The sequence below is a fragment of the Candidatus Thiodiazotropha sp. AKAK2 genome, assembly GCF_058244685.1.
On the sequence record NZ_JBSYOP010000015.1, the window covers coordinates 115,343 to 294,349 of the forward strand.

The following is a 179,007-nucleotide window of genomic DNA, read 5'->3' on the forward strand; positions in this document are numbered from 1 at the left end:
TGAGCTTTTTGAACTGATCGGAGATGCGTAACAGCGCATTGTGCAGACTGTTGGTCTTCAGAATACCGATCATCAGGTAACCGGTTCGAACCTGGGAGTCTCCAAACATCAAGGTGCCGTAGACCCAGCCCCGTTCCGTCGCCTCTTCCACATGGGAGGAGAGATCGGAGATCGAGGTGGATCCCCTGGGCAGAGTATCCAGGGTTTCGGTAATGTCTTTCGCCAGATGGGAGGGTTCCAGATTGAACTGTTTGATGATGCGGTGCAGATCGGAATCCTGCAGTTGCAGGACCTGGTGGATCCAGTGAACCAACTCCACATAGGGGTTACCGCGCATCTTGCAGAATACGGTTGCACTCTCGATGGCCTTGTAGCCCAGACTGTTCAGCTTGCCGAACAGGGCGGCACGATTAATTTCGCTCATGAGTGAAGACCTCTAAGTTCAAGGGGGTGTAGGAACAGGTCATCACCATCCCGCCCCAGGGGTTGTTGTGCTAGCCAGCTGGTCCAGCCGAGACGACTTTCGCCATCGAGACAGAGTTGTGGTACCTCTGGCTGTTCTAGGATCAGGTTCAGCTCCCAATCCTGTTCATCACCAATATAGTTTTTTACCACGGAGATCAGCCGTTTCAGGCTTTCACCGCCGGGTAACATCCGCTGGTAATCCTTGAAGGTCAAGGCGCCCAGTACGATGCGGAATTTCTGTTGCGCCTGCCAGACCCGGTCACCCAGGATGATATTGGTTCCAAGCATGCTGATCTCCAGGGATTCACCCAATCGACAACGGCTGTTATCGGGCAGGTCGATCCAGGCGCCGATGAACTCATCGATACGTACCGGAAGCTGGAAAAAATCCTGCAATACCGCTTCCAGACCCTCAGCATTACGGGGATGACTGGCGAAGCGACCGGCATAGTGGAGCTTGGCAAGATCCGGCATCGCATCCCGCTCTCTGAGATGGGATGAGCCGATACCGATCATCGATCCCAGATGGTCGCCAAACCGGTCATTCTCAGGCCGATCAAAACTGACGGTGGGTTGACAGTCTGCCCAGACTCGATAGAACAGGCTGAGCAGGCGGTGATGAAAATGATCGAGAAAGGCGACCTGGGTTGGATCATGCTCATTGTGCAGACGGTCATGTACGAATTCTGTCAAGTGCAGAGGCAGTGGACCGTTGGGACCGAACAGGCCGAAAAAGTAGACCCCCAGGCGGGGTGGCAGACTCCCTTTACCCTGTCGAAATGAGTTGAGGGTAGAGGGTTGAAAGGCCATGGTTGGGTCCTGACCCAGGCGGATTTTGTCCCGTTTGGCATGTCTGGATTGTGCCAATCGGGGCTCATCCGGATAGGCGCACTCCAGGCGTCGCATGGCTTGATAGAAATCGAAGCGATAGGGCGCCTGTTGCAGTCTGTCAAACAGACTCAAAGGGTTTTTCTCAGACCCAGCCTTACTGGCCATCGTTTGATCTCTCCCCTCTGTTGTGTGACGACTACGGTTTCGGTAAATGAATTGATTGCGGTGTATTTTCGGAAAAACTGCTCCATCACAGCGCCGAACAGAAAAGCGCCACTACCCTCGAAAGCCTGATCATCAAGCGTCAGGGTGATCTCAAGACCGTGGCCGAAGGCGATCGGGCCAGGGCTCGGCAGGCGTCGGTTGACCGGCTTGGAGTCGATGGATATCACCCCCTCGATCAGCTTGCGCATCGAAGGGTTATTGGTGTCGGCATAGAGCTGCAGAAAGTCTTTCAGTGCCGCTGTACTCTGTTCCCGGTCCTCACTGGCCAGGGAGAGATAGTTCAGAGAAAGGTGGTTGATCAGGCGCCAGCTGATTGATCCCGGCGGTGTAGTCGGTTTCGGTCTGGTTGGTGATCCGATGCAGCGAATGTGATTGACCGGTGTACTGCTCTCGAGGGTGAACGGGGAGCCACTCTGGCCCAATGGGATATGCATTGGCAGATCCCGGTTTGTGCACAGAGTGCTTACCGCAAGCTGTCTGAGATCAGTGCTAAAAGGTGCTTCATCCGCATCGACGATTGCGATGTAGATTTCACTGCCGATATAACCGGATCGAGCCCCTTCACGCTGCTGTTTGGATGAGAGCAGTCGGGGTTCCCTCCGGTTGGTGTAGTAGGCGCGAGGTTGATCCGAGGCAATGAAATCATTACTGGCGTAGAAGGCCTGAAATGTCTGACGCTGTTCCGTGTTGGTGCCAAAACCGACCACGTTGTCTATCTCATAGACCTCATAGTCCATCGGGCGAGTTCGGTCGGGCAGGATGTGATATTCAGCCGCCTTATCGTTGAGATGAATTCTGTCCGCCCGTTTCGGAAACAGATTGATCGCCGGTGTACAGTTGAGTAAAAAGTTGGCGTCACTGATACTGCTCTCCAGCTCCGGATCGCTCTCGTCCAGCAGTAGCAGTAGCTCGAGTTGCTGTTGATCACACCCTTTTATCACTGACTGCAGATCATTCAGTTCCACGAACATGAAACGTTCTGGCAGGGTGAAGTATTCAGACAAAAAGCGGTAACCCTGAAAAGAACGCAGGCTGTGAGGCAGCAGGGATTCATGCTCCTCGAAACCCATGATTCGGACCGGTGTTGAAGTGGTGGTTCTGTATTCATCCGAATCCACCGCCCGGCCGACGATCTTCATGGTATGGCCGGCAATGGCTTCAAACGCACGCATACCGCTGTCACCACCGGAAAAAAAGATGGGTAACTGCTGCAGATTAAGATGATTGAAGGGGATATCACCGGAGGTCTTGAGTCTGAGACGGATTGCCGCTCTGGCACCGTCCTGTTTACCAATACCTGCCAACGCTATGGCGGCCGGTGATGGCAGATAGTCGACGCTCTGGATTTCGATCGGCCAAAGGGTGACATCCTGGGCTGTACGATAGATACAGGCGGTATGGCTGCCTTTGCCTACCCGGCTACGCATGGTGGAGTGTCTGGGTAGCAGAAAGCCCTCACACAGTGAGGGTTCCAACATATCGACTTGAAACTGCACCACCATCATCGACGGCGTGGGGCAGAGATAGTGGGGGAAAACCCGCTCCATCATGTGTTGGGTGAAACGGGGAAACTCTTCATCGAGTTTCAGCTGTATCCTGGCGGTCAGAAAACTGAAACCTTCGAGCAGACGTTCAACATAGGGATCGGCGCACTCAAATTCATCGAGCGAGAGACGACTGGCAATTTTCGGGTAGGCCTGGGCGAACTCTGCGCCCATCTCACGCATGAATTGCAACTCCTGGTTATAGTATTTGAGCAGGCGCGGATCCATCTGATTACTCCATGCCTGTGCTAAAGGCGTCAGCAAGGGTAACGCCACCTTCTTCGAGGTCTATCTGGGTTTTGATCAACAAATGTGTCGGAGTGGGTACAGCCCAGAGTTGTCCCTCGATCTCAAACATCAATTGATTATGGCTCTCCTTACTGGCATCCCGGACCGAACGTACTTTGACTGAATTGGGCAGAATGCGTGGCTCGAAATCCTGAACTGCCTGACGAACCATCCTCTCCAGTCTGGTTAAATCCAGGCCGGAAACCAGATGCCCGGATAGCTCGGCCAAGCCATAGTTGAGGACCGAGTGACTGACTTCCGGGTAAGCCTCCAAATCCTCGGTGGTTTCCAGGTTGGTGGTATTCATCAGCCAGGCCAGGTCGCGTAATACGGAATGACGCAGACGGCGCATGGATATGACCCGTTTATCCTGGGACTCTTTTGTCTTGCCGGGTTCATCATCGATCAACCGGTCAAGCAGGGATGGTTGCAGCTGTTGTTGGTTACTGGCCTTCAACTGAGTGGTATCTCCGCCTCATTGACTCATTCAGTTTCGCTGTCCATTGCAGATTGGAATTGTATCTCCCTGACATTGAGTAAGGGGTAATCATCCTGGTCGGTGGCCATCATCCGTTGGCCAAGTCCAAGGTAGACACCTTCAGCCGGTGTCTGCCACTCTGTTTTGTGAGAAAGCTTAAGTGCCGGTTCCGGGGCATTCTCGGTACCTGGATAACGGCTTGGAATCAGCGCCACGGCTTCACCTTCATTTTCAAAGGTCAGTTGGGCTGGTGTCCAGACCATGTCACGCAGATCCTCTGGTGCCTCCATCGTTATTTTTTTCAGTCGCTGCATCGGGATCCAGTAGTAGCGACCGTTGACTATGGCTTCGATCATAGGACCGAGGCGTGAGTCCGCATCGGCGATCCATTCGAATGCCTGCCCATCGATGTTACCCGGCGTGGCTGGCGCCAGCTCGAACGCCTGGTTGCGCAGACTTTCAGCTTGACTGTATTCCCCTTTACCGGAATGTTTCAGAGCTTCAACCAGAAACGCCGTCCATTCCGGGGGATCACCGAAAATCAGTGGCGACTTGTCACCACTGAAGACTTCCTGTCGGAACAGTTCGCAGCGAATTGCTTCGCGATAGGTCTGGGCCATGGGTAGATTCAGCGAATCCATGTCACCGGCAACCTGCAGCTGACTCAGTGCCCGTTCCCAGGCACCCATCACGCAGAGCAACTGAAACAGGAAGACTCGCAGTTTGGTATCGGATGGTGCGTTGCGTATCGACTGCTGTAGTGTTTCCAATGCCTGGTCTAGTTGACCTTGTTGTAATAGTTCTTGTGCGCCCGTCATGGTGTTTTTGTCTTCTCTGTGTTTTGAGGCAATCTGTAATATCTTTAAGAAAAAACTACGGTTGCCTGCAGATCAATGTAGAGCGGATCAGTTCGATGTTACTGAAATTGAATGTCTCCAGTGTCTGATCTGGATCTGCGCAGCAAATACCATATTTCCAGCGCAATTACCGATTAAAGTCAGAGATTCTGCATTCAAAACCCATCTCTCATCGTGCATGAGAGATGGGTGTGTTGAAGCATTGTCCTGCGCAAGAATCAATCCTGCTTGTTGGTTTCCAAGTTCCAGGTTCTGTCAGTAGAACCACCAGGTTTACCGTCTTGCCCCAGTTCTGTGTACTCCCATTTGATTTTGCCATAGGCGAAGCTTACGGTTTCAATAGGCTTGATGTCACCTTTACTGCAGGTGGGCATGACCGCCTGAACGATGATGTTTTCCATGGTGTATTTCATGAAAATATGCTTGTCTCCGGCGGCTTCGCAAAGATGGACTTCAATCTTCGGAATGTGCTCACCCTTGGCACACTTGATGTTCAGATCGGGTGTGCCTTTATCGATCTCCTTCATTGCGGTAAACGGTTCGAAATCGGCTCGTCCACCAGTACGACCACCCGTGCCGCTGGCACCGGACGTCGGTTGTGTCACGCCGTGACTGATACTAACCAGTTCAATCCAGCCTTTGTGTTGGTCATCGGTACTTTCGCCATCGATGCCATCAATCTTCATAAACATATCAACTGCCATGATTTATTCCTCCAATAAGTGAGATTTTTGGACCTAAGCTGTTTTTTCGGATGGCAGCTTAGAGACCAGACGTAACGAGACTGTCAAACCTTCCAATTGATAGTGGGGCCGCAGGAAAAACTTTGAAGTGTAATATCCTGGATTCCCCTCAACTTCAGCGACAACCACTTCAGCCGCTGCCAGCGGTTTACGTGCTTTGTCTTCTTCTGAAGCTGTCGCCGGGTTCGGTTCGACATAGTTCATAATCCATTTGTTTAGCCATTTTTCCATGTCATCACGCTCTTTGAATGAGCCTATCTTGTCACGCACAATACATTTCAAGTAGTGTGCGAAGCGGCAACTGGCGAACAGATAGGGCAATCGGGCAGCTAAATTTGCATTGGCTGTTGCGTCAGGATCGTCATATTCCGATGGTTTTTGTAGTGATTGCGCGCCGATAAAGGCGGCAAAGTCGGAATTCTTACGGTGCAACAATGGCATGAAGCCATTTTTTGCCAATTCGGCCTCACGTCGATCGGAAATTGCGATCTCTGTGGGACATTTCATATCCACACCACCGTCATCGGTGGGGAAAGTGTGAGTCGGCAATCCTTCGACGGCACCGCCTGACTCCACACCGCGGATTCTTGTTGTCCAACCATACAGCTTAAAGGCCCGGTTGATATTGACGGCCATGGCATAAGCTGAGTTGGACCAGGTGTACTTGTTGTGATCTGCTCCTTCCGTGTCTTCTTCGAAGTCGAACTCTTCCACCGGGTCGGTCTTGGCCCCATAGGGAAGGCGAGAGAGAAATCTCGGCATCGCCAGACCGATGTAACGGGAGTCGTCGGACTCTCTGAGAGAACGCCAGGATGCGAACTCCGGTGTCTGAAATATTTTGGTCAGGTCCCTTGGGTTTGACAGTTCCTGCCAGGAATCCATCTGCATCACTGTAGGCGCTGCACCAGCGATAAACGGGGCATGTGCAGATGCGGCAATTTGTGCCATGCCATTGAGCAGCTCAACATCCGGTGGCGAATGATCGAAATGGTAGTCTCCTACCAGGCAACCATAAGGTTCACCACCAAACTGACCATACTCTTCCTCATAGACCTTTTTGAATAATGGGCTTTGGTCCCAGGCTGTACCTTTGAACTTTTTCAGGTTTTTGCCCAGCTCTTTTTTCGAGATGTTCATCACCCTGATCTTCAGCATCTCATCGGTCTCGGTGTTATTGACCAGATGGTGCAGGCCGCGCCAGCTGCCTTCGAGTTGCTGAAAATCCTCATGATGGAGGATCAGGTTGACCTGCTCGGTGAGCTTTTTGTCGATTTCGGCAATGATCCCTTCAATCGTCTCAACAGCATCATCCGAGATGGTGCCGGACTCTTTCAGGACCTGCTCAGCAAGGGTTTGTACCGCACTGGTAACGGCTTCCTTGGTGCGCTCGGTTTTCGGTTTGAACTCTTGTTGCAACAGCGCTGAAAATTCATCCGGTGCTACACTCTCTGCCGCTTCGCCCGCTGTTTGTTGGGTATCTGTTTCAGCCATGTTTTACTCCTCGCCGGTTGAATCTTCAGATGATGCATCGTCTGCGTTGGGAGAAGATGCCAGGGACTGAAGCAGGGTTGGATCGTTCAAAGCTTTGGTAATCAGCTCTTCCGCACCGGCCTTGCCATCCATATAGGTCAGCAGGTTGGCCAGTTGAGTACGTGCATCCAGCAGTTGGCGTAGCGCACCGACCTTTTTGGCGACCGCAGCGGGTGAAAAGTCATCCATACTTTCAAAGGTGATATCGACACTGATGTTGCCCTCTCCGGTCAGTGTGTTGGGCACCCTGAACGCGGTACGGGGTTTCATGGCTTTGAGTCGCTCATCGAAGTTGTCCACATCGATTTCCAGCATCTTGCGATCAGCGACGGGGGGTAGCGCCTCTTCGGGTTTTCCCGAGAGGTCTGCCATAACGCCCATGATAAAGGGCAACTGAATCACTTTTTCAGCACCATAGAGCTCCACGTCATACTCTATCTGTACCCGGGGGGCTCGGTTTCGGGCTACGAACTTCTGGCTGCTCTCTTTTGCCACGGTCTACCTCTCTTTAATGTGCTCTGTACCTTAATCGGTATGTTTGTTATCTAATTAGGGCTTATGCCCGGATCCTCAATCTATCTATCTTCCTGTTTCCACAGGAAATCAAAATGTGAAGAACCACCTGGCGCCAAGTCCTGGACAATTTCATAAAAGTCCATTTTTACCAGTCGCTTCGCCCGGTCAAGTAGCAGTGGGATCGGGCTGGAGGGCTCATTTTTCTCGTAATATTGAGTAATACGCTCAAGTGTCTTGATTACGTCATCGCGATTGTTGATCGTACCAGGGGCGGCCGGTTGGTTCTGCGCCGCTCCAGCAGAACCGTCAGCTGCGGCTTCTGATGCCTCGGAGGCACTCTCCAGGCCACAGCGTTGTGCCACTTCATTGGCAATCTCCTTCAATAGCTCAACAAGGGCGTTGAGATTCGGTGCCTGGTCAACACCGACCAGTTCATTCAGGCGGGATTCGATACCCACCACGGCCTCTGCTGATGCGGTGATCAGGTCCAGCGTCTGTTGGTTATCTTCATCGCTGGACTCCCGGAAAGCCGCATCGATCTGGTCGAGAGAGAGCTCCTGTGAATCGCCTTCAGAGGTTTGTAGATTACCGCTGGCGAGCTGTATATCCCTGTAACTGAATTTTCCCATGATAGTGGATGAGACCACGGGGATCTTATTAATGCCGGCCAGGTAGTCGAAGGGATCGCAGATATTGATCAGGGTATTGATTCTCAATGTTGGATCGTTATCGTCATCCGGATCGAGTTGGGGATGGACTGAATCCCAGTACCCATCCAGATAGCCTTTGACCAGTGCCAGGCCATCGGCCAGGCCATTGAAGCCGTCGGTATGAATCAGTGCCCGGGTCAGATGAATGGCAGCTCGCAGATCTCTGCTCTTGCTCGCCACTTCGAGCGACTTTTTCTTCAGCTCCCGCCAATCCGGGTCTTCGGCAGGTATGATGGTATCGCCGAACTGCTGCTCCTCTTTACCCTCGGCAGCTCTTTCCATCTCTCCAAACAGGGGGTCGTACTCTAAATCGGAACCGGCTGGCTCATCATCAGATACTGCACTGAGAAGTTGGTCTAGATCGAGTGTACCAGTCAAGCCTTCATCCCCCGTGGGTTAGCACAATAATGCCTCTGCAAACCTGAAACTGAGTTGATATATAAAGTAAACATACCTGTCTAACTTATGTTTTGGTTATTGTTGCCTGACTCCAACTCGGTCGGTCAGGTTGTTTCGTTTTGTGATCTCACCCTTTCATTGGGTAGGTTTAGCACAAAACCCTTGTACTTGATACTACACGATAAATAAGTGAACACTAGTGAAATAATACCAAGCTATGTTGTTGATACTACCCCCAATACTGATTAGCTCATCGACTCCCTGGCATTATGATTTATTGTCGGCGATCAGCATAGCAACGATTATAGTCGTCGGTACCAGGGTATCCTGACCTGATTACTGCGTCGACTGCCTACGATTGGCACCAGCCCAAGCTCAACCAGAGCTTCCAGTTGTTTATCCGTAAACAGGCTTTCTGTACAAGGTTGCAGGTGGCTTTCATGCGCTTTGCGATAGGCGAAGGAGGGGCAATCGGCGAGTGCCGCAGGGTCCTGTTGCCGCTCCGACTGATTATCTGCTGCCAACTGGATGGCCAATGCAAAAGCGGGATTGCCCCAAAGCAGTTGATCACTGCACCATTCAGCATCAAGCTCTTCAAACTGAAATGATTCCACAGGATCATACTGTTCGCCATAGGGCAGGCGCATCAAAATCCGTGGCAGCACCAGACTGACATGCGTTGCTAAACCGCTTTGTTGAAACGCTTTCCATGGCTCCAGGGCCTCAGGGCCGGATTCCGCAGAGGAGAGGAGTGGGCCTGCAGTTGCTGCCAGCAGCTGGGCATCCAGGACAGTGCCGAGTGTCGACAAGCTTTTCAGTAGATCCAAATCTTCAATTGAGGAATTAAAATAATGATCGCATATTAGAATAAACTTCTGTTCTGATGGTTGCTTTTCGCTGAAACGCTCTAATAGGGGTTGATAGTAGTCTGATTGTTTGAATCCCAGCTCGCTCTGAGTAGTGCGTTGCCACTCATTCCTGGGCAGATCAACAATGTAAACCTCATTCAATTCGTCAGATTCCAGGCTGCGAACAAGCCAATCCAGACCACGCCAGTTCGACTCCAGGGTTTGAAACTCGGAATGGTGGATGACTTTTTTGAGCAGACTGCCATGGGACTCACTGTGATCAGCATCCTGCTCAGAACTCTCTGCTGTTTGCTGCTTGAGTGAACCATTAATCAGGTGTCCAACCACTGACTCAACCACTGACCGGTTTGCCTTGGACTCACCAGCGTTTGATGATGGGGTTGTGACGGCGCCATCTCCCAGTAGTCTTGACAGAGTCTGTTGATCAGACTCCTGTGCCCCATTGGCCGCAGAACCTGCTTTCGTAACGGTTTGCTGTGGCTGATTCAACTCATCAGATGGGCTATCCTGCGATTGAGGTAGCTTATTGTGGAGCTGGTCCGGATGAAAATCATCGAGGCTGCTGAATCTGAGCTGCAGTGGGTCTGCCAACTCACTCAAGTGAATTTTCAGGCAAGGTTGCATCTCACTGAGTAGCTCATCGAAATTGTCGAGATCCACCTTGCGTATGCTGGGGAGTGCATTGTGTTGCGGATCGGACGAGTCCCGGTTGCCGGAAAAACAACCCAGGAGTATGAATTTCAGTCGCTGACTGTCGGTACTGCTACCATCTCCGCCGTGATGCTTTTTTCCAAGTTCAACCGATAGATTTAATCGTTGCGCCATATCGATTACACCTTAAGTAAGCTGATCCTGTCATTTAGGCAGGTCTTGAGGCTTGTGTACAGTCTCTTATCAACGCCTGATGTTTATGACTTGCAATGCCTTTGTGTGCAAAGCACAAACCACGGCAACAGGCCTGGCATTCCCCTGAGTCAGAGAGACCAGATCAACCCCTGTGACAAAGTACCGTCAGGATTTCATTGACCACAGTGGCTCTGACACACATACTTTATCTCAAATAGCTACAATTACCATCTCGATTTAGCAGTAACCAATAAAATGTTGAACCGGGGTGTTTACTCACTAGTGGTATAAGTTAAAGCCTGTTTTTCAGAAGAGAGTCTTTTTCTTTGCTATGATTGTTCGATTGGGTAGGAGTCTTGGATGGCGTTTACACAGAGTAACCGGCAATTACAGATAAAAACCCCTTTGGGTCCAGATGAACTCTTGATTCTGCGCATGGAGGCGAGAGAGGAGTTGGGGCGACTGTCTGAGTTTACTGTAGATCTGCTGAGCGACAATGAAGAGATTGCTCACGACGATCTGCTGGGTAAACAGATGACCGTGCAGATGGATCTGGTGGATGGCGGAAAACGATACTTTAATGGCTATGTCAGCCAATTCACGCAGATAGGCCATCTTGCCTTTTTTGCCCACTATCGGGCGACCCTGCGTCCCTGGCTGTGGTTTTTGACCCGTACTTCCGATTGCCGCATATTCCAGAACAAAAAAGTCCCCGATATTATCAAAGAGGTGTTTCAGGACAACGGCTTCAGCGATTTTGAAGACAAGCTGAGCGGTTCGTACCGGGAGTGGGAGTATTGTGTCCAGTATCGGGAGACGGATTTCAATTTCATCAGTCGGCTGATGGAACAGGAAGGCATCTACTACTACTTCGCCCATGTGGATGGCAAGCATACCCTGGTGCTGTGTGACGGGTACAGTTCACACAGTCCTCTCGAAGCTTATGCAGAGATTCCTTATCTGCCGCAAAGCGAACAGGGAAGTACCCGCTGGAAAGACTATATCCACGCCTGGAAATTTACCAAATCCGTGCAACCGGGCAGTTTCGCCCATACGGATTACAACTTCACCAAACCCAAATCGGATCTGTTTGCCACTGCGCCACTGCCCAGAAGTCATGCCCATGCCGAGTATGAGATCTACGACTATCCGGGTGAATACGAAGAGTCAGGCGATGGAGACAGTTACGCCCGTCAGCGAATTGAAGAGCTCCAGAGCGCTCACGAAGTGCTCGAAGGGGAGGCGATTGCAAGAGGGGTCGCCAGCGGTGGACTGTTTACCCTGATTGAACATCCCCGGGGTGATCAGAACAGGGAATATCTGATTACTGGAACCACCTGTATCCTCCATTCCGATGCCTTTGAAACAGTGCCGGAAGTTGCCGAAGAACCAATCTTCACCTGTGAATTGAAGTGTTCTGTGAGCAAGGACAATTACCGCAGTATCCGTAGCACTCCGAAACCGATTGTCCAGGGTCCACAGACCGCTGTGGTTGTGGGCAAGGCCGGTGAAGAGATCTATACGGATGAGTATGGGCGGGTGAAGCTTCAGTTTCACTGGGACCGCTACGGGGGCAGTGATGAGAACAGCTCCTGCTGGGTAAGGGTATCCCAGGTCTGGGCGGGTAAAAACTGGGGTGCCATGCATATTCCGCGGATTGGCCAGGAAGTGGTGGTGGAGTTCCTTGAAGGGGATCCTGATCGCCCGATTGTCACCGGACGGGTCTACAACGCCGATCAGATGCCGCCCTATGGGCTGCCTGCGAATATGACCCAGAGCGGTATTAAGAGTCGCAGTACCAAGGGTGGATCAGGTGAGAACTTCAACGAGATCCGCTTTGAGGACAAGAAGGGGGATGAGCAGGTCTACATCCATGCGGAAAAGAACCAGGACAATGTGGTAGAGAACAATGAGACCACCAGTGTTGGCGTCAACCGCAGTGAGACCGTCGGCAATGATGAAACCATCAATATAGGCAACGATCGGACTGAAACGGTCGGCAACAATGAAGATATAACCATTGGCGTCAATCGGACCGAAACCGTAGGCAGCAATGAAACTGTCTCCATCGGCAGTAATCGCAGCGTCAATATAGGCAGTAACAAGAGTGAAACCGTAGGGATTAACAAGACTGAAACCATCGGTGCCGCCAAAGCACTCACCATCGGTGCCGGATATCAGGTGACGGTCGGTGCCGGGATGAACGAGACCGTCGGTGCCTCCAAGGCAATGCAGGTTGCAGCAAATGTCAGTGAGGATATCGGTGGTGGCCATGGTGTCAATGTCGGCAAGGATCAGAGTGTCACTGTCGGCAAGAACCAAGCCGTTACGATCGGTGAAGATGGTTCGATCACAGTGGGTAAGAATCTGGTGATCGAGGCGGGTGATTCGATCACGATCAAGACAGGCAAGGCATCCATCACCATGAAAAAAGATGGCACGATTGCTATTCAGGGTAAGGATATATCAGTCAAAGGGTCTGGTGCGGTCAATGTTAAAGCCTCTAAAAATGTTGTTGTGAAGGGCAAGAAGATCTTGCAGAACTAATTCGATCAGTTTTTCAAATGATGCAAAATGACAATACGTGGAGGGTGGATACATGCCCAAACAGAAAGATGAGTTAGAGCCAATCTCAAAACCCCGTAACCAAGCAGCAAAACTCGATGGTGTGGTGATCGGTATTCTTACCGGATTGAATCAACAGCGTGAACCACTGGTTGTCTATCCGGGGAATCCGAACAGCGAGAGCACAGTTGCCAAATCCACGATTCAATTCAGTGAAGAGGATTTCGGTTGCGAGGTTGCTCTACTGTTCGAAAATGGTGATCCGTTGAAACCCATGGTTATCGGGCGTATTCAACACCCCGAACGCAAAAACAGCGAGGCTAAAGAGCAGTTTGCCGAGATCGATGGTGAACGCCTGGTGCTTTCAGCCGAGCGGGAGATTGTCCTGAAATGTGGCAAATCAAGTATTACGTTGACTCGTTCCGGAAAAATCATACTCAGGGGCAACTACCTTTTGAGCCGCTCTTCTGGAGTCAATCGTATTAAAGGCGGATCGGTGCAGATTAACTGATGCATGGTGAAACCAATTCTGAGCATACTCAGTCAGCAGAGTGGACGACTTTCACCATACCAGCCTTGCGGATAAGCGACAGTCCGAAAATAAATAGAATAGTGAAATTCCAGTGATTATCGAACATATTGTCTCGCAGCATGCGGAGGAGTCAGCCTTCCTGTGGCTGCTTCGCGACTCAGCCATACGCGAGCCACACTATGATCTTGCCGATCTTAAGGAGTTGGAATCGAGGGTATCGGCCCATTTGGACGGACTCCATGTGGCCGGATCTGAAGCCTGGCCATTCTGTGAGGCTGGGCTCAATCAGGCAGAATCCGGTGAGGTTTTTACAGCGGCTTACGTGGCGCTGGACCAGGCTAGCAATGAATGGCTGGAGCAGACTCTGGCTGTAGTCGCCGAAACCCCGGAAACCCTCAGGGGGCTGGTCTCCGCTTTGGGTTGGCTGCCACAGGAGAAACTGCAGGGCTTTGTCGTCAACTGGTTGAAATCCGATCAACCGCTGAATCGGTTGATCGGGCTTTGTGCCTGTTCCATACAGCGTGTGGATTGTGGTGGATATCTGAAGCAGGGAATAGAGGACAGTGATGTTTCAGTCTGTTCAAGAGCGCTACGCAACGTGGGTGAGATCAGACGCCGGGATCTGTTGCCTCTGGTCATTGAACAGTTGAATAATGAGGATCCATCCTGTCGATTCTGGGCCGCCTGGTCAGCAACCCTGTTAGGTGATGAGAAAGGATTGAGTAGGTTAAGTGAATTTTATAGCGAAGCCAGTGATTTTCAGCACCGTGCACTGTCACTCGGTCTTCGTGTGATGGATAGGGAGCTGGCAGTCAACTGGGTTCGTGAGCATGCCAAAACGGAAGGCTATGAGCGGGCGATCATCGAGGCGATCGCCACCATCGGGGATCCGGTTAGCATCCCCTGGCTGATCACGATGATGGATAAACCTGAGTACAGTCGATTGGCAGCTGAATCCTTCGCGGCGATTACCGGTCTGGATCTGGCTTATCAGGATATGGATACAGACCAGCCGGCCGGGTTTGAATCCGGACCAACTGAAAACCCCGCTGACGAAGAGGTCGCCCTGGATCCGGATGAAGAACTGGTCTGGCCGGATCAACAGAAGATCAGTGATTGGTGGAGCAGTCAACAGGGCAGATTCAATGCAGGAGGACGATATTTAAATGGTGCACAAATTACCCGGGAGCAGTGTATTGAGGTGCTGAAAAAAGGCTATCAGCGTCAACGACGTGCAGCGGCAATGGAGCTGGCGATTTTTGATCAGCAGCAGCCTCTGTTCAATACCTCGGCCACTGCGATTCGCCAGTCTCAACTGCTCAAATGAGAAGCTAAGGCGATGGCATTCTGGATGCCCATAATTATCGCCGCTCTGGCAGTGCTCAATGGTCTGCTGGCGATCTACAGTTATACGCAGTATCAGTCCTGGGGCCATCCGGCGGTCAAGGCCCGCATCAGAGTGACCGGTGTGATGCTTCTGGTCAGTCTGTTTTTATTTATCTATCTCTAACCACGTGTTGAACAACTCATGAATCGATATTTTGCCGTCAAAATGGACCACTTCAACCTAGCAGAATCCGGTGATCTCTCAATCATGAAGTGGCACATATTGATCAGCACACTAACTGTTCTGAATCTGTTCAGCGCTTAATCAATGTGACTTTGCCATGTGTGATACCCCATCGCCTGCCCGTAGAAATCGACCGGTAGCCAGCGGCGCCAATCCGGATACACCCCATGCCGGTTTTACTGCAGCACAGCCTGCAGGAGGGGGGACAACACCTCAGGGTGGTCCACGACTTAGCGGTTGGCCCAGACAGCTCACCTGGTCAGATTTCACGGATATTCAGAATCGTCCGAGGGGAGAATCAGAAGATGCGACCATTGCAATGGCAATGCGTCCAGGCAGTTTGCGATTTCTGGAAGAGGGTGGTCAGCACAGATTGGGGGATGTAGCGTTTCAAATGGTCTTGAATGAGGGCGGTACCTGGGTGGTTGCTTCGGCCAAGACTGCAGAACTTTTACGGCATGAACAGGGTCATTATGACATTGTCGGGCTCTGCTATCGGGATATGGTAAATGAAATCAGGGCATTGAGAGAACGTTCCCGAAACCGCTTGGTACGTGCGATACGCCGGGTGATGAGTAGTCATGATCGACGTGCTGACAGCCTGACAAGAGATTATGATTCCGAGCAACAGACCAACCACGGCCGTAACAGCGCCAGACAACAGGCCTGGTCGCGACAGATTGAGAGCTGCCGCCGAAGCGGCGCCAGGATGACAGTCCCTGATTGAGCGGCGTATTAAAGGTATTTGGTCGCTGGGTTAATCATGCCTGGTCAGTCATCATATCCCTTGACTGAACAAGGGTTATCCCTGCTTGGCTCTTTGTGCAGGTTGGACTATCTTTTGCGGAGGCGCTGAACAAACCATTTGAAAACCTCTGGTTAATTCACCTTTTTGTTTTACTATCGTCTGCCGGGTTCCTGAAATATCAAGCACTTGGGTTTCCGTATCTTGCGCAGTGACAGATCAAGCCGAGGTTGCTTTATCATACTAATAGACCTGGGCAGTAGATGACATCTGACAGCAAACCACTGGCAAAGGTAATGTTTTCGGCGATGAAGGAATGAGGGGAGATATGAGAAACAGAAGCGTTGCTGTTTTGGCAATGGGTCTTTGTTTTACACAGATTACCAATGCGGCTGACACCAATCTCGGCAGCTACGGACAGACACAACTGCAGCAGGATACCGGTGATTCGGTTCAGAGAACCTGTATCGGGTTCGTCATGTCAGGTGCTCTACCTGGCACAATACCCCTTTTTGATACCTGCAGCGCCATGGTTCAGACAGCCAATGAACTCTCGGATATCGGTTCGTTTGACAGCAGTCTTGGTTTGAACGCTGATGAATTGGCCGATGCCCTGCAGCAGATTGCCACAGAAGAGTATTCGGCGACTGGCACCCTGGCGAATGAGGCGGCAGGTACACGAATGGATCCTCTGATCTCGCGTCTTACGGAGTTGCGCTCAGGTTCAAGAGGGTTTTCTATCTCCGGACTGAACATCAATAACAGCGAAGCACTGGTCAACAGACCAGGTTTCCGGGAGCAAGGGGCCGGTGCCGGCGATCCTTTAATGGATAATGCGTTGAGTGGATTCGCCACCATCAATTCAGGGGTTGGCGAGAAGGATGCCAACAGTAGTTCTGCTGCTTTCGATTATGACAACTACCGCCTCACTGCAGGCGTAGACTATCGTCTCAGCGAAAACCTGGTGTTTGGCGGGGCGCTGAGTTACAACCGGATTGACACCGAATTCGATAACACCGCAACAGTTTCAGGTGGTGATCTGGAGACCGATGGATGGGGTGGCGCCTTGTACGGAAGCTTTTACAAGGATAGGTATTACCTTGACACAATGGTCAGTTACGCCACATCTGATTATGACATGGTGCGGAATATCTACATTCCATCAAATACGGCTGTTCCATCGATCAATGAATCAGCCAAAGCAACGACCGAGAGCAGTGATTATGCCTTCAGTATCGGTGGTGGATATACCATCAATCAAGGTCCCATCTCATTCGGTCCTTATGGTCGTGCAACCTATATGCGAGTCGATATCGACAGCTATGAGGAGCGTGGTGCCGATGCTTCCGGCTTGAATTTTTCAGTCAATGATCAGGAATGGACCTCGTTGACCTCAGTCCTGGGAGCGGAATTCTCCTATGCGATCAGCAGTCAACAGGCGGTGATTATTCCCCAGGCCAGATTAGGCTGGGTCCATCAGTTTGAGAATGATCAGAGCGAAGTAACCGCGAATTATATCAATGATCCCCGCAATAACCAGTTCAGAGTCCTTACAAGCGAGCCTGACAGAAACTATTTCGAGCTGAATTTGAGCGTCTCTTCCGTGTTGCAGGATGGTCTGCAGCTGTTCGTCAACTATGACACACTGCTTGGACTGGAAGATCTGACCGATCATCAATTCACCTTGGGTGGGCGTTTGGAATTCTAGTGCCTGTTAGCCCGAATCCAATGACACCCAACTGCTCAGTGGTTGCTTAAGATCAGTCAATCCTTCATCAGCGTTTTAGTCATGCGATAGAGACCTGGGTCAGAGTCGGGTATCTCAATGACAGGGGCAATTCTACGATAGAAGTCGCTTGAACTTGGCATGCCGACGATTGCATAGCCATAGCCTTTCAGATGCATCTCCTGTAGGCAGCTAAGTGTCAATCGCCGCCCAACTCCCTGGCCTTTCGCAGCTTCAGTGACGCCCAAAGGCCCAAAGTAACCCAAAGCTGTTGCATCATAACAGGCAAAACCGATTATCGAGGTGTGTTGTTGCGCGATATAGCAGGAGCAGGGGGTGTTAGCCAGTGCGGTTTCAATTTCACTTAACCAAACATCGGGATAGTGTTGTTGTGCCCATTCGATCAGCAGTCGTCGGTCAGTTCCGATCGGTTTACGCACAGTGATATCTGGATTTATGTTGTTCGATACCAATAACTGGTCAAAATTCATCTCATAGAGCTTGATGAGAAGATCATTGTTTGCCATCAAAACTATCTCATTTAAGGCTTGATTCAGTTTTCAAGAAGCAGTAGCTTCCTGTTATCGATTTGGCATCAATAGAGATCACTCTCAGGGCATCAGGACATGGTCTTGAACAGGATCTGGTGCGCAGGAAATTGTTGATACCGAGTTTCATCATTAGCATAGCGGAAAAATCCGATCATCCAACTGCTCTAAGAATCAGATAAAGGGTTGAAACATTGAGTGAGACTAACCAATCAACTACCGAATCCATCAGCGCTGAACTGCGCATTGGTAGTGAGAATCTAAGATTTTCTGTGGAAATTACCAATGAGCCTGTGCATATTCATGATCTGCTACCATTTTTTCAACAAATCACAGACAAGGTTATCGAGATTGGTGTCAAGGAGGCTGAACAACAGGGAAAATGCATCTCCTGTAAAAAGGGTTGTGGCGCCTGCTGTTCTCAGTTGGTGCCTGTCAGTAGAGCTGAAGGTTATAAACTGCTGAATCTGATTGAATCCATGCCTGCTGAAAGGCAGCAGGTCATCCGAGCGCGTTTTGCGCAAAATATCAACGCATTGAAAGATGCGGGTATTCTTCAGATGATGGAACAGGCGGTCAATAACAACGACAGAAAGCAGTTGCGCGAAGTAGGGGTCAACTACTTCAGACTCAATCTGCCTTGCCCGTTTTTAGAAGATCAATCCTGCTCAATACATCGGGATCGTCCACTCAGTTGCCGTGAGTTTCTGGTTACCTCTGATCCCGTTCATTGTGCTGATACCAACCCGGAGACCGTTGAGAGCCTGAGCTTGCCAAAGCGCATATCACCCATCATTTACAAGATGAGCCGCGATCTCAACGAGGCAGGCAGAGGTTATCTAGCTCTGATACAGATCCTGGACAGTGCCGAGGTGCTAAGCTCGAATCAGGCCAATGAACCTGCCATCGATCTGATCAAGCAGTTCCTGCAGAATCTGACACAATCCTGAGGCCTGTAAGCAGCCCTGGCGACTGAGGGGATTTTTAGTGCCCGCCATACGGCGGGCATTTGTTTGAGTGGATCAGAACTCGCTGCGCAGACCGATGCTGATGGTATGGGCAGTCCAGTCGTCGTGGGCGAGGATGGTGCTGTAGTCGAGGAAGCCGACCACGCCGTTCTTGAACTGGGCGGAGGTGCCGAGTCTGAGTCGCAGGTAGTCCCGATCAGGGTCATCGCTTTCGATACGGATCGCCTGAGCGTTGGGATCACCGACCAGATAGGCGTTGATCACCTGGGCGTCATCCTCGAACTCATGTAACCAGTCGAGGCGGGTGTAGGGGATCAGGATGCCCCAGTCGGCGCTGTGGGTATAGGCCAACCGACCACCGAGCTTGAGGGTCAGCCAGGTCTGGTCGGTATCATCCACCCGGGTGGCCCAGCCGCCACCGTCCGCATCCGGATTGGAGACCTCCTCGGTGAAGCCGTCCACATCCGACTTGATGTACTCCAGATCGGCTCTGGGGCCGAAGCTCCAGGGGCCATTGCCGAAATCGTAGCCGGAGCCGATGAACAGGCTGAGCATGCTGCCGTCGTAGTCGGCGGAGAGCTTCTGATTTACATTGGCGAGTCCGTCGAGCTGGTAGCTGATACGACGGCTCTGATCGAAGTTATTGGCGCCATAGCCAAGCGAGAAGTCGACAAAGTAGTTCTGCTCGGCGTAGTAGGTGCCGTAGAGGTTGAGGCTGTAGCCCTGGGTGTCGATTTCGGCGGCATCGTCCTCCAGTTCGGTGGTGGTATCCACATAACCGAGCGCACCGCCGAGGATGAAGTTCGGGTTGATGCGATAGTCGAGGCCCATGGTGAGGCCGAAGGTATCGAAATCGAGGCCGGATTCCAGGTCGGTCTCATCCTTGCTGCCGGTGGCGATATCACCGGTGATGAAGAAGCCCAGCCGGCTCTCCATCAGCGGATTGTCGCTACTGGCGCCGCCGCCCCGTTGCCGATAGGCCTGGGCGATGGTATCGATGGAGAAGGGCTTGTCGTCGATCAGCAGATCGAGTCCCTGGAAGGAGATCCCGGAGGCCCCGGCACGCAGTGCGGCGATGCGTGAGCCGAGATTACGGATCTGCGCCTGTCCACCCTGCTGGGAGGCGTTGTTGGCCTGGGTCGCCGTTTCCGGGTTGACCTGGTTCAGGGCTGTGGCGGTATTGGGGTCACCACCGATGGCAGCACCGACCACGGCATTACAATCCTCCTGCAGGCGGCTTTCGAGGCGGCCGCTCGGACAGGCCTCACCGATCACCTCCGCGAGCGCGCCGAGATTGGGATTGCCGCCGGTGTAGGGATCCAGCAGGTCGGCTACCGGGTTGTCTGATGGAGCTGGACCGGAATCATCTGCGGTTCCCGATAAATTGATTCTGGATATACCTTGATTGGTATCGATTACCAGTGCGCCGGTTGCGTCCCCCATGGATTGAGGTGAAAAAACCACCTGAATATCGCAACTGCTTCCAGCTGCCAGCTCAGCGCCGCAATCATTGGTCTGGCTGAAGTCCCCCTCAGTGGAGATGCTGTTGATGCTCAGTGGTGCACTGCCCTGATTGGTCAGGGTTACCGTTTGAGGATCACTGCTGCTGTCTACAGATGCATCTGGAAAGGTGACTTCCGTATCGGATGTCACCAGTTCAGCAATCGTCCCTATGGCGGTCAAAGAGACAACCTCCATCAGGTTGTGCGTGCCATCGGTTGCATTGACTTCAAAGGAGCCGCTCAGCTCTCCCGCAGTGGTCGGAACAGCGGATACGGTAACAGTGCAACTGCTACTGGGGTTCAGGGTGGTAGGACAATCGTTGGTTTCTGTAAAATCACCGCTGAGTGAGAGGCTGATTTCAGACAAGGTGGTGTTGCCCTGGTTGCTGATCGTGATGTTCTGTCCATCACTCGTAGTGCCGACTGGTGTGTCGCTAAAACTCAGACTCGTGGGATTGACTTCAATTTGTGAGACCAAAGCAGCCAGTCCGACAGCGGTCAGTGAGGTTACCGAGCTGGTGGGGCCTTGTGGACCAGACCCACTGGCGGTCAGGGAACCTGCAATGTCACCGGTTGATGAGGGGGAAACTCTCACCATAATGGTGCAATTGGCACCGGCAGCCAAAGATACCGGGCAGTCGTTTGTCTGGGAGAATTGAGGTGTGGTGCTTATCCCTTCAATAGAGACTGCTGCGTTACCGGAGTTGCTTAATGAAACCGATTGAGTGCTACTGCTGTTGCCTACATTAATGGCACCAAAATCAAGATTATTGCTCCCAAGTACCAGATCGCCACGGATACCGACACCAGTCAGAGGGACAGAAGGGGCAATAGGGAGATAACTTGCCCCCAATACAATCGAGCGATCAAAGCCTGTGATGTTGATTGATCCGCTTCTAATACCAGTGGTGGATGGGGTTAGCGTAGCCGTGATGGTACAACTGGTCAGCTCATCGAGCAGCACGGGTGACATCGGACAGTTGTGGGTAATGGTGTAGTCACCGGTAGCTGTGATCGATGTGAACTCAATAGCGGCTGTTGAATTGTCGTTGTTGAAAGTTACGCTCATCGGTGTACTGGCAACACCCACTCCGACATCGCCGAAGTCGAGTGAACCAGGGGCAATGGAATAGATTGCGGATGCCCCCATTGAGTACAGCAGCAGGAGTGTGGCGATCAGACACTTCTGCCACTTCGAAATAGACCAGCGCTGCACAGTTACTGCATTACCAAGGTAAAACATCAAGACTCTCCCCGATTTGATTATTCGTTATCAATCTAAGGAAAACTCTGATAACCCACGATTCCGCCCATTCTTATGGGGGCATCACAGGTTTATTACGTTTTCTCACCCCAGTGTAGAGCGGGATCCAGGAGAGCCAACTGCCTGGATTCCGGCTTTACGCGGAATGGGGGATAAATCAGATTTTCCCTAAATGTTCAGCTCAGTGGCTGATTATCCTTGTGGTATGAAGAAAAATTCCCCTGCTTCATGTCCACCATGCTTTATTGGAGCATATTCAGGTATCTGGTCAATACCAAATTTTGATGCTGTCTGCTGAACTTCTTTGGCCAGACCGCGAAATAGAGTATAGGCCTCCAGTACGGAGTTGTTTTCCGATAGGGTCTTCAGGAACGATTTTGCGAACACTGAGTGCTTACCACCGCCCTGATCGAGTACCGGTTTCAGTCCCCCGGAGGTGAGTACGGTACGGGAGCGGGTCTTGGCCATGACTTTTAACCATTTTGTCTTGATCTCGTAAGACATGCCCACATCCAGTCTTGCCATGGAAGAACGGGTCAGAGAGCCCGAATAACAGGAATCGGCAACCACCAGTATGTGTTTGGCCGACATGGCGTTGAGAATGTCTGTGATGGCAATATTCGATATCCAGTTTGCTGTGCTGTTGGGTTCTGCATCGACAGGTAACCAATAACCACGTAGGTTGACCCGGTCGAGTTCACCATGACCGGCATAGTAGATCAGTAGATTGTCCTTATCGGTCAACTCCTCTCTCAGCTTATTCAATGCAGAGAGCATGTCGTAACGTGTGGCGTCCATCAGTACCGTGGTCTTGAAGCCATACTTGTCTCTCAGTAACTCGGCGGTCTGCTGAGCATCGGTACTGGCACTCACCAGATCGGGAAAACTGCTGTACTGGTTGTTACCGATCACCAGAGCGTGATACTCGCCAAAGTCAACCTCACCGATCAGTCGTTTTGTATCAGCGACAGGATCGACAGCCTTCTCGGATATCAACTGTGGTTGTCGTACATTACGCATCTTCGGGATCAACAGAAATTCCAGGCTGGTGCGCTGTCCCTTCTTGTCCACTGCGATCATTTTGACCGGTGTCTGATCGTTATCGACTTTGACCTTGGTGGAAAAGATACCGAGTGGGTCAGGTGCCTGGGTTTGATCATTGACCGTAAATGAGACCAATCCCGCCGGTGCCGACACCTTACCGGTGACAATCCGCTCTTTTGAGGCGGAACGCAGTCTGACACTGGGCACACCCCGTGTCAGAGCGATCGGCGGATCGAGAATCTCAATAGTCGGTCCGGATAGGGCTGCAGTTTGTCGCTGATTACGCAGGTCAGCCAGCTGGGTTCTGTAGCGTAGTGCCTCTGCTTGATAGCGATCGATCTTGACCTGTTGCTCCTGGATTTCATCCAGATAGGATTTCTCGGAGTCTTTGAGCTTCTTCAACTCAAGCTCTTTGCGAGCCGCTGCAGTCTTGGTGGAGACCAGCTCTTTCTGAGTCTGAAACAGCAGTTTCTGCTGGCGGGCCAGATCCGGATTGAGTTGACTGATCTGCTGCTGACTGAGTTCCAGCTGTTGCTGTGATTGAGTCAGTTTCGTTTTCAGCCCGTTGATCTCTTGCTCTCGACTGGCGATGTCCTGTTTCAGGGTTGAGCTTTCAGACAGCTTCGTCTGTTCCAGTGTCTGCAGGCGTTGTTCATACTGAAGTAACTCTTTTCTCAGTTTTGTGACCGCAACACCTTGCTCACCCATGGCACTCTCTTTGAGTTCCGTGTCTCGCTGCAGATTCGCAATCTGGCTCTCAAGCGTGATGCTCTTGTTGGTTGCTTCCAGCAGCGATTGCTGAGCCAGTTCCAGCTGGCTGCGTTGTTCCGCCAGTTTAGGTTGGTTCCTGGCGATCTCCTGATTGGCTTTTGCCAGCTCGGTCTGTGCTCGATCATATTTCTGCTTCAGTGCTGAGGCCTGGCTGGTTTGTTCGCTTAATGCCTGTTCCAGGGCCTGTTTCTCCTGGCTTGATAGTCGTAGCGCGTCCGACATCTCCTGATGCTGGGCAGTGAGGCTGGTCTCCAGCTGCTGAATGGCCTGTTGCTGGGATTTTACTGCCTGTTCCTGCTGCGCCAGTTTACTGCGGAGTTGTTCCAGCTGCTGCTGGTTTGAGGGGATCGAGGCGGCTGGTGCGGTCAGCACCGTGCGTGTCTCGATCTCTTTTCGGAGACTCAACATGCGCTGCTCGGATTTCGCCAGCTTTGAGCGTTCTGCACTCAATTGGCCTTTGGTGCTCTTCAACTGCTTGCGTAAACGATTGGTTTCGGCTTTCTGCTGTTGGCGCTCCTGTTTGAGCAGGCGCAGTTCAGTGCGTTCCGCCTTGGATATCTCAACCGAGGAGGAGAACTGCAGATTGTCACTCTCCAGTCCGGAAGCCTTACGATACCAGTTGAGCGCCTCTGCCAGATCCTTTTTGACGCCGAAGCCTTTTTCGTAGAGGAAACCCAGGTTGATGCGTGCCCGTGAATTGCCCTGATCCGCGGCTTTTCTATACCAGGCTGCAGCAGTCTGATAATCGGGTTCAATACCCAGCCCCTTTTCATAGATCTCACCAACGTAGTTTTGTGCCTCGGGATCACCTTGCTGGGCCTGCGGCAGCCATACCCGCAGGGATGTCCGGTAATCGGCTCGATCAAAGGCTACGTACTCACCACCGCGAATCTCACACTCTGAGGCCGTTGTTTTGACCGGTCTTCTGGGTGACACATAGGTCATATTGGAGCCCAGTTTACGTACCTGCCCAGGGAGTAGGCAGTCTACGATCAGGAGTTTGTCCGTATTACCGGCCAACTCTGACAAGGATTGCTGGGTCTCTGCCTTGGTTGCTTGAGACTGACAGCCGGCAAGACCGAGCCAGCCGCTGAGCAGCGCAGTGACCGCAATGGTAAGTGGGCTGAATTTGGGGGTTTGTTTCAGGGTGGGAAGTTGTAACATGTCATTTTCCAACAAGGATTTTATACTCTCTGCGATTAAGGATAGACAAATTGCATGATAGTGAAAACGAATAATCTCCAGACTATGACATATTCACGTTTATTTTGCGTTGCAACATTGATGCTCCTGGTAGCCTGTGCTTCGCCGAGTAAGCGATTCGATCGACAGGCGGCGGATTTGGGATTCGACAAACAGGAGAGGCTTGGCGACGGGTTTATTCATACACTGTTTAAAAATAAGGTCTCCCAGCACTCATCCCAATTGCATGTCTATCTGGGTGGGGATGGCACGCCCTGGATGGGGGGGAAGTTCATCGCGTTGGATCCGACACCGAGAGATCCGGTGGGTCTGCGCCTGATGGCCCTCGATGACAATCCTAGCGTCTATCTGGGACGTCCTTGTTACCATGGGCGATATAACACGCCTGCCTGTTCTCCACTGCTCTGGACCTATCAGCGCTACTCGAGTGCTGTTGTGGACAGTATGGCCGTGGTCATAGAGAAATTACTGGCGGGTGGCGGCTATCAGGATCTGGTTATGGTGGGATTCAGCGGGGGAGGTGGTTTGGCCATGCTGCTGGCTCCGAAACTGCCGCAAACTCGCCAGGTTGTGACTTTGGCCGGAAATCTCGATCTCGAGGCATGGACCGATTTACACGATTATGATCCGTTAGAAGGATCGATCAATCCCAGTGTACAACCGCCACTTGATGTCGCCATTCAGCAGTTCCATCTGGCAGGAGGAAAGGATAAGAACATTCCTCCCTGGATAATCGAGGCAGCGGTGAAGAAACAGCCCAACGGTCAGTTCATAACCTTCGAAGATTTTGGTCATGGTTGTTGCTGGGAAGAGATCTGGAAATCGATGTTGCAGTGTCTGGCCGAGTCCTGTGAATGGCGTCATCAGCAATCGCCAGCGATTTCCGCCCATAGATAGGCCGTTAAAATGTCTGTCGCAGCGCTTTCAATCCTTCATGTTGAGGCAGTTTTTCCAGGCCTCTGCTGATCAGAATTTCCGCTTGATCCTGTTTTCCGTCATCAAGCAGCTTCTGGATTGCAACCACCAGTTGATCTCCCAGACTGTGCAGGCCTTCCCAGGCCTGCTTGTTGTTTTCATGCAGCGCCAGAACCTGTTGATAGGCATCGTAGGCACTACTGCCCGAGGGTTCGATATAACGTCCCACCAGTCCATGAACCTCTGCCACTTCCAGCAAATCCTCAATGCGTGTGCGCTGTTCTTCCACCAAAGTAGATGTGTCTTCCAGAACGATTTCCGGTTGATCGTCTCCTTGACCAAAAAACAGTACTGAGACGAGAGCCAGTGCCATCAACAATCCTGCCGCAAGCGAGAGAGGATAGGCCCACTTGGGGAATCTGCTGTCCCGTCCCACCCTTGGGCCAGACATCTCCTGTAGAAATTTTGTGGCATTGATGGTCCGCTTTTCCCGCTCGAATTCGAGTCCATGGGAGATTGCCTGCCAAACCTCTTTTGAGATCTCCTTGGGTCGTTCAGCCTTCATGCCCAGGTCTCTGGCGTAGGTTGCCGGCTTGCGGTTGAAGGGGTGACTGCCTGCCAACAACTCATAGGCGACTACCGCCAGACCGTAAACATCATCCCGAGGATCGGGTGTGCCGTATTCAAGCATCTCGCAGCTGGCATAGGTGGGAGTCAGAGCGCCTAAAGAACCTGGATCGAATATGGTGGCATCTTCAACCACCCGGTCTGAACCCTTGGCGGCCCGTGCGATGCCGAAATCAACCACTTTCACCACATTCTTCGAAGTCAGGAATACATTACCCGGCTTGAAGTCGGAGTGGACGATATTTTCCGAGTGGGCATAGGCCAATGCCCGGCTCATCTGTTCAATGATCGACAGAGCCTCTTGGGCCGGCAGTGCTGAGGGGCGGATGCGTCTGATCAGATGGTCCAGAGGTTCCCCCTGTAAGAGCTCCATGGTCATATAGACATTGGGTCCATCCCGGTCGAAGTCGTAGACAGTGACAATATTGGGATGGGCCAGCTGTTGAGCTTTTTTAGTCTCTCTTTGCAGGGCTATGAATGAATCGGGATTGGCCTGGAAATCTTTTGACAGCACCTTGACCGCGATATACGGGTCTCTGTCCATGGCCTCGACCTTCCGCATGTCCTGTGCTTTGTAGACCACGCCCATACCGCCGCGTCCCAGCATCTCTTCGAGAACGAAGCGGTTTTTCAGAACCGAGCCAACCTGAACAGCTTGGATATTCTCCGTATTGAACTCTTCGGTTATCCCGGTATAGGTAGGAGAAGTGGTGCTTGCCGGGTCGGTGGTTGGACCTGTGACTTCACCCGTATTTTCGGTATTAGGCGAGCTCGTCTCTGCCAAACGGGTGGTATCATCTGAGGGGAGGGAATGGTTATCTTTGGTATCCATAATCCACCATGGTATTAGCTGGCCCGGAGTATGACCGAATCACCGATCGCTGAGTAGTGTGAAGCGTTTGAGTATTATTTTTAATTATCAACGAGTTACACCGATTGCTGGTGAGCCGGGCCTGCGAGTCGCCCAACTCGGATGATTCTGAAATTTCAAGCCCACTAAGAGTACCTAAAAACAGTTTGTGAAGCACGTTGCCGGGTTAATAGCACGAGTGAAGCTAAAATATCCAATTTGTATGAATTTAGTTCCGATCCGGCTGCAATAAGTCAGCTTCCCCCCTGTATGAATATGAATTGATACGACGAAGGGTGTCGGAATCAGGAAGTACAACTGCGTAATTCGGGTTAAACTAAAACTATGCATTTACCGGATTATCATGGCGGCAGCATCGTCAATCTGATGGCCTCGATCCAGCAGGGATTGGGCGGCGAACCCCACATCTACCCAGAACACCGTTTACTGCCCGCCGATCAGATCAGTCAATATCGACAGGTGCTGCTGTGGGTTATTGATGGGCTGGGACTGAACTATCTTCGCTCTCACCCTAAGGCCAGTCATTTTAACGCCAATCTGCTGGGGGGTATGACTTCCGTCTACCCGCCAACCACAGCGAGCGCGGTGACCAGTTTTCTCACCGGACTGGCGCCTCAACAACATGGTCTCACCGGCTGGCACATCTTCTTTGCCGAACTGGGAGCGATCCTGGCCATCCTGCCTGGCAGGCCCAGATATGGCGGCGTCCCCTTAAGCCAGGCAGGGATTGATCTGACGGCTTTGCTCCAGGTAAGACCCCTGACCGATTCAATACCCGGTTCAACAGCCTGTCTGGTACCAGAGAAGATTGCCAAATCAGATTTTACCCAATCGTTTCTCGGTCGTTCGAAACTGCTGACCCATAACAGTCTGGATGATTTAAAACAGAATATTATCGGCATGATGAAGCGGGCAGAAGAGCGCTATCTGTTCGCCTACTGGCCGGAGTTGGATACTCTCGGTCACCATCAGGGGATATGGAGTGAATCAGCAGAGCAACATCTATCAGAGCTTGACCACTGTTTCAGTGAAATAGTCCGCCAGTGCGAAGAGACTGGTACTCTGGTCATCGTCTGTGCTGATCATGGACAGATTGACACTCATCCGCAACGGCGTCTTTCATTGGATGATTATCCAGCACTGGCTGATTGTCTTGCCATGCCGTTATGCGGAGAACCCAGATCAGCTTACTGTTATTTGAGGCCAGATAAAAGTGAGCGCTTTGACCAATACATCACTGATCATCTTGCAGAGCAGGCAGACAATTATCGATCCGATGAGTTAATCGAGCAGGGATGGTTCGGCATCGGAGAAACCCATCCTCAACTGAAACGGCGGATTGGTGATCGGGTGCTGTTGATGCGAGAGGACTATATCTTAAACGACTGGTTGGTTCAGGAGCGACGCTATCAACTTGTCGGGGTGCACGGTGGTTTGAGCGAAGATGAGCTCCTGGTGCCATTGATTGTTGTTGAGCCTTAACAACCTCAGAATAATTTGTTCACCGACAGCGTACCGTCGTAATAGACCGCACTCGTATCACAGATCGAGTCAATGGCAAACTCATACAGTCAATTCGCTGCCAAAATCCGCGCATTCCGATCGAAACCTGATGGGGCAGGGCCTTTTAGAGGTTACCTGGTCGAGTTGTGACACAGTTGATATCACAACTGTCGGAAAATTTTACAACCGGCTCGAGTATTTACTTCAAAAAAAGTCCATAAAGTTTTTATTTACTGAAATAAATATAAATATGGCTCAAGTTGTGCATTAACTTATTTTCAAGTTGGCAGCGGCTTAAAAATAAACACTGTATGGATAGTGTTAATTGAATTTCGTTAAGGATGACAGAGAATGAAACCAAGAACAACGACCACAAGATACATTGCCTGTATGGCAAAACTTTTATTAGTGACGCTATACGCTTTCTCAAGCGGTGTGCAGGCTGCGCCTCTTCAAAAGACGACTACCAGCAAAGCTTCTGATGAAGATCCATCCAATCTTTGGCGCTGGTTGTTTCATGATTCGGCACAACAGAGTATTGCACTTTCCAACGAACTACACTGCCTTGCTTTGAATATCTACTTCGAGGCCCGTAGCGAATCAGCTCAAGGCCAGTATGCTGTTGGACATGTGGTGATGAACCGGGTAGCTCATCAGGAGTTTCCCAACACAATATGTGCTGTGGTCAAGCAAGGTGGTGAGAAAAGGTTGAATCGTTGTCAGTTCTCATGGTGGTGTGATGGACGTTCCGATAAGCCGATTAACCGTAAGGCGTGGTTGAAATCGCTGGTCAGGGCCTATGAGGTCTATCTCGGTCAAGTTAAGGATCCAACCTATGGTGCGCTTTGGTATCACGCAGATTATGTCTGTCCTAAATGGAGCAAGGCATTCACCGTGGTAACCAAAATCGGCCAACATCTGTTCTATCTGAAAGGCAAGCAGCCTAGCCTGGCGCTAAATCTCAATGCTGGACTCTAGTCTGAATTTCACAGCAGACGAACTATTCGTTTGTTGCAGCCTGACTTAGTATCAACCATTCTGTTCGAGTTTCCAAATGCGAATTGACGTCTTTTCTTTCACGTATATACCCATGGCTGTGTGGTCTAAGGACAACTATCGATGATTCGTGTTTTTTAGCTATGAAGTAGGGATTTAATTATACAATCTCATCAACAGGGACAAGAGCCACAAGAGATGTTTAATCATCGAATAAGCCGTTTGTCAGTCAGTGAAGATCTGTTCACTGTGTAACAGAGTTGCGGTTATTACATGAAATCCCGATTTCAACATAACACGCAGCATCGTGAACTGGAGTAACTGACACAGCTGATGGTGGGACTAAGCTGGATCTAACGGTTCTATTGTTGTGCTCAATGGCAGGTTATCAGGCTGAATGAATTGTTTTAGCGTTTACGTTGTAGCCACAACCAGCTTCCTGAGAGAGCCAGTAGAATCATTGCCAGTGCCACCAGATCATTGAACAGTGCACCAGGCATTTGCAAAATGCGACCGCTGTGTAGATCCAACAACAGCCGTTCAATGGTAATGCTGTGACTTTTGAAGTTCAGGTCAGCCTGTAAACTGGCGGGAAGGGGGGTTGCAATGCGAGCAGTCGTATTTGTAACGGTATCTGGTTTAAGCTCCAAGGTATCAGAGTGCAGTGTCTGCATTCCAGTCTCGGTGACAATGACCAACCAATCATCGTGTACGCCAGACAGAGCGCGCGTATTATCGGGCACCACATCATCCACGATTTCGATCAGTTCACCATCGCTAGTGAGCAAGGTCAACGAGGTGTCACAGAGTACAAACCAGATCCCCTCAACCATTTCTGCACCTTTCAGGGGCTCAGCACAAAAGCCGACAGATTCACTATCCCAGTAGAGTTTTCCTTGAAAAGCACTAATCCAACTCTCCGCTGTGGCATAACCTTTAATCTCTCCTACGAATTCGACCCCATACCAACTCAATATCCAGGGTGAAGTAATGGGTCTGGTATCCAAGCCGAATCGATTGGCGTGATTAATGACAATACCGGTTATAGCGATCAGTATCACAAACAGTGACAGTATGAACCCGATGCGGCGGTGCCAGCGCAACATAAACAGGCGCAGACTACGCTTGAAACTTCTCATTAGCCTGAACTGTCTCCATTCGGTTTAATACTCACAGCAGGGGAGGTCAGTCTCACCTGCCGACTAAGATAGAGTGCAGCCCTGGCAACTTTTTTCATAGCAATAACCGAGAGGGTTGCACCACTGATACTGTCGATGTGTCGATTGAGTCTCAATCGTTCAGTCAGCGAAGCACCAACAAACTGATCACTGAAAAAGGTCTGTTTGATTTCCCAACCTCGACTTTCACGGAACACCAGCACAGCGATCGACGCGATCTGATGGTTGTTTACCACCACACCGAAGGTGATGGGTTTAACCTTACCGATTTCGTTCAGAATCCAGGCTGTCTGATCCGTATTCTCATCATTTGTCCAATAACGAATACGCAATCCCGGGTATTTATGACCAAAAATATTTTTTAGTTTCTGCTTTACAGGCTTACTGATCCACAGTTTATGGCCAATATGATTGGCACCTAGATTTTGACTGAGGAAATCTTCTTTGCTCAGGTAGGAGCCTTGAGCCCACAACGGTGCTGCTACAGTGAGCAACACGGCAAAACTACAATAGGCTAAAAGGAGCAATAAACGGTTCAGACTCATGATGGCAATGAAATCCTCTGAAGCTCTCCCGGTGCGGTACTACCGCACCGGGTTTGCCGTTAGAACTGGTAGCCTAGACCCAGGTTGAAGCCATCACTGTTGCCAGCATCATCATTCTGTAATTGGTAATCAAACTTCAATACCACATCACTGTGTGGATAGTAGTTGAGTCCAAAGTCTGTCTGGGCCGCGTCCACTTCGGCCTCCTGAGACCAGGCGCTCTGGCGTATAAAGAAGCCTAATGCTTCCATGGGGCGCCAGGCGAGTTCGAGATAACCGCCGTCCTGTACATCTTTACCCGCCGCTTCTGCGGCATCGCCACCCAGGTCCCAGCGGGCATACAGACCTTTGGCCGTGAATTCACCCAACTGGTAGATGATATGACCACCGATCAGCGTGGCTTCTTCAGCATAGGAGTCCTCTGCACTTTGATCCAGGTCAGGCTGGTATTGTGCATAAGCGGCCACCTCCAGGCCTGCCATGCCGGTATAGGTGGCACGACCTGTCACAGCAAAATCGAAGGCATCAGCGAATGAGCCTTTCTGTTTGCCACCCTTGAGATTGAAAGGATCACTCTCGCCGGTTTTCAGGCCTTCGGAAAGCATCAAGTCGAAGCGTAGGGCATTGTTGGTTCTGTAGATCAGATTGACACCGTTAGACCACCAGGTGGTAGGGATAATCGTAGTCTCCACAATAGGACGCTCTACACCATAAAAAGTCGGCGGCTCATGGGTCTCATTAATTATGCCTATTGGCATCAGTATCGCACCAACCTGTGCCATTGTGCCCTCATATACATCAAACTCGATGAAGGCCTGCTCAAGTTCCACTGCACCACGCCTGGAGGAGCTGGCGATAATGTGCTCAACTTCAAGTTCGGAAACGAACCGGATTGAGTCAGAGAAGTCATACCCAAAGAAGATTACGAAACGGTGAAAGTCCAACTCTCTATCATCGACTCCATCCACATCCAGGTGATTGTAATGCAGTTCACCATAACCGCCGAGATGGACCTGGTTAGCCATACTCTCGTCCGTCTGTTGACTTCCCACGCTGTCGGCCATGGCTTCCAGTTTGGCATCCAGGTCTTGCTCCAGTTGATCGATACGTTCACGAAGTGCTTCGATTTCAGCTTGGTCATTCGCGTTCTCGGCAATCGCCGCACTGCTGAACAGGGTTGTGGCTAGCAGCAGAGAGTTTCCGATATGTTTCATGTCTATTTAGCCTGCCTAATAAATGTATGTTGTGCGATTGACGGTCAGTCTCCGTCACTGAAGTTGATCCCCAGTTCCACATCCAAGCCGTTGGGTATCTCCCGCTTGAAGTGACCGTCTAGATTGGCGATGTTTGTTTCCAGTAGCTCGGCATCCCGGGTATTGATGGCGGTGCGGATTGTGGCAATGGTCTCCCGGATAGCTGCTACCGAATCGCTAAAACCGCCAGCTTCCATCAAGCCGAGAAAACTGACCTCTGTATTCCCCTCCAGTAGTATTTCGATCTCATCGATTGTGGCGCTGAAGCCGTTCCAGGCGACCCCGGATAGGGTCGCACTGGTGGAAAGTACGTTGCGTTTATTCAAGTAATCCAGATGTTCCTGAACCGAAACCAGGAGCTGGGTGAGATTGTTGCTACCATCATCGAGCTGGTCATCAAGAAACAGAGTACGGTAAGACAGCTCGGTATCCTTATGCTGTAATTGCCAGCCCTGCACTACATAGTCTGCATTGCTGGCCAGCTGACGAGCTATACCCGTGAGAATCTCACACTTGCGAGGGTTGTTCTGAAAGTCTTCGATGATATCGTCCACCAAAGCGCTCTGAGCACCACCGCTCGCTTCGAAGGAGAGGACTTCCAGTGCCAATAGGCCAACTTTGTTAAAGGTCAGCTGTTCAAAGAAAGTTTCATCCAAACTTTCTGATCCGGTAATCAGGTTGTCGATCTCATCTCGTACCGTATTGATATAGTTGGTGCCACGTACCCGTAGACTGTCGATAAATGTGTATTTGGCAAATACCAGATCATCATTGAGGGGGCCAAAATTGTAATTCGCCAAGTGAAACCACTTTTCATACAGGTTAATCCAGGCGCTCTGCAGAACTTCCAATTCTGCGGTATTGATCGTGCTGCAAAAACGAACGGTTGCAGTATCAAAGGTCATGGCCTGGGTATTGAAGGCTGTAGCAGCAGGAATGACCGACTGATCAACCGCATATTGCAGGGCTAGATTCAGGTTATCGACTGTCAATTCCGGTGGGTCATTGGGGCGACTGCCACTACAGCCGCTGAGTATCAACAGGCAGAGAATAATCAGACTGGTATTTCGCATGGCGATAAACATCATAGGATTGACTTGGAGAGTTACCCTGTTGTGAGAAGCAGATGGTTGTCCCATCTGAAATCAGGGTGTTGGCGATGTGCTCGATCTTCTTTAAGGGTCTGTGCATCGAGCAGTCTCATCTGACCATTCGAACTGGTCAGGGCAAAATAACGCTGATCTTCTGTGACTGCGATGCCGCACACATCGTGCAGTTGGTGATATCCGAGAAAGGCCCCGTTATTCAGATTCCAAAAAAGTGCAATACTGCCTTTGGGGCTGGTGAATCCAACGACTCGACTTCTGTTATTGATCGCGACACTGCCAATATAATCGCGCAATTGCATCACTATCGCCGCTGGTGCTTCGAGCAAGCGTAGCGGATCACCGAGTCGATGAGTTGCGGTTAATGGCACCAGTGAATCGTGAGCAGCAGCCTCTCGCTGAAACTGCATTCCAAAGGCAACGGTATCATCATCGGCCACATCAAGATGACGAATGCTGGCTTTTGTCTCAGTGAGTCGATGTAAGGCTAGCCTTTTACCGGAGTAACTATCGATATAGCAGAGGTTTGAGGACATGCTGTCTAGATTGAGTTTTTTTCTACCACTGTCGGGATGGGTGAGTATGCCGCCATTGGCGACAACCAGTGTCTTTCCATCATTGAGCAGTTTCAGTTCATGAGGCCCAATACCGTGGCTGGAGATCTCAGCCAATAATTCATAGCTGTTTGCATCTCTGATGGCGATCAGACCTCGACCCGTATCGATCTCTGCTTCGGTGGTGTATAGGAGTTTTCCGTCAGGTGAAAAACTGCCATGCCCAAACAGATGCCGGTTGTTTTTACACACAAATGCCAGTCGATGATCACGGCTCTCCAGGTCAACCTCTATTGCCTCTGTTCCGGGACGACGGGCAAACATCACGACTCGGTTATGTAATGGATGCAGACTGACACCATGCCCACGGAACCCAGAGGGTATCTTTAGACTGTTGGCGTTATCTGAGAAAAACAGACCGATACCGTAAGTTTTGGCTTTATCCCCTTGTGCTGAAAGCCAGATATTACTTCTACCCTTATTCAGATGAGCGCCTGCAGCAAGAAGAGAGGAGGGCATAAACGCCAGGGTTGCCATACCTGATATGAGTGCTCTGCGAGATATTCCAGTTCTATTAACCATCTTCTAATACCGCTTAAAGGGATTTCACAAATTCAATCAACAACTGACGTTGATCCGCCTTGAGATTGACGAAATGTCGCCTGACTTGTTTGGCCTCACCACCGTGCCAGAGAATCGCCTCTTCAACCGTTCGGGCACGGCCATCATGTAGCAGGTTGTTACTGCCATTAACTGCTTCACGTAATCCAACACCCCAAAGTGGAGGCGTTCGCCACTCACTCCCGCTGGCTTGGTAATCTGGTCGACCATCAGCTAGATCAGGCCCCATATCATGTAGTAACAGATCTGTGTAAGGCCAAATTTTCTGTTTAGAGAGGTGGGGCAATTGGCTTGATTCAGCTGTGGTGTAATCCGGGTGGTGACATTGCTGACAGCCCGATTGGTAGAAGAGCTCCCGCCCTGCCAATACTGGCTCGCTGTTCCAATTACTGCGCTTGGGAACACCAAGATTGCGTAGGAAATCAGTTACCAGACTCAATAGATTGTCTGGGATTTCCACACCTTCTTCGCCGTTCCCATTAGCGGTTTTCAAACATCGGGTCTGTGCTTCGGTACAGGGTTGCTGCGGGAAAAGGGGGTTGGTAATACCGACATCGCCAGTAAAGGCTGCAGCGGTAACAATACGTAGGTTATTCGCCCGATTGGCCTTCAATCCAAATCGTCCCGGTACAGTCCTGGCTTGTTCAAAGTCCCAAACCTGATTGACTCTGCCTGAGATTCCATCACCATTGATGTCCTGTGGATCGGCAAGTTTATCGATGGCGGTTTGGGGGATCAGTTCCAGCAGGCCTGTACCATGGATAGGCGGGGAATTACGTAAGCTGAACATGGTGTCAGCATTCAATTCACCATACGCAAGTTTTGTGATACGGGGTTTCGGCCAGCGCAGAGTAACCTGTGTTTGGTCCGGGTAGGTGAAGGTCGAATGTTGCCAGTCGATATAGATATAGGCCTCGGGTTTAACCTCCTCGGCTTTCAGGCTCACTTTTTTCAACTGGCTTACCTGACGTAGTTGATGACTCAGAGCAACCGACTGGGTCTGTAGTTGGTCACCGTATACCGGTTCAGGCACCACGCCTTGGATTTTGTCTTTGCCTGGTATACTGATGCGTACGAAAGGTCCTATCAGCTCTCGATCCGGGCTCTCCGGAATCTGGCTGCGACCACCGTTGATATGGCAAAAAAGGCAGGTTCGTGCATTGTAGAGTGGGCCCAATCCATCCCGGGCAGTCGTTATGGTGGGAGCACGCACCCAGGGCTGGTGAGCCAGGGCCTTGCCAGCATGAAAATCCGGATGTTGTGCCTGAGGAAGATTTTCAACAGGCAACTGAAATGAGGCGAAAGGTTGGATTGAAACCGAAGCTTCACCTCCAGGTAGTGATTCTGACGACGACAGGGTGGGCGCCGCTGAGTTGCCGCAGCCGCTAACAATCAGTAGCAAGCAAGAACCTAGCGCAGCGCTTGTCACAGTTTTTGGGATAATGTACATGATTGGCAATTGATCGTATGAAGAGGCAAAGCCGGCTTTGCCCGATTACTACCGGTAGACAGATCAGCTGAAGCGGCTGATCTGTCTATTTACAACTACTGATCAGCATTCAGCGGATGGATCGCTTGTATCACACCCCGATGCATCGTCATCAACCACATTGCCCAGATTCAGTTCATCAGCAATTTGTTGAATCAAAGATGATTGGCTATTCAGGGAGATGATTGCCGGATACAGGGGATTGTCACTGGTTTTTTCCTCAGTGATCAGTACGTCTACCGGACGACCTGCCCGAGCGGCAGCATCAATCGCCACATAAGCGGATTCGGTGTCTGTCAGGGCGGTTTCGATATTGCTCTTCAGTGTCGTGAGCCCGGCATCCTGGAGGTAGTCATCAATGCCATAACCATCCACTGCATTGGTGGTTTCATCGTCAATACCATCCAGGTCGCTGTCATACCCGGCATAGACACCGTAATAACTGTTGGAAACTCCTTCCGCATTCAGCCAGATATCACGGTGGGTATTATCGGAAAAACAGGAGTGTTCATCTTCCTGGGAGTTGGTGCTAAATGCGATCTGCATACGCTCACCTGCCAACTCGCCTTCAGATAAGGTCCCCATCCCAGTAAGAATCTCAGCCAGCTTCTGTTTCGCTTCGGCTTCATTGGCCACCGAGGTGAAGGCAGTACGGTAACTGGCACCTTCGATCCAACCATCTCTAACCTGTTGCAGGTCAGCAATCAACTTATCTACTGCAACTTCCAGGTACTGGTGTCGGCGATCTGCAGCATCATTAGACGCCGTAGTGACAAAGTCGGATATGGGGCGTTGCCCCCCTGTTGCCAGATTGGAAGCGTCATGGGTTTTAACCGCCTGAGTTCTATCCTCCGGGACTGTAATCGTGGCGTTGTTATTGAGATCCTGACCCCATAGCAGGAATTCAATGGCATGGTAACCGGCAATAACATCATGTTTGTCATCGGCAGTAGCCGTGTTGGCCAACAGATCTGCGTTGATGGTAATACTGGTATTACCAATGATGTTGTTGCTGCTGTCGGTTTCAGCATCGGCTTCAGTAAGCGCACCATTACCATTGATGCCTGCTGCATTTGCAGTCACACCCACTTGGTCATCACCAAAATCATCGGCACTATTACCGGTATCCACATTGACATAGTCGATCAGTGCCTCTCCAAGAGGCCAGGCATTGATGTCACCTTCAGGGCCGTTTTCATCGCTGTAGTTTGTCGAGTCGATGGGGCTGAGGCGGAAACGGTAAACTTCGGTCTGACCGTAGGGCTCACGGGCTGCCAGCCAGGCATCCTTAGCTGATTGCAGGGTTGTCTCTGTGGGATCGGCACGTAAGGCGGTGAGGGCGGTTTTCAATGCTTCAGCTGTCGTAATGGCATCAGTGTAAACAGCTAGAGCGATATCTGCGTTCGTCTCCAGTACTTTCAATACATTTTCTATATTAATCAATGATGTAGTCGAATTGTTATCGTCGTCACTACTGCCACCACCACCTCCACAGGCAGTGAACAGGCTAGCACTCAGTAGGGCCGCGGCAATGGGTTGCAGTCTCATTCAGGTACTCCTAATCAAACTCAATTTAATACGGCCCGAAGTCACACAATCGAGAGAGGTTTCGAACAGGCCGTGTAAGCGTGGAGAAGATGATAATGAAAATAAGAATAATTATCAATAGTATTAACATTAATTTTAATTTATACTCTCAATTTCCTGGTATTTGATGTGTATATAGCAACCTGGCCGAAATGGCTGATGACTTTAAACTATGAATATTTCGAGAGATTTTACGAAATTTACGGTTGTGATGACCTGTGGCCTTTTATTGTCGGCATGTGGAGGCGGTGGCGGTAGCAGTGATGGCTCTGATGCAAGTGAGGCAACTTTTGCAAGCAAAGAGGCATTGGGAGAAGCGCTTTTTTCCGATGTGAATCTTTCTGGAAATCGTACCCAGGCCTGTTCAACCTGCCACAATCCGGGTCGGGCCTTTGTCGATGATCGCCTGGATGCTTTTGGTGAGATCGGTGCGGTTTCTATGGGTGATGACGGAATATCATTAGGCGACCGCAACACACCTTCAGCTGCCTATGCTGCCTTCAGTCCCGATTTCTTTGAAGGAACTCGCGATCGTCTCAACAGTGATGCAGGTCAATATCAGGGATTTATGGGTGGCCAGTTTTTGGATGGCAGGGAAACCGATCTCAAAGGTCAGGCTGGCGGACCGCCATTGAACCCCATCGAGATGAACATGCCTGACAAGGCGAGTGTCGTGGCTCGAATACAGGAGAACGAAGACTATGTTGAAGCCTTCGAATCACTCTACAGTGAGACTGTATTCGATGATGTGGATGCTGCCTACGAGGCCATGACCGAGAGTATCGCTAAGTTTGAGAAAACCGAGGGTTTTGCAAGCTTTGACTCTGACTACGATCGCCATATAAATGGTGAGTATGATGAGTATATTCTCACCAAGGCCGGCTTGGGTAAGGCGCTGTTCTTTTCTCAGGAATTCACTAACTGCGCAACCTGCCATCAACTGCAGCCCAACAGTCATCCTCAGGAGACCTTCTCCAGTTACGAATACCACAATATTGGTGTGCCGGAAAACACCACTGTACGAGCGGTCAACAATACGGCTGAAGGATTTGTCGATCATGGCTTACTTGACAACCCTGCCACTACTGATGTATCCCACCAAGGTAAATTTAAGGTACCCACGTTAAGAAATGTGGCGGTTACCGAACCCTATATGCACAACGGTGTGTTTCGCGACCTTAAGACGGTGATTTTGTTCTACGATCAGTTCAATAATGAAGATCGCAGCTTGAATCCTGAGACGGGGGCTGCTTGGACGGAGGCTGAAGTTCCAGAGACGATCAATCACAGCGAACTCGCTGCCCCGGCATTGACCGATGAAGAGGTGGAAGCGTTGGTATGCTTCTTACGTTCTCTGACGGACGCCCGTTACAAGCATCTCATTGCGGAAAAGGGCGTTCGTTGTGATTGATAGCGGCAGAATTTAGCAGTGACTTGGCAACTTGCTGTAAACCATTGTATCTATTGAAAATGTCAGTATAGACATACTCACTCTTCCTCGGCTGATAAATCGCTTCATGATCGCAGGAAGTGCGGGTACTCACCTGTTATTCAGGCGGTAGATTGAGTCGAGGCATCTGTGACCTTAAAAAACGGCTCTTCGGGTGGGTGAGAAAGTGGCCAAGTTGTCTATTTAGTTGCCAATCTAAATAAGAATAAGAATCCTTAATAATTAGGCCGGCAACAGAGTCAAAGTTAATTTACAACGTTCGAGAGTCAAGGTTTTTGTCAGCCATCAACCAATCTCCTGAATAAATTACTGAATTAACAATAACCAAGGAGTTAACTCATTGTTATTAAAATGATTTAATTCGAAGTATTAGTGTATATTAATTCAGCTAATCAGCTAACAAGGATTACTGATTTGTGAATATCATGCCAAATTATTAGGATTGCTCGCTCTAAATAAACCACGGAGATGAGGAGACGATGTTTACCACAAATCCCTTCAGCGAGCTTTCCGGAACTATCTCACCTGAGACCATGCAGATTTATGTAATCCTGATGGTCATCATGGTGGTCGGTGGCACTATCATCGATATGATTCACAAGAAAAGTGCTCAGTACTTTTTCGAGAATTCCAAAAAAGCTGAAAAGAACGCCAAGCGTACCGTTAGCAGCGGTGAGAAAATGTCGCTTGCAGTGCAAACAGTTGCCAGCGAGGTACTGACCTCATCTGAATTCTGTAATCCGCAGCGCCGGCTTTCACACCTTTTAACTATGTACGGTTTCATCATCTTCGTTGTCTCCACGGCAACGCTGATTTTTGCCTATCCAACCGAGGCTTCAGCTGGCATCTGGCCAATGCTTTGGCATATCGGCGCAGCCATGCTCTGCGTCGGCGGTTACTGGTTCTGGTTCATCATCCGTGTTGATGTGTCTGCCGAGGGCAAGCCCTGGTACAAACTGGCAAAGGCTGACATTTTCATCGTGTCTCTGCTGACTACTGCGACTTTCGGTCTGTTGTGGTCCGCAACTCAGGGCGGTGGTCTTGGCTGGTTGTTCTTCGCACTGTTCATTATCTCTAGCACATCGCTTTTCGGTACGGTGCTTTGGTCAAAGTTTGCCCACATGTTCTTCAAACCTGCTGCGGCTTATCAGAAGAAAATGACCAAAATAGACGGCTCGCAAGAGAATCTGCCGGATCTTGGTGAATTGTCTGATCCTGCACTGCAGTCACGCTATCCGGATATCCCCGAGTACATGGGTACTAACCCACCGAACATGGGGCTTGGCATCAAGCGTGAAGCGCCTCAGCACTATTAAGTCGTTTCAACCGAATTAAGAGAGAACTGTTATGCCAACATTCGTATATATGACCCGTTGTGACGGCTGCGGACACTGTGTCGATATCTGCCCTTCAGACATCATGCACATCGATCCGACTTACCGTCGTGCTTACAACATCGAACCCAACATGTGCTGGGAGTGCTACTCCTGCGTCAAAGCATGTCCGCATCATGCGATTGACGTGCGTGGTTATGCTGACTTTGCTCCTCTCGGCCACTCAGTTCGAGTGATTCGTGATGAGGAGAAGGGTGTTATCGCCTGGCGGATCAAATCCCGCAATGGCGAAACCGACCTGAACCTGCTGGCACCTATCACCACTAAGCCTTGGGGCAAGCACATTCCTCAACTCTCCAGTGTTCCTGCTCCTACTCAGGATCAGCGTGACAGCCAACTGCTGTACAACGAACCGAAATACATTCGTCTCGACGATGGTGATATCCACACTCTCGAGTCCAATGGCTTGCATATGGAAAAAGGGGTGTACTACTAATGGCCTACAAAACTATCGTAGAAGACAATATCGATATCCTGGTCGCTGGTGCTGGCCTCGGCGGTACCGGTGCGGCTTTCGAAGCGCGCTACTGGGGTAAAGACAAGAAGATCGTAATTGCCGAAAAAGCCAACATCGACCGTTCCGGTGCTGTGGCCCAGGGTCTGTACGCGATCAACTGTTACATGGGTACTCGCTTCGGTGAGAACAACCCGGAAGATCACGTACGCTATGCCCGTATCGACTTGATGGGTATGGTTCGTGAGGATCTGTTGTTCGACATGGCTCGCCACGTAGACTCGGCTGTACATCAGTTCGAAGAGTGGGGCATGCCGATCATGCGTAACCCCAAGACCGGTTCCTACCTGCGTGAAGGTCGCTGGCAGATCATGATTCACGGTGAGTCCTACAAGCCGTTGGTGGCTGAGGCTGCCAAGAAGTCTGCAGACAAGGTCTATAACCGTATCTGTGTTACCCACCTGCTGATGGATGACGCCAAAGAGAACCGGGTTGCCGGTGCTGTTGGCTTCAACGTACGTACTGGTGATTACCACGTATTCAAATCCAAGACTGTTGTCGTAGGTGCCGGTGGTGCTTCCAACATCTTCAAGCCTCGCTCCGTTGGTGAGGGTGCTGGTCGTGTTTGGTACGCTCCTTGGTCCTCCGGTTCAGCTTACGGTCTGATGATCGGCGCTGGCGCCAAGATGACTCAGATGGAGAATCGTATCGTACTGGCACGATTCAAAGACGGTTACGGCCCTGTTGGTGCTTACTTCCTGCATCTGAAGACCTACACCCAGAACTGTGACGGTGAAGAGTACGAATCCAAGTGGTTCCCGGCTCTGGAAAAAATGGTGGGTAAAGCCTACCTGGACACCGAAGCGTCCCACGTTTCACACCGCCCGATTCCAACCTGTCTGCGTAACCACGCGTTCATCAACGAGGTTGCTTCTGGTAAAGGTCCTATCCACATGGTCACCATGGAAGCCTTCCAGGACCCACATCTCGAAGAGATCGGCTGGCATAACTTCCTGGGTATGACCGTTGGTCAGGCTGTTCTCTGGGCAGCTACCGACGTTAACCCCAAGTATGAGAACCCCGAGCTGACCACCTCTGAGCCTTACGTCATGGGCTCTCACGCCACCGGTTGTGGCGCCTGGTGTTCAGGTCCTGAAGATATCTCTCCTGATGAGTATTTCTGGGGCTACAACCGTATGACCACCGTCGAAGGTCTGTTCGGCGCAGGTGACGCGGTTGGCGGAACTCCTCACGCTTTCTCCTCCGGTTCTTTCACCGAGGGTCGTCTCGCAGCCAAGGCTGCTTGTAAGTACATCGACGACGGTAAGGCACAGGGCATTCGTGTTTCCCAGGAGCAGATCGATCGTCGTAAGGAAGATATCTATAAACCGATGGAGCACTACAAGATCTATCGTAATGAGATCGTTGCCGGTTCTGTCAACCCTAACTACATCAACCCACGTCAGGGTCTGGATCGTCTGCAGAAACTGATGGACGAGTATGCTGGTGGTGTTACCGTTCAGTACATGACCAATGAGAAGTTGCTGCACATCGGTCTGAAGAAGATGAAGACCCTCGAAGAGGATCTTGAAAAGGTAGCCGCTGAGAATGTCCATGAACTGCTGCGTGCATGGGAGCTGAAGCATCGTCACCTCGCTTCCGAGGCCGTTATCCATCACACCCTGTTCCGTGAGGAGACTCGCTGGCCTGGTTATTACTACCGCGGTGACCACATGAAAGTGGACGATGATAACTGGCATGTGCTGACCGTATCCCGTCGTGATCCGGTTTCAGGTGAATACACCATGGAAAAAGCACCTCTGTATCACCTGGTTGGGGATATCGAAGATAAGGCGCTTGCAGAAGTGAAGGCTACTGAAAAAAGTTAGCCGATAAGCTACCGGACAGGAGTCCCTGAATGGGGCTTCTGTTTGGCTTTTAAGAGAGAGGCCAATATACTTGTTGGCCTCTTTTTTTATTTGTAAGTAACTGCATTTCTTGTATAAATAGATAATCACCAATTAATGTCCAGTCTGCGGATGTTCAGCTAACTGGCAGAAACTAAAGGTTTTTATCCTGTTTTGAATGCGCATTGTTTGTGATTCTTCCTAAACACAGAGCAGCAGATGAATATTATTGACAATACAGACGAAGAGCTTCTGGCCATAGGCATTCCCTGGTGGGAAGATCTGATCAAATACTCCAACAAGGGGCAGTATGGAAAATTCATCCGTAATTTTTCCTATGATCTACTGCTCGGGCTGAATGAAGTCGAAGTGGGTAAACAGTTTGCCAAGAGCGATCTGACCCGTAGTCTGGATACAAATTACGACTTCCTCGGATTCATCCGACGTGGTGAGCATGTCACTTTTCTGTTCAGAGTTCGCAGTACCAAACGAGAAGGGGAGTGGCTTGGCAGAATGGTGGTCGGTTACGAAAGAGGTGACCCGAAAATATTTGCCGCCTCTATTTTCTGAGGAAGGTCTGAACAGTTTATTTCGTTATCCCTGCTCATACCGGAATCAAGCAAGTTTGATCCAGTTTTCGCCGGGACAACGACTGCATCAGAGGTTGCCTAAACGATCATGAAAGAGATCATACAACATCATAAACTCGTTGAACTGAACTATAAGGTTCTCGACGAGAAAACCGGCCAGGTTCTATCAACTGTTGAGTTCCCGATCAGTTATGTACATGGTGCTGATCAGGTTCTCGCCACCCAGGTTACTGCACAACTGGAGGGCAGGGCAGAAGGTGAGATCATTGAAGTACCGATCGACGGTAATATGATCTACGGTCCCCGTGATGAGGGGCTGGTTTTTACCGATCATATCGAAAACGTACCGGAAGAGTTCCGTGAGATCGGGACCAAGATTCTTATGGAAAACGAAAAGGGTGAACCCAGGGAGTTTATTGTTACCCGTATGGATGACACGACCCTGACCGTTGACGGCAACAATCCCTTGTGCGGTAGAGATCTGATCTTCAAGTTAGAGATCCTCAAAGTCAGAGAGGCTACTGAACAGGAGATCGAAGCCGGAACCAAAGTGGTGAACGGGCCAGATATCGACTTGGGCAGCGATAAGATCGTGCCGATCTAGAGACTATCGAATAGCAGCTTAGCCTAGCCGCCAGTAAACGCAAATCTGCTCAGATAGAAGCCGTAATGTGAAAGATATTCGCAGCATTTTGCGGTGATTGGCGTGTATCCGCAGCTAATTTTTCTTAAATGAATGCTGGTTTTGATTAGTCGCTACATGTTGCTGAAGGGGTCGTCGTAGAGCAGGATGCTCACGTAGGGCGCATAGGTCAATACCGCTCCTTGATAGGAGCCCAGTTCATTGAAGGCATGCAGTACACCAGTCAGACTCTTATCACTGTTTGTATCGGCTTTTAACCGCTCCAGTGCTGTGATCAGGGGCTCGATGTCTTGCATTTCCAGATGCTGTTTCAATAACTCGATCGTTTCATCGATTCGCTCGACTTGAATATGTTCCCGATTTTGAGTCAGTTGTGCTTCACCCCCCTCACCAAAGTCCACTGGAGCCCCATCTACGTTGGGATTCGCAGCAGCCGATCGGCTGGTGGACTGAAGTCCGGCAAATGCATTGAACTCCTCAAATGCCTTCTGTTTTATGGCATTTACAAAACCGTTGAACGCGTCAGTATTCGGTTTTCCCAGAAATAACGAAATTAACGGTTCGCCATTTACCCGGCTATTGAAATGCAGGGCTGACTGGCTGATCACTGGCTCCGGATCCAGTACGGTGAGCATCACCGTCAGGTTCTCCTCTTTTTTAAACGGCGCCTTGATTCGAATATCGATATGGTCATCGACCAACTCAAATTCCTGTGTTCCTTTAAAAAGGTCTTTCTGTATCAGCTTGGTAGTCATATCCGCGCTTTGCCGTTAACTGCTGAAGACTTTCTTCATGATGTCAGCGACAAACTCATGGGCATATGAGTTTTCCCCGCAGTGGATGACCTCGTTCTCTGTGCCGATAAAGGCCAGATAGGGGTGAACTTCGACTCCATCGTGTTCGATATTGGCCTGATCATCCAAGCTGCTGGCCACGCTGAAGGCGATTTCGCCCGTCAATTCTCTTAATTGGTCACCAGTAATACCGCCTTGGGCCAGTTTGAAACGAATCTGCTCGATGATTTCTTGTACTAGTATCTCTTGCAGCTGTTCAAATTTCTCGATATCAATAATTTGTTGCATCTTGAGTTTCTTTTATCATTTCCAGGTCAACGATTATACACTTTCTCTTTTAGGCTTTTCAGCTTAACCGTCAGTGCACTGATAGGGTTCATCCCCCTATTTGTTTGGGGGGTATTATCTATACAACTCAGTCGCCAGCGTTGCCGGCGTTGCGACATCCAATCCTGTTTGTAGGCATCGTTTCCAGTGAGAAAGTCAATCTCTTCAACTTTATCTCGGTCGATTACGTGCTCCATCAAATAGGCAAGTAGAATCGTGCCGGGTGAGTAGCGTTTCCAAGCTTCGTCATAGACCAGCTTAAAGATACTGGCCTTACCGTGGGCGACGAACCAGAATTGTGCGGCTACCGGATGGTTGTTGATATAGAGAATCGCGAGCCTTAACCAGCCTGATTCAGACAGAGTTTTGGCCAGCCCCTCAACAAACGGTTCAAACACCTCATTGGCCTTCCAACTGGCATTATAAACCGCTCGATAATCGGCCAAAGCCTGACCTAATTGGCGATCGGTGAAGAGTTCGATTCGGTAATCCTGTTCCCGTGCGAGCTTGCGTTGTTTCCGTCCGACAGTGTTTCTCACCCTTGATGGGCGTGCAGCCATATAGTCGGAAAAAGACTCTCCGTTTGTCCGGTGATACCAATTATAGAAACTGAAGTAGCGATGGCAGGTGTATCCGTAAGAGGTCATGGTCTGTTGTAGCTCATACACGCTCAAATCATTTTCGGCAACAGGCTCCAGTTGCAGCGAATGGAGTGGCAGATCTCTTAACCCTTCAATCAGGCAGGCCAGAATCTGTCTGTTATCGCTGCCTTCAAGCAGCAGGGTGTAGAGGGAGGTATAGAGGTGTTTTACCGGGTAGGCGTGCTCACCATCAGGACGCATCAGTGGAAGCAGGGCAACCACCTTTTCCCCATCAAGTACACAGGCCAGTAACAGTGTCTGGTCTTCACCAAAACCTGTTTTGTGTAGGTTTTCAAACCAGGTTCGGGAAAAAAACAGGCTCTCCTTTTCCGCCGAGGCAAACAGCTGAGCGACGCTGGCCGGCAATTCAGACCAGTCAGCGTAACAGACAAATTTCATTACAGAGATTAATTGGCTTTCTGGCTGTCGCCCTGGTCAGAACCACCGCTCATCTCGATCATCTCTGACACTTCCAGGGTGCCGTTGATCTCCAGAAAAGGGCAGCTTTTGGCGGCTTCAAGGGCCTGTTCCATAGAATCGGCCCGGATGATACTCATACCGGACATGGCTGATATGGTGCCAGGTGAGGCCTGACCGCCGGGTTGTACCGTATGGGTATCCTTAAAGGGAATAGCTGGACTGATCACCGCATCGCCGAGGGAGATCAGCCACTGTTGATATTGCTCGAAATGTTTTTGTCCCTCTTCAGGACTCGTGGGGTATTCACCCCCCAGATAGACAAAGATATATTGTGGCATTATTTGTAGGGTCTCTATCAAGAAATACGGTATTATTGAGTAAGTTACGGATTTTACCGAAAATTCCCCCTAAAAACAGAAATAAATCTGATATATGCAGTCACAAAAAATTAGAATCATCATAGGGGGTGTGATGACTGGTCAGCAAAAAGTCGCTGCTATATAATCCAGGCTCTATGAATTATTCGTTGTCGTGAGAGTTGCGATATAGGATTCTTACGCGAACTATTTCGACTGCAAAACAAAAGGTGAATTATGAGCGGACAGCCTAAAACCAGACCTAAAGTTCCTGAGGGTAAATCACGTTATCTGACCACTCGTCAGAAAGAGCCTAATGAAAAAGGGTTTGTCGGCTACGATACCATTTGGGAATCGTTTCAGAAAGTGGCTGAATACACCACTCCAAAGCGCCCCTAATTCAAGTGGTACCGCGAACCTTCACCGGTTCGCGGCTACTTGTAAAAAAGCCTGCTGACTGTCAATTTTGACAGGCTGTTGGCAGCTGAATTACCTACAATACGCCCCTCTTAGATCTGCTTATCAAGCGGACGACGCTAGAGCTAGCTCTAGTATCATTTCTCCCTCTTCAGGATAAATGCTCTCTATCTGGGTATTATATCTATACTGATTCCGATGCTGATCTCTGAAATAACGAGTGTGAGATCTCAGAAGTTAGCTCATTTGATTGATTGTGTTCCCTGATCTGTTCAAGTAAATAAAGATCGAACACTCCGATCAATACAATCAACAGCACGAGAGGGGATAGTAGGCTAACTGTCAGCTTCATAGTCTTTACCTCATGGTGAAATCTCAACATCAATCCACTTGGCTTGGTAACTACCTGGCTGAGCTTGTAAATAAGAATAATAATCAATATCGATAACTGCAGTAAAGGCTATAACAAACAAATCTGCCAGTGTGCAGACTCATCGACTGAACAGCCTCCCTCAAAATAGCGTTAGCGCGGTATTTCACATCGATTCAATGCGTTATAATTCGGTCCGTCTATTCTCAATTTACAGGCTGTCTCATGAAGCATTGCCAACCGGGTATCCTTGCCGAGGTGCCTCGTCTTGCCCGTTACCTATCATTTACTCTGAAACCCGATATCGATGTGGACACCACCCGTAGACTGGTGCGAGAAAGGCTCAATCTCGAGCACTCTGTAGTGGGTTTCGGACTCGAGTTGGTATTGGCCCTGGGGAAGGATATCGATGGCTTGAAGCCGTTTCCTGTTCTCTGTGGACCGGGCTTTACCGTACCGGCGACACCATCCGCCTTATGGATCTGGTTACAAGGGGATGATCGGGGTGAACTACTACAGCGTTGTCGAGCCTTGGTACAGGACTTGAGTGAAGCTTTTGTTCTACACAAGGTGATCGATGCCTTCCAATATCAGGACAGCCGAGATCTGACCGGCTACGAAGACGGCACTGAAAACCCCGAAGGTGAGGATGCCATAAAGGCAGGTCTCGTTCAGGGGGCAGGGCCTGGCATGGACGGCTCCAGCTTTGTCGCGGTACAGCAGTGGGTACACGACCTGGATCACTTCCAATCGCTGCCTCAAACGGAGCGTGACAACATCATCGGCCGACGTATCAGTGACAACGAGGAGCTGGATGAAGCACCACCATCCGCCCATGTCAAACGTACAGCTCAGGAGGATTTCGAGCCGGAAGCCTTCATTTTACGTCGTTCCATGCCCTGGGCCGATGAACATCAGGCCGGCTTGGTGTTTGTTGCCTTTGGCCACTCCTTTGATGCGTTCGAAGCACTGTTGTCACGCATGACCGGTAAGGATGATGGGATTTGTGACGCCCTGTTTCGCTTTTCCCAACCGATCAGTGGTAGTTACTACTGGTGTCCTCCAGTCAAGGATGGACAGCTCGACTTGAGTCTACTCGGCCTCTCTTAATGTCAATCTGATGTGGAGGTGATCAGTGTCGATCTGACCAGATGTATCTGAGATTACACAATGATCACGTAGATACTTTTCCATTCAAGTAAGACTGAACTGACTATCAGAGTAGTAACGCCGGTTTAAAAGCAGGCAGCGATTCTGGCAAGAGCCCGCTCGATATCGTCATTCCATTCACAGGCACAGGAGAGCCGCATAAAGTTCTGGTATTTGGCGGTAGCGGAAAAGATCGGTCCAGGTGCAATACTGATTCCTTCGTGCAGCAGATCCCGAGTCATGGAAAAGCTGTCCCGCTTATCCGGCAGCTCAACCCAGATAACAAAACCACCCTGAGGTCGAGTGATGCGGGTACCCTCCGGGAACAGGCTCTCCACCGCATTGCTCATGCGCTCGACAGCCTGTGCATAGTCCTCTCTGGTTTTACGCAAATGTCTTTCATACTGGCCATTCTCCAACAGTTGAGCAACCGCCAGTTGAGGCAGGGTGGGGGTGGCCAGATTGGTAACAAATTTCAAGTACTCCACCGCCTGCAGATACTGTCCAGGCACGATCCAACCCACTCTCAGGCCTGGCGAGAGGGTTTTAGAGACCGATGAGCAGTGCAGCACCAAGCCCTGCTGGTCATGGCTTTTACAAACCCCGGGGCGTTGTTGACTGAATCCCAGGTCGCCGTAGACATCATCCTCAATCAATGGAATCTGATGTGAAGCGAGTAGCGCCACCAGCTCTCGTTTGTGCGATTCGCTCATACAATAACCGAGCGGATTGCTGTAATTCGGCACCAGGATACAGGCCTTGACCGGCCACTGCTCCAGGGCCATCTGCAGCGCCTGGAGTGAGATACCATCCCTCGGGTGAGTGGGTATTTCCAACGCCCTGAGCCCCAGGGATTCGATTACCTGCAGCAAACCATAAAAGGTGGGTGATTCAATCGCCACCACATCACCAGGCTGGGTCGTGGCACGCAACGCCAGGGTGAGCGCCTCCTGGCAGCCATTGGTAATGACGATATCATCGACGCTGACACTACATCCGATCTCACCCAATCGGCGGGCGACCTGACGGCGCAGTTCCGGCACGCCTGGGGGGAATTCATAGCCGGCATTGCGTTGGCGTTGCAGCCGGTTGGCTTTGGCCATCGCCTTTTCAATCTGCCGGGTTGGCAGGTAGACAGGGGCTGGTACTGCAGCTCCAAGTTGGATCATGTTGGCTTGGTTGGAAGCCTTAACCAGTTGTAGTGCCAGATCCTGTCCGGTTACCGGTGATGGGCGGTTTTTCGGTTTCGAAATCTCCGGCTCTGCACTACTCAAGGATGGGCGTAGACGCACATAGAAACCAGAGCGTGAGCGGGCCTCGATATAACCCTCATCCTCCAGCTTGCGGTAGACCGCCACACTGGTTGCGGTACTGACCCGGTGCTGGGTGCTGAACCGGCGGATTCCTGGGAGACGTTCCCCTGGCCGATAGTGGCCGATGGATATTTGTTCCACAAGTTGTGCAGCCAGCTGCTGGTAGAGATAAGACATGGTGAAACCACTACAGTTTTAACAAGTTTGAATAGATACAGATTGTTTGAAAATTAAACTGTACCGCTACAATAATAAAAATATGACTCTGTACCGCTTATTTGTAAAGGCTTAGACTTGGTTTGTCACTTTCAGGGAGATCAATAATGAGCAATTCGATTTACATCGTAGATGCATTCACACACCATCCATTTCAAGGCAATCCAGCGGCAGTCTGTCTGCTCGATCAGCCAGTCGATACAGCATGGATGCAGTCTGTAGCAAGTGAAGTCAATCTATCAGATACAGCTTTTCTACTGCCGATGGACGACGGTGAATGGAATCTCCGTTGGTTCACACCTCGTAGAGAAGTCGACCTCTGTGGTCATGCAACGCTTGCCGCTGCTCACATACTCTGGAGTGAACTGGAGCAAACCCAGGAGCAATTGGTTTTCCACAGTCCCAGTGGTCTGTTAAAGGCCTCCAGGGAGCCGCAGGGGATAATGCTCGATTTTCCGATAGATCATCTGATCGAGCAGACTATCGATCAACCCTTGGTAGATGCTCTGGGCAGTCGACCTGAAATGGTATTCAAGGGGAGGGAGGATCTACTAGCCGTTTATGATAGTGCACAGCAGGTCAGAACGCTCAACCCGGATCAAATAGCATTGTCTAAGATCGCTTGCCGAGGTGTGATCACGACAGCACCTGGAGATGAAAATGGGGTGGACTTCATATCTCGCTTTTTCGCCCCGGCCCTTGGCATTCCGGAAGATCCGGTCACAGGCTCAGCGCATTGCACACTGGCCCCCTACTGGAGTAACCAACTTGGTAAGCAGACGCTCAAAGCCTACCAGGCCTCACTGCGAGGTGGTGAAATCGAAATTAGGATACGTGATCAACGGGTTATGCTGATTGGTCAGACAGTTACCATCATAAAGGGTAAACTTCATGCCTGAATCACCTCAATGTTGGATAAATGGAGAACTGGTCACCCAAAACGAAGCAAAAGTATCTGTGTTCGACCATGGATTTCTTTATGGGGATGGTGTTTTCGAAGGAATTCGGTTTTTCAACAAACAGCCATTCATGTTGCATGAACATCTCGTACGATTGCGAAAATCCGCCAAGGCAATCGCGCTTGAAGTGCCTTATGACAATCAGGCGATTCTTAACGCGATCGAACAAGTTATCCATAATTTTGCTGAAGATTCCGGTTACTTGAGATTGATTGTGACACGAGGTGTGGGGCCATTGGGGTTAGACCCAACGGGTTGTATAAAGCCGAGCCTCTTTATCATGGCGGATCAACTGGCCATTGTCAGTGAACGGATCAGAACAGCAGGAGTGAAATTAATAATCGCATCAACACGGCGTTTACCCAATGACGGCCTCGACTCCAGGATAAAAAGCCTCAACTACCTGAATCAGATTTTGGCGAGAATGGAAGCAAACCAGGCAGGTGCAGATGAAGCCGTATTACTTAATCAGGCGGGTAGGGTTGCTGAAGGCACGACAGAGAATATATTCATCGTTGTGGAGGGTAAACTGCTGACGCCACCCACTACTGAAGGAGCCTTGGATGGTATAACTCGTAACCTGGTGATTCAGCTAGCGCAGCAAAATGGGATATCGGTGGCTGAAAGTCCGTTAACCTCCTATGATCTCTACAATGCTGATGAGTGTTTCTTAACCGGTACAGGCGCCGAGTTGATAGCTGTTCGCAAGATCGATGGAAGAAGAGTGAATGCTTGTCCTGGACCTGTCTTCCAACAATTGGAACGGTACTACAGGAATAGGATAGCCGCCTAGAGAGGGTACAGAAAGCACCACAGAGCCAGAACAGTTATTTGTAGTGTTTTTATTCTCGAGCAGAATTAAACGCGGAGCAACCGGCATTCTGCAATGTCCTACCGGGAGATACAATATAAACACAACTGCATACGGTAATTAATCATCTCGGCGTTCGACAAGCTCAGGATCTGCAGTAATCTCACGATAGACCTCAATCCTGGCTCCCTCATCAACAACCGTATCCAGTTTTGTTATCTTTCCGAAGATTCCCACTTTCTGGCGTGTCAGATCAATCTCCGGGAACTGTTCGATTAACCCCGACTTCTCAATCGCTTGCTTTACAGTGGAACCGTCAGGTACCTCAAGTTTGAGCCATAACTGTTTGAACTTATCTGCGTAGGCAACACCAATATTCATTTAATAATCCCTGCAGTGAAAGATCAGGTGGTTTCTGGTTGTAATTTAGCTGAAGCATCGATACCCTGCTGCTCTCTTCCAGCCAGTTTTTGGTCCAGTAATCTCTTCAATGCCAGTATGAATCCCAAAACCAAAAAGCCACCTGGCGGCAAGATGATCAAGAGAAAACCTTTGTAATCTTCAATCAGTGTAATTTCAATGAAGCGGGCCCAACTACCGAGCAGTTGGACAGCATTGCTAAACAAAGTACCACTGCCCAATATCTCTCTTGCCGCACCAAGTAATACCAATGCGAAGGTAAATCCTATACCCATCATTAAGCCGTCATACATGGATTTCATAACGGTATTACGGGATGCAAAGGATTCCGCACGCCCAAGAATGGCGCAATTGGTCACGATCAAAGGGATGAAAAGTCCCAGTACTTTATGCAGATCATGAACCCAGGCGTTCATCGACATATCGACCAGTGTCACCAGTACGGCGATAATCAGCACAAATACCGGGATCCGTACCTGAGGAGTGATAATACCGCGCAACAGAGAGATCAACAGGCCGGAAGCGACCATGACGACTGTTGTTGCCAGCCCCATTCCCAGGCCATTTGTTGCAGTACCGGTAACGGCTAATAGCGGGCAAAGACCCAATGCCTGCGAAAAAACAATGTTGTTATCCCACAAGCCATCTTTGGTAATACGTCTATATTCGTTACTCATAATCGGCTTACTCACTTAATGAGGCACGTTGCAGAGGCTCGTCATCTGAATTGATTACAGGTGGTCGGAGCAGTTCGTCCGTATGTTGCTGGAAAAAAATTAGACCATCATGGACCGCAGTTACGATAGCGCGGGGTGTGATGGTTGCACCACTGAACTGGTCAAATTCTCCACCATCCTTTTTGACACGCCATTGTTGATTGGAGGTATTTACTAACGAGTGATTATTAAAACCTAAAATCCAGTCATCCTTTGCCACTTCGATTTTATCACCCAGACCAGGCGTTTCTGCATGGGACAGTACTCTAACGCCCAATACCTCACCCTCTGCATTGACCCCCATAATAAGTCGAATATCTCCAGCATATCCCTTGCCGACAACTTCCCAGGCGAGGGCATTGACCTGCATACCCTGTAGACCTCGGTATACTGTCAGATTATCTCCTCTCTTATCGGCAATGCTCAAAGGCTGGTCGAGTAGATCACTGTCATAATACTCGGTGGGGACAACCTGATTCAGAGAACGCAGAAGATCCTCTTTTTGTCTTGCCTTGATGTCATCCTTAGTAGCGATATTGCCGGCCACCAGAAGCGCGGTTGCAAGGGTGGAGAAGCCACCTAACAGTACCGCCTGATAGCCAACCCGCTTACGATATTGGGGTTCTTTCGGGGTGCTCATTTGCGATCAGTTCCCTCATTGCTATAAACCAGCGGTTGACCTTTTCGATCACGCCCATAAATTCTTGGTTTCAGATAGTGATCAATCAAGGGGGTACAGGCATTCATCAGCATCACTGCAAACGCCACGCCTTCCGGGTATCCGGCCCAGGTTCTGATCGCATAGATCAGTAGGCCACAACCCGCGCCAAACAGAATTTGGCCACGTATCGAAACCGGGGATGTAACAAGATCCGTAGCGATGAAGAAAGCACAGAGGATTGCCGCACCACTGAGCAGATGTGTCATCGGCCCAACATAACTATTCGGATCGATCAGATGGAACAGGCCGGCCAAAAGTGCCAAGGTACCCAGCATGGAGACAGGTATATGCCAGTTAATCACCTTTTTGTAGATCAGAAATAGCCCACCCAGAAGCAGTAACAAGGCTGATGTTTCACCAAGACTGCCCGATGTCTGCCCCCATAATTGTTGCCAGATCGAAACCGTTGTGGTTGCTGCCTCCGGCAGCGCAACACCCCGGCCAAGCTCAGTCTTGAGATGTCCCAGTGTCGTTGCGCTACTGACTGCATCGATAGCATCCGACGAGCCGAAGGTGATTGCCAGACTCTCCAGAAAACCAGGTGCCTGGGCTGAAAACATGGGTACTGGTTGGTTGAAGAGCGTCATTTCAAGTGGAAATGAGATCAACAGGGCAACCCGGGCAACCATTGCCGGGTTGAATAGATTCTGGCCTAAGCCACCAAATACCTGTTTGGCAACAATGATGGCAAGCAGGGCACCAATCAGGCCGATCCACCAGGGTGCCCAGGGAGGTAAAGTCATAGCCAACAACCAGCCAGTTAATATCGCAGAACCATCCATAACGAAGGGCTTGATGGGTTTTCCGGCAACCCTTAATGAGAAGGCTTCAGCCAGCACACAAACCACTATGGTCGTAAGAAAAAGGAAAATTGCAGGCCATCCGAATTGATAGAGCCCGAACAGTGTGGCCGGGAGTAAGCTGAGCATAACCAGTCCCATGGTTCTGCTGATACTGCTCTTGGCATGGGTATAGGGACCGAAGATCGATGTCTCTTCACTCATGATTCTGCTCCTGCTACCGCAGCTTTATCAGCCTTTTTACGTTTCTTCTCCTCCATCTCTTTTTTACGTTTGGCCATGGCTTCTCGCTTAGCGCGTTTGATTTTCTCCATGCGCTCAGTCCTAGCTTCAGCGAGACGTTTGGTCTCATTTTGTTTATGTTGTGTCCGTTGCCTGGAAGCCAGCTCACCCTTGGCATAGTTAAAGTATTGAACCAACGGGATATGAGAGGGGCATACATAGGCACAGGAGCCACAGGCGATACAGTCGAGCAGACCCAGTTTGACTGAACTGTCGAGGCTGCCGGCCTTGATATGATTTGCCATGTCGAGTGGCACCAGTCCACAGGGGCAGGCATTGACACAGCTTGCACAACGGATGCAGGGCATCTCGGTTGTGGTTTTATTTGCCTTGTCGGAGAGTGCTAGCAGACCATTACTGCCTTTAACTGCTGGAACCCGCAGGCTTGGCAGAGGTTGTCCCATCATCGGGCCACCACTGATCAATCGCTCTGGCACCTCCCTGAAGCCACCACAGTAATCGATCAGATTGTTGAGGGGGGTTCCAATCAGTACTTCAACATTCTTGGGATCTTGAATGGATTCACCGGTGACAGTCATCACCCTGGAAATAAGCGGTCGACCGAGTGCGATGGCATCATATACAGCCCGTGCGGTAGCGACATTGTGTACCACCACACCTATATCTGCGGTAAGGCCCCGTGCCGGAGTCTCTTTACCGACCAGTGTCTGTACCAGATGTTTTTCAGAGCCCATCGGATAGCGGGTCGGTAAGCCGACCACGGTGACTATATCAGTGTCTTCTGCCGCCTCTCTGATAGAAGCTTGCGCATCTGGTTTGTTATTCTCAATCGCGAACAAAATGTGATCCACATCCAATGCGCGGGCCATCAGTTTCACACCTTCAACAACCTGCATTGCCTGTTCGCGCATCAGACGATCGTCGCAGGTCAGATAGGGCTCACACTCAGCACCATTGATTACCAGGGTATGGAGTCGGTATCTCTTACGCAGATTCAGTTTCACTGCGGATGGGAAGGTTGCACCCCCCATACCGACAATTCCGGCACGGGCTACCCGGTCTGCAATCTCTTCCGGAGAAAGTTGGTAATAGTCATCGCAGGGCTCTAATTTGTCCAGCCATTCATCCTCGCCATCTGGTTTTAACGTGATGGTTCTAACTGACAGGCCCGAGGGATGGTGTGCCGGATATCCACCAACACCCATGATGCGTCCGGATGTTGGTGCATGAACCGGTGCTGAAATCGCACCCTGATTACGTGCCAGCAGTTGACCCTTTTTGACTTCGTCACCACGCCTGACCAGGGATTCGGCCGGAGCACCGATATGTTGTTGCAGGGGAATATGCAGAAGCGGGGGCATGGGCAGTTTTTCAATTGCCTGTCCGGCACTTAACTGCTTACGATCATCCGGATGAACGCCACCTCGAATTTTAAACAGTTTGAATAGTTTGCCAGTTGACATGACTAGGCCACCTTAGCCGGTTCAGGCCAATACCATGTCTGCAAGGTCTTGATGATCGGACGCATCTCTATGCATTCGGTGGGGCAGACGTCATAACACTTCTCACAACCTGTACAAGCATCAGCAAATACGGCATGGATCTGTTTGGGGCCACCTAAAATGGCATCGGTAGGACATCGTTTGAAGCACTTTGTACAACCGACACACAAATTCTCATGCACGAATGCAACCATCGGTGCTTTCTCTTCCACTGATGAGAGATCGATGCTAACTCCCATTTTTTCCGCCAATGACTCCGCGAGGGCTTTGCCTCCTGGAGGACACATGGTTACCGCGGCATCGCCATTGGCCACAGCTTCAGCGGCCGGACTGCATCCCGGGTAGCCACACTGCCCACATTGGGAGCCAGGCAGTAGACTCTCAATCTCCTCCTGCAGCGGATTGCCTTCAACAGCTAGATATTTGGCAGCGATCCCTAACATGGCGCCCATGGTGATACCCAGTGCAGTCAATACGAGGATTGCAGAAACCATCATTGCATCTCCAACTGTTGATACAGATCTTTACAAATCACACCGAATGATTTGGTTTTGAAACAATCTGGTTCCATCGGTTCTCCGAACATTGAGTTCTCCATTTAAACAGTCTCTTTACAACTTCTGAGTTACTGGCTGGTCAATCCGGCGAAGCCCATAAAAGCCAGTGACATCAATCCGGCCACCACATAAGCAATCGGGGTGCCGCTAAAGGCCTGTGGCACATTGGCCAGTGCAAGACGTTCACGTAATCCGGCAAACATCACAAGCACCAGTGTGAATCCCAGTGCAGAACCGAAGCCATACAGTAGACTGGCAAGAAAGCTGTTTTCCTGTTGCACATTGAGTAGAGCAACTCCGAGCACCGCACAATTGGTGGTGATCAGCGGGAGGAAAATACCCAACACCTGATAGAGTGCAGGGGAGGTTTTGCGAACCACCATCTCGGTAAATTGAACGACGACTGCAATGACCAGGATGAAGGTCAGGATTCTCAAAAAGCCCAGGTCCAATGGCTGTAATACATAGAATTCCAGCAACCAGCCTGCAAATGCAGCTAAAGTGAGGACAAAGGTCGTGGCCAATCCCATGCCCAGCGCTGAGTCAAGCTTGTTGGAAACACCCATCAAGGGGCACAAACCCAGGAACTTGACAAGAACGACATTATTGACCAGTGCGGTCGAAAGAATGATCAGAATATATTCCATAAATAGCCATCGATTCAGAGTAATGGCTATTACCCCAACAAAAAATATGCCAAGCGCCATAAAAAAGGTAATCAACTGCAATCACTATTGTTCAGCAATCTCCCAGGGTGCAGAAATAAAGGCCTGAATGGAATAAGCCCTAATTTAGTGCGGAATTGCACCGGCACCGGGCATAGGCATGTTTGTAGTCTTCGTTACAGATTCCGCTAATTCATTTGTAGATTACGTAACAAACAGGACATTTTGCAGGATCAAGCACCGATCTGGAGTGCTGGTATGGGAATTGCACAAGTATTGTCATGTATAGAGTTTCTACAGTGGAATTAAGGTGCAGCGAGCTATGATCCAGCGCAAAATACAATCAACAAACAGCGACAACCTAGTTGACAGGATCAATGATTTTCTGGCCTCACCTCCTGAGGGAACACCGACTGAAGTTTTGGAGGCATTCAGCAGTTTGGACAGTAATCAGTTTTTACCACCCAAGCTTTTCTATGAATTGGTCGAGCAAGCACCGATTGCTATCTCTATCACCGACCCGACAGCCCGAATTCTCTATGTGAACTGCGCCTTTGAGACGTTGACCGGTTATGCAAGAGAAGAAGTTATCGGAAAAAATGAATCGGTACTCTCCAGTAAATCGACACCTGAATCAGTCTATCGTGAACTTTGGGAGACGATTCAGGGTAATGAAGTATGGCAGGGTACATTGGTCAACCATCGTAAATCCCAAGAGGAGTATCTCGCTGAACTGACCATCTCTCCTGTCAACAACAACAAGGGACAAACGGCCTATTTCCTGGGGATGCATCGAGACATAACTGAGATGCATCAGTTGGAACAACGCTTGAAATTTCAAAAAAACCTGACTGAAGCAACACTGAACGCAGCGCCAATGGTGGTAGCTGTTGTTGCTGCTGATCGTAAGGTTTTACTGGACAACCACGCCTACAAAGCCTTGATAGGCGACTTTAGGGGTGTGGAGCCGGCCTCTCTGTTTCTTGAGGCGCTGGAACAACAGGTCGGATTTGATCTGGGTAAGGTATGTCAGGTTGGTAACGGCTTTACCAATGTTGAGATCAGATTGGACCCCCCGGGTGGTGCGGCACCCAGATGGTTTACCTGTTCAGGAGTCAATGTTCCAGAGTTGGATGAGGCTGCCCGTAACTATTTTAAACAGGCAGAATCAACAAGATGCTGTCTGTTGTTGATCGCCAACGAGGTCACCGGAAGTCGCAAACGTATACAGGAAGCGCGGCTCAATATGATACGTGCCAATATGGCAGAACAACAGATGGTTCAGACCATGCGTGAGGCTATATCCGGCGCCATTTTCAAAATTCAGGCACCGTTGAATGTCATCAAAGCCGCATTGTCCATGCCGACAGCGGGTCAAGAGAGTATGGGGATGAGGATTGTTTTGCAACAAGCCTTAAAGAGTGGTGATGAGGCAATGGAGAGCCTGCATGAAGCACTACCAAGTCCTGTTGTTGAGCAGACCTCGTTGGTCAATATCAATGAGCTGCTGCATGAGGTGGTGAAACTTTCTACTGAAAACCTGCTTTCCGCCGGTGTCGTGGTCGACTGGCGTCCGGCACCGGTACTAGCGGAAGTGAATGGTCGGATCAATGCGCTACGTGGGTTGTTCAAATACCTTATAGACAATGCCATTCAGTCATTGATTGAAGCCAAGCAGGACTATCGGGAAATTCGTATCCAGACCAAACAGGATAATCAGGATTTACTGATTGAAGTAATGGATAACGGCGTAGGTATTCCAAAGGCCCACAGGTTGAAAGTATTCGAGCCTTTTTACTGTGGGTGGGAACAACCAAAGGAGCATGCCGGAATGGGATTGACCATGGCTCAAGAAGTCGTCATCGGACATGGTGGTAATGTTGAGATTGATGCTAACTTTTATGGTGGCTGTCGAGTCTTTGTCAGACTACCTCTAAACGGCATGGAGGAGACGCTTTAATGAGTTCGACTGATATCAATATGGATAATATGGGAGTGGAACATAACAATATTGTCCTGGAGTCGGAGCTGGAGAGCCTCTACCAAGTCAGTCAGGTTTTAAGTCGTTCCTTGGATTTCAGGGAGACACTGACTGAAGTGCTTAGTCGGTTGAGTGATACCGCCAAACTACGCTATGGCATGATCTGTCTGCTGGATGATAGCAGTGGTGAATTACTGGTTACCGCTTTACATGAGAATCCTGCACCCTTTAACACAGTAAGATATAAACCGGGAGAAGGTGTGGTCGGGGCGATAATGTCTAGCGGTAAGCCTCTTGTTGTCAGGCGTATCTCCGATGAAGACCGGTTTCTGGACAGACTTGGCGTGTATGACCCGGAGCTGCCATTTGTTGGTGTTCCCATTCTGATTGGAGATGAGACCGCCGGTGTACTGGCAGCCCAACCATTGGGCAGTATCAGTTTACTGAAATTGCATGAACGTTTCCTGCAAATGGTTGGCAATCTGATCGGTCAGAGTGTGCGCCTGGCAAAGAAGGTGGAAGATGAGCAGCTGGCGCTAAAGGATGAGCGCGATTCACTTCGGCGCAAGGTGCGCGGAGAGCATGGCTTCTCCAACCTGGTTGGACACACCCCCAGTATGCGCATGATCTTTGAACAGGTACGTCAGGTGGCCAAATGGAACACTACAGTACTGGTTCGAGGTGAATCAGGAACCGGTAAAGAACTGGTGGCGAATGCGATTCACTACAACTCCCCGAGAAGCAATGGCCCTTTTATTAAGCTGAATTGTGCGGCATTGCCGGATACCCTGTTAGAGACGGAACTGTTTGGACATGAAAAAGGCGCATTCACCGGTGCCGTCAATCAGCGTAAAGGACGGTTTGAACAGGCTCATGGCGGTACCATCTTTCTTGATGAAATCGGAGAAATCAGTCCTACCTTCCAAGCCAAGTTACTGCGAGTACTGCAAGAGGGAGAGTTTGAGCGGGTAGGTGGTGTAAAGACCCATGTGGTGGATGTCCGGGTCGTGGCGGCCACCAATAAAGATCTTGAGTACGAAGTACAAGAGGGCAATTTCAGAGAGGACCTCTACTATCGTCTCAATGTGATGCCGATTCAGATGCCACCTTTGCGGGATCGCAAAGAGGATATCAATGATTTGACCCGTTTTCTGGTGTCAAAAATCGCCAAAAGCCAGGGGCGTGAATTATCCATTGATGACGGTGCAGTCAGGCTTCTAATGCATCATGACTGGCCGGGCAATGTGCGTGAACTGGAGAATTGTCTGGAACGCGCTGCTGTTATGAGCGGCGAAGGGGCGATAGATGAAAACGCGATTAACCTGAGTGGTCTGAAACCGATGCTCGATCAGAGCTACTCCCAGGTAACCGGTACCGGTAACGCTAAAGTTGATTTTGACGATCCTGACCTGGATGAACGTGAACGGGTGATTGCTGCCCTGGAACAAGCCGGATGGGTACAGGCCAAGGCTGCACGGTTACTTGGAATGACTCCAAGACAGATCGGTTACCGGATTCAGACCTTGAATATTAAAGTTCGGCAGATGTAGTTACTCTCTGTCGGTTGTCATACAGACACTGTAGGCAGCTCTGTATAGAAACTGACAGATAGTCCCCTTATGTTGTGGAATATTCTTAAATACAACAGGTTATATGTAGATAAAAACTAGGCACGCAGATTGCATTATCACTTTCAAGCGTAATAACAACCTCATTGTGTCGCTATTTGGAGGCCGGATGATGGAATTGAAAGTGATAGGTCAATCAGCAGATAACACAGCTGAAAGTGGGTGCAGTGCATCCGGATGTGGTGGTAGCAGCGATCAGTTATCCCATCTACCGGACCATATTCGGGACAAGGTGCATAATCATCCCTGTTATTCCGAAGAGGCACACCACCATTTTGCTCGCATGCATGTGGCGGTCGCACCGGCCTGTAATATCCAGTGCCACTACTGCAATCGTAAATACGATTGTGCAAATGAATCACGACCCGGTGTGGTCTCTGAACTGTTGACGCCGGATCAGGCTGTTAAAAAGGTGATGGCGGTCGCTGCCAATATCCCGCAAATGACCGTGTTGGGTATCGCCGGGCCTGGCGACCCTTTGGCCAATCCAGAGCGGACTTTCGATACCTTTCGTCAACTGACCGAAAAGGCACCGGATATCAAACTCTGTGTCTCTACCAACGGCCTGTCACTGCCGGATCAGGTGGATGAACTATGCAAACACAACATCGATCATGTAACCATCACCATCAACTGCGTTGATCCCGATGTCGGTGCAAAAATCTATCCCTGGATCTTCTGGAATAATCGCCGAATCAAAGGTCGTAAGGGAGCAAAAATACTCATTGAGCAACAGCAGAAAGGGCTGAAGATGTTGACCGACCGGGGCATACTGGTGAAGGTCAATTCAGTCATGATCCCCGGTGTAAATGATCAACACCTGGAAGAGGTGAGCAAGGTCGTTAAGGAGAAAGGGGCGTTTTTACACAATGTGATGCCACTGATTGCTGAAGCGGAACATGGCACATTCTACGGTGTGATGGGGCAGCGTGGACCCACCCATGATGAGTTGCAAACCCTGCAGGATAAATGTGCCGGTGACATGAATATGATGCGTCATTGCCGGCAGTGTCGCGCGGATGCTGTGGGCATGCTTGGTGAGGACAGGGGTGATGAATTCACCATGGAAAAAGTTGAAGTGATGGATGTCGATTATGAGCAGGCAATGAAAAAGCGTGCTGATTATCAGGCAGAAATCGAAGCCAAGCTGGAAGCGCAAAAGAGCAGCGCAAACGAAACATTTATCCCCCTCACAGCCCTGACCAAGCAGAAAAAGGAGACACGCCCGGTATTGATGGCTGTTGCCACCAGTGGAGGTGGCGTAATCAATCAGCACTTCGGCCATGCAAAAGAGTTTCTGATCTATGAGGCCTCCATGACCGATGTTCGCTTTATCGGTCATCGCAAAGTCGATCTCTACTGTTCAGGTGGCGATACCTGTGGTGATGCAGAGACAACACTGAAAAAGACAATACGTCTGCTTGAAGGATGTGAAACCGTGCTTTGTTCAAAGATCGGCTATGAGCCATGGGAAGTACTGGAAGAGTCCGGTATTCAACCGAATGGTGAGCATGCCATGGAACCGATTGAAGATGCAGTGGCCAAGGTCTATGCGGAAATGGCGGAGAGTGGCCAACTTGAGCAACAGAGACAGGCAGATCAACTACAGGCTGGAGCCTGAGGAGTAGAGCATGGCTTATGAAATCATAGAGAGTTGCGTCAATTGCTGGGCCTGCGAGCCGCTTTGTCCAAGTGATGCGATATTTGAAGCCAGGCCGCATTTTAAGATAGATGCAAAGAAGTGCACAGAGTGTGAAGGGGATCATGTTGACCCGCAATGCGTCAGCATCTGTCCTATCGAAGGTGCGATTCTTAATCCATTCTCGGAACCTGCCAATCCTCCGGGGTCATTGACCGGGATACCGCCGGAACGAATGGAAGAAGTCATGGCTGAGATTCAATCACGCTAGGAGATCATCCCATGTTCGATCAAAAACCAGCTCTGCAACCTGTACATCGGGAGACGGATAAACCCAATCGCTACTGGATGAAATTTGTGCGTAACCATTTTGTCAAGCCGGCAGACTCACTGCCACCAAGAGGCATGGCATTACCAGAGCGTCTGTGGCAACGGCAATCTGCTTTGATTACGAGTATGCAGGAGTCACACAAAGATGACTGATCTGGTTTTTTATGAAAAGCCAGGTTGCATCGGCAACAAACAGCAAAAAGCGATCTTGCGTAGGCTGGGTATCAGTTTGGAAGTACGTGACATACTCAGTGAAACTTGGACAGCGGAAAACTTACGATCATTTTTTGGCAATAAAGCCATCTCCGCTTGGTTCAACGAAAGTGCACCACTAGTAAAAAGTGGGGAGATCGAGACCGATCATTTAGATGAGACTGAGGCATTACGCTTAATGGTAGAGCAGCCGATTCTGATCAAACGGCCATTAATGATCTATCAATCGCTGAAGCAATCCGGCTTCACAGTTGGGCCGGTACTTGACTATCTTGGTGTAAACCTGAATGACGGTCAAAAAATGGAAACTTGCCCGATGTCTGATCAGCCGTGCGAGACGGTACCGTGAGTAACCAAATCGATGTGTCAAGTCACCGAGATGCTGTCGAGTTTGCAGATGGTGTCTACTGGATTGGGGCGCTGGACCCTACATTGAGGACGTTTGACATTATCCTCAGTACTGCGAATGGCACGAGCTATAACTCCTACCTAGTCAAAGGGCAGGATGGTGTTGCGATTATTGATACGGTCAAAGAGAATTTCAGTGAGGAATTTTTTGCCCGCCTAGAATCAGAGGTTGATTACAAAGAGATCAAAGCGATCATTCTCAATCATCTGGAACCGGATCATACCGGCGCTTTACCCGAGTTGATGCGTCGTGCACCTGAAGCAAAACTCTATATCTCCCAACGAGCAACTTCAATGCTCAAAGCACTGCTCAAACCAACTAGCGATGATGGTTTCGAGTACACCACTGTAACCACTGATGACCGTATCTCACTGGGAGATAGAACACTTCGTTTTCTACATACTCCATTTCTTCATTGGCCAGACACCCAATGCACCTACCTTGAAGAGGAGGGGATCCTCTTCTCTGGAGATGTATTCGGTTGCCACTATTGTGACAAAAGATTGTTCAACGACTTGGTTGGCGACTTCAGATTCTCATTCGACTACTACTACGCCCATATCATGCGGCCATTCAAAAAGCATGTCATGGATGCGTTGAAATTGATTGAGCCACTCAAGATCAAGCAGATCGCCCCGACCCATGGTCCCATACTCAGAGAGCGACCACGTCGCTACGTTACCCATTATCGGGAACTATCCACCTCCAGCCTGTCACGGGAAATCGGTGTTGCAGAGCAGTCCCTGGTGATTTTCTACATGAGTTCCTATGGCAATACCGCACGCATGGCGGAAGAGGTCAATGAGGGGGCCAATGCAATCGACGGCGTAAGGGTCTCTCTATATGACCTGGAAGGTGGTGAGACTGGACCGTTCGTCGACCTGATCGAAGAAGCCGATGCCTTGCTGTTTGGTTCACCAACCATCAATGGTGATGCCGTCAAACCGGTCTGGGACCTGCTTTCCTCACTGGCCGTTGTCAACCTGAAGGGAAAACTGGGTGGCGCTTTCGGTTCATACGGCTGGAGTGGTGAAGCGGTAGCGATGATAGAAGACAGAATGCGTGGATTAAAAATGCGTATTCCACAACAGGGCTTGAGAATCAAATTGATACCCACTGAGGAAGAGTTGGAAGAATGTCGGGCCTTTGGTAAGGCCATCGCTGAGGAAATGGTAGGGAAAAAACAGCAAAAGGCAGTGATCGACATGGCCGACCTGGCATGACTCCGAGTGTTATTAATCTATTTAATTAAGGTGAAATGAAATGGCAAAAGCGAAAATTACGTTTCAAGACATTGAGCAGACTGTCAATGTGCCTGCGGGTACAAGAGTCATCGAGGTCTCTGAAAAAATTGGTGCCGGTATTATCTACGGTTGCCGGGAAGGAGACTGTGGTACCTGCATGATGCATGTTGAAGAGGGTTGGAACAACCTGACTGAACCTTCTGTACTGGAGGAGAAAGTTTTGAAGGAGAATATGGCTGGACGGCATGATCGCCTCGCCTGTCAGGCCCAGATCCTTGGTGACTGTAGTGTAAAACCTACTTAAAAACAGTATTTAGGAGTTAATGAAATGCCATTAATTACATTCAGTAATCCCGATTTTAAGGATAAAACGGTCTACGCAGTAGCTGGTAGTTTTACCGAAACAGTCCTGAAAATAGCCAAAACCAACAAAATTCCAATCAACTTCGATTGTGGTGATGGTGATTGTGGAAGCTGTGCAATTCAGGTCAGATACATCGGTGACAAAGAGCCAATGGGCTACCATCTTGAGGAGAAAGAGAAGAAAATCCTCAGGGAACTAGGCAAAATCAGCAAGCAAGAGATGGAAAAGATGATCGTTGATGATTTGCCAAGCAAATGGCGACTTGCTTGCCAGTTCATTCCCAGAGATGAAGATATCGTAGTTGAATATGAGGCGCTATGATGTCTAGCACAGCACCGATCAGTGATAGTGTCACAGCGTGTCATTGCAGACTGATCGGTGCTGCTGCGCACCAGGATGATGCTATGGAATCAATTCTGGCCCGTATTATTGCTTCATGGGCCTATGGACATAGCGTATTACCACAGTGGATGGGCTTGGGAGAGCTGGAATTTCGGCGCCTGCTCCACCACCATTTCCCGACCATACAACCACAAAACCTGTTAGGTTTCGATCATTCTCCAATGTGTGAAAATGATGAGGAGATGGAAGATCTGCGTAATTTGTTAATAAACAATCGCGCTCAACGGAGTCTTTCTGAGCATTGGTTAGTTGAAATACTGATCTATGGCTGTTTGGGAAACGACCATTTGTGGCAGGATCTGGGGCTTTGGAGTCGTGCCGACCTCTCAAAATTGATGGCAGATCACTTCACGCCACTATATGAGCTTAACTCTAAAAACATGAAATGGAAGAAATTTCTCTATAAAAGGCTGTGTGAAACAGAGGGAATTTACACCTGTCGTGCACCCAGCTGTGAAGCTTGCGCCGATTATTCGGTTTGCTTTGCTCCTGAGGACTAATAAACTATAGAGAATCAGGCTGTTAATCTCCCGGCGACCAATTTGACTACATTCAGCTACAGTTAGCCTGACTGAAAGGAGGCAACAAACGTTGCTTAATCAGTCTGTAGCGGGAATTGATGAATGGTGCATAATGCCAGGGCAAAAAACAATAATTGATAACGACATTTCACAGCGTGCACTTTCAGCTTATCTGGGACTGGCTATTGGCGATGCTCTGGGCGCCACCACAGAATTTCTCACACCGAATGAAATTAAAGTGCAATATGGTGTCCATGAGACCATATCCGGGGGAGGCTGGTTGCATTTGAAACCTGGTCAGGTAACGGATGATACCGAAATGAGCCTGGCTCTAGGCGATGCATTACTCAAAAGTGGTGGTGTCAGTGCCAAGGCCGTGGCTGAATCATTCAGTGACTGGATGCGTAGCAAACCAATCGATATAGGCAATACGGTTAGGAGGGGTATCATACAGTTCAGGAACACCGGCCGCCCATGGGTTGATGAGAATGAATATGATGCAGGTAATGGCGCATGTATGCGGTCACTGCCAATAGCAATTCTGTATGTCAATGGATCGCAGGATACCCTGGTCGTTGCATCACGAACGCAGGCTCATACTACCCATAACAATCCGCTTTCAGACGCCGGTACCGAGGCTGCTTTGGAGATGTGTGCTGCGGCTATGAAAGGAGAGGATAAAGCGAGACTTAAAGAAATAGCCGACCGACTGGTTGAAACCCATAAAGCATTTCGTTTTGACAAACGGCGGGTAGAGAACCCTAGCGGGTATATCGTCGACACCTTGCAGGCAGTATTTCAGGCCTTATTTGATAATGAGGACTTTGAGTCCACCCTTATTGATGTGGTCAACAGAGGTGGGGATGCTGATACGACAGGTGCAATCGCTGGGATGATCGCCGGGGCATTCTACGGTCAGAGTGGTATACCAAAAAAATGGCTCAAACGGTTAGATCCATTTATCGTGAATCGCTGTAAGTCACAAACAGATGCACTGCTCAAACTGGCAGCTGAGCATCCTAGTGTATCTGGTTGACTACGACCGAGTAGACTCTATTACATAAAACTACTATATCCTGACTACAGTCTACACCTAACCAGAACTACTGCTTTACCTCCAGAGCGATTGTCGAAATACTTTACAAATACACACTGTTAAATCGCTTTCTCTTGTAATTAATCTTTAACTTTCAATAACTCAAATGGGTTGGCATAGGTATTGCTGCAATGACTATGTAATTGATGTTGATTTTGCTCGTCAATAACATCAATTTTTTTTGCAGCACCAGGAGTCCTAGCAAGTGATCAACTTATTTGAAAATAAACTGGAAACAGCAAGGCTCTCCAGTCATATCAGTGACGCAGTCGAATCGAGTTCCGGTTGCCTCATGAGCTCTCAACAGTCAGACAACCGCAGGAGCTCAATACTCAACATGGCTAATCGATCAAAGGTCTGTTCTCTTCCGACAAGAAACGGAATGGTTAGGCGTTTGGTCTGGTTTTAGTTTACTTTGAAATCCTGCGAGCTGTCTCTTCTCTTATTCTAAATTATCCTGCACAGTTTCCATCATCTCATTCCAGGATCGATTGATTACACATCAGATAATCATTTGATCACAGTTCTGCAAATTAACTGTATAATCCTCTAGGATGAATAAACACAACAGTGATTCCGTCTACAAAACCCCAGAAGCCAATCTGTTGGAGGAAGAGGAACTACCCACTTCCTTGCTGAACAGCAATCTTAATTATACCAAGCTGATATTGCTATTTTGGTTGTCTCTTCTCTATTTGTTGGCAACTCTTCCAATGGTGGCAATCTCTTTTATGAGTGGCGTGGTGCCAGATAATGAAAGCTACCGTTTAGCAACTGATATCGTAAGCCTGATAGACAATCTACTCTATCTATACCTGCTGTATATGTTTAAGCTTTTATTGAATTACAGACTGGCTTGCCATTCAGTTGATAACTATATTTATGCCGCAATTATCCTCTCACTGATTATGTCTGTACTCTCATATATCATGCCGGAAGAGGTGGAGTCACTCGGTTTCAGTACGCTGGGCTTTTTTGTTCTGATGGTTCCATTGGGGGTTGTCAACGTTATTTACGGGATCAAGCTTCTTAAACTCCAATCCTATTTCAGCTATCTAAGGCTCTATTCATGGAGCACCATCATTGCAGGAATATTTCTGGCTTCTGTTGTGTTGTTTTTGTTTGCAATTCCCGCTGGTATGGTATCAAGTTTTGCAATGGCAATGATGTTCCATACAACGGCCAAAGAGCTTAAAAGGTATGACGCTGGCAAAAATACCACCACCTACTGATTGACGCCCATCACAACGGTACAGAATCACCTATTGCGCTCTTGTCGGCGTATGCAGGAGATGGAATCTATTAGAATTTTCAGGTTTATGGGAAATCTCCTAGGTTATTCTTTAACGGGATAATCCATTGGATTTTTCGGTTCTTTCATGACGAATCGTTTTTTCGACCTTACGAGCAAAATATTGTACAAACTCCTCAATATTTTCATATTCATATTCAAGAGCCATAGAGCTAATATCTTTCATAAGGCGTCGTAACTGTTCGATTTCAGATAAACTGCGCCCACAAGTGAGGCAAACCTCTCCATTGTCTCGGCAAGCATTCTTTCCCTGGCAGGGTTTGAAGATGGACATTTTACTACCCGATAGATGATTGAATACACTTCAGGTTAGCAGATTGCATCGGTTTCCAACACCAGTTTGTCATTAACTTCGCTACCTACAGCAGGGGTTGTGGTAGCTAGAAAAGAATCGATATCTGCTTCAATGATCTCAATGTTCATTTTCTTACAAAATCGTCGTTCCTTATCATTTGGTTCTGCAATCAATGCCCAACCGGCTGGTTGATCTGCTGCATAGATGATGTCAGACATAACCATCCTTTCAGTATCACGATTCATTCTCAAACCGAGAAACAGATACTGTTTGCTTTTGCGTTCGGCTTTCAGAAAACCTGGAATCGCAAAACCGCCCATTAGTTCAGTAATATAATCCACATAGTCAGCATCAGAAGCGATGTAGGTGGAATCGGGTAAAGGACTGCCCATGGGTTTAAATAATATCGGCAGACTTGTGTCGACATCACTTTGATCTATCTCGTTATCGGAATATTTTTTGCCATCATGCTGGTGGATGCGAAATCGATAATCTGTTCCACCAACTCTGGCAATTCCTCGTATCAGGATATGTGGTGTATTGGCATAGCTTTGCTGTAATTGAATATCCCGGTTGATATCGACTACATATTTTGGCTTCACCGATTCCAACCAGGCATGCAGTGGTGATTGAGACCATGGTTGATTGGCATATAAATCATCAAGAAAGCGATTGACAGTTGTTCGTCCACGTTTTAACTCCACATCCATCGCGGCACGGGCGAACTCATACATCAACCTAGGGGCCATTGGTCTGCCACCATTCATTGCAAGTATCAGACTGTCACTGTCTGCCGGTATCGGTTCGCCTGTATCAGTGTGAAACGAACCTTTGAGTACACCTGCACCAAGGTAGGGCACTATTGTACCGTTTTCTACACCTGACTTAAGCTCCGATAATTGCGTAACAGACATGATCAACCTCCAGATAAAAACTATTTGTCTGCTGATGGTGCAAAACACAGGCCAATGATAAGAAGCGCACAAATAATATCTGCAGTAATAACGATTACACTCTTAAAGTAAACTATTAAGTGGATTAGATATGTCATGTAACTAACTAAATAATAGAATAAATGCTTATATTAATTCAGCGTAATTAGAAAACGATTGATATTTCCACCGATGCGATCAAGAAAACACAACTAAGTTGGAATGATCACGAAGAGGAGTGTTTTTGTATGATTTATCACAATCAGAAGTATCTTAACGAATGCTGATTTCCTTCAAGCTAATGATGCAAAAGCTCAATGTAACCACTTTCAAACGCACACAATCATGGTTGGCATGAAATATGTAAGATGAATTTCAGATGGTGTTATTTCTACAGAGTGCCTTTCAATGCAGGAAACAGACTTTAGAGAAGTGGCTGATGAGTTCATTCATCTGGCTAACGATTTAAGTGAGGAGTGGGCAACGCCCTTTTTAAGTGCGGCATTTATGTATGCGGCTGCATGGTATAATACCCATTTCTTTTTTGAATCGGATGGTGTTTCAGATAATCAATTGGCTGCTGTCGATTACTATTGTGATCAATACAGGAAAATGTTGATGGAATGTATGCATGATTTTTCAACAAAGGGTAAGTCATAAGTTTTCTGTATACCAATACCTGATTTGGACAAGATATGAAACTTCAACCAGTTATTGAAACGCCACATCCAGCTGCAATCTGGGCCGAAACAGCACCTCTAGATCCTTTGCAGGTCGATTGTGTCACTGCTGTAATGCTGAAAATTCTTGATAACAAATGCAAGATGCAACCTGAACAACAGATGGCGATAACGGCTATCTATACTGTTGTCAGACAGAGGCAGGGAGCTCTATTCGAGCCTTCCATTCATCAGAAAATCGATGATGCACTGAATGCGGACAGTGCTATATCCTGTCAACAGATCCATGAGCTTCGGCTTTATGCTGAGAGGATTATCCCCAAGCCTGTCATGAAACATTTCAAAAGCTATCTTCGTGACTCCCTGTACGATCTCAATTAGGACCTGATAACACGAATCCAATATGCTCTGCCGAGTCTTTTTTTACATCTAGTGGAGATATCATTCGCTCATGTCGCCGGGATACACCAAGCGATGTTACCTTGCTGGGAACAAAAACTGACCCAGCAGAGCATATTGGATTCGTGTTAACAGGTCCTAGTGGTCAATGGCCCTAAAGGATGCTGAGATTCACTTTATAGACTCCGCCAATCACCAGATACTCATTTTCACCTCTGAGCCTGTGTGGAAGCAGATCTGGTAAATACAGCAATTTCACCAGAGGTACTTTTGCCTGCAGGATGTAATCACCGAATTCATCTGCTCTTTCTCGTTGGCTGGTGAATGAATTGAGATTGTTTAACAGAATGACATACTCCCGTTTACTGAACTGGTGGAGTATCTCATGCTCCTTGATCTGATTGATGCCTCTGTAAAGGGTGAGATGGGTTTGTTCCGGGAACAGTTTTTCGACTTCGTATTGACAATAGGTATAGAGCAGATCGAGTTGGGCCTCCAGTCCATTCGTATTGTAGAGTCCATTCGCCCGATCAGTCAGATAGGTTTGATAGTGCTCTGTCGTATAGTCCCCCAATGGACCCTGGTGATTTCTTGTCCGGAGTCCAAATCTGGATTCCACCCAACTTTTCATAACAGCCGCTTCCTTCCCGTCAGCATCAAACATCCAACCCCGCAAAACTCTCAGATAGTCTGCCTTATCACGTTTAAAACGGTGTTGTTCCTCCTCACTGAAGCCAGCCTCATCCAAATTGTCGAGTAGAAATCCCGAACGCATGTAATCCATAAAGTGGATAGCGCGTTGCTCCCGCTCAGGCACCTGTTGTAAATGAATGAATAAGTCTGCATGCAATTCCGCCACACCATCTAAAAAAAGCCTTACCGGATGTTGCTGAAAGGTCAGACTGCCTAGGATGACTGCCGGCAGGTTACATCGGTTGATTGGCAGTCGTGCATAGGCGGGTAAAGAACTGCCCGATGTGGCTGATTGTTTGTATTCATCCATACATATGCTGGGTGATTGTCGCGAACCCGACCTCAATATTTTGCTGTATGTATAAAATTATATTCAATAAAAACAACAAATTAAACAATATTTTCAATTTTGGCACACCGCTTGCAAAACCTAGGTTGTCCACGTGACCACAAACGACTTTAGTCACTACTGATTCAACAATAGTAAGGAGATCCAACATGGCACTGCGTCAATGTGCAATCTACGGTAAAGGCGGCATCGGTAAGTCTACCACGACCCAGAATCTGGTCGCTGGTCTGGCCGAGCTTGGTAAGAAAGTCATGATCGTCGGTTGCGATCCGAAAGCGGATTCCACTCGTCTGATCCTGCATTCCAAAGCTCAGAACACTATCATGGAGATGGCTGCCGAAGCTGGTACTGTCGAGGACTTGGAACTGGAAGACGTACTTAAATCCGGTTACGGCGACATCAAATGTGTTGAGTCTGGTGGCCCTGAGCCAGGTGTAGGTTGTGCCGGCCGTGGTGTTATCACTGCGATTAACTTCCTTGAAGAGGAAGGCGCCTACGAAGAGGATCTTGACTTTGTATTTTACGACGTACTGGGTGACGTTGTGTGTGGTGGTTTCGCGATGCCGATTCGTGAAAACAAAGCACAAGAGATCTACATTGTTGTATCTGGTGAGATGATGGCTATGTATGCTGCCAACAACATCTCAAAAGGTATTGTTAAATATGCCAATTCAGGCGGTGTTCGTCTGGCCGGTCTGATCTGTAACTCACGTAATACCGATCGTGAAGATGAGCTGATCGAAGCCCTGGCTGCCAAGCTGGGTACCCAGATGGTCCATTTCGTTCCACGTGACAATGCTGTACAGCGCGCTGAAATTCGTCGTATGACAGTCATTGAGTACGATCCTACCCACAAACAGGCTGATGAGTACCGTACTCTGGCGAAAAAGGTAATTGATAACAAAATGTTGGTGATTCCTGAGCCCTGTACGATGGATGAACTCGAAGACCTGCTGATGGAATTTGGCATCATGGAAGAGGAAGACGAGAGCATTGTTGGTCAGACTGCCGCGGCTGAAACTGCCTAAGTCATTCGGATTAAACCGGCCTTTCGGGGCCGGTATCCATCTATCATTTTTTCACAGCCTGTGCATCCACAGATTAGTGGTGGCAGGTGAAGGAGAATATTATGTCAGATATGACACGCGAAGAGACTGAAGCCCTCATCCAGGAAGTGCTCGAAGTCTATCCTGAAAATGCCAAGAAGGATCGTGCCAAACATCTCACGGTCAATGACCAAGAGGTTGAACAGTCTAAAAAGTGCATTACATCCAACCGTAAATCCCTGCCTGGTGTGATGACCATCCGTGGTTGTGCTTACGCCGGTTCGAAAGGTGTGGTGTGGGGTCCAATCAAGGATATGATTCATATCTCCCACGGTCCGGTTGGTTGTGGCCAGTACTCCCGTGCCGGTCGTCGTAACTACTATGTGGGTACGACCGGTATCAACACCTTCGGCACCATGAACTTCACCTCAGATTTCCAGGAGAAGGATATCGTTTTTGGTGGTGACAAGAAGCTCTCTAAGATCATGACTGAGATTGAGCAGCTTTTTCCGCTGAATAAGGGTATCACTGTACAATCAGAGTGTCCTATCGGTCTGATCGGTGACGATATCGAAGCGGTTTCGAAGAAGACTTCAGCTGAGATAGAAAAGCCGGTTGTACCGGTTCGCTGCGAAGGTTTTCGTGGTGTATCCCAGTCTCTTGGCCATCATATCGCCAACGATGCTGTACGTGATTGGGTACTGCATAATCGTGATGGCGACAACAGCTTTGAAGCCACCGACTATGATGTCACCATCATCGGTGACTACAATATCGGTGGTGATGCCTGGTCTTCCCGTACCTTGCTGGAAGAAATGGGTCTGCGTGTTATCGCCCAGTGGTCCGGTGACGGCACCCTGGCTGAAATGGAAAACACACCTAAAGCTAAATTGAACCTGCTTCACTGCTACCGTTCAATGAACTATATCTCCCGTCACATGGAAGAGAAGTATGGTATTCCCTGGATGGAGTATAACTTCTTCGGTCCTACCAAGATTGAAGAGGCCCTGCGTAAAATTGCTGCCTTTTTCGATGAGACCATTCAGGCCAATGCCGAGAAGGTTATCGCAAAATACAAGGTTGAGTACGAAGCTGTCATTGCCAAGTACCGTCCTCGTCTCGAAGGCAAGCGTGTGATGCTCTACGTTGGTGGTCTTCGCCCACGTCACATCATCGGTGCTTATGAAGATCTGGGCATGGAAGTGGTTGGTACCGGTTATGAGTTTGCTCATAACGACGACTACGACCGTACCATCAAGGAAATGGGCAACGCGACACTGATCTATGACGATGTTACCGGTTACGAGTTCGAAGAGTTCGTTAAAAAGGTCAAGCCAGACCTGATCGGTTCCGGCATCAAAGAGAAGTACATCTTCCAGAAAATGGGTATTCCATTCCGTCAGATGCACTCCTGGGATTATTCCGGTCCCTATCATGGTTACGACGGCTTCGCCATCTTTGCCCGTGATATGGATATGACTCTGAACAATCCCTGCTGGAACAAAATCCAGGCACCCTGGTTGAAGGGTGAGGAAGAGGCCGAGGCCGCTGCGGCTGGCGCTTAAAGGAAGGCGCCAGATAGTTGTTTGGTGAAAGCAACTATCGGGTGCAAACGACCAGATTCAAACTTAACCAACCGTCTGTCCACAGATTAGTGGCGCGGTAGGAGAACTATCATGAGCCAAGTAGTCGATGACATTAAACCCAGTTATCCTTTGTTTCGTACAGACGAATACATCGAGACTCTGAAAAACAAGCAGGAGTCCTTCGAAGAGAAGCATCCTTCTGAAAAAATTCAGCAGGTCTTCCAGTGGACAACCACAGAAGAGTACAAAGAGCTGAACTTCAATCGTGAAGCCCTGACTGTAAATCCTGCAAAAGCCTGTCAACCATTGGGTGCAGTGCTGTGTGCCCTCGGTTTTGAAAAGACCCTGCCCTATGTGCACGGTTCTCAAGGTTGTGTTGCATACTTCCGTACCTACTTCAACCGTCACTTCAAAGAGCCAGTGGCCTGTGTATCTGACTCAATGACGGAAGATGCGGCGGTATTCGGTGGACAGAAGAATATGTTCGCCGGCCTGGAAAACGCCAAAGCCCTCTACAAGCCGGAGATGATCGCAGTCTCCACCACCTGTATGGCCGAGGTTATCGGTGACGATCTGAATGCCTTCATCGGCAATGCCAAGAAGGAAGGTCATATCGAACAGGAGTTCCCCACACCATTTGCCCATACCCCGAGCTTTGTCGGTTCCCACACCACCGGTTGGGACAACATGTTCGAAGGTATTCAACGTTACTTTACCCTCAACTACATGGATGACAAAGAGGTGGGTAGCAACGGCAAGATCAACATCGTTCCGGGTTTTGAGACCTATCTCGGTAACTACCGTGTCATGAAGCGGATGATGGAAGAGATGGATGTGGACTACAGCCTGCTGTGTGATCCCACTGAAGTGCTGGATACCCCAGCAGACGGTGAGTACCGGATGTATGACGGTGGTACTTCCATTGACGAGATCAAGGACGCACCAAATGCAATTGATACCCTCTATCTGCAGCCTTGGCAGTCGGTGAAGAGTCGTAAGTTTACCAAAAACACCTGGAAACAGCCGGCATCTGATATCGCCATTCCTATGGGGCTGGAAGCCACGGATGCTTTCCTGATGAAAGTCTCCGAGCTGACCGGTAAGCCGATCTCTGAGTCTCTGACCCGTGAGCGCGGTATTCTGGTTGATATGATGACCGACAGCCACGCCTGGTTGCACGGCAAGAAGTTCGGTCTCTATGGTGATGCTGATTTTGTCATGGGTATGAGCAAGTTCCTTCTGGAGTTGGGTGCCGAGCCGATACATGTATTGTGTAACCATGCCAACAAACGCTGGAAAAAGGCTATGGAGAAGATTCTTGCAGAATCTCCATATGGTCAGAACAGTGAAGTTCACATCAGTAAGGACCTTTGGCATTTCCGTTCACTGATGTTCACCAACAAGCCTGACTTCATGATAGGAAACTCATACGGCAAGTTCATTCAGCGCGATACTCTGCACAAAGGTAAAGAGCACGAAGTACCGCTGATCCGTATCGGCTTTCCGATCTTCGATCGTCACCACATGCATCGTGATACCACCCTGGGTTATGAGGGTGCCATGTACATGTTGAAGACTTTGGTTAACGCTGTACTTGAGCGTCTTGACGAAGAGACTCGCGGTATGGGTACCACTGACTACAACTACGATCTGGTACGTTAATACCCCATGGTAGCACGAGTATTGAGTGTTGCCTTCTGAGCTTAAACGGCGGGTTTTTAACCCGCCGCCTGGCTCTGAACCGATATTCAAATACTCGGATCAACGAATGAAGTGAGGTAACCATCGTGCCAAATGTAATGATACGTGTGAAAGACAATGGCGCTCTACTTTTCTACATAGCGAAAAAGGACCAGGAAGACGAGATCGCTAAGGTTGAAAAGGATAGTGATACCGAGTGGGGTGGAGAGGTCGAACTTACGGACGGTACTAGATACTATATCGATCCAATCAGTCCTCCGCCATCGTTCCCTACAACCCTTCGATTCAAACGCGCCGATTAGCTGTAATCAGGAGAATTATCATGGCTTTTCAAATTGTTCGAGATATCTGCACCGCCTGTGGTGATTGTGAACCGGTTTGTCCTACCCAATCGATTGTGCCTTTCAAAGGTGTGTATAAGATAGAAGAGGAAACCTGTACTGAGTGTGATGGGGATCATGATGTTCCTCAATGCCTCGATGTCTGCATGGAAGACGACTGCATCATTCCCGTGTAACTTTCTATAAGTTGCATCGCCGCTAATATGCGTAACTCATGAAGTCCATGAATTGATATTTCACTATGGTTGTGAATTACGTCTATTAGCGGCAAACATTATGTCTATAACCATGAGTCGGTACATTTATCATCTATGAGATATTTAGGAGTGAACTATGAGCGCTTCCCCGATTTCTGAGGAAATTGCATTACGAATCGGTTTGGCAGCCAGAGCGTTGCCGGATACCGAACCAGCCCGTCTACTCCGTGTTCTCGACGATGTTATTGGGCTTCCGCCAACCGGCAAAAAGTTATCCTCGCTGAAAGTTAAAGATCTGAAATCAGCAGCTGATGGGGAGTTTTCCGAATGTGATACGGAAGTAATCAAAGAAGCGCTCTCCTACCTGAAGGGTGAACACAGTCTTGCGAGTCAACCACTTCCAGAGATTGAGGATTATCAGGAAGGGGATATGCGCAACAGCATCAGAGTTGCTTTTGCCTCCAACAAAGGTGAGATGCTGGATGGACATTTTGGGTCCTGCCGCCGTTTTTTGATTTACCAGATCACAGACAAGAGTAGTCGATTGGTCGATATCAGATCGGTTGAAGACAATCCCGATGTGGATGATAAAAATGCCTATCGAGTCAGCTTGATTGATGATTGCCAGTTACTGTTTGTCGGATCGATAGGTGGTCCAGCAGCAGCAAAGGTGGTGAGAGCCAGTATTCATCCCATAAAAAAACCTCAGGCCGGTACAATCAGCGATGAGATAGCCTCCCTACAATCAGTTATCGGTGATGATGCTTCACCCTGGCTGGCTAAAGTCATGGGTCAGGATGCGGAACAACGGATCAGATTTGAGCAGGAGCTTGAAGCATGATTAGTCAAACCCAACTCAATGACATCGGTGGGCTTTTGAAGCACCAAGTGATCGATGAATCATCAGTCAATGAACTGAGACAGAAGTTTCCGAATATCCATTTTACCTATTGTATGGATGACGACGTGATTGCTGCATCACCTCTGCATGAGTCTGAAACATTCAATCTCTATCTGATCGACAGCAGAAACCATTGTCTCAGTTTTACCCAGGATATGGACATTGCGACTGGCATTGTGGTTGCAGAGATAGAAGCCGCGTGAAACCAGAGTTAATGACACAGAACAAGGTTGATGTTCCTACCGCTGATTGCAGTACCTGCCCACATAAAGAAGACAGGTTAAAATCAGGCCGCTGTAATCCCGGTGATATCTGTGTGCGTGCAATGAGTGGCAGACAGATCGCCCGCTTCTTTAAACTCAATCCGGACCTGGCTGAAGTCTATGCAGGCGATGAGTTCTGGGAAAGGAGGGCTATAGCTGCCCGTTACTTATCCCAACAACGCCTGCTGCAAATGCTCGATGATCCTGATGAAGTTGTTCGTAGGGTTCTTGCCTACAGAATCCCCATCGATCGGTTGGAACCGTTGATCAGTGATCCGGATCGGGAGGTCAGGATAACGGTCGCCGACAGACTACCACTGGAACTGTTGGAAAAGATGGTCATGGATGAGGACTACATGGTGCGGCACACAGTCGCCAAACGCCTGATCCCCGGAAGACTATTTCGGATGATTCTCGATAATGACAGAGAAGTGCGTAAAACCGTGGCTATGCGTCTGCCACTGGAGAGTATTGGTTTGATGATCAACGATACGGCAGCAGAAATACGCTTGGTTGTAGCCGAACGAATTGAAGCAGAAGGCCTTTCACCGCTAATGGTCGATTCAGACTGGCGGGTACGTTTAATCGCATGCCAAAGAGCACCTCTGGAGCTACTACCTCAGATGCTTGAAGATGATGACGAAGACGTAAGACTTGTTGCAAAAACACGAATTTCAGACCAACAGGAATAGATAATGCATCCGTTTGCAAAATATATTCAGATACTGGGAAAGGGTAAGAATGGAATGCGCCCCCTCACTAGGTCACAGGCCTATGAGGCTATGAATATGATTACCTGTTATGATGTCGAACCGGAACAGATCGGCGCATTTATGATGTTGATGCGTGTCAAAGAGGAGACTGCCGAAGAGGTGGTTGGTTTTGTTCAGGCCTTGAAAGAGAGCTTGCCGATAAATCAACAGGCGCAAACACCTGCAATCGATTGGGCCGCATATGCCGGTAAAAAACGCCAATTGCCCTGGTTTTTATTGGCAGCACTGATATTGGCACGTCGCGGTTATCCAGTGCTGATGCATGGAATGAGCCGCAGTGATGAACGGGTGTATGTTCCTGAAGCGCTGGATGCACTCGATATGAGCGCTGCAGACTCGATGCGGGATGCGGAACAGCAGCTGTCTGAAAACGGATTTGCCTACATACCGATCAGTAAATTATCCCCACTTGCTTCTCAACTGATCGCCACACGTGAGCTGTTTGGTCTTCGTCCACCATTGCATACTGTGGTTCGAATGTTAAACCCACTCTCCGCACCACTCAGTCTAATGGGAGTTTTCCACCCTAATTTTGCAACCATACATCAGCAGGCAGCCCAGATGCTCGGGCTGAAGCGTGCACTGATCTGTAAAGGGGAGGGTGGTGAGTTTGAACGTATTCCCGACCGGGCAGCAGAGTTGAATGGGGTATCCAATGGCAAAATATGGTTGGAAAGCTGGCCAAATTTGAGTAAACCAGGGTTACAGACCAAACAACAGCGTCTAAATTTAAACCACTACAGATCAGTCTGGGACGGAGAAATTGATGATCACTACGGTAGATTGGCTGTAACGGGAACACTGGCACTGGTAATACGGGCTCTGGGACTCGTAGAGGAACCGGTTGAGGCTCATCGGATGGCCGAAACCTGGTGGCAGACTAGGCACCAAGCTGATGCGGTGTTTGAGGCAGCATCATGAATGCGCCGATTGCAAAACCTGAAACCATCGCATCGCTTTGCCTCAGTTTTGATTTCAGTAACGGATTTGAGCATCTGACTGAACAGATCAATCGCTTGATGCCAGAACTTCAATTTACCCATGTTGTTACCCGGGGTCATTGGTATCGCCTTGGCGGTGTTGTTGATGCAGATTACAAATCCATTAGCCAGAATATCGCCCAATGGGCAGAAGAGCGTTCTGCAGGAGATGTAGACAACCTGGTTGCCGAATATATCGATTGCGGCTATTTTGCGACACGCCTGGCAGGCAAGACCCACTATTTTACCGCCCCCTGTGGAGATGGACCTGAGCAGTTCATTCAACTTGAAATCGAAGAACTTCAGGAAGTACTCGATAGACCTTTGATCGAGCGAGATTGGTTTCCGGAAAGTCTTGAAGAGTTTCTCGATCCTCTGGACTATCCACGCCTGGAGCCAGAACCCATAGGTTCTGCCTATCTTCAGTTTCGACGGATAACACCCATTGAGAGCTTGTTAAAGGAATCCTCCGGAAAAAACCGGTCGATGCAATCCCTTGCGCGATTTTTCCGTGATTGGCATGAGAGCAGTGCCGGTATGCAGAGTCAGTTCTGCAATCACTGGATATTGGCGCTCAGGGAGTATCAGGATAGTGACGGTGAGCATCAACTCAGTGCAAAACCCAACAGCACCTTCTCTGGAGAGTTGAAGGTGACAAGTCTTGGGGATACCCCCCATGGGTCTGAGCTGGCCAATGCCATTCATGGATATGATCGTCAGGTTGGCTATCCTTTTGCCTGGTTTTTTAACCTGCTCAGTAGTAAATCAGAAAACTACAATCTTGCCGAAGCGGTACTGATGGATCAGATGGGCGCCTTCGATTATCTGCCACCACGGGATCTTAAAGTACTTCGAGCGTGGGAGTCGAACCCATACGGGGTATGATTCATTTAAGACCTTCTGGGGCCTGTTAACACTAATACAATAGGCCCTAATGCTTCTATACGAAGTGGAATTCAGCAGATGTATTTCGTTATGCGATTGAGTGCTGTTCAATCATAAGTTCATTGGATCTTCAGATCGGCTGCGTGCATTTATATTCCTCAATGGTCCACTGACAGATCATTTACCCATAGCCTACAAACAGAACAAATTGTAGGGTTCACTACAAAGCTTTCCCAACTATAAGTGTCTCAAAAACAACAAGATAAGTGGTGGCATATGGATTGCATATGAGTGCTTATCAATCCTAATGGAGTCCTGGCCATCACATGAAACAGAAAGATATTGCCGCTCTACTCGACGAACCGGCCTGCGCGCACAACAAGAAATCAAAGTCGGGTTGTGCAAAGCCGAAACCTGGGGCTACCGCTGGTGGATGCGCCTTTGATGGTGCTCAGATTGCACTGTTACCGATCGCGGATGTGGCCCATATCGTTCATGGTTCAATTGCTTGTGCCGGTAGCTCCTGGGATAACCGGGGTACCAGGTCGAGCGGTTCCAGGCTGTTTCGTGTCGGCATGACCACCGATCTCACCGAGCAGGATGTGATCATGGGGCGAGGTGAAAAGCGTCTGTTTCATGCCATCAAACAGGCTGTCGATAATTACAAACCAGCGGCCGTTTTCGTCTACAACACCTGTGTGCCCGCACTGATTGGAGATGATGTCGAGGCTGTTTGTAGAGCCGCTGAAGAGCGATGGGGTACGCCTGTCGTTCCGGTCGATGCTGCCGGCTTTTACGGCACCAAGAACCTGGGTAATCGCATTGCAGGCGAATCCATGGTCAAACATGTGTGTGGTAGCAGAGAACCGGATCCACTGCCTGAAGAGGCTGTCAGGGAAGGTATCAAGGTCCATGATGTTTCATTGATCGGTGAATATAACATTGCCGGTGAACTCTGGCATGTTTTACCACTCCTGGATGAGTTGGGTTTGCGGGTACTCTGCACCCTGTCAGGTGATGCACGATTTCGCGAAGTTCAGACGATGCATCGCTCATCCGTCAATATGATGGTCTGCTCAAAGGCGATGATCAACGTCGCACGTAAGCTTCAGGAAGCTTTTGGTACACCCTGGTTCGAAGGCAGCTTTTACGGTGTTAGAGATGTTTCTCAGGCACTGCGCGATTTTGCCCGGGTGATTGACGATGAGGATTTAAGCCAAAGAACTGAGGCACTGATCAGCCGTGAAGAGACGAGAATTGATCAATTGCTCGAGCCTTGGCGGGAGAAATTGCGCGGGCGTAAGGTGCTGCTCTATACCGGAGGAGTTAAATCCTGGTCTGTGATCGCAGCCTTGCAGGATTTAGGCATGGAAGTGGTGGCAACCGGTACCAAAAAATCCACTGAAGAGGATAAAGCCAGAATCAAAGAGTTGATGGGGCAGGATGCCGTCATGCTGGAAGAGGGTAATCCAAGGGCCCTGATCAATATTGTTCATGAAAAAAATGTGGATGTGTTGATTGCAGGGGGGCGCAATATGTATACCGCGCTCAAGGCACGCATTCCTTTTCTTGATATCAACCAGGAACGTGAGTTCGGTTATGCCGGTTATCAGGGCATGGTGGAGCTGGCACGTCAACTGGTGCTGACCATCGAGAGTCCTGTCTGGCCTCAGGTCCGTACTCCTGCACCCTGGGTGGTGGGACCCTCCACAGCCGAATCCACATCAGACCAGGAGGTAGTGGCATGACTGAGATCATCAAACGTAACAAGGCGCTCTCTGTAAGTCCTCTGAAAGCCAGTCAGACCATCGGCGCCGCTTTGGCTTTTCTCGGGTTTCGTCGTGCCATACCCATGTTGCATGGCTCTCAAGGTTGTACTGCTTTTGGCAAGGTTTTTTTTGTAAGGCACTTCCGTGAACCCATTCCACTGCAGACCACTGCGATGGACCAGGTGACAACGGTCATGGGTTCTGAAGAGAGTGTGGTTGAAGGATTAAAGACAATTGCGGAAAAGAATCAGCCAATGCTGCTCGGGGTGCCCACCACCGGATTGTCCGAGACTCAGGGCAGTGATGTCCGCATGGCACTGAAGATGTTTCGAGACAAGTACCCTCAGTTCGATACCATACCGGTCGTACCGGTAACCACACCAGATTATACCGGTTGCCTGGAGAGTGGTTTTGCCAAAGCAGTGGAAGCGATTATCAAAACCACGGTACCGGCAGCGGGAGAAGCCAATACCGCTCCAGGCAGACGTCATCGGCAAGTCAATGTTCTGGTCGGTGCTTCACTGACTCCGGGAGACCTGGAAGAGCTGAAGGAGATCATCGAATCCTTTGGTTTACGCCCCGTGGTGATTCCCGACCTGTCAGATTCCCTGGATGGTCATTTGGGTGAGGATGAGTTTTCCCCACTTACCATCGGTGGTACAGAGGTGTCAGAGATGTTAACCCTCGGCGATGCCAAAGCCACGCTGGTGGTTGGCAAATCCTTGCAAAAAGCAGCCGATGCTCTGCAGCAACTGACCGGAGTACCTGACTATCGGTTTGATCACCTGATGGGCCTGCAGGCGATGGATAGCTTTATTGACAGCTTGCATCGAATCTCTGAAGAGCCGGTCCCTGCAAAACTGGAACGTCAACGGGCTCAGTTGCAGGACGCTATGCTCGACAGCCATTTCATGCTGGGTATGGCTCGCTTTGCTCTGGCAACGGATCCTGATCACCTGGTTGCATTGAGTCAGATGCTGGCTGGGGTTGGTGCTGAAACCGTGGCAGCCGTTGCACCGATAAATTCACCATCTCTACAACTGGTTGCTTCCGAGAAGGTGAAGATCGGTGATCTGGAAGATCTGGAGAAGATGGCCAAAGCGGGTGGTGCAGAAATCCTGATTACCAATTCTCATGGCACTGAGAGTGCTGAGCGCCTGGGTATTCCATTGCTGCGTGCCGGCTTTCCCCAATATGACTTCCTGGGTGGTTATCAGAAAACCTGGATCGGTTACCGGGGCAGTCGTCAGACTTTGTTTGATCTGGCCAATCTCATGCTCACGTTGGAAAAAGGTGAGATCTCTCCTTACCGTTCCATCTACGCACAAAAGACAGACTTTCGGGAGGTGACAGATGAGCATAACTCGACGGCTACAACTCGTGGGCTGCACCACTGAGGATAAATGGATGGAGACAGCCCTGAAAGTTGCCTTTGCAACCAGTGATATGAAACGGGTGGACCAACATTTTGGTGCCGCCCAGAGTTTCGCTATCTATGCCCTTGACCAACAGAAGGTCTGTTTCGTCGAAGCGGTTGAGTTCGGCAAGCTCGATATGGATGGCAACGAAGATAAGCTGGTTGCCAAGATCGATGCACTGAAGGGTTGTATTGCTGTGTATAGCCAGGCTGTGGGTGCCTCAGCAATCAACCAACTGAAACTGAAAGGTATTCAGCCGGTGAAAATATCACCTGGTGCCTCTATAACCTCTCTGCTTGAGTCACTCCAGCAGGAGCTCAGGGAGGGACCTGGCAGTTGGCTGGCCAGAGCGATCAACAACACCATTCCCGCCGACCCCTCAAGATTTGATGAAATGGAACAGGAAGGCTGGGAGGAGTAGACGATGACAGACCAGGAGATGCTTGAAGAGTCAGCCAGGGTTATCGGCGTCGTCGGCGATAAGATTTGGATAGAGACCGACTCGAGAAGCGGTTGCTCCCAGTGCGCCAGTTCAAACTGTACTACTTCTGTGGTCGCCAAGCTGTTTGGCGTGCAGAAGAACAAATTGTTAATCGATAACGGTTTAGAAGCCAAGCCTGGCGACCAGGTTGTGATTGGAGTTCCTGGCAGATTAATAGCAAAGGCGTCTGTGCTGGCCTATCTGTTACCGCTCGTATTGATGCTGGCCATAACCCTGATGGGCAGTGCATTAGGAATCAACGATGGCATGCAGAGCCTTTTAGCGCTGGCCGGTTTGTCGATTGGGTTGTTACTGGTTCGCTGGATCACAAATAGGGGCGTTTCAACACCAGGCTATGGGCCACAGCTGCTTAAAGTTGTGGGAAACAGTTATAAGCATGTCGTATTTCCGAAACATATGAGGAGTTAAACTGATGAATGAAGCCGTTGTGCTGATCAGCGAAGACGACCCGGTCCTGGAGACCGACTTCGCCAAGGAGATGGTACGCCAGATGCGTGCCATCGATACCTATGGTACCTACGATGATTGGCCAATAGCCAAGATTCTGGAACCATTTGTCCTGACCAAGGAGAAGAAGCGGGAGATTCCTGTGATTGGTGATCCGGATGAAATCACCTTATCCAGGGTGAAAGCTTTTTATAACGCGATTTCAGCGCTTATTGAAAAAGAGTGTGGCCTGATGGCAGTTCCCATGTTGAATCTGACTCACGAAGGATTCGGCCGCTCGCTGATAACCGTTGGTAAGCTGGTGGTTATGGATAAAACATTGCGCGATGTGCATCGCTTTGGCTTTGCTTCACTTTCAAAAATGAAAGATGAGGCTGACAAACTGCTTTCGGTGGCCCTGGAGATCATCGGACAACATACAAAAGTTGCGGGTATGTGAGGAGTAGATCATGACCGAAGAAGAGTTGAAAGCCATACACAAAGCTTCCAAGCGTGCCAAGCGTATTGCTACTGAAAAAGCAGGCGAACTTCATGACCTGGTGGAAGACCGTCTGCCTGCTGCCTATGAAGAGATACCCGCAATAGCACAAGCCACTTACGATGCATGTCAGGCCTGGGCTGAAGCCGAAGCCGTCTACAAAGCAGCTGCTGCAGAGATGAATTGAGGATAGACCAATGTCAGTAATTACCGGTTTAACCCGTGGTGGTGAAGAGTACACTCCCGCATTTGTAATGGATATCAATCAACAGAACTGCATTGGTTGTGGTCGATGTTTCAAGGTCTGTCCCCGTGATGTCTTCGATCTGATCGATCGGGACGATGTGGAAGGACTGCTCGACGACGATGATGATTATGATGACGATTATGGCGATGATGATGATGGTTTCTCAGATGACACCGCGATGGTGATGAGCCTAAAGAACACGATGGACTGCATCGGATGCGGCTCCTGTGCGCGTATTTGTCCAAAGAAGTGCTTTACCCATCAACCTCAAACTGTTGCTGCATAGACAAGACGTAGGAGTGTAATCATGCCAAAACCGAAGAAACATGTCTTTGTCTGTGTGCAGAGTCGACCGATGGGGCATCCCAGGCCATCTTGCAGTCAAAAGAATTGTACTGAAGTTGCTGAGGAGTTCTATGGGCAGCTTCAACAGCGCCAACTGTTCGACCAGATACAGGTTACGACTACCAGCTGTCTCGGTCCCTGCAGTGAAGGACCGTCTGTACTGGTCTATCCTGAAGGGATCATGTATGGCGGTGTCTCAAAACAGGATGTTGCAGCCATATATGATGAGCATCTACTGAATGATCAGCCGCTAGAGCGGCTAAAAGTTGCTGAGGAATTTTGGGCTTGAATCAGAGCTCCAACAGATCAGAGCGCCCATTGAATGTCGTGCGGTTAATCGGCAATGAGGTGCATTTCGGTTTCGATATAGAGCCGGATGCGAATGCTGAATTGCAGAGAGCGGCGTCTCTGATCTCCTCACGGGAGGCATCCTCGGAAGCTCTGCTTCATGCAGAACAAATTGCTCCAGAGCAGATCGAAGTACTGATCGCTCGTTACAAGTTTCACTTCTACCAGGGTGAGACTGGAATCGCAGAAAAACTGGTTATCAAGTCATTGTGCCTGGCCGCAAAGCAAGGCAATTTCAATCAGGATTGGCGACAACTGAATTCAAGTTCTGCTGACTGGGATAATCCACGTGGCCCTGAACGTTTCTATCTTTACGGTCTCAAAGCGCTTGCTTTTATTCGCCTGCGCCAAGAAAAACCGGATGAGGCAGATTCGATTCTGCGTAAGTTGAGCTTGATTGACCCTGCTGATCAGGTGGGAGCGAATGTTATTCGTGATCTGTTAGATGCTATTGTTGAGGAGCAAAACAATGGATGAATCAGTTGCGGTACGTTTTTATAAGATAGAAAAACTTGCCAATAGTGTGCACAAACGGCTCTATGAAGAAGTGATAAAGCTTGGTTTCTCCAATTCCGAAAACCTATTGAAATCACCACAAGAGGCGAGTTATCGATTGGAAAGAGACCCTTCGAATAGTGAATTCAGTCTGGTCGGAGACTGGATGAACGAGAAGGGGTACCGACTCGGTACACTGCTGTTTCACGCAGATGGCAGTTTTTTTGTTGAACACGATATTGTTATGCCACATCCGACCAAGCCAGATTGGTTTGTTGAAGCGGTCAATGCCTGGGGTAATGATGCTGTAATAAAGGCGGAACCCAGGCTTCTGGCAGTTCCTAAATAGAGTTTTAAACAGAACGTCATATGGACCATCGTGTCATTCTCTATCATAAGCAGGCAACCAGTGCTCGTACCAGATTTCTTAAGTTTGATAACAACACTGTATGCGCCTTCGCACCTTTACCGGATCTTTCAACGGTTGTTGCCTCTCGGCCCGACACTGTGTTTCATCCGAAAGCTATTTTAACTGAAACTGAAAAACGATTGGGATTGCCAAGCGATACTCTGGTTTTTGAAAGTGAGTACCGGCAGACAGTCCAGGTGCCGGGTGAGGATATTGATATTTTATTGGCCGGTATCACTACTACAGATCCGCCCTTTGTGGAAGTGGAGAGGTCAAATGCACAATTCATTGATCTGACCCAAGCCAGAGGACTGCCGGGTGTGGAGCTTGAACTTCTGCGCTGTGCTTATGAACTGATACTTGGCGGTTGAATCAGAATTGCCTAGATGTCTGAATTTCTCATAAAGCATCGGGTTTTTGATTAACAGACGGTGTAAGTCTGTTTCATTCATTCATCAACCTAATGAGTGAAACCGTAGCGAATCAGCAGTATAGTTAGGGTCTGTTAACAGGCCTGAATAAAATCAATAAGATTTTACTGCAATGATATCGACGTCAAGAGTATTCGTTTACGGCACTTTGAGAAGGGCTCAGGTCAATCATGATCTGCTCAACAGTGCAAGCTATCTTGGCAATCACCAAACTCAACCTGTCTACAAGATGTACCATTTGGGCAGCTACCCTGGTGTGGTGAAAAGAGGTAGCACTTCGATTTCAGGTGAGGTCTTTCTTGTTGATGCCCTGACCATGAGCCATCTTGACAGGCTGGAAGGTTATCCCCGCGCCTATACAAGAGAACTCATTCCAACCCCTTGGGGTCAAGCTTGGATCTACCTCTATCGGGGCAGTCTACGTGGTAGACAAATCATACAAACAGGCCGCTGGCATGATGAGATCAACTGGCGCCGTTGGTCTAGATAGACTCGTGGGCTTAGCTTTTCTCAATTTCTGTCGTTGAAAGCTCTTCTGGCCAACATCCTGTAGGTGGGCCAAGATTGAGCTCTGAGTCTTCAAATCTCACCAGATAGAGAACCCTTTCAGGGCTCTCTTCCAAATGACCGGTCTCAATGATCACCCCTTTAGTGCCAGGCTCAGCTAATAAGGCATCCTGAGGAATACCCGGTATACCACCATCGTTATAAATATGACTGGCCGCATAGACCAAGTCGCCTGGAGTTAATTGTTCAAGTGTCATTTTCTCTTCCATTGTAGGTTTTGTTACCTGTGTCGATTCTGGGGATTGTCGTCTATCAAACATGAATATTAAGTAAAAATACGACAATCACTTTAAAAACAATAACTAAGCTGCGAGTGGGGTGCGTGGCACAGGCCTTGCAGTTATCTTGGAAAGTAAAGATGCAAGAGACTTGCCACGGAGAAAATGACCATGCTTACACTGACAGAAAATGCTCAAAAGGCAATCAGCCGTTTCATCAACGGCTCTGAAACCCCGGTTGGGGGATTGCGAATCTCTGTAACCGGTGGCGGTTGCTCAGGACTGCAATATGGTATGGCTCTTGAAGAGCATGCCAATGATGAAGATGCAGTGATCGAGATAGAAGCGTTTAAGATCTTTGTCGATCCCCTCAGCGCACCCATGCTGAACGGCGTTACCGTTGACTTCCTCGATAGCATGGAAGGTAGTGGCTTTAAATTCGAAAACCCAAATGCAACCAACAGCTGTGGTTGCGGCAACTCATTTTCCGCCTAATCAATCAGGAGTAAAGATATGTGGGACTATTCAGAAAAGGTTCAGGAGCATTTCTTTAGCCCGAGAAATGCAGGTGCTGTCGATAATGCCAATGCGATTGGTGATGTAGGTTCCCTCTCATGTGGCGATGCCTTGAGACTGACATTGAAAGTCGACCCGGACAGCGAAGTTATCCTTGATGCAGGTTTTCAAACCTTTGGATGCGGTTCAGCCATCGCTTCAAGTTCTGCCTTAACCGAGATTATCAAGGGTATGAAAATCGATGATGCTCTGAGTGTCAGTAATCAGGATATTGCCGATTATCTCGATGGACTTCCACCGGAGAAGATGCACTGCTCTGTTATGGGCAGGGAAGCACTTCAAGCTGCTGTTGCCAACTACCGTGGTGAGGAGTGGAAGGATGATCATGAAGAGGGGGCGTTGATCTGCAAATGTTTCGCCATCGATGAAGTTATGATCGAAGAGACAGTTCGCGCTAATGGATTACGCACAGTGGAAGAGGTAACCAACTATACCAAGGCAGGTGGTGGTTGCTCTGCCTGTCATGAAGGGATAGAGGAGATTCTGACCCGAATTCTGGCTGAGAAGGGTGAAAATTTTGACCCCAATGCAGTCGCTGGAGAGATAAAGAAACCAAAGTCCGGACTGACCAATCTGCAACGGATGAAACGTATCGAAGAGTTGCTGGACGAGATTCGTCCGAATCTGCAGCGAGACCATGGCGATGTCGAACTGGTCGAAGTCGATGGTAAATACATCTACGTGAAAATGATAGGCGCCTGTGCCGGTTGCCAGATGGCAGCAACGACTTTGGGCGGCATACAACAGCATCTGGCAGAAGGTCTTGGTGAGTTCATTCAGGTCCTGCCCGCCGAAGAACTGGCTCGCCGAGCCGCGATGGAGGCCTAGACATGAGTGGTAAAGAGATATCTGAAGGCATCTATCTGGATAATAATGCCACTACCATGGTAGCACCTGAAGTAGTTAGTGAGATGCTGCCCTATTTTACCGAGCAGTTTGGTAATCCCTCTTCGTTGCATCAATTTGGCGATAAGGTAGGGCGAGCTTTGAAGAAAGCCCGCAAGCAGGCCCAGACACTGTTGGGAGCGCAATACGACTCGGAGATAATTTTTACATCCTGTGGTACTGAGTCGGACTCTACTGCAATACTGTCAGCACTCAAAGCTCAGCCTGACAGAAAGGAGATCATTACCACGGTGGTGGAACACCCGGCAGTACTCACCCTATGTGAACACTTGGAGAAAGAGGGCTACAAAGTTCACTATTTGAAAGTGGACAGTAGGGGGCGCCTCGATATTCAGGAGTATTACAAACTGCTGTCAGACAATGTTGCGATAGTCTCTATAATGTGGGCCAATAATGAGAGTGGCACACTGTTCCCTGTCGAAGAGATGGCCGAATTGGCGCGCCAGGCTGGCGTGCTGTTTCATACAGACGCGGTCCAGGCGGTAGGCAAGCTACCGATTAACCTGAAAGAGACCTGTATCGATATGCTCTCCCTTTCAGGCCACAAATTACATGCTCCGAAAGGGATTGGCGTACTCTACCTACGAAGAGGCGTACGCTTCCGTCCGCTCCTAAGAGGTGGACATCAGGAGAGAGGGCGTCGGGCCGGTACTGAAAATGCCGCATCGATCGTTGCACTTGGCAAGGCCTGTGAAATGGCAATGGAAGCAATGGAATACGAAAAGTCCTCAGTAAAGGCGATGCGCGATCGTTTGGAGCAGGGGATCCTTGAGAAAGTAAGCCACTGTTTTGTAACTGGAGATCCGAATAATCGACTTCCCAATACCTGCAATATCGCTTTCGAGTATATCGAAGGCGAAGCCATTCTCTTATTGTTGAACAAGATGGGAATCGCTGCCTCCAGTGGCTCTGCCTGCACATCAGGCTCCCTGGAACCATCACATGTAATGCGGGCCATGGATATTCCGTTTACAGCTGCCCACGGTTCAGTCAGGTTATCCCTTTCACGCTACAACACCATGGAAGAAATAGAGCGGGTAATTGATGCGATGCCACCCATTGTGGCTCAACTGCGTCAGCTCTCCCCCTACTGGAGTGGTGATGGACCTGTGGAAGAGCCTGAAAAGGCATTTGCACCCAGTTATGCATAGTTTATTCAGAATTGGCTGACTCCTCTCCGTTCTTTACCCCAGCGTGCTGCATTTTTCTGAAAATCCACAGACAGCTCTTACCCTCTATCAAACAACAGAGGGTAAGGGCAAAACTTCTTTCATCTACTTATCAGGTGCCTATCTTGAGTGATGGATCAAGCGACAGATCATCAGTTTCGATCCCACGATAGGCTCAGGATTCACTAAGTTTCTGAGAAAACATTCCTGCTCAATTCTTGGCCAGATTAAAAAGAAAATGAGACTTACGTCACGATTCATGGTGCCTTATGGGTGTTCTAATAAAAAGCTCCATGGAATCTTTAATAATATCAGTTGTTTAGATTGAGTCTAAAATAAACTGCCAAGTCTGGGTTGTAGTGGCTCCCTACAATTTAACTGTTTACAGTATTACAAGGGCCTGAAGCGTTAAGTCTTTCTCTGCAGTCGTAAATAAGGAGGCTCTGACATCCACGTAGGATATTATGAGAGCTGTGAGGCGTGTAAGCGACACTATTAATCAGGTTTTGGGTGATCAGGGATTGATTGCAAAAAGAATCGGCAGCTGCCAATTATCATGGAGACCGATGTAACAGCTGTTTGAGATACGAGGATCGTAGATGCATCACGCATATGAAAATAGGAATTCTCCACAGGATAGTGGACTGGCAAAAAACAATTTGGCCTGTCCCAACTACACAATATCTACTGATTCTCAGTCAAAATACCCCACACCTTGGTCATATCTTGATATAGCAAACAGCTATGACATGGCTCAGTTAAAGATACTCGATAGAGATTGTTCCGGCATAACCTCATCTCTCCCGGCTCTGTTTTTACACCATCATCAAATCCCTGATCTATGGTTCTTGAGATCCGCACAAGTGCTACAGAGCAATCCCCCTTTCTGCGGTGTAAGTCGTAGTGAACCAGCTGACTGTTACACACGACCACACTGGGATCCTATCGATTTTGAAACCTCTTCAAAAACAAAGCAACAGAAAAATATGGATAAATCGAGCAAGCAGATGCGAAATCATCGGCAATCTCAGGAGTTGCAATTAGAGCAAAGCAGTCAGCTTTCAAGCAACACTCATGATGACAAACCAGAACAGGATGAGCTTAAGTCACAGTCCCCCAAAAAAATGATGGAAATGAAAAATGAGCTCGAGGATATAAAAAACAGTCAGCTGGAGCGAGTCAATGAAGTAAAATTGGAGGTGAAAACTCTAAAAAAGAGAATTGAGGAGAAAGAGTTATCACGACAACGGTTACAACGGGAGAAGATCGCACTAGCAGAAAGTCTAAAGGCTGAAACAGCGCATAATTTAAGGTTTGTTGAACAGACGAAATCACTGGATGATCGTATAGAGGGTCTGGAGCAAGCGTTGAAAGCAAGGACACAGATTATCCGAGAGACAGAAGAACTACATTCCAAAGCCCTAGAAAATGTAAACCAGAAACTTGAGTCAGCAAATCAAAACATACAGGCGTTGAAAGAGTCTCAATCGCTGTTGGAATCTACGATTGAATATCAGAATAGTGAGTTCAGTCAGTTGCAGGAGAGCAATCAGGCACTGGTAGCCGAGCATCAGCAGGCAAAAGAGGGTCAGTTACGCAATCAATCAGAAGTTACTGCACTGAAACAGCAATTGCGTGACTCACAGGACAAATCGAACAGGCAACTTGCGACGGTGCGCGCACAAGCGCAACGCGATTCAGAATCACTTCAACAGCAGATGACCCATACCATGGAATCTGCGCTCGAGGCCAAACAACAACAGACCGATGAGTTACAGACCCGGCTGAACAACGAGATCAAAGCACTCGAACTTGAGTTGGATAGAACCCGTACGAATGCAAAACAGCAACTCTCTGAGGCTCGGCATAAAGCACAAACTGATCTTCAGGAACTACAGGAAGACATGACCCTTACTCTGGAACAGGCCGTACAGGCTGAACAACAGCAGGCAATGGAGGTGCAGGGTCGTTTAGGTAATGAGATAGAGCTGCTCAAACAGACAGTAGAAACGATACAGTCAGATGCTGACCAACAGCTGGATGAAGCGCGGTATCAGACTGAACAGGAAATCATCTCATTGAAACAACAGATGAATCTGGCGGTGGAATCTGAAAAGCAAAAGCTTGAGAGTGAACTGACACATTTGATGGCAATGAATGAGGATCTGAAAAAAGAGTTGCAAGAAAAACAGGCAACCGCTGAGAGACAACTCGACGAGTTAAAACAGCTGACAAAGACAGAATTGACGTCACTCCGAGAACAGATGATTCTTGCAAAGGATCAAGCTGTTTTAGCTGAAAGGGCACGTAGCACGGAAGAAAAAACTACACTACAGGATGAATTAGATGTGCTGAACAAGAAATTGTTTGAAATAGAGAGAGAGCATTCAGTAGAGCTGGATCAGGTGAGAGAACAGGCGCGTAGAGGTTCACAACTGGATCTTGACCGTATGAGCCAGGCTCTTGAGGCAGAAAAACAAATAGCCCTTGATCAACAGATGCAATTAACAGCTGAAAATGAGTCATTGAATCAGCAATTGCAGATCACACGCGATCAAATAGATCAGCAACTGTCAGAGGTAACACAAAAGGCTAAGCAAGATTACAACAAGCTTCGTATGCAAATGGATGAAGCCTTGGAAAATGAGAAACAGCAGGCCAATTTGGAACTGACCGGTCTACAAGTGAAAGTCGAAGAGCTCACGCATCAACTTCAACTATTAGAGTCAGAATCTGAAAAACAACTGAAGGACGAGCAACAAAAGGCACAAGTCGAATACAGCAGATTAGAGGAACAATTTAATCTGGCGCTGGAATCCGGGAAATTGAAGCTCAAAGAGGAGAAGGTGCGTTTCGAAGCTGAATCTCAACATCTGAATGAGCAATTAAATAGAGTTCGCAGTGAGACTGAGCGTGAGCAACAAAAACGGCTAAATCAAGAGGACCTGTTACAGCAGGAGCGTAATACCATTCGTCTATTGAAAGATCAGTTACAAGAGACTGAAAAGATTCTGCGTGATACAAAAGAGCGTATGGCTGCTACTGCAGATAAAGACCAGAAGATAATAATCGAATTAAAAAAGCAGTTGGAAACACACTTGACTGAAGTAAACTCGGAAGAGGCAGCCCATGATTACCAGCAACTCTCAGCACAAAAAGATGAGCTGATATCAGAAGTAACAGCTCTACAGGCACAACTCGATAATCAACAACAAACTCAAGTTGAGATAATACATAGCCTGGAGGGAGAAAAGGCAGCACTTGAAGAGAACCTGAATAAATATCAGGGTGAAGCAAAGATGGCCAAAACGACCATACATATAATGAAGAAAAACCAGGATTCTCTGAGTCTCGAAAAAGAACAATTGGCAAAACAGCTGGATGAACAAAAGACTGAGACTATTGCCATACAAGCGGAACTGAAGGCTTCACTTGAATCCATACAGCAGGAGAATGGATCTTTACGTCATCAGCTAGCAACTGCAACATCACAAAACAGGGATGAAGATACCCTACAGCGTGCTCATCAGGAAAACAGGCTTCTGAAACAAAAGATCAAAGGATTAAAAGAGGTGCAACTGGAGATGGAGCGTCAATTGAATGCTGATGGGGGTGTTGAAATCAAGTCGGTACTCGACGAATTGAAAGCAACTCAACTAAAACTTAGAAAGGCTGAAAAGCTGGCTCAACAGAGAGATCTGCTATTGCGGGAAAATCAGATTCACGAGAGTGCAATTGAGATACTGAGTCAGGATCTGGATTCGATCGTATTGGAGAAAGAGAGTCTGATCGAAGAGTGTGACTACCTTAGAAATGAGTTGCACTACCTCAAAGCAGGGAACTCAAACAACGGTGAAAAAGGCGTTTCCGCTGAATAGTCATGTATCCAGCTGATCTACAGACAATCCCGTCGCGACGACAGCAGCCATTGCGGGATTGTCGTCTTTCCTACAATTCGTAGTAACCAAACACTCAGTCAAATGTTGTCAGTAACGTATCTTGCTGAAAAATAAAATATAATTATCATGGCACAGTGATTGCAAACTCCTTATTAACAAGGAGACCGTTATGCAATCCAAACCATCCAAAGTCACCATCAACGATACTACCCTGAGAGACGGTGAACAGTCTGCCGGGGTGTCATTCACCCATCAGGAAAAACTAGCCATAAGTCGCTCACTCGATGAGTTGGGTATCCATGAACTGGAAGTTGGCATTCCGGCAATGGGTGCTGAAGAGCGGGAAGCGATTCAGTCTGTCGCCATGAGTGTAAATCATGCAAAGCTTATGGTCTGGTGTCGCATGCACAGTCAGGATATCAACCACTGTCGTGGTTTAGGTGTTCAGATGGTTGATCTCTCGATGCCGGTTTCAGACCAACAGATCAGTAACAAGCTTGGTCGCTCCAGGCAGTGTGTGCTTGAACAGATCGGACCCTGTATCAAGGAAGCCCTGGATTTAGGCCTTGAAGTCTGCGTTGGCGGAGAAGATGCTTCCCGAGCTGATCCTGAGTTTCTCTGGCAGGTGGTCGAACAGGCGGAAATCGCTGGTGCGCGACGGTTTCGCTTTGCAGATACCGTTGGGATCATGGAACCCTTTCAGGTCTACGATGCCATCCGTGATCTTCGTGCTATTTCGGATATCGAGATAGAGATGCATGCTCATGATGACCTTGGTCTCGCCACTGCCAATACCCTAGCCGCCATTCGCGGTGGTGCTACACATGTGAATACTACCGTACATGGTCTGGGTGAACGTGCAGGAAATGCGCCACTTGAAGAGGTGGTGATGGGATTGCGCCGCTTTCACGATCAGGGACATGAGATTGACATGACACGATACTCTTCCCTGTCAGAACTGGTTGAATACGCCTCCGGCAGAAAGGTCGGATGGCAAAAAAGCCTGGTTGGAGCCGGTGTGTTTACACACGAAGCCGGCATCCATGTGGATGGCCTGATGAAGGATAGACGCAATTACCAGGGTGTCGATCCGGCTGAATTGGGACGCGATCATCAATTTGTCTTAGGTAAGCACTCCGGTAGTCATGCGGTCATACAGGCTTATGCAGACATGGGAATGGCCCTCAATCGGTCACAGGCAGAATCACTGCTGATGAGGGTGAGACTCCACGCTGTACAAAATAAGCAACCACCAGGACCAAGAGATTTACGCCGCTTCTACCTGGAAATCAATCAGGACGCTCAGGAGTGGACACGTCAATGATCAACAGTGACGCGATTGCTGATGTTGGCACACCCTCCACCCCAGGGTCAGTCTGGCAAATGGTGGGTGAGGATATCCGTTGTGTATTCGATCGTGACCCTGCAGCTCGTACCCGCCTGGAGATTATTACCACCTATCCTGGGGTACATGCGATTATGCTCTACCGTATGGCCAATCGCCTATGGAAGCGGGGCTGGCGTTATCTTCCAAGACTCATCACCTACATCGGCAGAATCTGGACCAGTATCGATATTCACCCTGGGGCTACCATAGGGCGCCGCTTTTTTATTGATCATGGCACGGGAGTAGTGATCGGTGAGACGGCTGAAGTGGGGAATGATGTAACGCTCTACCACGGCGTTACCCTGGGCGGTGTCTCGTGGAACAAAGGCAAACGTCATCCGACACTTGGTGATCGGGTAGTGGTCGGTGCCGGGGCGAAAATTCTAGGTCCCATCGAGGTTGGAGAGGAGGTCAGGGTCGGAGCAAATTCTGTCGTGGTCTCAGCCGTGCCTGCAAATAAAACCGTTGTCGGCATACCTGCCAAAGTTGTTCAAACACAGCGTGTTAACAGTGAACATGGTTTCGATCTAAACCACCATCTGATTCCGGATCCAGTGGCCGAAGCGATCAACTGTCTGCTGGAACGGATTCGAATCCTGGAAGGGGAAGTTGGTGTGTATGGCTGTCTACCCGGTGGCGAGAAACCTGAGGACGAGTGCCGCCGATGCGATGCCAAGTTGGTTTGTGAACCAGTTAATCCAGAATCTTTAGTCACGGAGTCAGTGAAATGACAGTAGATCTTCTCGATTTCGATAGCGAGGACCTCTATTTCGACGAAGCTATAAATTCAGAAGCCAAACAGTGCCTGGATAGTGCGGCTGAGAATTATGGTGAAGAAAAAGCGGAAAAGGAGCTGCTCAAGGCCTATTTCCTGGAACCGGAACATCCGATGATACTGGTGGCGCTTTACCGCTATTTCTACTACCAGCATCGGTTGACTGAAGCCCTGATCGTTGCTGAACGGGTTCTGGTGGTAATCGGTAAAAGGCTTGAATTTCCCGTTGACTGGCGTGATCTGAGCGAAGGACGTTTGGGTAGTGGTGTCATGATTTCAATGACACTGATCCGGTTCTACATGCTGGCCCTGAAGGGAGCTGGATTTCTGGAACTGAGATTGGGTAAATATGAATCGGCACTGGAACGTCTTGAAAAAGTAGCAGAACTTGATTCCAAGGACCGCCTTGGCGCTCTGGCTCTGCTTGAAGTTGTCCGTAACGCGCTGAGCTGTCAAACCGACAGTGTATCAGCATAACACAAGCTACAGGAGCTGAATGATGAGTGAGAGTGAATTCGAGCTGGATATGGATGAACTCAGCAGCGCTGAGGACTTTCTGGACTATTTTGAAATCGAGTACGACGCTTCTGTGGTGCATGTCAATCGTTTGCATATTCTGCAGCGCTTTCATGACTACCTGGATGAGATCAGTGCCATGCCTGAGAGTGATGATGAAAAGTATCAACTCTATGCAGGAATGTTGAGCAGTGCATACAGTGATTTTGTCGAATCTGATGCTTTGACCGAGAAGGTCTTTAAAGTTTTCCATATGCACGAACCGGTAACAGTAAGTGTGCCACTCATGGATCTTAGCCAGCAGGTGGATAGTCTTGCGTCCAAAGTATGAATATGGCCAAGCAGTTCGCGTGATTCGCAACCTGCGTAATGATGGCACCTATCCCGGTGAGGCTACCGGGCGACTGTTAGTCCGTCGGGGCAGTATTGGTTACGTAAGGGATGTGGGTACCTTTCTGCAGGATCAATTGATCTACTCAGTTGACTTTGTTGAGCAGAACCGGCGGGTGGGTTGTCGTGAACAGGAGTTGCAACTTGAAAGTGATCCCTGGATACCAACCCGTTTTGAATTCCGAGACAAGATCACTCCAAAGATTCCGCTGGTACTGAAAGGCGATGTGATTGCCAGACCAGGGGATGAAGGTGAGATCGAAAAGACCTTGAGAGATAATCCGGGTGGTCCCGCATACCATGCCCGTTTTAGTGGCAGAACCCTGCTGGTACCTGAAAGTGCATTGGATTTTCTGAATCCCGGACTTGAGGAGGGAGCATGAACTTGGCTGAAAAAAAACCAGAGGTTTCACCGGTATTCAGCTATCACATGTTGCGTAATGCACTGAGTAAGTACCAGAAGAACCTGACACAACTCAACCCGGTTGAGAATGAAGTTGTTTACAAGATAGCGACAAAAAGTTTTGATCTTGAGTCTCTGGTGATCGCTAGCAAAGAAGCAGAAACTGTGGTTATCTCCGAGCAGCAATTGGATCGTGCTATTCAGGATGTGGCTGAACGTTATCAAACTGATGAGGAGTTCACCGGCGACCTGCAGGACAATGGATTGAATTTGGATGGCCTACGCAGTGCACTCTATCGAGAACTGCTGTTTGACGGAGTGATGCAGAAAGTCGCCTCTCGAAGTGCTGATATCAATGATCTCGATATCCAGCTGTTTTACGAAATGCATCACGATCGCTTTCAGACCCCTGAAACACGAATCGCCCGTCACATTCTGATTACGATTAACCCTGATTTTCCTGAGAATACCCGGCCTGCAGCCTATAGCCGGATGGAGAGTGTAATTGAAAAACTCGCCGGTCGAGTGAATCGATTTGATCAGTTTGCCAAACGTTATTCTGAGTGTCCCACTGCGATGGAGGGTGGCAAACTGGGAGAGGTATCGAGGGGGCAACTCTATGAAGCATTGGATGCAGAGCTGTTTAACATGCAGATGGATGAAATCAGCCCGATCGTGGAGTCGGATTTGGGATTGCATATCCTCTATTGTGAGAAGATCAAACCGGCAAAACGTGTACCGTTATCAAAAGCAGCGCCAAGGATCCGCGAAATTCTTACTGAACGCCAACGACGTAATTGTCAGAAGTCCTGGTTAAACAGTCTGCAAGCCAAACTTCCAGCCTAGCCAGGCCATGTGAGTAACAATGACTGATAATCACAAACATTGCTCTTTCTGTGGTGAACAACAGACAGCGGATAGTCCACTGATTGCCGGCATAGAGGGGCATATCTGTGAGGAGTGCGTACGTCTTGCAGCTCAGGTTGTTGCCAGCTGGGGTAGACGTCGCTCTACCAGTAAACCGTTTGAAAACATGCTTAAACCGACCCAGCTGAAAGCGCAGTTGGATCGCTATGTGGTTGGGCAGGGGCTGGCAAAAGAGACATTGGCGGTTGCGGTCTACAATCACTACAAACGCCTCAGCATGGAGCACAACAATACTCAGATGCCAACCAGTAACGACCAGGAAGTCGAGATCGAGAAATCGAACATCCTGCTGCTTGGTCCCTCTGGAACCGGAAAAACCCTGCTGGCAAGCACTCTGGCGCGTGTCGTCGGTGTGCCATTTGTAATTGCCGATGCAACAACCCTGACCCAGGCCGGTTATGTAGGCGAAGATGTTGAAAGCATCATTGTGCGTCTGCTAGACAGTGCGGATGGCAATCGGGAACTGGCCGAATGGGGAATTATCTATATCGATGAAATCGATAAGCTGGCCCGTTCCGGTGAATCTTCCCACGGAACCCGGGATGTCTCGGGAGAAGGGGTGCAGCAGGCCCTGTTGAAGCTGGTGGAAGGTACCCGAGTAAAATTGAGTCAGAAGGGTAGAAAAGAGTCTGGTGAAGAGCTTTTTATCGACACACGGAACATCCTGTTCATTGCAGGCGGGGCTTTCGCCGGGCTTGAGCGTCTGCTGGAGAAAAGGATGAATACCGGTAAAGGTGGGATCGGATTCCATGTCGATCTCTCGGATACAAGCAAGGCCAATGATCAACTTAGACTCTTTGAAGAGGTACAGCCAGAGGATTTACGCCATTTTGGCCTGATACCAGAGTTTATTGGTCGTTTTCCGGTCATTACCGCTTTACATGACCTGGATGAACATGCCTTGGTGAAAATATTGACACAACCCCGGAATGCATTGCAGCGGCAGTACCAGAGGCTGTTTGAGTTTGAGGGGGTCAAACTGGAATTCACGGAGGATGCATTGATGGCCATTGCCCGTCAGGCGCTCGATCGAGGCACCGGCGCCAGAGGATTGCGTGGCGTCATGGAGGGGTTGCTGCGGAAAGTGATGTATGAAATGCCCTCCATTGATGGCGCCAAAGCCTGTCTGATCGATGAAAAACATGTAAACCAGGAGATTGCTGTAACAATCTCATGTGATGAAGAATCAACTCAACGCCAAACCGGATAAAGAATAGAGCTTTTTGAATCCCAATCGTTGGTTTGCGAGTATAAACCTTGTACGCTTTGTGCTGAGGCTGTCTATACTGTCGCAGATTAAGAGTGACTGAATGCAATATTCACAGTCACCGGATAATTAGGATAATCAGATGCGAATTCAAACCGGTTTTCCCGCTCTTCTGACACTACTGCCTGCTATGGCCTCCGCAGGTCAGACTATTACAGTCGATATGTTGCCGATTGAGGATTGGACCGAAGTCAGTTTCAAGGACAATACAACCTATCAGGCCGTCAATGAGAAGGGAGCACCACCCAGCCTGAAGGCGATCAGTCAGAGCAGTGCTTCAGCCTTGGCCAAACGGATCAAAGTCAATCTGGAGAAAACCCCGTACCTGAACTGGCGCTGGAAAATCGATCAGGTATTGGATAAGCCAGACGAGCAATCCAAAGCGGGAGATGACTACCCAGCGCGTATCTATGTCGTAAAAGAGGGCGGCTGGGCGCCATGGCGGACACGCTCGATGAACTATGTCTGGTCAAGCAGTCAGCCTGTGAGTAGTGTTTGGGCCAGTGCATATACGGGGCAATCCATGATGGTGGCCATTAAATCCGGGGATCAGCAGGCAGGTCAGTGGCAAATGGAAAAACGTAATGTCAGACAGGATTTCAAGAATTTTTTCGGCGAAGAGATAAACACCATTGATGTGGTTGCAATCATGACCGATACGGATAATACCGAATCTATGGCAACGGCCTGGTACGCTGACATCTTCTTTTCGGCGGAATAGGATAGTTCCGGATTACATAAGTGTACGCACGCTAAATGCTGTATCCCACTGACAAAACGCCACTCAGCGTTGCTCGTCGTTCATTTGGAATAACCAAACTACACTCCTCGCGCCTTGATTGGCACGTTTTCAGGCACCACAGGGCGTATTGGATTCGTGTTAACAGGCCCCAGCAGCATCATTGAGACTTAAGGCGATTATTTTATTTCCGGATCAGTTGCTCTGAAAATCTCTGTTTGAGGGTGAAAGGCATACCAGGCAAACCAGAAAGCTGTAGTGCTTGGCAATAAATTATCCGCTAGGTCATAGGCATTGGCCGTTTGGTTTTGAATATCATATTTAACTGTCAACTGCTGACCAGCCAGATTCTCTTTGATCAATCCGTCTGTTTTAGACAACTCTATGAAAGGATAGGCCTTGTAGGTGCCGTTAACTTCCAACCCCAGTACCCGCTCCTTCGGATGATATCCCTTGGACCGAAATTCTACCGGAAAGTAGAGATCCCGGCTTTTGTCGTAGCCCCGATAGGGTGAACGCTGGTAGTCTCGTGAAAATCCTGTGTCATCAGATAGTACCAACGTATCAGGGTATCGATCAGACCAGTCGGCCCAATTGGTGTGTTGTAAGGGAACATGACGTAAACGATCCCCCTGGTGCTTTCCGCTGATACTTTGCTTCATGATTTGTGACCACAAAGACTCACTGGCGCGGTCATAGAGCAGTACATCACTGTTGTAGAGCAAGCCAGAAACGCCAAACATCAGCGGATTGCCTCTGACCGTTGCTTCGAATGCCATACCCGTACCACAGAGTGGACAGAAAGTAATGACGATGGGTTCCTGCCTGAAGCGGTCGTTGACAATTTCATGCCAGTTCAGAATATTGATTGGATAGGCCTTTACGATACCATTCCTCTCCACCCCCAGAATGCGGTCTTCTGGTTTTAAGAAGTCTGCATCATCGGCATGCACAAATTGAGGTTCATCAATCGCCGGAATCCCATCACGGGGAGGTCCACCAGGTAGAATTTCAGAAACTTCGATGATCGCATCTGTAACATCAAAACCATTCTTATAGATGGCACCTGCGCTGATCTGAGCAGAAGTAAACAGCAAACAGAAACCAATCCACACAATCCTTATGTTGACTAGATTATCTCTCTGTCTCTCTATAATCGTCATAACATTTCGACTATGCAGTTTGAAGATAGGCGGCATTCGACTGGATCAATTCCTGTATTAGATCAGAGTCGATTTCCATTTGTCGGGCCATCACCGAACCTCGTTTTCCAGTTGCTGTGATGCGCCACTCATGATTGACAGTTTCAACGACTGACTCAGACCCGCAATTTGGGCAATAGACCAAATCACCGCTTTGCTGGTTTTTACGTAACGCAATGGTTGGTCCGCAGAGTAAACAGGTCTGCAGTGGGATGCCGTCATAGGAGTGCCCGATTATTGAAGAGAACTTACCTCTACGGGCAATTTCGAGGAACACATGTCCGAAATTTCCATCGAATTGTGTATGCAGATTAAACTTTATGATTTTCAATGCTTTGACGATGGACATGCCCTGTCGGTATGGGCGGGTACTCGTCATGGCATCAAAGGCGTCGCAAATGGAGACAATTCGTGAGTCCGTGTCGATGCTTTCATCATCCAGGCCATAGGGATAACCAGCTCCATCGGGACGTTCATGATGTTGCAGAATCGAGCTTTGAACGAGCGGTGCCAACGGGTGTCCATCAATGATACGGGCACCTACCGAAGGATGAGTTTTGATCATTTCATACTCACTTTCGGAGAGTCTTGCCGGTTTCTTCAATACCATGTCGGCGATGGCTACCTTACCAAGATCGTGTAAAAAACCGGCCAGAGTTATCCTGGCAACCTCGGCTCTGTCCAAACCAAGGGCCTGGGAGAGTAGCCTGCAATATTGGGAGACACGCCAAAGGTGACCACCAGAGTAGGGATCTCTGGCTTCCACAACCCAGGCCATATTTAGGAGTGACCGCCATAAAGGCTGGTAGAACCTGGGGTGTATGGTGAGTAGATTGTTTTTTTCATGTCGACCACCGGTTGATACAGGAAAAAGGCTGATCATGGGAAATTACCTCTCTATTCTGTATGGAGTCAGCTGTCAGGTAATAGAGAATAAACAGATTAATCGGGCACCTTAATAGCTGTACGCTGTGGTTCGATTGTTGGATTCAATCTGATGAGCCCGGCAGTGAGGGGGAGTGAAACTGTTAGCTTTGCAAAACAGTAAATTGATATGCTGGACTCAGCCTGAGATCTGCCTTACGCTGCAGGCGTCTCAGGCGATGTGTACGTGCCTGGCAATCTGGAAGCTGCCGGCAATAGTGACGAGCCGCCTCCAGATCCTTGCTGACGTGTTCGTGGTATTTTGCAAGTTTTTCAAGGGCCTCCGGGCACCGATTTTGAGCAAGTTGATACCATAGCTGGGTGGCACCCTGCCAGTCTCCGGATTTCTGCAAGAGGTGAGCCAGATATCCCTTGCTCCTTTCATCGGCCTGTTCGACTCGCTTCCTCAACAGGTCGCAAGCCTGCTCTCTATCGAATTTCCCAATCCAGCGAGCCAGACTGTAGAGGTCCAGGTCATAACGGTCCGGATCTCGGGTTATTCTCGCGAGCTCTGTATGAGCCGCTACTAGTGAAACAATGTCGTTCTGATTATGCTCGACTACCTTAAGCAGTTTTTGTTCAGAACCACGCTGCAGATAGTCAAACCAGGCGGCAGGAGCTTCTGAACCGGGCAGATCGCCAACCCGGTGATATCCGAGTAGGCGTTGCTCCAGGGTAGCGAGACGACAATTCGGCCAGTGGTGCCGAAACAGACGCCGGGTGGGGTGCAGTAGATCGAGATGGGGCAGGCGATCAAACTGTTGCTTACGGGAGCTGATGCGAAAACGGCTGATCAATAGGGGAAGGTCATAACTTTTGCCGTTGTAACTGACCAGACGTTCTGCCGTCTCAAGCCCCAATGCAATTTTTTCCAGCATTTTTGTTTCAGCTGAAAAACGGGTGATCAATAACTGACGCAGGCAAATTGCTGATCGCTCCATCCAGGCATAGCCAATCAGAAACGCGAGGGTGCCGCTTCCCCCTGAAAGTCCGGTGGTTTCAGTATCCAGGTAGTAGTTTTTCAGGGTTACACGATCATCGCCGGGTAATTGTGGAGCAGTTTGCAATTCACTTAACTGCATTGCTCCAAGTTTTGAGTTCAGTGGAATCTGCTTTTCGATCTGGATCACGCCCTCAGCAATCAGTCTGCCCTCAAGCTGTTCGGCAAGCCGGCTGTCTGAGTGGGGTCTGTGACTGCTATCCCTGTTCGGTTGGCCAACACGATGCGGTATCTTCAAAGCGTTCGGCTGATGTGACAGCGTAGGAGCTTTTTGTCGGCCACCAGCCTGGCTCTGAAGCTGGCTGAGTCTGGTTTTAAGAGTCATCGTTCGATAGCAGTGAAAGGACGGTTAATGCAGACTGTTTGGCTGAATTCCTACCCTGTTCATCCCCTGCCAGAATCGGTCCGATACATCCAGGACAACCACAAGCACAGTCACATGACTCAACCAGATTTCGTGAATCAACAACAATCCTCCTGCGAATTTCGAAAAGTGGGTTTGTTATGCCGATGCCACCTGGATAGTTGTCGTAGAGAAAAAGTGTTGGCGTGAATTGATCCAGACTGGCGGGATCGATGTTTTGTCCGCTGCGATCACTCAGAGTGCCACGGCCACTGTTCTCCAGGCTCGCATACCAGCGGTCCTGACCATCCCCAACGGCCCGGCCGATATCACGTGGTTCTGAAAGCATGCGCATGGTTGCGATAACATGCATGGCATAACCGGCGCCGAGAAATCCGTCCAGTGCCGCCTGGCGTGAGGCAAAGGCCTGATCCAGTGCAATGGGATTGATCTGCCACCAGACTGCGGTGGTATGCATCTCCTGGTCAGGCAGATCGATCTTGCCATACCCTACATTTTCATGGGTGTAGTAGCGGATCTTCTTGTAACCGGCAACCCGGGTAACCAGATGAACTTCCCCCTGGGATACCTGGTAGCGGAAATGCTCTTGTGACTCGAAGTTTTGCAGAATCTTAAGTCGGGTATAGTCAATGGCATCGGTATAGTAGTCGGCCTTTGTCTGGGTTACAAAAGCCTTTCGCCCCTCCCAATCGAGTTTTTCAACCTGATAGGGCATTGACTGAATCATATAGATGGCACCCTCATAAAGAGTCATGGGAGCTGAGCTGAAATCAACTTCAGCAATGATTCGCTTTTCTCCATCCGTAGTATCAATAACCACAAAGTTTCCCTCGGCAACGGAGCGAAGACTGACGCTGTTGGCCGGGTAGCTGTCCGCCATCCAGTGCCACTGCTTGCCCTCCCGATGTAGAATGCCATGTTCCTCCAAATAGCTGAGCATCTCTGACAGATCCTGTTTGCCAAATCTGTCACCCTCTTTGAATGGCAGCTCAAAGGCAGCACATCGGATGTGATCCAATAGAATCAGCAATTGATCCGGATCGATTCGAGCCTGTTCCGGTGCGGCTCCCAGGAAAAACTCTGGATTGCGAATGATGTATTGATCCAATGGCAGGCTGCTGGCGACCAGGACTCCGACTGCTGAACGCTGACGTCGTCCCGCACGTCCCAATCTCTGCCAGGTTGCGGCAATCGTGCCCGGATAACCGTTGAGTATTGCGAGATCCAGTGAGCCAATATCCACACCCAGTTCAAGCGCAGAAGTTGAAACCACACAATCGATCTCTCCTTGACGCAGTCGCTTCTCCAATGAACGGCGCTCGGTGGGCAAATAGCCTCCCCGATAGGCCGCAATTCGTGATGGGTAGCGGGGATCGTGGTCGAAATTGTCTTTCAGGTATTTGGTCAGGACCTCGACCATCAGCCGGGATTGCGCAAAAACGATACTCTGTAGACCATGCTTTACGGCACTCTTAGCAATCCGTGTACTCTGGGAGCGGGCTGATGCCCGTATACCCAGGTCATGGTTCACAACCGGAGGATTCCACAGCAGCAGATGCCGGGCCCCTTGTGGAGCGCCGCTTTCTGTAATCGCCGATACGTTTGCATGGATCAGTTCCCTGGCCAACTCGGCCGGATTGGCGATGGTGGCTGAACAGAGGATAAACTGCGGTTCAGATCCATAGAACTTACAGATCCTCTGCAAACGTCGAATCACATTCGCCACATGTGATCCGAAAACCCCTCGATAAGTGTGCATCTCATCGATCACCACATAGCGAAGATTCTCAAAAAACTGGGCCCACTTTGTGTGGTGGGGCAGGATACCCTGATGCAGCATATCCGGATTTGAGACCACAATATCCCCCCGGGTCCGGACAGCTTTTCGTGCATCTCCAGGGGTATCGCCATCAAAGGTGAAAGCCCGTATTCCTAGCGACTCCGAACGATTTATCTCATTGATTTCGGCGACCTGATCCTGAGCCAGAGCTTTGGTGGGAAACAGGTAGAGGGATTTGGCGCAATCTTGTAGTGCAGCCTGCAAAACCGGCAGGTTGTAACAGAGCGTCTTTCCGGAAGCCGTTGGCGTGACAACCACGGTATGTTGTAAAGATTGAATTGAACTCCAGGCAGCAGCCTGATGAGAATAGAGCTGTTTAATCCCTCTGCTGATCAAGGCGCGAGAGAGTCGAGGATCAAGATCATCAGGAAATGGGGCAAATTTGCCGGGGCGGGCTGGTATGGTCAGTTCACCGGTAATTCGCTCCGCATTGCGCTGTCGCAGTTGATCAGCAAATTGATCGGGAGTATGGCATAGGGGGATGCCGGTATCTGAGTGAATCGATTCTGCGGGTCTGCTCATCAGGCTGTTCTCTATTCGTTCTCTAGTCTAGAATAGAGAACAACAGGAGAACAAACAAGCCCTCTGATGCGATTAACCAGAAGACAACAAGAGATCTACGATATTCTGCGAAGTGATGCGGATGTTCTGCAGCGACCACCAACCTACGATCAGCTCTGCCAACGACTGGGGTTGAGTTCCCGGGGATCCCTGCACAAGCATATCCAGGCTTTGGTAGTGGCAGGCCTGGTCAAGCCAATGGCAGGAAAACAGCGTGGGATTCGACTGGTATCAGCAGATCAGCAAGAGCAGGGGATACCCATGTTGGGTCGGATCGCTGCTGGACGTCCCATTGAGGCCGTTGAGCAAACTGAAAGGATCTCAGTGCCTGACCCTATGGCTGGCAGCAACCCCCGCTATGCCCTCCAGGTATCGGGTGATTCGATGATCGATGAGGGAATCTTCGATGGAGATTACGTTGTCATTGAACAGTCTGCAACAGCGGATAATGGTGACATAGTCGTTGCTTTGATCGATCAACAGGAGACAACCTTGAAACGTATTGAACAAAAGCCAGGTCAGATCATTCTACACCCAGCCAACGCTACCATGAGCGCCATGGTCTACAAGCCCGATCAGATTCAGATCCGGGGAATTTTAAGGGGGCTTATTAGATATTACTAGTATAGTATTGATATTATAGAATAATTATATCTCCAAAGTGTGAGTGAGAGGAGCCGGAGGCTCCTCCCTGGCTTGAACTATCTGGGAGAGATCAGGTTCAGCGGAAATCCTCCTCCGCCCAACAGATTTCCACCTCCACCCAGCAGGCAGGAAAGGTGTGACAGAGGGTTGAACAGATCCATGCCAGCGCGGATCTTGTCATTTCCAGGGCCGCCAGAGATGTCGTCACAACCTCTACCTCCCTTGATATAGTCATCTCCGCAACCACCGCGGATGGTGTCGTTACCACTTCCACCTCTGATGTAGTCATTTCCATGACCACCCCAGATCCGGTCATCACCACGACCACCGCGAATATTGTCATTGCCACAGCCGCCGGAGATCATGTCATCACCACGACCACCACTGATGCGATCATTTCCAGAACCGCCCCAGATGGAGTCATCACCGCGACCACCACGAATGCAGTCATCGCCGCTACCACCAATCAGTCGATCGTTGCCACTGCCACCACTGATACGGTCGTTGCCGGCGCCGCCCCATATGGAGTCGTTACCGCTACCACCACGGATGCAGTCATCACCACTACCACCGACCAGGATGTCATTGCCACTGCCGCCACTGATGCGGTCATTGCCGCCACCACCCCAGATGGAGTCATTACCACTCCCTCCACGGATGCAATCGTCACCAGCACCACCAATGATCGTATCATTGTCACTGCCACCGATCAGTGTATCGTCACCCGATCCACCACGTAGTGTATCGTTACCGTTACCACCATTCAGGGTTATATTATTTTTAGGACCGCAGAGCTGCTGACCGCTCATGGTGATGTTGTCATTACCATTGCCACCCCGGATTTCGAGATTTTGTGCCTCTTGCGCGCTAAAATTATAGGTTTTTCCATTAACGCATACATCGACCGATCCATCGTAGTTGGTATGGACGTTAATGTTGTCATTACCATTTCCAGCATCAAGAACTGTTTTTCCGCAGCCCCTGGTTACCGATGTGTCGTCCATTGGATTTGGACATCCACACTGGTTTGTTGCATTTACTCCTGTCATATCACTTACTCCATGTAATAAGAATCTTAAGATTGAGTCATTCTAAAGCTAAGTTAGAATTACCCACTGCTTATTCAACATGAGAGAAGTCTTGACGACTAGTTATGAATTACCCTAGCTAGGGTTATTATGTATTTGCAACTTTGTGTAGCTGGTCATACATATGGAGAGCAATCCTTCGGTGTGAAAACTCTGTTCTCCACAGAAGAAACTTGTCATGGTTTGTCACCCTTCAGGGCTATCCCGGTTGACAGAGCCGTTTTGCTCATCGATTAGCATTTTATCCAGTAGGGTCATCCCTCCCGCCGTAATTCCCACCAGGTATTCATGCTGCCGATATGCGACGACTACAACCCGTTCACGTGAGCCAACCGGGAGGGTTAATAAGAGGTTTATGCGATTTGAACCACTTTGCTTTACATGAAACCCCTTAAGAGCTTTAAGAAACAGCCAGGCGAGAGCGACCACTAATATCAGCGCCATGAGTGTAAACAGGAGTTCTTGCGCGTAATTTTCCATCGTTTAAAGAGCTGCCTCATCAGGATAGCGGGTTAAATCTTCTCCCGGTGCTTTGATTTGCTTTGATTTCTTACCATCATCTTCCAGTTCATTATCGATCCTCTTTCTCACCTGGGTTGCCCATAAGATGACCTCGGCCATGACATCAAACAATTCGCTTGGTATGACATCACCTTCTTTGGTATCGGAATAGAGTGTTCTAGCAAGATCAATATTTCTTAGAATTGGGACATGAGCGCTCTGAGCTGATTCACGCATTGCCCTGGCTACAAGATCCTCACCTTTAGCAGATACGGTTGGAACAGGTGTTTTTTCCCGATCATAGTCAAGTGCAATCGCAAGATGAGTAGGATTTACTACAATCACGTTAGCGGATCCTGCTGCTTCGGCGGCACTCTGTTGTGACCACTCCTGATGTGCTTGTCGCCTCTGTTGTTTTATCATCGGATCACCTTCATTCTCTTTATGCTCCTGCTTGATATCACGCATGCTCATTCGGAGCTTTTTGATATAGGAAAACCGTTGGTAACCGGCGTCCAGTATAGCGATGAACAGAAATATCCCTATTGACCAGAGTAACAGGCTTAGAAGCATGCCCCAGAAAGTCGTCCCAATAAGGTTTGTCATGGTTTGAGGTAATTTGACTAGGTCTGGTATCCAGGCTTTGAGTACTAACCACCCGATAAGAAATAGAAGCGCTGTTTTGGCAATGGATTTGATGACCTCAACGAGGTTGTCCATACTAAACATCCTTTTAATACCTGATGCCGGATTAAGGTGCTCCATTTTGGGCTTTACCTTCTCTAAGGTCATGACCGGTCCAGCCTGTAAGAACTCGACTAGAGTCCCTAGAATAGCAGCAGGGATGATCAACAGTGCTGTAAGTTCAATCAGTGTATCGTAAGATTCTCTGCCTATCGCAGTCAGTAGATAGGCAAAATCCACGTTTCTTCCGGCTTGGCTTAGAGTTATGGAGAGCAGAGCTGCAAAACGATCTATAATGTAGTATAGAGACACACCAAGCAAGACAATCCAAAGGATCATCACACCGGTACTTGAGACATCCTTGCTTTTGGCTACATCACCTTTTTTTCTGGCATCTTTTAGTTTTTTTGGCGTGGGCTTCTCTGTCTTGTCACCACTATCATTCTTATCAGCCATCAATGCATCCATTGCATAAAGTAAGTTGTTGACTGAAGCATACCCTGATAAGCGAAAGATGTGAATTCTAATCATTGGACATTATGCAATGGCTTATCAGACGAAGATTCTAAACAATGTTAAGTGATCCAAGCTTTCATTATTTTATGAACATCGTACAGCTACCGGATAGTGAACATATACTGAATTTTTATATTACATTATTCATTAATGACTGACTTAAAACTCCTCAGTAGTTGCTTTTAACTGTAACTGTTTAGTTACTTGATATCGGAAATCGAGTCGCAAATCCGTGATTAATTATTTTTGTTAGAAAATGATTGCAATCGTGTTTGAATTTCGTAATCATAGCCGTCGCATCAAGCTGATAGCTATTGATTGATTCGCAGTGAGAACCGATGTTCTGAGTCAGTGCACGTTTGCCAAGGATTGGCCATACTGTGTGACATGATTCTCAATATAAAAAAAACAGGTACGATATCTGTCACGTTGTAGTAATGTTTACTACTTAAGATCCCCAGATATGATTTGTCGTCACTGGTGGATAAGGTGAAAAGGAACAAAGGAATGATAATGAGACATGAAGTCTTAAAGCTTTTTGCCAAAATATCGGTGATATTTTCTGTTCAGATTGCGTACTGCTCACCCTATCAATTCAACTATGACCTCGTTGGAAACAGCGACAGAGTATTTCCACTACCGGCCGGTTACGTAAGACCCCAACTCTTGGAATCCTCTCCAATAAGGTCACAACTACTAGAATTGTACGGAAATCAGGAGCTGATAATACGAGACGAAACGAAGCGTATTAGTCAAGAATATAGCTACGGAGATTTACAAGATCCTGTAGGTTATGACGAAAACAATCGGTATAGAATATTCAAGACCGTACCGAATCATCAGTTTGTAGAAGATATATTCATTGTATCGCAAGAATATAATATCGACCCCTTACTTCTTCATGCGATAGCCGAAATTGAGTCTGCTTTCAACGCTGAAGCTGTCTCTAAGGCCGGTGCTAAGGGATTGATGCAGGTTATGCCAGATACTGCGCGTCGTTTCGGTATGCAGAATCCCAATCAAGAGCTATTTAATCCAATAAGCAATCTTCGGATTAGCTCAAACTATATCAGATCACTCCATAGTTTATTTGGTAACAATATACCGTTAATCCTCGCTGCCTATAATGCAGGTGAGAATGCTGTTATCAAATATGGCTACAAAATACCTCCATATAAAGAGACAGAAAACTACGTAAAAAAAGTTATGAAAAGATATCTTCAATTAAAAGATAAATCGTATCGTTTATAGATACAGAGGTATTGAACCAGTGGAGTATTGTCAAAATAGATAATTAATATCTAGGACAATCAGATAAAGGAACTATGAGTGTAGTACAGTGAGTATTCAAGCATTCTTACATAGCGAAAAAAAAACAGATCATGGCATTTTATCAAATGTCAGCGATCTGTTTCTGGCTGTAGGAATAGTTGCAATTATTGCACTGATGGTATTGCCATTACCGCTTCTGGTCTTGGATGCATTGGTTGCGCTTAATATAGTGATTGGGTTGATATTGGTGCTGATGGGAGTCTATATAACATCACCACTCCAGTTTTCTGTTTTTCCCTCAGTTCTTTTGATCAGCACTTTATATAGACTCGCACTATCTGTTGCAACAACCCGTATGATACTTTTACATGGGGATGCAGGGCACATCATCGACACATTTGGGAACATGGTAGCAGGCGGAAATATTGTTGTTGGTCTTGTTGTGTTTCTTATTATTACATTGGTGCAGTTCATTGTGATAGCCAAAGGAGCGGAAAGAGTAGCTGAAGTCGCAGCAAGGTTTACCCTTGATGCAATGCCAGGAAAACAGTTATCGATAGACTCCGACCTAAGATCTGGTTTAATTGATAAAGATGAAGCCAAACGAAAAAGGCGGGAGATCGAACTGGAAAGTAAGCTTCATGGCAGTATGGATGGAGCAATGAAGTTTGTAAAAGGTGATGCGATTGCAGGCATAGTTATCATCATAATAAATTTAATTGGTGGACTGGCTATTGGTGTACTCCAGCTTGATATGGATATGAGCGCAGCCATGGCGAAATATTCAATATTGACAGTTGGCGATGGGATGGTTGCGCAAATTCCTGCATTACTTGGCGCTATGTCTGCGGGATTGATTGTAACTCGTGCAACTGACGAAAAATCTGATCGTCATTTGGGTGATTCTATTCAGAAACAATTGACAGCAATTCCTCGTGTAACCCTGGTTGCAGGTGGTCTATGTATGTTGTTAGCACTGGTACCGGGTTTTCCGAGTGGTATCTTTGTAGGAATAGGTGCTCTTCTACTTCTGTCTGGTGCTTTACTCGTACCATTTTGGAAGTCGAAAATAGAAAAAGTAACAAAACCTACTTTCGAAGTAATTTTAAGTAATAAAGATTCCACTAGTAATCTAGAGAAAGTTGTTAATCCAATTACTGAAGTAAAACCAGCAGTACCACTACTATTACAACTACCCGTTGAGTTATCAGATACAGAAAAATCAAAAAATCTGATGATTGAAATAGAAAAAAAAGTTAACGAGTATCAGGTAGATATTGGAATACTTATACCAAAGATTAATCTCCATTGGTACGGAGATAAGAAAACTGGGTGGCAGTTACTTGCTTATGAGGTGCCTATAATTAGCGATAGTTTTGAAGGTGAAAATATATTGCTTGAGATGCCAATTAAAATACGAGAGGCATTACGTAGAAATATTACACTATTTCTTGGTCTACAAGAAACCAGCACCATGCTGACTCAACAGACTGCTGAAATTCCAGATATTATTAAGGAAGTATTACGAATCGTACCTATGCAATCACTTTCAACTATTCTCAGAAACTTAATCGAAGAAGAGATACCAATCCGCAACCTAAGAGGGATACTGGAAGCACTGATTGAGACCGGTCAGCATGAAAAAGATATCAATAATCTGACTGAATATTCTAGGATTGCATTACGCAGACAGATTACACACAGATATGCACCAAGTGGTGTATTACAAGCTGTCATATTGACTCCTGAATTAGAGGAAAAACTATTGCAGTCGGTGCGTGTTACTTCTGGTGTAGTTCAAATGTCATTGCAGCCACAGCAAGCAGAGAAAATTATTGCCAACATACTTGCCTCGATACAAAAACATAATCCTACTGCGATTGTTACTTCGGTACAGATAAGGCGTCATATTAGAAAAATGATCGAGAACGAAGCATTTGATGTTCCAGTTTTATCGCACAATGAACTCTTACCCACAATCAATATAAATATTGTAGAGAGAGTGAATGTACCTGATTTACTGCTGGAAGCAGTATAAGTGTTAGTAATAATGGAAGTGTTTAAGTGAAATTATTTAATAAATTTAGGAAATCATATTTAGCATTACTCTGTTTGTTGCTGATTAATGGGGTTTGTCAGGCTGCTGAAACACCAAACTTAGATCAAAATATTACAATCATAGCTAGAGAGCAGCCAATTGATTCTTTTTTGAAAGAACTTTTCGGTCAACTTTCAATTCCAGTTGTTGTTGATGAATCAGTTAAAGGTACTGTCAATGGTAGTTTTGAGAATGTTACAGCGAATGAGATATTTTCAGATATATCAAAATCGTTCGGTCTGATAAAATACTATGATGGAGCGATATTATATATTTATACATCTAATAACATAATCAGAAGGATAATTCCTGCATCAAGTTCAATATCAAAACGTATAGTCCGCGCAGCAAGTGATCTAAATCTAACGGATAGAAAGAATAGCATTAGAAAAGCGGTTGAGGGCGGGCTTGTCGTTACTGGCACAAAACGCTTTATTGAACAAGTAGATGAGTTAGTATTTGCAGCGGAAAATGGACTCAAGAATTATGAAGCACCTGTAGGCTTTAAAGTATTTTACCTCAAATACGCTTGGGCTCAGGATGTCAGTATGACCTTTGCAGGGAAACAGGTCGTAATTCCAGGTGTAGCAACAATACTCCGACAGTTAATTCAGGAATCACCTCAATTTATATATTCGCCTCCTCAGGATAACCTGATAAAACCCACAACTCCGGGATTAAAAGGGCAAGGTTTAAATAGCATTGGGAAATCAGATCGAGTCGGTTTGCCAGATCGAGTTGATATCCTTCAAGCAAATACTCAAAGCGGCAAATACTTACAGCAGGTATCGACAAATACTCAATTCGTAGAGAGCTCCTCAAAGGTTAGAATTCAGGCTGACCCAAGGCTCAATGCAATAATTATAAGAGATTCGCCAGACAGGATGTCTCGTTATAAGAGTCTTATTGACTCGCTTGATGTTGAGCCTCAAATGCTGGAGATAGAAGCGACAATAATTGATATTAATACAGGTAAGTTAAAAGAGCTTGGTATTAACTGGCGTTGGCAAAATAATGATGACGAAGTTCTTTTTGGTAGTGGCGATGAAAACTCAGATAGGCAGTTAAGTAGAAGAGGCACAATTACACCATTTGGGAAAGGCGGGTTTATCTCATTCGTTTTAGGTGATAATGCTAAATTTATAGGCCGTATAAATGCATTGGAATCACAAGGTGCCGCACATATTGTGTCAAGGCCTCACGTTATAACCCTATCTAATGTCGAGGCAATATTTGATACAAGCTCCACTTTCTACGTTAGGGTAGCAGGCAGGGAAGAGGTGGATCTTTACAATGTATCAATAGGTACATCATTAAGGGTTACCCCTCATGTTTTTAAAGACAACGGAAAAGCAAAAATAAAACTATTGGTAACCATTGAAGATGGTCAGCAAACTGAACAGGAAGTTGATGATATTCCCGTTGTCAGCAGATCCGCTATCAATACCCAAGCTTTAATTAATGCCGGCGAAAGTGTTTTGATCGGTGGGCTTGTGCGCGAAGTTAAAAAGGATTCAGAAGATAAAATACCACTACTAGGTGATATTCCAATTATGGGTAATCTATTTAAAACGACAAATAAACAAACGACTCGAATGGAAAGATTATTCTTGATATCACCAAAATTAGCTGTTCAGAAAGTAAAAAATAATGAGAAATTGTCAAAGTTAATCAGTGACGATATAAATTCTGTAGCTAGGAAAGCTACTAAAAATGATAAAACATCGATAGGTACGAAACCAACAGAATCCAAAGAATCATGGCAAATGGTTTTAGACTTATAAACCTGTTATGAACAATTAGATAAGTAGCTATAAGAATGCAATCGATCACTGCAATCGAGATGTTTGTGCTTACCGGTGAACAAGCTGGTGCTCGGCGTATTCTTGATGATAATTCAACATTTACAATTTCTGGCCATATGGACACTGATGTTGTTTTTAGAGACCCAACAATAAATGACGAGAAATTAAATCTAATTACGAAAGATAATAAAGTCTTTGTACAAGTGTTGTCTGGTAACATACAAATACAGGGAAACAGCGTAAAAAATGGTGATGTTCTTAAAATACCAGAGTATACAAAGATTAAGATAGGAGAAACTACGTTTTCATATGGTAGGAGAATTGGTGCTAGTTGGCGAGATATCTTAGATAAAGTTGCTTCACTGGAATTGAGATCTAATTCCACCAATCGTCTATTTTTTAAAAATAAGACATTCTACAATATTTTATTAATTACATTAATCTTGTTGGTATTCACTGCTTCATATTCAGCCTACATGAATTCGAAGAATGTTGAAGTAAAACAAATTAGTGATTTAATGGTTTTAACTAACTTATTAACTATAAATGGGTTCAACTCACTATCAATTTCACAATCTGAGTCTGGACAGTTATCAGTTAGTGGATTTCTAATGACAAATAAAGAAAGATCAGAAGTAGAAAAGATTGTAGACGATCAAAATATTCCTGTATTTTTCGACTTGTCAATTGGTGACAATTTGGCAACAGAAGTCAGGGAGCTCTACCGGGTTAACGGAGTGGAAGCTGATGTCAAAGTAATGAGATTAGGGAAAGTAATTGTTACAACAAAGAATAATAACATAAAACAATTAGAACGATTGAAAGCAATTGCTATTAACGAGATACCGAGTTTACAGGAGTTGGATACTGAGTATCTATCAGTTGACAAGAAACCAAATGTTCTAGGTTCTGATATCAGTTTTAATAAAAATGATAAAAGAATCGTAATGGTTGTGAATGGCTCTCCGCCATATATCATGACTCATGATAAATCAAAATACTATATCGGGGCATTACTTCCGTCTGGTCATAAGATTATATCGATTTATGACAGTAGTGTTATGTTAGAAAAAGAAGGTAAATCAACAACTCTTCAGTTCTAGTGATTGAAGTAGATATTCGTAATAATCATTTTATTCATACAGGAGAAGATTATGACAATAAATAATAGTTTATATTCAGCAATGGCAAATACGCCAAACAGCGATAATTCTGATGGAAGTTGGTTTGAAGCAATGGCTGAAGCCTGGGGTGAAGCGTTAGACAGACAGGCTACACGAATTGAAACAATGTCTACTGAAATTGGTGATCAGGGAAATGAGACGCCTTCTGCAATTACACAGTTGACTGCTGAATCTCTTAAAATGACATTTTTATCTAATAGTTCTCATACAGCATTAAGCAGTTTAGGAAGCTCTCTGGAGACCATGGCCAGAAAACAGTAATCAGAGGTGGGCTATGGATGACAATATAATAACTGCTATAGAAGCAATAAATTCTTCGACTCTAAGCAGAGGAGATACTAGTCTTGAGATTGGTTATGGTGCTTCACTAACTGACATATCTAATTTTGAGAATAGTTTAAGTAATACACAAAATAAAACAATGGACGTGCCACGGAGTGAGGGGCCGTCCAATACGGAAAAAGCTATATCTAAACCATTGGACTATATCAATCAAGAAGCAGAAAAAATTGTTAACTATGCAAAGTCTGCTGTTGAGAGCGGTAATGAACTGACACCAAGTGAGATTGTTATGCTGACAGCTAGAAGTCACGAATTTATGTTTCACTGTCAGTTGACATCAAATATAGCTAATAGAACATCAGACGGATTACAACAACTTTTCAGACAACAAAGTTAGAAATGAGAATAATAACTTTAGTGGCATTTGTTCTCTTATTTTTATCAGGATGCAATGACGAAGCGCTCTATTCTGGTCTTGATGAAGTAGAAGCAAACGAAATCATTGCACTACTGTCAAATGCAGGAATAATATCTTATAAAACAAGAAATAGTGATGAAAGATATACAGTGGCAACAAACAGAAATGATTTTGCTAACGCAATTGATCTTTTAAAAACTAATGGTTATCCAAAAAATAGGTTTGAAACACTAGGAGAGGTATTTAAGAAGGAAGGATTTGTATCATCACCATTGGAAGAGCGTGCAAGATTGAACTATGCGCAATCTCAAGAGTTATCAAGAACAATAGAGAGCATAGATGGTGTCATTCTCGCGCGTGTCCATTTAGCGATCCCAAAAGAGAATAAATTGGAATCAGAGGCCAAGCCTTCTTCTGCTTCAGTATTCATCAAGTACCGACGTGGTATAGATTTAAGTGATAGAGAGTCTCAAATTAAGGCGTTACTCGTTAATAGTATCTCTGGATTACCATATGAAAATGTTACTGTAGCAATGTTTTCTTCCAATCCTATACCTGTAAATAGAAAAACCAAAGAAGCAGAAAAGAGTGGCTTCTCATTTATTTCTGAATCAGAAAAAGACAACCTACTTCTTGGTATGCTATTTATTACAGGTCTCCTTATTGCTGTAACAGTCTATTTAGGATTGAGAAATAAAAAGCAGAGTAACCAGCTACAAATAACCAATAGTAATACTTGAGACCTTATCTTATGAGAAGTATTGATAACATAAGAGAATATAGGAAAACAATTTATAGCATTGCTGAATTTTTGATAAGCAATGAAAATGCCGTCAGTGAATTCAGTACTGTACTTGAATGGTCTGACCTTGAATATATTCCTACCTGGTTACTCTGGGATAAAAATGATATTAACAACCTTATTCTGACAGCAGGAACGATATTTTTATTGCCTTCAATAAGGATATGGATCGATGGAAAAAAAATACAGGAAGTACGTGAACTAATAGGAAAAGAACTATTCGATCTTATAATGGAAACAACGAAAATAGATAACAATCAAATTAAAACGCTGGATCTCGATCATATAGAGGAGAGCTTATTATCGGCTGGATCTGCAGTTATTGTATCAAGTAGTAACATGAGGATAAGGCCATGGATCACTAATGTAATACCAAAACCAAAAGGTAAATTGGATTTTGAACTAGCAAATGAAATTATGAAACATACGATATTTGTAATAAATCAAAATCAATTTAAAAAATCAATGGTTTAGTATGAGTTTTATTGTAATTTTTAATAGCGCATATATCACTTGTTGCAGTGATAATCTAATCTTATCACCAAATGATATCGTGAAACTTTCCAGCAGTGAAAACGTATTGGACTATATAAGGTCTTTAAAAAATAACGAAGAAAACAAACTTAAGCAATCAATAAAAGAAGGCTATGAGGCTGGTTACAAGGAAGGGTTTAAAAAAGCAGAGAAAGATCTCAATACTCAGTTTAAATCATATCTTGAAGATTTAACAGAAAGTATTATTTCAAGCCGTATAGAAACAGATCAGGAGATTGTAGCACTCGCTTGTAATGTAATAAAAAAAATAGCAGAAAACATCAAGCCAAGTGAAATGGTACAGAGTCTTGCTATAACTGCCATCAATAATTTACAAAATAAAAGAGAGCTACAAATTAAAGTTAATCCGGAATATGTAGAGGACCTTCAAAAAAAAATACATTCAATAAATCAAACTGGTAATGATGATTATTCTGGGTTAGATATTAGATCTGATCAATCGTTAGGTAAGTTTGACATTATAATCAAATCTCAAACAGGAGAAACAATCGCGAGTTTTGATGATCAACTTAAATTAATTAAGGAAAACATGATTGAAGAACTTGTCGGCTAAGGATTCCCAACTGTACTAAAACGGAACTAATGATTAAAAATCAATTAAAAAGTCGTCGTTTGACAAATGTTCTCGAAGACATTGATTCCTTGCAAAGGAAAGGACGTGTTGTTGAAGCTTATGGAACTTCAATTAAAGTCTCTGGTATTAACGCAAGAATAGGTCAGCAATGTCTTATATCTGACAAAAGCAATTCACACCAAATATATGCAGATGTTGTCGGCATATCCGGAGATAATGCGATTTTACTTCCGCTGGGAAGTATTCATGGAATCGCTCAAAATTCAGAAGTAGAAGTAATAAATGAAAAATCAACAATAGAATATTCCCCAGAACTGATTGGCAGAATCCTTGATGGGATGGGAAGACCGATAGATAGTAAGAAATTACCTCTTGCATCAAGAGATATACCTATATATCGAGATGCCCCTTCACCACTCACCAGAAAACCGATCAATAAACCAGTGACCACTGGCGTAAGGTCAATAGATTCCACATTAACACTTGGGATTGGGCAACGCACAGGGATATTTGCACCTGCAGGAGGAGGTAAATCAACACTACTTTCAATGATTGCCAGGCAATCTGTCACGGATGTGATTGTTATTGCGTTGATTGGTGAGAGAGGAAGAGAGGTAAGAGAATTTCTTGAACACACCTTGACGGAAGAGGGTTTATCCAGATCAGTTCTGATTATCTCTACATCAGATCGTCCAGCCATGGAAAGATTAAGAGCTGCTTATACTGCTACTGCTATTGCAGAAGGTTTTAGGTCTGAAGGTAAAAACGTACTTCTGCTGATGGATTCAGTTACAAGATTTGCAAGGGCACTCAGAGAAATTGGCTTATCAGTAGGCGAAGCTCCGGTAAGAAGAGGATTTCCGTCATCTGTTTTTGCGGAGCTACCCAAAATATTCGAAAGGTCTGGCAACGATGACAAGGGAACTATGACAGCTTTTTATACAGTTCTGGTAGAGGATGAAGAGACCAATGATCCAATCGCAGAAGAGGTAAGGTCGCTTCTTGATGGGCACATTGTGCTAACCAGGAAGTTAGCTCAGGAAAATCACTACCCTGCAATAGATATACTTAATAGTACCAGTCGTCTGATTAATCATATTACAGAACCAGACCACAGAGCGAGTATTTCAAAATTAAGAACTCTTATATCAAAGTATAATGAGATAGAATTTCTGGTACAGGTAGGTGAATACGAAAAAGGCAGCGATCAAATTGCAGATGAATCCATATCTAAGATTGAAGATATCAAAAACTTCTTGAAACAAGACATAGATGATTATTATCCAATTGATGATGTGATAAATCAGCTTAAAAGAATAACAGATGAGTAATATATTGCTATGGACAGATCACAAATCAAAAAGTTAAACAAATTAAATGATTTAAGACTGAAACGACAAGAGAGAAAGATCAAACAAGCTAAATTATCATATATTGAAGCCTGTAAAAAAGTAGAAAACAGAAATATACAAATTAATGATATCAAGGAAAAAAAACAGGATCTTACGAAATATTTAAAGATAGAAAGTAATTCTAAATCGCCGATAAAACGAGAATATGTACAAATCCGAAGATTTTGGCTCAATTACGATTTGGAAATGCATGAATACTATTTAGAACAGGAGTTAGATGAGAGAAGTACCAATCATAATAATTATCAGTCTGATAAAAAGATCTGGCATAAACAAAAACTCAAATCACAAAAGCTATCTGAATTATATGTAAAATCCTGTAAGCAACACAATTCAATTATTGTAAATAGAGAAGATGAGGTTAGTCGGGAACACATGGTCAAATAGGTAATTTATAGATGAATACTATTAATCAAAGTCTACCAAGTAGAATTTCTCGAGTTACTGATAATAATACGAAATCTTCTAAGAATTCAGGTGAATTTTCTTACAGAATAGATAAGCTTAAAGACTCATTGTCTAATGATATTCCTTCAAAAGAAGATAGCGATCATATGTTTCTGACAGATATATCATCGTGTGAATATGATATGGATAAGCTAGATAATAAAGGAGAGACTGACACCATACCTACTGCATTTTCTCAGCAAAACGAAACTAAAACGTATAACAATAATAGTGTTTCGCAGACTACTCATACCAGTTTAACTACGGCTTCTGTTAATTCTATTCAAGAGTTGTCTTCACATGTAGACAAACATCTATTAAATAGTACCAGTAATAAAGCAGGCCTTGATACCTGGCGGATCAACTATTCCGATAACTACGGTGTGAAAATTGATTTCAATATAAAGAGAATCAATAAAACTCATTTTTCTCTATCTTGCAACATAGACTTGAACAATATAAAGAGTCATATTCTGGAACTTAATGATCGACTTTCAAGAAAAGGGTGGTCCATACATACTGATACTACAAATAATTATCATAAGATAACTAAAATTACTAATTAATATTAAGTGTAAAATAATAAATGTCGATCGATTTTAAAAGTTCTGGCGCAATTCACAGTATTCAAAAGCTGAACGATAACCATCAGCATAATACTGAGTTTACAAACATTTCTAGTGTTAAGAATCAGCTGCGTTTCAATAATATAAATAAGATCGATGGTAACAATCAATCCATTCAAACATTAACAAAAACCAATAATGTTAATTATTCTTTTTCAAAATGCGTTACTAATTTAAACTTAACAAAAATGCATATTGACAAACTCCATTTGGAATCGAGCAACAAAGTAAACAAAAATAAGCAAAAATTATACTTACATTCGCAGCAAACAGATCATTACTACGAAGAGACTGACAATAATTATCAAAATAATGATGTATTTAAAGAACCTCTACTAACGCAAGTCGACTTTTATCATATTGACTTGATTAATCAACTCCACTCGAACATAGAAAGCAGTAATTCGAATTATACTGATTATGTAATATTGATATTGTATCAAATGATAAATGATACGCAGTTAATCAATAAACAACTTATAACAGGTATACCAATAGTTAATGGAGTTCCTGAGAGGTCAATTACTGAGATCACTATAATTTCAGATTCGGGGAAACTCTTTAAGCATAACAAAACTATCTGTCTTCACAGAGGTAGAATTACATATACAAATGATTGGATTGCACTTGAAGAAGTGGAAAGAGTTAATCTAGACAACACACTATTTAAGTTTACTGTAAATTATGACAATCTCATATTACATGGCATTGCACTCAATAAACAGAGTGATCATAGTCTCAAGTTATCCGATTGCACTCTGTATATTGCAGATTTTTCAAAAATATGGATCTGATCATGAATGACCACAATAGAAGTTGTAAATTAGATAGTGAGTTAGTAGACATATTTAACATACTGGATCCAGTATTGCTTATTGACAAAAGAACACAACAAGTACGATGGATATCTATAAAATTTAGAGATATAGAAAATAGGATAGAAATAGGTGACAATTTAGAATCTGTAAGTAATTTACTATCTAGCGATTCTATAAATCAAAGAAAACTTTATTCAAGTCTTATAAATTATGATTCAAGAATTAATCATATATTCAAAACAAATAGTCAAGAATATGATATTGAAATCCATCACATTAGCAAATTAAAACTTGTGGTGCGTCTAAAAAGTCTTGAAGTAAGAATGTTAGCTAATTCAAGACACCTGGAAGATCGGGAAAAACTTCTTTTCACATCCCGAAGTATTACTGTCAGTGAGATGGCTTCAACATTGGCTCATGAATTGAATCAACCGATAGGCGCACTTAGTAACTTAATATTTGGAATCAAATCGAGATTGGAAAACGGCGTATATAACAACGACGTTTCAGTTGCACTTGATAATTCATTAGAACAGATAAAGTTTACAGCAGACATTATTTCAAGAATACGTGACTTTACTCATTCAAGAAAACCTACTTTATCCACAATCAAAATTACTACTTTGGTCAATAAATGTGTTTCGTTAATGGATTGGGAGATAAAGAACGCACATATTGAATTTAGCTATCTGGACGATACGGAGAACATCTCGGTCTTTGGTGATGAAGTGATGTTACAGCAAGTTATTGTTAATTTAATCAGAAATGGCATAGATGCCGGTAAAGAAAGTCCAAATACAAAAACAAAAGTTAATATAACTACCTCTTTAAAAAACAATTACATTGAAATTTTAATTAAAGATAATGGTAAAGGAATATCTAAAAACGAAGCGGATAGTGTTTTCATTCCTTTCGCTTCCAATAAAACCTCAGGTATGGGAATCGGTCTTAATATTTGCAGATCCTTTATAGAGTTGCACAAAGGAAAACTTTGGTTATCACGAAACCCTGATGCAGGGTGTACTTCACACATCATGTTACCGATGACGTCATAGAGAATTCACATGGAAGAATCCCTTATCTATATTATTGATGATAATAAAGAATTCAGAGACTCTATCTCTTGGGTTTTGGAAGGAGAAGGGCATCGTGTAGTTTCACTAGAAGATCCAAGAATAGGTTTATTACAACTCGAACTGAATACCCAAGCAAAAAACTGTTGTTGCTTGCTGGACATACGTATGCCTAGTATGACAGGACTTGAATTCCACGAAAAACTACTGAAAAAAACCATCAACATTCCGATCATATATATGACCGGACATGGAGATATCCCCCAAGCAGTTGAAGCCATGTCGAAAGGAGCAGTCACTTTTCTTGAAAAACCAATAGATTATAGCTTATTGAATACAGCGATATCATGTGCATTTGCATCGTACAATACTCAAAATTTAAGCCACAATGATGCGGAAGTGGATAGTGAATATAACCAACGCTTGAAATCATTAACATCTAGAGAAAGTGAGATTTTAACAGAAATAGTATCTGGAAAAATGAACAAAGTAATTGCGTTGGATTTGGGAATCAGCGTTAAAACAGTTGAACTACATCGATCACGAGTCATGAACAAAATGCAGGCAAAGACAGCCGCCGACCTTGTTAAAATGGTCATAAGAGAAAAGTGTTAACCCAGTATAATGATATTAATGGACAATACGAATGATATGAACTCAGTGGATGATCTTTCCGACTCAGACGAATATTCTCCTGATGGATCATCTATTAAGCAAAATGATTATGCTATATTCTGGTATTGTGCAAACACTCGATACGGAATCGTAAATATTGGCTTATTTAAAGATTCGGCAATTAACGCCGCAAGTTTAAATTATAAGAATACTGTTTTAGAACAGATTAAAACTTTAGCAAGAGAAGAAACAAATATCAGGCTTCTGGAAGACTGGATGGAAGAGGGTTTGGATCTTAGGCCAGACAGTACTGTAGAACGATTTGAGTATAGCTTAAAACTATCCGATAGAAATAATGCAACAAATAGTGTTAACAACAGTCTAGTCTTTAACGTAACAAAAGAAACAATCAAAAAATTACCTATACCTAATTGGATTTTAGATAATAGACTCTATGTGGAATCAAGTTGTATTTCTTCATATATTACGCTATCAAGTAATACTATTGATAAAAAATATGTTGATCAATTCAAGAAAGATAATGTTCTTCTGGTACCGGAGTCTTTCTCGAATGAATGGCTAGTTTATGCAAAATCCTTGGAACTAGGCAGTAATAATATTATATTAAAAATAGATGATAACCTGCAATCATTCTATATCAACAGTGAGTTGAAACAGACGTACACAGTAGATCGAGGCGCTGATAATCAAAACAATAATTTTCTTCAAATAGTTATTGATCAAGAAATAGAGATTCCATTTCATCTGTTACTCGGCTGGACAGACAAAAGTAACTATATTCTGAAGAAGAGACTGAATAGTCATTCTGTAAAAATCATCAGTAATAGCGTTTGTATTGCTTTAGGCAGACTAATACCTATAGCTAGTGGACATGGCATATACATAGACAAAATATACTAAATTAAATGGATTTAACACAATTTTCACCCTCATCTGCACTTATTACTGTAGTAATAATTGCATTAGCGCCTTTTGTCGCCGTCATGATTACTTCTTTCACTAAGATAGTCGTCGTACTAAGCTTGTTACGCAATGCGCTTGGTCTCCAGCAGGTTCCGCCTAATCTGATTATCAATGGGATGGCACTTGTTTTATCGATTTATGTCATGTATCCGGTAAGTAAACAAATTTATAACGATATTTCTCAAATGGAAAATCCGCTAAAGGATACATCAACAATATTAGAGATAGTTAACAATTCAAAAGAACCTATGAGACAGTTTCTATCAAAACATGCAGATCTCGAAGAGCGTCAGTTTTTCTTTAACTCTATCAAGAGAATGGTTTCTAATGCACAAAATAGTGAAGAAGAAGTTCGTGTTGATGATTTTATCGTTCTAATTCCGGCATTCACAATCAGTGAGCTTACTGCAGCATTTCAAATCGGGTTTTTAATATTTTTACCTTTCATAGTAATCGATCTCGTTATTGCAAATGTTCTGATGGCTATGGGTATGATGATGTTATCTCCAACAGTAATATCATTACCATTTAAGCTACTTTTATTCGTGCTAGTAGATGGATGGGCAAAACTGGCACATGGACTAGTTTTATCTTATTTGTAATTCTGTGTACGACCAGGAAATCATAAAAATAACACAACAGGCCTTATGGTTTGTCATAGTCCTTGCTGGTCCTCCTGTTATCGTTGCAGCATTAGTAGGCATTTTTATCGCCTTTATTCAAGCTGCGACTCAATTACAGGAACAAACATTTCAGTATGCTGCCAAATTTTTTGCAATTATCTTGACAATCTTTGTAACTGCTTCATTAGCTGGAAGTACACTATTTCACTTTACTGATCGTATATTCTCTGAATTTGCTATTTTGGTGAAGTAACTCTATTCCATGGATGGATTCGATCTCCTACAGTACTTATCAGAAAATGCCTTGACAATAAGTTTGGCATCAACACGTATAGCCATTGTTTTCATAATTTTTCCTCTTTTTACATCAGAATTGATTCCGGCTTTGGTCAGAAATGCAATATTTTTATCCATGGCGATCATGATTGTTGTTATACAACCATCATTAGACCTTAAAGCAATTCACACTGCTGCCTGGCTTATTCTCTTCATTAAAGAGGCGATAGTGGGTCTGACTATAGGTGTATTGTTTGGTGTCTATCTGTGGGCATTTGAAACAGCCGGGCAAATAATCGACAACCAGATAGGAACTTCCATAGCTCAAGTTCAGGATCCGTTGACCGGGAGTCAAACTACCCTAATTGGGTCTTTTCTAGCACGGCTTGCCAACTATATATTTGTTACAGCTGGTGGGTTACTGTTACTTAATGGCGTTTTATTTGAAAGTTATTTGATATGGCCGATCGAAAGTGGTTTACCGAATCTCAAAACTACAGGAGTCTCTGTCCTCGGATCAGAATTCTACTACTATTTTAAATTAACCCTCTTAATAGCATCTCCAATGCTTGTAGTGATTTTATTGATCGACAGTATGATGGGTCTTGTAAATCGTTATGCTCAACAGTTTAATGTCTTTTTTCTATCTATGTCCCTAAAGATGCTGGCAGCCATTATAATGCTGTTCATAACAATAACTTCCCTTATCCAGCTATTGATTACAGAATTGCATAAACACGCAGAAGAGGCACCATCGATACTTCAAAAATTATATGGAGGATAGGGCCAATAACGGCGAGACACGCATTACTCTGATCACTGAAGGAATAACTGAAACCAGAAAATACCACGTTGAATGCATTTTCGTACTGTTATAGTCAGTTTAAAAGGTAAACTGTGATTGTATATTTACCAATCTACTCAAGCTGTCACCCTGAAGTGTATCCAAAAAGCTACTTAATACTTCATCAGTCGATTTGTCTGCTTCCCAGGCTTCAACAAAATTACCAATTGCATAACGGGATTTCCTTGATAATGAGCCATCGAGAGGGTCTTCAATATCAGCAGTTAGTTTAGTGCAGTAGAGTTTTTTAGCTTTTGGGTTTGATGAGATCAAGTCCAATAACTCAGACGCTGCATGATGAAAGCTCTGTATTGGTAATGGGCTCCTACCAGATGGTTGTGCATACCAGGTGAACACGTACTCTATTGGCCCCAAACTCCTTGTTTGCCCAAATAAGTTGCTGCCACGTGCACTCTCAGCTCCCCATGCACTCATTCTACCAGAAGGCAAACGCCCGGTAAGTAGCGCTTCTACAAGGGTCTCTGTTATCAATTGTTTGGCATCATGGTCACCATTTTTGCCAATAATGCACAATATTTTTAGGAAGGCGGGGTAGAGTTCATCCCCCAGGCTATCACAGACTTTCTCCATCAACGCTATTCGTTGATTCAGGTCTTCCAGTATTTTGCAGCCGCTTACTAACCGTTGAGCAGCACGACTCCAATCAGGCTTATCACTGAGAATAAACTGAGGCATCGTGTGCGTGGATTATTTAAAGAGTGTCTAAAGTGAACTGCCACTCAGACAAGATAAGATACTCTGGCTCATTTGATCGATTGAGGTACCAGCATCAAAACTATTGGATGCGGAAATTGGTAGTGAGGAATCAAACGAACTATCGGTAAACCAGTCGCTACAGTTTTTAGACGATGATCCACTGATGCTCTCACTGCTGCTCAGTTGAGCTGCAGATGCATTCGATAAATTGTTGATCTGGTTGATTGTGGACATCGATTTCTCTCCATGTATCTCTGTGCTAATACTAATAGCAACAGAAGATTTCTCAAATAGGTGATAACCCCTAGGCCCAGAACAATTCACAATCTAGAACAAAACTATAAAAGCTTAGTAACACACTGATAAATCGATAAATAATGCTAGATTATTTTGATTTCCAAGTAACTGCTGGCTCACCTAATGTGTAACAATCCCGTTTTTTCTGTTCGTACTCAAAAAACGCTTATAAGCAGCTGATTAGTCTAATCCAGTAAGGCATTCAACCTGGATATCTCAATCAGTTCGATTATACATAACTCTGAAAATACCAAAACTCAATTCTACAATGTTTATAACACGTTCATTGGCTTAAGATTCATGGAGTGACCCTCCAAGTATGTATCAAACCACATGAATCATACAATCTGAGAACTACATGCAAAATTGTTGCTCATCAAATCATTGTTCAGACGGCGCGGCAGCTGCAAATCCGGAATTTCGCAAGGCTTTATGGGTGGCGCTTTTTGTCAATCTGATCATGTTCACTATTGAGATTATCGGTGGCCTCTATGCTAATTCAGTATCACTCCTGGCTGATGCCGTAGATTTTGCAGGCGATGCTGCAAATTATGCACTCTCTTTGAGTGTTCTCTCATTAGGAATTCTATGGCGTGCACGAGCAGCCATGATCAAGGGCATTTCAATGGGGGCATACGGTTTACTTGTTGTTGGCAAAACGGTGTGGGCCAGTCTTTATGGTGCAGCACCTGAAGCCTACACGATGGGGCTGATTGGCCTGATTGCGCTTATTGCCAATCTGAGTGTCGCAATGATGCTTTATAGATTTCGTAACGGTGATGCCAACATGCGTTCAGTCTGGCTCTGCAGCCGGAATGATTCGATCGTTAATTTGATGATTATACTTGCCGCATTAGGTGTGCTGGGCACGGCAAGCCGCTGGCCTGATTTAGTTGTAGCGGCAGTGGTTTCAGTACTCGCAATAAGTTCAGCAATTTCGATTGTCGTTCAAGCTCGACGTGAAATTGCAACGGCAGAAAAAGGAGCCTTGACACTACCCGTTACAATTAAGATAGATCAGAGTAAGTGATTAAGGTAGATATTTTAGATCCATTACTACACCCACAAATGACCGTGTATACCAGTACAGGCACTTTTATAGTTGATGACTCCACGTGTACATCTTAAGTGGTTTTAGGTCGTGAATGTGGAATTGGACAAAGCCAGGGTTTCAAAAAATCAAATTCATGTTGATAACATCAGTAACATTGCCTGAATGCACAACAACTGATAGATATGCATTTTTCTCCATGGTTACCCGGATGGGCTCCGATAAGATTTGAGGTTCTCAGCATACGAAAACTGTCTCTAATAAGAAACAGAATAGAACGATAAAATAACAATATAAACAAGAAGATATGAGATTAACTTAATGTATTTAATAATATTATTACGATGGATATGATAGATAAGTTGAAAGTCGCTTTGAGCCTTAAAGGTAGTAAAATTGTTCTCTCATCCTACCTATCGCGAACTAACTGAACACTTGGTGGTTTCACAATGAAGCAAATATTGCTTTATGCAGACTCTCTGAGCTGGGGGATAATTCCTGGTACCAGAGGCCGGTTTAATTTCAATCAACGCTGGCCAGGTGTTTTAGAGCTGGAACTGCTTCGTCGAGGCAATCAGGTGCGGATCATCGAAGATTGCCTGAACGGGCGGAGAACGGTATTTGAAGATCCGTTCAAAGCAGGCCGAAATGGGTTGCTGGGTCTGGAGCAGAGAATTGAGATCAACTCTCCGCTATCTCTGGTTATGCTTTTTCTTGGTACCAACGATTTCCAGTCAATGCACAACCATACCGCCTGGCATGCCGCCCAGGGCATTAATAGTTTGATCATGGCGATTCGGAAGGCCCCAATAGAGTCTGGCATGCCACATCCCAGAATACTGGTTATAGCTCCGCCAACCATACAAGTACCAAAAGGTGAGATTGCCGCGAAATTTGAAGGCGCTGAACGAAAGGCGGTTGGATTAGCTGCCGCCATCGAGCGTGTAGCCAGTGAAAATGATTGTGCTTTTTTTGATGCGGGAATGATAACGAATACGAGTAGGGTTGATGGCGTTCACTTGGATTTGGAACAACACCAGAATTTGGGCCATGCCCTGGCTGATACAGTTCAGCGTTTAGTCGTGTGAGGCTACTGGCATCGAGATAGAGAGTGGCACACCTCTTTGTCAAAGATTTGAAATACTCAGGACAACGGATATCACCAAGGGATACGGTTGATTTCACATCAAAACCCTGTATTGTTTGAGGTCAGAACGGTTTACAAAAACAAATCTAGTTTACCCCCAGGCGTTGAAGACCGGTTAGATCGACACCTGTCATTAGCAAAGGGGTGTGTTAATAAGTTGTTTCTTATTAATTAACACTCAATACCAATGCCCAGAAGTGTCTGAGGCTGGGCTACTCTCAATCTCTGTATCAAATTTGTTGATAGAAGAATGTTTCACTATTTTGGTTACGGCTCAAATATGAATCTGATCTCACTGCGTGCCAAAGGTGTGGAGCCCACTTCATCACAATCTGCAGTTCTACCGGGCTGGCGTTTGCGTTTTAATGTGCAGCACTTCTTCCGCCATGAAGGAGGCGTTGGGAATATCCAACCAGCATCTGCACGAGAGCAGGTGGATGGAATCTTATATACTTGCCCCGATCAGTATTTGGAGCCCCTGGATGCAACCGAGGCCTGTGGTTTCGGATACCATCGCACGACAGTCGATGTGCTATCGAAGAATGAATCAGTTTCCGCTTATACTTATATAGGAATGCCAGATTTTATCGATGACAGCTGCCTGCCGAGTCGCCGTTACTTGAATATCCTGATCGAAGGAGCCCGACAGGCTGGATTGGATCGAAATTTCATTCAGTCGCTCAGCAAGCAAGCAGTTCACCAGGCCAAAGTGTATCCGCCATTCTCTCCACCAGCGGGTGACTTCCCACTATTCCATAGTGAGACTCTATCCCGCTATCCGCTCTATACCGGCTTGTATGGTGCGGTATTCGATATGTCCAGTGCACGACCGCTTCACGAGTATCTGAAAAGCTTCTTTGGTGGGCGCGACATGACACTGTTTCATCTTAAACGACTTGATAGCAGCAATGGCTGCGAAACCATAGAGGATATCCGGCAGGGACGCCTGAATATGTCTCAACGACGATACCTCAACGATTATCTCAATGAGTATGCTCGGGAGTATCGGTACGTGGGAAAAATAATCTATAACTGAGCTATTAATTGAGGATTAGTACCATGGATCAATTTCCACTAGCACTGCAACATGGCAAGATTGAAGAAGTCTTCCCCAATATCTTTTTCGTTAGCGGCGCCATGGAGACTGTTCTCCAGGGTATCGACTGGAAGTTCAGCCGTAACATGATCATCGTACGTGATGGCGATCGTCTGATCATCATCAACAGTGTACGCCTGAGTGATGATGGGTTGTCAGAGCTGGATCAGCTCGGCAAGGTCACTGACGTAATTCGTCTCGGCTCTCTGCATGGTCGTGACGATCCTTTCTACGTAGACCGATATGGGGCTGAGTACTGGGCAATGCCTGGTATGGAGCATGAGACCGGCCTGAAAGCGACGAACACACTTTCTAGCAACGCACCTTTGCCGATTGCCGATGCGTCCCTGTTCAGCTTTAAAACCACACAGATACCTGAGGGGATACTGCATATCGACCGCGCCGATGGCATTCTTATCGCTTGTGATGCCTTACAAAACTGGCAACATCCGGATCAGTATTTTTCTGAAAGTTCAACCGAGCTGATGCAGAGTATGGGTTTTTTTACGCCGGCCAACCTGGGACCTGTGTGGGTGCAGCGGGCCGCACCCGGGGGTGAAGATTTTGCCCGTCTCAAGGCGCTCTCTTTCAAACATGCATTGTGTGGTCATGGGGATCCATTGCGTGATACGGCATTCGAGGATTACTGTGAAACATTCAAGCGGATGTTTGACGTCTGATCCAGCGTGTTATTGTGAACCTTCAGTTATCCGCGTATGACATCGGCCCGGTTCTCTACCGTTCCGGCGATCGTGTGGTCTTTCAAGCAAACAAGAGAACTGATGGCAGTAAAGTAGCGATCGAGACCCTCGATGTGGAATATCCAGAACGCCAGCAGGTCGCTCTGTTACGCCGAGAGGGTATCATCACCCAACGTCTTACAGACGTTAATGGTGTGCGCAGGATACACGAAATACTGCTTCACGGCTGTGGTAATCTGGCACTGGTGGGAGATCTGTATGATTGTACTCTCGATACCCACCTTTCCAAGGCGGGTGGTACAGGATTACCCATATCAGAGGTACTCGAAGTCGCATTTCAGCTGGTATCCATACTAAAGGATATTCACAGCCAGGATATTGTGCATAAAGCACTGACCCCGAGACATGTGTTGTTTGACTCGCATGAAAAAGCCATCGCATTGAGTGGCTTCGGCATCGCCTCGGAGCTGGACCAGGAGAGACAAACCATCCAGATGTCGCGACAGATCGAAGGGCCATTACCCTATATCTCTCCGGAACAGACCGGACGAATGAATCGAGGCCTGGACTATCGGTCCGACTACTATTCACTTGGTGTCGTACTGTTCGAGTTACTGACGGGAAGGCGCCCACTGCAGGCGAATAATCCCTTGGAATGGGTGCATGGTCATATCAGTTGTCAACCGCCAGCGCCCCATGAGGTAGAACCTGAAATTCCAGAAACACTCTCAAAGGTCGTCCTTAAACTATTGGAGAAAAGTCCTGAAGCACGCTATCAAAGCGCTGATGGCTTGATGCATGATTTGACTGCATGTGCTGACCCGATTGCCGGCGGGCGGGAGATAGTACCATTTAACCTCGGCACAGCCGACATTGCTCAGAAGTTCCTGCTGCCGCAAAAGCTCTATGGGCGGGAGCGAGAGCTTCAGACGTTATTATCACTTTTTGAATCAGCAGCATCTGGAGCTAACGAGTTTTGTCTCATCAGTGGTTATTCGGGGGTAGGCAAATCGGCCCTGGTGAATGAGATTGATCAACCTCTGGTACGTGAACGTGGCTTTTTGGTTCAGGGTAAATTCGAACAATTCCAGCATGGCAAAGCCTACATGGCCCTTACTACAGCATTTCGTAGTCTGGTGCATCAAATTCTTGCTGAAACGGAAGATCAACTGGTGGAATGGCGCCACCGTCTACTGGAGGCACTGGCACCGAATGCCGCTTTGGTTATTGAGTTGGTCCCAGAGTTGGGATTGATCATCGGTGATCAACCTGCTGTTATAGATTTACCTACGGCAGAGGCGAGAAATCGCCTGTATATCGTATTGACCAACTTTTTGAGAGTATTTGCAGGAGAAGGGCACCCAGTGGTGCTGTTTCTCGATGACTTACAATGGAGTGACCCTCCAACACTGGAACTGTTGAGACGGTTTGTTACTTCACGCGAGCTGAACAATCTGCTTTTAATTGGAGCCTATCGCAGTAACGAAGTAAGAACCGGGCATCCACTGCGCTTGTTGCTAGATGACCTTAAGACAAGAAAAAATATTCACCAGCTCGCTTTAGGTCCATTGGACAGGGAATCTGTGGCCAACTTGGTGGCAGATGTGCTCTATCGTATACAGCATGAGACCCGATCTCTGAGCGACATGCTCTTTGACAAAGCACGAGGCAATCCATTCTTTACCAATGAGCTGCTGCGGCAGCTTCACAAAGATAGGGTTATTACAAGAGATCGTGACAATGGCTATTGGAGCTGGGATCTGGATGCAGCCCGCTGGGCGGGAGTAAGCAATGATGTTGTCGAATTCATGGTAGACAACCTGAGGCAGTTGCAACATGAGACCCAAAAGACGCTGCAACTGGCCGCCTGTATTGGGAGCAGTTTCGATCTGCAGACACTTGCAACAATTTATGAACATACTCCTGCCGAAACCGCTGAAACGCTGTTGCCAGCAATCAAACAGCACATTGTGCAACCGATGCAGAGTGACTACAGGCTGACAGGCGATAGCTTGACTCTCAATGAGGCTGAAGATCAAGTAATCAATCCTACCTATCGTTTTCTGCATGACCGTATCCAGCAGGCCGCTTATGCATTAATCGACACTAAATGGCTTAAAGCAGTACATCTCTCTATCGGTCGTCTGATGCTAGAGCATCTGGGGGACTCTGTACCAGAAGAGCGGCTAATCGACATAGTCGGTCACCTCAATGTAAGCCGTAAGTTGATCGATTCAAGCAACGAGCGATTACAACTTGCTGAGTTCAATCTGCGATCCGGAATTCACGCCAGACAATCCTCATCCTATGAATCAGCTTTAAACCACCTGCGCATTGCCGCTGAGTTGCTACCGGATGATCCCTGGGTTGAGACTCCGGATATCATGAAGACATTGGCTGAAGAGACGCAACAGTCTGCCTACCTTACCGGCCACACAAAAGAAGCCGATTATTGGATTGAGATATTGCTGGAGCACGCTAAGACCAATCTGGAACGCGCCGACATCCTGGCAACCCGTACCCGCCAGTACGCAACACTCGGAAGAATGGATGAGTCGATTCAATCCGGCATTCAGGGTTTGGAAATGCTTGGCATGAAGCTAACAGAGCAGCCTTCTGAAGCGGATATCGCAGCGGAGCGTAGCCGGTTGGCCCAACATCTGGCCGGTAGAAACGTCCACGATCTGGTAAATGCACCAGCTCTGAAAGATCCTTCAACACTGATCTCGATGCGCTTGTTGATGGAGGTTTTTCCTGCAGCATTTCTCTCCGGTAGCGGCAACCTCTTTCCCTATCTGGTGCTGAAAGGGGTCAACCTCTCACTGCGTCATGGCAACTGCTCAGAGTCTGCTTTTGTCTATGCGGCCTACGGCATGCTGCTGTGTGGTGAACTTGACGAACCCGGGTTGGGCTATCAGTACGGTAAGCTCGGGCTCGCGATCAACGAAAAGTTTGATGATACAACTCTCAGGGCGCGGGTGATCTATGTTTATGCCATGTTCATACACCATTGGAACAACCATTGGAGCAGCCTGACCACCTGGTTCCGCAAAGGTATAGAAGCCGGCTATCAGTCAGGGGACCTGCTCTATCTAGCCTACAGCGCCCAGGACTGTGTGATCTGGGATCCATCACTGGACCTGGAAACGGCTGAGCAGATACATGCCGACAACTTACAGATCGTCCGTGAGTGTGCCTACCAGGATTCGTTGGATTCGGGCAGCCTGTTTCTGCAACTTCAACGTAATCTGCTCGGTCTTACCGAGAGCGGTTGCAGCCTGAGCGATGAAGACTTCGATGAGACAGAGTGCCTGAATGGCATGCACCAGCGTCAGTTCATGACGGGTATTGCCAACTACCATATCTATCATGCCGAGATCTGTCTGTTATATGGTGATTTTGACCAAGCATTACATCATGTCACTGAGCAGGACAAATTGATCAAGTCCGCCATGTCACTGCCTCAGCTGGTGCGCTTCTACATCATTGCCTTTCTTACCCTGACAACACACTATCCGCAGATGTCTATTCAGCAACAGGCTGATACGAGGAAAAGACTGCTAAGTGATCATGCCCGCATGAAACGCTGGGCTGATAATTGCGAAGTTAACTTTCGCCACCTTCAATACTTGATGGAGGCGGAGCTTGAGCGTCTCGATGGTGCCAGGGAGAGTGCACTGGAGCACTATGACAGAGCCATTGCATCAGCCAGAAAGAGTGGATTCCTTCACGATGAAGCGACTGCTGCAGAACGGGCTGCACGTCACCTGATAATACTCGGCAGGGGTCGCGCTGCCGAAGGTTATTTACGCAGTGCTCACCATCTCTACAACCGTTGGGGTGCGAAACGGAAAGTAAAACTGCTTGAGCAGGAGTTCTCTCTGTTCAATGAACTTGCAGAGGCCAACCGGGGATTGGGTATCGGGGGATTCGAACAGGATCTCGATTTGGCTTCAGTGATGAAAGCCTCCCGGGAGATCTCCGGAGAGATACTCCTGGACCGGTTACTGCAGACGACCATGAGCATACTGCTGGAAAATGCCGGTGGGCAGTGGGGTTGCCTGGTTGTTCGCCGGGAAGGGCGCTTGAATATCGAAGCTGCAAAACTGCCGAGCCAGGGCCTAGCCAGCAGAGATGTTCCAACACACTCTCAGGTGCCTGGACCTGAGAATACACGGATACCCTTACCTGTAACCCTAATCAGTCATGTTCTCTATAGTGGCGAGGCTGTGGTGTTGCATGATGCAAGCCAGGAGGGGCAGTTCTCACAGGATCCCTATGTATTGAGTCTGAAACCGGTTTCAGTCGTCTGTGTGCCACTGAGACGGGAGCGTTTCGAAGCAATCCTATACCTGGAAAACAACCTGGCAAGAGGTGTCTTTACCGAAGAACGGGTGGAGATCATTAAACTGCTCGCCGCACAGGCCTCGGTTGCCATTGAAAATGCGCGCCTCTATGAACAGGTACAGGAGTACTCCCATACTCTGGAAGAGAAGGTGGTCGAACGTACCGCAAAGCTTGAACAATTGAACCAGGAGCTTCAGGGGCTGGCGGACATGGATGGTCTGACCGGTGTTGCCAACCGACGAAGAGGGGACAGTTATCTGGAAGAGGTGTGGTCGCGCCTGCGTCGGGACAAGCAACCTCTCTCTGTCATCATGATGGATGTGGACCATTTCAAGGCCTTCAACGACACCTATGGGCATCAGGCAGGCGATGAGTGTCTGGTAGCCGTTGCTGAAGCGATCTATGCACAACTCATGCGTCCAACCGATATGGTGGCACGCTATGGCGGTGAGGAGTTCATCATCATCCTGCCGAATACTGATCGTGAAGGTGTGGCCCATGTGGCTGAACAGATTAGACGTGTTGTAGAGATGCTGGCAATCCACCACGAACACTCCTCAGTCAGTGCCGTGGTGACCACAAGTGCGGGTACGGCAACGATGATTCCTGGCGTAACCGGAAGTACAGATCAGCTCTTGCGAGAAGCGGATATCGCACTCTATCGTGCCAAGCGGATGGGGCGTAATCAAGTGCACTCTGCACCTGAGGTATCCACAAGCAAATAACTTGATTCCAGCTACGGTTTAATTCCTACACGATGCCATTACATAATCTGCAATCTAGCAAATCTGCTTGAGCACCTTAGTAAAAAGATAGAGCGTTGTTGCCTGTTCTGAGCGAGACAAGCATCCATCGATTCATCCTGAACAATCGAATCAACTGCCTGTTTGCAAAAATTCACCTTGCCCGGGAACATCTGCTGGTTTTCGCTCATCCAGTTCCAGAGTCTCCAAGGTATAGCGTCGTACCGAATGCACCAAATCGAGATCATCATCCAGAGAGTGACCATAGGAAGGAATCAGCTCTTCGAGGCGTAGTCTTGCTTCACCTTGTAGCAAATCAGGTAGACAATCCTCGATAACATCCATCATGGCTGAGACGCTGACAGAGGCTCCAGGGGAGGCGCCCAACAAAGCGGCGAGTGAGCGATCGGCCGTCTTGATTACCTCGGTGCCGAACTGCAACTTGCCACGACCTTTCTCATCCAGTTTGATGATCTGAACCCGCTGTCCGGCTGGGCGAAGATGCCACTCACCCGGCTTTACCGATGGCATAAAGGTGCGAAGCTGTTCGAGACGCTGATCACCGGAACTGATGGCCTCTTTGATTAGATAACGGGTCAACGCCCAATGCTCTTTTGCCACTTCCATCATCGGCTTCAGATTGTGAGAGCGTATCGAATTGATCAAATCAAAAAGACTGCTACTTTTCAAAAATCGTGTGGTGAAACCGGCAAAGGGCCCAAACAGCAGGGCAGGGCGACCATCGATCACCCGGGTATCGAGATGCGGTACCGACATAGGCGGTGCACCGACAGGTGGCAGGCCGTAAACCTTGGCATTGTGGGTCGCCGCGGCTTTGATGTTTTCACTGGCAAGCCAGATCCCTGAGACCGGGAAACCACCATAACCTCGTACCTCATCCACACCTGACTTTTGCATCAGAGACAGGGCACAACCACCCGCACCGACAAATACAAAGCGTGCCTCGATGGTTCGCTTGCCTGCCAGCGCGTGCTTGGTTGTCACATGCCAGCGATCTCCCACCTTCTTCAATCCCAAGACTTCGGTTGAAAGCCAATAGTCGACAGATTCCTCATGGGAAAGATGCTCACCCATCGAGCGGGTCAGCTCGCCAAAGTTGATGTCTGTTCCGTGTGCCACTCGTGTGGCCGCCATGGGTTGCGCCATATCACGCTCAGCCATCATCATAGGTAACCACTCCTTTAGAGTGGCCGGATCATCCGCATACTCCATCTCTTCGAACAGAGGATGAGTGACCAGTGCTTGCTGGCGCTGCTTGAGGTAGTTGACGCTCTCTTTTCCCTCTACCCAGCTCATATGGGGCACCGGATTGATAAAGGCTGAGGGTTTCGAAAGAGCACCCTTGCGAACCAATCCGCTCCAAAACTGCAGGGACTCCTCAAAGCGGGCGTTTATCCCCAAAGCTCTTTCAATGGCGATCTCACCATTACTTTGCTGAGGGGTGTAGTTGAGTTCGCAGTAACCCGCATGTCCGGTGCCTGCATTGTTCCAGGCATGGGTGCTTTCGGTGGCTAAGGTTGCCGCTTGCTCGACCACTGTGATATGACGAGAGGAATCGAGCTGTGTCACCAGCATAGCCAGCGTTTTGCTCATGATGCCACCACCAATCAAAAGCACATCGGTCTTATGCATCGTCATACGGCTGCCTCCGGTTTTATCAAACACTAAAATGGGTAGGGTACAGATGCTGCGGTGCAATATAGAGGAAAACTGTCGACATTTCACCTTAAATTTAACGATATTCAGTGTTGATATATGCAATACAAGGATTAATTGTCGACATTTTTCGTTAAATTCAACGATAGAGGCTGATTTTGCAGCGATCTTTACCCCGCCTGGAGGGTGGTTATTAACTGCTTGTTTGCATTGTGGATTTAACGGATGAGGAGCTTTTAGAGGTTAGCTGTGATGATGCAGTGCAGTTTGCCAGTATCACTCATGAATTGATGTTTAAACTATTGATTAATAGTTACTTATATGAAAAATCAGATCATACCAATCAGGTTGAAATGGTCATTTTTGCGATTTAAAGTAATCCAGTGCATTTTGATAACCCACTTTTTGGGCAACTTCGTCAGGCAGCTGCGCTAACCACGTACGATGAAAATCGAGGAAACGTGTCAAATGCTGCCAACCCGTATCGGGTTCGTCCCAGGGGTTGAGTTGCTCAACCGGCCAAACCGGATCTGAGCCGATCATGAACCGATCGGCGTGGGCGACTACCAGATCATGCCACTCTTTTTTCAACAGCCCCGACTCATCTGCAATACGCATCCCCACATGCCGCCAAGGATCACGAGCTGACAGTTCCACACTCAGGTTGGCGCAGTGTTCTAATGCACGCGCCACCTCAGCTGGTGGGACAACAGAACCCGCATGTGCCCACAAAAAGCGGGTTTTAGGATGCGCGCTACAGAAGCCAATCAGATAATTGGCCCTGGAGAACTCCGTGTGGACCAGCACGGGTACATCAAACTCAGCGGCAAGTTGAAACAGAGCGGCGATATTCGGGTGCTTCCAATCCGATACAAAGCCACCGATCATATGCAGTTCACCAATACCCCGGTAGCGTCCCGTTGCCAGTGCCTGCCGAACACGCCCGACCATTGACTTGTCCAGATACCAGTTCGACCAGTCGATCCGGCCTTTATAAACCCCATAAATGGGTATCACCAGGTCGGGCGCCAACTGATGCAGCTCCAGTGCCAGTTCCGGAGGGGTGCCGGTAACCACCGCCAGCGTGACCTGGTTATCACGCAGGATTTTAATGGCCTGTTCAGGTTCCGTGACCTCTTTCTGATTCCACTTCCAGTGCAGATGCGTATCGGCCAGTTTTGTCAGCCCTTCGCCACTGAAGCTTGCCGGCGAAAAGAGAGCGATGATTGAGAGCAGGGCGGCTATCACTGAGATTTCGATATGTCTGATCATATTGTTTCGACTGAAGTTAAGCGCCTGGAATCCGTTAGAGGCGACCTCTGCAATGCTCTCTAATAAGCTGAATTACTCGTCCAGATGTCACGGTGCATCTTCCAGGCATTCCCATCATACTTCCAAATCATAATCCCCTTGCCTTGGTCTAGTATGGACTCATCGGCATCGTACATGGTGTAACGACTGACTTCAGTGGCAGAGTCGCCATGTTGTTCCAGCTCCATGAGGTCAATCTTGATGCGTCTGATTCCCATGTCGACAGCTTCCTGCCAGTAGCCCTCAATCGCCTGACGCCCCTGAATGAAATCACTGCCGGCTGGTAGCAACATTGCGTTATCGGAATAGAAACCTGCGATCTCTGCCATGTTACCTTGACTGAAAAGCTCCTCGAAGCTTTCAAGAATCGTATCGAATTCCCGATGCAGGTCTGTTGTTTGACTGTTCATGTTGTGCTCCTGACGGAAGAGGGTCAAATATTTTCTACTCGGCTGGTGTAATTTAGTATGGTTGGACTTGAACGGGAGTTGAATGTTAGAACATCCATGATTATTGATCATTCATCCAAATAATCGAATTTCACATGATAAAGATACCAAGTATGTTCGAGAGCAGATGGAAAACGAGAGCGGCAATCATCATCGGGCATTATCGTCTCTACAGGTCTAGGATCGACTGGGTGGTTTAAATCAGTCATGACTGGCGCAGTGCGAATTGCCGAAGAAATGGGCCAATCATTACCTGATACAGCTTACAAAGAAGGAGTGAGCTGGGATAGTAATTTTCTATTCTACTCAGTACGTGAACCTTTTCCCAGCGCCTACACAGGTACAAATTTGACCTTTGGACGGATAGCACAAAACAAAAATGTGGAAATCGTCTCCAATATGCCGGTTGATGGCATCATATTCAGTGACGGAATGAAGCAGGATTACTTGGAATTCAATACCGGGAAGGTGGCAAGAAATAGTGTCGCAGATGTAGGAGGGCAATTGGTGCTATAAGAAACAACTTTTCGAATTGTAGTGCATTATCTGGCAGAGCATCCTACGTAAGGTAGATACTGAGTAGATTACCGATGCAATCGATCGATTAGAAGCTAGTAAGGATTTACAAGGTGTTGCTGAAACAAAGTGACCAGAAGATCAAGAGTTACTCAATAGCCATGGCGCTCATAAAGTAGAATTCACTTTCAAGAGTGTTGCTCGCTTCAAAATCAAACTTGCCTATACCGAGCATGGCAAGATAGCTCATCATGATAATCGAATGCTTATACCGTGTTCCTGAGCCAAAGTCGTATGCGTGGGTACCTGCTTTATCCTATTGTCATGCTTTACATATCCTTGCTTTTTAATAATCTATCTTCTAAAACTGAATTTAATACGCAAGCCGTCTCTGACGGCCAGTCAAACTTCTCACTAGCCAAGGAATGAGTCTAAAAAAGTCAATACAAGTAAAAAACAATAAATAAGGAGCACTCATGTCTAAAAAACTGGTTATTCTGGTGCACGGTATGGGTAATCATCCCAAAGGGAGCATGATCAAAGAATTTAAGAAAGCACTTTCTGACAGAGCTAAAGCGTTTGGAATAATTGAGCAGAGTTATTTTAGCAAGGCAGACCATAAAGAGTTTAACTACAGCGAATACTTCGACTTATTACGCAAACAGTTTGCAGATAATGCGGAAGCTCGAAAAAAAGGTTTCAAGTATCTAACCGGTAAAGGTTTTGAGGAGAAACTACTGCTCCAGCTTACCAATTTTGAATCAAAACTAAGTAAGGATGAGTTTTTCTATACACACTGGTTGGACGTGGTTTTATATTCAACAATGTATTTTGGGGAAAAAATACGGCTAGACTTTATCGATTTCTTTGATAAGCAGCGCAAAAAGTATGGCCACTCAAATATACATCTAATTAGCCACTCTTTAGGAACTGCTGTAGCACACGACTCTTTGGCCAAATACTACAGAACGGAGTCTGATCCATTTGACAATATTCCTGATCTTAAAACCGGCGATTTTAATATTGCTTCAATATGGACATTTGCCAATGTAACTCGAATGGTTAACCGCTTAAACAACTTAACCGAAATATTTAAATAAACAAGGCACTACTTGCAACTTTATTTAAAAAGATACATGGACGTCCGTCCAAAAGCATCAGATTATTTTACGGCCTAATTATATGATTTAACATAATATACATTATGCACATAAACTACTGTCTTATGATTTGTGCAAATATCGCCTTGATGTAGTATGCTTCCAGTGCAGTTAGCGTTTAGCCTTCCTCTGTGGTGAGCATCTAGCCTTCCTCTGCAGAAAGTGTTTAAACCCTTCCTGTGCAGTAGAAAGTGGTTAGCTTCCTTTAATCCTGTTAAACCGCTTTCTCCAAAGTCGGAGACATGTTTGGCTCGATCTAGACCACCGAGCCAACACCTAAAGCCGCTATCCAATGTAACTTCCTGTTATGTGGGGTAGCGGCTTTCTTAATCGGTCATGCAAAAATTATTGGTATTTCCCCGCCTAATTGTCAAGAAATATTTTCTGGGCAATGACCAGATGCGTATTTGGGTCTGGCAGTGAAGCCAGACCCAAATCCTTCTCAGGATTCATAATTATCATCCCCTTTACCTTCGAGCGCTTACGATCACCCTTAATGTCGTAGGTCCAGATATTCTGTCCTTCCTTCGTTTTCTTGTTGATCTTCAACCGCTGGAATTTACTTTGGACCTTCTTGTAGTCGGCTCCGACTGATTGCGCGAATACTCGGAATATCCTGGGACTGACGATCAGGAGGCCTTCCGGTACTGAATGGACCATGGCCTTTACGTTGTTGATCTCCAGCTTTCCGGACTTGATGCCATTTGTCAGCCAGGTAGAGAATGTCTCTGCAATATTCTCATCCGGCGCCGCTTCTGGCTCAGGTTCCTTTTCAAGCGCTGCCGGCGCCGGATGAGAATCCACCCTGGGATCAGGAGGCACATCATCATCGACCTCCTGATAGGATGCTGTCTCATCCGTTGCAGGGACTGCAGCAGTAACCGCTTGCTGGTTGTCGACTGATGCTGGTGATGCCTGCGCCAGATGTTGAGAGATGGGCTGGGTATTATCGACATGCTGAATGGTTGATGGCGGCGCTTCACTGTTGCCATCTTCCAGCGCTATGTGAACATCAATGTCTGTTGTTGGCCCTGACCCAGCACCCCATAACTTCGAGGCACGTATACCAATGCATGTTAGAGATTGTTCCCAATCACCGATGTTGATGGTGATTTTCCTTGAGGCCTTGCCATCACTGGAGGCATTCAGGTAATCGTATTGAATCAGTTCGTCCATGATACGAGGATTCGGCGGGATGCCAGTCTGTCCTTGTCCAATCAAACTGGATCTGAGTTCATCCAAACTGCGCTTGCTGACCAGCCAGATGGTATCGGATGACTGTGTGTGGAATGCCACGCCACCGGGTTCATTGCGCTTCCATTCCTCTTCAATCAATCGTCGTAGTTCTACGGCAATACGCTGATGCAGCGGTACTGCCGGCTGTTGGGCTATTGATACAGCATGCCCGCCCGTTAGGTTATTTGCGACAGAATATTGATCGGCTTTCTTGATAATCTCGCTGATCGCATTGGCGTCATCGATGCTGGATCCCGACAAGGCATCGGTCCACTGCTCCAATACTTGAAGGTCTGTGTTGAGCCAGATCTGTCCTTCAATCGGGATGATCCATTGGACCAGTAGTAATGGTAACTTTTCATGGATCCGATACTTGCGGTCACGTCGAAAAGTAATGCTGTACATTGTTCCCGCGGGTATAGGACCTCCCAAGGGTTGCCAATCTTCCAAGCGGCCATCAGAGTGGTGAATGCGTATAAGCTGGTCGGCAAGCGGCTTTCCGATATCGTGGAGCAAGGCTGCTGTAAACACAGCGTAGGTATAGATATCGGCCTTCATCGATTGTTGTTCGGGGATACCGCCCTGAGGTAAAAGATAACTTTGGCGGATCCGCAGTGCCGCTTCTGCGGTTTCCAGGGAGTGCTGGAGCAAGCCACCGGCATGTGCGTGGTGATGGGCTTCTGAGGCAGGTAATAATTGTAAGAGGTCTGCCAGACGATGAACCAGGTCTAAGTACAGCTTGTTGTAGTGGCCATCGGGAACACTTGTGAGCTGCCTTATCCTTCTCATCTGTGGTTGATAGCGTTTTAGAAGGGCGTCCGCAGTTTGTACCTGAAGCAGCCCCCTATTCTGCTTTTCCGGTCTCAAAACACCTTTTATTTTGCGCCAAACATTCATGATTGCCGTTCTCTTGGGTTGTTGCCTCAGCGACGACAAGGCCATTTGCTGGAGGCACTGCGACAGTGCTGGAGCTCCCTTTGCCTTTTCATCGCCGCGATCGCTCACTTTTGTGATCGCGGCGGCCCTTTCGGGTAAGTCCTGTTCCATTAACAACCCCTACCCTTCAAATCCTTTGATTGATCCTTTCCCTTTCGTAGTATGCGCTCTGGGGCAAATCTTTGCAGACGATAAATGTTTTTGTCATTGTGACATATCGTCATTACAGTTGACAAAATGATTACGCTTATGCTTTATTTTAACAATATTTAGGTCCTCCGCTCCGTACTGACCTGAACGTCCCAAGGGACGGGAGTTTGCATCCTGCATCGTCTGCCTGCCTGGCAGATTCTTATTTCATTCTCGTTTTTAATAGTGATTTGGTTCCGCTATGGGACCGAATTAATTTTGTTTGGAATATTGATGGATGCAATTGAGGTCTGAATATGGAACAGAATGCAAAGCAAGAGATTTTAGAGGAAGCTGGAGATTTAGATTCAGAATCTCTTGATATCGTGCCAGAGATCGCGGATGCCACAACAGCTGATGCAAACGATGATGCAAATCATGATTCTTCTTCTGTTAATGATGGCGCTGAAAAACAGAGTAAAAGAGTTTCGCCTGGCAGGCTTAAGACAAAAGGGTCTGTCGTAATCCACACCAGGTCCGCCCATGATCTATTTTATGGCCGGAGAGGCGATAAGGAATCTGGAATCAATCAGATCGTCGGCTTAACCCTATTTGCAACCAATGCCAATAATCTCGCCATGCTTTGTAAGCGTGACGATCCGTATGCTGAAGCCGTACTGATAAAGATTGAAAATTTATTTGATGACTTTGAAAAAGACTTAAAAACTAAAGTTAAGCATCTTCAAGAATTACTGGACGGTATGGAAGGCATGGTGATCGACTTTCATGAATCAGAAGAGCCCATCACAATACCGCTAGAGTTTGGTACACCCTATGGCTACATCGCCGTACGTTGTCTGAGTCAATACGACAAGCTTGTTACCTTGGCCTACTCCGCAAAGCAGATAGGTTTGTTGGTTCAATCTGACTGGCATCGTTACGTGGTCAAAACGCGAACGAAATTAAGACACATTTTTCACGTCTCAACACGTTATAGGTTCGGCGGCGCGACCCGGGATGATATTGCCGCAAATAACGCAGCAGCTAGGTCTGTAATCGAGAAATACGGGGACCTTGCAGAAGATATACTGATGAAAGATCAACGTGCTCGATTTGTCTCTCACGAGAGTGCATAACGGCAAGGATGCATCAATGAAGCATTTAATGATTGTTGAATCACCGAATAAATGTAAAAAAATCCAGTCTATCTTAGGGCCTGACTGGATTGTGAAAGCATCAATGGGGCATGTTAGAGATCTTCCCCAAAAAGAAATGGGCGTGGATTTTGAAACATTTAAACCAGACTATGTTCCTAGCAAAAAGGGTAAAGAGGTTCTTGGTGGTTTGAAAAAACTCACAAAGACCGTCGATCAAGTCTGGCTGGCGACTGACCCTGATCGTGAAGGTGAAGCAATTGCTTGGCACTTGCAACAAGCGCTCAATTTAAAATCGCCTTACCGAGTAACTTTTAACGCCATCACGAAATCATCTGTGACTGAATCAGTCAATAATCCTTCAGAAATCGATATATCATTGGTTCGAGCTCAAGAAGGCCGCAGAGTACTTGACAGACTTGTGGGTTATAGCGTGTCACCTGAGTTGAGTCGGGCTTGCGGAAACGGCGCATGGTTAACAGCAGGCCGTGTTCAATCTGTCGCTCTCAGAATCGTCGCAGATCGTGAGCTGGAGATATTGAATTTCAGACCAAAAGACTACGTTGAGGTTTATCTCCATTTCGATACAGATAACATCAGATGGAAGGCCAAGTGGATACCTGGCGATCTACTTCCTGAAGTGGAAAAGTATTGGACAAACCGGGCATTTGCCCAGCAAGTAGCAGATATCAGAAATGTTATCGTAACATCCATTGACCGCTCTAAAAGATCGAATCGCCCTCCTCCACCATTTATCACCTCTACTCTGCAACAGGCAGCATCGGTGTCTCTAGGAATGTCCCCGAAACAATGTATGCAAAACGCTCAAAAGCTATTTGAGGCGGGTCTGATAACCTACCACCGCACCGATAACCCGAATCTCTCTGATGATGGTGCAACAGAGGTACGTGAGTGGTTACAAAATAACGGGTACATAGATCACATATCTAGCCAGATAAATACTTGGAAGTCTAAAGCCAATGCCCAAGAAGGCCATGAGGCAATACGACCTACTTCTATTCCTAAGCATCCTGATAAGAGTCAGGATATACCACAAGATCTACAACAACTTTATAAATTGATTTGGCAACGTGCCGTTGCGTGCCAGATGAAGAATGCAGAGATTGATGTGACAAAGCTTTCTCTTTCTTCTAATGATCAGATCGACGGTCATATCATGCACTTTCTAGCAAAAGGTGAACAGCTTATCTATTCAGGGTGGCGGTTACTTAGTGTACGTGATGCAGCAGATGAATCTGTGAAGGATAACGACCAGCAATTACCAAGGCTGACACAAAATCAACAACTCTATGCAATTGATGGTGCTGTTGAAGATAAACAGACAAAGCCGCCAGCAAGATATACCGAAGCTTCTTTGATTAAAAAACTAGAAGCCGAGGGTGTTGGAAGGCCATCTACCTATGCTTCCATCATTGACAATATCGTACATCGTGGATATGTCATCGTTAACAAGAGAAAATTGAACGCTACAGATCTTGGAATCCTTATTGTCAGGACTTTGGTTAACCGATTTAGTTTTTTGGAACTTAAATATACGAGTCAGATAGAAACACTATTAGATCAAGTAGCTGCTGGTCACATGGACTATTTCGATGTGGTGTCTAATGCATATCGTGTGTTAACTGGTGAACTAGGGGCATTGGCAGAACTTGGCAATCAAAATGAAGTTCAACATACCTGCCCCAGGTGCGGTAAGACATTACGTCTGATCAAGAACAAATTCTGGGGGTGTAGCGGATATCCTGATTGTGGCTATACCGCACCAAACGTTAAAGGAAAGCCAGGTGAACTTGATAAATCGCATCCATGTAAGTGCGGAAAAGGATACATGCAGCGAAGAAAAGGCAAGCGTTCATATTTTTGGGGATGTAGTAATTACCCAGAATGTGATGTGACAATGGCTGATCGCAAGGGAAAGCCTGTAGAACATTCAGTATCCAGCCTTAACAATGCACACAAATCAACAGATGAGCATTGCCCTACATGCGGCCAAGGGCAAATGGTAATACGTACGGTTAAAAATGGAGAGAATGCCGGCAAGGAGTTTTTTGGTTGTTCGAAATTCCCAAAATGTAGGCATTTTGATTGGAAGTCTGCCTAAATGACATCGATGTTACGAGCTATCTTATGTCTGAAAAACTGAAAAACTTTCATGTTCAACTCATCGGCCCCTCAGGTTTGGTGTATGTTGGTGAAAATCCTCAAGCATTTACAGAGACCGGTCGCAATATCCTTGAAGTGGAACGACAAATAGAGAGTCGAAATATGGCTGTCGATCCTCTAAAAGGTACCTCTGTTGGTCACTTTAAAGGATGTTGGATGTCAATAAGTGAGATGCCAGACGATGGAAACACTACTTAATAATGGAAATAAAATGCAGGAAACTACCTTGAGTGCTGCACCGAGCTGGATCAGGAATGCAAATATCTCCTCACCATCTCCATTGCTGACAAAGGTATTTGAAGTTCTTTACTCGCCAACCATGAGGCTAGAAGATCTTGCAGATATTATTAAAACTGACGCAGGATTGGCTGTTAGGACACTGAGAGCATCAAATGCAGCATTCTCCAGCCCGGCTAACAAGATAACAGATGTACGCGACGCAATCGTAAGAATGGGTTTAACGACGACGATACACATTATTACAGCTACTGAGGTTTCATCTGTCTTTTTCACTGTGCCAGGTAAATTAGGACTGATGATGAATCATTGGAAACATAATCTAATGGTCGCTTCAATCGCAGAATCTATCGCTAATTATCACCACTTGCCGGATCCAGGCCGATGGTTTTTAGGCGGTCTTATTCATGATATTGGACGTCTGATGATGCTAAAAGTTGATGCACATAAGTATTCAATGGCTGTGAATAAACACCTAAAAGAAAACATAGACCTGCTAGATGCCGAGAGAGAACTATTTGACTATAGTCATGATATCGCAGGTGGGCTATTGCTTGACTATTGGCGATTTCCAACCGATATAGCAGATGCAGCCTACGAACATCATAATGAATTTAAGGCATACGAAGATTTTGGGTCAGGGATAGGCGTAGCAAACAGCATAGCAAATGCAATTCAGAATGAAGAGCCGTTGCCAGAATTTTCAAATCTGCCAGTTTCTGAGTTAGTGATCCAGGCGAACGATCGTTATGAAGTTATGAAAAAAGTTGCTGGGATTAACTAAACTGACTACTATATTTGTATTGATTGTGCACCGCTACGGCCAAAAGTAGCACCAAACCAGTTCTTGAATCATGTGATAACTGGGTCTCATTCGTGAGATTTGATTCAATAATCACCCCATCTGGGAAATCTTCCCAGATAACGGGGTTGGTTTCTTAGATATGGGTTTTCTGACCTCACGGAGGCTCACCTATCGGCCTCCACTAGGGTCGTTAGGTGAGCCTCCGGAGGCCATTTAACAGGAGAACACCATGCGCGAAGCAACCAACCCCACTGACCTTACAAAACACATACCTTCTGCATCAGAAGTTGTAGAACGGATGAAACGAAACGTTTCAACTGTCGGTAGCTTGAGTTTTATTGAAGAATTTCTTTCCGTACTTCCAGAGCCTGCGAAGGTCCCGGAAAACGAAGAAAAGATCGTCACACTTTTCAGGCATGTCTCTAATTCAATGCGCTCAAAAAACGAGCGTACGGAAGAGGATGTGCCAGTAGAGTGCTATCTAGAGCATTAACGTGCCCCTAACCCTCTCTCTATTCTAGAGAGAGGGTATTCGATAAGTAATTATCGTATACCCTCTTTCCATCCACTGAAGTGGATAACATGCGTGAACCTCGGATTGTTAGATGTTCACCAGGTCTATTTAATAGGCCTCAATCCATCCCTACTCTCAACCCATGCGGAAGCACATCCGTATGGGTGTTCTCCTATTGGGTTAATCCAATTACTCAAGCAGGAGATTCATAATGATAACTGTGCAAGGCCGCATGGCCGTCAATGTTATTCATGGTCGTAATGGCCAGTTCAGTGTCGCAACGCTATATAGCGAAATAGGAGACTTTGTGGTGCGATACGACGGTCTTGATCAGTACGATGCCGGTACCTATGAAGGCAAGTTCGTCATCCGGGATACGGATGTGCGGGTTCGGCCTTTCGGGGTTGGCAAGATCATCGAGCCAGTCGCCTATCTCGAAGACCTCACGCTCGACAATGCCGACGAATGCCTTCAGGAGACCATTCCTGACGCTATTCCGGATCCTGTCGATGATGAACCCAAGCCACGATCGAAGGCTCCGTTAAATCTTGATGGGAAGGCGCCGGACGACTTCTCTCATGAGGAGTTGAAGCAACTCTTCGGAAAGATCTGGCCTGTTGGTGAAGAGGTCAAGCTCGATCCCACGGTGGGACGCTCGATGCTTCGCGCTCAGACCGGTTACCTGAAATCAGTCGGGTACAAGTACGAGCCGAAGACGCAAATCTGGAACAAGATTCATTAATGACAAGGAGGTTCTATGAAACGTCTCTTCGCACGCCTGGTCTGCGCCGTTCGTGGCCATGACTATGGCAATGTGGTTTATATCTCGCCTTCGATGCTCACCTGTTGTCACCGATGCGGCCTGGACATCCGGGGTCGCTCTATCGATGACCTGGAACCTATGACCGACGAGGACCGCGAGTACCTTGATCAACTCATCGGTATGGATCTCGATAACGATTGATCCTACCGCCATTTCAACCCACAAGGGGCCAAAGCCCCTTGCGGGTTTTCGCCCCTGTACTTAACAGGAGCAATTTATGTCTGCAACCTCCAAGATCGTTCAACTGACCTTGTTGGACCATAACCGTTTCGAAGGCCTGTCCGTGTCTGACATCAGTCCAGCGGAGCAGGATTCCCTGCTAGGGCTGGCGTTGTCTGTGCTGGCCAACCGTCATCCGAAGGGTGATCCAATTACTTCACCGGTTCAGATGCGGGAATATCTCCAATTACGTTATGGAGACCTGGAGTATGAAATGTTCTCTGTGGTCCTGTTGGATAACCGGCACAGGCTGATCGATGTCGAGGAAATATTTCGCGGCACCATCGATGGTGCGAGTGTCTACCCCAGAGAAGTCGTTAATACTGTGTTGAAGCGGAACGCCGCGGCTGTTGTATTTGTCCACAACCATCCATCAGGGATTACCGAGCCATCAGTTGCGGACAAGCGTATTACCGAGCGATTGAAGGATGCCTTGGCACTGATCGATGTACAAGTGCTTGATCACTTGATCGTTTCACATGAGTCCACGGTTTCGTTCGCGGAACAAGGACTCCTATAACCTTTTTTACATTAACCCGTCAGGGGAAATCCCTGCCGGGGTTTCTCCTGCTTTAACAAATAGGAGAAAACAATGGGATTGATGTTCCAGCGTGTCGCACATAATTACGCAAAGAATGGGTACTATCCAACAGATAGTGAAACCACATTACGTATCTTAAACTCTATCGCTCCATGTGAACATGGAATAATGAGGATACTAGATCCATGCTCAGGAGAAGGTACGGCATTGGCAGAGACTAAGCATGTATTGGGACCTGAACGATGTGTTGCTTACGGCATTGAATATGACGAAGAACGTGCTTGGGAGGCAAAAGAACTTCTTGATTACTGTATCCACGCAGATATTCATGATTGCATAATGGGTGCAAGATCATATGGATTTCTCTGGCTGAACCCTCCTTACGGAGATACGATAGCTAATCGAAGAGGTTTCGGAGAGAAAACAGATCGTCTCGAAAAGGTGTTCTATCGCATGACGAATGGTCTGTTACAGTATGGTGGTGTTATGGCCTTAATCGTTCCGCACTACAGTCTTGATAAAGAACTGTCTTCACTCATTGCCAGACATTTTCACACTGTGAGAGTCTTTGCTACACCAGAACAACAGTTCAAGCAAATTGTTGTTTTAGGGATAAAGCAACGCTCTGGTCAAATAGATACCGAGATCAGAGATAGATTGCTAGCGGTAGGAAAAATGGACACTCTTCCAGATGAATTCCCGCAAATATGGCCACATGAGGCATATGAGGTTCCAGCCAGTTCAAGTGAACCTAAATTTTATGCTGCGCGTATTGATCTTCGTCAATTAACAAATGTAATTGACAATACGAGGTCTTTGTGGGACCAGATGGGGTTGGTGTTTAGGTATGAGTCTACCAACCATAGAAGGCCTGTACGCAAGCTCTCTGATTGGCATCTCGCATTAGCACTTGCTGCCGGCCAGGTATCTGGTTGTGTAGAATCAAAGGATGGTCGTAAATATGTGATTAAAGGAGATACCTTTAAGAGCAAAAAGACTACTGAAGAGCAAGAATTTAACAGTAAAGGAGACTTAACCCGTACTCGCAGAATTCAGACAGATCGGTTTGTACCTACAATACGAGCACTTGATTTCACTGAAGGAAGCGAAACGTTTGGTAAATGCTTGACTATTAAGTAAAGATGCTTATCAGATGAGATCCCGTTTCACGGGATCTTACCCAAGAGCTCACTTGAACTCTTGGGTAAGATGTTTTCAACCCCCGCTTGAGGTTATCAGGCACCCTATCTGGCCATGGACTGTGAAATGCCAGTAGGACGATATCGTCCCAGTCCAATATCAAACCCCATGGGGATAACCCCCTTGGGGTTACCCATGAGGAATTTCCACTCTTAGTCTCTAAGGAGTAGCCCTCATGACTACATTGTTTAAAATATCAGCGATCGCCGATGTCTATGCAGATGCTTATCTGGCAGATGATTCAGGCAATCTCCTATTTTTGTCTGTATGGGGCAGAGATACAGCCCTACAAGAACTTATTGCCCGTCTTCAGCTTCCCCGAAGTGAAAATGGGATTCGAGAGTTTAATATAATTGGAAACTACACTAAATACTTAGTTAGTGTTCCAAATGTTGATGATCTTGATAAAATATCATTAGGAGTGAGCCAAACCATCTTTGGTAAACTGACTCAGTTATGGATCTACACGAAACTAGCGATATTGCCGGACTTGGTCAATCATCGTGGATTGATGTTACATGCTGATGATCAAACAGACATAGATGAATGGCCGCTGTTTAAAATGGTCTGTCCAATGCCCATGCTTGATGAATGGCGAGAGGTATTTCTCAATCGATGCCATAAAAAACAGTGGATCAAACCGTTAACTAATGGTGTCGGTGTAGCCGGTACATTAATTGAGCTAGATGATGAGCTGGAGCCATTGATCACTAATATGATCAACGAAGGTGAGCTCACATTACCCAATTCTATTTAATCCTCCGGATTAAAATCGCCCCTGCAGAAAGAGTATCCCTGTTGGGATTTCTCTCTGCTCTAATTAACGTAAAGGAGAGAATAATTGAATGTGCATTTCAATGGAACTGATTGCAATGTCGATATCAGGTGCTACAGCAACAGCCGAAAGGGAGTTGTCCTTGTCAATGAATTAGGAGAAGTAATCACTGAAGCATCAGTGAACATCTCATTATTCCAACCCGCTACGGATGAAGTACTCATAAGTGATCATGGTGATAATGAGGGTCTCTTAGAGTGTCTAACAGAAGCGGGCATAGTACAACCAACTGGGAAAGAGGTAAGAACAGGACAAACAGAGTTTCATATTTGTAAATTGATCTCTGATAGTCCACAACCTTGATTCTAGTCTTGATTATTTTCAACTTACCCTATCGGGAGACCTCCCGATAGGGAAGTCTCCCGGAAGGATATATCCATCTGATCATAGATTGGAAAGGTCTCTCAATGAGAGGCATTTGTTAAGGGTGCTTTAAAGTGTTCTTAACAAAGACAGATACTGTGCTCGCTACTAGCCAGAAAGTAGCCCAAGACCAAGTCATGAATCATGCAATGCTTGGCATCTCATCGAGATTGATTCCTATCTTTAACCCAATTGGGGACACTACCCCAATTGGGCTGGTGTTCCCCTGATATTTACAGGAGACCACAACATGTCAGCAACCGCTGAAATAAATGAAGAAGTATCTGAAGAAATGTCGGCGGATATTATACCGCTTACAGAGTTTATTCAGGATTTTGGAGATGGGCTGCTTGAGGCTGTCCAACAGCAAAACCCCCCTATCTATGATGGCCAACCGGATCTCAAGAGAGAACAGGTAATGGACAACTTGATAAGGGACCCCTTCCCTGCCCAGAGAGATGCAGTACAGGCTATCAGTAGTCTTCTCATCGATCAAAATGAACCCGCTGCCATCTTAAACGCAGAGATGGGTACCGGAAAGACTATTATGGCCATCGCCACTGCGGCGATCCTCGAGTCCGAAGGATACTCTCGATCAATCGTTCTGTCTCCTCCGCATCTCGTATTCAAATGGAGGAGAGAAATTCAAGAAACAATTGATAATGCCCGTGTTTGGATCCTCAATGGTCCGGACACATTGGCTAAACTACTACTCATCAGAGAATCCTTAGGAATCAATGAGCATGACGGACCAGAGTTTTTTATTTTGGGACGTGTTCGGATGCGAATGGGCTTTCATTGGAGACCAGCCTATTCTGTAAAAATGCAATATACACGGATGATGCCTGAGGATGGTGATCGATCACGTAGTTTCGTCAATAAAAAGGCAGTTTGTGCCTGTCCTAAATGTGGCACGGTAGTGACCATCGAAGACCAAGATGGTAATCCGCGACCTGTAAGCCCCACTGACTTCCCAGATAACAGGCGTTATCAATGTTGTGGTGAAGTCGATGGGAAGGTATGTGGTGAACCGTTGTGGACTTTGATGAGACCGATGAAGCGACAAAAAACGAGACGTGACCTCGTTTTGGAAGCCATGTGTCAGATTCCTACGATTGGACCGAAAACAGCAGGTAAGCTGGTTTCGACCTTTGGAGAAGAATTGTTACATGGCATGTTGGCTGATAATGTCTATTCCTTTATAAATTTAATGGACGATGAGGGAGAGCTCGTATTCTCAGATAAACAGGCAAGGCGTATGGAACGCGCAATGGCTAATCTAGAGTTTGGATTTGGTCAAGGCGGTTATCAACCAACGGAGTTTATCAAACGGTATCTACCGAATGGATATTTCTCCAACATCATCGTAGATGAAGGGCACGAGTACAAAGCTGATTCTAGTGCACAGGGACAGGCAATGGGCGTACTGGCTAACAAAGTCAAAAAGGTGCTTTTGTTAACTGGGACATTGATGGGCGGATATGCCGATGACCTCTTTTATTTATTGTGGCGTATTATGCCACAAAGAATGATCGAGGATGGTTTTGTCTATAACAATCGTGGAAGTCTTGGTACGGCCTCGATGTCGTTCATGCGTGAATATGGCATTCTTAAGGACATCTATACAGAGTCTGAGGGAGATAGTCACAAAACCGCTAAAGGCAAGCGTGTATCTGTTAGAACTGCAAAAGGCCCGGGGTTTGGGCCGAAGGGGATCGCACGATATGTACTTCCCTTCACGGTGTTTCTTAAACTCAAGGATATCGGCGGTAATGTTCTACCCGCCTACGATGAGTTTTATGTCAATGTTGCAATGACAGATGACCAAGCTGAAAAGTATAGCGCTATGGAGCAGAAGTTGACATCAGAGTTGAAAGAGGCTCTGCGCAAGGGTGACAACACTCTGATGGGTGTCGTTCTCAATACTTTATTGGCCTGGCCTAGTACATGTTTCAGACAGGAAGCGGTCAAACATCCACGAACTCGAGACCTACTTTACTATGCACCTTCGATGTTTGAGGAAAATGAGCTGATGCCCGCAGAGGAAGATTTGCTGAAGATCTGCAGGGACAATAAGGCTAGAGGTCGACGTGTGCTTGTCTACACGACGTATACCGGACGTAGGGATACCACTGCTCGGCTGAAGGCCTTACTCCAAAGTGCAGGACTCAAAACAGCAGTACTTCGTGCGTCGGTTGATACGTCTAAGCGAGAGGACTGGATCCTTGACCAGGTGGACCGAGGGATTGATGTTGTCGTCTGTAACCCTGAACTCGTAAAAACCGGCCTGGATTTGCTGGACTTTCCGAGCATCGTCTTCATGCAGACTGGATACAACGTCTACACCTTGCAACAAGCCGCCAGGCGCTCCTGGCGTATTGGACAGGAAGAAGATGTTGAAGTCTCCTATCTGGGTTATGAGGAAACGGCTCAAATTGCTTGTCTATCGCTGATGGCAAGTAAAATAGCTGTCAGTCAATCGACCTCAGGGGATATGCCGGACTCTGGCCTAGACATCTTGAACCAGGATGGTGATAGTATCGAGGTTGAGTTAGCCAAGCAGCTTCTTGCAGCTTGATCTTGTTACCAAAGGAGCCTTTAGGGGCTCCTTTGGTATTGTTTTTCAGTTAGTTACTGGCGCCCTGCTAGACTGTGCCATATTGACAGAACAGAAGGTCTAGAATTAAGATTAAGTTTCATACCTGTCAGCTGGGTTTCAGCTGAACTGACTGGCACTTGGATCGTGAGTATTGCCAGCACGGCCTGCGGGTTGTCGATCCATTTCTATCAATCTGCCCAACCGGGGAAACCTCCCCGATGGGTAAGGTTCCTCCTGTGACGGCTCAATCGAAGGAGGAACTATCATGAAGAATCGCGTATCAAACAAGCTGTTTAGCGCGGTCATTTCCTGGGTATCCAGGATCAATACCACTGCTCTGAAGGAAGATTTCCGAAAGGCGGGTATGGTCTTGGTCGGTGCTGGCTATGCCGGTGTCATCGTAGGAGGCGATTCAATGTCGAGTCTCGAGGGTCTTATCCTCATTCTGACAGGTACTGTCGCCTGGGCATTTGGCCTAACTAAGGAGGAGGACAATGGGAATTAGCACTAATTTCATCGTTGCTACCTCACCAATATGGGTTATTTTGTTATTGGGCTTTCTAGTTGTTTGGATAAAACACAAACAACGTCGCACTAACAAGTAATCCGTTATTTCCATACGATGGCGTTGCATATATAGCACGCGAAGACGCGGCAAACACTGCGCGCCATCCAGAAGTGACCTTATCACTACTCAATTAACCTCGCCTATCGGCGGGGTTAATTCTTCAACATATTTTACCCCAAGGGGAGACATACCTCCCCATTGGGGAATTGTGTCTCTCCTTATCATTTCAAGGAGAAACGCATGAAAAATCCTGCCAATAAACTGATCGAGATTTACTCTCAAAATCTGTCTTATTGCGATCCAGATCTAAAGAATGCCTTTCACAGCGAAGCTAAAAAGGTTTTGCGAAAACTTGCCAAGCTGATGGGGTTGACCTCGGCTGACTACGACCTTCGTTCAAACAAAGCGGGTATTGCAGTGAGCGGAGAGATAACTCTTCATACGTCTAACTTATACCTGCAAGTTGAAAAGACATGCATGGGAGATGATGCAGCCATAATGATGCGATCTTGTAAGGGTCGTAAGGACTTTGTTGGCGGTATGAATCACTTTGCACCAATTAGTGCCTTAGAAGACCTTGAGCAATTCGCAATCTACCTAGAGGGCATCGCAAGAAACCAGGTCTGCGGTATGCACTGGGATCCTCTACAGGTGCGTTTTGATGTCGCTAATATCCGAGCGAACAAAATAATCAGTCCGGAGCTCGAGCGCGTTAGAGATCGATTTGAGGATAATGAAATTCCCATAGAGGTTTTTGAGCAGGCAATTAATAATGCTGAGCGCGTCAGATCAGCGGCATAAATATATATTGAACCAGTCTTCAGCGGCGTGTCCGCTGCAAGACTGATTATGCCTGGAGGGCATGACCAATGAAATATAAGCGTGAACCTCAACATGACAAAAGGATTGAACATGGTGATGAATTTTCCGGTAATGCTTGGCGTGACACTGAAACCAACGAAATACGTTATGTGGCAGTATACCGGGACGAATTGGTATTGTTGGTTCGTGACCTATGCAGTGCTGAGCAATATTACGAACTAGCTGAATGCATTGATTCTGTGAGTGACGAAGAATTGATTAATATTATTCTCACTCAAGGGAGTGTCGCATGAGACTGGAAATAGAATGGTCTACAGGACCGAATATGACTGGTTACTATACCGGTACTGAAACAGTTGAACTAGATGATGGTGATGATGAACAGAAAGCCATCGAAAATGCTCTTAAGACAGCTGCAGATCGTTTGTGCTGGCATGGTAAGTTGAAAGTTAAAGAAGTTAAACGAATAGGCTAATGTCTACATTTGACCTGTCTTTTGACAGGTCTTTCCCAAAGTCCCTTCTATCCATAATTAGAGGACTTTGGGAAAGGTAATTTATGACTGCTGCAAATCAGCAGCGCCTGAACAGCTCATGAATCATGTAATAGCTGGTACTTCTCTGATGAGAAGTTGATTCATCTTAAAACCCACCCACCCGGGGATCCATATCCCCGGCAGGGCTATGGATTTCCTGGGGCACACTAACATCCAGGAGAATCTAATGAAAAATTTTAATTATCGTCAGCTGACAACAATACTTGCTAGCCTTCGTCATCTACAGCGTGAGATGGAAGAATCTAGCATAGATAATATTATCAAACAGTACCCACACTTTGCCGATGTGGATCCACTAAGCGAGTCCGATATCGATGAGCTTTGTGAGACGATGTATTCTGGCCTTGTCTGCGTAAACAAGCCTTGCCTGAATGATGATCAATATACACGTTATACACAATTGGAGTGTTTTGTAAAAAATATCGCCAAGCTTGATAATACGGATGATTTCGAAGTACTTGGTTCCGTTATGAGTAATGATGACGCAGTGGATACTGTTGATCGTTTAATCTCTGAGGCAAGAGATTTGGTACCAAGAGAAGTATGGGCAGCGCAAATGCCCTCTTGATATAACGCCCCTCATCATCATGGGGGGCGTTATTTGCTTCTCAGAGATTCTTAGTTGTTTGACGCAATCGCGGAAACAGAGATAAAATTACTCAATTATCCCTGGCAACTTGGTTAAAGTTGCATCCCTCTGACCGGCACCTGGATCGCGCAATTGCCGGCATCACCACTTGGTGACCGATCCATTAATCTTACCCAATCTGGGAGAAACCTCTCCCAGCCAGGAAAGTTTCTCCTATTCAATTCAAAATTGTTTGGAGAAATACAATGTCCGGATTATTCGACATGCAGCAATTCTATCGCTTTCTTGAAAAAGCGAGAGACAAGGAATTAGCTCAGAAGCAAGAGCTATTGGCTCGATTTATTGATAATGCGCGGGATCCTGATGTTCTTAAGGATGCACGCTTTCTTTTGAGAAAAGTTGAGGAGGAGATTCTTGCTCGCCTTAACACTCAACAGAGCGAAGATTGAGCGCATTTCTTCGCTCAACAATGTTCAGGAGTCTATTAGCGTCCTCATCGCGATCTTCAATGATCGCCATGAGGGTTCGCTTTTCTATAGTGTCCCCACCCTCCATGTTTTGGAGCTTTTCTGAGACTGCCCGGCAGGCCTCATCAAATGTTTGGTCTTTATTCATAGCATCGAGCTTAGCTGGAGCAAAACTATTTTTCAATGATTTATCGAAAATCCTATCATATGGAGAAATCTATCATGTCTGAAACAGTAACCGTTAGAAAGCCAATAGGACGACTTGCACGAAGGTACACAGGGCTTCGTCTACCGTTACAGGTATTGCGATCAACTGCCGGGTACTACATCGGTACAGTCGGCGAAGATGATATCCCTTGTTCACGCGAAAGCGAGGAGTACTTCACTTTGCCAGATGAAGCGACTCAAGCATTAGAGGATGGTAACTGGACACAACGTACCACCCCCTAACCTATTCTTCAGTCTACACCCCAGATGGGGGAGTTCTCCCAACGGGGGGCTCTCCAGATCATCTCAGGAGAGTCAAAATGTCTGAAACTATCGAAAAATGTGATTATTGCGGACGCCCTGCCGTCCAAGTAGTTAAACTTTTATCAGGTGAACCTGTGAATCTATGTGATGCAGGCGATTGCCACGATCGATACTCAGAAATATCTGAACTCGAGTACTTTGAGTTTATGGATTTAGGTATCATCCCACCGCTAGCCAGAGATGCCTAGTGTCATAAAGCCCGGTTCCTAATTATTAGGAACTGGGTTTTTTATTGATATCCTAAAACACAGCCCTTGCAAAGGGGTACAATGTACCCTATACTCCAGTCCGTAGAGTGGGTACTATGTACCCTCTATAGGAAAGCACCAGGGTATTATAGTGAGCCAGAATAATGAAGAGCTTAAGCGAAAAATTAAGATATATAAGCTCACTAATGAGCAGATCTCGGAAATGACGGGATATGCTATTGATACAGTCAAGGCGTGGCGAGTAAAGCCAGGCGCAAAGAAGTATCGACCAATGCCTTATCGCGCAATGAAATTGTTGATATTTGAGATAAAAGACAGAAATATGAAACAAACTTCTTAGTGTAAATTGACGGTCCCCGCCGGCGCGCCAACGCCGACAAGGACCTGACCACAAAGACCTGAATAGGAGGTCAATATGGCTAGTACACATCCTAATGTAGTGCTGTGTGAGCAGCAACCATCAAATATAGCTCCACGTACCTGTGAAGCTCCGCGAATCAGTGATCCTGACATGCTACTCCACATGATGGAGAGCCTTCCGATGCTTTCTCAGGATATTGTCGATTTGTTTTCTGAAGGCGAAGCCTTAGAGACCATCCAGAGAAAGGTCGATATCCTTCACCATAACCTCGGTGAATTCTCTCGACAAGCGAAAGACTTTCCGCAAGCTCGGGTGCTTTCTGTAGACCTCCATAGCATTCAGATTCTCTCTCAGGAGATTGTCAATATATTTTCTGCCTGCTCTGAATGCAAAGCCTACGGATCCATCCAGATTAAAGTCGATATCCTTCACCACAATCTTGGTGAGCTCGCTAAAAAAGCGAAAGGCCTCCAATCCAGTCGATCTTAAAAGCAATAGCGAATTAGCGGTGCCCAGCTGATGGTGGCGTGGTAACCCCAGCAGCAGGAGGGAGTTTGTCTCCTCCTCCCGATCCTGCTGGCTATCCCACGATAAGGGATATCACGAAGCGAAACGGCTCAGATTGAGCCGTCACCATGGAGTGGTGTCCATGGTCTGACGAGCAGCCAATTAGATTGAGAAAGGAGCTTGGACATTGGATCAGATGAATTTTGAGTTCCCTAGCGAGTTGATCTCTTCCAATGTCTTATATTTCATTCTAATTCTATGACATAAAACCACGTGTATGATTTAAATAACAACTGTAGACAAATCCGACAACCAATTGAAATTATTGTTAATATAATTTGTTTGACTGTATATGGAATTGCTTCGAAGTGCCTCGGTTCACGAAGCCGTCGACGCTGTCCTAGTGAAGTTTCTCAGTGACACAGCGAACTGTCTACGCCGCTGTCGAGGCTCCAACAAGAAATGGCAACACGTGATGAGTGCCGCCCCATGATATTCCTACTGTCTTCCTTTCAGGTCGTTCATCATCCTGTAGATTTGGAAGCCCGAATCGTCGTCGCTGGACTCTATTGATTGAATCACACCTTGAACGAATTCTATAGGAAGATTGAGAACGTGCGCTGCCTGTACTGCGTTGTTCACCATAGTCTCTCGCAGATTCTCATTAACACTGAATGTGTTTGCCGTCAACGCCGAGAAACTGAGCATGAATGAAGCCGCAACTCGTTCACCATGCTCACGCACTAGAGCTTGGTTAATATTTCTTGCGGTATCTATGCTGAACAGTAGCCCTTCGGCCATTCGATCTTCAAGAGGCCCCGTAGGAGGTAAAGGCAAAGTTAAACTGAGCGCCGATGCATGTTCTCGCGCTATTGTGTACATCTGCATTACTTCGCTTTCCGTGCCGCCAATCGATGCGCTGAGCAACAGTGCCATGCTGGATCCAAGGTCTATTGCCGAAGCGCTGGGTGATTGTTGAACTGCTTGTTGGTACGTCTGTCCGTGCGTGGAGCCTGTAGCCAGGAAGATTAAAGCGATACTTACCACTAACAACATCCTTATCATAATGGCCCCCTATCAAATGCAAGCATATTGATGACATCACGTATCGCCTCAGGTGCGATGTTCTGTTTTCCATGACATCGTTTCCAAAGCACTCCAGTAAGAAACGCTCGCAATCGCAACGATATCTCGAATGCAGTATCGATACCGTCTTTCGTAAGAAATCCACGATTCCTAAGCAACCGAATAGAAGCGACTGGTCTTAGTTCAGGCGGTATGTGCCCTGCGCCTGCGAACACTGGTACATTCGTACCTGCATCAAAATAATAACGTTCGAGTTTCGATGGATCCTTCGGCTCATTCGTGTACACGTCAACCGCATAATCCGGATGTGGTAGCACTACTGCCTCATACTCAAGACGAGCGATTGTAGCCCTTACAAATAGTTCGTAGGCGGCATTTGGATCATCGTCGTCCTGCAACACCATTCTCGCTCCTACAGCACCCGCATCCATTCCCCTCATATCGGCGCTCACCTCTATCGGCGCCAGTAGTCGACAGGATATCATTTCGAGTAGTTTGCGTATTTCTATGAATCGGGGATCAGTATGTCCTTGAGAGCAAGTGACTTGCTCAACATGCGCTAATTCATGAAAGATCACAGCACCGGTTGTAGCAAGTTCAACGATTATTCGGTCATAATCGTCCTCTGGACCACCAGCAGCCCATGGGAAGTTATCAAGAATCTCGTTTGCCTGTTCACTATATGGCATGTTGCGTTTCACCAATAGGTTTATTCGAGCGAGTTGTAACATCACATTTTTAGGGTGTGCCTGCTGAGTAGAACCTTGGTTGCCATTTACCGATAGCACCGTCTGTTGTAGCACGTACATTGGCATCAGGTAGTCGCTATCACAGATGATCCCATAGGGGCTGCTGACGCAATTATTGCGACTCGCGATACAAGTCTTAGCAAACCAACCATCCCCACAAACCTCTTCCGGTATACCCGAGAATTCCAGAACAAATACCTTGGTTTCCTGCATGTTGGGTTCACCGCATGAGCCAAGTCCGATTTGGTTTCCTGCCTTTGCGGTACTCCAGGCATCATACGCAAGTCGACTCTCCTCCTTCGAAGCAATATCAAGGCCGTGATGGCTATTGACGTACACCTCGATTGGATCGAGTCCAGCCTGCATTGATATCTCTTGAGCCAGTGAAAAAGGTGCATGAGACACAACCAGGCACGCGACAAGTATTAGAGATTGATGTCGCATCGTGTTGTGATAATAAGTAGCTCATAGAGCTCTTGCAGAAGGTCACCTGTAACTATCGTCGGCTGTAAACGTCCACTGCTGTGCCTTTTCAAGACATCAAGCTCGAGCGAAAGCTGCTCTGCATGGTGTCGATATTTGAGCCGCCAGTAGACCCTTTCTGATTCAGGTTGAAGATAACCGGTACTACAGAACACCCGCGTCTTGTTAGTTTGACATGGCGCTAGGCCGACGTTCAGACGTGAAACGCAGAAGTCGGCAAATGCGCTTTGTATGTTAGGACCACAGGCAGGCGGAGGTTTTCGTACCTCGACAAGCTCAGAGTGGTTCTCGTACGGCACTGAGGTGTGGCCGTAAGACTGCTTTTTGGCCATTTCCCTGATTTCATCGCTCGTACCGACGAAGTACGCACGGTGCGCAACCAGCGTTTCATCATCGGCCATCGAGTCGATGCTCTGTGCCGACACTTCCGCTATCCACATTACTGAGATTAAAATTACGGCAGCAATCGTTTGGCTGCATCGCGTACTGCATCTGCCTGAAATCTGCATGCCATATACTCCTTACCATCTTCGTGCGCTATACATGTGTCATACTCATAAATAGATTCTTGCAATTCTTCGAGTGCCTCCTCGCGCACAAGGTCTTCGACGGAGAGGCCGCGAAAATAGAATTCCGCCATCAAGTAGAACGAGACGCCCGCGATCGCGACGGCGCCACCAAATCTTGCGCCTTTGTACTTGATAACGGCTTCACCAAATCGATAAAGAATCAATCCGATACACGCCGAAATGAAACCGAGCAGTATCGTGAATAAAAACGATGTCATCTGAGAGTTCATTTGGTTTTTCCCACCTACCTTATCCTTTATATCAGTTCTTAGTCTCTATGATTAGGTTAGTAGTACCTCAGCGTTCCCAATATACTATTGAGCTCGTTAAGATGCTCATCCCACTTCGAGCCGTCTGTGCGGAATTTGATCATATGCGTCTTGCCTTGACCAATGTGCACAAAACACAGAACATCGTAGGCGAATCTCTGGCTCGGCATCGTTGTCACAAACGTGGCGCAGTTTGATGGTTTTCCCCCGATTGATGGCGCGTTGGCGCCGAGAAACTCGGTAGAGGAGCTTTGCGGGTAACCGTCGAGCGGAGTACTTGCCAACGCTTCCCATGTTTCGCTAGTGAAGTACTCGCTGGAGAACTCGCGATTCGCGACGTCAAAAACTATCCGGCTGGCTATACCGGTTTTCACGCCACTTACGTCCATACTCGTGAGATAGGCATCAACGGTTCTTGACTTGTACCAAAGTTCATCCATTAACTTTATCAAACTACTTCCCTGCGACCGTAGTTGTCCCTTCACCGTAGCTATCTGCGAGCTGTTGCCGCCGATCCATGAGCTCGGCGCTGACGCCTTCCATTGTAGTAAGCGCCCCTCTACGTCCCATTGGGCGTGAACCATCGTCGATAGAAGGCACAGCAAGAAGGCCGTCAGGCTTGATCGTAAATTCATACGCATTGGTGACATTGCGTTCCTCCGGCCGTGCATAGGGATAAACCTCCGAAAGCCATGAGGCTGATTTTGCAGGTTTTAAGCACAAATAGCACTTGCTCTTGCATGATCCGTAGTGATCTGCTTTGCGCCCGCACACCACGCTACAATCGCCGTCGCCACATAGAAGATTGAGCACCTGCTGGCGGCTAGTGGAGATGGCCCCAATCCTCGCTCTGATGACGATTTCGCGCGCCTGGTGGGGACTTGCCAGCCAGCCGAATACCGACATTGCGGCCTTACGACAGTGACGGGATCACGCATGTTATACTCGAGCCGATGGATTTCATCGGCCACCAGCTTTAAGGTAATATTGGGTGAAGAGTAAGCCTGCCATTACGTCACGTTCCTTATGTCCGGAGGTGTATCTAAGTCTGCGTGCATACCGCGTTGGATCTGACAAATCCCCTATCCTAATTTAGGCAATTGTATTACGATTGCAAGCAATCCGATGAAATTCACCAGCTGATGTTGATCAAGATCAAATTAGGGAAAGCATTTCTATTCGCTCCAGATCAGGGTGTAAATATCGGCAGGCTCCTTGTGTCCGCTTCTGGCTAGGACCAAACATCCCAATCCCATCGGACCAATGACCTGCTTTGGTCGCAGATTAGAAGTTACCGAATTCGATACTAACAATCGAAATCGTAAAAAACGGAGGTTTATAATTATTACTCTATCCTTATCTTTATTATCTAGCTCCTTAAATTTGGCCGCTATGGTAGGTTTTCTTTCGTGTCAGATTTTTGATCGATACGTCCTGAGCCTTTTCATTTGCAAGACGAAGATTTCGATCAATTCCAACTTAACCACATGAACCACCGCCGTCTCAAATGTGTGAAAGATAATTTCCATTATCCATTATTGTAGTATTCGAGCCATTCGTCCAGGTCGGCCTGAAGCGATTTAAGCGTACAGTAGATTTTCCTGTGTTGTGTAGATTGATAAAACTTCCGCATATAGTCGAAGTGTGACATGACTGATTTGCGACCGAAGCGAGCATTCTGGTTATAGAAGTAACCATATTTAGAATTACTGAATTTAGATCGACGTGCGGATAATTTAAGGATTGTTGAAAATAATTAACTACATTCAAATGCTTCGAAAGTCATCATTTCAGTTCGATCGTATCAAAAACCACTATCGTAAATTACTCTAGATTTAGACGGCTTTGGAGTATTCTGTTCTTCTAATTTCTTTCGAACTAGCTCCATTTCATAATCAATTGCATTTTTATCCTTGATTATAAGAATCCTATAAGTTTCTGAATATTGAAACTCAACAAACTTTCCATCGTTGCCTTCCAGGGCAAATATTGCATGTCCTTTCTTCAGTTTGAAGGGTTGTAGATATGGATATTTAGATCGATAAACTTGCATTATTTCATATGCTTCATCTCTAGCTTCTTTCTTACTTCGCTTTAGTCCTGCAGTCATTGCTTTCACATATTGTACATATTTACTGTGGCGACCTAACGATACCTGATACTTATCGTAGTGCTTATTTGGGACCATAGGAATGACTTCCAATATATCCCCTCGACCAGATGCATTTATAACTGTAGCTTGATCAAATCTCTCGCCAAATTTAATTCCAAATATCGATTGAACTTTTACATCTTCAGCAATTGCTGAAGACGCGATAATAAAGGTTAATACAAAGAGCGACTTTAATACAGCAATAGTAGAATTACACATTATGAATACTCTATATTAATCAGCACACACATAAACCCGCGATCCATGAAATATATCTAAAAATTCCACCTTAGCTATTGAGGTGGCCTTAGGTTATTGCTTTCTATAATTTCCCTTGCAAAGTCAACAGCGTTCTGTATTTTATTGGAAGTTATATTGAAAACATATTTATCGATTACTAAATATACTGTATTCGCTTTAGATGAACTTTTCATAATGAAATGCGGTTCTAGATTTGTTGTATATTCAATATTCTTCAAATTGAGTCTTGGCATGGATTGAGTGTACTTTGAAAGTGCATCTATATATGAATCAAACGATATAAAATAGCCTCCTACGGAATTTCCTTCATAACCAAATGCGAATACCTTATTATTATCGCTTCTCTCTATTCCTTTTAAGTAATCATTGGTTGAATTAGGATGAACCTGGTAATACCGCCTCAGTGGTTTGCCCGAGAAATAATTTGGAATTTTTAGCGATATGCTAGCCTGTAGCCGTTTCTTTTCTGACTCAAATAATGCGTCAAATAAACTCTTTGACACCCGGCCATCATTAGCGATGCCTACTTTTGACTCGAATGAGTTTATTGCACTTTTCGTGTGGTTATCTACGTAGCCGGTGGTCTCAACTGGCATGTACCCTAATAATTGAAGCCTTTCTTGTATTGTTTGAACTCTTCTATCTGCCCGTGCAGTAGAATTATTTTTCTGCGAATATTTTAGTTGTGGTGCGCTTTGAATTTTTTGAGCACCCGCATTCCCTTCAGTGAGTTTCACTTTACTTGATATCGATTGGCCAGCAGGTCTCCAGCCACTTTCTGTTTTTTCATAGAAAATTTCACCTGACACCTTGAATATTGATCCTTTCGTAACATTCCTGCCCGGATTCATGAGGCCTGCGTTATAACCAGCCCATCCTGATTGTCCTTGGCGTGCATCTGTTGCTTTCGCTTTAAAGTCCCGAATCTCACCCATGCTGGCAGCAATCCACCTACTGTCCTGTGTAAATTCAATTATCGCTTCATACACAACAACATGATAAATATTTCCAAGTACTTTCTTCTCTAATGCATTAATTTTAGTAAAGTCATTTAACGATATTCTGCCAGCAGATTCTGTTTCAATCAGTTTTAACATATAGTCTTTTGCATTAGATACAGAGGGCATTCCATTACTACACCCACCTGATATGACAGAGAACCATATAATAAGGCTTAATGCATATTGTAATTTAATATTAAACTTGAAGATGCACATATTCACTCCCTTGCATTTATCGATTTGTTAGCGTAATTAATCTTCTCACTCTAGCGGTGAAGAGAAGTAGTTATCGCTTATTGACTGGTACTAATGGAGAAGCCACCAAAAGTAGACGTATGCTTGTGTTTTTAGATCTTAGCTGTTAATTCGAAATTTGTGCTTCATCAACAATTACATATGCATATTCCATGCAACAATTTACTTTATGTTATTAAATTAAATAGATAGATAGAAACTTAACCCTACAAATTCACTCGGAATGTAAAATTATTCGACAAACCTCAAATACAAAACCTCAACATCTGAACAAACAACACACAGGCATATCACTAATAATTTGTGCTGCAACAAGTTTGTCATTGATCGTTTTTGTCTGCTATTTATAAATTCGTAATTTTCTGTAGAGAGATATTCACTGACACTCTGTCAGATTAACTGAACAGCCACTTCTGGTCGAACTGAGACGTGCCAATTGAGCTGTGCCTCATTTATTACTTCGAAATATCCGCACCATTCCATCGGCTATCTCTTCCATATCAAGACAGCCGGGCAAAAAGGCATTGATGGTCTCCATATTGGTCAGTGTATGTTGCGTTAGTTTTACTGTATTAAATACACCACCCGCGATTGCTAGCGGTAGCAACAATTGATCGGCAAGATGGGGACCAACTGGCGCTACTCCTTCAAGATACGTCTTTATCTGGCGACAGAGCTTACCTGCCACCTTCTCGGCACTGACACCTTTCTCGCCAAAGGCGGTGAAGACCTCGGTGACATATTCATGTTCAATAGTCGCCACTAGGGCATTGCCAGGTCCCTGACTATTGTTGAGGCCGCGCAGTTGAAGCTGTGATGGATCCCAACCCATGGTGCGGCGGACGGTCTCCAATTCGCGCTCGGCAATACTGACAGGCAGTGCGGCGATCAGCGCCTCAGTGCTAGCCTGTCGCAACTCACCACGCTCCAGTAGGTTTAGTGGCTGCAATTTATCCCCAGCCTCTAGCCTGAGCTCCACCTCACCTCCACCCGCGGGGTAAAAGCCGTAACGTGACAGACTCATATCGATATCGACCCCCATTCGCCGCAACAGAGGAAGATAGGCACGTTGCAGAAAGTCGGCGGGTGGCGCCAGTGGATTATGGGTGCCGCCGCTTAGACTTAGTTTCGCCTCGACTCGGGCCGACATCAGTGCAGGCAAGACAGTCTGTAACACTAAAGTACAGCTGCCCGCCGTACCTATGGCGAAACGATAGTCACCACCCTTGATGGTTTTAGGCTGAAACAGCAGTGACTGCGAACCCGCGCCTGCGCCTTCAACATCCGCCTCACCGATAGCCGCAGCGGCATGCACAGCTGTGAGATGCTGGCGCATCAGGCCGGGCTTTCGCCGTTTGGCGCGGATATTCTCTATACGAAGTGGGCGGCCGGTAATCAGCGACAGCGTCAATGCGGTACGCAGTACCTGGCCACCCCCTTCTCCACGCGAACCATCGATGGTAATCAAGTTGGATGCACTACTCATTTCAATCTCTATCCATTCTGTTCGAGACGTTTCTATCCTTTAACACAAACCACCTGACGAAGGGTATGCACCACTTCCACCAGATCCCGCTGGGCATGGATCACAGCATCGATGTCTTTGTAGGCCATAGGGATCTCGTCGATCACGGCGCTATCCTTACGGCACTCTACACCTTCGGTCGCCTTCTTCTGATCCTCCAGTGTGAAGCGACGCTTGGCCTCGGTTCGGGAGTAGACTCTACCTGCACCGTGGGAGCAGGAACAGAAACTCTCCGGATTACCCTTTCCGCGTACAATATAAGAACGTGCGCCCATGCTACCCGGAATGATACCCAGCTCCCCTGCCCCAGCACGGACTGCACCCTTGCGGGTTACCCACACCTGTTCACCATAGTGCGATTCCTGCTGCACATAGTTGTGGTGACAGTTAACCGCCATGCTATCGGCATCGAAGGGTTTACTGATGATCTGGCGCAGAGCACCGATGGACGCCGCCATCATCAATTCCCGGTTGCGGCGTGCGAAATGCTGCGCCCAACCCACCGCCTCGACATAGTCGTTAAAGTGATCGGTCCCTTCCGGCAGATATGCCAGATCTCGGTCAGGCGGGGTGATATGCCAGGTACGCATATCCTCTTTCGCCTGCTCGATGAACAGGTTACCGATGGCGTTGCCGACACCGCGTGATCCCGAGTGGAGCATAATCCAGACCGCCTCACTCTCATCCAGGCAGACCTCGATGAAATGATTACCGGTTCCCAGAGTCCCTAGATGGACATAATTATTGGTCTTTTTCAGGCGAGGATATTTTTCCACAATGCGCCCGAAGGGTTCCACTAACTCTGTCCATACCTCATCGACATGGGCCGGTGGCGTTCCCCAGGCGCCTTTATCGCGATTTCCACGTCCCTTGCTTCGACCATGGGGTACTGCCTGCTCAATGGCGCTACGCAGCGGCGCCAGGTTATCCGGCAGATCTCCGGATCCTAGGCTGGTGCGAACCGCCATCATACCGCAACCGATATCGACGCCGACTGCCGCCGGGATGATCGCACCCCTGGTGGGAATCACTGATCCAATGGTCGCCCCCTTACCCACATGTACATCAGGCATAACTGCGATCCATTTATGAATAAATGGTAGCTGAGAGGCATTCAACAGCTGCCCCTTAGCCTTCTCATCCACAGGTACCCCCTGGGTCCACATCTTAACCGGATGCCCCTGCTCGGCCTGCATAACGTCGTAGTTTTCAGTAGACATTTTTCTTGCTCCAATGAATGGGTGTCTTCAGACCCAAGATAGGATTGTACGACACCCTTGTATAAGTGCGGCGACCAGGTTTGATGACGCGATATTTTCCGCCACCCGGCCGAGGCCGGACCGGGATTTGAACCCGGACCCCTTGCGGGACCTTGCAAGCAAGGTGCGTCAACCAAGTAGCGCCATCGGCATTCGCCGCGAAACTGCTCTCGAATTCCCCAGTCACTTGGGGGTGTCAAATAGGTGGGCGACAAGGGTCGGTGAAACAGCGTGCTCTACCTGACTGAGCTACACCCCCGTCGTAGTGGAGGTGACGGGATTCGAACCCGCGACCACGTCGTTCATAGCGATGTAGTTCCACCTGCATTCGCCCGTAAATCGTTTGGGGCTGATGCCCCGGTGGAGCGGGCCCCATTGCCCGCCCCTCTTACTACTCCTATGCTGTTGCCAGCTGTTGGTTTTCAATCACGCCAACCCAGTGTCCGCTTTGCAGCTTTCCCCTGGCGAACTGGTCGATCAGGGTAAAGACCGCATCACTGAAGCCACCGATGTTGAGGATATCCTCGCGCTCCGGTGCCTGGGTGCTGGTGTAAGGCTGGATATCGAGACAGACCAACCGCGCCGCCGGGTTGCGTTGCCGGAACCGGCTCCACTCCGTCATCACCGCGCTAGCGGCACTTCGGCGAGAGTCGATCCATGACTCGTTATCCGACACCAACAACACCAGATCAGCCCGCTCCTGTCGCTTGTTCAACCAACGCAGCGGCGAGCTGCAATTGGTTCCACCACCCCCAAGAGATGCCAGTCTAGTGGCGTTTTCCATCACTGCCGCATCCGCTTTCAGGCGCACCCTGGAGACATCCCAGTCGAAGGGCAGCACTAGGGTATGCCGGTCCTTGCGCAGGAAGGCTGCCGCCACCAGTGCCGCCACATCAATGCAGCGGGTCGTGGTGGTTGAGCCTCTGCGCCAACCGGTAACCGGGTAGTGCATCGAACCCGACACATCGGGACAAACAACCACCCGCCCGGGCAACTCAGGCACATTACTCAGGGCGATCTCCATCGCCTGCTCCAAAGCCTGGCGTATCTCATCTGGCACGCCAGACGCTGACTGATAAGTGGTCAGCAACTGGTAAGGAAAAGCCCTGGCCTTGCGGATCGCTTTCTCATCGGTCAGACGCCGCGCCAGTTTCTTTACCATCTTCGGCTGTTTGAAGACGCCGTGACGCTGAAAGCTGTTGAGGTTCATCCGCACCATCTGCCAGCCTCCTCGCAGAGCCAGGACTGCCCATTTCGATTCGCTCAACGGCAGCGAGGTCAGCATCTGGAAAGGCACCTTGGGCAGCTTTCCACCCTCACGCTTGTAACGCTCAAAGCTATGCAGTGCACTCGGCAGCGATGCCAGGTCATAGGGCTTACCGATGAGCCAAGCAAAGAAGGCTGAACGCCAGGCCTCAGTCGGTTTTGGATGTACCATCTTCACCACATCAGCCAGAGACGGCGCATTACCCACCGTCGCTGCCAGCAGCTGCTGCTCACTGGATCGGTTCAGCCACTGCTGCACCAGACGCTTGGGTCGGGTTCCCAGGGATTTCCGCCCTAGTGCACCGCTACGCAGGATCTGTACGAAGTTGCGCAGCATGCGACCGTTATCGATGACCTGATCGAAGGCGATAGGCAGCCAATCGCTACCGCGAGTGGCAAGGACAGCACACAACAGTGCCGGCATATCCTTCATTCCCCCGTTCTGGCGACACCAAATAGCGGTGCGGGCGATGAATTCCGGCTCTACCTGGTCGCACAATTCGATCACCTGCTCTAACTGGGTCTCCGCTCCGGCATAGTAAGTACCGTTAAGGCATCCAGTAACCGCATACTGCGCCAGTGCGTGTTTATCACTCAGACGATAAGCGGTTCCACCAGCTTCGTTGAGGGTATTGGTTTTCATTGAACGCTGGGCTGCACCGGGAAAAAGCGCTTTGTTAGCCATCTTGCTGCTCCATTCGTTAAATACAATCATCTCCGATTTCCCCTACCTATAGCGAAGGGCGTGCCAGCTTTTCACGTATGCATGCATGCTATTGTTTTTACAGACTATTAGCTTGTTCTCTTGAAATTCGACATAAGTAGCGGACACTTATTTTGGCTTATAAGCTATATATATTTATATGATGTTATAATTTATTATCATTTTTAATTGCGGCTTACCTGAACGTCATTAGAAGGTGAATGGTGTGAAAGTGAAAAAGACGGTGGTTATCGGCTTTCTTGGCGCGGTGCTCGATGAGGGCCGCGGTAATGGTCGTTGGGAAAAGTGGCGTCCAAGCATCTCACTCTGCCAGCAGGAGGATCTTCTAATTGACCGCCTGGAGCTCTTCTATCAACCGGACAGATACCAGCGCGTGAGGGAGACCGTGGCCAAGGATATCGCAGCCATATCGCCGGAAACTGAGCTAGTATGGCGCCCCATGCCTCTCGATGATCCCTGGGATTTCGAACAGGTCTACGCCGCCTTGCACGGCTTTGCCCGTGACTACCCCTTCGAGCCGGAGCAAGAGGAGTATCTGATCCACATCACAACCGGTACCCATGTCGCCCAGATCTGCTTGTTCCTGCTGACCGAGGCGAACTACTTCCCCGCCCGATTGTTGCAAAGTGCGCCGCCCCCCAAACAGCGTGCGGGTAAGGTGGGTAGTTTCACCATCATCGATCTCGATCTGTCACGCTACGACCGTATCGCCCAGCGCTTCGCCGAGGAGCGGGAGGAGACCCTCAACTTGTTGAAATCGGGTATCGCGACCCGAAATCTCGCCTTTAACCGTATGATCGATGCCATTGAGAAAGTGGCTAACCGCTCTCCTGCTCCGATACTGCTGCTTGGCCCCACTGGCGCTGGTAAGTCGTTCCTCGCCCGCCAGGTCTATCAGCTCAAACGCAAGCGTCACCAGGTCACTGGACCCTTTGTTGAGGTCAATTGCGCCACCCTGCATGGCGAAGGCACCATGTCCGCCTTGTTCGGCCACACCAAGGGTGCCTACACCGGCTCAGTTGGCGAGCGCGAAGGCCTTCTCCGGCAGGCCGATGGCGGTCTGCTGTTTCTGGATGAGATCGGGGAACTAGGGCTGGACGAGCAATCAATGCTGCTGAAAGCGATCGAGGAGAAGCGCTTTTATCCCATGGGATCTGATCATGAGGTAGAAAGTCACTTTCAGTTGATCGCTGGCACCTGCCGTGACCTGCGTATCGATGTCGAGCAGGGGCGGTTCCGCGAAGATCTCTATGCACGCATCAACCTCTGGACCTTCCATCTTCCGGGACTGGTGGACCGGCCGGAAGACATCGAGCCCAATCTGGAATTTGAGTTAGAGCGCCAGGCAGGCGAACTCGGCCGCCGGCTGAGATTCAACAAACCAGCAAGGCAACGTTATCTAGCCTACGCCACCGCCCCAGACACTGCCTGGCGTGGCAATTTTCGTGAACTCTCCGCCTCGGTCTCCCGTTTGGCCACTTTGGCCGAAGGGGGGCGTATCACAGAAAGCGATGTAGAAGATGAGATCATCCGCCTGCGTAATCAATGGCGCAATGACGGTACCAACGACGATGGACTTGAGCGGTTGCTGTCAGCTGAAACACTTGCACAGATCGACTTGTTCGACCGTTGCCAACTGGATTCTGTGATCAAGGTTTGCGCCAAGTCTGGCACCCTCTCTGAGGCGGGACGGACGCTGTTTAATGCTTCCCGGCAGCGGAAGAGCAGCAGCAATGACGCGGACAGGCTGCGTAAATATCTGGCGAAGTTTGATTTGACTTGGGAGAGAGTTCGAAGCGAGTGAACAGAACCGATAAAGACTCAGCTCTGAAAGAGACAATCTACCTTTGGTGTCTAATCCATTTCCCGCCGGAGTCCAATTCCATTCGTGTTCCCACCAATTCATATCATTGTTATTAGTTTGTATTGTAGTGGTCACGGGAGAAGTTCGAATCGTCGCTCTGGCCAATCTTACGTCGAATGAAGCGGGAATTGTCAACATGCTGCCGAGTTTTCATACTCAGCAGGGTCTCTGCAGCGCAAGGTCTGTCAATATGATTTGATCTCACAATCTCCATGGCAGTTTTTTTGAGAGTCTTGAATTGACGGTACAGCATCATATAGCCATGATCAGATAATTGAACATAAACATAAAATATCAATCCCTGTAATATCGATATTATCACTATCTTCTCTAAGCCAACTGACGTGAATAAGTGGAGTATGATACCAGCTAACATACTGAATACAGCTGTAATCAATAGTTTAGATAAAAGTCGTAAAGGTCCTTCGATCTGGACGTTACTGTCATATTTTGTGATGACTCTTTTCTGGTCGTCAGTAATATTCATATATTTCTCTCAATTAGGCATGCCTAACTCGATAGTAACGCCTTAATTAATATGGGTAAATTGTCCATATTTGAGCCTAAATGTGCTTTGGCTCACCGAATAGTTTTATATACTGTATCCTATCGCGAGATAGCAGCTCTGCTTTCGCCTGTACTTCACTAACCATTGATACCTCTGACTTCGGAAGGCCTTCTAATGGAAACCAGAAATTGAATATTCCATAATTTCCTTTTCGAGTTTGAAATAGACGTGTGCGAATAGGAGACCCTTGTACACCAGAGCCTTTCCAGTCACCTAGGATTTTTGAATCAGCGGGATTGACGAGATTAATACCGTTAACGGTAAATTCCTTGTTCCAATGTGAATTAAGTGCTTGTATATATTTTTGTTGCAGTACAAATTTTGCAAAACGATATAGAGCAATAAAACCGATGATAATAGCAAATAATGCGAGTATTCTATCCATAGACGTACCTAATTATGTAGAAGTCGGAAATATATTGTTATCGATAATAACACAAGCTTCATTAGCCTCTATCAGATCATATCTAATATTCCTAAATACTCTCTATTCATGCAAGTCTCAGTTCGGCCATTAGCGGGCATTAAGAGTTTTCTCTTAACTCGCCTGATCGGTTTACTATAACTCCACGAGCGAATCTAAGTTTTTCGAGCAGACCACCAAAATTCTCTGGGGCGGTACTTATGTCTCCAAGAGGACAATATTCTTCGTCACTAATAATGCCAATTTGGCATTTTGAATTCTGTGAATTCAAAATAAGTGTTTTATCCTCGTCCTCTTTTACTGGGTCGATCAAGAAACGGTTAAAGAAGCTAAATTCCTTCTGCTTGGACATATGGCTAACTTTTGAACAGTAATTTTTTTCACTACAGTTAATGCTTAGTTCATGAAATATTGTGTTAAAAATTGGTTCATATCGATTAAACTTCAGTTCGTCAGGAAGCTCAACGTCCGATTCTGCGAACTCCTCAGGATTAAACAATACTTTAGCCGTTATCTCCTCGCCATATCTTAGCAAAAGACACTCCATAATATACGATAAACCTTTAATAAGTGGTGTTTGATCCCTGTTTAGTGCACAGCATTTGAATATGAAAGGATAAACATTCAACATTCCTGTAGCTGCAACCGAAAATAACTGAGCTTCATCTAATTTCAACCCCCATTGCCGAGTAGTAACATCTCCATAAGCAACTTCGGCCAACACTGCAACTAAAGTGAGATACGAATTATGGTAGCACTCATCTCTTTTATCCCATAATTCTTCTAATTCACCACCAGCTGGGAGAAGCATAAGATTTGAAAATTTAGATTCAATTACTTTACAACGACCGCTAAATGCTAATGAAGACGGAAGAAATTTAGCAAGTGTTCGAGGATTTTTTCTTAATAGTATTTCCAGGTCATGCCCTTGCCATACTGAAATTTGTGGTGTCTTATGCGTGGATTGAAAATCATTTATCCAATCCAATGTGGGGTTGGAAATGGTCTTATTCGTAATTATGACGACATTATCTTTTAAGTTATTTCCTGCAGCATTTAATATCGTACTTTGAATTTGAGACTTCTCTAATTGTTTTTTTCGATGTTTCACTTCAAACCAGTACTTCTCCTCTTTGGACGCAGCAGGCAGAACAGTCCAAAACGTTGCTTCTAAATCTCGTCCACCATCGGTAGCAGAGTTTCCTTCTCCGCCCTTTCTCCACACTAAATTTGAAAACCCCATTTCATCGAGTAAATGAAATATAAGATTTTCAAAATCTACAGGGCTGATTTCTGAAAAATTCAATTGCTCCTGTAAGAAATCTATATCTGTAAGAGTAATTGATATGTCAGTCATTTTGATTCTCTATTTAATCGTTTTCGGTTTTATCCACTAAGCCGTGCTCACATAGCTCTTGAAAAATATCTTCGAGTTCTGCATTCAACTGAGATATATACTCTGTGACCACATGGTAGATAATGTCGCCGTCGTCTTTTTCTTCAAGTTCAAAATTAAAAGCACCAGATTTAAGAGCCACTATAAGTTTATTGAATACTTTTTGGATTTCCCTAGGGACATCCTGAGTGATGGGAATAATGAGAGTATTCTCCGGTAATTTGAGCTCCAAAAAGTAATCTTCTTGAACTTGAGTTATATCTGCCTTATGGATTTCCATAGATTTGCCCCCTTTCTCCAAAAGCATCCCTTCCTCCTTCAAGCGTCCTCATGCTAACTTCTTTCCAATCCATTTCACTTTTTTCTTCTCGTAAATCAGTGAGGTTATTCGAGAACGGATTCCCAACGTATGTTTTGTACCCATTTAGATCGTGGTGACGATAAACAGAGTTGTACGGCAGTGTTCTTACAGCTATATTCGCGTCATGAGTCGCAATAAATACCTTTTTTCCAATCTTAGCTTTTTCCTTAATGAGCGGAACGATTACATTGTTTATGTACTCATTTCCCAGGCTCTTCTCAGGCTCATCCAGAATATATATTTCCTTGTCCTCATTCAGCTCCCTGTGAAGCAAAATCATTGAGGCTTCTCCGGTGGATGGTTTATATTCCTCTTCATCAATCATAAAGAACCTATCGAAAACCAACAGCTCTAGTAATGTTGGTATGGTGTCTATCCCCTCGATCTCATTGAGTTCTGAAATGCTATTAAACAAATCTTCGGAGTAAACTTTCTCACTAATTAGTTTGATAGCCTTAGCAAAATCCTTCTGCGGATTTTTTTTCACCTTACTCAGCGGCTTATATCTACTCGCGCTAATTTTACCATCCTGAATTAGAATTTCAGTCGTACAGTAAAGGTCTCCCTTATCATCTAGATTTCCAATATATGTGGGATCGACTTTTATAGGTTGTTCAATGTTGTGAATAATCATTTGCGTCGCCAGTTCGATTGCTATGCGGTTTCTAGCATATTCACGGAGCCCTGTACCGTTTGGCTTAGATGGTGTTCCAGTTTTTTTTGTTATTTCGCTCTTGAAAATATCAACTAGCTGATTAAAGAGAGAACCAGACTTCCCAGAAGAAAACAGATCAAATGCCTCTACACCGAGTTTTTGCGACGCTTTGTTTAAAATTACACGGAGGGTTCGAAGCTCATCTTCGGTAATAGATTTTTTAAATTCGTCGCTTTCTTCTATAAAATTGAGGAACTGGACTACGTTATCGTCCGTGCCTAGCACTACCTTAAGTCTTCTATCAAACTGTTGTGTGCTGACTGTTGAGAAATCCTTAATTTTGATCGTTCGCGCCTTTTTGTTTTTTAGGCTGTCTGAAAAAAAGCTTCTATATTTGGAAAGGCTGGTTACACCAACTTCTGAGGCATTCCTAACCAGCTCTATCTCTTTATTACAATATTCAATCCCAAAATCTTTTAAGTCAATTTTTAGACTTTTGCCACCTAAGTCATACTCATCTTCCAGTCTGACAGTTCCCGCTTCAAACTTTTTACATCCAATTCCCTTGTTAGAATAGAAGCTAGCTATCGCAGCCAAGATGTCTGATTTACCAGTCCCCTTTGCACCAAAGAAAATATTTATATCGTCGTAGACGACTAGTTCTATCGGTAAATCGTCTTTGAAGGGCTTTACGCAAATCTTTTCAGGATACTTCTGATCCAGTAGTGTGTTAATTGCAACTTTGTCTTTATCGAGTAACAAGCAAAATTGCTCAAAGTGTAATCCTCCCCGATAATTGGTCCATCGATAATTAGAGTTCTCCGGTTAAACTATGACCAACGGGGGAATGAAAATGAAACGATCAAAATATTCTGAGACACAGATTGTCCGGATATTGAAAGA

177 protein-coding genes, 1 tRNA gene and 1 other RNA gene (1 of these 179 running past the window's edge) are annotated in these 179,007 nt (G+C 47.1%); 115 read left to right on the plus strand and 64 right to left on the minus strand.

Features of this window, described 5'->3' with window-relative positions:
• From tssH to AC4IE8_RS04465, 10 genes are all read right to left on the minus strand, one after another.
• A protein-coding gene (gene tssH, locus AC4IE8_RS04420; protein WP_068993230.1) for a type VI secretion system ATPase TssH crosses the window boundary here: on the minus strand, positions 1–424 show its 5' portion. Its footprint begins 2,309 nt before the window's first position; the window shows 424 of its 2,733 coding nt (coding positions 1–424); the start codon lies at positions 422–424; its stop codon lies beyond the left edge, outside the window.
• Complete coding sequence (gene tssG / locus AC4IE8_RS04425; RefSeq protein ID WP_490790412.1) at positions 421–1,461, minus strand: type VI secretion system baseplate subunit TssG; 1,041 nt, start codon at positions 1,459–1,461, stop codon at positions 421–423. Before tssG ends, tssH begins: the two co-directional genes overlap by 4 nt.
• On the minus strand, positions 1,425–3,293 hold the full coding sequence (gene tssF, locus AC4IE8_RS04430; RefSeq protein ID WP_068993224.1) for a type VI secretion system baseplate subunit TssF: 1,869 nt from the start codon (positions 3,291–3,293) through the stop codon (positions 1,425–1,427). Before tssF ends, tssG begins: the two co-directional genes overlap by 37 nt.
• 4 nt (positions 3,294–3,297) lie before the next feature.
• Positions 3,298–3,810 (minus strand): type VI secretion system baseplate subunit TssE, encoded by a 513-nt coding sequence (gene tssE, locus AC4IE8_RS04435; protein ID WP_068993221.1) that lies wholly within the window; start codon positions 3,808–3,810, stop codon positions 3,298–3,300.
• 26 nt (positions 3,811–3,836) lie between these two features.
• Positions 3,837–4,649 (minus strand): type VI secretion system accessory protein TagJ, encoded by an 813-nt coding sequence (locus tag AC4IE8_RS04440; protein ID WP_068993218.1) that lies wholly within the window; start codon positions 4,647–4,649, stop codon positions 3,837–3,839.
• A 257-nt stretch (positions 4,650–4,906) separates the two neighbouring features.
• Positions 4,907–5,392, minus strand: coding sequence for an Hcp family type VI secretion system effector (locus tag AC4IE8_RS04445; RefSeq protein WP_068993214.1), 486 nt, complete (start codon positions 5,390–5,392; stop codon positions 4,907–4,909).
• A 33-nt stretch (positions 5,393–5,425) separates the two neighbouring features.
• Positions 5,426–6,922 carry a type VI secretion system contractile sheath large subunit gene (gene tssC, locus AC4IE8_RS04450; RefSeq protein ID WP_068993207.1) on the minus strand — a complete coding sequence of 499 codons (1,497 nt, stop codon included), beginning with the start codon at positions 6,920–6,922 and terminating at the stop codon, positions 5,426–5,428.
• Between the two features lie 3 nt (positions 6,923–6,925).
• A complete protein-coding gene (gene tssB, locus AC4IE8_RS04455) occupies positions 6,926–7,456 on the minus strand; it encodes a type VI secretion system contractile sheath small subunit (RefSeq protein ID WP_068993204.1) in 531 nt (176 codons plus the stop codon).
• An 80-nt stretch (positions 7,457–7,536) separates the two neighbouring features.
• The gene (gene tssA / locus AC4IE8_RS04460) at positions 7,537–8,565 is read right to left on the minus strand and encodes a type VI secretion system protein TssA (protein WP_068993199.1); all 1,029 of its coding nucleotides are present in this window, start codon (positions 8,563–8,565) and stop codon (positions 7,537–7,539) included.
• Between the two features lie 323 nt (positions 8,566–8,888).
• Positions 8,889–10,280, minus strand: coding sequence for a type VI secretion system contractile sheath domain-containing protein (locus AC4IE8_RS04465; RefSeq protein WP_068993196.1), 1,392 nt, complete (start codon positions 10,278–10,280; stop codon positions 8,889–8,891).
• A gap of 381 nt (positions 10,281–10,661) precedes the next feature.
• Here AC4IE8_RS04465 and AC4IE8_RS04470 point away from each other — a divergent pair, with 381 nt between their 5' ends.
• The 6 genes from AC4IE8_RS04470 to AC4IE8_RS04495 all read left to right on the plus strand — a co-directional run bounded on the left by AC4IE8_RS04470 (position 10,662) and on the right by AC4IE8_RS04495 (position 17,421).
• Positions 10,662–12,848 carry a type VI secretion system Vgr family protein gene (locus AC4IE8_RS04470; protein WP_068993193.1) on the plus strand — a complete coding sequence of 729 codons (2,187 nt, stop codon included), beginning with the start codon at positions 10,662–10,664 and terminating at the stop codon, positions 12,846–12,848.
• 52 nt (positions 12,849–12,900) lie between these two features.
• Positions 12,901–13,377, plus strand: coding sequence for a DUF6484 domain-containing protein (locus AC4IE8_RS04475; RefSeq protein WP_490790413.1), 477 nt, complete (start codon positions 12,901–12,903; stop codon positions 13,375–13,377).
• A gap of 112 nt (positions 13,378–13,489) precedes the next feature.
• Entirely contained in the window at positions 13,490–14,725 is a 1,236-nt protein-coding gene (locus tag AC4IE8_RS04480) for a TIGR02270 family protein (protein ID WP_068993186.1), read from the plus strand.
• Between the two features lie 24 nt (positions 14,726–14,749).
• Positions 14,750–14,908 (plus strand): hypothetical protein, encoded by a 159-nt coding sequence (locus AC4IE8_RS04485; protein WP_490790414.1) that lies wholly within the window; start codon positions 14,750–14,752, stop codon positions 14,906–14,908.
• A gap of 157 nt (positions 14,909–15,065) precedes the next feature.
• Complete coding sequence (locus AC4IE8_RS04490; protein ID WP_490790415.1) at positions 15,066–15,695, plus strand: DUF922 domain-containing protein; 630 nt, start codon at positions 15,066–15,068, stop codon at positions 15,693–15,695.
• Positions 15,696–16,041: 346 nt separating this feature from the next.
• Positions 16,042–17,421, plus strand: coding sequence for an autotransporter outer membrane beta-barrel domain-containing protein (locus AC4IE8_RS04495; RefSeq protein WP_490790416.1), 1,380 nt, complete (start codon positions 16,042–16,044; stop codon positions 17,419–17,421).
• 56 nt (positions 17,422–17,477) lie between these two features.
• On the opposite strand, the gene AC4IE8_RS04500 is transcribed toward AC4IE8_RS04495, so the two are convergent.
• Positions 17,478–17,966 carry a GNAT family N-acetyltransferase gene (locus AC4IE8_RS04500; RefSeq protein WP_068993177.1) on the minus strand — a complete coding sequence of 163 codons (489 nt, stop codon included), beginning with the start codon at positions 17,964–17,966 and terminating at the stop codon, positions 17,478–17,480.
• Positions 17,967–18,181: 215 nt separating this feature from the next.
• On the opposite strand from AC4IE8_RS04500, the gene AC4IE8_RS04505 reads away from it, so the two are divergent.
• The gene (locus tag AC4IE8_RS04505; protein WP_068993174.1) at positions 18,182–18,937 is read left to right on the plus strand and encodes a YkgJ family cysteine cluster protein; all 756 of its coding nucleotides are present in this window, start codon (positions 18,182–18,184) and stop codon (positions 18,935–18,937) included.
• Positions 18,938–19,009: 72 nt separating this feature from the next.
• Here AC4IE8_RS04505 and AC4IE8_RS04510 read toward each other — a convergent pair whose 3' ends face one another.
• Both AC4IE8_RS04510 and AC4IE8_RS04515 read right to left on the minus strand, forming a co-directional pair.
• Positions 19,010–21,700 (minus strand): choice-of-anchor D domain-containing protein, encoded by a 2,691-nt coding sequence (locus AC4IE8_RS04510; protein WP_490790417.1) that lies wholly within the window; start codon positions 21,698–21,700, stop codon positions 19,010–19,012.
• A 213-nt stretch (positions 21,701–21,913) separates the two neighbouring features.
• Positions 21,914–24,700, minus strand: coding sequence for a caspase family protein (locus AC4IE8_RS04515; RefSeq protein ID WP_490790418.1), 2,787 nt, complete (start codon positions 24,698–24,700; stop codon positions 21,914–21,916).
• Between the two features lie 120 nt (positions 24,701–24,820).
• On the opposite strand from AC4IE8_RS04515, the gene AC4IE8_RS04520 reads away from it, so the two are divergent.
• The gene (locus AC4IE8_RS04520; RefSeq protein ID WP_083226136.1) at positions 24,821–25,636 is read left to right on the plus strand and encodes an alpha/beta hydrolase family protein; all 816 of its coding nucleotides are present in this window, start codon (positions 24,821–24,823) and stop codon (positions 25,634–25,636) included.
• 4 nt (positions 25,637–25,640) lie between these two features.
• On the opposite strand, the gene AC4IE8_RS04525 is transcribed toward AC4IE8_RS04520, so the two are convergent.
• Complete coding sequence (locus AC4IE8_RS04525; protein WP_068993160.1) at positions 25,641–27,113, minus strand: serine/threonine-protein kinase; 1,473 nt, start codon at positions 27,111–27,113, stop codon at positions 25,641–25,643.
• A 363-nt stretch (positions 27,114–27,476) separates the two neighbouring features.
• Here AC4IE8_RS04525 and AC4IE8_RS04530 point away from each other — a divergent pair, with 363 nt between their 5' ends.
• Positions 27,477–28,634 (plus strand): alkaline phosphatase family protein, encoded by a 1,158-nt coding sequence (locus AC4IE8_RS04530; RefSeq protein WP_490790419.1) that lies wholly within the window; start codon positions 27,477–27,479, stop codon positions 28,632–28,634.
• A gap of 411 nt (positions 28,635–29,045) precedes the next feature.
• On the plus strand, positions 29,046–29,633 hold the full coding sequence (locus AC4IE8_RS04535) for a cell wall hydrolase (RefSeq protein WP_068993154.1): 588 nt from the start codon (positions 29,046–29,048) through the stop codon (positions 29,631–29,633).
• Positions 29,634–30,058: 425 nt separating this feature from the next.
• On the opposite strand, the gene AC4IE8_RS04540 is transcribed toward AC4IE8_RS04535, so the two are convergent.
• The 7 genes from AC4IE8_RS04540 to AC4IE8_RS04570 all read right to left on the minus strand — a co-directional run bounded on the left by AC4IE8_RS04540 (position 30,059) and on the right by AC4IE8_RS04570 (position 37,945).
• Entirely contained in the window at positions 30,059–30,790 is a 732-nt protein-coding gene (locus AC4IE8_RS04540) for a PepSY domain-containing protein (RefSeq protein ID WP_490790420.1), read from the minus strand.
• A complete protein-coding gene (locus AC4IE8_RS04545; protein WP_490790421.1) occupies positions 30,790–31,374 on the minus strand; it encodes an FMN-binding protein in 585 nt (194 codons plus the stop codon). The genes AC4IE8_RS04540 and AC4IE8_RS04545 overlap by 1 nt, the downstream gene beginning before the upstream one ends.
• Positions 31,375–31,433: 59 nt before the next feature.
• Complete coding sequence (locus AC4IE8_RS04550; RefSeq protein ID WP_490790422.1) at positions 31,434–32,588, minus strand: hypothetical protein; 1,155 nt, start codon at positions 32,586–32,588, stop codon at positions 31,434–31,436.
• 44 nt (positions 32,589–32,632) lie between these two features.
• Positions 32,633–33,700 carry an imelysin family protein gene (locus tag AC4IE8_RS04555; protein WP_490790423.1) on the minus strand — a complete coding sequence of 356 codons (1,068 nt, stop codon included), beginning with the start codon at positions 33,698–33,700 and terminating at the stop codon, positions 32,633–32,635.
• A gap of 32 nt (positions 33,701–33,732) precedes the next feature.
• Positions 33,733–34,869 carry a DUF1513 domain-containing protein gene (locus AC4IE8_RS04560; RefSeq protein ID WP_083226132.1) on the minus strand — a complete coding sequence of 379 codons (1,137 nt, stop codon included), beginning with the start codon at positions 34,867–34,869 and terminating at the stop codon, positions 33,733–33,735.
• A 13-nt stretch (positions 34,870–34,882) separates the two neighbouring features.
• Positions 34,883–36,310: a di-heme oxidoreductase family protein gene (locus AC4IE8_RS04565; RefSeq protein WP_490790424.1), complete on the minus strand. Its 1,428-nt coding sequence runs from the start codon at positions 36,308–36,310 to the stop codon at positions 34,883–34,885.
• Between the two features lie 150 nt (positions 36,311–36,460).
• Positions 36,461–37,945: an imelysin family protein gene (locus AC4IE8_RS04570; RefSeq protein ID WP_490790425.1), complete on the minus strand. Its 1,485-nt coding sequence runs from the start codon at positions 37,943–37,945 to the stop codon at positions 36,461–36,463.
• A gap of 268 nt (positions 37,946–38,213) precedes the next feature.
• Between AC4IE8_RS04570 and AC4IE8_RS04575 the strand changes: the two genes are divergently transcribed.
• The 6 genes from AC4IE8_RS04575 (at position 38,214) to AC4IE8_RS04600 (ending at position 44,383) form a co-directional block, all read left to right on the plus strand.
• Positions 38,214–39,395 (plus strand): cytochrome-c peroxidase, encoded by a 1,182-nt coding sequence (locus AC4IE8_RS04575; protein ID WP_490790426.1) that lies wholly within the window; start codon positions 38,214–38,216, stop codon positions 39,393–39,395.
• 572 nt (positions 39,396–39,967) lie between these two features.
• Positions 39,968–40,750 (plus strand): adenylyl-sulfate reductase, encoded by a 783-nt coding sequence (locus tag AC4IE8_RS04580; protein ID WP_068994231.1) that lies wholly within the window; start codon positions 39,968–39,970, stop codon positions 40,748–40,750.
• A gap of 31 nt (positions 40,751–40,781) precedes the next feature.
• Positions 40,782–41,264 (plus strand): adenylyl-sulfate reductase subunit beta, encoded by a 483-nt coding sequence (aprB, locus tag AC4IE8_RS04585; RefSeq protein ID WP_068993137.1) that lies wholly within the window; start codon positions 40,782–40,784, stop codon positions 41,262–41,264.
• Entirely contained in the window at positions 41,264–43,171 is a 1,908-nt protein-coding gene (gene aprA / locus AC4IE8_RS04590; RefSeq protein WP_068993133.1) for an adenylyl-sulfate reductase subunit alpha, read from the plus strand. Before aprB ends, aprA begins: the two co-directional genes overlap by 1 nt.
• Before the next feature lie 237 nt (positions 43,172–43,408).
• Positions 43,409–43,759: a hypothetical protein gene (locus tag AC4IE8_RS04595; RefSeq protein ID WP_068993129.1), complete on the plus strand. Its 351-nt coding sequence runs from the start codon at positions 43,409–43,411 to the stop codon at positions 43,757–43,759.
• Positions 43,760–43,867: 108 nt separating this feature from the next.
• On the plus strand, positions 43,868–44,383 hold the full coding sequence (locus AC4IE8_RS04600) for an FKBP-type peptidyl-prolyl cis-trans isomerase (RefSeq protein ID WP_068993126.1): 516 nt from the start codon (positions 43,868–43,870) through the stop codon (positions 44,381–44,383).
• A 152-nt stretch (positions 44,384–44,535) separates the two neighbouring features.
• On the opposite strand, the gene AC4IE8_RS04605 is transcribed toward AC4IE8_RS04600, so the two are convergent.
• Genes AC4IE8_RS04605 through AC4IE8_RS04620 form a run of 4 tightly spaced genes read right to left on the minus strand, consistent with a single transcriptional unit; the run spans position 44,536 to position 46,942 of the window.
• The gene (locus AC4IE8_RS04605; protein ID WP_068993123.1) at positions 44,536–45,177 is read right to left on the minus strand and encodes a hypothetical protein; all 642 of its coding nucleotides are present in this window, start codon (positions 45,175–45,177) and stop codon (positions 44,536–44,538) included.
• 15 nt (positions 45,178–45,192) lie between these two features.
• Complete coding sequence (locus AC4IE8_RS04610) at positions 45,193–45,504, minus strand: hypothetical protein (protein WP_068993120.1); 312 nt, start codon at positions 45,502–45,504, stop codon at positions 45,193–45,195.
• A 26-nt stretch (positions 45,505–45,530) separates the two neighbouring features.
• Positions 45,531–46,583, minus strand: a complete 1,053-nt coding sequence (locus tag AC4IE8_RS04615; protein WP_490790427.1) for a GNAT family N-acetyltransferase — start codon at positions 46,581–46,583, stop codon at positions 45,531–45,533.
• Positions 46,584–46,591: 8 nt separating this feature from the next.
• Entirely contained in the window at positions 46,592–46,942 is a 351-nt protein-coding gene (locus tag AC4IE8_RS04620; protein ID WP_068993114.1) for a YciI family protein, read from the minus strand.
• Between the two features lie 1,030 nt (positions 46,943–47,972).
• Between AC4IE8_RS04620 and AC4IE8_RS04625 the strand changes: the two genes are divergently transcribed.
• A complete protein-coding gene (locus AC4IE8_RS04625; protein ID WP_068993111.1) occupies positions 47,973–48,857 on the plus strand; it encodes a Dyp-type peroxidase in 885 nt (294 codons plus the stop codon).
• 125 nt (positions 48,858–48,982) lie between these two features.
• On the opposite strand, the gene AC4IE8_RS04630 is transcribed toward AC4IE8_RS04625, so the two are convergent.
• Positions 48,983–50,386 carry an aminotransferase-like domain-containing protein gene (locus AC4IE8_RS04630; RefSeq protein ID WP_068993109.1) on the minus strand — a complete coding sequence of 468 codons (1,404 nt, stop codon included), beginning with the start codon at positions 50,384–50,386 and terminating at the stop codon, positions 48,983–48,985.
• A 146-nt stretch (positions 50,387–50,532) separates the two neighbouring features.
• On the opposite strand from AC4IE8_RS04630, the gene AC4IE8_RS04635 reads away from it, so the two are divergent.
• Both AC4IE8_RS04635 and ilvE read left to right on the plus strand, forming a co-directional pair.
• The gene (locus AC4IE8_RS04635; RefSeq protein ID WP_490790428.1) at positions 50,533–51,324 is read left to right on the plus strand and encodes a PhzF family phenazine biosynthesis protein; all 792 of its coding nucleotides are present in this window, start codon (positions 50,533–50,535) and stop codon (positions 51,322–51,324) included.
• The gene (gene ilvE, locus AC4IE8_RS04640; RefSeq protein WP_490790429.1) at positions 51,317–52,177 is read left to right on the plus strand and encodes a branched-chain-amino-acid transaminase; all 861 of its coding nucleotides are present in this window, start codon (positions 51,317–51,319) and stop codon (positions 52,175–52,177) included. The genes AC4IE8_RS04635 and ilvE overlap by 8 nt, the downstream gene beginning before the upstream one ends.
• 138 nt (positions 52,178–52,315) lie before the next feature.
• Here the strand turns inward: ilvE and AC4IE8_RS04645 are convergent, their stop codons facing one another.
• From AC4IE8_RS04645 to rsxA, 7 genes are all read right to left on the minus strand, one after another.
• On the minus strand, positions 52,316–52,576 hold the full coding sequence (locus tag AC4IE8_RS04645) for an RnfH family protein (protein ID WP_068993102.1): 261 nt from the start codon (positions 52,574–52,576) through the stop codon (positions 52,316–52,318).
• A gap of 23 nt (positions 52,577–52,599) precedes the next feature.
• Positions 52,600–53,292 (minus strand): electron transport complex subunit E, encoded by a 693-nt coding sequence (locus AC4IE8_RS04650; RefSeq protein WP_490790490.1) that lies wholly within the window; start codon positions 53,290–53,292, stop codon positions 52,600–52,602.
• Positions 53,293–53,299: 7 nt separating this feature from the next.
• Positions 53,300–53,971: an electron transport complex subunit RsxG gene (rsxG, locus tag AC4IE8_RS04655; protein WP_490790430.1), complete on the minus strand. Its 672-nt coding sequence runs from the start codon at positions 53,969–53,971 to the stop codon at positions 53,300–53,302.
• The gene (locus AC4IE8_RS04660) at positions 53,968–55,056 is read right to left on the minus strand and encodes an RnfABCDGE type electron transport complex subunit D (protein WP_490790431.1); all 1,089 of its coding nucleotides are present in this window, start codon (positions 55,054–55,056) and stop codon (positions 53,968–53,970) included. Before AC4IE8_RS04660 ends, rsxG begins: the two co-directional genes overlap by 4 nt.
• Positions 55,053–56,558 (minus strand): electron transport complex subunit RsxC, encoded by a 1,506-nt coding sequence (gene rsxC, locus AC4IE8_RS04665; protein ID WP_068993093.1) that lies wholly within the window; start codon positions 56,556–56,558, stop codon positions 55,053–55,055. The genes AC4IE8_RS04660 and rsxC overlap by 4 nt, the downstream gene beginning before the upstream one ends.
• Before the next feature lie 2 nt (positions 56,559–56,560).
• Positions 56,561–57,091, minus strand: coding sequence for an electron transport complex subunit RsxB (gene rsxB, locus AC4IE8_RS04670; RefSeq protein ID WP_068994223.1), 531 nt, complete (start codon positions 57,089–57,091; stop codon positions 56,561–56,563).
• A 131-nt stretch (positions 57,092–57,222) separates the two neighbouring features.
• Positions 57,223–57,801, minus strand: a complete 579-nt coding sequence (gene rsxA, locus AC4IE8_RS04675; RefSeq protein WP_068993090.1) for an electron transport complex subunit RsxA — start codon at positions 57,799–57,801, stop codon at positions 57,223–57,225.
• Between the two features lie 340 nt (positions 57,802–58,141).
• Here rsxA and nifL point away from each other — a divergent pair, with 340 nt between their 5' ends.
• The 12 genes from nifL (at position 58,142) to AC4IE8_RS04735 (ending at position 68,878) form a co-directional block, all read left to right on the plus strand.
• Positions 58,142–59,779 carry a nitrogen fixation negative regulator NifL gene (gene nifL, locus AC4IE8_RS04680; protein ID WP_068993086.1) on the plus strand — a complete coding sequence of 546 codons (1,638 nt, stop codon included), beginning with the start codon at positions 58,142–58,144 and terminating at the stop codon, positions 59,777–59,779.
• A complete protein-coding gene (gene nifA / locus AC4IE8_RS04685; RefSeq protein WP_490790432.1) occupies positions 59,779–61,350 on the plus strand; it encodes a nif-specific transcriptional activator NifA in 1,572 nt (523 codons plus the stop codon). Before nifL ends, nifA begins: the two co-directional genes overlap by 1 nt.
• Before the next feature lie 190 nt (positions 61,351–61,540).
• Positions 61,541–63,049 carry a nitrogenase cofactor biosynthesis protein NifB gene (gene nifB, locus AC4IE8_RS04690; RefSeq protein WP_490790491.1) on the plus strand — a complete coding sequence of 503 codons (1,509 nt, stop codon included), beginning with the start codon at positions 61,541–61,543 and terminating at the stop codon, positions 63,047–63,049.
• A gap of 10 nt (positions 63,050–63,059) precedes the next feature.
• A complete protein-coding gene (locus tag AC4IE8_RS04695) occupies positions 63,060–63,338 on the plus strand; it encodes a 4Fe-4S binding protein (RefSeq protein WP_071891887.1) in 279 nt (92 codons plus the stop codon).
• Positions 63,339–63,349: 11 nt separating this feature from the next.
• Positions 63,350–63,550, plus strand: coding sequence for a hypothetical protein (locus AC4IE8_RS04700; RefSeq protein WP_490790433.1), 201 nt, complete (start codon positions 63,350–63,352; stop codon positions 63,548–63,550).
• Positions 63,543–63,959 (plus strand): ArsC/Spx/MgsR family protein, encoded by a 417-nt coding sequence (locus tag AC4IE8_RS04705; RefSeq protein ID WP_068993077.1) that lies wholly within the window; start codon positions 63,543–63,545, stop codon positions 63,957–63,959. Before AC4IE8_RS04700 ends, AC4IE8_RS04705 begins: the two co-directional genes overlap by 8 nt.
• Complete coding sequence (locus tag AC4IE8_RS04710; RefSeq protein WP_068993074.1) at positions 63,956–65,242, plus strand: FprA family A-type flavoprotein; 1,287 nt, start codon at positions 63,956–63,958, stop codon at positions 65,240–65,242. The genes AC4IE8_RS04705 and AC4IE8_RS04710 overlap by 4 nt, the downstream gene beginning before the upstream one ends.
• A 40-nt stretch (positions 65,243–65,282) precedes the next feature.
• Positions 65,283–65,567: a 2Fe-2S iron-sulfur cluster-binding protein gene (locus AC4IE8_RS04715; protein ID WP_068993072.1), complete on the plus strand. Its 285-nt coding sequence runs from the start codon at positions 65,283–65,285 to the stop codon at positions 65,565–65,567.
• Positions 65,568–65,591: 24 nt separating this feature from the next.
• Positions 65,592–65,948 carry a 2Fe-2S iron-sulfur cluster-binding protein gene (locus AC4IE8_RS04720; protein ID WP_068993068.1) on the plus strand — a complete coding sequence of 119 codons (357 nt, stop codon included), beginning with the start codon at positions 65,592–65,594 and terminating at the stop codon, positions 65,946–65,948.
• An 83-nt stretch (positions 65,949–66,031) separates the two neighbouring features.
• Positions 66,032–66,529 carry a nitrogen fixation protein NifQ gene (locus tag AC4IE8_RS04725; protein ID WP_490790434.1) on the plus strand — a complete coding sequence of 166 codons (498 nt, stop codon included), beginning with the start codon at positions 66,032–66,034 and terminating at the stop codon, positions 66,527–66,529.
• A gap of 91 nt (positions 66,530–66,620) precedes the next feature.
• Positions 66,621–67,586 carry an ADP-ribosyl-[dinitrogen reductase] hydrolase gene (draG, locus tag AC4IE8_RS04730; protein ID WP_490790435.1) on the plus strand — a complete coding sequence of 322 codons (966 nt, stop codon included), beginning with the start codon at positions 66,621–66,623 and terminating at the stop codon, positions 67,584–67,586.
• A gap of 614 nt (positions 67,587–68,200) precedes the next feature.
• Positions 68,201–68,878 carry a hypothetical protein gene (locus AC4IE8_RS04735; protein ID WP_490790436.1) on the plus strand — a complete coding sequence of 226 codons (678 nt, stop codon included), beginning with the start codon at positions 68,201–68,203 and terminating at the stop codon, positions 68,876–68,878.
• Positions 68,879–68,989: 111 nt separating this feature from the next.
• Here AC4IE8_RS04735 and AC4IE8_RS04740 read toward each other — a convergent pair whose 3' ends face one another.
• Both AC4IE8_RS04740 and AC4IE8_RS04745 read right to left on the minus strand, forming a co-directional pair.
• Entirely contained in the window at positions 68,990–69,232 is a 243-nt protein-coding gene (locus AC4IE8_RS04740) for a hypothetical protein (protein ID WP_068993048.1), read from the minus strand.
• A gap of 35 nt (positions 69,233–69,267) precedes the next feature.
• Complete coding sequence (locus tag AC4IE8_RS04745) at positions 69,268–70,167, minus strand: SIR2 family protein (RefSeq protein ID WP_068993045.1); 900 nt, start codon at positions 70,165–70,167, stop codon at positions 69,268–69,270.
• Between the two features lie 426 nt (positions 70,168–70,593).
• On the opposite strand from AC4IE8_RS04745, the gene AC4IE8_RS04750 reads away from it, so the two are divergent.
• A complete protein-coding gene (locus AC4IE8_RS04750) occupies positions 70,594–70,845 on the plus strand; it encodes a DUF3144 domain-containing protein (RefSeq protein ID WP_068993043.1) in 252 nt (83 codons plus the stop codon).
• Between the two features lie 35 nt (positions 70,846–70,880).
• A complete protein-coding gene (locus tag AC4IE8_RS04755; RefSeq protein ID WP_068993040.1) occupies positions 70,881–71,246 on the plus strand; it encodes a hypothetical protein in 366 nt (121 codons plus the stop codon).
• A 172-nt stretch (positions 71,247–71,418) separates the two neighbouring features.
• Here AC4IE8_RS04755 and AC4IE8_RS04760 read toward each other — a convergent pair whose 3' ends face one another.
• The gene (locus AC4IE8_RS04760; RefSeq protein WP_490790437.1) at positions 71,419–72,267 is read right to left on the minus strand and encodes an NAD(+)--dinitrogen-reductase ADP-D-ribosyltransferase; all 849 of its coding nucleotides are present in this window, start codon (positions 72,265–72,267) and stop codon (positions 71,419–71,421) included.
• A gap of 188 nt (positions 72,268–72,455) precedes the next feature.
• Between AC4IE8_RS04760 and nifH the strand changes: the two genes are divergently transcribed.
• The 22 genes from nifH (at position 72,456) to AC4IE8_RS04870 (ending at position 88,358) form a co-directional block, all read left to right on the plus strand.
• Entirely contained in the window at positions 72,456–73,334 is an 879-nt protein-coding gene (gene nifH, locus AC4IE8_RS04765) for a nitrogenase iron protein (protein ID WP_068994847.1), read from the plus strand.
• A 101-nt stretch (positions 73,335–73,435) separates the two neighbouring features.
• The gene (gene nifD / locus AC4IE8_RS04770) at positions 73,436–74,917 is read left to right on the plus strand and encodes a nitrogenase molybdenum-iron protein alpha chain (protein WP_068994848.1); all 1,482 of its coding nucleotides are present in this window, start codon (positions 73,436–73,438) and stop codon (positions 74,915–74,917) included.
• A gap of 111 nt (positions 74,918–75,028) precedes the next feature.
• Positions 75,029–76,600: a nitrogenase molybdenum-iron protein subunit beta gene (gene nifK, locus AC4IE8_RS04775; protein ID WP_490790438.1), complete on the plus strand. Its 1,572-nt coding sequence runs from the start codon at positions 75,029–75,031 to the stop codon at positions 76,598–76,600.
• A 125-nt stretch (positions 76,601–76,725) separates the two neighbouring features.
• Positions 76,726–76,941 (plus strand): putative nitrogen fixation protein NifT, encoded by a 216-nt coding sequence (gene nifT / locus AC4IE8_RS04780; protein WP_490790439.1) that lies wholly within the window; start codon positions 76,726–76,728, stop codon positions 76,939–76,941.
• Positions 76,942–76,961: 20 nt separating this feature from the next.
• Complete coding sequence (locus AC4IE8_RS04785) at positions 76,962–77,156, plus strand: 4Fe-4S binding protein (RefSeq protein ID WP_069005825.1); 195 nt, start codon at positions 76,962–76,964, stop codon at positions 77,154–77,156.
• A gap of 157 nt (positions 77,157–77,313) precedes the next feature.
• On the plus strand, positions 77,314–78,018 hold the full coding sequence (locus AC4IE8_RS04790) for a dinitrogenase iron-molybdenum cofactor biosynthesis protein (protein ID WP_490790440.1): 705 nt from the start codon (positions 77,314–77,316) through the stop codon (positions 78,016–78,018).
• Positions 78,015–78,281, plus strand: coding sequence for a DUF6129 family protein (locus AC4IE8_RS04795; RefSeq protein ID WP_490790441.1), 267 nt, complete (start codon positions 78,015–78,017; stop codon positions 78,279–78,281). The genes AC4IE8_RS04790 and AC4IE8_RS04795 overlap by 4 nt, the downstream gene beginning before the upstream one ends.
• 11 nt (positions 78,282–78,292) lie before the next feature.
• Positions 78,293–79,033 (plus strand): 4Fe4S-binding leucine-rich repeat protein, encoded by a 741-nt coding sequence (locus AC4IE8_RS04800; protein ID WP_490790442.1) that lies wholly within the window; start codon positions 78,293–78,295, stop codon positions 79,031–79,033.
• A 3-nt stretch (positions 79,034–79,036) separates the two neighbouring features.
• Positions 79,037–80,035: a glycosyl transferase family protein gene (locus tag AC4IE8_RS04805; protein WP_068994854.1), complete on the plus strand. Its 999-nt coding sequence runs from the start codon at positions 79,037–79,039 to the stop codon at positions 80,033–80,035.
• Positions 80,032–80,979, plus strand: a complete 948-nt coding sequence (locus tag AC4IE8_RS04810; RefSeq protein WP_068994855.1) for a hypothetical protein — start codon at positions 80,032–80,034, stop codon at positions 80,977–80,979. The genes AC4IE8_RS04805 and AC4IE8_RS04810 overlap by 4 nt, the downstream gene beginning before the upstream one ends.
• 326 nt (positions 80,980–81,305) lie before the next feature.
• A complete protein-coding gene (gene nifE, locus AC4IE8_RS04815; RefSeq protein WP_068994856.1) occupies positions 81,306–82,727 on the plus strand; it encodes a nitrogenase iron-molybdenum cofactor biosynthesis protein NifE in 1,422 nt (473 codons plus the stop codon).
• Complete coding sequence (nifN, locus tag AC4IE8_RS04820; RefSeq protein WP_490790443.1) at positions 82,724–84,145, plus strand: nitrogenase iron-molybdenum cofactor biosynthesis protein NifN; 1,422 nt, start codon at positions 82,724–82,726, stop codon at positions 84,143–84,145. Before nifE ends, nifN begins: the two co-directional genes overlap by 4 nt.
• A 10-nt stretch (positions 84,146–84,155) precedes the next feature.
• Entirely contained in the window at positions 84,156–84,587 is a 432-nt protein-coding gene (locus tag AC4IE8_RS04825) for a NifB/NifX family molybdenum-iron cluster-binding protein (protein WP_141694617.1), read from the plus strand.
• 3 nt (positions 84,588–84,590) lie between these two features.
• On the plus strand, positions 84,591–85,076 hold the full coding sequence (locus tag AC4IE8_RS04830; RefSeq protein ID WP_490790444.1) for a SoxR reducing system RseC family protein: 486 nt from the start codon (positions 84,591–84,593) through the stop codon (positions 85,074–85,076).
• Between the two features lie 4 nt (positions 85,077–85,080).
• A complete protein-coding gene (locus AC4IE8_RS04835) occupies positions 85,081–85,554 on the plus strand; it encodes a NifX-associated nitrogen fixation protein (RefSeq protein WP_068994860.1) in 474 nt (157 codons plus the stop codon).
• A gap of 10 nt (positions 85,555–85,564) precedes the next feature.
• On the plus strand, positions 85,565–85,780 hold the full coding sequence (locus tag AC4IE8_RS04840; RefSeq protein WP_068994861.1) for a CCE_0567 family metalloprotein: 216 nt from the start codon (positions 85,565–85,567) through the stop codon (positions 85,778–85,780).
• Between the two features lie 10 nt (positions 85,781–85,790).
• Positions 85,791–86,126, plus strand: coding sequence for a ferredoxin III, nif-specific (gene fdxB / locus AC4IE8_RS04845; RefSeq protein WP_068994862.1), 336 nt, complete (start codon positions 85,791–85,793; stop codon positions 86,124–86,126).
• A gap of 21 nt (positions 86,127–86,147) precedes the next feature.
• The gene (locus tag AC4IE8_RS04850) at positions 86,148–86,474 is read left to right on the plus strand and encodes a (2Fe-2S) ferredoxin domain-containing protein (protein WP_068994863.1); all 327 of its coding nucleotides are present in this window, start codon (positions 86,148–86,150) and stop codon (positions 86,472–86,474) included.
• A 59-nt stretch (positions 86,475–86,533) separates the two neighbouring features.
• Positions 86,534–87,010 (plus strand): hypothetical protein, encoded by a 477-nt coding sequence (locus tag AC4IE8_RS04855; protein WP_490790445.1) that lies wholly within the window; start codon positions 86,534–86,536, stop codon positions 87,008–87,010.
• The gene (locus AC4IE8_RS04860; RefSeq protein ID WP_068994865.1) at positions 87,003–87,377 is read left to right on the plus strand and encodes a hypothetical protein; all 375 of its coding nucleotides are present in this window, start codon (positions 87,003–87,005) and stop codon (positions 87,375–87,377) included. Before AC4IE8_RS04855 ends, AC4IE8_RS04860 begins: the two co-directional genes overlap by 8 nt.
• Before the next feature lie 20 nt (positions 87,378–87,397).
• Positions 87,398–87,808: a hypothetical protein gene (locus tag AC4IE8_RS04865; RefSeq protein ID WP_490790446.1), complete on the plus strand. Its 411-nt coding sequence runs from the start codon at positions 87,398–87,400 to the stop codon at positions 87,806–87,808.
• A 172-nt stretch (positions 87,809–87,980) separates the two neighbouring features.
• The gene (locus tag AC4IE8_RS04870; protein WP_068994867.1) at positions 87,981–88,358 is read left to right on the plus strand and encodes a gamma-glutamylcyclotransferase family protein; all 378 of its coding nucleotides are present in this window, start codon (positions 87,981–87,983) and stop codon (positions 88,356–88,358) included.
• Positions 88,359–88,368: 10 nt separating this feature from the next.
• Here AC4IE8_RS04870 and AC4IE8_RS04875 read toward each other — a convergent pair whose 3' ends face one another.
• Positions 88,369–88,632 (minus strand): nitrogen fixation protein NifZ, encoded by a 264-nt coding sequence (locus AC4IE8_RS04875; RefSeq protein WP_068995099.1) that lies wholly within the window; start codon positions 88,630–88,632, stop codon positions 88,369–88,371.
• A gap of 192 nt (positions 88,633–88,824) precedes the next feature.
• Between AC4IE8_RS04875 and AC4IE8_RS04880 the strand changes: the two genes are divergently transcribed.
• The 12 genes from AC4IE8_RS04880 to AC4IE8_RS04935 all read left to right on the plus strand — a co-directional run bounded on the left by AC4IE8_RS04880 (position 88,825) and on the right by AC4IE8_RS04935 (position 101,589).
• Positions 88,825–89,148: a HesB/IscA family protein gene (locus tag AC4IE8_RS04880; RefSeq protein ID WP_068995101.1), complete on the plus strand. Its 324-nt coding sequence runs from the start codon at positions 88,825–88,827 to the stop codon at positions 89,146–89,148.
• Positions 89,149–89,166: 18 nt separating this feature from the next.
• Positions 89,167–90,057, plus strand: coding sequence for a Fe-S cluster assembly protein NifU (nifU, locus tag AC4IE8_RS04885; protein WP_490790447.1), 891 nt, complete (start codon positions 89,167–89,169; stop codon positions 90,055–90,057).
• A gap of 2 nt (positions 90,058–90,059) precedes the next feature.
• Complete coding sequence (nifS, locus tag AC4IE8_RS04890; RefSeq protein ID WP_490790448.1) at positions 90,060–91,286, plus strand: cysteine desulfurase NifS; 1,227 nt, start codon at positions 90,060–90,062, stop codon at positions 91,284–91,286.
• A gap of 617 nt (positions 91,287–91,903) precedes the next feature.
• Entirely contained in the window at positions 91,904–95,182 is a 3,279-nt protein-coding gene (locus AC4IE8_RS04895; RefSeq protein ID WP_490790449.1) for a coiled-coil domain-containing protein, read from the plus strand.
• 190 nt (positions 95,183–95,372) lie between these two features.
• Positions 95,373–96,527, plus strand: coding sequence for a homocitrate synthase (gene nifV, locus AC4IE8_RS04900; protein WP_068994871.1), 1,155 nt, complete (start codon positions 95,373–95,375; stop codon positions 96,525–96,527).
• Positions 96,524–97,321 (plus strand): serine O-acetyltransferase, encoded by a 798-nt coding sequence (gene cysE / locus AC4IE8_RS04905; RefSeq protein WP_490790450.1) that lies wholly within the window; start codon positions 96,524–96,526, stop codon positions 97,319–97,321. Before nifV ends, cysE begins: the two co-directional genes overlap by 4 nt.
• Entirely contained in the window at positions 97,318–97,842 is a 525-nt protein-coding gene (locus tag AC4IE8_RS04910) for a hypothetical protein (RefSeq protein WP_068994873.1), read from the plus strand. The genes cysE and AC4IE8_RS04910 overlap by 4 nt, the downstream gene beginning before the upstream one ends.
• 22 nt (positions 97,843–97,864) lie before the next feature.
• Positions 97,865–98,212 carry a nitrogenase-stabilizing/protective protein NifW gene (nifW, locus tag AC4IE8_RS04915; RefSeq protein WP_068995103.1) on the plus strand — a complete coding sequence of 116 codons (348 nt, stop codon included), beginning with the start codon at positions 97,865–97,867 and terminating at the stop codon, positions 98,210–98,212.
• Positions 98,196–98,654 (plus strand): nitrogen fixation protein NifZ, encoded by a 459-nt coding sequence (locus AC4IE8_RS04920; RefSeq protein ID WP_068994874.1) that lies wholly within the window; start codon positions 98,196–98,198, stop codon positions 98,652–98,654. Before nifW ends, AC4IE8_RS04920 begins: the two co-directional genes overlap by 17 nt.
• Positions 98,651–99,520: a nitrogen fixation protein NifM gene (nifM, locus tag AC4IE8_RS04925; RefSeq protein ID WP_490790451.1), complete on the plus strand. Its 870-nt coding sequence runs from the start codon at positions 98,651–98,653 to the stop codon at positions 99,518–99,520. The genes AC4IE8_RS04920 and nifM overlap by 4 nt, the downstream gene beginning before the upstream one ends.
• A 19-nt stretch (positions 99,521–99,539) precedes the next feature.
• Entirely contained in the window at positions 99,540–100,811 is a 1,272-nt protein-coding gene (clpX, locus tag AC4IE8_RS04930; protein ID WP_068994876.1) for an ATP-dependent Clp protease ATP-binding subunit ClpX, read from the plus strand.
• Positions 100,812–100,950: 139 nt separating this feature from the next.
• Complete coding sequence (locus AC4IE8_RS04935) at positions 100,951–101,589, plus strand: DUF3047 domain-containing protein (RefSeq protein WP_490790452.1); 639 nt, start codon at positions 100,951–100,953, stop codon at positions 101,587–101,589.
• Positions 101,590–101,786: 197 nt separating this feature from the next.
• Here the strand turns inward: AC4IE8_RS04935 and AC4IE8_RS04940 are convergent, their stop codons facing one another.
• The 4 genes from AC4IE8_RS04940 to AC4IE8_RS04955 all read right to left on the minus strand — a co-directional run bounded on the left by AC4IE8_RS04940 (position 101,787) and on the right by AC4IE8_RS04955 (position 107,459).
• Positions 101,787–102,806, minus strand: a complete 1,020-nt coding sequence (locus AC4IE8_RS04940; protein WP_490790453.1) for a DUF3179 domain-containing protein — start codon at positions 102,804–102,806, stop codon at positions 101,787–101,789.
• Entirely contained in the window at positions 102,781–103,692 is a 912-nt protein-coding gene (locus AC4IE8_RS04945; protein ID WP_490790454.1) for an HD domain-containing phosphohydrolase, read from the minus strand. The genes AC4IE8_RS04940 and AC4IE8_RS04945 overlap by 26 nt, the downstream gene beginning before the upstream one ends.
• A 145-nt stretch (positions 103,693–103,837) precedes the next feature.
• Positions 103,838–105,058, minus strand: coding sequence for a ribonuclease H-like domain-containing protein (locus tag AC4IE8_RS04950; RefSeq protein WP_068994878.1), 1,221 nt, complete (start codon positions 105,056–105,058; stop codon positions 103,838–103,840).
• Entirely contained in the window at positions 105,048–107,459 is a 2,412-nt protein-coding gene (locus AC4IE8_RS04955; protein WP_490790455.1) for a DEAD/DEAH box helicase, read from the minus strand. Before AC4IE8_RS04955 ends, AC4IE8_RS04950 begins: the two co-directional genes overlap by 11 nt.
• Before the next feature lie 66 nt (positions 107,460–107,525).
• On the opposite strand from AC4IE8_RS04955, the gene lexA reads away from it, so the two are divergent.
• Positions 107,526–108,122, plus strand: a complete 597-nt coding sequence (lexA, locus tag AC4IE8_RS04960; RefSeq protein ID WP_490790456.1) for a transcriptional repressor LexA — start codon at positions 107,526–107,528, stop codon at positions 108,120–108,122.
• A 77-nt stretch (positions 108,123–108,199) separates the two neighbouring features.
• On the opposite strand, the gene AC4IE8_RS04965 is transcribed toward lexA, so the two are convergent.
• The 3 genes from AC4IE8_RS04965 to sctU form a co-directional block, all read right to left on the minus strand.
• Positions 108,200–109,147 (minus strand): calcium-binding protein, encoded by a 948-nt coding sequence (locus AC4IE8_RS04965; RefSeq protein ID WP_490790457.1) that lies wholly within the window; start codon positions 109,145–109,147, stop codon positions 108,200–108,202.
• A gap of 270 nt (positions 109,148–109,417) precedes the next feature.
• Positions 109,418–109,711: a FliO/MopB family protein gene (locus AC4IE8_RS04970; RefSeq protein ID WP_490790458.1), complete on the minus strand. Its 294-nt coding sequence runs from the start codon at positions 109,709–109,711 to the stop codon at positions 109,418–109,420.
• A 3-nt stretch (positions 109,712–109,714) separates the two neighbouring features.
• Entirely contained in the window at positions 109,715–110,872 is a 1,158-nt protein-coding gene (gene sctU, locus AC4IE8_RS04975; protein ID WP_490790459.1) for a type III secretion system export apparatus subunit SctU, read from the minus strand.
• Positions 110,873–111,445: 573 nt separating this feature from the next.
• On the opposite strand from sctU, the gene AC4IE8_RS04980 reads away from it, so the two are divergent.
• The 19 genes from AC4IE8_RS04980 to sctT all read left to right on the plus strand — a co-directional run bounded on the left by AC4IE8_RS04980 (position 111,446) and on the right by sctT (position 127,580).
• On the plus strand, positions 111,446–112,183 hold the full coding sequence (locus AC4IE8_RS04980) for a lytic transglycosylase domain-containing protein (protein ID WP_490790460.1): 738 nt from the start codon (positions 111,446–111,448) through the stop codon (positions 112,181–112,183).
• An 88-nt stretch (positions 112,184–112,271) separates the two neighbouring features.
• Positions 112,272–114,242: an FHIPEP family type III secretion protein gene (locus AC4IE8_RS04985; RefSeq protein ID WP_490790461.1), complete on the plus strand. Its 1,971-nt coding sequence runs from the start codon at positions 112,272–112,274 to the stop codon at positions 114,240–114,242.
• 26 nt (positions 114,243–114,268) lie between these two features.
• Positions 114,269–116,086, plus strand: a complete 1,818-nt coding sequence (sctC, locus tag AC4IE8_RS04990; protein WP_490790462.1) for a type III secretion system outer membrane ring subunit SctC — start codon at positions 114,269–114,271, stop codon at positions 116,084–116,086.
• A 35-nt stretch (positions 116,087–116,121) separates the two neighbouring features.
• Positions 116,122–117,210 carry a SctD/MshK family protein gene (locus AC4IE8_RS04995; protein ID WP_490790463.1) on the plus strand — a complete coding sequence of 363 codons (1,089 nt, stop codon included), beginning with the start codon at positions 116,122–116,124 and terminating at the stop codon, positions 117,208–117,210.
• Between the two features lie 51 nt (positions 117,211–117,261).
• Positions 117,262–117,552 carry a hypothetical protein gene (locus tag AC4IE8_RS05000; RefSeq protein WP_071892834.1) on the plus strand — a complete coding sequence of 97 codons (291 nt, stop codon included), beginning with the start codon at positions 117,262–117,264 and terminating at the stop codon, positions 117,550–117,552.
• Positions 117,553–117,565: 13 nt separating this feature from the next.
• On the plus strand, positions 117,566–117,970 hold the full coding sequence (locus AC4IE8_RS05005; RefSeq protein WP_490790464.1) for a hypothetical protein: 405 nt from the start codon (positions 117,566–117,568) through the stop codon (positions 117,968–117,970).
• A 20-nt stretch (positions 117,971–117,990) separates the two neighbouring features.
• The gene (sctJ, locus tag AC4IE8_RS05010; protein WP_490790465.1) at positions 117,991–118,731 is read left to right on the plus strand and encodes a type III secretion system inner membrane ring lipoprotein SctJ; all 741 of its coding nucleotides are present in this window, start codon (positions 117,991–117,993) and stop codon (positions 118,729–118,731) included.
• 11 nt (positions 118,732–118,742) lie between these two features.
• Positions 118,743–119,267, plus strand: coding sequence for a hypothetical protein (locus tag AC4IE8_RS05015; RefSeq protein ID WP_490790466.1), 525 nt, complete (start codon positions 118,743–118,745; stop codon positions 119,265–119,267).
• A 79-nt stretch (positions 119,268–119,346) separates the two neighbouring features.
• Positions 119,347–119,901, plus strand: a complete 555-nt coding sequence (locus AC4IE8_RS05020; protein WP_490790467.1) for a FliH/SctL family protein — start codon at positions 119,347–119,349, stop codon at positions 119,899–119,901.
• A gap of 29 nt (positions 119,902–119,930) precedes the next feature.
• Positions 119,931–121,253, plus strand: coding sequence for a FliI/YscN family ATPase (locus tag AC4IE8_RS05025; protein WP_490790468.1), 1,323 nt, complete (start codon positions 119,931–119,933; stop codon positions 121,251–121,253).
• Between the two features lie 9 nt (positions 121,254–121,262).
• Positions 121,263–121,721: a hypothetical protein gene (locus AC4IE8_RS05030; RefSeq protein WP_490790469.1), complete on the plus strand. Its 459-nt coding sequence runs from the start codon at positions 121,263–121,265 to the stop codon at positions 121,719–121,721.
• An 11-nt stretch (positions 121,722–121,732) separates the two neighbouring features.
• Positions 121,733–122,347, plus strand: coding sequence for a hypothetical protein (locus tag AC4IE8_RS05035; RefSeq protein ID WP_490790470.1), 615 nt, complete (start codon positions 121,733–121,735; stop codon positions 122,345–122,347).
• Between the two features lie 20 nt (positions 122,348–122,367).
• Positions 122,368–123,201 carry a hypothetical protein gene (locus AC4IE8_RS05040; protein ID WP_490790471.1) on the plus strand — a complete coding sequence of 278 codons (834 nt, stop codon included), beginning with the start codon at positions 122,368–122,370 and terminating at the stop codon, positions 123,199–123,201.
• Positions 123,202–123,203: 2 nt separating this feature from the next.
• Complete coding sequence (locus tag AC4IE8_RS05045; RefSeq protein WP_490790472.1) at positions 123,204–124,280, plus strand: sensor histidine kinase; 1,077 nt, start codon at positions 123,204–123,206, stop codon at positions 124,278–124,280.
• Between the two features lie 9 nt (positions 124,281–124,289).
• On the plus strand, positions 124,290–124,913 hold the full coding sequence (locus AC4IE8_RS05050; RefSeq protein ID WP_490790473.1) for a response regulator transcription factor: 624 nt from the start codon (positions 124,290–124,292) through the stop codon (positions 124,911–124,913).
• A gap of 45 nt (positions 124,914–124,958) precedes the next feature.
• Positions 124,959–125,834, plus strand: a complete 876-nt coding sequence (locus AC4IE8_RS05055) for a hypothetical protein (RefSeq protein WP_490790474.1) — start codon at positions 124,959–124,961, stop codon at positions 125,832–125,834.
• Positions 125,835–125,839: 5 nt separating this feature from the next.
• A complete protein-coding gene (sctR, locus tag AC4IE8_RS05060) occupies positions 125,840–126,499 on the plus strand; it encodes a type III secretion system export apparatus subunit SctR (RefSeq protein WP_490790475.1) in 660 nt (219 codons plus the stop codon).
• Positions 126,500–126,503: 4 nt separating this feature from the next.
• Positions 126,504–126,773 (plus strand): type III secretion system export apparatus subunit SctS, encoded by a 270-nt coding sequence (sctS, locus tag AC4IE8_RS05065; protein ID WP_068994894.1) that lies wholly within the window; start codon positions 126,504–126,506, stop codon positions 126,771–126,773.
• A gap of 9 nt (positions 126,774–126,782) precedes the next feature.
• Positions 126,783–127,580: a type III secretion system export apparatus subunit SctT gene (sctT, locus tag AC4IE8_RS05070; RefSeq protein WP_490790476.1), complete on the plus strand. Its 798-nt coding sequence runs from the start codon at positions 126,783–126,785 to the stop codon at positions 127,578–127,580.
• Between the two features lie 99 nt (positions 127,581–127,679).
• Here sctT and AC4IE8_RS05075 read toward each other — a convergent pair whose 3' ends face one another.
• Complete coding sequence (locus AC4IE8_RS05075) at positions 127,680–128,231, minus strand: hypothetical protein (protein WP_490790477.1); 552 nt, start codon at positions 128,229–128,231, stop codon at positions 127,680–127,682.
• Positions 128,232–129,012: 781 nt separating this feature from the next.
• Between AC4IE8_RS05075 and AC4IE8_RS05080 the strand changes: the two genes are divergently transcribed.
• The 5 genes from AC4IE8_RS05080 to AC4IE8_RS05100 all read left to right on the plus strand — a co-directional run bounded on the left by AC4IE8_RS05080 (position 129,013) and on the right by AC4IE8_RS05100 (position 137,721).
• Complete coding sequence (locus AC4IE8_RS05080) at positions 129,013–129,684, plus strand: cation diffusion facilitator family transporter (RefSeq protein ID WP_068994898.1); 672 nt, start codon at positions 129,013–129,015, stop codon at positions 129,682–129,684.
• Between the two features lie 470 nt (positions 129,685–130,154).
• On the plus strand, positions 130,155–130,793 hold the full coding sequence (locus AC4IE8_RS05085; protein WP_068994899.1) for an SGNH/GDSL hydrolase family protein: 639 nt from the start codon (positions 130,155–130,157) through the stop codon (positions 130,791–130,793).
• A gap of 309 nt (positions 130,794–131,102) precedes the next feature.
• Positions 131,103–131,888, plus strand: coding sequence for a gamma-glutamylcyclotransferase family protein (locus AC4IE8_RS05090; protein WP_068994900.1), 786 nt, complete (start codon positions 131,103–131,105; stop codon positions 131,886–131,888).
• A 23-nt stretch (positions 131,889–131,911) separates the two neighbouring features.
• Positions 131,912–132,628 (plus strand): hypothetical protein, encoded by a 717-nt coding sequence (locus tag AC4IE8_RS05095; protein ID WP_068994901.1) that lies wholly within the window; start codon positions 131,912–131,914, stop codon positions 132,626–132,628.
• A 14-nt stretch (positions 132,629–132,642) separates the two neighbouring features.
• Positions 132,643–137,721 carry a diguanylate cyclase domain-containing protein gene (locus AC4IE8_RS05100; protein ID WP_490790478.1) on the plus strand — a complete coding sequence of 1,693 codons (5,079 nt, stop codon included), beginning with the start codon at positions 132,643–132,645 and terminating at the stop codon, positions 137,719–137,721.
• A gap of 150 nt (positions 137,722–137,871) precedes the next feature.
• Here the strand turns inward: AC4IE8_RS05100 and mqo are convergent, their stop codons facing one another.
• The 3 genes from mqo to AC4IE8_RS05115 form a co-directional block, all read right to left on the minus strand.
• Positions 137,872–139,398, minus strand: coding sequence for a malate dehydrogenase (quinone) (gene mqo / locus AC4IE8_RS05105; protein ID WP_068994903.1), 1,527 nt, complete (start codon positions 139,396–139,398; stop codon positions 137,872–137,874).
• Between the two features lie 375 nt (positions 139,399–139,773).
• The gene (locus tag AC4IE8_RS05110; protein ID WP_490790479.1) at positions 139,774–140,688 is read right to left on the minus strand and encodes an amidohydrolase family protein; all 915 of its coding nucleotides are present in this window, start codon (positions 140,686–140,688) and stop codon (positions 139,774–139,776) included.
• Between the two features lie 59 nt (positions 140,689–140,747).
• Positions 140,748–141,137, minus strand: coding sequence for a YybH family protein (locus tag AC4IE8_RS05115; RefSeq protein ID WP_068994905.1), 390 nt, complete (start codon positions 141,135–141,137; stop codon positions 140,748–140,750).
• Between the two features lie 246 nt (positions 141,138–141,383).
• Here AC4IE8_RS05115 and AC4IE8_RS05120 point away from each other — a divergent pair, with 246 nt between their 5' ends.
• Together AC4IE8_RS05120 and AC4IE8_RS05125 are read left to right on the plus strand one after the other, a co-directional pair.
• Positions 141,384–141,692, plus strand: a complete 309-nt coding sequence (locus tag AC4IE8_RS05120; RefSeq protein WP_068994906.1) for a hypothetical protein — start codon at positions 141,384–141,386, stop codon at positions 141,690–141,692.
• A gap of 476 nt (positions 141,693–142,168) precedes the next feature.
• Positions 142,169–142,792, plus strand: coding sequence for a hypothetical protein (locus AC4IE8_RS05125; protein WP_490790480.1), 624 nt, complete (start codon positions 142,169–142,171; stop codon positions 142,790–142,792).
• Positions 142,793–143,215: 423 nt separating this feature from the next.
• On the opposite strand, the gene mobH is transcribed toward AC4IE8_RS05125, so the two are convergent.
• Positions 143,216–145,135: a MobH family relaxase gene (gene mobH, locus AC4IE8_RS05130; RefSeq protein ID WP_490790481.1), complete on the minus strand. Its 1,920-nt coding sequence runs from the start codon at positions 145,133–145,135 to the stop codon at positions 143,216–143,218.
• A gap of 335 nt (positions 145,136–145,470) precedes the next feature.
• Here mobH and AC4IE8_RS05135 point away from each other — a divergent pair, with 335 nt between their 5' ends.
• The 20 genes from AC4IE8_RS05135 to AC4IE8_RS05230 all read left to right on the plus strand — a co-directional run bounded on the left by AC4IE8_RS05135 (position 145,471) and on the right by AC4IE8_RS05230 (position 161,401).
• Positions 145,471–146,289, plus strand: a complete 819-nt coding sequence (locus AC4IE8_RS05135; RefSeq protein ID WP_490790482.1) for a PFL_4669 family integrating conjugative element protein — start codon at positions 145,471–145,473, stop codon at positions 146,287–146,289.
• A 16-nt stretch (positions 146,290–146,305) separates the two neighbouring features.
• Positions 146,306–148,429, plus strand: coding sequence for a type I DNA topoisomerase (gene topA / locus AC4IE8_RS05140; RefSeq protein ID WP_490790483.1), 2,124 nt, complete (start codon positions 146,306–146,308; stop codon positions 148,427–148,429).
• Positions 148,430–148,455: 26 nt separating this feature from the next.
• Positions 148,456–148,689, plus strand: coding sequence for a hypothetical protein (locus AC4IE8_RS05145; protein ID WP_490777294.1), 234 nt, complete (start codon positions 148,456–148,458; stop codon positions 148,687–148,689).
• Entirely contained in the window at positions 148,673–149,512 is an 840-nt protein-coding gene (locus tag AC4IE8_RS05150; protein WP_490777295.1) for an HDOD domain-containing protein, read from the plus strand. Before AC4IE8_RS05145 ends, AC4IE8_RS05150 begins: the two co-directional genes overlap by 17 nt.
• Before the next feature lie 250 nt (positions 149,513–149,762).
• A complete protein-coding gene (locus AC4IE8_RS05155) occupies positions 149,763–150,026 on the plus strand; it encodes a hypothetical protein (protein ID WP_490777296.1) in 264 nt (87 codons plus the stop codon).
• A gap of 232 nt (positions 150,027–150,258) precedes the next feature.
• Positions 150,259–150,789, plus strand: a complete 531-nt coding sequence (locus AC4IE8_RS05160; protein WP_490777297.1) for a DUF3275 family protein — start codon at positions 150,259–150,261, stop codon at positions 150,787–150,789.
• Between the two features lie 15 nt (positions 150,790–150,804).
• Complete coding sequence (locus AC4IE8_RS05165) at positions 150,805–151,011, plus strand: hypothetical protein (RefSeq protein WP_490777298.1); 207 nt, start codon at positions 150,805–150,807, stop codon at positions 151,009–151,011.
• Positions 151,012–151,087: 76 nt separating this feature from the next.
• Positions 151,088–151,609 carry a RadC family protein gene (gene radC / locus AC4IE8_RS05170; RefSeq protein ID WP_490777299.1) on the plus strand — a complete coding sequence of 174 codons (522 nt, stop codon included), beginning with the start codon at positions 151,088–151,090 and terminating at the stop codon, positions 151,607–151,609.
• Positions 151,610–151,681: 72 nt separating this feature from the next.
• Entirely contained in the window at positions 151,682–152,770 is a 1,089-nt protein-coding gene (locus AC4IE8_RS05175) for a DUF6094 domain-containing protein (RefSeq protein WP_490777300.1), read from the plus strand.
• A gap of 235 nt (positions 152,771–153,005) precedes the next feature.
• Complete coding sequence (locus AC4IE8_RS05180) at positions 153,006–153,587, plus strand: hypothetical protein (protein ID WP_490777301.1); 582 nt, start codon at positions 153,006–153,008, stop codon at positions 153,585–153,587.
• Positions 153,588–154,278: 691 nt separating this feature from the next.
• The gene (locus AC4IE8_RS05185; RefSeq protein WP_490790484.1) at positions 154,279–156,606 is read left to right on the plus strand and encodes a DEAD/DEAH box helicase family protein; all 2,328 of its coding nucleotides are present in this window, start codon (positions 154,279–154,281) and stop codon (positions 156,604–156,606) included.
• 286 nt (positions 156,607–156,892) lie between these two features.
• Complete coding sequence (locus AC4IE8_RS05190) at positions 156,893–157,132, plus strand: hypothetical protein (RefSeq protein ID WP_490777303.1); 240 nt, start codon at positions 156,893–156,895, stop codon at positions 157,130–157,132.
• A 303-nt stretch (positions 157,133–157,435) separates the two neighbouring features.
• The gene (locus AC4IE8_RS05195; RefSeq protein ID WP_490777304.1) at positions 157,436–157,996 is read left to right on the plus strand and encodes a hypothetical protein; all 561 of its coding nucleotides are present in this window, start codon (positions 157,436–157,438) and stop codon (positions 157,994–157,996) included.
• Between the two features lie 68 nt (positions 157,997–158,064).
• Positions 158,065–158,310: a hypothetical protein gene (locus AC4IE8_RS05200; RefSeq protein ID WP_490777305.1), complete on the plus strand. Its 246-nt coding sequence runs from the start codon at positions 158,065–158,067 to the stop codon at positions 158,308–158,310.
• The gene (locus tag AC4IE8_RS05205) at positions 158,307–158,492 is read left to right on the plus strand and encodes a hypothetical protein (RefSeq protein ID WP_490777306.1); all 186 of its coding nucleotides are present in this window, start codon (positions 158,307–158,309) and stop codon (positions 158,490–158,492) included. The genes AC4IE8_RS05200 and AC4IE8_RS05205 overlap by 4 nt, the downstream gene beginning before the upstream one ends.
• Positions 158,493–158,739: 247 nt before the next feature.
• Positions 158,740–159,141 carry a hypothetical protein gene (locus AC4IE8_RS05210; protein ID WP_490777307.1) on the plus strand — a complete coding sequence of 134 codons (402 nt, stop codon included), beginning with the start codon at positions 158,740–158,742 and terminating at the stop codon, positions 159,139–159,141.
• Positions 159,142–159,407: 266 nt separating this feature from the next.
• On the plus strand, positions 159,408–159,611 hold the full coding sequence (locus AC4IE8_RS05215) for a hypothetical protein (protein ID WP_490777308.1): 204 nt from the start codon (positions 159,408–159,410) through the stop codon (positions 159,609–159,611).
• A 545-nt stretch (positions 159,612–160,156) separates the two neighbouring features.
• On the plus strand, positions 160,157–160,348 hold the full coding sequence (locus AC4IE8_RS05220; RefSeq protein WP_490777310.1) for a hypothetical protein: 192 nt from the start codon (positions 160,157–160,159) through the stop codon (positions 160,346–160,348).
• Positions 160,349–160,784: 436 nt separating this feature from the next.
• A complete protein-coding gene (locus AC4IE8_RS05225) occupies positions 160,785–161,219 on the plus strand; it encodes a hypothetical protein (protein WP_490777311.1) in 435 nt (144 codons plus the stop codon).
• Between the two features lie 116 nt (positions 161,220–161,335).
• Positions 161,336–161,401: hammerhead ribozyme type II (locus AC4IE8_RS05230), an RNA gene on the plus strand.
• A gap of 334 nt (positions 161,402–161,735) precedes the next feature.
• On the opposite strand, the gene AC4IE8_RS05235 is transcribed toward AC4IE8_RS05230, so the two are convergent.
• The 11 genes from AC4IE8_RS05235 to AC4IE8_RS05285 all read right to left on the minus strand — a co-directional run bounded on the left by AC4IE8_RS05235 (position 161,736) and on the right by AC4IE8_RS05285 (position 172,797).
• Positions 161,736–162,173, minus strand: coding sequence for a hypothetical protein (locus tag AC4IE8_RS05235; RefSeq protein WP_490777312.1), 438 nt, complete (start codon positions 162,171–162,173; stop codon positions 161,736–161,738).
• A 125-nt stretch (positions 162,174–162,298) separates the two neighbouring features.
• Positions 162,299–163,438, minus strand: a complete 1,140-nt coding sequence (locus AC4IE8_RS05240; protein ID WP_490777313.1) for a hypothetical protein — start codon at positions 163,436–163,438, stop codon at positions 162,299–162,301.
• A 59-nt stretch (positions 163,439–163,497) separates the two neighbouring features.
• Positions 163,498–163,956, minus strand: a complete 459-nt coding sequence (locus AC4IE8_RS05245; RefSeq protein ID WP_490790485.1) for a hypothetical protein — start codon at positions 163,954–163,956, stop codon at positions 163,498–163,500.
• Between the two features lie 53 nt (positions 163,957–164,009).
• On the minus strand, positions 164,010–164,354 hold the full coding sequence (locus AC4IE8_RS05250; protein WP_490777315.1) for a hypothetical protein: 345 nt from the start codon (positions 164,352–164,354) through the stop codon (positions 164,010–164,012).
• 56 nt (positions 164,355–164,410) lie between these two features.
• Positions 164,411–164,833 (minus strand): hypothetical protein, encoded by a 423-nt coding sequence (locus AC4IE8_RS05255; RefSeq protein ID WP_490790486.1) that lies wholly within the window; start codon positions 164,831–164,833, stop codon positions 164,411–164,413.
• Positions 164,834–166,197: 1,364 nt separating this feature from the next.
• A complete protein-coding gene (locus tag AC4IE8_RS05260; protein WP_490777317.1) occupies positions 166,198–166,764 on the minus strand; it encodes a hypothetical protein in 567 nt (188 codons plus the stop codon).
• A gap of 74 nt (positions 166,765–166,838) precedes the next feature.
• The gene (locus AC4IE8_RS05265; protein WP_490790487.1) at positions 166,839–168,023 is read right to left on the minus strand and encodes a peptidoglycan-binding domain-containing protein; all 1,185 of its coding nucleotides are present in this window, start codon (positions 168,021–168,023) and stop codon (positions 166,839–166,841) included.
• A 487-nt stretch (positions 168,024–168,510) separates the two neighbouring features.
• The gene (gene rtcA / locus AC4IE8_RS05270; protein ID WP_490777319.1) at positions 168,511–169,548 is read right to left on the minus strand and encodes an RNA 3'-terminal phosphate cyclase; all 1,038 of its coding nucleotides are present in this window, start codon (positions 169,546–169,548) and stop codon (positions 168,511–168,513) included.
• A gap of 32 nt (positions 169,549–169,580) precedes the next feature.
• Positions 169,581–170,807 carry an RtcB family protein gene (locus AC4IE8_RS05275; RefSeq protein WP_490777320.1) on the minus strand — a complete coding sequence of 409 codons (1,227 nt, stop codon included), beginning with the start codon at positions 170,805–170,807 and terminating at the stop codon, positions 169,581–169,583.
• A 111-nt stretch (positions 170,808–170,918) separates the two neighbouring features.
• A tRNA-OTHER gene (locus AC4IE8_RS05280) sits at positions 170,919–170,999 on the minus strand.
• Positions 171,000–171,243: 244 nt separating this feature from the next.
• A complete protein-coding gene (locus AC4IE8_RS05285; protein WP_490777328.1) occupies positions 171,244–172,797 on the minus strand; it encodes an RNA-binding protein in 1,554 nt (517 codons plus the stop codon).
• A gap of 244 nt (positions 172,798–173,041) precedes the next feature.
• Here AC4IE8_RS05285 and rtcR point away from each other — a divergent pair, with 244 nt between their 5' ends.
• Positions 173,042–174,640 (plus strand): RNA repair transcriptional activator RtcR, encoded by a 1,599-nt coding sequence (rtcR, locus tag AC4IE8_RS05290; protein ID WP_490790488.1) that lies wholly within the window; start codon positions 173,042–173,044, stop codon positions 174,638–174,640.
• Positions 174,641–175,263: 623 nt separating this feature from the next.
• Here the strand turns inward: rtcR and AC4IE8_RS05295 are convergent.
• The 4 genes from AC4IE8_RS05295 to AC4IE8_RS05310 all read right to left on the minus strand — a co-directional run bounded on the left by AC4IE8_RS05295 (position 175,264) and on the right by AC4IE8_RS05310 (position 178,866).
• Positions 175,264–175,653, minus strand: coding sequence for a hypothetical protein (locus tag AC4IE8_RS05295; protein ID WP_490777331.1), 390 nt, complete (start codon positions 175,651–175,653; stop codon positions 175,264–175,266).
• 139 nt (positions 175,654–175,792) lie between these two features.
• On the minus strand, positions 175,793–177,049 hold the full coding sequence (locus AC4IE8_RS05300) for a restriction endonuclease (RefSeq protein WP_490777332.1): 1,257 nt from the start codon (positions 177,047–177,049) through the stop codon (positions 175,793–175,795).
• 13 nt (positions 177,050–177,062) lie between these two features.
• Positions 177,063–177,395, minus strand: a complete 333-nt coding sequence (locus AC4IE8_RS05305) for a hypothetical protein (RefSeq protein ID WP_490777333.1) — start codon at positions 177,393–177,395, stop codon at positions 177,063–177,065.
• Positions 177,355–178,866, minus strand: coding sequence for an OLD family protein (locus AC4IE8_RS05310; protein WP_490790489.1), 1,512 nt, complete (start codon positions 178,864–178,866; stop codon positions 177,355–177,357). Before AC4IE8_RS05310 ends, AC4IE8_RS05305 begins: the two co-directional genes overlap by 41 nt.
• Positions 178,867–179,007 lie beyond the last annotated feature (141 nt).

Excerpts from the sequence above, each read along its gene's own strand:
- tssG (WP_490790412.1), bottom strand. The coding sequence starts at position 1,461 with ATGGCCAGTAAGGCTGGGTCTGAGAAAAACCCTTTGAGTCTGTTTGAC.
- tssF (WP_068993224.1), bottom strand. The coding sequence starts at position 3,293 with ATGGATCCGCGCCTGCTCAAATACTATAACCAGGAGTTGCAATTCATG.
- AC4IE8_RS04440 (WP_068993218.1), bottom strand. The coding sequence starts at position 4,649 with ATGACGGGCGCACAAGAACTATTACAACAAGGTCAACTAGACCAGGCA.
- AC4IE8_RS04445 (WP_068993214.1), bottom strand. The coding sequence starts at position 5,392 with ATGGCAGTTGATATGTTTATGAAGATTGATGGCATCGATGGCGAAAGT.
- tssC (WP_068993207.1), bottom strand. The coding sequence starts at position 6,922 with ATGGCTGAAACAGATACCCAACAAACAGCGGGCGAAGCGGCAGAGAGT.
- AC4IE8_RS04465 (WP_068993196.1), bottom strand. The coding sequence starts at position 10,280 with ATGGCGCAACGATTAAATCTATCGGTTGAACTTGGAAAAAAGCATCAC.
- AC4IE8_RS04470 (WP_068993193.1), top strand. The coding sequence starts at position 10,662 with ATGGCGTTTACACAGAGTAACCGGCAATTACAGATAAAAACCCCTTTG.
- AC4IE8_RS04475 (WP_490790413.1), top strand. The coding sequence starts at position 12,901 with ATGCCCAAACAGAAAGATGAGTTAGAGCCAATCTCAAAACCCCGTAAC.
- AC4IE8_RS04485 (WP_490790414.1), top strand. The coding sequence starts at position 14,750 with ATGCCCATAATTATCGCCGCTCTGGCAGTGCTCAATGGTCTGCTGGCG.
- AC4IE8_RS04490 (WP_490790415.1), top strand. The coding sequence starts at position 15,066 with ATGTGTGATACCCCATCGCCTGCCCGTAGAAATCGACCGGTAGCCAGC.
- AC4IE8_RS04495 (WP_490790416.1), top strand. The coding sequence starts at position 16,042 with ATGAGAAACAGAAGCGTTGCTGTTTTGGCAATGGGTCTTTGTTTTACA.
- AC4IE8_RS04500 (WP_068993177.1), bottom strand. The coding sequence starts at position 17,966 with ATGGCAAACAATGATCTTCTCATCAAGCTCTATGAGATGAATTTTGAC.
- AC4IE8_RS04510 (WP_490790417.1), bottom strand. The coding sequence starts at position 21,700 with ATGTTTTACCTTGGTAATGCAGTAACTGTGCAGCGCTGGTCTATTTCG.
- AC4IE8_RS04515 (WP_490790418.1), bottom strand. The coding sequence starts at position 24,700 with ATGTTACAACTTCCCACCCTGAAACAAACCCCCAAATTCAGCCCACTT.
- AC4IE8_RS04520 (WP_083226136.1), top strand. The coding sequence starts at position 24,821 with ATGCTCCTGGTAGCCTGTGCTTCGCCGAGTAAGCGATTCGATCGACAG.
- AC4IE8_RS04525 (WP_068993160.1), bottom strand. The coding sequence starts at position 27,113 with ATGGATACCAAAGATAACCATTCCCTCCCCTCAGATGATACCACCCGT.
- AC4IE8_RS04530 (WP_490790419.1), top strand. The coding sequence starts at position 27,477 with ATGCATTTACCGGATTATCATGGCGGCAGCATCGTCAATCTGATGGCC.
- AC4IE8_RS04535 (WP_068993154.1), top strand. The coding sequence starts at position 29,046 with ATGGCAAAACTTTTATTAGTGACGCTATACGCTTTCTCAAGCGGTGTG.
- AC4IE8_RS04540 (WP_490790420.1), bottom strand. The coding sequence starts at position 30,790 with ATGAGAAGTTTCAAGCGTAGTCTGCGCCTGTTTATGTTGCGCTGGCAC.
- AC4IE8_RS04545 (WP_490790421.1), bottom strand. The coding sequence starts at position 31,374 with ATGAGTCTGAACCGTTTATTGCTCCTTTTAGCCTATTGTAGTTTTGCC.
- AC4IE8_RS04550 (WP_490790422.1), bottom strand. The coding sequence starts at position 32,588 with ATGAAACATATCGGAAACTCTCTGCTGCTAGCCACAACCCTGTTCAGC.
- AC4IE8_RS04555 (WP_490790423.1), bottom strand. The coding sequence starts at position 33,700 with ATGCGAAATACCAGTCTGATTATTCTCTGCCTGTTGATACTCAGCGGC.
- AC4IE8_RS04560 (WP_083226132.1), bottom strand. The coding sequence starts at position 34,869 with ATGGTTAATAGAACTGGAATATCTCGCAGAGCACTCATATCAGGTATG.
- AC4IE8_RS04570 (WP_490790425.1), bottom strand. The coding sequence starts at position 37,945 with ATGAGACTGCAACCCATTGCCGCGGCCCTACTGAGTGCTAGCCTGTTC.
- AC4IE8_RS04580 (WP_068994231.1), top strand. The coding sequence starts at position 39,968 with ATGCAGATTTATGTAATCCTGATGGTCATCATGGTGGTCGGTGGCACT.
- aprB (WP_068993137.1), top strand. The coding sequence starts at position 40,782 with ATGCCAACATTCGTATATATGACCCGTTGTGACGGCTGCGGACACTGT.
- aprA (WP_068993133.1), top strand. The coding sequence starts at position 41,264 with ATGGCCTACAAAACTATCGTAGAAGACAATATCGATATCCTGGTCGCT.
- AC4IE8_RS04595 (WP_068993129.1), top strand. The coding sequence starts at position 43,409 with ATGAATATTATTGACAATACAGACGAAGAGCTTCTGGCCATAGGCATT.
- AC4IE8_RS04600 (WP_068993126.1), top strand. The coding sequence starts at position 43,868 with ATGAAAGAGATCATACAACATCATAAACTCGTTGAACTGAACTATAAG.
- AC4IE8_RS04605 (WP_068993123.1), bottom strand. The coding sequence starts at position 45,177 with ATGACTACCAAGCTGATACAGAAAGACCTTTTTAAAGGAACACAGGAA.
- AC4IE8_RS04610 (WP_068993120.1), bottom strand. The coding sequence starts at position 45,504 with ATGCAACAAATTATTGATATCGAGAAATTTGAACAGCTGCAAGAGATA.
- AC4IE8_RS04615 (WP_490790427.1), bottom strand. The coding sequence starts at position 46,583 with ATGAAATTTGTCTGTTACGCTGACTGGTCTGAATTGCCGGCCAGCGTC.
- AC4IE8_RS04620 (WP_068993114.1), bottom strand. The coding sequence starts at position 46,942 with ATGCCACAATATATCTTTGTCTATCTGGGGGGTGAATACCCCACGAGT.
- AC4IE8_RS04625 (WP_068993111.1), top strand. The coding sequence starts at position 47,973 with ATGAAGCATTGCCAACCGGGTATCCTTGCCGAGGTGCCTCGTCTTGCC.
- AC4IE8_RS04630 (WP_068993109.1), bottom strand. The coding sequence starts at position 50,386 with ATGTCTTATCTCTACCAGCAGCTGGCTGCACAACTTGTGGAACAAATA.
- AC4IE8_RS04635 (WP_490790428.1), top strand. The coding sequence starts at position 50,533 with ATGAGCAATTCGATTTACATCGTAGATGCATTCACACACCATCCATTT.
- ilvE (WP_490790429.1), top strand. The coding sequence starts at position 51,317 with ATGCCTGAATCACCTCAATGTTGGATAAATGGAGAACTGGTCACCCAA.
- AC4IE8_RS04645 (WP_068993102.1), bottom strand. The coding sequence starts at position 52,576 with ATGAATATTGGTGTTGCCTACGCAGATAAGTTCAAACAGTTATGGCTC.
- AC4IE8_RS04650 (WP_490790490.1), bottom strand. The coding sequence starts at position 53,292 with ATGAGTAACGAATATAGACGTATTACCAAAGATGGCTTGTGGGATAAC.
- rsxG (WP_490790430.1), bottom strand. The coding sequence starts at position 53,971 with ATGAGCACCCCGAAAGAACCCCAATATCGTAAGCGGGTTGGCTATCAG.
- AC4IE8_RS04660 (WP_490790431.1), bottom strand. The coding sequence starts at position 55,056 with ATGAGTGAAGAGACATCGATCTTCGGTCCCTATACCCATGCCAAGAGC.
- rsxC (WP_068993093.1), bottom strand. The coding sequence starts at position 56,558 with ATGTCAACTGGCAAACTATTCAAACTGTTTAAAATTCGAGGTGGCGTT.
- rsxB (WP_068994223.1), bottom strand. The coding sequence starts at position 57,091 with ATGGTTTCTGCAATCCTCGTATTGACTGCACTGGGTATCACCATGGGC.
- rsxA (WP_068993090.1), bottom strand. The coding sequence starts at position 57,801 with ATGGAATATATTCTGATCATTCTTTCGACCGCACTGGTCAATAATGTC.
- nifL (WP_068993086.1), top strand. The coding sequence starts at position 58,142 with ATGATCCAGCGCAAAATACAATCAACAAACAGCGACAACCTAGTTGAC.
- nifA (WP_490790432.1), top strand. The coding sequence starts at position 59,779 with ATGAGTTCGACTGATATCAATATGGATAATATGGGAGTGGAACATAAC.
- nifB (WP_490790491.1), top strand. The coding sequence starts at position 61,541 with ATGGAATTGAAAGTGATAGGTCAATCAGCAGATAACACAGCTGAAAGT.
- AC4IE8_RS04695 (WP_071891887.1), top strand. The coding sequence starts at position 63,060 with ATGGCTTATGAAATCATAGAGAGTTGCGTCAATTGCTGGGCCTGCGAG.
- AC4IE8_RS04700 (WP_490790433.1), top strand. The coding sequence starts at position 63,350 with ATGTTCGATCAAAAACCAGCTCTGCAACCTGTACATCGGGAGACGGAT.
- AC4IE8_RS04705 (WP_068993077.1), top strand. The coding sequence starts at position 63,543 with ATGACTGATCTGGTTTTTTATGAAAAGCCAGGTTGCATCGGCAACAAA.
- AC4IE8_RS04715 (WP_068993072.1), top strand. The coding sequence starts at position 65,283 with ATGGCAAAAGCGAAAATTACGTTTCAAGACATTGAGCAGACTGTCAAT.
- AC4IE8_RS04720 (WP_068993068.1), top strand. The coding sequence starts at position 65,592 with ATGCCATTAATTACATTCAGTAATCCCGATTTTAAGGATAAAACGGTC.
- AC4IE8_RS04725 (WP_490790434.1), top strand. The coding sequence starts at position 66,032 with ATGGAATCAATTCTGGCCCGTATTATTGCTTCATGGGCCTATGGACAT.
- AC4IE8_RS04735 (WP_490790436.1), top strand. The coding sequence starts at position 68,201 with ATGAATAAACACAACAGTGATTCCGTCTACAAAACCCCAGAAGCCAAT.
- AC4IE8_RS04740 (WP_068993048.1), bottom strand. The coding sequence starts at position 69,232 with ATGTCCATCTTCAAACCCTGCCAGGGAAAGAATGCTTGCCGAGACAAT.
- AC4IE8_RS04745 (WP_068993045.1), bottom strand. The coding sequence starts at position 70,167 with ATGTCTGTTACGCAATTATCGGAGCTTAAGTCAGGTGTAGAAAACGGT.
- AC4IE8_RS04750 (WP_068993043.1), top strand. The coding sequence starts at position 70,594 with ATGCAGGAAACAGACTTTAGAGAAGTGGCTGATGAGTTCATTCATCTG.
- AC4IE8_RS04755 (WP_068993040.1), top strand. The coding sequence starts at position 70,881 with ATGAAACTTCAACCAGTTATTGAAACGCCACATCCAGCTGCAATCTGG.
- AC4IE8_RS04760 (WP_490790437.1), bottom strand. The coding sequence starts at position 72,267 with ATGGATGAATACAAACAATCAGCCACATCGGGCAGTTCTTTACCCGCC.
- nifH (WP_068994847.1), top strand. The coding sequence starts at position 72,456 with ATGGCACTGCGTCAATGTGCAATCTACGGTAAAGGCGGCATCGGTAAG.
- nifD (WP_068994848.1), top strand. The coding sequence starts at position 73,436 with ATGTCAGATATGACACGCGAAGAGACTGAAGCCCTCATCCAGGAAGTG.
- nifK (WP_490790438.1), top strand. The coding sequence starts at position 75,029 with ATGAGCCAAGTAGTCGATGACATTAAACCCAGTTATCCTTTGTTTCGT.
- AC4IE8_RS04785 (WP_069005825.1), top strand. The coding sequence starts at position 76,962 with ATGGCTTTTCAAATTGTTCGAGATATCTGCACCGCCTGTGGTGATTGT.
- AC4IE8_RS04790 (WP_490790440.1), top strand. The coding sequence starts at position 77,314 with ATGAGCGCTTCCCCGATTTCTGAGGAAATTGCATTACGAATCGGTTTG.
- AC4IE8_RS04795 (WP_490790441.1), top strand. The coding sequence starts at position 78,015 with ATGATTAGTCAAACCCAACTCAATGACATCGGTGGGCTTTTGAAGCAC.
- AC4IE8_RS04800 (WP_490790442.1), top strand. The coding sequence starts at position 78,293 with ATGACACAGAACAAGGTTGATGTTCCTACCGCTGATTGCAGTACCTGC.
- AC4IE8_RS04805 (WP_068994854.1), top strand. The coding sequence starts at position 79,037 with ATGCATCCGTTTGCAAAATATATTCAGATACTGGGAAAGGGTAAGAAT.
- AC4IE8_RS04810 (WP_068994855.1), top strand. The coding sequence starts at position 80,032 with ATGAATGCGCCGATTGCAAAACCTGAAACCATCGCATCGCTTTGCCTC.
- nifE (WP_068994856.1), top strand. The coding sequence starts at position 81,306 with ATGAAACAGAAAGATATTGCCGCTCTACTCGACGAACCGGCCTGCGCG.
- nifN (WP_490790443.1), top strand. The coding sequence starts at position 82,724 with ATGACTGAGATCATCAAACGTAACAAGGCGCTCTCTGTAAGTCCTCTG.
- AC4IE8_RS04825 (WP_141694617.1), top strand. The coding sequence starts at position 84,156 with ATGGAGACAGCCCTGAAAGTTGCCTTTGCAACCAGTGATATGAAACGG.
- AC4IE8_RS04830 (WP_490790444.1), top strand. The coding sequence starts at position 84,591 with ATGACAGACCAGGAGATGCTTGAAGAGTCAGCCAGGGTTATCGGCGTC.
- AC4IE8_RS04835 (WP_068994860.1), top strand. The coding sequence starts at position 85,081 with ATGAATGAAGCCGTTGTGCTGATCAGCGAAGACGACCCGGTCCTGGAG.
- AC4IE8_RS04840 (WP_068994861.1), top strand. The coding sequence starts at position 85,565 with ATGACCGAAGAAGAGTTGAAAGCCATACACAAAGCTTCCAAGCGTGCC.
- fdxB (WP_068994862.1), top strand. The coding sequence starts at position 85,791 with ATGTCAGTAATTACCGGTTTAACCCGTGGTGGTGAAGAGTACACTCCC.
- AC4IE8_RS04850 (WP_068994863.1), top strand. The coding sequence starts at position 86,148 with ATGCCAAAACCGAAGAAACATGTCTTTGTCTGTGTGCAGAGTCGACCG.
- AC4IE8_RS04860 (WP_068994865.1), top strand. The coding sequence starts at position 87,003 with ATGGATGAATCAGTTGCGGTACGTTTTTATAAGATAGAAAAACTTGCC.
- AC4IE8_RS04865 (WP_490790446.1), top strand. The coding sequence starts at position 87,398 with ATGGACCATCGTGTCATTCTCTATCATAAGCAGGCAACCAGTGCTCGT.
- AC4IE8_RS04870 (WP_068994867.1), top strand. The coding sequence starts at position 87,981 with ATGATATCGACGTCAAGAGTATTCGTTTACGGCACTTTGAGAAGGGCT.
- AC4IE8_RS04875 (WP_068995099.1), bottom strand. The coding sequence starts at position 88,632 with ATGACACTTGAACAATTAACTCCAGGCGACTTGGTCTATGCGGCCAGT.
- AC4IE8_RS04880 (WP_068995101.1), top strand. The coding sequence starts at position 88,825 with ATGCTTACACTGACAGAAAATGCTCAAAAGGCAATCAGCCGTTTCATC.
- nifU (WP_490790447.1), top strand. The coding sequence starts at position 89,167 with ATGTGGGACTATTCAGAAAAGGTTCAGGAGCATTTCTTTAGCCCGAGA.
- nifS (WP_490790448.1), top strand. The coding sequence starts at position 90,060 with ATGAGTGGTAAAGAGATATCTGAAGGCATCTATCTGGATAATAATGCC.
- AC4IE8_RS04895 (WP_490790449.1), top strand. The coding sequence starts at position 91,904 with ATGCATCACGCATATGAAAATAGGAATTCTCCACAGGATAGTGGACTG.
- nifV (WP_068994871.1), top strand. The coding sequence starts at position 95,373 with ATGCAATCCAAACCATCCAAAGTCACCATCAACGATACTACCCTGAGA.
- cysE (WP_490790450.1), top strand. The coding sequence starts at position 96,524 with ATGATCAACAGTGACGCGATTGCTGATGTTGGCACACCCTCCACCCCA.
- AC4IE8_RS04910 (WP_068994873.1), top strand. The coding sequence starts at position 97,318 with ATGACAGTAGATCTTCTCGATTTCGATAGCGAGGACCTCTATTTCGAC.
- nifW (WP_068995103.1), top strand. The coding sequence starts at position 97,865 with ATGAGTGAGAGTGAATTCGAGCTGGATATGGATGAACTCAGCAGCGCT.
- nifM (WP_490790451.1), top strand. The coding sequence starts at position 98,651 with ATGAACTTGGCTGAAAAAAAACCAGAGGTTTCACCGGTATTCAGCTAT.
- clpX (WP_068994876.1), top strand. The coding sequence starts at position 99,540 with ATGACTGATAATCACAAACATTGCTCTTTCTGTGGTGAACAACAGACA.
- AC4IE8_RS04935 (WP_490790452.1), top strand. The coding sequence starts at position 100,951 with ATGCGAATTCAAACCGGTTTTCCCGCTCTTCTGACACTACTGCCTGCT.
- AC4IE8_RS04940 (WP_490790453.1), bottom strand. The coding sequence starts at position 102,806 with ATGCCGCCTATCTTCAAACTGCATAGTCGAAATGTTATGACGATTATA.
- AC4IE8_RS04945 (WP_490790454.1), bottom strand. The coding sequence starts at position 103,692 with ATGATCAGCCTTTTTCCTGTATCAACCGGTGGTCGACATGAAAAAAAC.
- AC4IE8_RS04950 (WP_068994878.1), bottom strand. The coding sequence starts at position 105,058 with ATGACTCTTAAAACCAGACTCAGCCAGCTTCAGAGCCAGGCTGGTGGC.
- AC4IE8_RS04955 (WP_490790455.1), bottom strand. The coding sequence starts at position 107,459 with ATGAGCAGACCCGCAGAATCGATTCACTCAGATACCGGCATCCCCCTA.
- lexA (WP_490790456.1), top strand. The coding sequence starts at position 107,526 with ATGCGATTAACCAGAAGACAACAAGAGATCTACGATATTCTGCGAAGT.
- AC4IE8_RS04965 (WP_490790457.1), bottom strand. The coding sequence starts at position 109,147 with ATGGACGACACATCGGTAACCAGGGGCTGCGGAAAAACAGTTCTTGAT.
- AC4IE8_RS04970 (WP_490790458.1), bottom strand. The coding sequence starts at position 109,711 with ATGGAAAATTACGCGCAAGAACTCCTGTTTACACTCATGGCGCTGATA.
- sctU (WP_490790459.1), bottom strand. The coding sequence starts at position 110,872 with ATGGCTGATAAGAATGATAGTGGTGACAAGACAGAGAAGCCCACGCCA.
- AC4IE8_RS04980 (WP_490790460.1), top strand. The coding sequence starts at position 111,446 with ATGAGACATGAAGTCTTAAAGCTTTTTGCCAAAATATCGGTGATATTT.
- AC4IE8_RS04995 (WP_490790463.1), top strand. The coding sequence starts at position 116,122 with ATGCAATCGATCACTGCAATCGAGATGTTTGTGCTTACCGGTGAACAA.
- AC4IE8_RS05000 (WP_071892834.1), top strand. The coding sequence starts at position 117,262 with ATGACAATAAATAATAGTTTATATTCAGCAATGGCAAATACGCCAAAC.
- AC4IE8_RS05005 (WP_490790464.1), top strand. The coding sequence starts at position 117,566 with ATGGATGACAATATAATAACTGCTATAGAAGCAATAAATTCTTCGACT.
- AC4IE8_RS05015 (WP_490790466.1), top strand. The coding sequence starts at position 118,743 with ATGAGAAGTATTGATAACATAAGAGAATATAGGAAAACAATTTATAGC.
- AC4IE8_RS05025 (WP_490790468.1), top strand. The coding sequence starts at position 119,931 with ATGATTAAAAATCAATTAAAAAGTCGTCGTTTGACAAATGTTCTCGAA.
- AC4IE8_RS05030 (WP_490790469.1), top strand. The coding sequence starts at position 121,263 with ATGGACAGATCACAAATCAAAAAGTTAAACAAATTAAATGATTTAAGA.
- AC4IE8_RS05035 (WP_490790470.1), top strand. The coding sequence starts at position 121,733 with ATGAATACTATTAATCAAAGTCTACCAAGTAGAATTTCTCGAGTTACT.
- AC4IE8_RS05040 (WP_490790471.1), top strand. The coding sequence starts at position 122,368 with ATGTCGATCGATTTTAAAAGTTCTGGCGCAATTCACAGTATTCAAAAG.
- AC4IE8_RS05045 (WP_490790472.1), top strand. The coding sequence starts at position 123,204 with ATGAATGACCACAATAGAAGTTGTAAATTAGATAGTGAGTTAGTAGAC.
- AC4IE8_RS05050 (WP_490790473.1), top strand. The coding sequence starts at position 124,290 with ATGGAAGAATCCCTTATCTATATTATTGATGATAATAAAGAATTCAGA.
- sctR (WP_490790475.1), top strand. The coding sequence starts at position 125,840 with ATGGATTTAACACAATTTTCACCCTCATCTGCACTTATTACTGTAGTA.
- sctT (WP_490790476.1), top strand. The coding sequence starts at position 126,783 with ATGGATGGATTCGATCTCCTACAGTACTTATCAGAAAATGCCTTGACA.
- AC4IE8_RS05075 (WP_490790477.1), bottom strand. The coding sequence starts at position 128,231 with ATGGAGAAAGTCTGTGATAGCCTGGGGGATGAACTCTACCCCGCCTTC.
- AC4IE8_RS05080 (WP_068994898.1), top strand. The coding sequence starts at position 129,013 with ATGCAAAATTGTTGCTCATCAAATCATTGTTCAGACGGCGCGGCAGCT.
- AC4IE8_RS05085 (WP_068994899.1), top strand. The coding sequence starts at position 130,155 with ATGAAGCAAATATTGCTTTATGCAGACTCTCTGAGCTGGGGGATAATT.
- AC4IE8_RS05090 (WP_068994900.1), top strand. The coding sequence starts at position 131,103 with ATGTTTCACTATTTTGGTTACGGCTCAAATATGAATCTGATCTCACTG.
- AC4IE8_RS05095 (WP_068994901.1), top strand. The coding sequence starts at position 131,912 with ATGGATCAATTTCCACTAGCACTGCAACATGGCAAGATTGAAGAAGTC.
- mqo (WP_068994903.1), bottom strand. The coding sequence starts at position 139,398 with ATGACGATGCATAAGACCGATGTGCTTTTGATTGGTGGTGGCATCATG.
- AC4IE8_RS05110 (WP_490790479.1), bottom strand. The coding sequence starts at position 140,688 with ATGATCAGACATATCGAAATCTCAGTGATAGCCGCCCTGCTCTCAATC.
- AC4IE8_RS05115 (WP_068994905.1), bottom strand. The coding sequence starts at position 141,137 with ATGAACAGTCAAACAACAGACCTGCATCGGGAATTCGATACGATTCTT.
- AC4IE8_RS05120 (WP_068994906.1), top strand. The coding sequence starts at position 141,384 with ATGACTGGCGCAGTGCGAATTGCCGAAGAAATGGGCCAATCATTACCT.
- AC4IE8_RS05125 (WP_490790480.1), top strand. The coding sequence starts at position 142,169 with ATGTCTAAAAAACTGGTTATTCTGGTGCACGGTATGGGTAATCATCCC.
- mobH (WP_490790481.1), bottom strand. The coding sequence starts at position 145,135 with ATGGAACAGGACTTACCCGAAAGGGCCGCCGCGATCACAAAAGTGAGC.
- AC4IE8_RS05135 (WP_490790482.1), top strand. The coding sequence starts at position 145,471 with ATGGAACAGAATGCAAAGCAAGAGATTTTAGAGGAAGCTGGAGATTTA.
- topA (WP_490790483.1), top strand. The coding sequence starts at position 146,306 with ATGAAGCATTTAATGATTGTTGAATCACCGAATAAATGTAAAAAAATC.
- AC4IE8_RS05145 (WP_490777294.1), top strand. The coding sequence starts at position 148,456 with ATGTCTGAAAAACTGAAAAACTTTCATGTTCAACTCATCGGCCCCTCA.
- AC4IE8_RS05150 (WP_490777295.1), top strand. The coding sequence starts at position 148,673 with ATGGAAACACTACTTAATAATGGAAATAAAATGCAGGAAACTACCTTG.
- AC4IE8_RS05155 (WP_490777296.1), top strand. The coding sequence starts at position 149,763 with ATGCGCGAAGCAACCAACCCCACTGACCTTACAAAACACATACCTTCT.
- AC4IE8_RS05160 (WP_490777297.1), top strand. The coding sequence starts at position 150,259 with ATGATAACTGTGCAAGGCCGCATGGCCGTCAATGTTATTCATGGTCGT.
- AC4IE8_RS05165 (WP_490777298.1), top strand. The coding sequence starts at position 150,805 with ATGAAACGTCTCTTCGCACGCCTGGTCTGCGCCGTTCGTGGCCATGAC.
- radC (WP_490777299.1), top strand. The coding sequence starts at position 151,088 with ATGTCTGCAACCTCCAAGATCGTTCAACTGACCTTGTTGGACCATAAC.
- AC4IE8_RS05175 (WP_490777300.1), top strand. The coding sequence starts at position 151,682 with ATGGGATTGATGTTCCAGCGTGTCGCACATAATTACGCAAAGAATGGG.
- AC4IE8_RS05180 (WP_490777301.1), top strand. The coding sequence starts at position 153,006 with ATGACTACATTGTTTAAAATATCAGCGATCGCCGATGTCTATGCAGAT.
- AC4IE8_RS05185 (WP_490790484.1), top strand. The coding sequence starts at position 154,279 with ATGTCAGCAACCGCTGAAATAAATGAAGAAGTATCTGAAGAAATGTCG.
- AC4IE8_RS05190 (WP_490777303.1), top strand. The coding sequence starts at position 156,893 with ATGAAGAATCGCGTATCAAACAAGCTGTTTAGCGCGGTCATTTCCTGG.
- AC4IE8_RS05195 (WP_490777304.1), top strand. The coding sequence starts at position 157,436 with ATGAAAAATCCTGCCAATAAACTGATCGAGATTTACTCTCAAAATCTG.
- AC4IE8_RS05200 (WP_490777305.1), top strand. The coding sequence starts at position 158,065 with ATGAAATATAAGCGTGAACCTCAACATGACAAAAGGATTGAACATGGT.
- AC4IE8_RS05205 (WP_490777306.1), top strand. The coding sequence starts at position 158,307 with ATGAGACTGGAAATAGAATGGTCTACAGGACCGAATATGACTGGTTAC.
- AC4IE8_RS05210 (WP_490777307.1), top strand. The coding sequence starts at position 158,740 with ATGAAAAATTTTAATTATCGTCAGCTGACAACAATACTTGCTAGCCTT.
- AC4IE8_RS05215 (WP_490777308.1), top strand. The coding sequence starts at position 159,408 with ATGTCCGGATTATTCGACATGCAGCAATTCTATCGCTTTCTTGAAAAA.
- AC4IE8_RS05220 (WP_490777310.1), top strand. The coding sequence starts at position 160,157 with ATGTCTGAAACTATCGAAAAATGTGATTATTGCGGACGCCCTGCCGTC.
- AC4IE8_RS05225 (WP_490777311.1), top strand. The coding sequence starts at position 160,785 with ATGGCTAGTACACATCCTAATGTAGTGCTGTGTGAGCAGCAACCATCA.
- AC4IE8_RS05235 (WP_490777312.1), bottom strand. The coding sequence starts at position 162,173 with ATGGCACTGTTGCTCAGCGCATCGATTGGCGGCACGGAAAGCGAAGTA.
- AC4IE8_RS05240 (WP_490777313.1), bottom strand. The coding sequence starts at position 163,438 with ATGCAGGCTGGACTCGATCCAATCGAGGTGTACGTCAATAGCCATCAC.
- AC4IE8_RS05245 (WP_490790485.1), bottom strand. The coding sequence starts at position 163,956 with ATGGCCGATGATGAAACGCTGGTTGCGCACCGTGCGTACTTCGTCGGT.
- AC4IE8_RS05250 (WP_490777315.1), bottom strand. The coding sequence starts at position 164,354 with ATGAACTCTCAGATGACATCGTTTTTATTCACGATACTGCTCGGTTTC.
- AC4IE8_RS05255 (WP_490790486.1), bottom strand. The coding sequence starts at position 164,833 with ATGGATGAACTTTGGTACAAGTCAAGAACCGTTGATGCCTATCTCACG.
- AC4IE8_RS05260 (WP_490777317.1), bottom strand. The coding sequence starts at position 166,764 with ATGTGTAATTCTACTATTGCTGTATTAAAGTCGCTCTTTGTATTAACC.
- AC4IE8_RS05265 (WP_490790487.1), bottom strand. The coding sequence starts at position 168,023 with ATGTGCATCTTCAAGTTTAATATTAAATTACAATATGCATTAAGCCTT.
- rtcA (WP_490777319.1), bottom strand. The coding sequence starts at position 169,548 with ATGAGTAGTGCATCCAACTTGATTACCATCGATGGTTCGCGTGGAGAA.
- AC4IE8_RS05275 (WP_490777320.1), bottom strand. The coding sequence starts at position 170,807 with ATGTCTACTGAAAACTACGACGTTATGCAGGCCGAGCAGGGGCATCCG.
- AC4IE8_RS05285 (WP_490777328.1), bottom strand. The coding sequence starts at position 172,797 with ATGGCTAACAAAGCGCTTTTTCCCGGTGCAGCCCAGCGTTCAATGAAA.
- AC4IE8_RS05295 (WP_490777331.1), bottom strand. The coding sequence starts at position 175,653 with ATGGATAGAATACTCGCATTATTTGCTATTATCATCGGTTTTATTGCT.
- AC4IE8_RS05300 (WP_490777332.1), bottom strand. The coding sequence starts at position 177,049 with ATGACTGACATATCAATTACTCTTACAGATATAGATTTCTTACAGGAG.
- AC4IE8_RS05305 (WP_490777333.1), bottom strand. The coding sequence starts at position 177,395 with ATGCTTTTGGAGAAAGGGGGCAAATCTATGGAAATCCATAAGGCAGAT.